Raw genomic sequence first — 230,686 nt, 5'->3', positions numbered from 1 at the left:
TCTGGAACCCCAAATAGCTTACCAAGTACAAATAGCACTTGGTAAGCTATTTTTTTTGCTATTCATAACTCCTATAAATTGAAATTTGTCTTGGCGTTTATGAGAAGTACGTCTGAGAGAAAATGAGTGGGTATGGGTGCCTTCCGTTGTTCCGGTTCACATTTTTTGAAGCACTAAGTTCACTTATTTAGATGAACGGCAGAACTCACTTCGTTCAAACAGCTGCCTAAAACCCATCTAAAACGTTCACTAAGTGCTTCTAAAAAATGCTCCCAAGTCACTACTCCAGGCACCCATACCCAATCATTTTCATAAACGTTGTTGACCTCATAAACATTCAAGACAGTGAAGCAGCGTGGAAAGAAGCCGTAACGACAGTTAAAAAATACTCGAAGCTGGGGGTAGGCACCCAAGGCAATAATGTATTAAGCTTCCCATAAGTCTGTTTTGCCAAGAAGTAGCTATGTAAGGACGCTAGGGAGCCTTACAAGCATTATTGACCTTATAAACGTTCAAGCCCCTAAGTGAGAAGTGCTGAAAAGAGATAACAACAAGTTTTATTTCCTTTTAAAAACACTTAATGGAGGTGGCTTTACGCGTTATTGCTGGTAGAACTGAGAGAGGGTGGCTGTCCTAGCGGGGTGACTTCGGAGTATTTTCAGTAGGCACTTAGCGAACGTTTTGGATGGTACTTAGCCCACGTGTTTGAGGGAACCGAGTTTGTGGGCGTTCATCCAAAAAAGTGAGTTTAGTGCCTACTGAAAATGCGGAGCGGAACCATGCAGGATAGTCACCCTCTCTCAGTTCCGCCCAAATAGCCTAGTAAAATCACCGACAAATTTCAATTTGTGTGTGGCTAGTTAGTTCTCGAAAACCAATTTGGTATTTGAGCATTAACGTAGTGAGTGTTAAAATATTTTATAAAAATAATGTAAAGATTATTGATTAACTGAAAACAATAGGTATAATAAACAAGTGGATATTAATTTAATTAAAAATAAAAAGCATGACAATAACCAAACTCATATCAAGTAGGGAGGAAGAAAATGAGCGAATTAAAAAAAGAGGAAAGAGACACCTTTGATGGTGGTTTTGCCGTTGTAGACCGTGAACGCTTAATTGAAGAAGAAACAAGGGTGGTTACCCCTTGGTATAAGCATTTTATTAATAGTATTCTTGCACCTAGCAAAATGATGCAAGAAAATTTATTACATGAACCACCTAAAGGTAATAGTATTGCAGTTGTAGGGTTTATCTTATTTATTATTTTAATCACCTTGATGCAGCATATTAATCCAGAAATAAGGCAAATGGTTTATGATGCTTTACGAAACAAAGATGTGGCTGAAGATATGATTGGTCAGCAGTACATAGTAGACCGAGTTATTAATGCCATCAACTTATTTATTGGTTTGTTTGTAGTAGCTTTCGTACAAGCGCTTGTGCTTCAAATATTAAAAGTAATAGCAAAGGACAGATGTAAATTTGCATCGCTTTATACTGTTATGCTTTTAGGTTTATTTATTAGTTTAGTAGTTCAAACAGCAGATTATTTTGCAGCTAATCTGATAGGTGTTAATTATATGGTCTTTAATCTAGCAAGTTTATTTGATCGAACAACCTTAATGGCCAATAATACACTCATGACGATTTTAAGCTTTTTCTCCTTAGAACGAGTAGTATGCATGATTTATTTAATTATGGGGTATAGTATAGTAACCCATAAAAGTAAGAAAAAAGCGACGATTATAGTGAGTCTATTAGAAGTTATTATTTTGGGATTTGCATTAATATTTTCATAAAAGAGTATGATTGTTGATTTTTCTTTAGATATCTGCTATGATGAGTAAAGATATGTATACCATATGGTTTCAAGGAGGCTTTAAGTCATGGCAATACTGAAAATGATTTTAATCATTGTATTTCTTATTGCAGCGTTTGCAATTACAGTTGTTGTTTTACTTCAAGAAGGTAAGTCTGCAGGACTTGGCTCAATTGGGGGAGCAGCAAATAGCGATTCATACTGGGATAAGAACAAAAAACATACTTTAGAAGGTAAGTTTGAAAGATGGACGAAGATCATGGCAGGTGTATTTGTATTAGCAGCATTTATTCTTATGCTTATGCCTAATAATACAAATGCTTCAAATGCACAAATTGTACAACCTTCTGCGTCAGCATCAGCTGAAGCAACTGATAATGCAGGAGCTTCTACAGCACCTACAACAGAAGCGACAGATAATGCAGATGCAAGTGCATCACCATCAGCTGAACCATCAGCATCACCAGCACAATAAATATCAAACACTTTACATTTTCTGTAGAGTGTTTTTTATTTTGTCAAAAAAGAGATCCCTATTTTGTTAGACTTTAAAATAAAGTTAGTAAATAGGTCAAATAAGTAAATAATCATATGTAAAATATGGTATAATAGAAGTAGGAAAGAAATCATAAAATAGTAGTGTTGCATTGAGATGATGTTAGGGCATCCATAAAGAAAAGAGATGATAATCATGAGAGAAGAAATGAACCGTACAGCAGAGAGGAAGCAAGTCATTTTAGAGATGATGAAAAATCCTAATTATGTACCCATGAAGATTAAAGAAATAATAATGGTGCTCCAAATTCCACCTTCAGACAGACCAGAATTAGAAGAAATTATAGGCGAACTTATTGCAGAAGGTAAAATCATTCGTACCAAACGTGGCAAATTTGCCGTACCACAGACGTATAATCTAGTAGCAGGAACCTTCCAAGGACATCCAAAGGGGTTTGGTTTTCTTATTCTAGATGAAGAAGAAAAGGATATCTTTATTCCAGCTTCAGGTGTTAATGGTGCCATGCATAAAGATAGAGTTATGTGCCGTATCACAAGGCCAGCTACAGCTGAGAAACGTGCAGAAGCAGAAGTGATTGAAATCTTAACACGTGGACCAGAAAGTCTGGTAGGTACTTATGAGGAAAGTCAAAACTTTGGTTTTGTAGTACCAGATGATCAAAAATATACAAGAGATATCTTCATTCCTAAAAAGTTTTCTAAAGGTGCCGTAACAGGCCATAAAGTACTTGTTAAAATTACAGATTGGGCAGAGGAACGTCGTAATCCAGAGGGGCAAGTTATTTCTATTTTAGGACATATCAATGATCCTGGTGTAGATATTTTATCTATTATTTATCAGTATGACTTACCAAGAGAATTCCCAGAGGATGTGATGAAGGAAATTGAAAATATTCCTTCTGAAGTAGCCGATAAGGATAAAAAGGGCCGAACTGATTTAAGAGCTATTCAAATGGTAACCATTGATGGTGAAGATGCCAAAGACTTAGATGATGCTATTTCTATTGAAAAACTAGAAAATGGCAACTATCGTTTAGGCGTACACATTGCAGATGTTACCCATTATGTAAAAGAACATTCACCACTAGATAAAGAAGCTTATGAAAGAGGAACGAGTATTTATCTAGTAGACCGTGTTATTCCAATGATCCCTCATAAGCTGAGTAATGGTATTTGTTCTTTAAATGCCCATGTAGACAGGCTAGCGTTAACTTGTATGATGGTGATTGACAAGAATGGAAACGTCCAAAGCCATGAAATTATGGAGACACTTATTAACATTGACGAACGCATGACTTATACGAATGTGAAAAAGATCCTTCTAGATGAAGATGAAGACGTAAAAGAACGCTATAAAGACCTTATTCCAATGTTTAAGACCATGGAAGAGTTAGCTGATGTTTTACGTAAGAAACGTATGAAACGTGGTGCTATTGATTTTGACTTCCCTGAGACTAAAGTGATTTTAGATAAAGAGGGTGTCCCTCTCGAAATGAAGCCATATGATCGTAATGTAGCCACACGTATTATCGAAGAATTTATGCTTGTATGTAATGAAACCATTGCAGAAGATTATTTCTGGCAAGAAAAACCTTTTGTTTATCGTAGCCATGAAGATCCAGACCCAGAAAAGATTTTAGCCCTTACAGAATTCATCAATAACTTTGGTTATCAGATAAAAGGCAACACGACTAAGATTCATCCAAAGGATATGCAAAAGGTATTAGCAGAGATTGAAGGTAAACCAGAAGAAAGTATTATTAGTCACTTGCTCCTTCGTTCTATGAAGCAGGCACGTTATACAGCAGAATGCAACGGTCACTTTGGTTTAGCAGCTAAGTATTACTGCCACTTTACTTCACCTATTCGTCGTTACCCAGACCTTCAAATTCATCGTATTATTAAATACAACCTTCATAATGAATTAAAAGGTAAGAAAGAAGCAAAATTATTAGAACGTATGCCAGAGGTTTCTAAGCAATGTTCTCTTCGTGAGAGAAGAGCAGATGAAGCAGAACGTGAAACAATCAAACTCAAGAAAGTAGAATACATGGAGCAGTTCATCGGCAAGATGTTCGAAGGTGCTATTACAGGGACTACTTCTTGGGGATGCTACGTGGAACTTCCTAATACAGTAGAAGGTTTAGTTCATGTGACAGAAATGGCAGATGACTACTATATCTTTGATGAAGAAGGACATCGCTGGATTGGTGAACACAGTAAACAAATTTATCGCCTAGGTGATAAAGTGCATGTACAAGTCATTAAAACAGATTTAATGACACGTACCATTGACTTTAGATTTGTAAGTGAAGAAGAGTTTTACAAAGACCAAGGCAGTCTTGTAACAGTTAAAGATGAAGCAGACAATGAATAAAGAGTAAAAAGGCCTAGATGAGGCATATAGCCTCATCTAGGCCTTTTATGACTTCCAAGATTAGTTTGTGGATTTGATAAAAAAGTTGTAGTATAATGACATATCATAAGAGAATGAATACATGAGAAAATAGACAGCAATAGTAAGCTATTGAATTTATAGGGGGATTAAAGTGAAAGTCATTAAAAAAATAGCGATGCTTCTCATTATAGGAAGCTTATTTGTCATGACCATGGGGATTTTATGGCGTCCACATCAAAAGCCTATCGAAGTAGGACAGGTAGAAGCAGCCATAGGGATTCCTTATCAAATAGAAAATATTCCACAGTCTAATAAAAGACCAGGGGTGAAAAGGCGCATTAAATCAATTGTAGTGCATAATACAGCTAATCTTAATAGTACAGCGCAAAATGAAAGGGACTACTTGGTGAACCCTACAAATACTTCAAGTACTTCCTTTCATATGGTAGTGGATGAGAATGAAATTGTAGAAGCAGTACCAGTTACTGAAGTCGCTTTTCATGCAGGTAGCAGTAAAGATAATAAGGAAGGCATCGGTATTGAAATTTGTGAATCTGGTAATTATGAAGCAGCAGAAGAAAATGCCGTACAGATGATTGCTTATTTAATGAAAACCTATGATATTCCACTTAGTCAGGTAAAAACCCACCAAGATTGCAGTGGAAAGGAATGTCCAAGACTTATTTTAAATCATTGGGGACACTTTCTAGAAAGAGTGGAGGAGGCTTATCAAACTTTAATGGAAAATGAAAAGTAAGTAGGATCATAAAAGTATGTTTAGGAATAGACAAACTTAGCTGCGAAGAGGTGGTTTTTAAAAGCTCTATTAAAGGATGAAGTCTTCTTTGGATGATGAATGAGATATTAGCAGGAGTTGATTAACATAAGAAAGAACTAAGTTTACAATAACTTGGTTCTTTTTTTTTGCCAAAATTTAACTCGTTAAGAAATAATCAAAAAAAGTAATTTTTAGTTGATAATAATTATTCTTAGTGGTATATTAATTATAAATCCTCGTATAATAAATAAATGAGGCTAACATTTTGAAAAAAGCATTGGAGGTATCACAATGAAGGTAATTGTTATAGGATGTACACATGCAGGAACCGCAGCTATTGTAAACATTAAAAAAGAACATAAAGATGCAGAAGTAACCGTTTATGAAAGAAACAATAATATTTCCTTTTTATCTTGTGGTATTGCCTTAAATGTAGGTGGTGTTGTACCTTCTACAGAAAGTCTATTTTATAATTCACCAGAAGGCTTAGCGGCTCTTGGTGTGGTTACAAAGATGGAACATGATGTCACACATATTGACTTTGAAAATAAAAAAATAGAAGTAAAAGATCTTAATACAAATGAAGTAACAACAGATCACTATGATAAATTAGTACTTACTATTGGTTCATGGCCAATCATTCCACCGCTTGACGGAATAGACCTTGGTAATATCGAGCTTTGCAAAAACTATAACCATGCACAAGTGATTATAGAAAAAGCAAAATCAGCTAAAAAGGTAGTTGTTATTGGTGCAGGCTACATTGGTGTAGAATTAGCCGAAGCCTTTGAAATGAAAGGAAAAGATGTTACTTTAATCGATGCAGAAACACGCATTATGAGTAAATATCTAGATGAGCCTTTTACAACAGTAGCAGAAAAAGCTTTTGAAGAAAAAGGTGTTAAACTTGCTTTAGACCAAATGGTAGAACGCTTTGAAGGTGAAAATGGTCATGTAACGAAGGTTATTACCGATAAAGATAGTTTTGAAGCAGATTTAGTAGTGCTTTGCATTGGTTTCAAACCTAATACAACCCTTGTAAAAGACGGATTAGATACATTACCTAATGGTGCTATCTTAATCAATGAATATATGGAAACAAGTCGTAAAGATGTATTTGCAGCTGGAGATTGCTGCGTGGTACGTTTTAACCCAGCAGGAGAAGCACGTTATATTCCACTTGCAACTAATGCTGTAAGAATGGGTACTTTAGTAGCTAAAAACTTAGTGAAACCAACGCTTAAATACATGGGTACACAAGGTACTTCAGGTATTAAGATCTATGGCTATGACATTGCTTCTACAGGTATGACAGAAGAAGTAGCTAAAGCAACAACTTCTAAAGAGGTAGCAAGTGTTATGGTAGAAGATGTTTACCGCCCAGGCTTTATGCCAACTAACGAAAAAGTAATGCTTAAATTAGTTTATGATGCAAGCTCAAGAGTGGTTTTAGGTGGTCAAATTTTATCTAAGTATGATTTAACAGAAATGATGAATACCCTTTCTGTAGTCATCCAAAATAAAATGACAGTAGAAGAATTAGCAATGACTGATTTCTTCTTCCAACCTCATTTTAATAAACCTTGGGGCTTATTAAATCAAGCAGCATTAGAAACATTGTAAAAATGATAAATTTACCATATAATGGGTAAATGGGGAAACTTACAAGGTATGTGTGTAAGATTCCTGGATAAAATAATACCGAGATAAGATTTAAAGGAGTGGGACAATGAGCGATATTATTTGTTTATGTAAAAATATTTCTGAGGAAACAATTGTAGAGGCTATCAAAAAAGGAGCTGATACTGTAGATGCTGTTAAAGAAGCTACAGGAGCTACAACAGGTTTTTGCCACGGTGGACGTTGCAAAGCGAAAATCGAAGCCTTAATTGAAACTAACAAATAGTTTTCTAATAAACAAACCAACGCTTAGAGGAAGTTTGAATGACAACTTAAGTGAGCGCTAAAGGAGAACAATCTATGAGCAAACAAGTTTGTTTATGTAAGCATGTTTCAGAGGAAAGTATTCAAAGAGCACTTGATCATGGAACAACAACCTTAGAGGGTGTTAAAGCTGCTACAGGTGCAGGCGCAGGTGCTTGCAAAGGACAACGTTGTAAAGGTCAGATTCATAGGATGTTAAAAGACAAAGAATAGCCAACCGAACACTAAGCATTTGTTTGAAGCAGAGGGTATTGCGAGATGGCAATGCCCTCTTTATTGTCTTAAGGCCGCCTCATTAGTCCGAAAAGCTACCTACTTTCAGCTACTGTCTCGCTTTACTAAGAAGTTCTAAACTCATATGCCTTATGAACGGGCAAAAACTCACTACGGTCAAACACTTGCCCTAAAGGCCATAAGGCATATTTCGTTAAGAACTTCTAAGCTCAGCTCCAAGGTAGCCTTCAGCAGATAGCTTTTCTCCCTAATGAGGCTACTTAACGAAAAAAAGTGAATTGCTAGTTAATGACTAACAGCTTAAAAAACTGCTTAACGACAACGAGAACAATAATAATGAAAAAGCATGACATATGATATGAGAGTGATGAGGCTAAAGAAGCCTTCATAATATAATAGAGAGAAAAATAAATAGGCATCATACTATTACAGATAAATGATATAGAGAGGAGGGCAGAAATGAACGAAGAAGAAATTAAAGATCGACTAACTAAAACTTGTGTTTGTAGACAAGTAACAAGAGCTAAAATTAAAGCAGCTATTATGGATGGTGCAGATACATTGGAGAAGGTCAAAGCTAAGACAGGAGCTATGAGTGGTTCTTGTCATGGTAGAAAGTGTAAAGGTAGCATTGAAGATTTATTAGCTAGATATAAAGAAGAAGGTAGTTTTTAAGCCTAACTTCTAGCTGAGTCAAGCACATAGAAAAACAAGCTAAATAGTGTATTACAAAAAGCACCGTGTAAAAATAGAGCGTTGAATCATTCTATTTTTACACGGTGCTTTTGATTAAGTTAATTAAGCTTGTGGATTTTTTCTGGTTAAATAGCCCATATTATATAAGAACATAAAGACAGCCATACCACAGATGATGACATAACCAAGGCTACTATATAGATCCGGTATTTGGCCAAAGAGGATAAAGCCTAGAATAGCAGCGAAGATAACTTGTGAGTAGTCATATACAGAGATTTCTTTAGCAGGAGCGTAGCAATAAGCTGCTGTAATAGCAAATTGACCACCAGTAGCAGCAAGGCCTGCAAGGAGTAAATACCCAATTTGAAGTAGAGACATTTCATGATACTGAAAAATCAGGAAAGGTAAGGTCACCAAGCAAGAAAAGGTGGAGAAGAAAAAGACAATAAAGGGCCCTTTTTCTCCTCTTTGTCCTAATGCCCTAACGGCTGTATAAGCAGCTCCAGCGCCAATGCCTCCTAATAAACCAATCAAAGAAGGGACTAAGTCTAGATTACTAAAAGACGGTTTAATGATAAATAAACTGCCTACAAAAGCGCCAATGACAGCTAGTGATTGTACCAAATTTACCTTTTCCTTAAGGAAGAGATAACTAAAGATAATCACAAAGAAAGGTGACATCTTATTAAGCATAGAAGCATCAGAAAGCAGAAGATGATCCACCGCATAGAAATTACATAAGATGCCTACGGTACCACAAGTAGCACGTAATAAAAGAAGCGTGAAATTTTCTTTTTTAAAAGAAAAGCCGATTTTGCTTCGCTTTAAAATAAAGGCAGCTGCTAGGAGCGCCACAAAGTTTCTAAAAAAGCTTTTTTGAATAGAAGGTAAATCTCCGGAGAGTCTTACAAAGGTATTCATTAGTGCAAAGCAAAAGGCAGCTAGTAGAATATAAAGTATGCCTTTGTATTTTTTGTTCATAATAAGTTCCTCGAATCTGTCTATAATCTATGATGGTGATTGAATAATGCCACCTCTATATAAGGATAGCCCTTTAAGGAGCGTGTTGCAAGTCCTTGAAGGCTGCAATTAATAAGTAGCCTTGCATTTTTTACAAATTATGTTATAATGTATAAGCACACTAGATGAAGAAAGGAGCACACCATGGCTAAGGATAGAACTAGCTTTAAAGTCATAGCTAACAATAAGAAAGCATACCATGACTATTTTATAGATGAAGTCTATGAAGCAGGTATTGCACTTGCTGGAACAGAAGTAAAATCCATTCGTCAAGGAGGATGCTCTGTTAAAGAAAGCTTTATTAAGATCAAAAATGGGGAAGCATTTATTTTCAATATGCATGTTAACCCTTACGATCACGGGAACATTTTTAATAAAGACCCACTGCGTACCCGTAAGCTTTTACTTCATAAAAGAGAAATTAATAAACTCATTGGTGAAACCACTCAAAAAGGAATGACGATTGTACCACTTCGTGTGTACATCAAAGGCAGCCTTGTGAAAGTGGAAATGGGGCTTGCACGAGGTAAAAAACTTCATGATAAACGTCAAGATATTGTGAAGAAGGATACACAACGTGCTAGCGAAAGAGAATTTAAAATTAAAAACCTTTAAATTTTGGTAACTTTAGCAGAAATTACTTCTAGCAAGTAAACGTAAGCTATAGTATAATAACATTCTAACTGCTAGTGTAGTCGATCTAGCCGTTATAAACCAAAGTCACCTTATTAGAAGTAGGAGAATGTCTTTACAGCGTAAAAGGCACTTACTTCAGCAAGACACTGTTCTTGTTATAATAAGGGGGTGCACTGGTTTCGACGGGGGTCACATCTACTGGGGCAGCCATCCGTAGTACGCCGGAGTCTACGTTAAAAGCTGGCACTTAAAGTAAACGCTGAAGATAATTTAGCAATCGCTGCCTAATTAAGGCGCAGTCCTCCTAAGTCCTCCGCAGCTTAGATCAGGGCTTCGACTCGCGGATCCTTCACCTGGCAAAGCTTTGAGCCAACGTGAACATCATGAAGCTACTAAAATCTAGAGCCTGTCTTTGGGCGCTAGATGGAGGGAATGTCAAAACAAAGAATATGATGGTAGAGACCACGCTATATGGGCTTTCGGACAGGAGTTCGATTCTCCTCACCTCCATGAACTGAATCCACAACATCTGATTTTTTAGTCAGAGGTTGTGGATTTTGGAGTTTTTAGGAAGTAATATTTAGTTGAGCTAACCTTTGAGTAACAAGGGATAGAGATATAGAATTGACAGTAAAAATAAATATGAAATGACGAGTCTACTAGAGATAATATTTAGTAGGCTCTTTTCTATTTAGGGACAATTAGGATGAAATTGGATGCTCTTTTTGCCATTTTTGAGGTCGAAAACAAAGGTTAAGCCTTGATAATCAAACAAACAACAGTTGCCTTAATGATGGTTAGGGGTTCGGCAAACCTTTCACACCGAACGAAATTGTGGGAAAAGGTTGTTTGGAACACAAATCTCGGAAAAGATGAAGAAGATTAAGTTAATAAGCTCAATAAGAAAGGATAAATTTCACTGAAAAGTAAAAATAGAAGACAATGTGTGAAGAAAACAGCTTGTCTGGTTAATATGGTAACTTAATTGTAATGAATCAAGAGTGTTAATTAGTATTTAAAGAAATTCATATCAAAATATGTTACTATTATTAATAGTTTGAATTATAATTATTTAATGGATATAAAAGCTGTAAATTTTTTTGCTTTAATAAAAATAACTATTATAGAAGAAAAGGATAGGAATACTATGGTTATTGGATTATTTGTTAGGCATTATAAAGTTTATCAAGGAGTAAATTATATTCCAATATGTGAAGATTATGATGCTAAATATACATCATTTATAGGGGATAATGGAGTCGGGAAAAGTTCAACGTTAGAGGCATTAAATACATTTTTTAATAATGGCTACTGGAATATTACAAAAAATGTAAAAAAGGCAGAGGCATTTGTTTCGCCTATTTTTCTAATAGAAAAAGATAGACTAAAGAAAAAAGTAGGTGATGACAAAAAATTGCTGGATATGTTAGAACTTACAAGCTCATATTTCTGGGGAGTAAATACTGCAGCAAATGGAAATTTAAGTAAACCTGAATATGAAGCATTTTTTAATCAAAGAGATGAGTTAAAGTGTAATATAGACCCTGAAAAATATTACTTAATATTAATGGGGATTAAGTATGATAGTAAATCAGAGCCAACATTTATTACATTTGAAAAAGATTTAGAAAATCAAGGATTAAGAAAATTTGAAGAAACTGAAAAGTGTGATAGGAATATAATGTTAGAAGCGATAAAAGCATACTATAAATACATATATATACCAGTTCAAATTTCAAGTTCTGATGTATTACGAATTGAAAGCAAAGAAATACAAAACCTCATGAATTCTAATATACTGGAAGATATAGACAAAATATTAAATGAGAAAAAATTTGAAAAAACTAAGAGGAAATTTATTAGTGTAATTGATTATCTAAATGAATCCTTGAATTTATATATGGATGACGTAAATCAAGTAATACAAAAGATTGATAAAGCTTATGAATTTAAAGTAGAGGGGGGATATAAAAAGAATTTAACATCAAGTGATGTGAGAATGAAAATTTTAGAAGCGTACTTTTCTATTAGAACACTAAAAAAGGAAAAAAAAGAGATAGAAGAATTAAGTTCTGGAGAGCAAAGAATAGCTATAATTGATATAGCTACTTCATTTCTAACAAATAATATAGACAATAGTGAACAAGTGATTTTTGCTATAGATGAACCAGAAAGTTCCTTACATATATCAAAGGCTTTTAGCCAATTCGAACGTCTAAATAAGTTATCTGACAGTCATCAAATTCTACTTACAACACATTGGTATGGTTCATTACCTATTACACATAAAGGGTGTTTGGTGCATTTAGAAAAGGTAGTAATTGATAAAATCAGAATTAGTAAATTTAAACTTGATAATTATTTTGAAGGAAGAAAGTATTTGCCTAAAGATATAATGCTAAAAGGCTATTTTGAATTAACAGCTTCTATTTTAAGTTGTATGAGAGCAGAAAAAATTAATTGGATAATATGCGAAGGGACAGACGATAAAATATATATTGAGCATTACTTAGGGAAAAAAATAAATAATTTAAAAGTATTTAGTGTAGGCGGGTGTGGTAATGTAATTAAATTGTTTAAATATCTATATATTCCATTGTCTGAAAAAGATGAGTCTGAAGATGTAGAAAGCAAAATTTTATGTATAGTGGATACTGATGAAAATATTATTAGTATAGATGGAGAGAGTCAGACTAAAAACAAAAAATTGAAAATATCAAGACTACAAATAGATAATCGATATAAAATAGAATTAAAAAACATGGATATAAATGGAAATCATTTTACCACTGAAATTGAAGATTGCTTAAAGCCTAAGTTATTATTTGATGCAGTTAAATGTGTAGTGAATAAACAAGGAACAAGTGAAGAGAAAGAAGTGTTAAGTTACTATGGATTTAATGAGAATATGCCGGTTTCAAAAGTAAAAGGGGAAAAGAGTATATTTAAATTGGTTGACATTAAAGGGGCTGATAGAAAAGAAAAAATATATGAGGTTTTTGATAATAATCAGTTAAAGTTTAGTATTTGCAAGAAGTATATAGAATTAGATGAAGAAAGTAAAGATGATATTCCGAGTATGTTTAAAGCAATGCTAGATTTTTTTGTTGTGCAATAAATACATTTATATTTCCTAGAGAAAAAGTGAAAAAAGCGATTGCGGATGTGTTAGAATAAGCAAAATTACAGTGTGTGAATTGCTAAAGCATTGTAAAAACAGTATTTGGAAGAAGATGCATACAGTAGAAAAATAAATATATATTATGATTATGAGAGCTTATTGGGTTAAGTAAAAAACCTAGTAAGCTCATTTTATTTCTTAGGATGATGAATATAATGGAAAACCTAGCACCATGAATGAAGCATAGGTTTAAAGAGCAGTTGGCAGAGCTAGCGACAAAGTATACCATCTTGGAGAGCCATTCGGAGCAGAACCTTAACACTATGATTGATGTTTTAAAACGACTAGAACAGGGAGATTCAGAAATTTTGATATAGACAAAGCACTGGGCATGTTGGAGCTAATCGGAAAATACAAGGTACAAACCATTGAATATTATTTATGGTGGAAAGAGAACATTGATCATTGAGAAAATAAGCAAAAAGGTAATGAAGAGGACTAAAGGAAAAAATGAAGTAGTTCAAGATGTCTTTACAAATGTGCTAGGAAAGATTTGGGAGGATGAGGGACAAAATGTGCGAAGTATAGGATTCTTTCCAAATGAGTTAAAAAAGCTATTGAATAAAGGAGGCTATAAAAGTCCTACGACAATCATAAAAAAGTGGAAAGATAAGGGAATCTTGGAAGTAGAAGAAAACAGATTAACCAAGCTTAAAACGATAAGAACTGGCGAAAAGGTGCGTCTAAATATTTTAATTCAAAAGAATTATTTAGTGGATACCGATGAAGAGAAAGTTAATGATGAGAAAGTAAGTAGAGGTAAGGCAGAACAGCAGAAGATAAATGATACTTTACAAGATATATTAAGCGAAGATGCTTGCTAATAAAAGGGGGATTCATTTGTGAAAATAACAGCTATAAAAATTGACATTAAAGAAAGTACTTTGTCACAGGAGATGAGATATGCTCCAAAACTTAAGGAGAATCAAAGTAACGCATTATTAACGATTTGCTATCTTTTGTTTAAAGAGTCATTATGTGAGGACGATTAATCTAAAGCTATGAATTTCAATAAAATAATAATTTGAAGGAGAAATTAATATGATGAAATCAAATGCTAAATTAAACTGCAAAGAAGTTAGTAGGGCAGTAATCTATGCAAGATATTCAAATGATAATCAAAGAGAAGAGTCGATTGATGCACAGATAAGGGCAACCAAAGAGTATATAGAAAAGAAGGAATGGTGTCTAGTAGACACCTATATAGATAGGGCAAAGTCGGCAACATCAGCTAAACGACCAGAATTTCAAAGAATGATAGCAGATTCGCAACAAGGTAAGTTTGATATGGTTATTGTTCAGAAGCTAGATAGATTTTCGCGTAATAGATATGATAGCATATTCTACAAGCAGAAATTAAAGGATAATCACATTAAACTAGTGAGTGTAACAGAGAAGTTAGATAACACTCCAGAGTCATTAATTTTTGAATCATTAAATGAAGGTTTTAATGAATATTATTCGGCAAACCTATCGAGAGAGGTCAGAAAGGGGATGAAGGAAACTGCGATGCAGTGTAAACACACAGGGGGAACACCTCCTTTAGGTTACGATGTTGATGGGCAAAAGTATTATATAATGAATGTACAAGAATCAATTATTGTCAAAGAAATATTTAATAAGTATTTGGAAGGCTATGGTTACAATTATCTCTTAGATTACTTAAAAGAAAAGGGTTACAAGACTAAATCAGGTAAAGATTTTGCAAGAGAACCATTTATGATATTCTAAAGAACATAAAATATACTGGTACTTATTTTTATAGGCAAACAGCCAAAAATAATACTAGATTTAGTTGTTCTGATGATTATAAAGGAGACATTATTATTCCTGATGGAATGCCAAGGATAATATCTAATAAAGACTTTGTAGATATACAAAAGTTACTAGCAAACAACAAACTTCAAGCAGGAGCGAATAAAGCAAAAGAGTTATACTTACTAACAGGAATTATCTTTTGTGGTCACTGTGGAGCAGCAATGCAAGGCAATAGAAGAAAATGTGGAAGAAATAAATCAGAGTACAAAACATACAGATGCAGTAACAGAGCTAATCGAAAGAACTGCAAGAAAAAAGAACTTCGCAAAGAATACATTGAAGAATATGTACTTAAAAATCTAACAGAAGTAAGTACTTAATAAAGATATTGTTCCAAGTCTAGTTAGACAGATAAATGCTAAAGTGGATGAACAAAGAAAGCGAGATGAACAGGACTTATCAAGTTATACAAGTAGGCTAGATAGAATAAATAAGCAAATTAAAAAATAACCAATGCTATCTTGCAAGGTATAGATGAAAGATAGCATTCGCTGATAAGATGAATGAACTACAAGCAGATAAGTTAGAGCTAGAAGCAGTTATCAATAAAGTTAAGTTAACACAAGATGATGAAAAATTAAGATACATTACAGAACCAGAAGCTATTAAAATGATTGATAAGGTGCAAGAAGCAGTATTGACTAGAAACATTCCAGAATGCAAGAAGTTCATTGGAGATTTTGTCAAAAGAGTAGATGTTTATAATGACCATGTTGAAGTAACATTCAACATGGCTTTTTCTTGTGCGCCCAGCATAGGCGCAATCTAACAGGTGAAAGTCCTGAGTGCGGGTTGATAGTGCCAAGCACATAGCTTAAGACAAGGGTGTCCATCGTGAGGTGGAATCTGAAGGAGATCGGCGGCAAAACTCTGGTCTGACGAACAGAAACCATATATGAGGCATATATACACTGGATGAGGTTGCACGACAAACCAAAGTCCAAAACTATCCGAAAGTGTATGGTGTAAATGTGGCAGATAGATGGAGTGAAAGATTGCGTTCTTACCTGGGGAGGTCTGATACCCCATTACTCAGAGGATGCACTTCCTAAGTAATAACTCATACAGTGATGTATGACTAAGGCACCAGAAGTCAGCAGACGTCATAGTACTAGGTGAAGTCGACATTACCTAGGAAGGACTGAACATTAAGGAGGTTTTCAGCTTTGAATAACTCAAATCAATTACAACGAAAGCAGATAGCTAAAGAATTAGGTCACCTTGAGGAGATAAAGTTGGAAACTGGAAGGAATCAAGGGATGCAGAGTAATGATTCGGCGTTACAAAAGAGAGAAAGAGAAAACGATGTAGCAACTGAAACAAGTAACCTACTCGAGAGAATAGTTGCAAGAGAAAATATGATCCTTACAATGAAACGAGTTATTAAGAATAAAGGAAGTTACGGTGCAGATGGTATGAGATGCGATGAACTTTGTACGTATATCATTGACACTGGACAACCATAAAACTTAAGTTACTTGCTAAAACATATAACCCATCACCAGTTAGAAGGGTAGAGATACCAAAACCTAATGGTGGTAAGAGGTTACTAGGAATACCAACAGTGTTAGACAGAATGATTCAACAAGGAATAGCACAAGAACTCACAAAAATCTATGACCCTAGTTTCTCAAAGAATAACTTTGGATTCAGACCTAACAGAAGCGCACAAGATGCTATCAAAAAGTCTAAAGAATACATCAATGAGGGAAACAAATGGGTAGTAGATATGGACTTAGAGAAATTCTTTGACAAAGTCAACCATGATATTTTAATGGAGAGACTATCAAGGAAGATTAGGATAAGCGTGTACTAAGACTGATCAGAAAATATCTAGAAAGTGGCATTATGATCAATGGAATAAGAATTAATAATGAAGAAGGAACACCGCAAGGTGGTCCGTTAAGTCCGTTACTATCAAATATCATGCTAGATGAAGTAGATAAAGAATTAGAAAAAAGAGGAGATAAATTCTGTAGGTATGCAGATGACTGTAACATCTATGTCAAAAGCAAAAAGGCAGGGAACCGGGTCCTTAAGAGTATGACTTATCTTTTAGAAAATAAACTAAAGCTCAAAGCAAACAAGGAAAAGAGTAAAGTAGACCTAGTGGCAAGAAGAAAATTCCTAGGGTATTCATTCTACTTCACCAAAGGTGGAGTAGAAATCAGAATACACGAGAAATCGTATGAAAAGCTTAAAGCCAAAGTAAGAGAAATAACCAATCGAAATACAAGAATTAGTATGGGGATGAGATTAAAGAAACTTAATGAAGTAACTATAGGATGGCTGAATTATTTCACAATAGCAAAGGCTAAAAGTAGAATAATAGAACTAGAATAGTGGATACGAAGAAGGTTAAGAGCTTGCATATGGAAACAATGGAAGAAAGTACGGACAAGATATACCAATCTTAAGAGGTTGGGTGTAACAACGTACAAAGCATGGGAATATGCGAACACAAGAAAAGGCTACTGGAGAATATACAACAGCCCAATCGTTTCGACGACTCTTGGAAATAAGTACCTAGAAGAGCTAGGTTATAAAAGTATTACCAAGAGATATCAGTTAATACAGTAATTCTTTGATGAACCCCCGTATACCGAACGGTACGTATGGTGGTGTGAGAGGACGCTAAATAAAATAATTATTTAGCTCCTACTCGATTGGGTGAAATCATTGACTATACATATACGGCGATTAAATTGATAAGTGAGTTATAGTAGAAGCATAGGGAAAGAAGTGGCATTATGTGTTAGGCTACTTCTTTTTTTTGACAGTGATTGATAAATATGTTTTAAAGTAAAAGATATTATGATAAAATTATATGAATATTAAAATAAATTGTAAATATAGATAAATTTAAGTTGAGTATAAAAGATAAGATAAAATTTAATTTAAACATAAGGAGAGATAAAATGGATGTTATTCCATTACCTAACAATGAAGTGCCAAGGGATACTAGTCGTATTTTTGATTTATCAATAGATCCCTTAGTTCGGTTGCGCACTATTGAAGCTGGTGAATTTGAAGATATTGTATGCCAATGGGCTTCAGGGTATCTTAGTAAATGTGAAAATTATAAGAATATAGTACAAATTGGAGGTTCTAAAGATTCAGGAAGAGATATTGTAGCCTATTTGGATGAGTCGTTGCAACAATTTGATATTTTTCAATGTAAGAGATATAAAGAACCATTGACTCCATCTACATATTTAAGTGAATTTGGGAAACTATGTTATTATACTATGATTGGAAAGTATAATATGCCAAGAAAATACTTTATTGTTGCTAGTAACGGTATAGGGCAAGATTTAAGAGAATTAGTAGAACATCCACAGAAGATAAATACTCAGCTGATTATGAACTGGGATAAGTATTGTAAGCCAAAGAAAAAAATTATTGCTGAAGGGGTATTACTAAGCGATGAACTAAAAGAGTATATACTTAAATTTGATTTTAGTATAGTTTCTGAAGTTTCACCTCAAAGTTTGCTAGAACAATTTGCTACAACTGTGTGGTATAAGTATCATTTTGGTGGGGGAATACATCAAAGATCACGGATGCAAAAACCTCAAGAAGAACTTAAGATAGAAGAGGTTAAAATGGAATATATTAATCAATTAATGAAGGTGTATTCTAATCATGAAAATAGAAATATAGAAGAGATTGAGAATCTTAAAACAATAAAAAAGCTTTACAGGCATTTTATGCGCCAAAGGGAAAGTTTTTATAATGCTTGTGCACTAAAGCGTTTTGCAAGAGATGAATTTATTAATGATGAGGTTTATGAAGATTTGAAAAACCAGATTTATCATGGGGTAGTTAATATTTGTGAGTCTTCATTTGAAGATGATTTAAAAAGAGTAGATGAAACGATAGAAAGAGCACAGATTTTGCCTATACAAGTAACTGAATTAAATGATATAAGTATTTTGGAGAAAAGTGGAATATGTCATGATTTAGTAAATGACAAAGAATTGAGGTGGATTGAAGATGACAAAGAAGAGTCAGATATTTAATTCGCCAGAAGAAATTGGGGTAAGGATTTTGTTTATACTTGATATTTGTCAAAAGAGGATGAGTAAACAGAGAATAATGTATTATGATTACTTTTCATTACATTTGAATGATTTAGATAGATCGATAGAAAGTTTACATCCAGATAATCCAAATCATTCATCAGAAATAGCAATAAGAAGAGAAGTAATCAGTAGAGGATTAGAACTGATGATTACTAAAGGTCTTGCGGATGTTAAATATTCTAAGACAGGAATTTATTATTGTAGTAATAAGTTAACCCATTTATTTTTAGACTTATTTTGTCTTGATTACGTCAAGAAACTAAAAATAGATATTGCTACAGTAAATCAATTTTTCTTTCAGTATACGGATAGACAGATTTACAAATATATAAATAATAATATGGGTAAATGGATAGGTGAGTTTGAAAATATCCCTTTTCTAGGAGGTGAATAGATGGAGCATTTTGGAATGGAACTAAGAAAATTGTTGCTACAAGGTAAAAACAAAAAAGATGCCATTTTGACTTTTGAAAAAGGATTGAATGTTATTGCAGGAGCATCCGATACAGGAAAGTCTTTTGCTTATGAATGCATAAATTATGTTTTAGGTGCTACTGATATACCAGAAATACCTAATGAAGCTAAAAAATACGAATGGGTTCTGCTAGAATTTATAGATAAATCAGTGAATCAGTATGTAACTTTGAAACGGAGTTTTTTAGAAAGTGAAAAAAATAATATATATTACTGTTATTCAAATATAGATCATTTACAAACAGCTAAAATAGAAACGTTGTCAAATTCATCAAATTCAAAAAACTGCTTATCGTCAAAATTACTAGGAATGTGTAACTGCTCATACAAAAACATTTTAAAAAAGAGTAGTAATGGAGAAACGGAATCTTTTACATTTAGAAAATTTGTATATTTAGTAATGATAAATGAAACTCGTATAGTCCAAAAGAACGCACCTATTTATTTAGGTGACACTAAAAGAGATAAAAAATCTACAAAAGAAGCAGCTTCTTTTTTTACAGTGTTATCAGGTTTAGATTATCAAAAGTATATTAAACAAGAAAGTATTGAGTCAAAAAAAGCACACTTAAGAGGTGCTATCGAGGAATTAAGTTTAATATGCGATGAATTACAAAAACAAATAGAAGATGATAGAGGTATACTTAATGAGTGCAATCTTCAACAAGTTGTTGAAATAATAAGTAGTTTAGAGAAGATAATAAAACAACAGCACTCAATAATAGAAGATATTGAGTCTCAGCAACAAAGAAGACTAATAGCTTTCAATATAAAATTAAAAGACAGGAGTAGGATTAGAGAAAATCTATCAAAATTTATATTATTAAAGAAAAACTATAAATCCGATATTGATAGATTAGAATTTATAGAGCAATCAAAAGATTATGTTGGGCAGTTAATTGACGTTAGATGTCCAGTATGCCAAACACAAATGAAATCTCCTGTAGATAATAATAAGGAATTATATTACATAGCCATAGATAAAGAAAAAGCCAAGCTAAAAATGCACCTAGTAGATCTTCAAGAAACTATTGATGATCTTGGGAATGAATTATCTGAGATAAACCAGGTTATTGACGGAGAACAAGAAAAAATAAAATCTTTTGAAAGAGAGATTGAACAAAAGACAAAAGAAGTTTCTAAGGTGTTAAGTGAACATGAATATTATCAAAAGATTCGAGATAGGGTACAAATAGTTGAAAATAATAAGAGTAAGTTAGCTCAAAAGAAAAAACGTATTCAAGAACTTAATGAGAAAATAGATAATACTAAAGCTACATCTAACAAGGTAGATATCAAAAGATTATCAGAAGAGTTAATGATAGTATTTTGCGACTTAATTAAAGAATTGCTAGAAGATTGGAATTTTATTGAAAAAATTACTCAGAATACTGTGGAATTTAATAAAAAAGCGAATGATATAATTATTAATGGTAAAACAAAAGCAACTTTTGGTAAAGGGGCAAGAGCAATTATTAATTCTTCATTTATTATTGCAATAATGCAATATTGTATACAATATAACTTGTCTCATCCAGGATTTGTTGTGTTAGATTCACCATTAACAACATATAAAGAAAAAGATAGAAAAAATAATGAGAAGAATGAAGAAGTTAGTAAAAGTGTGAAGAAATCATTTTTCTTTAGTATGAAGGAATTATCTAATAAGTGTCAAGTTATTATATTTGACAATGAAATACCCCCAGATGATTTGGAAGGCATCAATTATCATCATTTTACTGGGAACATAAATATTGAACGCACAGGATTCATTCCTAACTAAAAATGTAGAGTGATTAATAGCGTGATATAAAACAAAAATTTAAAGAATAACACAGATAACATAAAGTTATATGTGGTAGCATATATAGAAGGAGAAGGTATATGATTAGAGATTTAGAAGAGATGCTAAATTGTGTTTGTGATAAAGAGATTAAAGAATATTTAGGAGAAGCACTTAGATGCTATAATGCAAGTTCATATAGAGCTTGTGTTATTATGTCAGTTATTTCGGGATGTTTTGATTTACATAAGAAAGTTACTGCTTTAGCTGCAAGTAACTTAAAGTATAAAGAACTTGATGATAAGATAAATGATTTGAAAAATGCATGTCAGCCCTATGAGAAATATATGATAGAACAATGTACAACGGAGAATATAGACATGCTTGATGCAAGTGATAGTAAAGAATTACTTAGATGTTTAGATATAAGAAATTCATGTGCACATCCAAGTAGCTATACATGTACAGCTGAAATAGCACGAGCTGTATTCACTTCAATAATTGACATTTTGGCATCAAAACCAGTACTATTAGGATGTCAGCACATGAATTTAATTATTGAAAAAATGAATAATAGGACTTTCTTTCCAGTATTGGAAAAAGAAAATATGCAAAGCATTGTATTTGAGATATTAAGAAAATTTCATCCTAAAGCTGTACCTCCGCTTTTGAATAAGGTTAAGAAAGTTATCTTAACTACAACTTCAGAGATTCAAAAAGCAAATGCAATAAACTTTCTTGGATTGTCTAAAGATTATGAAATTGAATGTTATGAAAAGTATATATTGGATTTTATTGAAGAAGATACATTAGAAAGTGAATTACTTGAATTGATAAATGCTAATTTAAGTATATTAAATGTTATGAGTGATTCAAGTGTTGAGAAAATTATATGTAAGTTTATTTTAAACTTGAATACAAATAATATGCCATATGAAGATAGTTGGAGAAAGATTATATTAAGTGATAGATTACAAAATGTGCAATATGCAGATAAAGTTTTAAAACAAATGACAGGTTTTAAACAATATGAGCCAGAGAATGACATAAGATATAAGTTTGTATACGGAGTAATTGAGGATAGCAATTGTACTCCGGAATATAAAGAGCTGATAGCTACTAATTGTAATAAAATATTTAGTTTATCACATTACGCAAAAAATCCATTTTTATTAAAGATTATTTATGTCTTAGATAAAAGTTACCTATATGAGGAATGGATAAAGGTTATAACTAATAAAACATATATATGTGATTATGATACAAGTAACTATGCTTGTTATGTATTCAAATTGATTGAAAAAAATCAATGGATAAATAAAGTGTCAAAAAACAGCAAGATAAGCCTTGTTAAAGAGATACTAAAGGAAGGGACTAAAGATGCACCGGTATATTCTTACGACTGGAGAAATTTAACAGGTCAGTTGCATATATTATATCCCGAGTTAGTAGAAGAATTTTTACAGGAATGCTTCTTAAATGGTGATAATGTTAATGAAAATATCAAAATGTACTGTGATGCTAGATACATAAGAATTGTATGCAGATATATAATTAACTTTAAAGAGAAAAATACTGAAATAATTCAAAGAATAAAAGAATATGATAATATTAATTTTGAAAATGTTATTAATGCTATAGAAGGCGAATTGCAATGGCTAGAGGAGGGAGAAAATAAGGATAAGATTTTAAGATTGGTAGAAAAAAATAAATCTGGTGAATAGTATTAAGTCAATTATGCATAGGGGATTTATATTTTGATAAATGGAAGGTGTTAAAGAAACTAGGAAGAAGATGCGAATTAGTTGATGAAATTATTGAGTTGTTATATTAAAAGAAGATAATGTTAGTTTCATACAAAGCTATTTATGTGGAATGTATTCCTAAGACACATTAGGAACTAGCAGTGTGAGTTTGATATATACATAAGGAAGGATAATTGGTAAGAAAATGGTGGATAGTATTAGTACAATTCAGTGCAACGAACTCCATATTAAATTTAGGTATAGTCAAATTATTAGTTCGTGAACTGTACTAAAAGTAATTCACCTCCATAGGCGAAACCCTCGTAATTAGAGATAATCTAGCTACAGGGGTTTTAGAATTTTAAAAAGTAAGCGTATAATAACTAGATATATTTCCAATGTTACAAAACCCTGTTAAAGTTAGAGTAAAATACTATAGTTTAACAGGGTTTTATTTACAGATTGCTGGAGCTTCTTTAGTCCAAGGCATAAGGTTATCCAAGAGTAGTCTCTTTTTAAAAAATCGGCATATAATTTCACCTGTTTGGGGATATTCAATTCATCAATTTACTGTGGATTTGATTATTTTCAAAAGAGCAAGGATAGTAAATAGAAGAATAGTTTTAGATAAGACTAAGGTAATCTTAGCCCTATTTTTTATCGCATAAGATTACAAAATATAACATAACTAAAGTGATATACTACATAAGTAGTTTTGATAATATAAATAGAGAGTTGATTAGTGGATAATCTTGAATTTGTGGAGGAGAAATGGAAATGAAAGATGTTTATGAAGTATGCCCTCAATTTGAAAATGAACGCTATTTATTGCGATTCCTTTCAGCAAATGATGCGCAGGATTTATTAAAGGTATATTCAGATAAAAAAGCAGTTCCCTTATTTAATTGCGATGGTTGTTTCGGTGATTTTTACTTTACGTCCTTGGAAACAATGCAAAACGTTATTGCAGCCTGGCAAGTGGAATATCAAAAAAAAGGCTTTGTACGTTGGTCGATTATAGACAAATGCAAAGCAGAAGTGATTGGGACAATTGAATTATTTCATAGAAACGCTGAGGATTATTTTACTGAATGTGGTTTGTTGCGTCTCGATCTTAGAAGTGATTATGAGACTGCAAGTGAAATAGAGCGTATCTTATCACTCATTGTTCCACCAGCATTTGAAATGTTCACATGTGACAAAGTAGCAACAAAAGTGATACCAGAAGCAGGCGAGAGGAAAAAGGCATTGCTAAAAATGAATTTTGTTTTATCAAGCGAGCAATTAGTAGGGTATGATGGTACAAACTATAATAATTACCTTGTACTATGTAAATAGATTAATATTTTCTGATAAACGATTATAGAAGATAAAGGAATAGATAAAGATGGGAAGAGAGTAGTCACTATCAAGACTACTCTCTTCCCATCTTTATTATATAGCAAATTTAGGAGGATTACTAGACTATCCATTATTTGATAAGTAAGATAAAATTTGAATAGACAATAGATATGAAGAATAACGTATAAAGCATGTATTTTAAATGAAAGCATAAGTGAGGAGGCATTTGATGGATGAAAAAAAGAGAAATGAAGAAGTAGATGAAATGAATAATTTAAACAACAATAGCGTTTTAGACGGAGGACCCTTTTATCATGGTACAAAAGCCCAGTTGAAATTTGGGGATTTACTAAAACCAGGCTATCAATCTAACTATGGCAAGCAGAAGAGGGCGAATTATGTGTATTTAACGGCTACAATGGATGCTGCTATTTGGGGAGCAGAGCTTGCCTTAGGAGATGCACCTAGGCGAATCTACCGTGTAGAACCACTGGGTCATATTGAAGACGATCCCAATTTAACCGATAAGAAGTTTCCAGGAAACCCTACTAGGTCCTATCGCACGAGAGAGCCACTGAAAGTAATTGGGGAAGTTTTGAACTGGGAAGGCCATTCTGAAGCGTTACTTCAAAATATGCGTGAGAATCTCAGAAAGATGGAAGAGCTTGGCATAGAAGCAATCAATGATTGAAGCATTTTGAATGGGATGGATTAAATTCATGTAGATGGTTATGAGGTTTACTATTTGCTAAATGATGAACAACTTTTAATTTTTCCTATTCCTTTGTTCGTATTGCCCCTATTTGTGCATTATGTTAATATATTTTCTACCGTGCAAATCATCAGCATGGTTAGAACTTATGATTGGAGAATATTATGAATAAAAGATTAAGACGTCATGTTCACCTTGCACTCGCAAGTCTTATTGCTATAAGTAGCGTTTCTGTAACTTTTGCCTCTGAATTCATTGTTAATGAATCTTTTGATAATATGACTTTAGGAGCTGCCCCAAGTGGTTATGAAGTTTCAGATAACACAGCTATTACGACAGTTGATTTAAAGAATGATAAAAACTACTGTGTTTACCTCAATGATGGAGAAGGGCAGCTTAAAATGAACAAGCAATTTGCCGCTCAATCAGAGGTAGTGACACTATCTGTTGATTTTATGCAAAACAACCTAGGAAGCGGTACACATATTAATTTAACGGATGGTACAGGTTTACGTGCTGTTCGTCTTGAAACACGTGACAATGGTACTTCTCTTAACTATGTGATGAATGGCACTTATGTTAAAGTTGCTGACATTACGTCAGGCCAGTGGATGACTATTAAAATCGAAGCTAATATAAAAACTCAAACTTTTAATATCTATATTAATGACATTTTGAAAGGCAAAGATATTCCTTTCAAAAACACTGTCTCTGAAATCAGTTATTTCCAAACTCTTACGCCAGCAGATAAAGTAAGTGGACATTATATTGATAACCTGAGCATTTCTGCAAGTAAAGCACCTGTTACGATTCCAGAGGATGCTACTGAAATCAACTTTACAGTAGATGCTAATGGACAAGGTGACTTCAAAACAGTACAAGAAGCAATTGATGCTATTCCTTCGGCTACTACTCTTCCTGCAACCATCCATATTAAAGCTGGAACTTACAAGGAAGTCGTTACGATTCCTAAATCAGTTAAAAATCTTACCCTTATTGGAGAAGGCAGTGAGCAAACGATTTTAACTTATGATAATTATAATGCAAAACTTAAAGAGGATGGCACACCTTATGGTACAGGTGGCAGTGCAAGTACTTTTATTAAAGGTAGCAACATCAGTGTAGAAGGGATTACCTTTGAAAACAGTTTTCAGGAAACTGGGGCAAATGGTGAACAAGCTGTTGCACTTAGTGTTACTGGAAATAATGTTCAGTTTAGAAACTGCCGTTTCCTTGGTAATCAAGATACGCTCCTTTTAGATGGTGGTACACAATACTTTACCGATTGTTACATTGAAGGTGATGTAGACTTTATTTTTGGTAGAAGTCAAGCCGTTTTTGAAGACAGTGAAATTCATTCCTTAAATCGAGGAAGTTCATCGAATAATGGTTATATTGTAGCCCCAAGAACAAGTATTGATGAAGCTTATGGATTTGCTTTTATGAATTGCAAACTCACCGCTGAAGAAGGAACAGCAAATAACTCTGTTTACTTAGGTCGTCCTTGGACACCAAGTGGTATGAGTGTAGATAAGCCAAGTGCTGCTTTCATTAACTGTGAAATGGGCGCGCATATTAAGACAGAACCTTGGACGAGTATGTCTGGTACACCAGCTTCTCATGGCCGTTTCTTTGAATACAACAGTAGCGGAGAGGGAGCTGTGATCAATGCCTCAAGACCTCAATTAACAGAAACAGAAGTAGCTAACTGGACCATTACCAATGTCCTTAAAGGATGGGAACCTTCTTTCTCTATTAAAGAAGAAGTTAAACCTGAGGAGCCAGAAGTAACTCCTCCAGTGATTGAAAAAATCTACTTTACTGATGTGACTTCTACTGATGCTTATTATGATGATATTATGTTTCTTGCCAATAATGGTTATGTAGAAGGGGTTGGAAATGGCCAGTTTGCGCCACTTATGGAAATGACACGTTCTCAATTTGCTACTATTTTAAGCCGTGTCCTTAACCTTACAACCTCTAGTACAACAAGTACTTTTACTGATGTTAAACCAAATGCTTGGTACTTTAATGGAATTCAAGCTTGTTATGAAGCTGGTCTTATCAAAGGGGTAAGTGCCACATCCTTTGCACCAAATGATAAAATTAGTAAACAAGATATGATGCTCCTTCTTTCTAGAGCTATAACTTACCTTAATATACAACTAGATGAAACGCAAAGCGATATTCAGTTCATCGACCAAGCAAATATTTCAGCTTATGCCCTTGATGGCATTAAAATCTGTATTCAGGCAGGTATCTTAAAAAATGAAGGTTACTTCATTCCGAAAAATGTAGTCACAAGAGCTGATATGGCAACTATGTTCGCTAAACTCATCCGTTTAGCCAATTAATATTGGTGATTAAATCAGTTCAGACATAGGCCAAATTAGTAAAAATATGTTATTAGCACAAGTAGGATATTAAACTTAAAAGTGTAGATTGACTGAGCATTTGTTATTAAAAGTGAATAATGAAGTGCTGGAGCACAAAAGTGGAGAATGTCGCAAAACTATGAATTAGTTTCGCGGCATTCTTTTGTGTGCGCCAAGCACATTGCCAAGAGCAAGGATGTCCATCGTGAGGTGGAATCTGAAAGAAGTCGAAGTCTTTAATTTCCTTATGGTGTGGGAATGCTCATATCTTAATCATAGAATGAGTCATGGTTGCTTCGATACATATAACGTACATGATAGAATTATTTATTTTATTAAAGAATGCCCAGAGCGTTATGGTTTGGCATATTCAACAATAGGTAATGAATGTAGGAGATTAATACAAGTTGATAGGGATGAATTTGTTGGTTGGACTATGAAGTTTTATCTTGAGAGAGAGATAGAAACATTACGTGATCTTATTTTTATCGCATAAAATTACAAAATGCAACACTCCTAAAGTGATATACTATATGAGTGATTGAGTTATAAGAAAAGATATTTTATAGAATTATAAATCTTGCTAATGTAAGTCAAGCACTTTTGGGGATTTTTCAAAGAAAAATTTATTCTAAAAAGGGCAACTTTAATAAACCCACCATTGTGGATTTTTTGAAAATATATGATAATGAAGGCAGATTTACTTCAGGTTGATTGTGTTTCATATCAAAAGGTTTAACAAGTGTGCTGCCATCTGAGTTTAGAATGGCTACAGTGCTTTTTGATTTAGAAACATCAATTCCAACAGCAATCATAGAGATACCTCCTTTAATATTTATTTTTGATTGGATACAGCCCTTCAAGATCCATTCATATTCGTTGGTTAAACGGGAGCTATGTCCCAACTTGCTGAATCGAATGCAGAGTAATGAAGGATGACTAACGCATTTATTCTCGGGCGTGATGTCCCAATTAGAAATTCCGTAGGCCAATTACCTTCATCATAAAATAAAAGAGCAAAGAGTTGTATACTCTTCACTCTATATATTACGAATTAGAATTTGCGGAGATTAAGTATGAATCAAATTGAAATAAGAAATATTACAACACCATATGAATATCAAGAACTATTTTGGGTTATTGATGGAAAGGCATTACCTGATTATTTATGTGCATGGGCATCTAAATTTAATGATGATAAAATAATCAGTTTAATGAAACCGTTCAATGGATTATGCCCAGCATGGGTAAAAGACCTTGATTGGAGAGCGGATGTAAGATTTGTTTGGACTTTGATAGAAAAAGAATCATCGATTCTTCCGATACTTTTATGTCCCGATGATTTAGACTTCTCTTGTATTGTAGTTGTGGTAGAAGTCGAGAAAACTAAAGACTTTGTATACTGGAGCCGAATAGGTTATGTTATTCATGATAATGAAAACTTTGAAGAGGAAAAGAAAAATGGCATCCTAAATATAAATGCCTATTCCGATAGAGATTGGAGTATGTATGGAGATAATATTGCGTTTGCTAAAGTTGATAGTGATGAATGGTATCAATGGATAAGTGAAAATTGGGACGATGAATTATATAGAAGGCGAATGAACTATACATCCCCTTATTATCAAACAGATGGTAATGTGTGCTGGATTCAGGATATGAATTGGTTTTTTGACAGGGTTGAATATGATCATATGACAAATGCATATTGGGAGTTTCAAACGTTAAAACAATTAAATGAATTTGCTCAAAGAGATAAAATGTCAGTTAAAGAATGTGCGGATTTTCTTTCTTCACTTACGAGGGCAGGTAAAGAACTTTTAGAGAAACATTTAAATGATTATGGTGAGATATTATTACACTTATTTGCAAGTGAACAAGTAGGAGAGCCTCTAATTAATTTACTTAGTAAAAAGGCTGAAAGCAAGAATTATGTTTCAATTTATTGCAAAGCAATTGAGATAATGTGGAAATATGGAAATGAGGCAGTAGTAAATGTAGTCGATGTTACTATTCTTGAGAGATTATCTGATGAGGATGAAGTATGGCAAAAATTTGGCACCTATATTTCGCATGATTTTAAGGTGTATATTAATGATATTATTTTGAAAGAAAACCTAATGATGTGGGGATCAAAGCCGTTATTATAATTTGCAAATTTCAATTTATCGTAATAAATGGATATTTGAACTGACAATTAAAAAGATAGATTGTTTAAAATAGTAGGTACAGGACCATACTCTAAAACAAAAAGGATGTGGTCTTTTTATGCGTATAAATTTAAAGCAATGGCAGATAGATATTCTTGTTAAGTTGTGTTTGCTAAAGAAAAGATTGAATCAACTGGCAAAATAATATGGAATATCTTGATATTAGTTTAGGTTGCAGATAATATAACCTTTTATTATTAATAAGTTTAGAATAGTGTAAAATTAATTTCAGATTTAGCAAATTAAAAAGTAGGGGTGGTATTCCTATGGGACTATTTTCAAAAAATGTGTGTAATACGTTGTCTATGGACTGATTTTTAAATTCATTACCTCTATCAGTATGAAAATATTAATTTTAGAGAGATTAATATTCACCTGTATAAGTATGACGTGGTTTCTTTTGGTTTTTGGGTGGTCATGATGATCTCCTCCGATAGTATATAGTCTTTATTCTACATGTCCTTAAGAAAACTGTCCAATTAAGTGTAACCTATCCATTTTGTTATTTTTGATTCCAAAAGAATAGTTTTAGATAAGATCAGGTATAAATACTTAATCATTATTTTAATGGCACAAAACTACAAAATGTAACAAGTATAAAGTGATATACTACTATAAGTAGCTTAGCTATAAGAATAGATATTTGTTTAGTGGAGATTATTTATATAATTAAGAGGAGACTAAAAATGAATAAGTATGAAGAAGGATTACAGCTAATTGAAGAGACGTTTGGAAATGGCAAAGACAATAATATTTCTCTTGCAACTGTGGCACGAGAGTTAGGAACTGACGAAAATCCTATACCAGTTGTCCGTATTGTGGATGCGTATTACGAAGATTGTACTTTTTATGTTGTTACATATGCAAAATCAAACAAAATGCTGCAAATCGAACAAAACCCTCAAGTATCAATTGCCAGTTGCTTAGAAATGTTTACTGCTACTGGAGTAGCTAAAAACCTTGGTTGGGTGCTTGACCCAAAAAATGCTGAGATTAGAAGCAAACTTCGTACAGCTTTCGCTGCATGGTATGATATGGCAAACAATGAGGATGATGAAAATTGTTGTATTTTAGCAATCCGTCTAGCAAAGGGAACATTAAACGTAAACCATTGGGAAAAATTATATCATATGGATTTTGTTAACAAGGTAGATATGGAGAGTGGAGGAATTTTTTAAGCCATTATATCACTTTAAATGTCATTTTAAAGTTTACAACTTTTATAGCATCGTACCTAATGAACAAAACACCAAGTTAGTAGTGAAGTACCTACTCGATAAAATAGTTATTTAGAGTAATAAGTAGAGGAACAGTTTTAGCAGGACCAGGTGCAATCTTGGTTCTGTTTTTGTATAATAGAGAAAATAGATATTTTATAGAATTATAAAATTGAATTTGCAAGGTGAAGAGATATAGCTTCAAGCAAAGAATGAAAAACTGGAATTTTTAAGGAGGTGTTTTATTATGAAATATAATAAAACAATAATATTAAAGAACGGCAAGGAATGCTATTTGAGAAATGGAATTGAAAGTGATGGACAGGCTGTATTCGAGAATTTTAATTTGACGCATATGCAAACCGATTATTTGCTTTCATATCCAGATGAAAATAGTTTTGATGTGACACAGGAAAGCCGATTTTTGAAAGAAAAATCTGAGAGTGAAAATGAGATTGAGATAATTGCCATGGTTGACAATGTAGTTGTCGGGACTGCTGGAATTGAAGCGGTAGGCACTAAATATAAGGTGCGACATCGTGCTGAATTTGGTATTAGTGTTGCCAAAGAGTTTTGGGGAATCGGGATTGGACGAGCGTTAATGGATGCATGTATTGAATGCGCAAGGGATGCTGGATATATGCAACTTGAGCTTAATGTAGTTACTGAAAATGTAAGAGCCATATCAATGTATGAAAGAGCAGGATTTACTGAATATGGCAGAAATCCTAGGGGCTTTAATTCTCGTAAGACAGGATTTCAGGAAGTTATTTATATGAGATTAGAATTGTAATGAAAATATATTGAACAGACAAATCCCAGTTTATCGTAATAAATAGCTATCAAATTACCAATTAAAAAGATAGTTTGTTTAAAAGTTAGATTATAGAGCTACACTCTAGCATAAGGAGTGTGGTTTTTAATGCGTAGAGGTAGTGATAATTTAAAGCAGTAGCGGATAAATTTTTTAGTAAAATGATGTTTAGTTAATAAGTGGTTAAAAATATTATAAAGGTAATATAAAATTAAGAAAAATGTTGCATATGCGGGAAATAATATGAATTGTCCGAGATGTACAAGTGAAGATTTAACTGTAATTAATGAGGTACACTCTAAAGGAACTAAGCTTTGGAAATTATGCTTATGTGGATTTCTAGGACTTTGTGGTACGGGTAAAACGACTAATGAGCAGTACTGGGTATGCAAGAATTGTGGCAACAAATTTAAGGTATAAAAATGAGCAAAGGGGACAAAGTTTTGATGATATAAATAGAGAGTTGATTAGTGGATAATCTTGAATTTGTGGAGGAGAAAAGGAAATGAAAGATGTTTATGAAGTATGCCCTCAATTTGAAAATGAACGCTTTTTATTGCGATTCCTTTCAGCAAATGATGCGCAGGATTTATTAAAGGTATATTCAGATAAAAAAGCAGTTCCCTTATTTAATTGCGATGGTTGTTTCGGTGATTTTTACTTTACGTCCTTGGAAACAATGCAAAACGTTATTACAGCCTGGCAAGGGGAATATCAAAAAAAAGGCTTTGTACGTTGGTCGATTATAGACAAATGCAAAGCAGAAGTGATTGGGACAATTGAATTATTTCATAGCAACGCTGAGGATTATTTTACTGAATGTGGTTTGTTGCGTCTCGATCTTAGAAGTGATTATGAGACTGCAAGTGAAATGGAGCGTATCTTATCACTCATTGTTCCACCAGCATTTGAAATGTTCACATGTGACAAAGTAGCAACAAAAGTGATACCAGAAGCAGGCGAGAGGAAAAAGGCATTGCTAAAAATGAATTTTGTTTTATCAAGCGAGCAATTAGTAGGGCATGATGGTACAAAATACAATGATTACTTTGTACTATGTAAATAGGAGGATGATCCCAATTTAACAGATAAGAAGTTTCCAGGAAATCCTACTAGGTCCTATCGTACGAGAGAGCCACTGCGAGTAATTGGAGAAGTTTTGAATTGGGAAGGCCATTCTGAAGCGTTACTTCAAAATATGCGTGAGAATCTTAGGAAAATAGAAAAGCTTGGTATAGAAGCAATCAATGATTGAGGTACATATAATGCTATTTATTAATTATCTCTTTAAACCTAAAAAGAGATAAGAACACAATCTGATCAAGAACAAAAAGAAAGGCATCAAGTAGCTTAGGGGCTCTGCTTGATGCCTTTTAATCATGGTCTTCTAAAACCTAGTAGCTACTCACTGCCAAAGATAAGCTCATGAAAGGACTAAGCTATGTTCAAAACCAAAGAAAAAGGTAAGACAATCGAGTTCAATACATATCAAACAGATTATTTACAAGGCTTTTTATCAAATTCAGGATTAAAAGCATAAAAGTTTTTGCTGTCTAATTCTTCTTGCATAAGTCTTAGCGCTTCGCCAAAACGTTGATAGTGGGTGATTTCTCTAGAACGTAAAAATCTAAGTGGGTCACAGATTTCTGGATCTTTGATTAAACGAAGTAAGTTATCATAAGTTGTTCTTGCTTTTTGTTCTGCTGCTAAATCTTCATGTAAATCCGTAATGGCATCGCCTTTGGATTGAAAAGTCATAACGCTATAAGGCGTACCAGATGCAGCTACAGGATAGACACCTGTTGTATGATCGATATAATAAGGTGCAAAACCAGATGCTTGCACTTCTTCAGGTGTTAAATCTTTGGTGAGTTGATAAACCATAGCGCTAATCATTTCCATATGAGCTAGTTCTTCTGTTCCGTAATGTTGTAGGTTAATCGTACTATAATTAATCAATCTTAGGGAATACATGAAGTTCAAAGTCTTCAGGGCTTGAGTGCCATCTACCACTAGTTTCTTTTGTATATACGACTTTGCTTAATATACTCTTTAGTAAAGCATTTTTCTCTGCGGGTGTCTCTGCAACACGATAAAGACTTATAACATTTTCTATATTTGGAATTAAGTTATGTGTATGCTCATTTGCTTGTAAATCTTGTTCTAATTCACTTTTTAATAATTCATAAGCATTTTTTACACTATTGATAGATTCGTTTATAACTCTTGAACGTTCCAAAAATACTTCAGTAGTATATATCCCACGCTCTAAAAAAGTATATAGACTATTCATTTGCGTATTAAGTGCGTTCAACTCAGACTCTAATTTAGTGACAGCCTTTCTTTTTTCTTTTATCTGCAAGTTATTATTTTCACCTTTAACTTTTGATTCCCATTCAAGTTTAAAATCATTTACCCATTTTTCTAAAGCAATCAGTACTCTTTTTTCGACAACACTTAGTTGAGTACTAACAGTTGTGCAAGCAGTACTAGGACACATCAATGTGTCTGGATATTTAGCACCGTATGGTCTGCGAATCATTGTACGCCCACATTTTCCACACTTAATTAGTCCAGATAACGGATTAGCAATCACTTTTTTTGAGGGAACTGGTGCCATTTTATTTTGCACTAGTAGCTTTTTAGTCAATTCCCATGTTTCATTGTCTATAATTGGCTCATGTAATCCGTCATAAATATCAGGATTAGAGCGTGGACGACTAATTTTCCTTTCTCCATCAACCATCTTTTTTACTGTTTTCCTTCTGTTCCATACAATTTTCCCTATATATACAGGATTTTCAAGTATTCCTCGAACTGACGAAGGAGTCCAATCACTATTTTTTTGAGGTTTTATATGCAGATCATTAAGGTATCTAACTATAAGAGATACACCTAAACGTGTAAATGTGCCATCTGCATTTTTCTTACCATGTGTGAACAAGTCAAATATAAGTTTAACAGTATCAGAGTCTGAATTAGGTTTTAAAGAGTATCCCTTTTGATTCTCTAGTTTGTATCGAGTGTACCCAAAAGGAGCAGTATTCCCGACATATTTCCCCTCTTTTATTGATGCTAAACGTCCAGCTTGTAGTCGACGATTAATCGTTTTGTATTCCCTACGACTCATAAATAGTCCAAACTCAAAATACTCTTCATCAAACTCATTTAATGGATCATAAGTCTTAGAAGGAGTAATTATTTTTGTTTCTGAGTATTTAAAAGTCTTTGAGATAGTTCCTTGGTCAGATGTATCACCTCTTGCAAGACGTTCCACTTCCATAACTAAAACTCCATCCCATATTCCACATTCAACTTCTTTAAGTAGATGCTGAATTACTGGTCTAGTTGATATCGTTTCACCGGAAACAATTTCTCTGTATATTTGAGTTACATTTAAGTTTTGACGTTGTGCCAACTCAATTAAAGCGTGCTCATGTCTTGCCAAAGTTTCTCCTTCACCATGAGCTTCGGCTTCTATGTCAGCCCTAGATTTTCTTAAATATATGCAGTATTGCAATATTCTCACATCCTAACATTTTTTTAAAAAGCCTATTCCGTGGCAGAAGAACCTACCACAGATAAAGGCTCAAAATATAGCGTATAGTCTTTGCATCTGTAATATAGACCGTATTTTTGCTTATAATATGCAATAGCTTCGTAAAAATATTTTTCTGTTACATATAAGTATTCGCACATATCTTGAAGAGTTGTGCAGTAATTCAATAATGCCTTTACAATTTTATCTGGGTGCATTAATTCACAATAACCACATCCACGAGCAAATCGTTCTTGCTTAACGTTTTCAACCTTAGTTTGGTTTGAAATATCGCCCACAGTTTTTTTACCATGCCAGCGCTCTTCACCCAATACACAACGCTTTTGAATAGTAGTATCTAGAATCGCTTTGTTAATTATTATCTTTCTACCCTTACACAATCCTTTAGAATGAGATTTTAACTTCATTTCCTTTACAGAAAAACCCTCATTGTATGCAATATCTAACATTTCTTCGTATGCGTACAATAGTAATCCCCCTAGTCAAATGTATCAAATAGCTTTTCATCTTCTCTTATGAGTGCAAGTTCTTCTTCATTATCAGCATAATCATTATGAGCAGCGAAAGGCTCTAAATAACTTTTATCTTCTTTAACATCTTTCTTATTAGGTAATTCAACTACGTTGCAGTATTTAGGTAGTTCAGTTAATTCAGATACACGCTTGACAGCTTCATCCTTCCCTAAATCATTTAATTTATTGTAGTTAGTAAGCAGTTCCTTTTCTTTTTCTGTAATAGTTGGAAGTTGTTCTTCTTCACTATCCCATCCCATTAAATAAGATGTAGTAGTATTCAATGCTTCTGCAAATGCCTTTATTTTTGATTGCGGTATGTCATTTGCACCTGATTCTATTTTTGCAATAGTTGAACGTGACTTATAATTTAATTTCAATGCTAATTCATCTTGAGATAAGCCCAAAGCTTCTCTTCTTTCCTTTATTCGTGTATAAAGGCTCATTTGTTTTACCTCCATATATAAACTTTTGTTTATACTATAATAACATTATGTGTAATTAAAATCAACAAAAATATATTTTTTATAAAAAAACTGTTGACTTATAATCACGAATATTGTACTATTTTGGTGTGATTAAAAATCACGAATTTTAAGAAAGGGGTGAGAACTATGACGAATACATTAGAACTAGAGATTGCAATTAAAAGAGCTGGCATAACAAAGCGAAAATTAGCAGAAATGCTTGGTTTATCAGAAATGGGGTTATACAAAAAAATTAATAACATAACAGAGTTTAAAGCTAGTGAGATTGCAAAGTTAGCCGAAATATTAGACTTAAAAAACAAGGATGAAATTTTTTTTAATCAAGAAGTGATTTAAAATCACACAAGGAGGTTGAAAAATGCAAGAACTAATGATTTTTGAAGGTAAGCAAGTAGAAGTGTTTGAATTTCAAGGCAAGGTTTTATTTAATCCAAAGCACGTAGCCGAGTGTTTAGGAATTAAAAATGTTAATGATAATATTAGCAGAATGAATGAAAACCAAGTAATTAAACTCAAAAATTCAGATATCGGCAAAACCGACATCCGAAAATTAAACAACGCAGGAGAGAACTTCTTAACAGAAAGCGGAGTTTACAAACTAATATTTAAATCACACAAAGAAGAAGCAGAACGTTTTCAAGATTGGGTTACGGATGTAGTCTTAACATCCATCAGAAAGACAGGTACATATTCAACTGGGCAAAAGCCAACCTCAGCAATGGAAGAACTTAGAATGCATTATCGAGCATTAGAGGAACATAGTCAAGAAATTCAAGAAGTCAAGGCAGAAGTAGCAGACCTAAAAGACAATATGCCACTATTCAATGTTGAATGTAAGGAAATTCAATCATTAGTAAAGAAAACAGGAACAAAGGTTTTGGGTGGATACAAGTCAAATGCTTACAATGACAATTCTCTTAGAGGAAAGGTTTATTCAGATATTCAAAAACAGTTAAGAAGAGAATTTGGTGTTGAGAAGTACGAAGCAATCAAGCGTAGCCAGTTTGATGTTGCTAAACAGATTGTTGACGAATACAAAGCACCAACAGTGCTAATACAAGAGATTAATTTATTGAACTCACAAACAACATTGTTTGATAAGAAATAAGAATAGGACAAAATACGACACGAATACATTTAACTATGTATGTGTTAAGGGGGCAGATTATGAACAAAGTTGATGGTCACGTTGTTGCAACTTACACGGAAGGTGGAGGGAAAACATATATTTGTGATGATTACATTCTAAAAACAGAAGAAGGTAAGAAGCAAGTAAAGGATGATATTATGCGTGCAGCTTGGAACATTGTTATAAACGCAAGAAAAAGAGGGATAAATATTTAATTCCAAAGTACAAAAGACAAAACAAACAACAAAATTTGATTAGGTAAAAAAGGAGGTACTAAAGATGAATTATCAAATGAGTAGTGCATTAGCACAAGGAGATCAAACAGAAGTTGTTTTAGTTGGTTCAGATAGCAACGATGTAAGAATTACTAGCGTTAAGTTAGTAGAAATGATTAACAGATTTAGAGCAGAAGAGGGTAATACATCCGAAAAAGAACACAGCGATTTAATGAAATCTATCAGAAAAGAAATTGAAACTTTAAATCAAGCTGGGATAGCCCAAGGAAATTTTTCCCCCGGGTCATATTCAGACAAGCAAAATCAAGAAAGACCTTGCTACTCCATGAATAAAGCTGGTGTTCTTCAAATGCTAAATAAAGAATCAGCAGTAGTTAGATACAAGACAGTGCAGTACATAGAAAAGCTAGAGAAAGAAAACAAAACACTTAAGAAAGACTCATATATGATTGATGATCCGGTGGAACGTGCTAAGGCATGGATTAAAGAACAAGAGGAGAAAAAGGTTATTGAGCTTGAAAATGCTAAAAATAGAAAGCTGCTAGAAGAACAAGAACCGAAAGTAGCCTTTGCAAATGCCATAACAGCTTCTAAGAATTCTATATTAGTTCGTGAGCTTGCTAGGTTAATATCTCAAAACGGAATACAGATAGGCGAACAAAGGCTGTATAAATGGCTACGAGAGAAAGAGTTTGTAGAAAAGTTTTCATGTAAAGCTACTCAAAAAGCTATCAATTTAAAGGTTTTGGAGCTAGTAGAGAGAACTAGTCCAGATAAAGAAGGAAACTTTCATACCAATTTTACTACATATGTAACACCAAAAGGACAAGCTTACTTTATAGGTAAATTTTTAGAGAACAGAGAAATGAGGGCATAGAAATGAAAAGAGAAATGATTGAAAAAGTAGTAGAGAAAGCCGTTGAGTGTAATTTTATAAGCCTAAATGAGTGCAATTTATCAGAGGATGAACGTAGGCAAGAAATTATTGAGGTTATTAAGCGTGATATTGATGAAGAAAACAAGAAAGCTATTGAAGCTCTAGCAAATGAATTTGGTGAGTATATTCTTGAAGCAGCTAAATATACAACATTAGACGATTCAACAGGTGAAAAAAGACCTATTACAACAGTAGAACTGGCAGAACTTATTTATGGAGAGTACTGGAGAGTTCAAGGTGAAATTAGTGAGATTATAAATGAATAGGGGGAATAGAAAATGATTAAAGAAAAAAGAATACCATGTTTTGTAAATGTATGCGAAAAGTGTGGTGAAATACTAGTATTGCCAAAACAAGATCATGAAGTGCCTAATTACTGTCATATCTGTGGTAACAAAACATCATTGAAAAGTGGTTATATCACACAAGCAGATGAACACGAAGTGACTGTTAAAAATCAAGAAGAGAAAAATATTTGTGTTAACTCAATAGAAGACATTGAAAAAGTCCTCTACAAACAGGTGGAGCTGTTAGCGGAGAACTCTAAAGAGTGTGAACCTGATGAGTTGGTAGAGATGACAAAATGTATTTTAAACATATATAACAGTATTCCAATAGAAAAAAATTTTGAACTTGATGGAATGACAAAAGAGCTTGAAAAGAGCATAAAGGAAAAATTATCAGTCTAAGTATCCATCTTCAACTAAGTGATTATACATTGATACAAATACAAATGATGAGATTTTAGCAATATCACTTGCACGTTTTTTACTCTCAATGTTTTCTTCACTTGCATCAATAGTTTGTTCAATGTATTGCATACATTTTTCATAGAAATTATTATCTATTTTTTTCAATAGTCAGGCTCCTTTCATAGAGGTGTACTAGGCTCACAGAATAAATTTTAACATAATTCTAATAATTAAAAAAGGAGTTGATCTAGTGCTTAGAAAAGCATTAATGCTAGATGAATTTAAGGAGGCTTGCAAAGGAGCAACTAAGAAAGAGATTTTAGAGGATATATTAGCAGGTGTTACAGCATTTGTATTTATTTTCGCACTGGCGGTGTTCTTATGAGTTGGGGATATGTATTAGTGTTATCCACAATATTATTCACATCTTGGAAGATAGGACAACCATTAGTTGCTAAACGAGAGAGAACAAAAAGAAAAGGCCAAGAAGTAGCTGCAACTACAAAAAGGCCCTAAACAAATAATTTATAAGAGAAATATAGCATAGGAGAGTGATAAATGCAATGAAATATATTACTAGCCTTACAGATAATCTTACCTATAGAGAAACAAATGTTGCTAAATGGGTATTAGACAACATGATGAAAAGCCGAAAGTATGAGTTTAGATTTGCAATAGAACAAGGAGCAAAGGAGACATTTACCTGCAATCAAACGGTTATTAATACATTAAGGAAATTAGAAATAGCAGAAGCTATACATTATAGAGGTAAAAAGCAAAAGAATGTAACAGTAAGCAGATTTATGAGGGAAACATTTAATGAATTAATCAAAGTGTTAGAGGTGAGGTAAATGGATCCATGTGCCTATTGTTTTGCTTACCCGCGCCAATGTGAAAAAATGTGTGAAGATAAGAGGCAGTACATAAGTGAGTTTGATGAAGATACTAAGGTTGTAAAAAGGCAACCATGGAAGAAAAAGAGAGTGTTTAGTAACCAATACAATAAAAATGGAATAAGGAGGTCTTAGCATGGGACAAGTTGTTTTAAGCTTAGAGGAGTACGACCAATTAAAGAAGCAAACCAATATATTCTCTTTAGAAAAAAGTTTTTGTGGAGAAATTAAATTGAGCATTTCAGTTGGTAAAGCAGCAGAGATATTTAAAGCAATGTTTGAAGAAAGTATCTATAACAATGGTACATATGAAATTCAAGTAGATAAAGATTTAGATTATACAACGGACGTACCAGGTTATTATGTTAAAGCAGTTAAGAAGGCAGATAAACCAGTAGAAGAACAAGAAGAAGTTGAGCAAGATGAATAAGGTAATTGAAACATTGTGCTTGAATGGGCCTAACCAAGGTATGCATAAGCTAGAGCTAGACTACACGCAGGAGCAAGAGGATTTAGCTAAGGCTAAGTTGGAAGTTAATTATGAAGGCATTATATACGCTGGATGGTGCAGAGATTGCAACATACTTATAGTTAAAGGCCAAGAAGCCTATACAAAGAATGTAGATGGCTTAGGCAAATTGCAAGTAGATGTTTTTCATAAGCATTGTTTGTGGGGGTAAATATTATGTGTTATGGAATGGGATGTGACTATGAATACTCTGTAACTGGAGAGTGCAGTATATATGAAAAATTATGTACAAATGAAAAACCAAGTGATGCTATGTGCAGTGAAAATTGTATAGAGGAGAAGGAGGATAATGAAGCAGAAATCAGATGTTAAGAACCTTTATAACTCTTTGCAAAGCTATATCAATCAAGGATGTAATGGATGCAACAACTGTGTTTCTAGTAAGGATATTTGCATGATGATAGTAGAGCTCAAGATTAAACTTAAACAAGTAATGAAGGAGGGCCAAGATGAAGTTTAGAACACTTAGAGCTGATGAAATAGATGTAAGAGTAGCAACAGTAAAAGAGAATGGCTTATCGCTGTTACTTTATAAAGACGCAAGATGTGACATGAATATTTTAGATGAAACAATAGGTAGTATGAATTGGAAACGTGAGCATACGAGAGATAATGCTAACTGTATAGTTTCACTTTGGGATAGTGAGAAACAACAATGGATAAGCAAAGAAGATACAGGTAAAGAAAGCTTTACAGAGAAAGAAAAAGGTATTGCAAGTGATTCTTTTAAACGTGCCTGTTTCAATTGGGGAATAGGTAGAGAACTTTATACGGCACCTTTTATATGGATCAAGGCAGAAGATGCCAATATAAAGCAGTATAACAATAAATTTTCTAGTAATGAGAAATTTACTATTGAAAAAATTGCATATGATGAAGCTAAAAATATAACTGGATTATCTATTCAAAACAGTAAAGGTAAAAGGGTATTTGTATGGCAGAAATCATAAAGAGTGATTTTCAAGACATTTTGAAAGATGATTGTGAGCAATACAAAGTATTAGCAAAGAGATATCTAGAACTTAAAACAGAAGATGCAGAAGAAGCCTACGCATTAATGAAAGATGCGTGGGCGGCTGCACAAAGATGGTCGGAGATACAAGCTAGTGCTAGAAAGATAAGAGACTTAAGTGAGAGGAATATAAATCTAACTGATTTGAAGGATTTTGCTTACCAAAGATATAGGCAGTTACAACTTATGCATGAATCATCAAGAGTTATTTGGAAACAGGCTAATGATTATTTAATGTGGGAGAGAAAAAGCAGGTGATAATTTGGCTGAAAAAGATAAAAAGTATTATTGGCTAAAATTAAAGAGAGATTTTTTTAAACGTCATGATATTCAAATAATTGAGGATATGGCAAACGGTAAAGATTATATACTCTTTTATTTAAAACTATTATGTGAAAGTGTTGATCATGAAGGTGATTTACGTTTTAGCGAGGAAATACCTTACAACGAACAAATGCTATCTACTATAACAAGAACCAATGTTGACATAGTGAGAACAGCAGTAAAGATTTTTAGCGAACTAGGTATGATGGAGATACTTGATGATGGTACTTATTATATGAGCAAGATAGAAGAAATGATTGGTAGTGAGACTTATTGGGCTGAAAAAAAGCGTATTCAAAGGAGTGGCTCTAAATTATTGGACAATGTCCAATCAGAGTCAAAAGAATGTCCAACGTGTCCAAGTAAGAGTATAGAGAAAGATATAGAGAAAGAGTTAGATAAAGATACAGATAAAGATAGTAATAATAAAAAGAATAAAGTATTTAGTCGTTTCACTCCCCCCACATTGGAAGAGGTACAAGTTTATTGTAAAGAAAGAGATAACAATATAGATGCTGAAAGATTTGTAGATTTTTACTCTTCTAAAGGATGGATGATTGGAAAAAACAAAATGAAAGACTGGAAGGCAGCAATCAGAACATGGGAAAGGAAGTCTGATAATGGAAGCTATACAGGAAGTGCTCCAAAGAATACAAGTAATGTCGAATACGAAAGCGAAATTGACAGAGCATTACGAGTCTATGGAAGAACAACAGCAGATCTCAAGCTTGAAGATGAAAAACTCCCCTTCTAGCTGTCCAAAATGCAAAGGCACAGGATGGATATTGGATGTAGGAACAAATACAGCAAGTAAATGCGTATGTTATGAAGAAATGGTACAAAGCAATAGGTTGAAGTTTGCGATGATTCCAGATGAATTTAAAAACTTAACTGTAAATAGTTTTGATACCTCTATCTATTCAAATAATCAAAAAGAAATAGCAATAAGGGCAAAAAGAATAGTAGGTGGATACATAAATAACTTTGAAGAAATGCAACAACAAGGAAAGGGACTATTCTTTTTTAGCAAGTCAAGAGGAAGTGGTAAGACAAGACTTGCAGTAAGTACAGGTAATGCATTAATAATGCATAAGGCTCAAAGAGTAAGGTTTATTACAACATTAGATCTATTAAGCAAAATAAAAGAAACTTATAGCAACAATGATGAATACACAGAACAATCATTACTTAATGAGTTTTATGAGATACCAGTATTGATATTAGATGATATTGGAACTGAGAATGTATCACCATGGGTTACAGAAATATTCTTTAAACTACTAGATACTAGAATGACATATCGAAGAATCACAATTATAACTTCTAACCTAAGCATTGAGGACCTTAAGCATGATGAACGTATTAAAAGCAGGCTTAGGAGAATGACAATAACAATAGATATGCCAAATGAAGATATAAGAAGGAAGTTGGGGACAGAAGAAAATAATGATTTAATCAATAGACTAATTGGAGGATTATGATATGGCAATAAGATTTACAGTACCAGGAGAACCAAAAGGCAAAGCAAGACCGAGAGTATTTAATCAAGGTGGAAAAAGTCATGCTATGACTCCACAGGATACGCTAAGTTACGAGAGCTTAGTTAAGTGGGTATTTACTAACACCATGGAGGCTAGAAAGCTACAAGGAGAGATTGAGGCTAAGATAGTGGCAATGTACCCAATACCTAAAGCTATGACTAAAAAGAATAGGCAATTAATTGATGAAGGAAAACTCCATCCGACTAAAAAGCCTGATCTAGATAATGTAGCTAAGATTATTTTAGATAGCTTAAATAAGGTTGCTTTTGATGATGATAGCCAAGTTACTAGACTGATTGTAGAGAAGCATTTTAGTGATAATCCAAGAGTGGAAGTAACATTAATTGAACGCTTTGAAAAAAAGTAGAGTACATAGAAGTATTAGATGAATTTGGAGAGCGGCAGCTTATGTTTAAAGGATGGTGAAAAACATGGATGAACAGCAGGTACAAGACTTAATGAAATGGGCTGAAGAAGTGGCTAATAAATGCATATATAGTGTGCCTTACATACTTGCATTTCACGGAAAGAAAAATAATGAGCTTAAGGATTGTGAAAAAGCAAAGGTAGTAGTAGCTAATGAGTTAATCAATGGTAAATAAAAGTTGATTTTTATTAAGGGAGGTATAAAGGTGAGCTATAGCATTTATATTGGTAAAGCTATTATTTCATATAGCAATGAAGAAGGAGACGCATATGTAAGCGTTGAAGCCGAAGGAGAAGTAAATGAAGAAGCGCCTAACTTCGGGTATGGAGATATTAGTGGTCAAGGCAATGGGAGACATCCTGGATATTCTCAAATGGCTAATTTTTGTAGAGAAACAGGGCTTTATAATCTGTTTTATGATAAAGAGGATGGCATATTAAGGCATCATCCTGGTTGCGTACCGCTTGAAAAAAGGCATTTAAAGGCAGTAGTTACAGCAAAAGAAAAATGGGAATTAGATTATCCGGAATGCAAACAAAAGATACCATATGAATATACAGAACCAGAAAACTATAAAGACATGAGTTGGAATGAACGAGAAACGTATGAAAAACAGCAAGGATTTGACTGGTTTTACGCTAGACTTATTTGGTATGAGTTTTGGATGAAGTATGCATTAGAGAAATATGAAATGCCAGTTATTAGCAATACATAGAACAAAGTGTTTTTTGAAAGGGTGATGATATGTATGATTTAGAAAGTATGAGTGCAGCTGAAATGAAGAAAATCATTGAAGAAGCTCCTAAAGTAGAGCCAATAACAGGGTATGTAAGATGTAATGCTTATATGTTCCACGAGGGAGTTGTATATTTACCCAATCCAGCATACGATGCGTATACTTTACCAACATATGATGAAGAAGATGGAAGTTTTAGTTGGACAAGAATTGATATGGATGATGATTTCCGAAGAGAGCATGAAGTGCTTTGCTACTTAGATGACTTAAGAGATAGAGAAGACTTTGAGGAAATCAAGAAGTTTTATGGTGTAGAGTATGATCCTGTCGTTGCACAAGAAATTATAGATAGTGTTATGGAAAACCTTAAAGCAAACAAATAACTTTTTTAAACGGAGGGAAACAAAAATGAAAAAGATAATAGTAGTGATAGCGGCAATGGTAATAATGGCAACAGTATTTGTAGGATGCCAAACAGAATCACAAAAAGTATCGTATAACCTATCACAAGAAGCTGATAATTTTAACGTTATTAGACAGCTTACAGTTATAAACTGCATTGAAGGTGATGTGCTTTTTCAAATGACCGGGAAAATGTCTATAACAGCAGATGCAGCAGACAATCAGTTAGAAGTTATTGTAGAAGATGAAAATGGGTATTATCAAAAACACTTCGTAGGGTTAAGTGATAATGTTACATATGTAGTAGAGCAGCTAGGCATAAAGAATGTATCAAAATACAAATACACTCTCAATTATAATCCTAAGATGTGGATTCCGGTGGATGTAAAGACTATTGATTAATAGAAATGTAGATAAAATTTTTTGATAGTAGCACAAAAAGGCACTAGAAAATACTAGGCCTTTTTGATAAAAATATACTCGAAACTCTATCCCTAGACAAGTATATATGGAAGTTAATTAGGAGACAAGCGGAAGATAAAGGAAAATTGAAGTACAAATTAATCTTTTAGTGAGGTAAACATGAGCATAAGAATGAGAAATGCATTATACGAGCTTAAATGTTTTAAAAAATTAGGATGGCTATAACCATATTGCTGACGTCGGCAAAAAGGTAAGGGGGAAGTTATGACAGAGTATGCAATAAAAATAGATGACAAGTATTTTTATGATTTTGTATATGCCACAAAGGGTAATAGTGGTATATATGCAGGACATGGAGCACAAGGGAGTCTGATCAAAGAAGGAGACATTATAGATTTAGAACTTACAGAAATAGCAAAAAGAACGTTTAGCAGAAGAAGCATAGGTACTAAGATATCTTTAATTCTACAAGTAGATCAATACAAAAGAAAAGACATACATATAGTACCTATGATTTAAAAAATTGACTTTTGTTTAGGTAGGAAGTGAGGGCATGGATAACAATAAGATCTTAGAGCAAAGGTTAAAGATGCCTTTAGCCTGGAAGATACAACATACAGTTGAAACAATGGCTAGCTGGTCACATGATGGAGCGTACATAAGTTATAGTGGTGGTTTAGGTTCAAGGGTTCTAGTTGATATATACCATAAAAATAAATCAGAAATGAGCCCTATGCCTATAGTATTTGTGGATACAGGATTAGAGTACCCAAGTGTAAGAATGATGGGATTAAAGTATGCAACAATAACTTTAAAGCCTGATATGTCTTTTAAGCAAGTACTAGAAAAGTATGGTTATCCAGTAGTAAGCAAGGCACAGTCTTTAGCAGTATACAAACTAAGGCATAACAATTTAACTGACAAATACAGAAATAAGTTACTTCATGGAGATGAAAAAGGAACAGCAGGCAAGCTTAGTGAAAGGTGGAAAATACTTTTAGATGCTCCTTTTGAAGTAAGTAATAAATGTTGTGACGTGATCAAGAAGAAACCTTTTCATAAGTTTGATAAAGAGACAGGTTTAAAGCCCATAACAGCAGAAATGGTAGGAGAAAGCAGAAATAGACGTGATCTATATGTAAAGCATGGTTGCAAGATGCATAGCTTAGAACATCCTAAATGTGTTCCTATGGCATTTTGGACAGACCAGGACATACTAACATATGTTAAGACAAACAATATAGATTATGCAGAAGAATATGGAGATATAGAGTGCCCTAATGGGGGCAAATGTTTTACAAGTGGAGAGGATAGGACTGGATGCATGTTTTGCTTATACGGTATTCAATTTGAGCCACCATGGGATAACAGATTTACAAGAATGGCTAAGAATCATCCGAAGATTTATGACTATTGTATTAATAAGTTAGGATTGGGCGAAGTAATGGACTACATGGGAATAAACTACAAGCCTTATCCAGAGCAGTTAAAGCTATATTAACAAAATGAATTTTGAAAAGAACTTTGACAACCGAATATTGGTTAGTGGTATACTCTTCTAAAGGGGAGATGCGCATGTTTAATGAGATATGTATATATGAGGCAAAAATCGATAAACAAGAAGAAATTGAATTGCTGATGAAAGAAGTTGCAGACTTTTATACAAGCCAACAAGGTGTAATTGAGGTAAGATATATTAAAAGAACGCATAGACAGAAGGATTTTAATGCAGTTAAAGAAGGCGAACTACCTATTAGGTTAACGAAGAATGTAGGCAAGGTAACTTATGTTTTATATTGGGTAGTTGAGAATGAAGAGGTGCATGCGAGAGTATCTAAGCTTGGATTAGAGCAATTTTACAAGAGATGGAACAGATGCCTTACGACAATGCCCAAGATTATACTAGGAGAGAATATTGTATAAAGCGTTAAGTATCATATATAGTACAGTTATAATGGCAAAGTAAAATACCACTAACTAATAAACAGTTGGTGGTTTTTTGTTTGAAAAAATAAGAATTTTATTACCCAATGTATATTAGCCAGTAGAAAAAAACACCAGTTAAGAAACTGGTGCGTATATTAGGGGTTATTAAAATGATTTTTAAACAAAACAGCGACTAGCATGTACTAGCCGCTGCATATAAAACTAGTTACAAGAGTAACCAATTACTTTACAAATTAAATCATATAAACTTGAACAATCAAAATTACTGAAACTCATATTAATTATCCTCCTTTAACTGTATTTGTTTTCCTAGGATATTGATATTGTAACATATTCCAGTATTTTTGTGACAAGTGAAAAAATGGTAATTAAATTTTACTTTATAAAAAAGTTTAAAAGCATATTAATATTTATGTGTTATATGTAATATTCTAATAATTATTCTATGAACAAGTTCGATATTACTTATGAGATAGGTGTAATGAAGTATGGGGAGGCGAAACTATGTATATTTCAAATAAATCTTCAAATATACATATACTTAGAGTATCAAAGTCTAACACTATATTTTGACCATGTACCTATGTATGATTGAAGCCGTTTTCCTATCTTTATATATATATTTATTTTTTCTATAGATAAAGAGAAGAAAATAGAACAAATATACATTATAGAGATTAGAAAAATACCTACTAAGCCTTGATAATCTAAGGCTATGTATGATTAGAATTTTAGAATCAATCATACATTAAATATACATCACAAATAAGAATGTCAAGAGGTTATGTAATCAAATAGACATAAAATTATTAAACATCTAACACATGTTCGATTATATGAGAAAGGATGATTTTTATGAGTAAGCAGCTCAAGTATGACAAGAGGTATCACAATACAAAGTTATTACTTAGGAACTATGGAGATTTTAAGAAGCATTGCGAAGGATGTTCTGAAAGTCTCAAGGAGATTGACAGGACGATAGAGGCATGGGAGGCTGAAACGGATACTTTTGAAAACTATCTTAGGTCAGCCAAAAGGACCAAGGAACGCACACAGGTTATAGTTGATCTCATAGATAGATTCTTGAAATCATATAAACAGGATGCAGTAAAAAGAAAAGATAATAATAAATTGCTCAGATACAAAGTTATCGACTTGATTTATATATCAGATGACTTAACATATGAGAAGGTATCCGAGAAATTGGAAGTAGATGTATCCACGGTTAGTAGGTATCATAATAAAGCAATAAATGAACTAGCAGTATTGTTCTTTGGGGTAGAAGGTCTTAAGCTAGAGGCTTGACAAGCTGCAAAAAAGCTGCAAAAAGAGTGCCATTTACGCGTATGATATGATTAAAATGTGAAAAGTTATAAATAAGAAGCTGATAGTTACACAGGATAATCACTTGTCATAGTGGTAACTATCAGCTTTTTTCATGCAATAAATTAAGGAGAGTGGCATTTATGGACAAACTCCAAAATAACTTAAATAGTGAGGTGGTGAGATGCCAAGAGAACCTAATCCTAAAATTGAACAAGGTAAGATGTTATTTGAACAAGGTAAGAAGCTTATTGAAATAGCAGAGCAGTTAGAAGTTCCTGAAGGAACAGTGCGTTCTTGGAAGAATCGCTACAAATGGGATTCAGAAGATAATGTAACGTTGCAAAAAGTAAAACGCAACGTTGCAAAGGGGAAGAGTCCTCCAACGAGTAAGAAACAAACAAAGCTTTTAGCTGAGGTTGAACAGGTGATTGACAATCCTGGCTTAACTGATAAGCAGCGGCTTTTTTGTTTGTATTATATTAAGTCATTCAATGCTACACAAAGTTATTTAAAGGCATATGAGTGTGATTATATAACTGCTAACACTAATGGACCAAGAATGCTTGTAAATGCTTGTGTAAAACAAGAAATAGAACGACTTAAAGAGATAAAGCGCCAGCAGATAGCCGTTGATGAATCAGACTTAGTAGAAATACATATGAGAATAGCTTTTGCTGACATGGGCGATTATGTTTCATTTGGACGAGAAGAGATTCAAGTCATGGGTATGTTTGGTCCTGTTAAAGATGAGAGTGGTAATATCTGCACTGAGGTTATAAATACCGTTAGACTTAAAGAATCTTCAATGGTGGATACTCAGCTAATCAAAGAGGTTAAGCAAGGTAAGGATGGTGTGGCTATTAAACTTATAGATAGGTGCAAGTCATTGGAATGGCTAGATAAACATTTCTTGATGAATCCTATGGATAGACATAAACTTGAATATGATCAGAGGAAATTGGCACTTGCTGAAGCCAAGGCAAATAGTGGTGGAGATGATGAAGAAATAGAGGATGATGGTTTCTTAGATGCTCTTAAAGGGCAGGTGAATGATGTATGGAAAGAATAATCAAGAAACGCAAGGCATCATTCAAATTTAAGCCATTTAGTAATAAGCAGCTTAAAATACTTACATGGTGGCTACCTAATTCACCTACATATGAGTGTGATGGTATTATTGCTGATGGAGCTATTCGTTCTGGGAAAACCGTATCAATGTCACTCAGCTATGCTATATGGGCCATGGAGTCATTTGATGGTCAAAACTTCGGTATGTGTGGTAAGACAATCGGCTCATTTAGACGTAATGTACTGTTCTGGCTTAAATTAATGCTTAAATCCAGAGGATATAGAGTGGTAGATCATAGGGCTGACAATTTGGTTATTGTTAGTCGTGGCAATGTCACAAACTATTTTTATATATTTGGTGGTAAAGATGAACGGTCTCAAGATTTGATACAAGGTATCACGTTGGCAGGCTGTTTTTTTGACGAGGTGGCACTTATGCCAGAGTCATTCGTTAACCAGGCTACAGGACGTTGTTCCGTAGATGGCTCAAAGTTTTGGTTTAACTGCAACCCTGATGGGCCTTATCATTGGTTTAAGGTTAATTGGATTGATAAGCAGATAGAAAAGAATCTGCTTTACCTACACTTTACCATGGATGATAACTTAAGCCTCTCAGAGAAGATTAAAGCACGTTATAGGTCAATGTATAGTGGTGTGTTTTATGACCGCTATATAAAAGGGTTGTGGGCTGTAGCAGAGGGTATTATTTATGATATGTTTCATAAAGAGAAGCATGTTGTTGATGTGCAGGAACGGATTGCAAATGGGCTCACTTTCTTAAATGAGAAGTATGTCAGCATTGACTACGGTACTCAAAATCCTACAGTATTTTTACTTTGGGAGTTAGCTAGTGATAAGAATTGGTATTGCACTAGAGAATATCACTACTCAGGACGCTCAGAAGCTACTCAAAAAACAGATAGTGAGTATGCAGACGACTTAACTGAATGGCTAGGAGGCACACAAGTAAAATTCATTATAGTTGACCCTTCGGCAGCATCTTTTATAGCTGAGCTACTCAAACATAAGTTTAAAGTGAAGAAGGCTAATAACTCAGTACTAGATGGTATTAGGCTAGTAGCAACACTGCTTACTGAAGGAAAGATATTCTTTGATATTTCATGTGTAGAAACTCATAAAGAGTTTGGATCCTATGTATGGGATGAAAAGGCTGCTAAACGAGGTGAAGATAAACCTATTAAAGAGAATGACCACTGCATGGATAGTTGTCGTTATTTTTGTTATACGATACTTAGACGAATGTCTGGTATTAGCGTATTAAAACCAAAAGAGAGGAGGTAGACAATGCCAGCTATAGAGTTAGAACAGTTTAAGAAGATTTTAGAACGATATAAATCGGGACATGATGAATATATTAAGCAATGTGAGATTGCCAGAAGGTATTATGCTCATGAAAATGATATTCTAAAAGACTCAGCTCCAGCTAACCGTAACAAACACAAAGAAGATAATCCTTTAAGAGCAGCTGATAACCGAATTCCTCATGATTACCATGCTCAGTTAGTTAACCAAAAGGTGTCTTACTTGTTCTCATTTCCCCCAACATTTGATACAGGAAATAAAAGCTTAAACAAGCAGATCAAGGAGCTCTTAGGAGATAGCTATGAGAAGTATTGTAATACCCTTTGTGTGGATGCTTCTAATTATCGTAATGCCTGGCTTCATGTGTGGAAGGATAGCGACAGTAATAAATTCAAGTATGCACCTATTAAACCTATTCAAATCATTCCAATTTACTCAAGTGGATTGATTAAAGGCTTAGTTGCAGTTATTCGTGTTTACTCAGAGTACTTTGATGATGGTACCACTTATTCTGTAAAGAACTATTACACAGTATATGAGTATTGGGATAAAGAGGGATGTACTACATTTCGTAAGAAACAGAGTTCTATTAGCTTGAATGATATCGAGACTATAAACAGATTTGTTTCAACTAACATTGATACTGGTGAGAGAACAGAGAGCAATTACTATCAGCATGATTTTGGGGAGGTACCATTTATTGAGTTTCCTAACAACAATATCAAAGATAGTGACTTAACCAAGATCAAGCCATTTATTGATGTAATGGATAATATTTTAAGTGGATATGTAAATGATGTTGATGATATTCAGCAAATTATATGGGTACTTACCAATTTTGGTGGGGAAGACCTAGATGAGTTTAGAAATGACCTTAAGAAATATAAGGCTGTAAAAATGCAGTCTATAGGAGCTGATGATAAAAGTGGTCTTCAAACCATAGCTATTGATATTCCAGTAGAAGCCAGAAACAAACTCTTAGAAATTTGTAGAAAACAAATCTATGAGCAAGGGCAGGGATTAGATCCTCATCCAGAAGGCGGTTTTGGTAATAGCTCAGGGGAAGCACTTAAATTCATGTATGCACCATTGGAACTTAAGGCTGGACTTATGGAAGTTGAATTTAGACCAGGCTTCAATAAACTTATTCGCTTAATGGCTAAGAGTATGGGGTATAATGAATACTTTCCAATCATTCAGACATGGACACGTAATGCTATTAAAAATGATAAGGAAACAGCTGAGATTGCACAAGCCAGTTTAGGGATAATCTCAAATAAGACCATCTTAAAAAATCATCCTTGGGTAGAAGATGTAGAAGAGGAACTTAAGCAAATAAAATTAGAAGAGCAGGAACTGGCTGAAAAGTCTAATGACTACAAAAGTACATTTAATACTACTAAAGGTGTTGATGTAAATGAAGAATAATCAGTATTGGAAAGAACGCTTTGAAATCCTTCAAGAATCACAAATGACTCAGGGTGAGGAGTATTACAGAGAGCTAGATAAGCAATATCGAAAAGCTATGAATGAAATAGAATCACAAATGGCCAGATGGTATGGTAGGATAGCTGAAAATAATGAAATTAATATGTCACAAGCTAGAAAGTGGTTAGAGGGTAAAGAACTTGAAGAGTTTAAGTGGACAGTTGAAGAATACATACAACACGGCAAACAGAATGCTATCAATGGAGTTTGGCTTAAAGAGTTAGAGAATGCTTCTGCTAGAGCTCACATATCTAGATTAGAAGCATTAAAGATTCAGTTACAACAGACAGTAGAGTCGTTGTACCAAAGTCAAAACATAGGATTAAGTGATGCATTAAGGCGCATATATGAAGATGGGTATTATCATTCGGCTTTTGAAATTCAACGAGGTTTAAATGTGGGTTGGACTATACCTGCTCTAGACTCAGCTAGAGTCACTCAAATACTTTCTAAACCTTGGACAGCTGATGGTTCAAACTTTAGTGATAGAATTTGGAAAGCTAAAGGAGATTTAGTTAATACACTTCATACGGAGCTTACTCAAAGTATTATCATGGGTAGAGCACCTGATAAAGCTATAAAGCGAATAGCAGAGAAGTTTAATACAAGCAGAACAAGAGCTGGCCGGTTAGTAATGACTGAATCAGCTTTTTTTGCATCAGCTAGTCAGCGAGACTGCTTTAATGATCTTGATGTAGAAAAATATGAAATACTAGCAACATTAGATAATAAGACATCTGAAATATGCCAAGAGTTAGATGGTAAAGTATTTAAGATGAGTGAGTATGAGCCAGGATTAACAGCACCACCGTTTCATTGTTGGTGTAGAACAACTACCATTCCACACTTTGATGATAACTTTGGAGAACGTATTGCTAGAGACGAGTCAGGAAGACAATACTATGTTTCTGATGATATGACCTATAGTGACTGGAAGAAAGAATATGTAAAAAACAATGTTTTAAATTCTCGAAATAGTGGTATAATGAATAATATAAATTGGTTGAGATCAGAATTTCCTACAACTAAAAAGTTTGAAAAGCATCTTGAAAAGCATCTTGATAATTATCCAGGACTTACACCGGAACAGTATTTACAACGAGCACAAGAACTATTGTCAGCAGAGCTATCTGATAATATTGAGGGATTCATAGATAAAGATGGATTTTTATTTAAATATGATAAAATAAATAATGATTTTGCTATAGGCAGGCCAGATGGGAAAATATCCACTCTATTTAAGCCAGAAGATGGAAATGAATATTGGAAAGGAGAGCGTGTAAAATATGAGCCTAAAAACTAAATGCGCATGTTGTGGGGAAGAAGTTGATAAGTTTGATATTTGTGAGGCTTGTGGTTGGCAGGATGATGGATTACAAAATGATAATCCAGATTATAAAGGTGGAGCCAATAAAAAGAGTTTAAATGAGGCAAAAGAAATTTATAAGAATGGGAAAGCAGTTGAATAAACGGCACTTACTTAGATTAATGAGTAGGTGCTATTTTTATGCACGAAATCGAGGTGAAAGTATGAAGTTTTTGGGTACGGATTATTCAGCAAAGTACATTAGATTTGAATTGGATGGAAAAGAATATGACATACATTTTAGGGATACCTTTATTAAAGGGACTCATGATATAAGTGTATGGGGTGAAAAAGGAAAAACAAATGCAAGAATTATAAGTGCCTATCCACATTTAGGTAAAAGAATTCTGGATATGGCACTTATAGCACGTATTGAATTAGAGGAGATTATAAAACGTCAGCTATTACATAACCGATAGTTCTAGCTTTGATGGTAATATAATTTGCGTTTTCTAATTCTTTTAAAGCTTTTGCTTCTAAGTCTTTGATAATAGGATCAGTTGAATAATTATATTGATCTCTAATTTTTAGAGCCTCATAAATTTGTTCAGCAAGTTCCGACATGTAAACACCACCTTTCATATATATTTCAGCTCTGCCAAGCTGATAAATATATTATAGTATAAAATTTAGTCTAGTTAGCACTCTTTTGGAGTGCTTTTTATGTGCCAATCTAACAAGTTTTAGAATTGGAATCGGCTTTAGTACGACCTAAGGCTGTTTTTTTATGCCTTTTAATAGATTGTAGGCGTAAAAGAATAATCTAGTCTAACAAAATCCAAGAGAAGCACACTCGTATAAAAGCGTAGGAGGAAACAAAATGAAAAGAGAATGGTTAAAAGAAAAATGCCCTAATCTAACTGATGCTGAAATTGATACAATCATGGCTGAGAATGGCAGTGATATTAATAAGGCTAAAGGAGATACAAAGAAGTTAGAGGATGAGGTTAAAACACTTAAGGGTGAGAAAAAGAACCTTGAAGGACAATTAGAAACAGCTAATGGTACAATTGAGGATTTAAAAAAGGCTAATCCTGATGTAGAAGCATTACAGACTAAAATTAAAGAGCACGAGGCTACAATTGCACAAAAAGAGAAAGAGTATAAGGCAGAGGTAACCAAGTTAGCACGAGAAGCTATTAACACAGAACTCATTGGTAAATACAAAGCTAAGAATGCTAAGGCAGTAATGGCGCTTATTGATGAGTTTGAAGCTAAGGATGATGCTGATTATAAAACTTTGCTTGATTCAAAATTAAAGACATTATCTGAAGCAGATGATACCAAGTTTATGTTTGGTGAATCCCAAACCAAGCAAACATACAATCCAGGTGGTGGTGGTGATCCTGGAAAAGAAGGTTTAGGAGCTAGTATGGCAGCTCAAAGAAACACTACACAGGCACCAGCATTTGATCCATGGGCAACTAAATAAAGGAGGAATAGAAGATGTACGCAAAAACAGTGAATTATGATAATACGCCAGAATTTTTAGCAGCAGAGCATCATGTGTGCTTTTCAGCTACCGCAGTAAACACAGGTGTTACAGCAGATAGTAACGGTAAGAAATGGGTTATTGCCGGAAGTTTAATTGATGCAAATGGAAAGGTTGTTACAGTAACAGAGTCATCTGGAAACTATACACCTTCAGCAACACCAGTAGGAATTGCATTCCATACAGTAGACGTTACTGAAGGACCACAACCTATTTCCTTAATGGTAGAAGGTTATGTGATTGCAGAACGTTTACAAGGTGCAAATGTAGCAGGATATGTAGCATCAGCAGCATTTAAAACAGCTTTACCAGAAATTAAACTAAGATAAGGAGGGCTATACAATGCCAAGAATTGAAGAAATCTTAACCACAAAAGAATTAGTTGACTACACTAAAAGTAGAACCTTACCTGCAATGGTAGGTGAAACACTTTTCCCAAGTCAAAAAACGGATTCATTAGAAATTGAAATGATCAAAGGTGCTAGTAACTTACCTGTTTCAGCAAGTATTCATGCATTTGATACGGAAGCAGAAATCGGAAGTAGAGAAGGTGCTAGCAAGAGTTTCCAAGACCTTGCACTTATTAAGCGTAAAGAACGTGTGGATGAAAAAACACTCATTGCACTTAATAATCCAAGAACTCCTGCAGAAGAAAAACGTATTATTAACGAATTATTTAACTCAGTTGACCGCTTAGTTAATTCAGTACTTGTTCGTGTAGAAGCTATGCGACTGGAGGCACTTTCAACGGGTAAGCTCCAAATCAATGAGAATGGTGTAAAGGCTACAATTGATTATGGTATGAATGCATCACATAAGGTTGGAAAGACTTGGACCACTGGTACACCAGATATCCTTCAAGATATTTTTGATTTATGCTCTACTATTAATACCAATACAGGATTTAAACCTTCTCGTATCTTAACAAGTACGAAGAATCTTAACATCTTACTTAAGGATGCATCTATTCGTTCAGCTGTATTTGGTGTTAACTCATCAATGTTACTTACAGTAGCACAACTTAATCAGTTCCTAGCAGCTCAATCACTTCCACAGATTGCAGTATATGATGCTATGTATCGTGTACAGGCAAAAGCTGGTACATATACAACTAAACGTTATCTAGCAGAAAATGCCTTAGTACTAATGCCAGATGGCAAGATGGGTGATACATTCTATGGTCCTACTGCAGAAGAAATCGAGCTTGCTACAAAAGGTGATGTTGATATTGAAATGATTGGTAACATCTTAGTACAACAATATGCAACTAATGATCCAGTAGCAAAATGGATAAAAGCTGTAGCAACTGCTATGCCATCATTCCCATATGCTGACCAAGTAGGTGTAATTACAGTAGGTTAGAGGGACTTAGAGCCCTCTTTTTTATATGAAAGGGTGATAAGTGTTGAAAGAAACATTAAAGCAATTATTAGGAATTAGTACTAAGGATACTGCTAAAGATATACTTATACAATTTGCAATTGATGATGCAGAAAGTCTTATTTTGAATTACTGTAATCTATCAACTGTTCCTTATGGTCTGAAAACTACGTGGCTTAAGATGGCACTAGAATTGTATAGAAACGAAAACTTAGGAAGTGTAGAAGGTAGCAAGTATGTTTCTAATATCTCAGAAGGTGATTCTTCAGTAAGCTTTAAAACAAACTATAGCGATTTTAAAGATAGCTTACTTAAGAATTATATAGCTCTACTCAATATGTATAGGAGGCTGAAAAAATGATTGATGCAATTAATCAAGCCAGGTTACAGGCTAGGAGAGCCATGGAGCTACTATATGAACATACTTGTACGGTTATTGAATATAGAAAAGTAAAAAATCCTGTAACTAAGATAACAGAAATGAAGGAAATAGCAGTATTAGAAAATCAACCATGCAAATTATCATTTTCTACAATTAAATCTTCTGAACAAACTGAGTCTGCTAATCAAGTGAATCAGGTGATTAAGCTGTTTATAGCACCTGAAGTTGAGATTAAGGAAGGCTCTAAGCTTGTTATCACTCATAATGGTAAAGTAAGTGAGTATAAAAATAGTGGTGTTCCTTCAATATTCCCTACACATCAAGAAATAGTTTTAGAACTATTTAAGGGGTGGTCTTAATGGCTAGTTGGGGAAATTGTGATTTTAGGCAGCTACAAAGGTTACAAGAGAAGCTTGATAGATTACAAGGTGCTGAGACAATAGCTTTTTGTGAAGCTTGTGCTAAAGAATTATCTGCTAGGTTGCTTGCTAAAGTAATTAGACGAACACCTGTAGGCCAATATGAAGCTGGAAATGGTAAAACAGGCGGAACACTTAGAAGGGGATGGACAGCTAAGAGTCATCATGAAGCTCAGTCTGGTGGTAGTAAAAATGCTAAAGCATATGTTAACTCTCTGGTAATTACCCAATCAGGTGATACTTATCAGATTGAAATTACAAACCCAGTTGAATATGCTCCATATATTGAGTTTGGGCATAGGACTAGAAATCATAAGGGATGGGTACCAGGAAGATTTATGCTTACAATATCAGAGAAGGAATTAGAGTCACAAGCTCCTAAAATTCTTGAAAGAAAATTAATGCAGTATTTAGGAGAGATATTCAATGATTAATGAACTAATGATAGGTATTTCGCAAGCGCTAGATGCTACATTTAGTGATGTTGAAATACATACAGACCAGATTAAGCAAGGACTTGTTGAACCTTGCTTTTTTATTATGTTGTTAATTCCTAGCCAAGAGCAAGTGCTTGGGCCTAGGTTTTATAGAGAGAACACTTTTGATATTCATTATTTTCCTAAGACAGATAACACATCCGAAATTAATGATGTAGCTGACAAGCTAATGAATACTTTAGAGTACATTAAATTTGATGGTGGATTGCTTAGAGGAACTAAGATGCATAGTGAAACAGTGGCAGGTGTTTTACATTTCTTTGTGGATTATAACTTCCACACAATTAAAGATACAATTACTAATCCTTATATGGAACAGCTAAAGGTGAAAGGAAAGGTGAGAAATAGTGAGTGAAACTAAGTTGACTAAACCCAAAGAATCAACTAATGAAGTAGCATTTACAAAGGCCCAGCTTTTAAAATCAAAGAAATATGTTCATCAAACAGATGTGCTTAGTGTAATTTTAGAAGATGGTAAAAACTACACTATCAAAGAAGTTGAAAAACTTATTGATAGTTTTATGAAGAAAGAGGTGAAATAGTATGGCTTTAGGTGGGGGTGTGTTTTTAACACAAAATAAAAAGATACCTGGTACATATATCAATTTTATTAGTGCTGCTAGAGCAAGTACTAACATAAGTGATCGTGGTTATGCAGCTATGCCATTAATCCTTGATTGGGGGCCAGATGGCGAGGTCTTTACTGTAGAAGTTGCAGACTTCCAGAAAGAGTCATTAAAGATTTTTGGATATGACTACACTTCTGATAAGCTGAAAGGCCTTAGAGATTTATTCAGGAATATCAAAACACTTTATGCTTACAAGCTCAATAAAGGTACTAAGGCATCAAATACACTTGCTACAGCTAAGTATAGTGGTATTAGAGGTAATTCTATTACAGTCAAAGTTGAAGCAAATGTGGATGATGAATCTAAATTTAACGTCACAACACTATTTGATAACATTGAGGTTGATGTACAAGTTGTTAGTGCTATAACTGGTTTAGTAGCAAATGACTACGTAGGTGAATGGAAAACATCAGCTACTTTAGAAGCATCCGCAGGCATACCAATGACAGGTGGTACAAATGGAGAGGTAACAGGAACTGATTATCAAACTTTCTTAGATAAGATTGAAAGTTATAGCTTCAATACACTAGGTTGTTTATCTACAGAAAGTTCAATTAAGGATTTATTTGCTCAGTTCACAAAGAGATTACGTGATGACATGGGTATTAAGTTCCAAACAGTGCTATATAATCAAGAAGCTGATTATGAAGGTGTTATTAATGTCAAAAATGCTGTAACTGATGCAGGAGAAATTGAATCAAGCGCAGTTTACTGGGTAACTGGTGCAAGTGCTGGATGCGCAGTAAATAAGTCAAATACCAATAAGAAATATGATGGTGACTTTACTATTAATGTAGATTACAAGCAGAGCCAACTTGAAAAAGCAATTGAAGATGGTGAGTTTGTATTCCATAAAGTAGGTGATGAGGTACATGTTTTAAATGATATCAATTCATTTACAAGCTTTACAAAGGATAAGAATGAGGATTTCAGTATGAATCAAGTAGTCCGTGTTCTAGATCAAATTGCTAATGATATAGCAGTGTTGTTCAATAAGCAGTATATCGGGAAGGTTCAAAATAATGCTGCAGGTCGCATTGCTTTTTGGAATGACTTAGTAAGCTACAATAAAGAGCTTGAACGTATTCAAGCTTTAGAAAATGTTAAGAGTGATGAAATCATTGTAGAAAAAGGCAATAGCAAAGACTCGGTGGTGGTAACTAATCCAGTAACGCCAGTATGTGCTATGGCTAAGCTTTATATGACAGTAGTTGTATCTTAGAAGGGAGGAATAACAGATGAAATTAGATTTGCAATTCTTTGCTCAGCAAATGCATGCAAAAGACACGGTATCAGCTTCTCTTGCTGAATGTTTCGTAACTATAGAAGGTAATCGCTACAATTTCATGCAGGCTATTAATCTTGAAGCTAAGTTTGAAAAGAATAAAACAGAGGTTCCTATTCTTGGCAAGACAGGAAAAGGTAATAAGGCGACTGGATGGAAGGGTTCTGGTTCAGCTACATTCCATTACAATACCTCTATTTTTAGAGAGCTATTAGTTCGTTTTAAAGATACTGGAGAAGATGTTTACTTTGATATTCAGGTAACTAATGAAGATCCTACTTCTAGTGTAGGTAGACAAACTATTATCCTTAAAGATTGTAACTTGGATGGTGGTATTCTTACTAAGTTTGACGCGGATGCAGAGTACTTAGATGAAGATATTGACTTCACCTTTGAGGGTTTTGAAATGCCAGAGAAATTTAATATTTTAGCAGGTATGCAATAAGGTGCTCTATATGAGTACCTTATTATTTTAGAAGGGAGAATTAAAAATGAGTGGATTAAGTGTATTCTTTGCAGAGAATGTAGAAAAGAATAAGGTAGTAAAATATGTTGCCTCTAAACGATTTAAGGATGAGAAAGGTAATCCTGTTGAATGGCAAATAGGATGTGTTACATCTGATGAAGATGAGGCTATTAGGAAGAGTTGTACTAGAAAAGTACCTATTCCAGGTAAAAAGAATGCTTATATGCCAGAAACAGACTTTGAAAGTTATTTAGGTAAGTTAGCAGTTAGATGTATTACTTATCCTAATCTTAATGACGTAGAGCTTCAGAATAGTTATGGTGTTATGGGTGCTGATAAGCTTCTAAAAACTATGCTTAAGCCAGGAGAGTATCAGGACCTATTAAAGAAGATTCAAGAAGTAAACGGATTTGATGAAACTATGGAAGATATGGTTGAAGAAGCAAAAAACTAATTGAAGGAGGTGATAGTGAAGCTAATTATGCTTACTATTGCCTCCACAAGCTTAAAATGATTCCTAGTGAGTTCTTAGCTTTAAGTGAGAAGGATAAGGCGTTTGTTATAGCTGCAATTAGAATTAAACAAGAAAATGAAAAAAATGAAGAAAGAAAACTTAAATCTAAAGGCAGAAGGAAGTGAGGTGTTACATGGCTACGATTAGAACAGCAATTCAGTTGCAAGACAGATTTACACCTGTAATTAGAAATATGAGTAATGCACTTAATATGACTCTTAGTAGTTTTGAAGCACTTCAAAGAGCTTCCCATAATGCAGTAGATACAGCCAGTATACAGGCTGCTAGACAATCACTAGCTAGTGTTGAGGTGGGCATTAATGAAATAGAGCAAGGAATACGAGAGGCTAGTGGCCAGCAACAACAATTTAATAATACGGTTCGTGGTGGCGGAAGTGCTATTGATAGCATGACAGGAAAGATTAAGTCAATGGTTGGTGCTTATGTAGGAATTAGATCATTAGGAGCAGGTATGCAAGCCACAGATACCTATATAAGTAATGGTGCGAGACTAGATTTAATTAATGATGGCTTACAGACACAGGCGGAGCTTCAAGATAAAATTTATCAAGCAGCACAGCGAAGTCGAGGTGAATATAATGCCATGGTGAATACAGTTGCTAAGTTAGGGCTATTAGCAGGTGATGCATTTAAAAGTAATAATGAGCTAGTAGCATTTACAGAGCTTATGAATAAGTCATTTAAAATATCCGGTGCTAGTACGCAAGAATCAACTAATGCGATGTATCAATTAACTCAAGCTATGGCATCAGGAAGATTGCAAGGTGATGAGTATCGTTCAATTATTGAGAATGCTCCAATGCTCGCTAATGCTATAGCGGATTATTGTGGAGTCTCGCGGGGAGAGTTGAAGGAACTAGCTAGTGATGGTGCCATTAGTGCAGATATTATTAAAGCGGCAGTATTTTCTACAGCTGATGACATAGAAGGCAAGTTTGCAACTTTACCAATGACATTTAGTGATGTATGGACAAGTATAAAGAATACGGCAGTACAGCAGTTTTCAGGGTTAATGCAGAAAGTAAATGGTTTTTTGAATTCTAACACAGGCAGGAATATGGTAAATGGAATTTCTAGTGCTATTGGAACTCTGGCAATAGTACTTGGAGTAGTATTGGAAATGGTGATGGGTGTATCTACTTTCTTTTCAGATAATTGGTCGACTATAGAACCGATTATATGGGGTATTGTAGGGGCCTTTGTAGTTTATAACAGTGTACTTGCTATATATAATACCCAGAAATCAATAACAGCAGGATTAGAGGCATATCATGCAGCTAAAGCCGCATTAGCAGAAGGAGCCACACTAGCACAGGCAGCAGCTACTACAACAGCTACCGGTGCACAAGTAGGGTTTAATGCCGCATTACTGGCATGTCCTATTACATGGATTATAGCTGCTATTATTCTAGTTATTGTTTGCATCTATGCAGTAGTAGGGGCAATTAACAGCATGGCAGGGACTTCTATAAGTGCTACGGGTATCATTATTGGTGCATTTGGAGTTGCTTCTGCAGCTATTGTAAATATTCTACTTGGTGTAGTTAATTTTATTATTGGAATAGGTATTGAACTATATAATTTGATTGCTACTTTTGCTAATTTCTTTGCAACAATCTTCAATAATCCAGCAGCTGCAATAATTGACCTGTTTGCAGGAGTCTTTGATTTTATATGTGGTATTGTGGAAAGTGCAGCAGGCATGATAGATACGATATTAGGTACAGATATGAGTGGTGCTATAGCTGGTTTTAGACAGAAAATTTCAACTGCAGTTGATGATATTGTAGGAGATAGTAGAGTTGAAGTATTGCAGAAAGTTAAACAAGAGGATTTTAAACTTGAAGGTTTGGACTATAAAGAATATTGGAATGCCGGGTACCAAACAGGTGAATTTGTTGATGATAAATTGGGTTCTGTATTTAAAATGCCTAATATGAATGACCTAAATAACAATATGCCTGACTACTCATCAATGGGGCAGAACATAGATAATATAGCAGGAGATACTGGTAAAATGTCAGATAGCTTAGACACGTCCGAGGAAGATTTAAAGTATCTTAGGGATATAGCAGAGCGTGAAGCAATTAATAGATTTACTACAGCAGAAATTAAAGTTGATATGGGTGGTGTAAGTAATACCATTAACAATATGCAAGATTTAGACGGTATAGCAGACTATTTAGCTATAAAAGTAGAAGAACAAATGCAAATAGCAGCAGAGGGGGTGCATGAATAATGCCATATAGTTTTTACTTAGGAGATATGCAATTACCGATTGCACCTTCTAAGTTACAGTTGAAAATTAACAGTAATAATAGGACTGCAACACTAATTAATGAAGGTGAAATAAACATAATAAAGCTCCCAGGACTTACAGATATTAGCTTTGAAGTGCTACTCCCTAATATGAAGTATCCATTTGCAACTTACGTAGATGGTTTTCACAAGGCAGATTACTACTTAAACATACTGGAAAGGTTAAAAACATCTTTAGAGCCTTTTCAATTCATTGTTACTAGAACAGCTCCGAATGGAGATTATTTATTTGATACCAATATTAAGGTGACACTTGAAGATTATACAATAACAGAGGATGCAGATAAGTATGGGCAAGATGTAGGAGTTTCTATAAAACTTAAGCAGTACAAAGATTATTGTACTAAAGTGGTATCTATGAGAACGACTACAACTGTAAATTCGAAAACTACTAAGGTAGCCACTGTAGAGCAAAACAGAGGTTCAAATAAAGTAATCAGTAAAACACATATAGTAAAAAATGGAGAAACTCTATGGTCTATATGTCAAATTGAATTAGGTGATGGATCCAAATACAGTAAGATTGCAAAACTAAATAGTATCTCTAATCCTAATCTGATTAAGGTTGGGCAGGTGATTAAGCTTGGCTAGTATTGTTAATAGTATAGGACCAGTAAGAAAAAAGGTCACTTTGCAGATTATCAATGGTTCACTTTGGCAGGAACCTTGCGTAGAAGATGACGTCACGTTGGAAACAGAGAGGAAAGGCTCACCAGGTACACTAAAATTCAAAGTTATGAAAGATGCCACCCTTAATATTCAAGAAGGAAATGCAGTAAAACTTATTGTAAATGACACGAATGTATTCTTTGGATTTATCTTTACAAAAGGAAGAGATAAGGGGCAGATTATAAGTGTTACGGCATATGACCAATTAAGATATTTTAAGAATAAGGATACATATAAATATAAGAATCTTACAGCGGGTGCATTATTAAAAATGTTGTGTGAAGTATTTAAATTAAAGTGGGGAAATATAGAAGATACAAAGTATATTATAGCTTCAAGAATAGAAGACAACACAACTTTATTTGATGCCATGCAGTATGCATTAGATGAAACACTTAGAAATAAGAAACAGATGTATGTTTTATATGATGATTTTGGTAAGCTAGCGCTTAAGAGTCTAGAAAACATGAAACTTGATCTTATTATTGATAGTGAAACAGGGGAAGACTTAGACTATAAAACTTCTATAGATGCTAATACATACAATAAGATTAAGCTAATTAATGAAGAAGGTGGAAAGGTCTATACTTCTAAAGATATAGAACATATCAAGCAATGGGGGGTGCTTCAATATACGGATACGGTGGACTCAAATACAAATGGACAAAGTAAAGCTGATGCCTTACTGGAACTCTATAACACTAAAACAAGAAATTTAACAGTTAAGAATGCCTTTGGTGATATTAGAGTAAGAGGAGGATCCATGGTAATTGTTAAGTTAAATTTAGGAGATATAAATGTATTTAATTATATGCTTGTAGAGAAAGTGAAACATACTTTCTCTAACGGACACCATTCTATGGATTTGTATCTAAGTGGTGGAACACATAAGGGGGTGCAATTTAGTGTCTAATCTAGTAGAAGTTATTAAAAAGGCAGCAGTTGAAGCAGTACAAGCCTCTAACCCAACAAGCTTAGTTGTAGGATTGGTAGAGAGTGCTGAGCCTTTAGTTATTACTGTAGAACAGAGGTTAACTTTAGATGAGGACTTTCTTATACTAACCAATCAAGTAAAGAATCATTATGTAGATGTTAGCCTGAGTTATAGTACTTCGAGCGAATCACATTCCCATAGTTGTCCTGAGGGTAGTACATCTAGCAATACACATGTGCATAAAAACAGTGGCAAAAAGAAAATGCTAGTGCACTATGGTTTGAAAGAAAGTGAAGAGGTATTGCTTCTGAAAATACAGGGTGGACAAAAGTATATAGTACTTGACCGAATAGGTGAGATACAGGTTGAAGGAGAGTGGGGTTAATGATTCCTACAGTCAATGATGATTTATTAGCAGATATTGAAATAGCTGAACAACCTTCTTTGACTTATGAGGTAAAGATAGATAAGGATAAGATGGGAAACTATGTAGATGGTATAGATGCTATTAAGCAGGCTATATATCACATTATTAATACAGAGAGGTACCAATATCTTATCTATAGTTGGAATTATGGCATTGAGTTAGCTGACCTCTTTGGTAAACCTATTGCATATTGCTATCCAGAAATTAAGAGACGTATAACTGAGGCATTGTTACAAGATGACAGAATAGAAAGCGTGAATAGTTTTGAATTTAGCTATAGCAAAGGAGATGTAATTGCTAAATTTAAGGTTATCACTACAGAGGGTGAAATTGAGATAGATAAGGTGGTGAGAATTGGATGAGTGAAGTAATTACTTTTAATGTACTATTACAAAGAATGCTGGATAGGGTACCTGATACGCTTGATAAGCGGGAGGGTAGCGTTATATATGATGCTCTGGCTCCTGCAGCAGCTGAACTTGTACAAGCCTATATAGAGCTAGAAGGATATCTTGATCTAGCATTTGTAGATACGTCTGAAGAAGGATATTTGGACAGACTAGGCAGCCAGTTTGGAGTAGATAGGCAGATGGCTACTTATTCCATACGAAAGGCTAGTTTTAAAAATGCCACTAACAATCCTTTTAATGTGCCTATTGGAAGTAGGTACACCATTAATACTTTATCCTATTCGGTAATAGAAAAGATAGGAGAAGGAGTATTTCAAGTAAAGTGTGAAATGACAGGAACTATAGGTAATACTTCCTTCGGTAAATTGGTACCAGTTGACTATATAGAAGGATTAGCAAATGCCGAATTAGAAGAAGTTCTAATTCCAGGATTGAATGATGAAACAGATGACTCTCTACGATTTAGAATTCTTAACAAACTTCAAATGCCAGCTACATCAGGAAATATTCATCAATATAAGCAGTGGGCTTTAGAAGTAGAGGGAGTGGGTGATGCAAAAATATTTCCTTTATGGAATGGGGCAGGAACTGTTAAAGTTATAGTCGTTAATGCTGATAAAGAACCTGCAGATGTGCCTATCTTAAATAGTGTTAAAGCATACATAGAAGAGGTACGTCCTATTGGAGCTACTGTAACTGTCGCAGCACCAACTCCTAAAACTATTACAATAGAAGTGTCTATAGAAATAGGAAAAGATGCATTTTTAGAGGATGTAAAACAAAAATTTAAGTTAAAGTTAGAAGAATACTTTAGAGAGGTGGCACTAAAAAAAGTGATTATCTCTTATGCTATTATAGGAAGTCTTCTATTAGAGACAGATGGGGTTATTGATTATAGTGACTTGAAAGTTAACAATACAACATCTAACGTTAGATTAGCAGAAGAAGAGGTACCTGTCTTAGGATCATTAATAGTGGAGGTGTAGTAAGTGGGTTATTTAAAAGATTTATATGGCTTTATTAATAAATTAAATAAACGACAAGCACCTTATACTGTTACAGATGAGGTGCTTTTTTTGACAGAAGGAAAGTGGGAAGGATTTTTAAACCATGACAACGTTTTGAAGCAAACTATAGAAATTTATACACAACCTAATAAGCAGGGAGATAAAGTGTTAAATTATACGATAGAACTCAAAGACGAAACATGGAAAATGTATATTAAAGTATTTTCTCCAGGAGAAAAGGTCTACATTTCATACGAGACTTTAGGAGATACAGTAGAAGCAGAAGATATAAACAATCTCCAATGGGCTGTTGACAAGTTGGATGTTGGACTTGAAGAAACAACATCTAATTTAAATAATCACGCTTCCAACTCAAAAATACACATTATGCAAGCCGAACGTCTAGCATGGAATGATAAGGTTAACCGGGTAGATTTAGAACTGACTAATGAAGTGTTAAATGAGCATAAAAATAATAAGTTAAATCCTCATGGTGTGACTAAACAGCAATTACAACTTGAAAGAGTTGATAATATACAACAAGCTTCAAAAGCAGAATTTATACTTCATAAAGAAAACTATTCTAATCCTCATAACGTCACAAAAAGTCAAGTTGGACTTGAAAATCTAGATAATATCAAACAAGCCCCAAAGGTTGAATTTGATAATCACATTTCTGATATGGTCAAGCATATAACATCAGCTGAAAGAAACTCTTGGAGTGATAAATACACAAAAGCTGAAGTTGATAACAAGTTGTCTAGTTTGGAAACTAAAATCGACTGGAAAGAGTCGGTGGCAACATTTGAGGACATAGCAACAACTTATCCTTCACCAGTTGACGGTTGGACTGTAAACGTAAAAGATACCGATTATACATATAGGTTTAGTGGTACGGAATGGATAGTTATTAGTGCTAATGCAATTCCAAAGGCTACAACTTCTATTGATGGGTTATTGTCTAAAGAAGATAAAACAATCCTTGATGATGTTAACAATAAGAAACATACTCATGGTAATAAATCACTGATTGATGCAATAACAAGCACTTTAATTAGCAACTGGAATAATGCCTTCACACATATTTCTGATGCTGTTAAACATATCACAGCTGCAGAAAGAACATTATGGAATACAGTCAGTAATAAGGTTGACAAGGTAGATGGAAAGGGACTTTCCGCAAATGATTACACCACAGCTGAGAAAAACAAACTTGAAGGTGTGGCTGAAAATGCAAATAATTACATTCATCCTAACGACTCAGTAACACGTCACGTTACTGATACTGAAAAAGCCACATGGAATGGAAAAGCAAGTTCAGCACATCAACATAGCGAATATGTAACTAAAGATGAATTAGGTACTGCGGGTTATGGTGATATGTTGAAGTCAGTATATGACACTACTGGCAATGGTGTAGTAGATAAAGCTGAAAGTGTAGCGTGGACTGGTATTACTGGAAAGCCTTCTGCATTTCCACCTAGCACACATACTCATACCAAATCACAAATAACAGATTTCCCTACATCGTTACCAGCAAATGGAGGGAATGCCGATACAGTGGATGGTAAACATGCAAGTGATTTTTTAACGAGTACTGGTGTTACATGGAATGACTTGAAGGGGGTATGACGTTATGGGGTATGGTAAGGCACTCTATGGAGGGCATTTTTATGCAGATGAAAATAGTAATACAGAAGATGAAAAATTTTGCGTTGACCTAATGAAATACCTTCCCGAGTATTGGCATACAGTTGAAGAAATGAAGCTTATACAAAGTATACTTGGACAAGAAGTTGCTAGCGTAATTGATTGTAAGAAGGACATAATCAATCAAATGTTTATTGAAACGGCTACATGGGGCCTCAGCAGGTGGGAGAAGATTTTTGATTTAGAAACAGAGGTCAATAAGAGTTATGAATTTAGAAGGGAGCGTATTAAGGCTAAAATAAGAGGTTCTGGTACAACTACAAAACAACTGATAATTAACGTTGTAAGTTCATTTTCAGGTGGTGAAGTCGAAGTGATAGAACAACCTGAACAATCAAGTTTTATTATAAAATTTATTGGTGTGAAAGGTATTCCAGCTAATATGGTTGATCTAACCAACACCATAAATGAAATTAAGCCAGCACACTTAGCATTTAGTTTTGAGTACACCTATAATTATTGGAATACTTTAATTGATAGAGATTGGAGCACATTAAATAAATCAACTTGGGAACAAGTAAAAACAGTTTAAAGGAGGAAATAAAACATGAAGACAACTACAAATCATGGTCTAAAAAAACCTGATGGTACAGACACAGTAAACATTGAAGACTTGAATTATAATTCTGACGTACTAGATGGGTTATTAACACCAGCAACAATCACTACAAATGGATTTATGTCAAAGGAGGATAAGGTCAAATTAAACGGTGTTGCCACAGGAGCGAATAACTATACACATCCAGCTACACATCCAGTTAGTATGATTAGTGGTTTACATGCTGTTGCTACAAGTGGAAGCTATAATGACTTATTAAATAAACCTTCTGCATTTCCACCTAGCACACATACTCATACCAAATCACAAATAACAGATTTTCCTACATCGTTACCAGCTAATGGTGGTAATGCTGATACAGTGGATGGTTCACATGCGTGGGAGTTACAGACATTGAGTACATCTGGTATATCACATGGAAGTGGACAATGGATAGCAAAACTACAGTATAACGTAGACAATGATAATTACTTCAAATTCATTTGCGGAGATGGTAGTATTAGTGTCAAGGTTGAAAATGCTAATCTCGTCAAAGGAAGAGATTTAAGTGCAGAACTTGATGGTTTAAAATCTACTGTCGTTAATGGAAAAACAAGTGTTGCCAACGCCATTAACGGCAAATTAGGAACATCGTTGAGCAACCAAACCCCATTTGATGATATGGCTTATTATATATCAAATGGTCTCATTTCTTCACCCACTTCTGCAACTTGTGGAAGTTTTACCCTAACATTTGGTAATAACTTTTCAACTAGAAGTTGTTATATTGTTAGGTCTTCTTACAAGGTTTATTGCTATAGTCTCTATGGTGTTGCTGTTTCTTATCAAGTATATAAGAAACCAAGTGGTGGTAGCCTTAGTTTGCTATATTCAGGAACCATTTCAACAGCTTCTCCTAGCTATACCCAATTAACAGACGGAGATAATACTGCTGTTTATTTTATATTCTTTGGAACAAGTGGGGTTACTCTTCACGCAACCAACACTAATGGTAGCGGAAATGCTACTTTTGATTACTGTATATAGTGTATAGTTTTATAAATATGAAAGGAGTTATTCATAATGGAAAGATTATTGATATGTAAAGATGTAGAACAAAACACAATTTTAATTCAGCAACAACTAGATGAGACAGAGAATATAACCTATAGTATTATAGATAATCCACCAGTAATAGAGCTGGTAGAAGGAAAGATAGGAAAATATTCACTAGATACGGAGGGAAATATTATCGTTGTTTACGAGGATGTTCCTAAATCAGAAGTTGAGTTACTTAAAGAGGATAATGAGGCACTTAAGCAAGCGGTAACAGAGCTATCAATGATTGTATCTACACTCATGTCATAGGTATGATAAAAATTATTTAGTGAGGAGTGATTCTGATGAAATTCACAAGAGATTCAGGATTAGTAAAAGTATGGGTAGGAAATGTTCAGGCAAGTTTTTATACTAAAGAACAGGTTCCTAAGATTTTTAACCTGCAAGAAGTAGTTTGGGAAGTATTAGAAGAAAGCACAAAATAATTTAATAGATAGACATAAGAGAAGCAGCTTAATTGGCTGTATTTTTTATGCCTTTTTCCTAAGGAGGGAATATGAACGATATAAAAGCAACTTTAACAGGTATTGTGACAGCTATTTATATTTGGGTTAGCGCTTATTTTGGGGTGTTTACTCCACTTCTAGTGTTAACGCTAGTAGCTATGTTCTGTGATCTAGTAACTAGAATCTATGCAGCTGGCTCTAGCGACACAGAAAAGGTAGAAAGTAAGAAAGTAATGCTAGGTATATATCGAAAACTAGGCATGTGTATGCTTATTTTTTTAACCCTTATATTAGACTCGGGGTTAACCGTTATAGCACAAACCCTAGGTATAAATGTAGCTACTAAGATTATATTTACAGCCTTTACGCTAGCATGGATTTTTGTTAGGGAGTTGATTAGTAACCTAGAGAATTTAGCTTTAGCAGGTATAGACTTGCCTAAGTTTATTGTTAAGGCCCTTAACATAGCTAGGGACAAGATAGATAGTGCTGCAGATTTAAACGTACAAGGAGGTAATAAAGATGGAGATACAACAAAAACTATTAACCATTAATAAGTACAGTAGGCCTGGATCTAAAATAGGTCATATTAAAAAGATAACAGTACATTGGGTTGGGAATGCAGGTAGCTCAGCTATTGCTAATCGTAACTACTTTGAAGGGCTTAAAGAAGGGAAGAAGAATGCGTATGGCAATTATATATATGCTAGCTCACATTACATTGTAGGTCTACAAGGGGAGGTTGTCCTGTGTATTCCGGAAGATGAACTAGCATACCATGGCAATAGCCATAATAATATGGCAATAGGAATAGAAACGTGTCATCCCGATTGGGGTGGTAAGTTCTCAGAATTGACGTATAAGAGCCTTGTTGAGTTAGTGGCAGAATTATGCACTAGATATAAATTAAGTCCTCTAGTAGATGTAGAGAGACATTACGATATAACTAAAAAGGATTGTCCTCACTACTATGTAGTTAATGAGCAAGCGTGGAGAGCCTTTTTGGTAGATGTAAAAAATAAAATAGAAGAAGGTGATGAAATGCTAATTAAAGAAAAGCTTAATGTGAACGGTAAAGAAATAGAGGTGGATAGCATTACAAAAGATGGGGTTACTTATATACCAATGCGCCAGCTGGCTAATATGCTAGGGGCAGAAGTAACATACGATAATGCAACTAAAAGGAAAGGGTTAGTGGTACCGGCTAGGGCTTAGGCTCTAGCTTCTTTTTTTATGCTCAAAAAACGTAGATTTGTTTTAGAAGTATAAGCAAGAAATTGTGGATTTGTTTAATGATATATTTAAAATAAGTTACAAAAAGAAAAGAAAAATAAAAAGATATATGATATAATTTAAAAAATTGTAATATTTTATAAGATGCAATAGGGGGGGATAACTGTGTTATTAAGTATACAAGAAAAGATAAAAGAGATTGTAACATCATTTAATCAATTACCATATTTGTTCGTAGGTACAGGGTTATCTATGAGATATGCAAATGCATTTTCATGGGGAGATCTCTTATATCAGATATGGTGCGTGATATACGGAGAGGATAGATTTAAATTTGATAAAGCACTACAACGTATAGAGTATGAATTAAATTCAACTTTAATAAATAAAACAGATGAGCAAAAAAAATACTATGTATTCCCACAACTAGCATCAGAATTACAATATCGGTTTAACACTTTATATTACACAGATGAGGCTTTTGAAAGCAGAGTATTCACGAAAGAAGAGAGCAAGGATATTATACAAAATAAATATGATCCATTCAAATTTTATGTAACAAAATGTACTTTACAGATATACATAGATGTAACAAAACCAGAATATGCCGAACTAGATACATTAGTTCAGTATCAAAATAAAATTGCAGGCATAATAACAACTAATTATGATACATGCCTTGAAAATTTGTTTAAGGATTTTGAGGTCATGATTGGACAAGAAAAAATACTATTATCTAATGTTAATAGTATTTTTGAAATATATAAAATACATGGATGCGTTAGTGATCCTAATTCAATTGTATTTACTAGTAATGACTATCAGTATTTTGATGATAAGTTAAAATATTTATCATCTAAATTATTAACTATATTTGTAGAACATCCTGTTATTTTTATTGGATATGGGATGGGAGATCCTAATATACAAGAACTTTTTAGTGCCATTTCAGAATGTCTGTCTCCAGATGCATTACAAAAAGCAAAAGATAATTTTATATTTATTACCCCAGCTTTTGGAACAAATGAAGAACTAAGAACTAGAGAATTTAACTATGGAACAAATAAAATCCTAATGACAGAGTTAGTGCTAAATGATTATTCTATATTTTATAAAGAGCTAGGGACAATAGTTAGTTCTATGCCTGTAAAGCTTATGAGAAAGATGCAGGATATGGTTACTAGATATGTATACTCTACCACCGCAACTAATAATATAATTTTTGGCAGTATTAATAGTCCAGATATAGATGATGGTAAGGCAGCTATTTATGTTGGAAGTATAGATACTATTTCTCAAATAGGATTTGATTCTTTTGATATTATGGATATTCTTGAGGATGTATTATTTAATAATAAACCTTTTCTTATGAATCAGAAGTTAATAACAAATACATTTAAAAATATAAGGAGCATAAGTGGTTCAACATATTTACCAGTTTATAAATATATAAAATCATTAAACATGAGTATAGATGATATACCAGGAAATTACCTAGTAATTAAGTCATGTGCTGATATAAAACCTAATAGCACAGAGAAAAAGTATGTTGATACTCAAATTAAAGATGATTTTATTCAAAATATAGTAAATGCATATCCAAATCATTTGCCAAAGCAATTTGCAAATATTAAGTATTATGCGTGCTATATAAATGCTGATGAGTTAGGAGATTATTTAAGAAGTCATTATAAAAATGGTACTTATTTTGAAAGAACTAGGGTATCAGCGTTTAAAAAATTAACAGCACTATATGATTACTTAAAATATAATAATTAAAGAAGGTGCATTCCATAACTTTCATACTTCCTAAAAAGGATGTAATCCAATTATTTCATGCACCTTGTTCTTTAAGTTTATGTATTTCATGAAATGATTATACTATTTAGTATAAATATAGTCAAATAAAATTTAACAATATTTAAAGGATAGTTTAAATAGGTATAGGTTACAAATCAACTTTAATTATCGGGAGAAATAAAATGTCTTTTAAAGAAAAAATAATTAAAATAATTGACCCAGTATTTTTCAAAGAACATGATGAATACTTCAAGAGATATTCAGATATGGTTGATAAATATAAGAGTTTAAAATTACAAAATACACAGCAAACAAAAATACTTGAATGTATTAATAATATTGGTAATCGTGATAATCAAGTTTTGAAAATAATAGATAATGACATAGTAATATTTAAAGAAAATAAATCTGATATTGTAGTAACTGCAAATTCTTTTCCTTATTGTAATAATTTTTATTGTAAAATTCTTTGTAAATGGAATTTTAAAACAAATAGTATTTATATAATAGATATTTATTCAAATAATATAAATAATGGATATGGAACTATTGCTATGCAAGCATTAATTGAAAATGCTACATACAATGGAATCAAAACTATAACCGGGAGCTTAAGTATTGAAGATACAAAAGATATTAATCACAAAGAAAGACTTCTTCATTATTATACTAAAAATGGATTTAAAATTATTGGTGATGAGCTTATAAATAAACTATAAGTAATAACAAAGAATAGTTTTAGATAGGATCAGGTGGAAATTCCTGATCTTATTTTTATATTAACTTATCAAATGTAAATTAATATAAGATGAAAAATTAATCCTCCTTCTTAAGATAGAAATATATGCAATAAACTGATATAATAGTTAGAAAATTGTAATATTTAAAAGGGGATGTAATGATGGGAACTAATAAAATAATAGGGTATGTTCTCGTTTTAAGTGGATTATTATTAAATAATAATGCAAGCGATTGGGTAAATATTGTATTAATAATATTTGTGCTAGGAACAATGTATTTAGAGGAGTTTAGAAAAAATCATGTATATATAATTAGTTTTTCAACAGTGATTATTACTACAGTACTTCAGGGGATTTCTTATATAAAAAAATATTCATCTGGTATAGGGTGGGAGATTACTAGCTTTAATATTGCATTTCCCGGTTATTTTTGTGAAGATATATTAATTATAATTGGGTGCATAGTATTATTTATAAGTTATAGAAAGAAGATACACAATAGAAAATAGATATTTTATAGATGGATAAATTTGAATTTGAAAGGAGTTCAAAAATGGCAAGTTTAGAAGTAAACGTGGAATATATAGAGCAACAGACGATATACGGACTATGGCAGAAATCAAACGATAAAACAATTTCTAAAGACATAAAATCTCTTTCCCAAAAATACCATATGGCGGTTTCAGTACCAGAGGGAGAGGTACTTCCCTATTTTGTTCTATCCAGAAACTACGATGAACAAAGTAACAATTTTGAAATGTTTATAGGCAGTACTTTTGATAAAGACGGCTTGGAAACCTTTATACTCCCTGCCAGTGAGTATGCTAAAATTACAGTAAAGCCTAAACTGGGCTTTTTGTGGGGTGCTTCCATTGGAGAAGCAAAACGATATTTTTACACAAAATGGCTACCTAAAAATTCTTATGAAGCTTTGAATATGGAATATGAATATCACACAGAAAAAAGCACTGGAAATCAGCCAACGATTGATATTATTTTTGCTATTCAAAGAAAGTCCTAAATTCCAGTTTATCGTAATAAATAGCTCTTAGACTAGCAATTAAAAAGATAGTTTGCATAAAAGCCACTAGCAAAAGTTAGTGGCTTTTATAGTTGTAAATAAATTTTTACATATTAATATCAACTTAAAGTTACTAAATGTGATACTTAGCATGATAAAATCATACGAGCTTAGTATTTTGCAAAAATATCCTCATAAGTGAATAGGAGTTAAGCATAAATATATATATGTGTTCTAAAGGATTATATAGGATTTTGAACTTTTATAAGGGGGTGTTGAAAATAGAAGAGAATGGTAATATTTATATCTTAATGAACTATGCACTTAGGGATATAAAAAATGTTGAATTACTAAAATCTACTTTTCCAAAACTTATTTTTAAACAAGTTGCAACATATATATATACTGTTCAAGTACCTAAAGAGAGTGAACAAGAATTTGTAAGATTACAACAAGTGATTAATTTTATATTAGAACCAGCGCCCTTTGGGCTTAATGTAACCAACGCATTGGAAGTATCTAATATTTCAATCTTTCATAACTATCCTTATGGTGAGTTAAGAGGAAGGGGGGTCTTGATAGGATTTGTAGATACGGGCATTGATTATACCAATACACTATTTCAAAATGCAGATGGTACTACACGTATTATATCTATTTGGGATCAAACAATTCAGGGCAATCCACCAGAAACCTATGGATATGGAAGTATATATAGCCAAAGGGACATAAATGCAGCATTACAAGCAGAAGACCCTTTTAGTATTGTACCATCAAGGGATGAAATAGGGCATGGGACTTTTCTTGCAGGTATAGCTGCAGGAAATGATCAAACAAACATAGATGGTTTTGCAGGTGGCGCTCCTGATTCAAGTATCGTTATGGTAAAATTAAGGCAAGTCAGTGCAAGAATTAGAGATTACCATATGATTAACAAAGAAGTACCAGCTTATCAAGATACGGATATTTTAACAGGAATTAATTATTTACTGGAGGTAGCATACGACTTAAATAGACCTATTGTCATTTGCATAGGTATGGGTTCAAATTATGGGCCACATAATGGGACGGAGATTTTAGAAATTTTTTTACAAGAGCTTTCTATAGCCCCTAATGTCATTACTGTCATTGCAGCAGGGAATGAAGCAAACAGTGGACATCATTACAGAGGAGAAGTTGCTCTAGGGATGAGCGAAGTAGTAGAAATTAATGTGGGTGAAAACGAAAGTGGATTTATTATGTTTATGATGACAGCTAGCGTTAACCGATTACGTATTTCTATAAGAAGTCCACTAGGTCAGGTGATTGAAAGTATTCCCATTTTATCACAGCAGGATCAGACTTATAGCTTTAATTTAGAACGAACCATAGCAACAGTAACTTATCGCTATCCCAGCTTTCTATCAGGGGATGAGCAAATTGTTATTAGATTACAGAATCCAACCCCGGGTATTTGGTCATTAGTGATTTTAGGGGAAATTATAGTAGATGGCGTGTTTCATATTTGGTTACCTAGACGTGACTTTATTGAAAATACCACTAGATTTTTAAGACCTGATCCTAATACAACAGTTCAAATCCCAGGAACACAGAGGTTTTCTCTAATAGTAGGGGCTTATGATTATATAGATGATAGTGTATATATTGCATCAGGTAGGGGACCAACGCCCAATGGTGTTATTAAACCTAATATTATTGCACCGGGAGTCAATATACAAGGACCTAGTCCAGGTGGAGGATTTACAACTTATACTGGTACAAGTGCAGCCGCAGCTATAACAGCTTCGGCCTGCGCATTGCTTTTACAATGGGCAGTAGTAGATAAAAACTCACCTTATATGAATACTGTAATTGCTACAGGGATTTTAGTAAAGAGTGCCAGAAGGCAAAAAAATGTGATGTATCCTAATAATCTCGAAGGGTATGGAAGGTTAGATTTACAAAGTAGTATTGCTGATATATAGGAGGGATATCATGAAATACATTGTGCCCAAGGTAGATGCGATGTTGTGTAAAACACTATTTCTGAAGCAAAGACAGGAACTAATAGAGTTTGGATCTATAATAGAACTTACAGATGATAAACTTGTAGAGATAAAAGAAAGAGTCACTGACATAGAGCCGGATTATGAGTTACTGTTAAAAAAGGTACCCTTTACGACAGTAAAAGGCCTAATACATTTACCAATTATAGTAGCAACGATAGGTAATAGAGTAGATTCAGCAGAGGTAAGTTATGAATATGATTTTTCTTCTCAAAAATGGGAAGAAAAAAATATAAAGGAACAACATACCCCATGGATTTGCTGTTATAGTAGTACCGAAAGAATTTACTCTAGTGAGTACTTAATGGGAATAGAGAAGCTTCATCAAATCGCCAAACAACTTAAGCGTACACTAGTGATTGTTAGTCATATAGAAAGTCAGTTGCCATATTTTAAATCTCATTCATTGATGCAGGAAATTTTCAATCTATATCTAGAAACATATAAGAGTATTTGTATAAATAGCGTAGCTAGGGAAGAAATATATCAATATGAATGTCCACTAAGTGAAAGAAATAAGTTTAATGAAAAGAGAATGATTTATACACATAAGTTAGAGGCTGAGGTTAAGTTACTCATAAAAAAGTGTTTTAGGAAACAAGGCAATGAGTTACTAGAAAATAAAAGTCAAATGTCACTTTATCAAGACAACTTTTATGACCGAATACCACTCAGTCAGAGAATATATGTGCCGCTTAATTTATTAGATGATAAAGATTATAGTTATTACCAAGAACTTGGATTAAGAACAGTTTGTGTGGGTAAAAATTATACATTTATCTATGATGAAAGGCAAAAGATAGATAGCTTTAGACAAGAAATAGCACATCATGTTCCGCCTAATTATATGTCACCTATTTTAACACCTGCGCTGATTCAAAAAGAAGAGGTAAAGCCTCTTAAAGCATATAACCAAGTATCACAAGAATTAAAATATCTAGGAGAAAGTGTTTACATTGGCATTATTGGGACAAAAGGGGTCGATTATAGAAAAAGTTATTTAAGAAATGAATCAGGGACAACACGTATTGCATGTATGTGGGAACAGAAGGAAGGTAACGAGGGCATTTATTATACTTCGAATCAAATTAATGCAGCACTAGCGTTATCTAATCCAGGAGAAAGTGTACCCTTGCCAGCTAGTGAAGAGGATGAAACCTTAATATTACAGATTGCTGGAGGAAAAGATGAACAGTATAGGGGGATTGCTACTCATGCTGAGTTTATAGTAGCTAAAATCAATAAAGCACCTGAAGCTATTAATAGGATTTATGGTGGAGTAGAAGAACAGGAAGGGGTGTTAATGCCAGAAGTTCTAGTGGCAGTACATAAACTCATGGAGCTTGCACAACTTAATAATAAGCCTATTGTAATCTATATTCCATATAGTACCAATATCTCTGCGCATGATGGGAGCAGCATAATAGAACAAATGCTCTCTCAGTTAGCAAGAAAACAAAACTATACCTTTATTATGCCTACAGGGGAGGAAGGTGATAAAAATCATCATAGTATTTTAGTAAGTGATTATGATGTATTAAATAAGGTTTCCTTACAAGTTAAAGAGCAGACACCTTACTTAGTGGGTATTATTTATATAAAATGTATTCAAAATACTGAATTTATGCTTTATCCTCCAAAGGATAATGAGCATGCCATTAAACTAGAAAGAAAAGCCATTACGAATAGAGAAAAGGCCACAATTTATTCAACAGGGCTTTTGGATGATTATAATAATGGCAGTCAATATATATTATTTAGTATAGAGAACATGACACCAGGAACGTGGACAATTGAGATAGAACAACAAGTTGCAACACGAGGAATGATTGATTTATGGCTTTCACAACAACAACTAAATCCTAATGTAACGTTAAGCCCTGCTACGCCATTTACGACATTGGGTTCTAATGCAACTACTGATGGAATTATTAGTGTATCAGGATTCGATGGACAAAACTTTGTAATCTTAAGAAGTGCAGGTAGAGGATTTAATTGGAATGGGATAACTAATCCTATATGTGTAAGTCGAGGGATATCTGTCTTAATATCGGATGATAGATGGAATAATGCAGAAGGAACAGCTATAGCAGCAAGTACACTACTTGGATCTATAGCTTGCCTATATGATAAATGGCAAGTTGAAATGGGGGAGCCAGGAGCTAATTCACTGATTATGAGGAATTTGATACTTAGTAATGTATATCAATTTGAAGACGTTACCTATCCAGATAGAAGTCAAGGTTATGGAGTATACCAATTAGAGAGACTCCCACAAGTATTAGCAACTCCCATAGATTAGGAGGTAAGCAATGATTACAAATAAGATTAATGCCACATTACAATTGGCACTACGCTATGAAAGGTTGCTAACTAAAGAAGTTAGAAGTTTATTTATGACAACAGAGAATGAAAGTATTTGGGAAGTCATCATGCAGTATGTAGGTAATATTAATCAAATACAGGAGAAATATGCATTTTCAGCATATAACCTACAAGGTGGATTTGCTCAGATTTTTATTAATAAGATGGAAATCCCTAATTTATCTAATCATCCACAAGTGGTATTCCTATCATTACCTACCATGTGTGAATACATTGATATCGGGTTAGGATCAGTATGTGCATCCAATGTAAGTAATCCAGGTGGAAATTTTACTGTGACAGGAGAAGGTGTTTTATTAGCAGTAATAGATTCTGGTATTGACTATAGTCATCCAGACTTTAGAAATATAGATGGTAGTACGCGTATTAAGTATTTATGGGATCAGACACTTTTGGGTACATCACCAGTAGGCTTTTCTAGTGGAGTAGAGTTTACAGGTGAGCAAATTAATGCGGCTTTAAGTCGGAACACGAAAGAAGAACAGCTTGCCATTGTTCCTAGCCAAGATATGATAGGACATGGTACAGCGATAACGGGTATTGCAGCAGGAAATGGGAGAGGTAGTACCGGTCGCATTAACAAGGGAATGGCACCAGAATGTGAATTGTTAATCGTTAAATTAGGAACAGTAACAAATGAGCATCCACGAGATATAGAAGTCATGCAGGGACTTTACTATGTAGTTAGAAAAGCAAAAGAATTAGAAAAACCTGTCGTAATTTTACTGGGTATAGGAAATAATTTAACGGCACATGATGGAAGTGCACCTATAGAACTATATATTAATCAAGTATATAATATGTGGATGACTAATATTGTAGTAGGTGTGGGCAATCAAGGAAATAGAGGAAGTCATACATCAGGCAAGGTTGATATAGGAACATTTGAAGAGCAACAATTACTAATTGAAGGAAATATTGCAAATTATGCTTGCTGTATCTGGAGCAGGTTTACTGATGATATAAAGTTAACTATTCAAGCACCTAATGGTGAAAAAACGGAGGAACTGAATTTGTTAAATGCTAGTCGTGCTTATTTGTTTGATGAAACAGCTGTAATGATTAACTTTTCGGCTCCGCTCACTAATATAGATAAACAGTTAATTTATATTTTATTCCAAGGTCAAGGTGGTAGGAATATTAATAATGGAATTTGGAACTTAACTATATCAGGTGGGAATATTATATTAGAGGGAAATTACCATATATGGGGAAGTATTGTAACAGAAACAGAAAATCAAACTCAATTTTTAAATGCAGATCTCAATCAAACTATAACAACACCAGCAACAGCAAATAAGATTACAAGTGTTGGAGCGTACAATAATTTTGCAGTACAACCGGTTTCTTTTTCAGGAAGAGGACCTAGTGCAGATGGACGAGTGAAACCTGGGATTACTGCACCAGGAGTGAATATTACAGTACCAGCCTCAGAAAGTGAAAATCTATATACAACATTATCAGGTACTAGCGCAGCTTCAGCTTTTGTAGCAGGTGCTTATGTTTTAATGATGTCGTACGGTATTTATCAACTAGGAAATATTAATTTGTATGGAGATATCATTAGAATTTTTATGTTACGTACTGCAAGACGACCAAGTAGTCAGTCACCTTATCCTAACATTACTTGGGGGAATGGAATACTTTGTGTTGAGGCAGCGCTTACAAGTATGAAAGAAGTAGTTGAACAGCGAAGGTAGATAATGAATGAGAATAGGTTATATAGAAAATAAAATCAAAATTTAATAAAGCAGGTAGCTGGTAGGTAGTTGTTAAATATAATAAAGATATATAAGGTATTGCAAGAAGTGAGGTGGATTATTCAAACTGGTTGCTAGATGATAATACAATGATTACATTGAAATAATGTATATTTAATTCTAATATAAAAATAGCGTGTAACTTTTGAATTAGTAAGGTTACACGCTGTTTTTATACTCTCTATAATGTATATTTATCTATTTTTCTTATAAACTACTATAGAAAATAAAATATATATAATAAAGATGGGAAAATGAGGTTAAATATACATAAGATACATGAGTATACATTGAAAGGATGGTATATGTGGAAGAATTAATACAAGAATATATAAAAAGGCTAGATGGGATAACTGTTGAAGAGTGGGAAACATTAAAGATTGTATTTGATAATAAGGTAAAATTAAATAAGGACCTAGAAAGAATAAGTGTTTCAAAAGCGGCTCAAATAATGCATCTTGATCCACACTTCATTAGGTTATGTTTGCAAGATGGCACTTTCTCTTTTGGAGTGGCCAAGAAAAAACCCGGGAATAAGAAGTGGAGTTATTACATATCACCCAAGTTATTCTATGAATATGTGGGCAAATGAAAGTATAAATTGCCGATTAAAATATACAAAAAAGTTACAAAAGTACTGATAAACCTTGCAAATACGTTGTTTACTGCTTATAAAATAGGAGTAGCAACAGAAAGCCAAATGAGTGACAGTAATAAGTGGTATATATATGACGCTGTTAATTTTAATAAAGGAAAGATCAAGCTGCAAAATGAATAGCATAATAAAAATCGTGTAGCCTTAGAATAGCATAGGCTACACGATTTTTATTATTTTATTGATAACTGTTATGGGCTAATTCTTCTGTACCAATGTCAGTTAACAGTCCAGCAATTTTGCGACTAGGCATAGTATAACGTTGGGATAAATAACGTAAAGAGGCACCAAGTTCTCCATCAGGACCACCATATTGTGAGATGATGAGCTGAGCTATTTTAGGGTTTGTTGTTGTAATCTTAACAGGGTATTGTAATCTTTTTTCATAATGCCACATATTAATTTGCCTCTCTTTCCCATGGCCATGGTGTTTCGCCCCAAGTCCATCCGTTAGTTACATTTACATCATCTGATGTTAAAGGTCCAAAGTAAGTTGTATATTCTTTTGTTGCTTGATTCATAAGTTGTTGATATTGTTTATAATGCTCTAATGCCTGTTGATTGCGAGGATGTGTGTCTAAAAAAAGGACAGCATCGAACATATTAAATCCTAGGATTCTGATTAAATCTAATAATTCGTTAGCGTTATTGTTTGTCATTATTTACACTCCTTTGCACAATTAAATGGAAGATCTAGTTCTTTAAAAATAGTGCCTCTTTGGAAGGCTTCGGCAGGTTCATATAAATTTCTCCATTGTTGAAAAGGGACATAGGCCATAGCAATAGGCATATTGTCTATACACTCGGTATAAGCTTTTTCTATATCTAAATGATTACCATAACTCATTTGAGGAATCATATTTTGCATATTTCTTGAATTCATAGGACTTCTAGAATAATTTCTATTGTTGAGCATCTAAAATTACCTCCTAAACGACTAATTGACACCTAAATATTCTAAAAATTTACTTGGTTCTTTCATAGTATATTAATAGGGACTTAAAAAGTTTCAATTATTTTAAAAAAATGTAAAAAATAAATTTTATGTAAGAAAATAGTAACATTATAACGGAAAATCATTATTATAGGAATAAGAAAGATTTTTATGTAATTCAAGGAGAGAGAAATATGAACGTATTATTATCGCTTACACAATTAAAAGAAGGGCAGACTGGAAAAGTAAAAACATTATATACAACAGGTAGTATGAGGCGCCGTCTGCAAGATTTAGGCATTGTAGAAGGAACGACTATAGAGTGTCTTCAAAAGAGTCCAAGTGGGGATCCTGTTGCTTATAAAATAAGGGGTACTATTATTGCATTAAGATCAGAAGATGCGAATAAGATTATAATAACGCATTAATAAAGTAACTGTGTCTTGTAAAGAGCGCTATTAATAAAAGGCTTTTAGTAAGGCATAAGTGAAGGAGGCAAGATGACACATTGTCCTATACAGGAAATAGAACCTAATGCGTATAGAGTGGCATTAGCAGGTAACCCTAACGTAGGTAAAAGTACAGTATTTAATGGCTTAACAGGTCTAAAGCAGCATACGGGAAATTGGCCAGGTAAAACGGTTACTTATGCGGAAGGGCAGTATAGTTACTTGGGTAAAGTTTATAACTTAATAGATCTGCCAGGGACTTATTCCCTTATGGCACATTCTAAAGAGGAAGAAGTGGCAAGAGATTTTCTTTGTTTAAAAGAGCCAGATGCGATTATTGTGGTGTGTGATGCCACCTATTTAGAAAGAAATCTTAATCTTACTTTGCAAATCTTAGAAATTTCAAGTAAGGTTGTTATTTGTGTTAATTTATTAGATGAGGCAGAGAAAAAGAACATCCAAGTAGACCTTGATAAGCTCTCTAAAATTTTAGGAGTACCTGTAGTAGGTACAACTGCTAGGAGCATGAAAGGACTTGAAAGACTTATACAGGAGGTAAGTATTCAAATAAGTAAGAAAGAAGAATCCCTGCCTATTAAGGTCAACTATATACCAAGTATAGAAAGAGCCATTGCTTGTATTCAGCCTTTGATAGCACTAGGTGATACCTTACCAGCGCCAGCTAGATGGTTTGCTATTAGACTACTAGAGGATTCAGAGACCTTTTTACCACTGATTGCACCTTATTTAAAAGAAGAGTATTGTCAGATTCCACAACTTGAAGCAAAGCTGGAAGAAGCTAAAAGTCTTTTATATGAGGAGCAGATTTCAACGCAGGAGCTCAAGGATCAGATTGTTATTTCACTGATAGCTACAGCAGAAGCCATTGCACATCAAGTGGTAAAATATCATTCAAAGGCGCGCTATAAAGATGATAGAAAAATTGACAAGATTTTAACCAGTAAATATACCGGCATTCCTATTATGCTTCTTTTATTAGGCATTATCTTTTGGATTACTTTATTTGGAGCCAATTACGTTTCAGATATATTATTTGGTTTTTTTTATAGGTTAGAAGTTCACCTTTTGAATGTTCTTCAGATATGTGGAAGCCCTATGTGGCTGGAGGAAGTGCTGATTAACGGGATATATCGCGTACTGACCTGGGTTATTTCGGTTATGTTGCCACCTATGGCCATCTTCTTTCCTCTATTTACATATCTGGAAGACTTGGGTTATTTACCAAGAGTGGCATTTAACTTAGATAAACCCTTTAAAAAGTGTTGTGCTTGTGGCAAGCAAGCCCTTACCATGTGTATGGGATTTGGTTGTAATGCAGTTGGTGTTGAAGGTTGCCGTATTATTGACTCACCCAGGGAACGCCTGATAGCGATTTTGACCAATAGTTTTGTACCCTGTAATGGGCGGTTTCCGACACTTATTATTATCATTAGCATGTTTTTTGTAGGTTCAGGGCTGTCACCCTTTACTTCACTGTTGTCTACCATACTACTGATGGCGATTATTATATTAGGAATCCTGTTAACTTTTGCAACCTCCTGGGTACTTTCCAAAACCATACTGAAGGGAATTCCCTCTGCTTTCACCTTAGAGCTCCCACCCTATAGAAAACCACAAATAGGTAAGATTCTTATTCGTTCCTTTCTTGATCGTACCTTGTTTGTTTTAAAAAGGGCAGTGCTGGTAGCAGCACCAGCAGGACTTGTGATATGGATCCTAGCTAATGTTACTATTGGGGATACAACACTGATTACTTATTTTGCAGATTTTCTAAATCCCTTTGCAGAAGCCATAGGCCTAGATGGCATTATACTTATGGCATTTATTTTAGGGTTACCAGCTAATGAGATTGTACTCCCTATTATGATCATGGCATATATGTCCACAGGGCATATTGTAACCCTACATGAAACTGCTGAAATTAAGGCACTACTTATTAGTAATGGTTGGACACCTATTAAGGCCCTATGTACCCTACTGTTTTTCCTGATGCACTGGCCTTGTTCAACTACACTTTTGACTATAAAAAAAGAAACGCAAAGTTTAAAATGGGCAGCAATCGGCTTTTTATTACCCACAGCAATGGGCATGTTGCTTTGCTTTTTAATTGCCAATATGAGTAGAGTTTTCTTTTGAAGTTTGCAAAACCCTTGAACATAGAAAAATCTAGGTTTGGGGGTTTTGGAATTTATAGAGAAATTTACTATATCCATCAATATAATTTCTTTCATAAGGAGTTTAATATGAAGTATAGGTTGTTAAAAGTGAATAATGAAGTGCTGGAGACACAAAAAGCCAAGTGAGTTATCACTTGGCTTTTTGTGTTAATTTATAAAGATTCATTTACAATAATTTCTTTGTTTTTAACTTGCTGGTATACTTTATTAACGATTCCAATTGTTTTTTCGCTTAGGTTAGGATTATCTGCTGGAAGTCCTACACCATCATTGGCGATAGTAAAGATTACTTTAACACCACGATCATACATTTGTGCAGCAATTTGTTGACCAGCAGCCTTATCATCAAATGTCCCTTGTTAAACCACGTTTACTTCATCTAAAGTAATCTGTGTACCTAATTGCGTATTGGCATATTCTACAGATATTAATAACATGGCAGAATCACTATAACATTAACTAATAATAGGGATTATAACTTGAATTTAGGTAATACGCCTTTTGAATCATGTGGTATAATGTAGCTATAAAATGATGATGCTTGGACCTGAATAAATAGTACTTTCAAAGAGAAGGTTGTTAAGTATGAACTATTTGGTAATGTAATATGAGATTTTGCGTGTGTTTTTAGATATAAATAGATACAAGTAAGAAGGAGAGAAGTAACTAATGAAACAAATAGCATTTATTGGTGTAGGTGTAATGGGTAAATCTATGGTCAGAAATTTAATGAAAAGCGGTTATGAGGTGTCTATTTTTACACGTACTAAAGAAAAGGTGTTAGATGTGATTAAGGAGGGAGCACAGTGGTGTGAGGATATTAAGACTTGCGTAACAGGTAAGGATGTTGTGATTACCATAGTTGGGTATCCTAAAGATGTTGAAGAAGTTTATTTCGGAGAAAACGGTATTTTAGAAAACAGTCAGCCAGGGACCTATGTGATTGATATGACCACTACTAGCCCACAGCTTTCTATGAAGATTTATGAAGCAGCTAGGAAAAAACAGATGAGTGCATTGGATGCGCCAGTATCAGGTGGCGATATTGGTGCTCAAAATGGGACACTTTCTATTATGGTAGGTGGAGATCGTGAGGCCTTTGAGGTGTGTCAGCCTATTTTTGAATGTTTAGGAACTAATATTATTTATGAAGGGCAAGCAGGAAGTGGTCAGCATACAAAGATGGCGAATCAAATAGCTTTAGCAGGAATCATCGCAGGGGTGTGTGAGGCAATGACATATGCCAAGCAGGTTGGCTTAGATGTACAAACTATGTTAGATAGTATTAGTAAGGGTGCAGCAGGAAGTTGGCAAATGACTAATATGGCACCACGTATTTTAAAGGGTGATTTAAATCCAGGATTTTTCATTAAGCATTATATTAAAGATATGGAGATAGCTACAGAAGAAGCGGATAAAGTGGCACTTCATTTACAAGTATTAAATGAAGTGCTAAAAATGTATAGAGCATTAGATGAGAAGGAACTAGGTGATTTAGGAACGCAGGCACTTATTAAGTATTATGATAATGAAACAGTTAAAGCATAAAGGGTCCCTATCTGGCAAAGCGTCAGATAGGGATATTTTAATGTGAAAAGCAGAAGATGAATTTTAATACGCCTATAAAGTTGCTATTCAGACATCTAAAAGTGCATTTAGTCTCGAAAATGAAAAAGAAAGGAAAAATATATTATACTAGATAAAAATACTGAGTTGGATACCGTGTTTAAAGAAATTTTATATTAATATAAATGATATGGAGGGTCTGAGTTGAAGACGAAATTTGATGTGAATCTACCCAATCTAAGAGAATCAGTAACGCAGTATACAGATCTAGCAAAGACTTTAGCTGACTATGTAACACGTCTTGAAACGGTAAGAAAAAATTTATCCAATCAATCGTATAGTGACATAAGAAGTGCATTAGTTGCCTTGGAAGAAGATAGCAAGGGGAGCCTTGAGAATTTAAAGGGGATGGGCAGTGCATTAAGTAATATCATACAACTCTATGAAAGTACGGAAAAAATACTACTTAATGCGGTTGCAGATAGTGGCAAGAAGAAAGAGCCGAAAGAGGTCCTTAAGATGTTAGATAAGCTTTTGGAAAGTTTAATAAAAATGCTTAAGGGGCTAGGCAACGAATGTTGTAAGTACGGCGGAGATCCTATTAATTTTGCAACAGGTAACTTTATTTATCACAGAGAGTATTTGAGATTAAAGGGATTATACCCAGTAGAATTTAAGATGTTTTATAACTCTATGGAAAAGCAAGAAGGAGCCTTAGGTAAAGGCTGGGTACATAATTACGAAATATATATTACCAAAGAAGACCAAAGGGCCATGTTACATTGGTCTGACGGTAAGGAAGAAACCTTTGTTAAGATGGAAGATGGCACCTATCTTCATTTTATTGGCAAAGCTGATAGGTTAAGTGAAATAGAAGAAGGCATGCTTTATGAGACAACACTTGGCGCCAAGTACTATTTTGATAAAGAAGGAAGAAATACTAGGGTAGAAGACGGCAATGGCAGATATCTGGAACTTATATATGATGGGGCTGGAAGGTTAGAAATAGTAAAAAGTATGTCTGGGGAAGCCTTATCTTATAAATATAATGAGGAAAATTTATTAATAGATGTATCAGATAGTGAAGGGCGGGCGGTAAGCCTAAGCTATGAAAAGGGGTATTTATCTCAGGTAAAAGATGAAGAAAATCACACCTTTCAGTACCGTTATGATACAGATGGTAACCTAGAGGTAATTACAAATGGAAGAGCTATTGATTCTATTAGAAATGAATATGATGACAAAGGACGTGTAACGAAGCAAAGCTATCCAGATGGGGGAGAGATGCTACTAGAATATGATGATGCAGCAAAGACTATTCATGTCACTGAGCAAAATGGTAATCAAATCGCCTACATCCATGATGACAATATGCGTAGTGTAGAGACTGTGTTTGCTGATGGCAAGATTCAATATGCCTACAATGAGCAGAATCAACAAACAGAGGTAACTGATAAAAAGGGTAATAAGACCAAATACGTCTATGACGTAGCAGGCAATTTAGCAGAAATAGAAAATCCATTAGGTGAGAAAGTAGAGATGGCATATAATGCCATGAAGCTCGTTGAAAAGATTAAAATAGGCGGCGAAGACTTTCAGTTGAATGAATACGATGACAAAGGTAATCTTACCCTAAGGAAAGATGGGCTTGGAAGGGCTATTGCACTAACCTACAATGAATATGGTAGGCCCATAGAAGTCAAACAACCTGATGGCAGTATCATAAGTCTAACTTATGATGCACATGGTAATGTTCATTCTATCAAGGAGCCTATGGGTGGAGAAACACACTATGAATATAATGGGTTTGGTCAAGTCTCAGCCACGATTGATGGGAATGGTAATCGGACGGAATACACCTATAATCTCAAAGGAAACATCACTCGGGTAAAAAATGCAGAAGGCAATGTAAGACATTTTTACTACAATGAAAGCGGCAAGGTCGTATGCATTAAGGAATTTGATGGTAGTGAGATTAAGAGAGAATATAATGCGATCAATAAACCAATGAAACTCATTGATCAAGAGGGCAATGTCACTATGCTTGAGTATGACAGTATGTTTAATGTCACACGGAGAATAGATGCAAATGGTGGTGAAACAAAGTTTATATATGACAAGCTCAACCGCTTAGCGTGCATCATCAATCCAAAAGGTGCTAAGGTATGTTATGAATATGATGCAAATGGTAATCGTACCAAGATTATAGACGCAGATGGCGGTGCGGTGAAGCTAAACTATGATGCCCTCAACAGGTTAATAGAGGTAGAAGATGCAGACGGATCAGTGAGCCGTATGGCATATAATCAATTTGGCCAACGAACTAAAATGATAGATGCTATGGGCAATACACGAAAGATTATCTATGACAAAGCAGGACAGAAGATAAGTTCTATAGATCCTAAGGGAAATGAGACAAGATACAGTTATAATCCTCTTGGCAAGGTAAGTGAAGTAATAGATGCAGCAGGGCGTAAGACCAAATATGATTATTTATCTGGTGGGATGTTAGCAAAAATTACTTATGCAGATGGCACTTATGTAAGCTATACCTATGATCAGAATCGGAATGTAAAGAGTAAGCAAAATCAAGAGGGCTTTACCTTATTTTATTCTTATGATTCAATGAACCGCATAGAAAAGATTGAAAGCAGTGAAGGACAAACAAAATGCTACAGTTATGATGCCATGGGAAATGTAAAATCTGTAATAGATACGAATGGCAATACGACATGGTACAGCTATACACCATCAGGTCGTCTATTAGCCATAACAGATACAATGGGTAATCGTACCGAATACAGTTATGATGAAATGGGAAGTTTAACGGAAGTTTGCCAGTGGGGCAAGCAAGAAGAGCTAGCAGAAGCTTTAATGTTGAATAAAGATAACCAAAATGCACATTTTGTACAATATGAACGTGATGTACTTGGTAATGTCACAATGATAAGAGATGCTTTAGGCAAGGAGGAAAACTATACTTATGACGCTAGAGGGCGTATGATAGAAAAGATAGATCAAGAAGGCCTATCTACCCAATACGACTATACATCAGGTGGCCAGCTCGCTCAAATTCAGTACGAAGATGGCAATGCTGTTAAGTTTTCATATAATGCACTCAAACAGCTGACTCAGATTAAAGACTGGTTGGGCGTAACAACCATTGAAGTGGATGCGCTAGGAAGGCCCACAAAGATTACAGATCATGCAGGTAGAGAAACGGTCTATACAAGAGGGATTATGGGACAACGCCTCAGTATGCAATATCCAGGAGGCAAAGAAGTAGAGTATGGATATGATGAGTTATTAAGACTTACCTCGCTTCGGGATGAAAATGGTGTATTTCAATACCAATATGATAATAGTGGTAAGTTAATGAGTAAGTTATTACCTAATGGGGTAAAAGCAGACTATACTTATTATTTATCAGGGACCCTTGCAAGTTTATGCTACTGGGATGAAGAAGGAATGATTGATGGCTATGAGTATCAATATGATGCGGCACAAAACAAAACAAGGATTACACAAACAAGACGTAACTTACCAGAAGAAAGTGGTACATATGATTATAGATATGATGCCTTAAACCGTTTAGTAGCTGTAGTAAAAGATGGCGTTTCTCTTAGAAACTATGGTTATGATGCATTTGGCAATCGTACCTTTTTAGAAAGTGAAGGAAGCCGAACAGAATACAACTATAATGCAGCTAATCAGCTCATTCGCACCATAGCAGCAGAAGGTATGACAGATTATGGTTATGATGCAAGAGGCAATCTGACTCAGATTATAGAGAATGGCACATTAAAGCAAGCTTATGAGTATAATAGCATGAATCGTATGGTGCGAGCTATGAATGGGGACCAAATGACGTCTGTCTATGAATACAATGGCCTGGGACAAAGAGTGAGTCAGCAGATTTTTGAAGCGGATTATTCATCTGTAAAATCTATAGAATACGTCCTTGACCAGACAAAGCGTTATAACAATATACTTTTGATGCTAGAAGGAGACAATACTCGTGAATTGATGTGGGATGGTAGCGTAGCAGCAGAAAAAAGCAAAGAGGGCGTTCATTATTATCTTCCAGATGAGATGGGAAGCCCACTACGTTATATGGATGCAGGTGGGAAAATTACGGAAAGCTATAGCTTTGATGAATTTGGTAATGATACTCTTGCAAAACCAGAAGAAGGGCAACCTTTTGGATATTCGGGCTACTATAAAGATAATGTGTCAGGCACTTACTTTTCTCAAGCACGTGAATATGACGCTAAAAATGGTCGCTTTAGAGCAAAAGATAGGATAAGGGGAATTCAAGCAGCACCCTATACATTAAATGAATATAGTTACTGCTGGAATCGTCCCCTTAATTTTGTAGACCGTGACGGCGCTTTTCCTAGTTGGTCAGATGTACAAGATTGGGTAAGTGATAGTGCAGATGCCGTTGGGGCTTGGGTTGGTGATACAGTCAATTCAGCAGGAGAAGTCCTAAGTGATGCAACAACTACTTTCTTTAATGGTGCAGACTATATCATGGACAATTATGTCCCTCCAGTAGTTAAAGATGCCATGAGCGATGCGGGCAATTTGATCATCGGAGCAGGCCGAGACCTAATAGAAGTTGAGGTTTTTGGCTATTCCATAAGTGATGCAATGGCAGATATGTCGCAGTCTTGGTTAGGAGAGGCATTCTTAGATGCAGTTAACTTTGAGAGAACTTCTGATGGAGTATATCACACCAATCCCAATTGCTGGCAAGCACCGTTTGGTTATAATGATTTCTATGATTATATCTTTAATGCGGCTACATCTATGGATAAGTATAAGTCCCTACCATTTACAACAGAAGACGGGACAACATATACGCTCTGGATGTGGAAGGGGGATTATTTGAATCTAGGTGCTGGGTGTGAAACAGGAATTTATTATGGAGATGGTTATCACTTAAATAGTGCAACAGATACAAATTTACATATGACGCTGAGTCTTTATGATAAGAATACAGGAGAAAAGATATTTGAGTATAATCCAGATGATCCACAGTGGTGGATTTCAGGCTTTAATCCGAAGTATCAAGATAGGAATAAAAATGAGTTAGAAGTAAGGGGGAGTATAGATTTTTCAGATAATCCTAAAATGTGGAAGGCATTTTATACTGGAAGGATGAAAGGACAAGAAGGGTGGTGTTTTGATGAAGAAAATAAAGTGGCATATTATAAGTGGTAAAAATATAATTAGAAATGTAAAGCTAATAATATTAGGGACAGGAGTTTGCGTAATGGTTGGGAGTATAATGGGGTGCAATTTTAGATCTAGATTAGATTATTTAGCAGAATCTAACCGAACTGATGATGAACAATCAGAGGCAACAAGACAATCTATAATAGATGCCTTAGAGGCACAAGATGCACAAGGCCTAAAAGCATTATTTTCAAAATATGCGTTAGAAAATGCAGAAGATCTAGATGAGAAGATAGAAGAGTTGATGGATTTCTATCCAGGATGTAACGGAGGATTTGATGGGGGATGTAGTACACTAGAAGGTACGGATTATGGAGTAAGAACAAAGGTGTTAAATGGAACATATACAGTAACAAATGATAATCAAGAATATTACTTGATTTTTACTATACAAATACGTAATGATGAGGAACCGGAGAAAGTAGGTTTGCATCTGATAGAGGTTGTGACTGAAGAAACAATGCCAGAAGGATTTAAATTTAAAAATCAAAAGGATACCCCAGGCATTTATGTACTAGAGTAAGTGTATTCATATAAAAGTAATTACTGAGAGGTTAAGGTTGCATAAGAAAATGAGTCTATTTCCAATTAGTAATTGAGATGAAAATAGAACCAAATACAAATGTTCCATAAAATGAATTGACAATAAAGTTAATTTTAAATATTATATATAATGAAAAACTTAATAAATCTTCAGGGCAGGGTGTGATTCCCTACCGGCGGTAAAGCCCGCGAGCCTAAATGGTATGATTCGGTGAGATTCCGAAGCCGACAGTATAGTCTGGATGAAAGAAGATAAATACAAGGTATAGTGATTAAATATAATCTATATTTTATATTGAGCTCTGAAATAGTAATCTATTTCAGAGCTTTTTTAGATTGATTAATCAGCATAATGTTTATGTCGGGAAGTCTAGAGAGGTTTGCCCATTTATTATGACATAAGCAGTATGAATACTTATAGAAAAGGCCCTGAGTACATGTGACTCAGGGCCTTTTTTGTAGATTAACTCTAAGATTGTTAAGTTTATCTATAAAAGAAAGTGAGGTGATAGAATGCATGAGAACTATATGAGGTATGCATTAAATCTAGCCAAACAAGGAAGAGGAAAAGTAAGTCCGAATCCTTTAGTGGGGGCAGTCTTAGTAAAGGAGGGAAGGATAATAGGTGAGGGCTATCATGAAGTTTATGGCGCTAACCATGCAGAAGTTAATGCTATAAAGAGTGCTTCACAAAAGAGTGAAGGGGCTACCTTGTATGTTACCTTAGAACCTTGTAATCATTATGGAAAAACACCACCCTGTACAGAAACCATCATTCAAAACAAAATAATGCGGGTAGTTGTTGGGATGAGAGATCCGAATCCCTTAGTGGCAGGTAGTGGTATTAAGAGGCTTGAGGACGCTGGCATTGAAGTGATAGTAGGCATTCTAGAGGAAGAATGTCGTAGGCTTAATGAAATATTCATCAAGTATATTACTAAACAACAACCATTTGTTTTATTAAAGGCTGCAATGACGTTAGATGGAAAAATTGCCACAGTAGCAGGCCAGTCAAAGTGGATTACTGGTGAAGCGTCAAGAGAAATGGTTCATCAACTAAGAAATGCTTATTCAGGTATTATGGTGGGGATAGGAACGGTTATTAAAGATGATCCCCTGCTCACTTGTCGGCTTATAAGCGGAAGAAACCCTGTCATTATTGTAGTAGACAGCACACTAAGAATACCTATGAGCTCTAAAATAATAGGTGGCACCAGTAAGGTAATAATTGCAGCAGTCAAAGAAATAGAAGAAATGGCAGTGGATAAAGTAAAAAAGTTAGAAGAACTTGGCGTAAAGGTATTATTTGTAGAAGCTTACAAACATCGAGTCAATCTAAAGGAATTGATGATTCAGTTGGGAAAACTGGGGATAGACAGCATTTTAATCGAAGGTGGAGCGGAAGTAAACGCAAGTGCATTAGAAGCTGGCATAGTAGACAAGGTGCAGTTTTACATTGCTCCCAAACTAGTAGGTGGGCAAGCTAAGACGCCGGTGGCAGGTAGGGGGATTGCCGATCTGGAAGAATCTATAAAGGTCGAAAATTTGCAAATAAAGCGGATTGGAGAAGACATCTTATTAGAGGGGTATATCATACAGAAGTAGGTGATTAAAATGTTTACAGGTATTGTAGAAGAAATCGGGCATGTGGAACATATTCAAAACGGAGAGAAATTTTCAAGAATCAAAATTAATGCTGTAAAAGTATTAGAACAAAGCCAAATAGGGGACAGTATTGCTACTAATGGTGTATGCCTAACCATTACCAATATGACGTCAGGCAGTTTTGAAGCAGATATTATGGCAGAAACTTTAAGGAAAAGTAACCTAGGAAGTCTGAGAATAGGAGCAGCTGTAAATTTAGAAAGAGCAATGCGTTTAAGTAGCAGGTTGGGAGGGCATCTGGTAAGTGGTCATATTGATGGTATCGGTGAGATGATGAGTATTACTAAAGAAGCAGCAGCAACCTGGATTACTATTAAAGCACCAGCAGAAATACTAAGATATGTGGTTCTTAAGGGAAGTATTGCTATTGATGGTATTAGTTTAACTGTAGCCGATGTAACTAAAGAATATTTCAAAGTATCTGTTATACCTCATACAAAAAATAAAACTACTTTGTTAATGAAGGGGGTAACAGACCAAGTTAATCTAGAAGTAGATATCATTGGGAAATATGTTGAAAGATTACTAGGATTAACGCATGAGGTTCATAAAGAAAATAAGATTGATGAAGATTTTTTAAAAAAACATGGTTTTATGTAAAGGATAGGAGAGATGTAGATGTTTTGTAAAATTGAAGAAGCAATTAAAGCGATTCGAGAGGGAGAAATCATCATTGTCATAGATGATGAAGGAAGGGAAAACGAGGGAGACTTACTAATGGCTGCCCAAAAGGTAACAGGCGAAGCTATTAATTTCATGGCTAAATATGGCAGAGGTCTGATTTGTATGCCTATAGAAGAAGCATATGCTAGTGCCTTACAACTTTCACCTATGGTCAATAGGAATACAGACCATTATGAGACGGCTTTTACTGTTTCTATAGATTATAGTGCAACAACAACAGGCATTTCAGCCTTTGAGAGAGCTTTAACGATTCAAAAGGTTCTAGAAGAAAGTCCAGCAGAAGATTTTAAGAGACCAGGGCATGTTTTTCCGCTCATAGCCAAAAAAGGGGGAGTACTTAAGCGAGCTGGACATACTGAAGCAGCAGTTGATCTAGCCAGATTGGCAGGACTAAAACCCGCAGGTGTTATCTGTGAAATCATGAAAGAAGATGGAACCATGGCAAGAACACCTGATCTTATAGAGTTTGCTAAAGAACATGAGCTAAAAATCATAACAATAGCAGATCTTATTACATATAGGCAGCAAAGGGAAGCTTGTGTTGAGTTAGTAGCTCAGGCTAAGATGCCTACCAGGTATGGTGATTTTACCATGTATGGTTTCGTTAACCTATTAAATGGAAAGCATCATGTCGCATTGGTTAAAGGAGAAATAAATGAAGCTACGCCTATACTGACACGCATTCATTCAGAATGCTTAACAGGAGATGCACTAGGTTCTAAGAGATGCGACTGTGGTGAGCAGTATGATGCAGCGATGAAAAAAATTGCTGAGGCAGGTAGTGGTATCTTAGTCTATATGAGGCAGGAAGGAAGAGGAATTGGCCTTATTAATAAGATAAAAGCTTATGCCTTGCAGGATCAAGGTTATGATACAGTGGAGGCAAATATGATGCTTGGCTTCTTAGAAGATATGAGAAATTATCATGAGAGTGTACAAATACTGAAGCTATTAGGTGCAAAAAAGATTAAGTTAATGACCAATAATCCAAGAAAAATACGAGGCTTAGAAGAAGGTGGGATAGAAGTTACTGAAAGAGTACCTATCCAAATGAATCATAATGAAAAGAATGCCTTTTATTTAAAAACGAAACAAGAAAAACTAGGACATTTATTAAATGAATCTCGTTAAAAGAAATTTAAATCGGAGGAAACCAAAATGAAAGTAATCGAAGGAAATTTAGTGGCACAAGAATTAAGAATGGGGATTGTAGCAGGGAGATTTAATGAATTTATTGTTTCAAGGCTAGTAGGCGGAGCAATAGATGCGCTAAAAAGACATGGCGTAGCATCTGAAAAAATAGAAGTTGCTTATGTGCCAGGTGCTTTTGAAATACCACTAGTGGCGAAGAAAATGGCACAAAGTGAAAAATATGATGCAGTCATTTGCCTAGGAGCGGTCATAAAAGGTTCTACACCACATTTTGATTATGTTTGTGCAGAAGCCTCAAAAGGAATTGCAAGTGTTGCTATGCAGACAGAAAAACCGGTTATTTTTGGTATTCTAACAACTGATACCATTGAGCAAGCTATTGAAAGAGCGGGAACAAAAGTAGGTAATAAAGGGTATGACGCAGCGGTAACAGCTATTGAAATGGTAAATTTATTAAAGCAGTTTGAGTGAGGTAAGCCTAAAATAAATTGTATCATACTACTTTTTACAAAATCTTATATAAAAGAAATGGCGTAAAAGATCGAGGGTGAATCTACTCATATTAACACTTCTTTTGGAGATAATAAAGCTAAAAAGAAGTGAGGTTGCAGTATGTGTACAGCATTAACACTGAAGAGTAAAGACGGTTTTCATTTTTTTGGTCGTAATATGGATTTGGAATATAGTTTTAATCAATCTGTGATTTTAGTGCCTAGAAAATATCAATGGGAGAATGTGATTAGCAAGAAGATATTGCCTATAAAGTATGCCATATTAGGAATGGGCGTTATAATAAATAATCACCCGCTTTTAGCAGATGGGTTAAATGAAAAAGGACTTGCTTGTGCTGGGCTTAACTTTCCTAATTACTGCTATCATAGTCCTGAGCCATACCCTGATAAGATCAATATAGGACCCTATGATTTGATTCTTTGGATCTTAAGTAACTTTGAGACAGTAGAAGAAGTCAAAGCAGCTGTTTCGCAGGTGAATCTGGTTAATATACCATTTGCTCTAGATATAGCACTTCCAACACTTCATTGGATTGTATATGATAAGCAAGATCAGTGTATTGTTATTGAACAGACAAAAGAAAAATTCTGTATTTTTGAAAATAAAATAGGGGTGCTCACTAATCCACCCACTTTTGATTGGCATATTGATAATTTAAAACAATATATTCATCTTTCTTCCAAGTGGGTAGAGGGAACAACATGGTATAAACAAGAATTGAATCCGGATTCCTGCGGACTTGGTTTAGTGGGTATACCTGGTGATTTCTATCCGCCTGCTAGATTTGTAAGAGTAGCCTATCTAAAAAGTCATGCGACGCATCTAGATAATGAGATGACAACCCTAGCTGAGTTTTATCATATTCTTAATAATGTGGCTATGCCAGGTGGAGCGGTGATTAAGCCAAAGAGTAAAGAAGAATTTACACTTTATACCTCCTGCATGGCTCTAGAAAAGGGAGTTTATTATTATTCTACCTATAACAATCTTCAACTTAATGCCATAGCATTTGAGAAAGAAGATTTAGATCAAGAACAACTAAAAAGCTTTGAGTATCTTGATACTTTATCTATTAATAACCAAAACTAGCAGGAATAAGGTATAGTTTTAAGGGAGCTAAGTAGCATAAAAAGATGCAAAATTCATGAACAATGGTAGATGCTACAAAAACAATTTACCTCCATAGGCTAGTCCCTCGTAATTAGAAATAATCAAGTTGAGGGGGACTTGGAGGTTTGTTAAAATGAATCGTACACTGACTTATTAGATGATGAAATAATAGCATCAAGATAGGTATTCCATTAAAAGAATATATTTTTTACACAAAATTCAGGTAATATAAAATATAAGATGTTAACAATAGTTTGATAGATACAAGAAAAAAAATAGAGGGGCTGCTTATGGAATTGTTTCAGAAAAAATCAGCATTAGAACGGGAATGGCAAAAAGCATTAAAGCAAGAGAAAAAATTTTTGGAAAAAAGGTTTGAGAAAAAAGAATCTCTATTAAATCAAAAGTTAGAAGCAAAAGTACCAAAGAAAGTAGAGGAAACGCTTAATGCTGCTTTTAATAAAGCATTTGCTTTAGTTTTTGAGAAGGGTACAGGGATAATTGAAAAAACATATAGAAAAGAGACTATTGAGCAGAACCATAAGATTCAGCAGTATGCTGTCCAAGTGAGTCAAAGTAGAAAATCTATTCGTGTAATAGAGAAAAATGCAGGGCGATCTGGCATAAAGAATTTAACAGTATCGGGTGTGATGGGCATTGGAATGGGAGTAATGGGAATCGGTCTTCCAGACATTCCAGTTTTTACAGGAATGATTTTAAAAAGTATTTATGAAATAGCATTACGTTATGGCTATCCCTATGATGCTATAGAAGAACAATTTTATATCTTGCTTTTGATCCAAGGAGCCGTTTCCCATGGCACATCAATACAAGCAATTAATAATAGAATTAATGACTATACAAAAACAGAAAAGTTAATGGAATCAGAGTCTGTAAAAAGTGAAATGAAAGTAACAGCAGATTTACTTTCAAAAGAATTATTATATATAAAGTTTCTACAAGGGGTCCCAGTTGTAGGGGCAATAGGGGGAGCATATGATATGGTTTATATGAAATATATTACAGAATATGCGGAACTAAAATATAGGCAACGCTATTTATATAATCAGAAAAAATCATAATCCGTTTTTATATTCCATACATAGCAAGTAAAAATAGAATGAATTTCTAATATAGAGCTGACAAGGGGAAGAGATTATGGAAAATAAAAAAGCATTAATTGTCGTAGATATGCAGGAAGACTATATTGGACAAAACAATAGCTATCATTAACGTAGAGGTAGTTAAATGATGAGAGGAAGAGATAAATCATGAGGCATTTTATACTATTATTAGGGATAGTGCTGCTATTGCTGGCTGGGTGTAGCCCTCAAACAGATACAGTAGATTCTGAAGAGCAAATACAAGAGCTATCTAGTTCTAATAATCAAATACCAGAGGAATCCACCAAGGGTAGTGATAGAGTAGAGAATAAAAGGGAAGAGATGATTATTGAAAAAGCTGAGACTCAGGAGGAAAATCAAACAGTATTTATAGGTGCAGGAAAGATAGGGGATTATCCCATTCATGGTACTTTTGATTTAGAGAAAAAGCTAGGGACATATTCTTATGACAAATATAATATACCTATTGAGCTAAGAGGAAGTTCTGAAATGGTGTATGCAAAAAATGTAATAGGAAATAGACTTTATACTTATTATGAAGATGACAAGGGTGAAACAAGCCTCACCATTCTCCAAAGAGATGAAGATTACTTGCAAGGTGTTTGGTGCCAAGGTGATGTAGAGTATCCTTTTTATTTAATTAGAGAGGGAAGTAATAGAATAGGGCCAGTAACTACAGAGAAAATACAGGAACTACAAGGGACTTGGACAGGAGAAGAAAAGAGTTATTTTGCCGGTACAAGTGCAGAGATTAAAGTGCTATTCGACGATCTTATTTGGTTTAGCTTAGAGGCATACAATGGCACAGCCAGTGGTAGTATGGGTGGATTTGCTATTAAAGATGAAAAAACAAACGAAATCATTTTTGAGTGTATATATGATGAGCCAGATACAGAAGTGATATTTAAGTTGATTTTTAAAGACGGAAAGTTACAACTTGAGTCCAATGATTACGGCTATGGTTGTGGAGCAGGGGTGTTCTTTGAGACGAACTATATAAAGGGCACAATAAAAAGCCCATTGCCAAGTGCATTAGACGTAGGGATCGTATTAACGAAGGAGCAAGAAGAACTATTTAAAACAATAGTTGGGGAAAAATACGAGGATTTTATAAGTTTAACACAGCACGTCATGTATGAAGAAATATCGTTTGAGGACACAATAGCCCTAGGTGGGCAATCCTATTTGAGGGGAGCTTCGGGTTATTGCTATTATCTAGTAGTAGATCAATACATATATGCAGCACTGGAAGAAGATAAATTACAATATTATACAAATGATAGTAGATATAAAGATTGCTTGCCAGCACCTATAGAAGAATGGGCAACAGGATATGGGAGTGAAAATAATATAAACTATCATTTTATTGAAACACAAGAGTAGTTCTAACTCAAAGAGAAGATCGGAATATCTATTAGGCTAAATATAAGTTATAAATTGGAAGCCAATGGTTTTCATGGTGAAGCAGGTTATGAGAGATTTATTTACAGGAACTATTAATGAAAATAGAGAAGGTTTAGTGTATAATGATAAAGCTAACAGGAAGACACCAATGGAGAGAGGAGACAAAAAGGAATGAATATAAAGAAGATACCAATTATTTTGCTAGGAAATACACTTTATGCCTTAGCAGTAGCATTATTTATCTTACCTAATAAGCTTATAACAGGGGGAACAACAGGGCTTGCTCTAGTTTTTCAGCATCAGCTAGGGATACCTGTTTCTATTTTTGTAGGGGTATTTAATATAGTCATGTTTGTTTTAGGGGGAATCGTACTAGGAAAGTCCTTTGCTTTAACGACTATTATAAGTACTTTCTACTATCCTTTTATATTAAGTATTTTTGAAAAGCTGTTTGGTGGCAGCGGAATGACTAATGATACAATGCTAGCCACAATATTTGCTGGTTTACTGATTGGAGCAGGTATTGGAATGGTTATTCGTGCAGGAGCTTCAACAGGGGGGATGGATATTCCTCCATTAATTTTAAATAAGAAATTAAAGTTATCAGTTTCTGTGACTATGTCTATATTTGATTGTTTTATCTTACTAACACAGATGCTTTTTTCAAGCAAGGAAATGATCTTGTATGGGATACTCTTAGTATTACTTTATACAATGATACTAGATAAGGTACTAATGATTGGGAAAAATCAAATGCAGATTAAAATTATTAGTGAAAGAAGTGAAGCAATAAGTGAGATGATTCGTACAAGGCTAGATAGAGGCACAACTTTGCTATATAGTGAAGGTGGCCATACAAGGAAAAAATCTTATGCGGTACTAACTATAGTATCTAATAGAGAGTTATCTAAGATTAATGATTTGACTATGGAGATAGATCCGAAGGCTTTTATGATTATTAATAAGGTCAATGAAGTTCGTGGGCGTGGATTCACCTTACATAAAGAATATGTATGATCTATTTTAGTTACAAAGACCATGTTGAAGCAGGCTTCAGCATGGTCTTTTGTTGATGCTGATTTAGTTGTTGCAATACTGCATTAATAGTGCTGCAATTTGTGCACGAGTTGCTGGTGATGTACTAGTAGAGGAAACATTTTCTACTTGAGTGAGGTCACCACCTTTTCCATAACGCTCTAACATAACGACAGCATCTTGAACAGTAATAGATTGGCCTATGCCAAATGCATTTGAGCTAATGCCTTTGGTAATACCTGATTGATTAGCCCATGAAACAGCCTTGTAATAGTAAGCGGATTCATTTTTAACATCAGTAAATGAAGTAGAAGTAGTAACGTTAGGTGAACCTGCTAAGCGGTAAAGAATAGTAGCAAACATTTCACGTGTAACCGGAGCAGAAGGTGAGAAGGTAGTTGATGAAGTGCCGCCCATTAAGCCTTTATTTTTGCAGAAAGTAACTGCTTGGGCATACCAACTGTCACCTTTTACATCTGAAAAGCTAGTGGTGCCAACTGTATTTGTGGTAGTGCCACTTGGCGTTGTACTAGCTGTGTTACCTGTAGCTGTTGTACTTGAAACATTAGTGAAGCCTTTGTTAGATGCACTTAGTACAAAATCATAGTTTTCTGTCTCGCTGGAACTTTGCATACCTTGTGGGCCTCCAAAGCCTCCGCCATTTGCCATACCCTCAGGAGGTGTAGGAGGTTCACCATTTGTCATACCTTCAGGAGGTGTAGGACGCTCACCATTTCCTATACCTTCAGGAGGTGTTGGTTGTGACTGGCCTTGATTAGGCATTTGAGCATTGTCTGGTATTTCAGGAGGAGTTCCATCTGTGGAGAAGCTTGGTCCATTGCCATCTTGTGGAGGTGTCATCATACCCATATTTTGGTTTGTAGAAGTTCCACCATGATGAAGTTTGGTGCCTTCAAGGTAAGAAGTAATGGTGTTGTAGAAGCCATCTGTTTCAGTTCCCTTGATGGTGCCACCTTTATAAACATGATAAGTTCCTTCTGTTAATGTAGGGGTACTAAATGAAATGTATGTATAGTCATTTGGAAAATCATAAGCAAAAACAGGATTATCTTTTTCATCAGTGACAACAAGTAATTGATCTGTTTTTTCAGCTAATTGAAGGAACATGAAAAGCTGCTTGGAATCATCCTCTAAAGGATCATACATATTACCAGCACCGATGACTGTTCCACCGTTGATTGTTGAACCCATATCTGAGTCAATACCACCATCCATGCTTTTTGGATTAGCTAAAGAAATAACAGTGCCACCGTTAATGACATTCCAACCATTAGAATCAATACCGTCTCCTTCCGAACCATTACCTGCGTAAATATTTAAGTAACCATCGTTCATTGTAAAGACGCTAATACCATCTTCATTGACGTTGATTCCATCATCAGAAGATTGAATATTAATTTTTCCACCGTTAATAGTTAGGTGAAGTTCAGTATCTAAACCTTCATTATCAGAAGTAATGTTAAGAACACCATTTCCTTTGGTCTCACCATCAATTTCCATACTCATGCGAGAGTAGAAAGCGCCATCATACTTATGAAGTTTCTTTTGTTCTGTGGTATCTTTATAAATACGTGCAACATATGAGCCTGTCACATGATTCACAGAATCATCAGCAATAATAACACGTGCACCAGCATTTGAAGTATCTACTTGATTCGTTGCAGTTTCGACAGTGGCATCAGCATCACATTCATATACTTGATAGAAGAAGACCGCAGGTGCAACGCTGCAGTTGATATCTACATGATCAAGAATGAGTGTAACTTTGTCGGCCTCGTCTTTTCCTACATTTACAAAAATCTGTCCGTAAGAAAGTTGACCTGAAATACGGTATGTACCTGGCTTGGTGATATTAACAACAGTATGCTTAAGGGCTTCTTCGCTGCTATGTTTATCCTCTGCAGTACCTTCACCATAAGCATTACCACTATCGTAAGTATCTTTATCTTCATAATAAATAATATCGTGGCTTGTATAAACAGCATCGTTGTTATCAGTTGAAGCTGATTCACCATTGACTAAAATTGAAGTGTCAGATAAAGAAATGGTTACTTCCTCAGATGAAATTTGTATTTGAGAAGAGGTAGTAGTAACTGTTTCTGCTGCAAAAACAGGTGTAACAGATGATACTACTAAAGTGGCAGATAATAGACCATATAAAAACTTTTTCAAATTCATTGTTAACCCCCCCATTTATGTAGTTAAATTGAATAAGATCGACCGCATGTGTTTAGAGGCGCACATGAGGTATTTATATCATTAAGTATAGATGTTAAATTTGATGAAATCTTGATAATAATTTGATGAAAGTGTGAAAAAATCCTTATTCTTAATTGTAAAACTAAAACAAATAATTATTATTTAATAAAATATATAAAAAATGAATATAATAAAGTCATCGCTAATGAGAAAATAGCAGAAATAAGTAGGCTACTTATTAGATAATTTAAAATGATGGAGAAAATTAAGCTAGGACAGCATATCATATGAACATTACGCAGATGATTTAAGCCGAATTATAGAAGCTTTTAAGATAGCAAATTAGTCTTGTTATAGTAGAGGGTTTATTAGAGAACATTGAAATGAATTCCTACATTAATATGAGGTGTTCATTAAGTAGATTGAAACTACGGCAGAATAGTAGGTATGAGGAAGTGACAGATATACAATAAACATATCAATAAAATAATCTATATGATATAATAATAATTATTATATATCGAAAGGAGATTGATATGAGTAGTAAAGTAGCTTTAGTTTATGATAATGGAGAATATAATGTAGTTGTTAACGAAACAGTTATTTATACAGATAAGAAAATAGAGGATGCTTATAAGGAGTTCGAAAAAATAGTTAAAAACAACAGAAGTATGCAGGATACAAGCTGGGAGAGTATAAGCAGCTATGTAAAATCTTTGCAGCTAGATGGATTAGAGATAGAAGAAGTATATAAAAATATTAGCTTTAGAAATCTGAAGTACTTTCATAACACAGGAAAACTATTTTATACAGGAAGAGGAGAAATGTTTCCTTTGAATGGAGGTTATCGTTTATTAAGTTTTATACTTAAGTTAGTAGCTGATAAAAAATTAGAAGATAGTGAAGCTTTGCTTGAAATTTGTAAGGAAGCAATGAAAAATGCAATGACTTATAGAGTCACAGAATTTAGTTTTATTTTAACAAGTCCAATCTTTAACTATGGAAATGTAGAATACAATTTTTATACAAAGTCAATGCATAAAGGCACTTCTTGCGATCCTGCAAGTTTTGAGACATTTAAAAATTATGTATTAGAAATCATTAAAGGACAAATATGTGAGTAAGTAGTGATGCTAGCCATAAACGCCTGAGTCTCTGAACATTTAATCAGAAACTCAGGCGTTTAATAAGTTAAGAAAAAGTTATAAGCATTGCTTTAAACAAGTTTTTAAATCATCATCAGGAGTACTAATAGGTGTTAAATTAAATGTATCTACAAGATATTGTAAGACCTTAGGACTGATAAAAGCAGGAAGGCTTGGTCCTAAGTAGATATTTTTAACACCTAATGAAAGAAGAGCTAGTAGGTCAGCAACAGCCTTTTGTTCATACCAAGATAAAATGACAGAAAGAGGTAAGCCATTGACATCTGTTTCAAAAGCATCGGCTAAGCCAGTAGCGATAGCAACAGCAGAATAAACATCATTACATTGACCGACGTCTAACAACCTTGGAAGACCTGCTACTGTTCCAAAATCCAATTTATTAAAGCGATATTTACCACAAGCTAAGGTTAAGATAATACAATCTTCTGGTACAATTTTAGCGAAATCAGTATAGTAGTTTCTTCCAGGTCTAGCACCATCACAGCCACCTATCACAAAGAAGTGCCTAATCTGACCAGACTTAACGGCGTTAACGATAGTTTCTGCATGGGAGAGGGTAGCATGGTGACCAAAGCCTACTAAAATTTCATGTGGTTCTTGATCTTCTTTGAAACCACCAAGTTCAAGGGCTTTTTCAATAATAAGAGTAAAGTCCTTTGTACCATCGGGAAGTTTAGGAATAAATGTCACACCATCCCAGCCCACTGTATTAGTCGTAAAAATTCTATCCTTATAAGTTTCACGAGGTCGCATCAAACAGTTAGTGGTCATGAGAATGCAGCCAGGAATACCATCAAATTGGGGTTGTTGATCCTGCCAAGCACCACCATAGTTACCTACTAGATGTTTAAATTTCTTAAGTTCGGGATAACCATGTGCAGGAAGCATTTCACCATGTGTATAAATGTTAATGCCTGTCCCTTCAGTTTGTTCAAGTAGCATATAAAGATCCTTTAGGTCATGGCCTGAAACAATAATAAAGGGTCCTTTTTGGATATGCACATTTACCTTATGAGGAGAGGGGTTTTTGAAAGATTGAGTGTTAGCATCATCAAGGGTTTTCATGACTTCAATGCTCATCTCTCCTGTGCGCATGACCCATCTAATCATTTCGTCTACAGAAATATCATCTTTTGTAGCTATTTCTAAAGCCCTCAAGTAGAAATGGTCTACTTGATCACTCCAATAATTGAGAAAACGTGCTTGATGGCCATAGGCACTGATTCCTTTAAGGCCATAGATAATGGTTTGTCTTAAAGAACGAATGTCTTCATGTAAATCCTTATCAAACATAATCCCTGCACGTTTTGCATCTTCAAGCATTTGTTCTCTAGTTTGGCTTAAGTTATAAGTAGCAAATTCAGGATAACTGATATTAGCAGGTGCCTTTTGTCTAAGACGTTCTTTAATTTCTTGAGATTTTTTTAAAAGTTCTACATGAACATCTGCATCGAAGTTAACATTAGTTAATGTTGTAAAAAGAGAGTTCTCTACAAACTTAATAATATCTTTATCAATCATTTCTCCTTTTTCAATAAGTGGAACAGCATAACAACTAATGCCTTTTAATTGATAGATAAGTAAATCTTGCAGATTAGCTACTTCAGGGGTCTTACCACAAACACCTATTTTAGTACAACCTTTGCCACCAACAGTTTGTTCACATTGATAGCAAAACATTGGATAGTCCATTACGCTAGCCTCCTTAGACGATTTCATTTTAGTGTCAACACTATATTACCCTTAATAAAAACTTATTATTCAGATAGAATTCATCGTAAGGAGGCATTTGTAATACGTTTGGCTAGATATGAGTAGAGGGTTATTCACTAAAAATTTGCTTAAAGATAGGGTCATTTAAGAGAAGCATCTTAGCTTGATTTCTATATTTTTCTTCATGAATGAAAGTGTGGCGGTTAGGTTTGATAGTAGGCGCTAGGTCTATAGCTTTTTCAAAGTCTTCTCGTTTAAGCTGTAAGGTTTTAGTGTAAGACCAAAAGCCTGTATCTGTCAGTACCGTGTTGACTCGTTGCCACCTATGGTTCTGAACTTTGCTCATGAGATAAGTGGCAATACCTACCTGGATGCCATGGAGCAAAGGGACATCCATAAGCTTATCAAGAGCATGAGAGATGAGGTGTTCACTACCACTAGAGGGGGCACTATTTCCTGCCATCTCATTGGCAATGCCGCTCATGGCAAGAGAATCTACTAATTCTTTTAAAAATAAATCATCTTTGATACTTGTAAAAGGGGTACGTACAAAGCTATTAACCGCTTTTTTAGCAATCATATAAGCAAAGTCATCTAAGGTGCTATAGCCTTGTTGATGCTCGTAGAGCCAGTCGTATAAAGCTGTGATTTTAGAAATGAGGTCGCCAATACCTGAATAAATGAAGGGGTCCGGAGCACTTTTGATAACATTTGTATCAATGATAATACCATAGGCTAGCCTAGCAGGGACAGAAGTTCTTTTCCCATTGACTAGAAGAGAAGCACTAGAGCTTGAGAAACCATCACTAGAAGCAGAGGTAGGCACACTAATAAAAGGAATTTTTCTAAGAAAGGCGGCATATTTGGCGACGTCTATGACTTTTCCACCGCCTATGCCAATAATGGCATCTGTTTTACTACTGATGCTAAAAGCAAGCTTTACAATAGCATCTATATCAGTGGTGTCAAGTTCTTCAGAGTGAAGAAGCGTAATAGCATTTTGGTGAAGAGAATCAAAAACTGTATCACCCAATAAACGGATCAGTCCATTGCCGAAATAAATAACAACTTGATCAAAATGGTTTTCCTTTAAAAATACGCCTATTTCATTAAGCGTTCCTTTACCTACTTTAAGTAAAGAGGGAATGGAGATACGATGAGCTTGTGGCTGATTCACTTTAACACCCCCTTTCCTATAAGAGTAGTGGTTACATCTTTAAAGCTTTTTATAGGTACAAAGTTAACACCTTCTGATTGTAGCATTTCTTGAAGACCACCCTTAGCAAAAGCTAGATCAGCTAACTTACAGGGCAAAATATCAGGAGCACTATCACCGGCATAGTAAACATGCGCATACTGTTTTTTTAAATCCAGAACCACTTTAGCTTTATCAATACCATATCTTTCAGAGTAGTAGAGACTGCTTTCATCTACTTGCAGATGGATGCCCTTATCTTTATAAATACCTGGGTTGGAGTAGACTTTTACATCTGATAAGCCTTTTTCCTTAAGGAGCAGGTTAATGTAATAGCTAGTACCAGCACTTAAAATAATAAACTCCCCTCCATTTTCACGAACCTTTTGGATGAATTCAGTAGCTGATTCATCCCATTCGATACGAAGAATATCCTCAAGAATCTCAGCTTCTTCACGATTGATAGCACTATAGATTTGACCTAAGAAATCTTTATCTAGATGAAGGCCTTGGCGCCACTCCTTATAAAGTTTTTGGCCCGCTTCACCTAAATAATCATCAATAATCATTTGATAAAAATCTTTTTCTGTCAGTGTACCGTCAAAATCCGAAATAAAAACAAATTTACCATGAGACATCATGTTTACCTCCTTATTATAGAAATGAAGTATATAGAGTCATTTTTCATATAAATATCTGGTTTTATACCTGGGTAAAATGCACAAAAGAATAAAGATTTAGTGTTAGCTTATGATTTAACTATTATATCATGAAAGGAACTTAATGAAGTAAGATTAAAGCAGCCACACATATATTTTTTGTTTTGTGAATTGTTGCTTGTAAAAAAACCAAATGTGGCGATATAATAGATGAAGAACATTTTTCAAGAGATAAAGGAGAAGTTCAAAGATGAAAAAATTTCTTAATGAGTTTAGAACATTTGCTCTTAGAGGGAATGTATTAGATTTAGCAGTAGGTGTTATTATTGGAGGTGCTTTTCAAGGAATCGTTAAATCTTTAGTTGATGATGTGATTTCACCTATCATAGGATTATTTGCCAAAAAAGATTTTAGTGCTTTAGTCATAACAATTGCAGATGTAAACATCCGCTATGGGGCTTTTATAACAGCCATCATTAATTTTGTTATTATGGCATTTTTAATTTTCCTATTAGTGAAAGGAATGAACAAATTAAGTACTATTGGGACTAGAAAACCAGAAGAGCCAGCAAAAGAAGCAACAACAAAAGAATGCCCATTTTGCTATAGCCAAATATCTATTAAAGCAACACGCTGTTCACACTGTACATCTATTTTAGAAGAAGAACAAGCTTAATAAATGACCCCTTCAATTTCTGATAGTTTTATTAGAATTTAAGGGGTTATTTTGATAAGTATTATTTGAAGTAGCTTAAAACATATGAGAAGTGAGTCGTTTATAAGTACATAAAGGATAACTAGAAAGAGTGGGGAAGATGAAGAAAAATAAAGAACAGTTGATGCAAAAGACGATAGTCGTTTGGCTAGGAGCACTTTTATGCTGCGCCTTATGGGGAAGCGCTTTTCCATGCATTAAAATAGGGTATCAATTATTTCAAATTGAATCAGAGCAAACAGCCACCCAAATTCTTTTTGCAGGCTGCCGTTTTGCACTAGCAGGCATTTTAGCACTTGTTATTGGAAGTTTAGTAAAAGGTAAAATCCTAGTGCCTAAGAAGCAGTCTTATGGAAAAATAGTGACGCTTTGTATGTTTCAAACTGTGGCACAGTATGTTTTTTTCTATATTGGACTTGCTAATACAAGTGGTGTGAAGGCTTCTATAATCGAAGCCGTTAATGTATTTGTAGCTATTTTTATAGCAAGCCTTTGCTTTCATCAAGAGAAGCTTACTACTAGAAAAGTAATGGGAAGTATTATTGGCTTTTTAGGGGTTATATTGGTTAACCTAACAGGAAGTGAAATAAATACCCATTTTTCATTTGTCGGTGAAGGGTTTATCTTTTTATCAACAGTAGCTTATGCTTTTTCTTCAGTTCTTATGAAAAGCTATTCTACAGAAGAAGATCCTGTTTGTTTAAGCGGTTATCAGTTTTTAATAGGTGGCGTATTAATGATTTTATTTGGAGCAGCTATGGGAGGACGTATGACAGTTATGACAGCAGGAGGAGCAGCAATGCTTATCTATTTAGCATTAGTTTCAGCCATCGCGTATTCTGTATGGGGTATCCTTCTCAAGTATAATCCTATTTCTAAAGTAGCTGTATTTGGCTTTATGAATCCGGTATTTGGCGTATTATTATCGGCTATGCTTTTAAAGGAATACCAAATGATAGGATTAATGAGTGTCATTTCATTAATTTTAGTTTGCTTAGGTATTTATATTGTTAATAAGGAAAAGAGCTAATTTTATGAAGAGAACCCTTGAGTTATCAAATGAAGTAACTCTGGGTTCTTTTTGGTAGTTAGTGAGGATAAAAAAGTCTTATTGGATAATATAATTATTTAATAATAATAATTGTTAAATGTGTCTTAAAGAGCTATAATAAGATTTAACAAACAAAGTGTTATCGGAATAGAGGATATTGATTGTATGGGAGATATAAGATGGATAAAAATGAACTCATTTCTATATTAAAACAACGTATTTTAGTCCTTGATGGTGCTATGGGGACAAGCATTCAAGGCTACCAATTAACAGAAGAAGATTATCGCAGCGAACGCTTTAAAGCGTTTCATCGTGATCAAAAGGGAAATAATGATTTATTATCATTAACAAAGCCGGAAGTAATTAAAAAGATTCACAGGAGCTTCTTAAAAGCAGGAGCCGATATGATTGAAACCAATACGTTTAATGCAACGGTTATTTCTCAGGCAGATTATGACTTAGGAGAGCTAGTATATGAATTAAACTATGAGTCAGCTCGCATAGCCAGAGAGGTTGCGGATGAGATGACTAAAGAAGAGCCTCATAAGCCTAGGTTTGTAGCAGGTGCTATTGGGCCTACTAATAAAACAGCTTCATTATCACCAGATGTAGAAAATCCAGGTTTTAGAAATATTAGCTTTGATGAATTGGTATCAGCTTACAGTGAGCAAATCGCTGGTTTAATAGCAGGAGGTGTAGATTGTCTTTTAATTGAAACCATATTTGATACGTTGAATGCTAGAGCTGCAATTGTAGCAGCACAAGAGGTTTATGAAGCTCAAAATATAACTTTACCCATTATGATTTCAGGTACTTTAACGGACAAGTCAGGAAGAACACTTTCCGGACAAAAACTAGAGGCCTTCGCTCAGTCAGTTAGAAATGAGCATGTTATTTCTATCGGGTTAAACTGCTCCTTTGGTGGTGCTGATTTAATGCCATTTATTAAAGAACTGTCAAAAACTCAAAATTTATATGTATCGGTTTATCCTAATGCAGGGTTACCTAATGTTCTAGGGGCATATGATGAAGCACCCTATATGACTGCTCAGTATATTGAAGCATTAGCCAAGGGACAATATGTCAACATAGTAGGGGGTTGCTGTGGTACCACACCAGAGCATATTGCAGCCATTGCAAAATGTGTGGAAGGTGTAAAACCAAGAACCATACCTACTTTACCTAAAGAAAGTATCTACTGTGGATTAGAGACAGTAAAAAGTCATAAAGCTAATAATTTTATTAACATTGGTGAAAGAACAAATGTAGCAGGTTCAGCCAAGTTTGCCAGGTTGATTCGCGAAAAGAACTATGAGGAAGCTTTATTAATTGCCAAAGAGCAAGTGGAAAATGGAGCTCAAATTATAGATGTTAATTTTGATGATGGTCTTTTAAATAGTGAAGAAGAAATGGCTTATTTTTTAAAGCTGATTGCATCAGAACCAGATATTGCATCAAGACCTATCATGATAGATTCTTCAAAATGGTCGGTCATTGAAGCAGGACTTAAAAGTATTCAGGGTAAGCCTATTGTCAATTCCATTTCCTTAAAAAACGGAGAAGAGGAATTCTTAGAGCATGCTAAGGTAGTGAAAACTTTTGGCGCAGCTGTGGTGGTGATGGCCTTTGATGAAAGAGGGCAGGCGGACACTTTTGAAAGAAAAATAGAAATTTGTGAAAGAGCCTATCGCTTGCTAGTAGACAAGCTTCATTTTCCACCTGAAGATATTATTTTTGATCCTAATATCTTAGCCATTGCTACAGGAATGGAAGAACATAATCATTATGCTGCTTACTATATTGAAGCAACGAGGTGGATTAAAGAGCACTTACCTTATGCTAAGGTTTCAGGTGGGGTTTCTAATTTGTCTTTTTCTTTTAGAGGAAATAATGTCATCAGAGAAGCCATGCATTCTGTCTTTTTATATCATGCTATTGAAGCGGGTATGGATATGGGAATTGTTAATCCTGGCATGATTCAGATTTATGATGATATTCCGAAGGCGCTGCTAGAACTTGTAGAAGATGTGATTTTTAATAAACGAGAAGATGCAGCAGAAAGACTATTAGAACAAGCAGAAAACTATAAACAAGACCAAGATAAGGTAACTATCCAACAAAATGAGTGGAGACAGTGGCAATTAGATGATAGATTAAGCTATGCTTTGGTTAAAGGAACGACGGAGTTTATAGAAGACGATTTAGCAGAGGCCGTTACAGTTTATCCTAAAGCACTACACATTATAGAAGGACCTTTGATGGCTGGGATGACCAAGGTTGGGGATTTATTTGGAGAAGGTAAAATGTTTCTTCCTCAAGTGGTTAAATCAGCAAGGGTGATGAAAAAAGCAGTAGGTTTTTTACTACCCTACATCGAAAATGATAAAGAAGAAGGTACGTCTCATAAAGCAGGAAAAATTTTAATAGCAACAGTCAAGGGAGATGTTCACGATATTGGTAAAAATATTGTAGGTGTTGTCTTAGCATGTAACAACTTTGAGATTATTGACTTAGGTGTGATGACACCTTGTGAAACCATTTTAGATACAGCTATTAAAGAAAAGGTAGATATCATTGGCTTAAGTGGTCTGATTACGCCTTCTTTAGATGAAATGGCCCATGTAGCAGAAGAGATGGAAAGAGGAGGAATGACTATACCACTGATTATAGGAGGAGCAACGACTTCTAAGCTCCATACAGCTTTAAAAATCGCTCCACACTATAGCGGCCCTACTGTTTATGGATATGATGCTTCTAAAACCGTAGAAATCTGCAAAAAACTTTTAGGAAAAGAAAAGGAAGCATTTGTTGCTGAAGTTAAGAAGGAATATGAAGAAAAGAGACAAAGCTATGAAAGTGTGCCTAAGAAATTAGTAAGTTTAGAGGAAGCTAGAAGTAAAAAACTGAAAATAGATTGGGAACATAGAGCTATTTCTGAGCCGACCTTTAAAGGAATCAAGACCATAGATCATTATACAATTAGAGATCTAAGGCCTTATATTGACTGGACCTTCTTCTTTATTGGATGGGAAATGAAAAAATTGTATCCGGCTATCTTAGAAGATGAGGTATATGGCGAAGCAGCATGTCAGCTTTTTGAAGATGCCAATAAAATGTTAGATGTATTAGCATCTGAGAAAATAATAGACCTTAGAGGCGTATTAGGCCTATTTAAAGCTAACTCAATTGAAGATGATATCGAACTTTATCATCAAGATGGCACTCTAGCGGCTACCTTTAATTGCATCAGACAGCAAAAGCTGCAAAATCAAGATCAATATCTTTGTTTATCAGATTTTGTCAGCCCTAAAGCACTAGGCAAAGAAGATTATATAGGCGGTTTTATTGTAACAGCTGGATTAGGTGCAGAAGCTTATGCAAATGAACTTAAAGCAAAGGGAGATGAGTATGGCGCAATCATGGTTAAACTACTTTGCGACCGTTTAGCAGAAGCCTTTGCTGAAAAACTTCATCAAGATGTACGTCAAAATGATTGGGGCTATGCAAAAGATGAACAGCTAGGGATAAACGATTTATTAAAGGGAAAATATAGAGGCATTAGACCGGCCTTTGGATATCCTTCATTGGTAGATCAAAGTCAGATGCAAAAACTCTTTGATTTATTAGAGGGAGAGAAGATAACGGGAGTAAGCCTAACAGAAAGCTTTATGATGAATCCAGTTGCTTCTGTATGTGGCTTATATTTTGCATCAGAAGATGCCAAATACTTTGATGCTATGTTATTAGATAGAGACCAAGTAGAAAACTACGCTACTAGGTGTCAATTAAGCACGGCAGTGATTGAAAAAAGGTTAGCACGTTATTTAGCATATGGTCTAGAGATTTAAGAGGATGAATCTTAAATTGAAGCAAAGCTTTTGATAATGGCTATAAAGGTTTCGTTCATTAAGAGCGAGAGTATCATATAATGAATCATAAAAACAACGAGATTGAATAAGACAATCTAGAACACTGTATAGAAGTACAGTATGCTAGCAATAAAAGTAATTTGAGTAAAAATGTAAATGGTTCCTAATAAAAGTAGAACCAATGTCATAGATAAACCTACGAATTTCTGGTAAGCTAGATAGAATTCGTAGGTTATTTTCATGAGACAGAAAACATTCATTTTCTTATTTGCGGCAAGGAATAGAAAGAAGGGAATGTTATGGAAGAAGCAAAATATATGCAGGCAATAGAAGCTAATCCTTCTATTATTAAAATGATTCCTCATCCTACAGAAGAGATGAAGTTATTTGCACTTAAAAAAGAGGGGTTAGTATTAGAATATATAGACAGTCCAACAAAAGAAATGGAAGAGTTAGCTATAGATAGCAATCCAAGAGCTATTAAATTTGTAAGTGACCCAACAGAAGAGATGATGATAAAGGCCGTTAACAAAGGCTGGAATACCTTAGAATATATTAAAAATCCAACAGAAAAGGTCTTAGAATTGGCCGTTAATCAAGCTGGATGGGCGATTCAATATGCTAAAAATCCAAGTATAGAAATGCAATTGTTGGCAGTTAGGAAAAATTACGATGCTATCAAATATATCAAAGAACCAGATGAAAGGGTACAAGAAGCAGCAGTAAAAATAAGTTATGATGCACTTAGGTATATCCATTCACCTAGTCCGCAGGTAGAGATGATGGCTATTAAGGAAAATGAAGCAGCTATTAGCTTTATCACTTCATTAGATAAACAGAAAATGCTAGCGTTTTTAAAAGTTAATATTTTGGTGGTTAAGTACATTATCAACCAAATAACCAAAGAAGAACTAGAGGGCGTATTAAAAGAAGTATTATCAAATGAAGAAGTTGAAGAAAAATATGTAAGAGACTTTTTAAATTGTAGTACCATAGATAAATATTGCAGTAGACAACATATGGATAAGATGCTACTCATTTACCAATATGGCAGCAAAACAGCGAAAAAAATAGCAGTAGATGAAAAGCTAAAGAGACGATAGAGGAGGGACAAAATGAATTTTGTAGAAACGCTAAAAAGTGTAGAATTAGTACTAGCTACAAGGGAAGTGCCTTTGGTAGTTGGTGAAAGTGGTATAGGAAAAACAGCTTTAGCCAAGGCACTTGCTAAAGAAAAAGAGTGGAGTTTAATCGTTATTGATGGTAACCTCCTTAAAGAAGGTGAGATAGGTGGTCTTCCAACGGTAGAATCTTATAGCAGTATGGATGTTAATGGCAATCAGGTAGAGAAGAAAATGACTGTCTATGCTGTTCATAATAAGTTAAGAGAAATTGATAAAGAAATAGCTGAGGGTAAGACAGTTCTTTTATTTATAGATGAAATTAATCGCTGTGAGCATACAGTGCAGCAAGAACTTATGAATTTAATACTAAATAGAGAAATCAATGGCTACCAGCTACATGATGAGGTTAAAATTTTAGCAGCCATGAATCCATCTAGCAAATATGGATCGGATTTTGATTATCAAGTGGTTGATATGGACCCAGCCCAAGAAAATAGATTTGTATGGTTAAACATGGAAAGTGATTATATCCAGTGGCTAAAATGGGCAATAGATACAGGCATTGAGCAAAAGGTAATAGGGTTTATCTCAACCTTTCCAGAGTACTTGAATAAAAATAATGAGGATGATATTAGAGCAACACCTAGAAGCTATGAAAGAATCTCTAAAAGCTATCAGATTTATAAAGAGCAAAAAGAAATCATTCCTAGATCAGTGTTTTTAAACGTCATTAAAGGAAACGTTGGGAAGGTAATAGCAGAAGAATTTCTTAGTTTTGTTGAAGCCGATTATAGCCCACTCATAGGGTATGAAGATGTGTTTTTAGGAGAAGCCCTTAGTGAAGCTTTAATAGAGAGAGTTAAAAATGAAAGTCATACAAGACTTTACTTATCAGCAATCAACATTTTAAAGCAGTTAGAGTCATATATGAAAGCTCATGAAGATGAGTCAAAGGATAAGATGAATAGATTAATGGATTTTTTAAAAGCTTATCCTGTAGACTTAATGGTAGGCATTATGAAGGATATGAAGGAAAGTTATGCTGAAGTATACAAAAATGCTTTAGACAATGAAGCTTTTGTAGAGGCCTATTTTTCAGCATATAGCTTAATAAGGGGATAGCTTATGGAAAGTCATTTTGATAATCAGGTAAAACAGCTTTATGAAAAATCCAAGGAAATCGTTAATACAACAGATATGTTAAAGTCAAACCGTGCTGGTGAGAAATGGGAACCAGCTTGGCCTCAGGACTTTAAACGTGACTTCTTTAACCTAGTAGATCAAGTAAGCTTAAGTTTAATGCAGGAAAATGATGATTTTTATGGCTATTTCTTGATACAAATGGCAAGAGAAATAAGAGTAGACATGAGTAGCCCAACTGGGGTGAATTTTAAAGGGGCTAGGTATGTGATTTATTTTAATCCCATTATTTTCTTAACCCTCACTCTTAAACAAATGGAAAGCGTCATTAAGCATGAAATTTTTCATATCATTTCCATGCATTTAACGAGAGCAAAAGCATTAAAAGGCAGATATAGTACACTAGCCATTAATATGGCTATGGATGTAGTTGTTAACCAATTTTTAGAGTATCTGCCACCTTATGCTACAACATTAGAGTCGGTGAATTTACATTACAATTTAAAACTGAAACCCTATGAAACCTTTGAATATTATGTAGAGAAACTTCAAACTGAATTTGATTTGCAAGAGGAAGATGAGGAGGGAGAAGAAAACGACGCTAATGAAAGTGAGGATTTAAAAACGGCATATAATCCTGAGAAAACACATGATATGTGGGGAGAGTCTGATGAGATAGAGGAGCAAACCATTAAAGAATTTACAGAGAAGTTTATAAATAATGCTCTTAAAGGAAAAATACCAGCTTACTTAGAGGATATGATTACCGCTCTTAAACATAGTAAAGAAGAATTACCTTGGAATTTATATTTAAATAGATTAATGGGAACTGTCGAAAGCAATAAGAAAAAGGTCATCACAAGGCGAAGTAGAAGACAGCCCGAAAGACTAGATTTAAGAGGAAACCTCAGAAGTCATAAAGCAGAAATAGCAGTTGCGATTGATATTAGTGGTAGTATAAGTGATGAAGAATTCAAGCAGGCTGTTAAGGAAGTACTTCATATCGTTAAGAATTATAATCACGAAATCACGATCATTGAATGTGATAATCAGGTCAGACGTGCATATAAAGTCAGATCCATTAAGGATATACAAGATAGAATAGCTGTAGGTGGAGGAACTCAATTCACCCCTGTTTTTGAATATGCCAATAAGAAAAAGATTAATTTACTCATCTATTTTACTGATGGCAAAGGTGAAGACAAACTAAAGGTTCTCCCTAGAGGGTATAAAGTACTGTGGGTCATCTCAGGAAGAGGTGATGAACTATCATTAAAAGAGCCTTATGGCATAGTAAAAAAATTAAAGAAGATGAACAAAAAAGATATTGAAATTGAGATGAGTGATGTGAGAAGTGATGGATATTCTATGAATAATCAAGCACCTACTATTTAGTAGTATACAAGACTACTTTAGCAGTATATAATAAGATTAATATAAGACTAATCCTTGAGGCAGATTAATAAATAGCTCAAGGATTTTTTGTTTTTAGGAAGGTAGAGTCTTATGTTAGGGTAATTATTTTTTTCTATTAGACAACATTAATCAATTATCAGATGAGGCTCTTTATAATAAACTTCTTAATGAGTTTCCTATGTGGATAAAAGTAGCTAGACAAAAACATATGATATAGGCAGTATAATGAATGTATATTTCACTATCTTAGGCAAAAACTAAGCTATGTGTGTTATAGAATATTAATAAAGGAGGAAGTAAAATGAATGTTAAATTTCAAGGAAAGCCAATAACTTTGGAAGGGCACCATATAGAGGTGGGTGAACCAGCACCAGGGTTTAATGTAGTTGATGGGCAGTTACAAACCATTTCTTCAAGTGAATTAAAAGGAAAAAGAGTTTATGTAAGCGTGCCTTCTCTTGATACAGGCGTATGTGATAGAGAAGTAAGACGCTTTAATGAGGAAGCAACTAAATTAAATGATGTAAAGGTGTATACGATTTCTATGGATTTACCTTTTGCGCAAGCAAGATGGTGTGGAGCAGCAGGTATAGAGAATGTAGTCACTTTATCTGATTATAAAGATAGAAGTTTTGGTCAAAACTCTGGTACTTATATTAAAGAACTTGGTTTATTGACAAGAGCGGTATTTGTAATTGATGAAAATGACAAAGTCATTTATGTAGAGTATTGTGAAGAGGTAACAGAAGAACCTCATTATGAAGAGATACTCAAGGTGTTATCTTAATAGAAAAACTAAAAATCCTTGTGCAATAGATAAAATTTCTAGAGCACAAGGATTTTAATTAGAAAGGATAGTTAAACTAGTTATCAGAGTTGCTGACATTTTTTTGCTACATCTATAATAAGCGAACTAATTTGATTAAGTTGATCTGCTCCTTCAAATAAGTATTCACAGTCGTATGGTGTATCTCCTACTTGATGAAGTTGAAATGTATGAGGGGTATTTTGTTTTAAAAATACCCTACAAATCCATTTTCTAGAGTTATTTCCTAGTTGAATGCTTAGATAACGCTCAGTCTTTTTATATACAAAATCTTCATTAGGAAGAGCGTTTGAAATAATTTTTTTTATCGCATCAAGAAGTGATAATTCTTTGGAGGTTAAATCACTCTCTTTTTTTTGTTGTTGAATAATATCTGTTTGAAAAGCGAATGTAGGTGCTTCATTAAGGGCGCTTTTAATACGGTCATTAACCAAATCAGATATGTATTGATTGAAGGAGAGTTGTATCATTGATTTGAATTTGTCAATAACAGCTTGAGTTTTTACACCGGTATAAATACCTTTTCCTAAAATGAGTTTTACAAATTGATCGGAAGGATTAGCTAGTTGCTCAGCAAGAACTTTTTTTATCATAGCAGTATATTTTAAATCAGAAGCAGTATCAAGTATACATTGAATATCAAAGGCGTTTTTGCTAAATTTCTTAAGTTGTTCAATTGACGCATCATTGAGGTTTAAAAGATTGAGTTCAAGAAAAGGAACTTCATCCATTATATTAGGTTCTTCAAGGTCTGTATAAAATTTATAGATGATACCATTTGTTAAGATAGCAAACTTAGCTTTAGTAACTGAAAAGTAACGATAAAGCTGGTTAGTATGTTTATTAAGATCTTTGTCTAAAGCTTTTGCTTCTACTAAAATAGTGGGTTCACCATTAATGACAATAGCATAGTCTACTTTTTCACCTTTTTTAGTACCTGTATCTGCTGTGAATTCAGGAACAAATTCATAGGGGTTAAAAATATCGTATCCAAGTAATTGAAAAAAGGGCATAACAATTGATGTTTTAACAGCTTCTTCTGTTTTTAATGTATCTTGAATAGTTTTGATTCTTGAAGCGAATTCGCTAATTTTATTAGAAAACTCCATATCTAAAATCCTCCCCATATAATAAAAGTAATTTCAGTCTAATAAAAAAGATAAATAGACCTAAAATTATGAAAATAATCATATTAAAATAGTAACATTAAAAGCCTGTATAAACAATGAGAATAATGAATTTATTTTACTTATTTAATTGTAATTTGTCATTTTATCATCATATAGTAGGAGATACTATTCTATAAGATGTGAGTTAAGGTGTAGTAAAATAAAGAGTTGATTTTATATATAAAAAGCCTAGGAATAGACCTACAACTAAAGCAGATAATGTTTGAACGTTGCATTTATTCTCCTTCCGCGACTATTTACTTACTATCATAAATTGAAATTTGTCGGGGAATTTACTAGGCTATTTGGGCGGAACTGAGAGAGGGTGACTATCCTGCGTGGTTCCGCTCCGCATCTTCAGTAGGCACTAAGCTCACTTTTTTGGATGAACGCCCACAAACTCGGTTCCCTCAAACACGTGGGCTAAATACCATCCAAAACGTTCGCTAAGTGCCTACTGAAAATACTCCGAAGTCACCCTGCTAGGACAGCCACCCTCTCTCAGTTCTACCAACAATAACGCGTAAAGCCACCTCCATTAAGTGTTTTTAAGAGGAAATAAAACTTGTTATTATCTCTTTTCAGCACTTCTCATTTAGGGGCTTGAACGTTTATAAGGCCAATAATGCTTGTAAGGCTCCCTAGCGTCCTTACATAGCTACTTCTTGACAAAACAGACTTATGGGAAGCTTGATACATTATTGCTATGGGCGTCTGCCCTGGTTCTGAGTATTTTTTAACTGTCGTTATGCCTTCTTTCCATGCTGTTTCATTGTCTTGGATGTTTATGAGCTCAATAACGTTTGTGAAAATGAGGGGGAAGGCTATCTGGAAGAGTGACTTGGGAGAATTTTTTAGAGGCACTTGGCGAACGTTTTGGATGGGTTTTAGCACGAGTGTTTGACCAGCGGGAGTTTTCGTGCGTTCATCCAGATAAGTGAGCCTAGTGCCTCAAAAAATTTGAACCGGAACTCTGGAAGACAGCCCTCCCCCTCATTTTCTCCCAGGCGTAATTCTTATAAACGCCCCGACAAATTTCTATTTATATACCTACATAGTCACCTGCTTATCATATATGATTACAAAGAATATCCTTTAATTATATAATTGAAATTTGAATATTTAGATTTAGTGAAAGGCCTAGTAGGTTAGGGTATAATAATAATTGACTCACAGTGTTGAGTTACATATGAAGGGGGAATAGAAATGGCCGTATATTCAATAAAAGGAGAGCAACTAAGAAAAGTAGCACATCTTTTTGATGGATGGGAGGAAACTTTGATTTGGTCAGCACTTCAAGAATGTATGGGAAGTGTTTTTACAGATAGTATAGAACATCCTACAGCTGCGCAAGTTGTTATTGCAGACTTTTGCTTTTTGGCCGGACAGCCTCAATTAGAGTTAGTACTTCATAATCCTAACAAGTTAAAATCACAGTTTATTATTATGGTGTCAGAAAATGAAGCATGGGCCAAACTTATTGAAGAATCCTACGGGAGTCACGCCAAGAAAATCATAAGATATGCTATTAAAAAAGAACCAAATGTATTTGACCCATTAAGGCTTAAAGCGGCTATAGAAAGTATAGGTCCAGATTATGAAATTAAATTAATAGATGAAGCCATTTATCAGCAGGCAATGGCCAGTGAGTGGTCAAGGGATTTGTGCTCACAGTTTGAAAATGATGAGGCGTATAAAGAAAAGGGATTAGGGGTAGCCGTTCTTTACAAAGGAGAATTAGTATCAGGGGCTTCTTCTTATACAAGATATAATGAAGGGATAGAAATAGAGATTGATACCAAAACAGAGTTTAGAAGAAAGGGTTTAGCTTATGCCGCTGCGGCAAAACTGATTTTAGAGTGTATCGATAGAAATCTATATCCAAGCTGGGATGCGCAAAATAAATGGTCAGTGGCTCTTGCGGAAAAACTAGGTTACCATTTTGATAAAGAATATACGGCTTATGAAATAAGCTTGTTTGGTTTATAAAGTGTTATATGGGCTTGATTTTAGTAGAGTCAGCGCGTATATTAAAAATACATTTATGTACAAGAATTATTTTAAAGGATAAGACAAGTGAGGAGTCTTACGGTGAACAACGATGTTAAAAAAGAAAATAGAAGACTTTTGTAAGTCTATAGGATTAGATACAATAGGTTTCATTCCTTGTAGACGCTTTGATGAACTAGAGGTGTTTTATAGGGAAAGACAAAAGCTTGGTTTGCAAAATGAATTTGAAGAGCAAAATATTGAAAAACGTCTTAATCCCAATCTTTATATGGAAGAGGGAAAAACAATTATTTCTATAGCCTTTCCTTATTATCATAGGGAGATAAAAGATGAGGTGGCTAATGGTTTTTCCATTTATACAAAAAGGCTAGATTATCATAGGGTTGTTAAAAAGTATTTGAATGAAATAAGTGAGTACATCGAGACCTTAGGTGGTAAGGCACTAGGGTTTGTAGATAGTAATGCTTTGCCTGAAAGATACATTGCTTACTTAGCGGGACTTGGATTTATTGGAAGAAATAACATGTTGATTACAAAAAAATATGGTTCCTATGTCTTTTTAGGTGAACTTATGACAGATTTAAAGATTGAATGTGAAGATCAGAGAAGCCAGGATGAACTAATAAAATATGCAGAGTGTGGAGCGTGCAAGGCTTGCTTAAAGGAATGTCCCACAAAGTCTATTAATATGTCAAGGAGTAATCCTAATATTTGTTTATCTTATATCACTCAAAAGAAGGAGCTTAGTGATCAAGAGATAAAGCTATTAAAAGGAAATATTTTTGGCTGTGACTTCTGTCAATTAAAATGTCCTTATAATGAAGAAGTGGCAACTAATGTTTTAGAAGAATTTCAAACACTCGTCCATATGAATGAGCCTGCTAATGTTTATGCAGGGATGGATAATTCCTATTTTAAGGAAAAGATGAGTCCGACTTCTTGCGGCTGGCGAGGAAAAAATGTGATAAGAAGAAATGCTATCATTCATATGGATCATGCTGGTTTGTCTATTGAACAATATAAAGGTGATTCCCCTTATATTAATAGCTATATTGAGAGACTCACTCAAAATAAGTAGTTACTACTCAAGAAATCTCTTGAGAATTTTAGAAATGTCCTCATCTGTAGAACCCTGATAACGTAAATCATTTTGGACATTGATTCAAAGAAATGATTATAATAAGATAAAATAAAAGGGTGTTAAATAGAATAAAAAAGGGGAAGTCATATGTTCAATCTATTGAAGAGAAAGGTAAATAAAAAAGCACAAAAGCAAATTGAAACACAAATAAATGACCTTCAGCTTTACTTAGAAAATAATTATAAGGACTTAGCTATTGAGGCAAGGCAAGAAGCTATTATTCTGATTGAAGGTTGCTATGAGCGTGGGGAACTTGACAACAAAAGTTATACCAAATATAAGAGCATTTTATGTGAATATAGTAAGAAAATGGAGAACTACAATCATCAACAATTTTATAGTTCTTCGTCTCACTAGCTTAAGCCAATAATGAGATTATAAGGTTCAGCAAAGATGGGATCTAGAGAGCTTATTATATTCAATTGATCTAAACAGGCAGAAGTATTTATTGAGGTAATGAATTGAAATAAAGAAAAAATGAAATAATGCATATAGATATGCTATAATAAAAATATAAATGAATTTTTATAAGGGGGTAGCCAAAAATGGCAGGTGGTTTTTTAGGAAGAGTAGCAGCAGATACTTTAGGACTATCAGATATTGGTAAGATTATCTCACCTCAAGACTTTGATAAGGTAGATGGAGATGACTTTATTTTACAAGAGGATGGAGAAAAAATCTTCTTTGTTATTAAATCTAAAACAGATGAGTATGTGTTTACTAATTATGGACTTATTCATGTAGATGGGAAGTCAGCTATAGAGAAAAAAAGACTTGTTAAACGTTATGACTTTAAATATTATAAGGTATCTCAGGTGACTTTAGAAACAGCAGGGACTATTGACTTAGATATTGAAATTAAATTCTTTATCAATGAGCAAGGCTTTAGTATTGATGTGGATAAAAATCAAATGGAGTTACTTAAAAAATTATATAAATCGCTTATTGAAGTGAGTTATATTCAAAAACATAATGAAGCTCTGTTTGGAGATGGTGTCAATGGCCTCAAAATGGCCAATGAAGATTTATCTAGAAACGTTATTCAAGGGGATATCGTCGATATTACAGAAAGATTAACGAATTTTAACTTAGATTGGATGGAAGCTTTAAGAAAAGAATACCATAAGCGCGACTTCTGTGAAGCTTATGAGAAATATTTAGGATAGAAAAGAGCCTTAAATTTAGCTTTAGCTAAGTTTAAGGCTCTTTTCTATTGTATTTAGCTTTACTATGCCTTTCTTTTATGTATTCATATAGTGTTGAAAAAATTAGAAATAAAGTATATAATGCTGAATTGGTAAGACCAATCAGAAAAGAGGGGGACAGTATGAAATATGTTAGGCAGTTTGGCATTATTTTAGGAATCACTTTTATTGGAGAAATACTAAATAGCATAGTACCCTTACCAATACCAGCTAGTATATATGGTTTAGTGTTGATGCTTATTTTACTAGTGACAGGTGTGATTCGTTTAGAACAGATAAAAGAGACTGGCGTATTCTTAATAGAAATTATGCCAATGATGTTTATTCCAGCAGCGGTAGGATTAATGGTATCTTGGCAGAGTCTTGAGTCCATCTTATTACAGGTAATTGTGATTACCCTAATCTCTACAGTTCTAGTCATGGTAGTAGCAGGTAAAATAACACAATGGATAGTATATAGGAAGGAAGGTCATCAGGATGAAAGAGATGTTATATAATTCTACTTTTTTAGGAGTGCTCATAAGTCTAGCGGGATATGAGCTAGGTATGGTGCTTAAGAAGAAATTTAAAAAGACAATCTTTAATCCATTGTTGATTTCAATCATAGTAGTGGTTGCTTTTTTATTCATCTGTGACATTGACTATGATACCTATAATCAAGGAGCAAAATATATCAGTTATCTTCTTACACCAGCAACCGTATGTTTGGCTATTCCGCTTTATGAAGAATTAGAATTATTAAAGAAAAATGTGGCAGCTATTTTAATTGGGATTTTTTCAGGAGCTTTAACGAGTTTGACTTGTATCTTAGTAATGGCGTTTGTGTTTCATTTTAGCCACGAACAGTATGTGACTTTACTTCCTAAATCCATTACAACGGCTATTGGTATGGGTGTATCAGAAGAGCTAGGAGGAATGGTCACCATAACAGTAGCGGTCATTATTATTACAGGTATTCTAGGAAATATGATAGCAGAGACGATTTGTAAAGTTTTTAGAATTAACCATCCGGTGGCAAAGGGAATTGCTATAGGGACCTCAGCACATGCTATTGGAACAGCAAAGGCCATAGAAATGGGAAGAATAGAAGGGGCTATGAGTAGTTTATCTATAGCTATTTCTGGCCTTTTAACAGTAGTAGGGGCTTCGATTTTTGCTACGTTTATATGAGATATGGTGATACATAAATGAGCACATCAGCACAAGGAGATTGTATGGAAAATAAAGAATACTTTAAGGTCATTGAGTATATAAAAGAGCAAATGAAAAATGGGACAATTCAGATAGGAGGTAAGTTAGAAACAGAAAGAAAGCTTTCTGAAAAACTAGGTATTTCACGTCCTTCCATTAGAGAAGCTTTAAGAAGTATGGAGAATATCGGACTTATTGAAAGTAAACAGGGCTCAGGTAACTATTTATTAGGGGATTTTTCGAAAAACTTAACAGAATCTTTTAGTTTAATGCTTTTGATGAAACAAGTAGACTATGTGGATATTACTGAAGTAAGGAGAGCTATAGAACTAGAAGCTTATAAGATAGCTATGAGAAGTATATCTGATCAGCAATTAAAAGACATAAAAAGTTGTTTAGTGAATCCCTTAAATGAAAGATTTGAGAATGAGATTTTATTTGATAGAAGCTTTCACTTTGCTATTGTTAAAGCAACAGGCAATGGGTTTATGATGAATATTGTGGAGCCATTAGCTAGTGTTTGTGAAGAATTAATAGAGAAAACCCTTAAAAAAGCAACCATAGATGAGCGAGAACAGTTAGCCCAGTTGCACATGCAAATCTACTTAGGCTTAGAAGAAAAAAATTTAGAAAAAGGATTATCAGCTATTAATGCGCATTATGATCTTATCAATCAATTGCAGTAGAGAAAGTGAGAAAAGTATTATATACTAGGGGAAAGTGTCTATTAACATAGAAAGAGGGGGGAGCGATTCGCATGTGGTTATGGATTCAAGAGCAGATTATTCATTCTAATACAATGATAAATAAAATAGTTTATAGTATTATCTCATTAATCATCATCCTTATCCTAAAACAATATACACAAAAGTTAATCAAAACAATGGGGGAAGGACAAGAAAGGAAATATAAACATAGAAAAGTATTAAGTGGCATTTATGCTGTTTTGTATTTATTATGTTTGCTTATCATATGGCAGAAATCCTCAACATCTATCTTAACTTTGTTAGGCTTTTTATCAGCTGGGTTTACTATTGCCATTCGAGATGTTTTTGTGAATCTGATAGGAGGTCTTTATATTCTATTTGCGAAACCTTTTAAAGTAGGTGAACGTATAGAAGTTGCAGGGCAAATAGGAGATGTGATCGATGTAAATCTTCTTCACTTCACCATGCTAGAGGTAGGTAATCGTATTATGCAGGAACAAAGTACAGGACGTATTTTACATATGCCCAATATGCTTGTTTTTTCAGGTCCTTTAGCTAACTATGAAACAGGATTTAAGTATATTTGGAATGAAATGACGGTTAAATTAGATTTAACAAGTGATTTGGAGCAAGCGAAAGTTCTTTTTTATGAGATTATAGAGAAGTATAGTAGTGATTACATCGAAGAAGCTAAGAAGCAAATAGAGACTGCGAGTAAACAGTACTTAATTTGTTATAATAATCTTACACCTATTATTTATACGGAAATAAAAGATGGGGCTATATGGCTTAGCTTACGTTATCTTTGTGAACCAAGAAAAGTAAGAGTAACAGAGAACCTGATATGGGAAGAAATTTTAAAGTGTATCCAAGACAAGGATAATATTAAACTTTTATAAGGAATAAAAGTGTGGATAAACGTAATCCCCAAGATTTTAGTTAAGGTCTTGGGGATTACGTTTATTTTGGATTTAAGTTATTTAAAGTAGAGCGTAAAACACTAATAAAAGCTAGTTCATGAGATTTAAGCATATCCTTATGTGGGTAAATCATCATATCTGTAGTAGGAGAAGCAAGGCTACACTTTCTAGTGACTAAGTTATGCTTTTTTAGGGTTTCTTCAGGCATAGGACTAACCCATAAATAAGTTCCTTTAACTTGTTCAAGCAAATCAAATTGGCTACTACGGTCATAAATATAAATCCGTTTTTGAGCCGTATCCATATCAGCACCTTTTCTAATATGACTAAAAGTCAAATTAGGTTCTTGAAAGTCACCATGTAAAATTTCTATGTATTGGCCTAAGGCATGAAAAGGAATATCTTGATAATTTGCCAGTGGATGATTTTTATGTAGCATAATACACATGGTAAATTCTCCGATACACTCATACTGTAGACCTTGTTCTTTAATAAGTGCTAAAAAGTAACTTTCATGGAGCTTTTGATATCGTACAATACCTAAGTCACTTTCGCCGGTAGCAACATCTTGGATAGTAGTATGGGCATTCGTTTCTTTATAGTGAATATTTAATGGCAAAGATTCTACATTTTCTTCTTTTAAAGAAGTATTTAAGAACCTTGAGAAAGCAGTGGAAATATAAGTAGCCCTAGGAACAGAAACAGCTAATTTAAAGGTTTCTTTATGATGAGTTTTATAAAGGCTTTCTAACTCATCCATTTGTGAAAGAATAGTTCTGGCATACTGAAGAAATTGTTTGCCGTCGCGGGTAGGCTCTACACCTTTAGGTGTCCGCTTAAAAATAGTAATGCCAATTTCAATCTCTAGCTCTTTAATGGCCTTACTTAAATTAGGTTGTCCCATAAAAAGATTTTTAGCTGCTCGGGTAATGGAACTAGATTTCTCAACTTCAAGCACATAACGTAGTTGTTGCAAATTCATAATATCCCTCTCATTTCCTTTACGATGTCTAGTAGCTGGTTATTGTAGTAAGACTGAACAGTTACATCATTTTATAGTTCTATAGTAACACAAAAAATCTGTAAATAAAAATTTGTAGACTATTAAATAAAGAAATAATGAAAAAAAGCTATAAATATAAAAATGAGTAATGTTTTTTATATATTAGGGGTATTCTGATTTAATATTACCGATTTAAAAATGAGTGTGTTATAATATTAACAAAGAAAGAAAAACATTACACAACAAAGATTATAGGGGGAATTAACATGGCACGCTTTACATTACCAAGAGATTTATATTATGGAAAAGGTTCAATTAATGAATTAAAAAATTTAACAGGTAAAAAAGCAATTGTAGTAGTTGGTGGCGGTTCTATGAAACGCTTTGGATTCTTAGATCAAGTTGTAGACAATTTAAAAGAAGCAGGTATGGAAGTAAAATTATTCGAAAATGTTGAGCCAGACCCATCTGTAGAAACCGTTATGAAAGGTGCAGAGGTGATGCGCGAATTTGAGCCAGATTGGATTGTAGCTATAGGTGGTGGTTCACCTATTGATGCGGCAAAAGCAATGTGGGTTTTCTATGAATATCCAGAAACTACTTTTGAAGCTATTATTCAGCCTTTCTCATTCCCAACACTTAGACAAAAAGCTAAATTCTGTGCTATTCCTTCTACCTCAGGAACTGCTACTGAAGTAACAGCTTTCTCTGTTATTACAGATTATGCAAAAGGTATTAAATATCCCTTAGCAGATTTTAATATTACGCCTGACATTGCTATTGTAGATCCTAATCTTGCAGAAACAATGCCAGCTCAATTAACAGCACATACAGGTATGGATGCTTTAACTCATGCGATTGAAGCTTATGTTTCTACTTGCAATTCTTGCTTTACAGATCCACTTGCTTTAAAAGCAATTGAGATGATTTTTGATGACTTACAAGCTTCTTATGAGGGGGATATGGAAGCTCGTGAGCAAATGCACTATGCACAATGCCTTGCAGGTATGGCGTTCTCTAATGCACTTTTAGGAATCGTTCACTCTATGGCACATAAAACAGGTGCAGCTTATAAAAATGGCCATATTGTTCATGGCTGTGCTAATGCTATGTATTTACCACAAGTGATTAGATTCAATGCCAAAGACGAAGTGGCAGCAAAACGTTATGCAGATATTGCCAAGTTTATTGGCTTAGAAAGCGATACGACCGAAGGCTTAGTTAAAGCGCTTTGTGATAAAATTGAAGCCTATAATGTAGCGCTCAATATCCCCAAATGCATTAAAGACTATGAAAATGGTATGGTACCAGAAGATGAATTCTTAGAAAAACTTCCAGAAGTAGCAGCTCTTGCTATTAGTGATGCTTGTACAGGATCAAATCCAAGAATTCCAGATCAAAAACAAATGGAAGAACTCTTAAAATGCTGCTATTATGGCACAGAGGTTAACTTCTAGAAAACATAATACTTATTTACAAAATAAAGCAAAAAAGCTGCTAGTATGTCATAGCAGCTTTTTTAATGTGCAAAATGTATTTTTTTGTCTAAAGTTTGAAAATATTGTTATGAAAAATAGATAAATCATGGTAGAATAAAAGAGATTAACATAAGGCGAAAAAAGAGGGAGATTATATATGCGAAAAAAAGGTAGAACTCAATTAACACAGAAAAAAAAGTTAACCAATAAACCACTTAAGCAGAAAGAAAAATTAAAAGTAAAAAGTGCTACTAAAAAAGATAAATTTGTTTCTATAAAGTCAAGCATTATATCCATGTGTATATGTTTTGCTATTATTCCCTTATTAATTGTTAATATTTTTTCAGCAAAGGTTTCTAAGGATGTGGTAAGAGATACGACCCAACAATTATCTGAAGAAATCATTAAACAAGTTTCTGAGAATATAACGGTATTTAATGCACAAGTTGAACAGAAAATAACAGATTTTGTAGTGTCTAATACTATTCCTACAAATAATTTTGAAAAGTATAATTCTGATGATATGTTTGATAAACTAACAGGTAGTAGAAATATATCTTCTCAAATCAATGCTGTTTTCTCATTAAATAGTGCCGTAACTAATATATGGGTCGTACCTACCAATGGTGAGATTATAGCCGGGGGAGAATCTAATAAGTATAAGATAGAGTCTATAGAACGTATAAGAGATTATGACATAGATATGACACCTACCTGGATTGCTGGAATAGGTGATTTATCAGATAGTATCTTTATTGCTAGAAAAGTAAGTAATAAAAAAACCTCAAAAGATATTATTGTTATGGAAGTTAATTTAAGTAAAATGGTATCTGCTATTGATCAGGTTAATTTGTTAAGTGATTCTTCTATTGTCATTGTAGATAATAATAAAAAGAACATTTATAGTAAACCAGCAGAGCAAGCTCAAATAAGTGATAAAGTTTGGACAACTATTGAAAATGGTGAAGAAAATGGCTCTACAATAGTGGACAAACAATTAGTTACTTATCATACCATGAGCAATGGTTGGAAGATGATTGTACAGATACCAGAACGTTCACTTACAGAACGTATACAGATGGCAAGTTTATTCACTTGGATTTTAGTACTTGTAGTAGCTGCTTTAGCTATAGTAGTAGGTACAAGAATTGCTAAGAAATTTTCAAATCCTATCATTGAACTGATGAAGCTTATGAAGAAAGCAGAAGAAGGGGATTTAACTATTGAGGCTTCAAATAAAGGACATAATGAAGTAGCTTTGTTATGTAAGAGTTTTAATCATATGATGTTTAATATACATAAGCTTTTAGAAGAAACCAAAGAAGTAGTAGCAAGTACTTTAAAAAATAGTCAAGTTCTTTCTGAATCAACTTATGAAACGGTAGAAGGATTCACACAATTAACTACTTCAGTAGGTGAAATAGCTGAAGGTGCAAATCATCAAGCTTCTGATACTCAAGAAGGGGTTGTGGCAATGGCTAACCTTGGAGACAGTATACAAATGGTTAGCGAGAAAACACAAAATATCTATAAGAACACACAGGGTGCTAAAGAAATGCTTCATGAAGCATCTGATACAATGACTTTATTAAATACAACAATGGCCTCATCAATAAGTATTACTAAGGAAATGAACGCTAGTGTTGGAGAATTAAATGAGCTTAATAAAGGCATTGAAAAAATGATGAAATTCTTAGATAGTATTAGTGAGCAAACCAATCTTTTGGCCCTTAATGCAAGTATTGAAGCAGCACGTGCAGGAGAAGTCGGAAAAGGCTTTGCAGTAGTTGCTGAAGAGGTGAGAAAGTTAGCAGAGCAATCTAAATCTTCTACTGTAACCATAGGAAAGACATTGCAAGAGATAGAAAATAAAACACTGAATACGACTGAACTTGTGGGAAAAGCAAATGAAATCTTTAATAAGCAAAATCAAGCAGTGGATAAGACTGCTGTTATATTTAAAGATATGATTTCCATTTTACAACACATGGATGAAGAGCTAAGCCATATTAATAATCAAGTTGATGACATGAATAAACTTCGTAGTGAAACAAGTAGCAAGATTTCTAATATTGCAGCTGTTATAGAAGAATCTACAGCTGCCACTGAAGAAGTGAGTGCGTTTAGTGAGGAACAAAAAGGAGTGATTCAAAATCTATCTGTATTATCTCAAAATTTAGTTGAATCCATGAAGCGCTTAGAAAGTTCAATAGAAAATTTCAAACTATAAGCCCAGAAACACTAGATGAAGTGGTTAAAAGCCAATAATCATCTAGTGTTTTTTGATACTATTTATATAAGGAATAGATGGGTTATAATAGAAGTAACTAGGTAATAAAGGAGATCAGGTATGACAATTAGGCATTTAAGGATTTTTGTAGCAGTAGTCAAGGAGGGGAAGATGGGGATTGCAGCCAAATCACTTTTTATTTCTCAGCCTTCAGTGAGTCAGGCTATTAAAGAAATAGAAGATTATTATGGCATTAAACTTTTTGAAAGGCTTTCTAAAAAACTCTACATTACAGAAAATGGTCAGTTACTATTTCAATATGCGCAGCATATCCTTCAATCCTTTGATGAAATGGAAGTGAACTTAAATCATTTGGGAGAGAAAGTGAACTTACGTATAGGTGCTACCATTACAGCAGGGACTTATATGCTTGAACCGATGATTACTACTTTTGAAGAGCAAAACCCACAAGTTAAGATTAAAGTGACTGTTAATAATACCTATATACTACAAGAAATGCTTTTAAATAGCCAATTGGATGTAGGCATTATTGAAGGAGAAGTTAACGCATCGGATTTAGTAAAGCAATCCGTATGTCAAGACCCCCTCGTAGTAGCAGTTGGGAAAAAGCATCCTTTATATGGTCAAAAGTCACTACCTATTACTGCGCTACAAGGACATCACTTGATTTGCAGAGAAGAAGGGAGTGGTATAAGAAGCTTATTTCGTAGGCATCTTGAGGAACATCAGGTAATGATGGAAGTTAAATGGGAGTGTACAAATACCGAGGCTATTAAAGCAGCGGCTATTGCAGGACAAGGCATTGCAGTGTTTTCAGCACGTACAATTGAGCAAGAAGTAAAAAAAGAGATACTACACGTCATTGAACTAGAAGGCATAAGCTTATCTAGACAAATCTGCGTTGTATCTCATAAGGATAAGTTTTTATCTAAACAGTTAATGAGTTTTTTAGACTGTTTACGAGCAAATGGTTTGAAAGCTTAAAAGATACTATAAACTAAAGTACCAATAATACCGGAACCAAAAATGACCATAATGGGGTTAAATTTAAATTTTCTTAAGGCCACTAAACCACCTATAAATAAACAAAATTCAATAGGTCTAAAGTTGGCTAAAACAATTTCAGACTTATCAGCATTAAATAGTGCAAGAGATAAAATCGCAAGTCCAGCAGAACTAATAAGTGCTACAACAGCAGGTCGAAGACTTGCTAAAATGGTTTGAACCCCAGATAAGTTACGATATTTATAATAAAAATGAGCTAGTATAAGACAAAGTATAAATGCAGGTAAAATGCAACCTAAAGTACAAATAAGTGCGCCAGGTAGACCTGCCAATTGTGTTCCTACAAAGGTAGCAGAATTAATGGAAATAGGACCTGGTGTCATTTCTGCTATAGTTATTAAATCTGTAAATTCAGCCATAGTCATAAGACCATGTACATTAACAATTTGATTTTGTATAAGAGGAATAGCCGCATAACCACCGCCTACACTAAATAGGCCTACTTTTAGAAAGCTTAAAAATAATTGAAGTAACATATTAGCAGTCTCCTTGTTGTTTATTGCGTTTCATTTCTAGTAAAAGTGTGATGAGTCCAATGGCAATACAAAGTAAAATAATGGTCATGGCGCTAATACCCATAAAGTAGGTCATGACAAAGGTAATGACCATAAGCACCATGTAAAAACGATTTCCTGTACGGATAATATTTTTAGCTAGATTAATGACAACATCACATATTACAGCTGCTACACCAGCACGCATGACTAAAAGGGCAGTAGCAATAACGGCATTATGACGAAAAGCATCATAAAATACAGCAATAATAGAAATAATCACAAGCGGTGGGATGGAAGTCCCTAGTACTGCTACAATTGAGCCTATTATACCCCTCATACGATAACCTAAAATAACAGAAGCATTAATAGGAATAGGACCTGGTGAAGATTGAGCAATAGCTGTAATATCCAGCATTTCACTTTCTTCAATCCAACCTAATTCTTCAACAAATTTTTTTTTCATCAGCGAAACAATAACAAAACCACCACCAAAAGTACAAGCACTTAGCATAAAAGTGGAGATGAAAAGTTGCCATAACAAATGTCCATGTTGAGTTGCTTTTTTATGTGACATGGTGTTCACTCTCCTTATGTGTTTGAGTAAGTTTTAACTTAATTATAGAAATAGTGTAAAGGGAAAATGATTATTTGTAAAATAAATAGTTGTTATGAAAGACATAGGTAAATACCTATAATAGCTTTCTGCATAGACAGTCATTAAATCTCATATTAAGATAAAAGGGAGATAACTCTTCAGCCGCATAAAATAGTGTATATTAGCGGCTGAGTAGCTACAAGAAGAAAATGAAAGTGATATCAATAAGTAAGACGAGGAAATAATATGATAGATAATGAATCTAAATGGTACTATACCATTACTTGGTATACCCAAGGAAATAAGCCTAGCTTCGAAGAAGAAATACAAGAAATGGCTCAAGAGCATATAGCTCATTTATGTGAAGAACAAAATCTTTTATTAAAGCAAATAGAGATGCGGTCTAATAGTCTTAAGATAAAGATTAATAGCAGTATACAGTTAAATATAAATAAGCTAGTTAAACATTTGCAAAAAAAATTACCAGCTATTACAGATTTAGTAGATGAGGAAAAAACTTTAATAACGACTACAAGTGGTGACTTAAGTGAAAAAGATAGACGTCTAGAAAAATTATTAAATAGTGTTATAGATGCGGAATATTACGACATGGAGGATAGTTTTACAAGTCAGTTAGAAGATTTAAAAAGCTATCTATTGGCACAAAAACTTAGTGTAATTGAAAAGAATGATCAGATATTTTTAGTTGATGAAGAAGCATTAAAACATGAAATTAACTTAAATTGTTTTGCTTGTACGAAGTTATATAAATATGGCTGTTGTTGTGGAAGTCCTTGTAATTTAGGACCTCGTAATAAAAAGGTCTTTGATAAACATCTTTTAAATATTGAAGAAGAAGTAAAAGCCTATGATGAAGCAACCTATAAGAAAATTCTAGCTAAGGGCGGTCTTATTGCTTCTGATGGCTCTATTAATGAATGTGATGGCCATTGTGCATTACTAGTGGAAGAAGAGGGAATATATAAATGTATAGCCCACAGTTATGCATTAAAGAGAGACATTCCTATTTATGAACTATGTCCACTATCCTGTTTAATGTATCCATTAGAGATTATTGAACTCATTACAAATAAGCAAAGAAAACTTCTACTTTTAACTTCTGTAGTAAGTGAAGACTTTGCACATCGTTTTGGACGTTGGGGAAGTTATAATACACTTGAAGTAGAACTACGTTGTATTAATAAAAAAGCTCACAATGATGTTTTTAAAGAAGAAGATTATAGACCAGTTTATAAGGTTAATAAGGCTCTTTTATGCCATGAATTTGGTAGCACCTTTTATGAGAGTCTAGAAGAAGTATTGTAAAATGTATCAAATACACTTAAGTACGACAAAACACCGACTTAAGTGTATTTTTTGCTTGCAAAAGAGAGAGAGAAGTGTATATTAATAGGTAAGAAGCAAAGATTTAAAGGACGTGATAGGATGAAAAAAAGAGGCCTAGCATTAGCAATAAGTATTATGTTATTCGGTCAAACTATTTATGCTACTACTGACATGCAGCAAGTAGCACTTAAAAGTGGTACAGAAGAAGCACAAGTGCTTCAAGAGAGTGGTAACCAAATTCTTTTAAATGGTCAGCTTTTAGAGATACCAGGTGGAGTTTTAGAAATAAAAGGACATCAGCTTTATCCTCTTAGATGGTTAGTGATGCAAATGGGAATAGCAGTGAGCTGGGATCAAAAAACACGAACTGTAACTATAGAAAATCCTACTTATCAAGAAGCACATCTTTATTTATCATACTTAAATGGCTTAACCAGTGAAAATCAAGACACTACTTATAAGTTGCCAGATCGAGTTAAAACTTTAGAAATACCTTCGTATCCATTAAAAAATAATGATACTTTCATGTTGCATCAAAAACCTATTAGTATCACCATTGATGATGATGGCTTTAACATATCTTTTGCAGCGTATGATTATGCTTTTAAAAACAACCGGCTTTATGTAACACCAGAATGGTTTAATACTATTTTTTTAGCAGAACTTACTAAGATTTCAGAAGGCCTTGAAATAGTTTATCCTACACCAGAGCAAATTGAAAAAGAGTTAGAAAGCATGCAAAAGGTGCTGGCACCTCTTACACCAGAAGAAACTTTAGCTTTATGGATTAGAGGTCAACAAGTAAGAAGTGGTGCATTGCAGTATAGTAGTCTTTCACCAGAACTAAAACAACAGGTATTAGCAAGTAAACGAGGTTGGGTAACAGGTGGTTCTAGTCCTTCAGCAGGCAAGGTAACGATTTTAGATAAGAAGCAGCAAGCAGAAGATACTTTAGTTTATACTTTAGCAGTAGAAGAGATGCTTCAAGGACAGGTGTTTGAAACAGTAAAAGAACAAATTACGATTAAGAAATATACATTAGAAGGCAACAACTATTGGCTTATTAGCGAAGCAAGAGGCGATTTAAGCTATTTGAGTTTATTACCAGATGCCGATTTAAAGTAAACAGTAAAAAAGAGGTAGCCACGAAATAACTTTCTAATACAAGACTTAACCAACAATTAGTTTGGGCTGGACTATATCTTGTATTTGATAGACGTTTTGTGACAGCCTCTTTTTATTTTACATATGCTTAGTCGAATCACTTTTACCCAATAAGATAAATAAACCTATAAGTACTAAAGCAACTGGCCAAACGATAGAACCATTAATAAAGAAGAAGAAATGGCCAAGAACAGTAGAAGAAAAGCAAGTAACTGCAACAGTTGTTAAAATACCGACAGGGATTAATAAGCCCTTGCAACGTCCGCCATATAAGTAAAGTTGAAAGAGACCAATAGCAGGGGCTAAAATATAAACTGGCCAAGTGTAAGCTGAGAAAAACCAATGGGTACTAGTTTCAAATAAAAAGAGTAGACCGAGTGTTGTTAAAATACCACCAGGTACTAAGACCCCCGGAGCACGTCTTGTAGAAAAATAGCTATATTCGAAAGCTAAACCAGGAATTAGTACAAATAGTGGCCATAAATGGCTCATACTAAAAAAATTAAAGTCAAAAAAGTTATTTAAAATACCATAAATACCTAAGGCTAGTAAAATAAGTCCCCAAAATTTCTTTGATTGTAATGATGTGCGATCCATATTTAATCCTCCGTTATCTTTAATATAAATTTAGTATAAGGTGTACCTCTTAGAAAAATGTGAGAGAAAAATTAAAATTTGATGATAAATAATAGAGAGTTAGTTTATTTTGATTTGTTAAAATGTTATAAATAAAATATGATTCCAATAGATATAACGGTAAAAATGCTTAACATTTTAGGGTATCTTAAAGAAGAAGGATTAGCTATAATACCGTTAAAGCAAGAAGTATGTAAAACAAAAGGAAAATCGAATACAAGGGGGAAGTGTTGTGACAATTAAAAAGCAAATACCATATCACTATGAGCATGCACCCATACCAGGAGGGGGCTATGTAACAGGCTTTGTATTTCATCCGCAAAAGCCAGATGTACTTTATGCCAGAACAGACATAGGTGGCGTTTACCGTTATGATTATGAAATGAACAAGTGGAAAAGTTTAATAGATCATGTAACACAAACAGATTTAAGTGAAAGTTATCCTATAGCCATTGGTTTAAACACGAATCAACCAGAATGTTTATTAATCGCTTGTGGTGTTAATAAAGAAAATAAAGGTGTTTTAGCTATTTCTCAGGATGGTGGGAAAAGCTTTACTTATGAAAATATTCCTACTTTAGTACATGGTAACTTGAATGGTAGAGGGACAGGTCTGAGACTGATTGTAGATGCTAAGGAAGATCAGACTATTTATTTTGCCAGTCAGCAAGGTGGCCTTTTGAGAAGTAAAGATTTAGGAAAGTCATGGGAGAGTTTAGAAGTACAGGGTGAGAAGTACATGACTTTTGTATGGCAGTCAAAGGATGCCAAAACATTAGTGGTAGGTACTGCAGGTGTGACAACAAAGCAAAGTGATAAGGAAAGAGGTCATAGCTTGTATGTATCTTATGATGGAGGCAGCCATTTTGAAAAGCTATGGCAACCTGAAAAATCTCATGTGGTAGGTTCTAGAATGTCAGGTTATGTGGCACAACGTTATGGTGATGATGGTAACTATTTATATATTACCTTTTCAGAAACAGGTAGGCGGTCTTATGTGAAAGAGAATGGCTATAGCTGCGATTCAGGAGATGCTTTAGCCGGTAGAATTATTCGTTATGAAAGAGATACCGAGGGTAAGATCATCTCTTATAGGGAAATAACACCTTATAGGGAGAGTGAAACGAATGAAGATTTAGAATACGGTTTTAGTGGAATAAGTGCTTGTAAAACGCAGCCAGGATTATTAGTGGCTACAACCTTGTGTAAAGATGATGGAGATTGTATTTATCGCTCTTTTGATTATGGTGAACATTGGGAAACTGTACTAGATGATTTGAAGTTAGGTAATTTAAGCTTTGTTACTTCTTATATGAAGCCAGAATACAATGGTGGTCATTCCATTTTGCATTGGCTAAGTGATATTAAAATTAATCCTTTTAATGGGAATGAAGTATGGTTTAATTCAGGAACAGGAATCTTTGGTTCTAAAGATTTGATGAGTACTTTACCTCATTTTCAAGATTATACAACAGGAATCGAAGAAACAGTACATCTTAATGTATACAGTCCTCCAGCAGGAAAGGTAAAGCTCATCGATATATTAGGAGATCTAGGTGGATTTGCTTTTGAAGACCTTAAGGTGGCTTGTGACAATTCCTTTGCAGATACCGAGGGGAATCGTTATATTACTTGTATTAATGCAGACTATTCTGATCTAAATCCGGAGGTACTAGTGGTGACAGCCAGAGGTAATTGGACAGGTAAAACAAAAGGTGGTCTTATTTTATCCAAAGACCAAGGAAAAACTTTTGAAAGACTAAAGATGCCATATGGTTTGTCTAAGGAAATAGATGAAAAGCTAAGGTATATTGAACAACCTAATGTAAATGCTGGGTGGGTAGCTTTATCACCTGATTGTGACCATTTGGTATGGAGTATTGCTGACAATATAGAACTACCTATGCGTACCATGATTCACAGTGAAGATGGAGGAAAAAGTTTTAAATGCTGTGAGATTTATAACTTAGAGAATAAGCGCATTAATCATAGAGGTATGAAAGTGTTTGCGGATCGCATGAATAGCCGGCTTATGTATGGCTTTGATAGTGAAGGGAGCATTTATATAAGTAAAGATAGTGGAGCTTCTTTTAAAGAGTATTCAGTAAATCAGCAGCTTAAAGGAGTGAACTTTGCTTTGATTGACTGCGCTAATCTGACTGAAATTAGAGGAGAAAGTGGAAAAGAAGGCATTTTTTATATGGCTCTAAGAGAAAAAGGCCTATGGAAGATGCAGTATGATGCGCGTGAAGATCAGCTCTCCTTAAAGAAGCTTAGTGATGAAGACGAAATCATTTATCGTATTGGGCTAGGAGTTATAAGACCTAATGGTGATTATTTTAAAGAGGATAAAGCCTTATATATTTGTGGGGATTTAAAAGGTGGTTATGGTTTTTATCGTTCTTTAGATGAGGGAAAAACATGGGTAAAATTAAATACTGAGCATCAGATGTTTGGTGACATTAACAGTATAGAGGGAGATAGTCGTACTTTTGGGAGATTCTTTATTGCCACAGGTTCAAGGGGCGTTTTATATGGAGAGCCTATTAGTGAAGAAGGTTAAAGTAATACTTTAACTATTTGAAAATAAAATGAGCACTTTAGAATATGGAATAAATTTACATATTGAATTAAATACAATTAGTTAAAAAGATTGAAGCAAATAAAAGAGAAATTAATAAGGAGGAAGGGTAGCATGAGATTACAACAAGAGAATAATAAACTCATTATAGCAGAAGGGTTAGTTGAGGTATGGATTGAACCTTGGGGAATGAATGGTCTTAGGGTAAGAATGACCAAAGAAGCAGTTATGGATACTAAGGACTGGGCTTTAACCGAAAAGGTAGAAGACTGTAAGGCAACCATTGTGTTTAATGAAATAGATGTCACAGACCCATGGTACAAAGAAGAAGCTTATAAGGCGTATCATATGAAAGCCACAGAAGCAAGTATCACTAATGGCAAGATTACAGCTAAAGTTTCTCATGAAGGTTGGATTAGCTATTACAATCAAAAAGGAGAGTTATTAACAGCTGAATACTGGCGTAATCGTAATCGTTTAAATCGTTATTGTGTGCCACTACGTATAGATGCAAGGGAATTAAAACCTATAGCAGGAAGCAGCGATTATACCTTAATGGCACGTTTTGAAGCTTTTGATGACGAAAAAATATTTGGAATGGGTCAGTATCAAGATCGTCAGCTGAATAAAAAGGGGGCTTTATTAGAACTTGCTCATCGTAATAGTCAAGCTAGTGTTCCTTTTATGATTTCTAGTCGTGGTTATGGCTTTTTATGGAATAATCCAGCTATAGGAACAGCTCATTTTGGTACTAATAAGACGGAGTGGTGTGCACAGCGAACCAAGAAGTTAGATTATTATATTACAGCAGGGGATACACCGAGTGAAATAGAAGAGCAATATAGCGCTGTAACAGGTAGAACACCAATGATGCCAGAGTTTGGTTTAGGGTATTGGCAATGTAAATTACGTTATCGTAATCAAGAGGAGCTTCTAAGTGTAGCGAGGGAACATAAAAGAAGAGGACTTCCTATGGATGCTATTGTCGTTGATTTTTTTCACTGGACCAGACAAGGAGATTTTAAATTTGAGCCACGCGATTGGCCAGATCCAGAAGCTATGGTGAAGGAACTCAAAGAGATGGGGATTGAAACTGTGGTTTCTGTATGGCCTACCATAGATGAAAAAAGTGAGAATTTCGGAGAAATGGCTGATAGAGGTTACCTAGTACATGCAGACCGTGGTAATGAAAATCATATGACTTGGATGGGAAATACGATTTTTTATGATGCTACTCATCCAGGTGCACAGCAATTTGTATGGGAACGTTGCAAAGAGCATTATTATGATAAAGGCATTCGCTGTTTTTGGTTAGATGAAGCTGAACCTGAGTATGGACCTTACGATTTTGACAATTACCGTTATTATGAAGGACCAGCTTTAATGTGTACTAATATTTACCCGGCAATGTATGCCAAAGGCTTTTATGATGGTTTAAAAGCTGAGGGAGAAACAGAGATTTTAAGTTTGGTGAGATGTGCCTGGGCAGGTAGCCAAAAATATGGCGTACTGACTTGGTCAGGAGATATTTACTCTTCCTTTAGGGCAATGAGGGAGCAGCTTCAAGCAGGACTGAATATGGGGATTGCAGGCATTCCTTGGTGGACTTCTGATATTGGTGGTTTCTTAGGTGGAGATATTAAAGATAAAGCTTTTCAAGAATTATTAGTGCGCTGGTTTGCTTGGGGCGCTTTTTGTCCAGTTTTTCGTATGCATGGAGAACGTTCACCATGGTATGAAAGAGAAGAAGAATTTATTAATGGTGTGCGTCAATTAACCTCAGGACAAGACAATGAAGTGTGGAGTTTTGGAGAAGATAACTATGAGATTTTAAAACAATTCCTCTTTATTCGTGAACGTTTACGTCCTTACATAAGAGCATGTATGAAAACAGCTAGTGATAAGGGTGAGCCCGTTATGCGTCCTATGTTCTTCGATTTTCCACAAGATGCAAAATGTTGGGAGGTAGAAGACCAATATATGTTCGGCCCTGATTTATTAGTAGCGCCTGTCATGGAAGCAGGTATGAAGGAAAGACAGGTTTATTTACCAGAAGGCACTAAGTGGGTGGATGCTTATACAAAACAAACCTACGAAGGGGGTCAAGTAATCACAACACCTACACCATTAGAAGTCATCCCTGTTATGATGAGAGAAGGAAAAAACTATTCTATTTATGAAGTATAAAGAGAAAAATATGTTTAAAACTGTGGGGCTGTCGCATTAAGCATTCAGCTTATATTTATACAATCATCAAGGCAATTAAATTTGTTTTAGCCTAACAAACTGTATATTTATAAGGTATATGCTTTTAGCGCGACAACCCCCTTATTATTTTGCCCGTTTTATTCTTAAAAGAAAAGTCGTTTTTTTTATAACATTCAGTTATAATGAGGGGGTAGAAAAGACGTATTAAAAGACAAAAAGAGTACATAAGGAGAAACAAATAATGGATACCTTTATATTTTCAGCCAATGCTATTTTACCACTTATCCTGCTTATTGCATTAGGATATGGTTTAAAGCAAATTAAATTTTTTGATGAAGCATTTTTAAAAAAAGCTAATGCCTTTGTGTTTAACGTAGCATTGCCTGGGTTACTTTTTTATAATGTTTATTCTATAGATAATTTAAGCGAGTTAAACTGGAGTGTTATCACATTTGTTGTGCTAGCTATATTAATTTTATTCGTATTAGGAATGTTAACAGTCAAGCTATGTACATCAGATCCACGCAAAAAAGGAGTTATCTTACAATGTATTTTTAGATCTAATTTTGCAATTATAGGCATTCCTTTATCCGAAGCATTAGGAGGTTCTAAGGCAGTTGCTATTGCTGCTGTTATCTCAGCTTTTAGCATCCCTCTTTATAATATTTTAGCTGTTGTTGCGTTATCTATTTATGTAGAGGATCCAAAAGGAAATAAGATTGGACCCAAACAGATTTTAATTAGCATCTGTAAAAATCCGCTTATTATTGGCGTGGCATTAGGCATGACGTGTTTAGTCATACGTGGGTTTATACCTTATGATGAGGCAACTAGGAGTTATGCTTTTACATTAAAAACCCATTTACCATTTTTACATACTGCTATTAAAAATATTAGCAGTATTGCATCGCCTTTGGCACTTATTGTTTTAGGAGGGCAGTTTAGATTTTCAGCTGTTAAAGCGTTGGCTAAGGATATTATGATTGGAACGGTATGGCGTTTAATCGTGGCGCCACTGCTTGCTTTAAGTGGAGCACTGCTTTTATCTCAGCATACACAGTTTATCCATTTTACGACAACAGAATATCCAGCACTTATTACTTTGTTTGGGACACCTGTAGCAGTTTCAAGTGCAATTATGGCAGGGGCTATGGGCTCAGATGAAGAATTGGCAGGGCAACTTGTGGTGTGGACCAGCCTTTTATCTATGCCTAGTTTGTTTATAATCATTATGTTATTTAGAAGTATGCAGCTTTTATAAGGGAAATGCATAAGTAGCCTGGCGCACTTTTGGGTTAATATGAGCAAGCAAAAGTAAATATTTTTAGAAATATCAAGAAGTGATATACTATTATTAATAAATAATGAAAGTAGGTAATTTATGAGGTGTAGAATTTGGGTCAATCAGTGGTTTAGTACAATGTATCAAATTATTAAGCAGCTAAGAGAAGGGGCTGAAGCTGATGGTTTAAACTTACATATTATTGGAACAAGCACCAATCAAAAGGTTGTTTATCAAAAGGTTTGTGATGAATTTTGGGAAGAACCTAAGAAGGGAATAAGCCCAGAAGACTACGTAGAGTGGTGTTTAACTTTTTGTAGGGAGCATCAAGTAGACGTATTTATACCAAAACGTCATATGATAGCTATTGCTAAAAGGAAGGAAGCCTTTACGGAGTTAGGTATTAAAGTATTAGTTGAAGATGATATAGAACTATTAGAAAACTTTAATAATAAAGTTAAGACAGCTGAGCTTTTTAGGTCTTTTCCAGAAATTTGTAACGTACCACCTTTTGAGGTAGTAACAGATGTGGAAGCCTTTAAACTCAGCTATGAAAAATTAAAGCAACAGTTAGGGAAGAGTGCTGTTTTATGTGTTAAATATGCAGTGGGAGAAGGCGCTAGTAGTTTTAATATCATAGAGGATGGCCCAGTATCGATTAAACAATTGGAGATGAGTGAAAAGCATATAGGCTATGAAGCAATCGTAAAGATTTTAAGTTCAATAGAATCGTTTAAGCCACTCATCATCATGCCTTATTTAAAAGGAACGGAAATCAGTATTGATGCACTAAAAACACAACATGGAGTAATAGCAGTACCAAGACGAAAAGGTCCTGGGAGATTACAAGAAATTTGTTGTAGCCAAGAGCTTATAAATAAAGCAGCTGTTTTAGCAGAGCGATTTGGATTTAATCAGCCCTTTAATTTACAGTTACGTTACCATGAAGATACCCTCTATTTGTTAGAAGTAAATACCCGTATGTCAGGCGGTATTCATTATAGCTATTATGCAGGCATAAACTTACCCTACCTTGCGCTTAAGAAGCTATTAGGGCAAGTGGTAGAAGTTCCTGTGTATCCTCCAGATGTTGTAGAACTAGTTTATGTAGAACAGCCTGTCATCCTTTAAAGGATTAAATTCTTGGACTATTAATGAAAAAGATGACGTGGATTTTTAATAAATAAATTAAAAGTCAAAATAGACACTAAAAGCTATAAAACAAGAAGTAGTTTTGTAGCTTTTAGTGTCTATTTTAATAAAAATATAAGTAACTATTAGCAAAAAGTATAATAATATACAGGAATATTAATAGTACCTCGTAAATGTTGAATAAATTCTAAAAATATGATACAATTACACAAAATAATTACATATTTAGAATAATTAGCAGAGTAAGGAGGCTATCTATGAAATATAAAATTGGAAAAAGTACTCAAAAAGATGCAAAACAAGCTATTGAGGAAGCAGCTGGTGGTTTAAAGGAACCTAAGCTGATCCTGTTTTATTCAGGTGTTGAGCAGTTTGAAGCATACACTATTGAAATGAAGAAGATGTTTCCTGATAGTATAATAATGGGTTCTACTACCTACGTTAGTCTTTGTAAGGAAGGCGCTTATAAAGATACATTGATGGTATTAGGTATTGAAGAAGGTATTGAGTGTTTTGGTGATGTTTTAGAAGAAGTAGATAAATATCCTTTAAAATATGTAAGACGAGTAGAAAATTGTGTAAAGCAGCTAGCTAACCCTAGAAACACCATATGTTTAGAATTTTCAACAGCGCTTATTAGCAGTGAAGAACTCATTTTATCCACTTTAAATAGTGTGCTCGATGAAAAGAAAATTCCTTTAATTGGCGGTTCTGCAGGAGACCATGGCGTAGCTGAAAAAACAATGGTTTCATTGAATGGAATAGTTTATGATAAGGCCTGTGTTTTTGTACTTATTAGAAATCTTAAAGGAGCTATTAAGCTTTATAAAGAAAATATTTATGAGCCCACAGAGCATCATTTTATTGCAACGAAAGTGGATGTAAGAAAACGTATTGTTCATGAGCTGAATCATGAGCCAGCAGCTAAAGCTATGGCAAAAGCACTCAATACAAGGGTTGACCAACTAGGTCCATATCTTGATAATCGTCCTTTAGGAAGAATCATAGGAAATGATATGTATATTACAGCTAATCAAATGGTACTACCAGATAATAGTATTGCTTATCATGCAAGGGTATATAGCAACTCACAAGTAGTTTTGTTGCAGCCAGCTTCTTACAAAGAGGTGATTGAAAAGACCATAGAGAAGATTAGGAGAGATATTCCACATGCTAGTTTAGCAATCATGATACACTGTTTAGCTAGATCTATCTTATTTGAACAAGATGGCTATATTAATGCATATGCTAGAAAAATGGGAGAAGCTGTAGGTGATTATGTGGCTTTTTCAGGATATGGAGAGCAGCTTAATGAGCAGCATTTTAATCAGACAATGGCTATTGCAGTATTTGAATAGGGGGGCTGAAGGATGAAGTGGTTAGGTTCTAGAAAAAGAGAAGAGAAATCAAGGGAAGAAGAATACCTAGCAGAAGTACCAGAAAGTGAAAGTTATGACGAGTACATAAACTATGGTATTTTACATATTGAGAAAAAAGTAGATGCCTTTATGAATGAAGAAATAGACGTTTCTCAGTGTTTACTAGATGTTCAAAAGGAATTTGCTTCAGCTTACGAACAGGTGGGTACGATTAATGAGATGATTGAACAAGTGAATAGTCACTTTAAGCAATTTGAGGTATTTGTAGGGCAGATTGATCATAGAATGGAAAAATCTGATGTAGCCATTCAAAAAGCAGATACACAAATGGATGAATTAACGCATCAAATAGAAGGAACTTGTTCTGCACTAGATGGTATGACTACAACCTTTCAAATGCTAGAAAAGGATTTCTCACATATTCAAGAGATGTCAAAGAGCATAACAGGTATTGCAGGGAGTACTAATCTATTAGCTTTAAATGCTTCTATTGAAGCAAGTAGAGCAGGAGAAGCAGGAAAAGGCTTTTCAGTAGTTGCTACACATATTAGAGAATTATCTGCTTCTACTAAAGAGTTAGCAAGCGGTATTGATAAAAGCATTAAAACGCTTTATGGTAGTCTAGATGCTTTAAAGAAAGAAATAATAAATTCTAAAGGTGCTATTGCAGGTAATTTACAACATGCAGAAAATGTGCAGCAACAGTTTAAAGAAGTATCTGCTTGCTCTCTAGAAGTAAAGGAAGTAAGTAAGCAAATTGTAAGTGAAATAGAAAGAGCCAATGTAGAGATTAACCATGCAACAGAAGGGGTAAGTGTTATAACAGGAACGATTAATGAATTTGGGGACAAGCTAGATATTTTAAATACTAAAATGAGTAAAAAAGCTATTATTATTTGTGGTATCATTGATTTCTTGCAGCAGTTAGAAAATATGTTAAAAGAATCTTTAAAGAAGGATGCTTAGTTATAAGGGGATATTTTATTTATAAGAGACTATTACTGATAAAGTAAATGGTCTCTTTTTTATTTGATAAATACTAAAAAAAAGTAAGAGGAAGGTTGAATAATAAAATAAAATGTCTGAAATGTTATGAGAAAAGAAAACTCTAGTAAGACAATTTTTGGGTTGTAATCTGAGAAAAGTTAGAAAGAAAGATTAAAGAAGGATTAGAGAAGGGTTAAAAAATATGAATTTTCAGTATTTTAATTGACAGCACTTATTTTTACGATTAGTATAAACGTGAAATAAGGGTACTATTACAGGCGAGGTATCTATTTATAAAAAATAATATGAAGTGGAGCAAAAAGGCAGATTAAAGGAGGAAGTAAAAGATGCCTATTATTATCAAATACATTATGAAGTCTATGAGTGAAAAGAAACTAAGAACGTTTCTTATTTTACTAGCAGTCATGTTATCGGGAGCTTTATGTCTTACCTCTCTCTCCATTACCGATTCTTTATTAGCTATTTATGTGGAGCAGATGAAAACAAGCACTGGAACGGCGGAGGTCTGTATTAGACCAGGAGAAAACTCACCAAGTCAAGTAATCAGCTTAACACCAGGAAAAGCACTTGAGCAGCAGGTAGAATACATGATTCCAGTATTAAGTAGCAGTGGTACTTATGATAGTGGAAAAAAGGTTGTAGATGAAGTCAGTATTATGGGGGTAGCGCTTGAAGATTACTTGCAAATGAATAAGTTACAGCTCATTAGTAAACGTAGCAATGCAGACTTTACCAATAATCAAATCATCATAAGTGATCAAACTGCGAAGAAGTATCAATTAGAAATAGGTGATGCTTTAGAGATACGTATAAACAACATCAAAAGGAAGTTGATGATTTATGGTATTACCAGTAAGGTAGGAATCTTTAGTAGTGAGGGAAATAGGTCTCAAATTTTAATGCCCTATACCACTTTATCTAAGTATTTAGGAACACATCAAAAGCCAAGTAGCATTTACATTAAAGGAAAAGAAGGGGTAGAGGTTTCACAGCTCTTAAAAGATTTTAAAGCAGCTTATCCTAAATACGAAGTAGCAGAACCTATTCCTATTGAAGACATAAGAACCATGCTTGGTATGTTTTCTACCTTATTTATGATGATGACTTTAATTGTAACAGTGATGAGTGTTTTTATCGTTTATACTTCATTCAAGGTCATTATGCTAGAGAAAATGCCGATTATTGGGACTTTTAGAAGCGTAGGTGCTAGTCAAAAGATGATGAAACGAGTACTCATTTTAGAAAGCAGTTTTTATGGTGTATTAGGGGGGATTGCTTCATGGGGACTAGGCATTATTATTTTAAAAGTACTTCTTAGTGTCGTAGCTGCTTCAGAAGGTATAGGTGGAAAGATAGATTTAGTCATTACGCCAGGTTATCTATTAGGTTCTTTTTTACTTTGTATTATTATTTGTTTAGCTAGTAGTATTTTACCTATATTAAAGGTAGCTAAGGTACCTGTTAAGGAAATTGTATTAGGTGGGAGTAATCACTCAGTAAAGCGTAAAAGAAGTAAAGAAATAAGAAGTATCATTTTAGTAGTATTTAGTATTGTAGCGATTAAAATTCTACCTGAGAGCTATCGGATTACAGCAGCTAGCATCTGCGTATTTTTAGCTTTAATTGGCATAATAGGGATTCTACCTACTATTATTAAACTTTCTTCTAGCTTAACTGAGAAACTGTTCGCAACCTTATTTGGTAATGTAGGGGTACTAGCAGTGAAAAATATTAAAGGAAATAAAAGTATACTTAATAGTATGTCACTGATTACTCTTGGGGTCGGTATTTTGCTTATGGTCAATAACATCGGTGAAAATCTAGCAGTAGAAGTGGTAAATGCCTACGAGAAGAACTTTGCGTATGATGTACAACTATCCCTAGATGATATGGATACAAATACAGTACGTTCCTTGCTATATGAGGAGGGGGTAACAGATGCTTATGGCTGTTATGTCAGTGGTTATTACTATGGTAAGAATATAGAGTTAGTAGATTACAATAATGTAAAGCTTGCCTCCATTGAAGGTGTTTCAGGGAAGGTTCATGCTGATTACCTGACTTATGGGTATGAGAATGAAGAAGAAAAGGATCGTATCCTAGAACAACTCGGGGAGGGACGTAATATTGCGTTTTCAAATGTACTAAAGAAACGTTATAGCTTAGTAGAAGGGCAAAAGATACAGCTTAAAATGCCAGAGGGATTACGGACTTATGAAATTATTGGCTTTTATGATACCTTAATGAACAATGGAGATTTAGTTCAGATTGGTGAGGCTTATTTTAAACAAGATATAGGGGTTCACAATTACACTACAATTTACTTAAAAACGTCTAAAGAACCTACAGAAGTATTAGAAGCACTAAAGATAAAATATAAGGATCGTCATCTATCAGGAGCCACTATGAGGCAACAGCTCCAAAATAATAAGGAAGGTAATGCTCAGATTATGAGTATTTTGTCTGGGTTTTCTGTTTTGGCAGCCATTATAGGCGTAATTGGTATTATTAATAATTTATTTATTAGCTTTATTGAACGAAAAAGAAGCATCGCAGTATTACGTTCAGTGGGCATGAACAAAAAGCAAGTCATTCAAATGATTTTTTTAGAAGCTTTATACACAGGGCTATTAGGGGCAATAGCAGGTATAGGAGCCGGTTGGATTATTATGAACAATATGCCTTATGTTATAGAAGGTATGCAGCTACCACCAATTGTTTACTTTGTAGCTAATGGCCTATGGGTTTATATTGGAGTAGCAACTTTAGTGACTATCGTAGCTTCTATTTCTCCAGCTTTTAAAACCTCTAAATTGAACATTATAGAAGCAATCAAATTTGAATAGTTGGATAGAGTGCAAGGATTTTCGAATGATAAGAAGGGTGATGGGATAGGGCTTGTTAGCGTGATAAAAATAAAACCGGTATTAGTAAAAAATATGAGGAGGAGTAGAAATGTCCTATGTAATAGAAACCAATCATTTATGCAAAAGCTATGATTTAGGGAGTGAAAAAGTAGAGATTTTAAAAGATATCAACTTAACAGTTGAAAAGGGAAGCTTTTATTCAATTATGGGGCCTTCTGGTTCAGGGAAAAGCACCTTGCTTTATTTAATAGGAGGGCTAGATAAGCCAACTACTGGAACTATTAAGATTAATGGCAAAGAATTATCTACAATGAAGGATCAAGCAGAAAGTGAAATGCGTAGACGTGATATAGGGTTTGTATTTCAGTTTTACAATTTGATTCCCAACTTAAATGTAGAAGAAAATATTATGTTACCGATTTTATTAGATGGCAAGAAAATGAAGGATTATAGAGAGGATTTAGAAGAAATCCTGAGAATTGTAGGATTGACAGAGCGTAGAAGGCATACACCAAGAGAGCTTTCAGGTGGTCAGCAACAAAGAGTGGCCATTGCAAGAGCACTTATTAATAAACCAGATATTATTTTTGCAGATGAGCCTATTGGAAATTTAGATAGTAAAACAGGAAAAGAGATTATGGAACTTTTACAAGTGATTAATCAAACACAAGGGAAAACCATTGTTCAAGTTACCCATTCAAGGGAAGCGGCAGATTATGGAACGCATTTAATTATGGTGAAAGACGGTTGTATTTGTGAAGAACAGTCTACAAAGATAAGGGGAGAAGGATATGAAAAAGCAATTTAGTTTATTTTTATTAAGCACAGGAATTATCTTAGGAAGTGTTTCAATGACTGGTTGCAACTCACAAGAAGTGAATGCACAGGAATTAGCAAAAGAAGTAGAAGTTAATCAGGAAGTGAATCAATTAGATGTATTTGGAAAAGTAGAAGCTGCAGCTATTAGAGAATTAGCAGTAGATTTTCCAGCTACTATTGAAACCATTGATTTAAAAGCGGGGGATCTTGTCGAAAAAGGTACTCAGCTTATGACTCTAGATTATGAAAGCTATAAAAATGAAATAATCAAAAAAGAACAAGAAATTCAGCTTTTAAAAGTAGAAAGAGAAGCTGCCTATAGTAGTTTAGATCCACAAAGTGTTACTATTAATCAAAAAAATAGTGAGTTAAAGACAAAACAAAATCAGTTATCAAATGGTACAGATCCTGAACTTATAAAGATTGAAGAACAAATTAAAATATTAGACCAGCAGATTAGTATAGCAGAAAAAGATTATGAGGTGAGTAAGAGTTTAATAGAAGTAGGAGGGATATCAGATAAAGAACTAAAAGATAAAGAAATGAGTTTAGCAGAACTTAAAAATAATAAGTATCAAGCGGAAAATACATTAAAACAGCTGACAACAAGTAAGCAATTAGAGGTAGATAGTCTTAAGGGGTCAATAGATAGCTTGCAGTTAACAGTAAGTAATACAAGTACAGAAAAAGCAAGCAAAGTAGAGGCCTTAGATATTAAGATACAAACAGCAGAAACTGAGCTGAAAGAAATGAAAGCTAAACTCACTAAAGCTTATTTAAAAGATAAAGCTATTGTTTTGGATCAGAAAGAAGGAGTTGTTTATGAAATACTAGTAACTGAAGGAACGCGGCTAAAAGGTGGAGAACCTATCATGCGTCTTATTGACCCTAGTAAGTTAACCGCTCTAGTGGATGTACCAGAAGCCTTTATCAATAAAATTAAAGTAGGAGAAAAAGCTGATCTATACTTAGCAGCGAGCCCAGATGATGCAATCAGCGCTAAGGTATCACGTATTGCCCAAGCAGCTAAAGTTGTTAACGGAGAAAATATGATTAGTGTAGAATTAGAGGTAACAGAAAATCAAGCAGTTTTAAAACAAGGTTATGAAGTAAATGCTATTATTTATTATTAAATAGGGCTTCACTAACAAATCAAGTTGTTGTAGAAGAAATAGTTACGCCTTCTTAAAAGGACATAATTAAGAAAATGATAAGAGGCTGTCTGGAAATAATACTTTAATACACGATATCGTGTATTTGAGATAAGTTTCACAGGTAGCCTTTTTATTTATGAAAAAGGAGTATAAATCATATAAGATAATGAAAAATATAATATAAATAGGCTTGGATTAATTTATGCCATATTATATAATAATTATTATTAAAAAAGAAAAAGGAGGAAAATGATGAAACAAGATGGCAAATGGAGCGGTTTTAGGAAACTTGTTTTGGTTGATCGAATTAAAGAGTGTGAGGATATTACTTCTTTTTACTTTAAAGCAGAAGATGGTGGCAAACTTGTCAAACATGAAGCAGGGCAATATCTTCCTTTTAAAATAGTAACAGAGGAAGCAGCTTATAAAGATGTGCTGAGAACCTATAGTTTATCCATCATTCCTAATGACGAGCTTTATCGTATCAGTGTTAAAAAAATACCAGGGGGGTTAATAAGTACTTATCTTCATGAAAGATTACAGATAGGAGATTGTATTGAAGCCATGATTCCTATGGGGTTATTTACTTTAAAAGAAGAGAGAGCAGAAGCACCTATTACCCTCATATCAGGTGGGATAGGCATCACTCCACTATTATCCATGCTTTATCAAGCAGCTGATACTAGAAAATCAGTTCATTTTATTCAAGCCGTGCAAAACTCAAAGCTTCATCCATTTAAAACAGATATTCACATGATTGCAGAACTAAAGGGCTTCAGAAATACGGTTTTTTATTCTAATCCTCTAGCAGAAGATGAAAAAGGAAGGGACTATGATGAAATAGGCTTTGTTACTAAAGAATGGTTAAGTACAGAAGCCAATTTAGAAAGTACTTTTTATCTTTGTGGGCCACCAGTATTTATGAAAGCTTTAGAGGAAAGTTTACTTGGGTTAGGCGTAAGTAAAGATCGCATTTATTATGAATTATTTAGCCAGTAAAAAGGAGCCATGTACGGCTCTTTTTTTGATGAAGGTTTAAAGCATATTTCGTAAATACAAAATTTTTATAAAAAAATAAAAAAATAAAAAAATACTTGACAATAACATTTAAGAAGCCTATATTATAAGTGTAATTAGCACTCAACCAATGAGAGTGCTAACAAAATTATAAAAAGGTTTCTTAAAGGAGGAGTTTATATGTTTGGATTAACACCATTCAATCGTCAAGCAGTTCAAAGGAGCAACAACGGATTTGTAGACTTTTATCATGTAATGGATGACTTTTTTAACAATGATCTTCTCAGCTTAAGGGATTTTAAGTATGACACCTTTAAGGTAGATATTAAAGAAGATGCTAATGGCTATGCTATTGAAGCAGAGATGCCAGGCGTTAAAAAAGAAGACATTGCCATCGACTATCAGAACGATCAACTGATTATAGCCGTACAACGAAAAGAAGAAATGAATGATGAAAAAGATCAATATATCCATCGAGAACGTCGCATGGCTTCTATGCAGCGTGCAATTAGCTTAAAAGATGTTAAAGTAGACGGCATTACAGCTAAATTAGAAGAGGGTATATTAAAGATAAATATTCCAAAAGAAGAAGTACCAAAAGCAAAACGATTAATTGAAATCCAATAAAAGTTAAGACCTAGAGGACTACCGCACCAAGTTGCAGTAGTCTTTTTTTGTTTACTTTCTTGCTTGATTAAGATGACATAAATTCGTATAATAAAAAGTAATCAGTCAAACATAAGAAGGAGGGCGGACATGCAAAAATTAACTTATTCACAAAAGAAAATAGCACACTATCCTATTATAGGACAAAGCATCATTAAAGGGGAAGAACAAGCAGGAAAAACGACTATTGGGATTGCACGTATGCTCTACCTATTAGAAAATATAGGAAAAAAACTCCTTTTTGTTGCAATTAAAAGTGAAGCTTATGAAGTCGCTAAGCAGCAATTAGCTACTGTTAAAAGTATGGAAAATATGAGTTTATTTGAAAGTGATAGCCATTTAAATCAAGGGACAATCTATAGATTAGAAGACTTGTTAGCCCAATTAGCTCAGGAATGTTTTAAAGAAAAGCCATATATTTATATAGAAGAAATACCAGAAATGTTATTGGAAGAAGCCATTCATCAGGTGAAAAAAGAATATCCACGTGTAAAATGCTTAAAAGAAAAGCGTCTCTTAAAAGAAGAAATGAAATGGATGGATGTTAAAGGTTACACTTCATTAGAGGGCTATTTAGATGCAGATCGCGTTGGTTGTGAAATGAAATGGCCTAAAAAAGGAAAAACCAGACAAGCGTTATGGGCACTGAAAACATATATAGAGGTTGAATTAGAAGAACAAGGTAAAATGACGACTAGTCAAAGAGATTTAAGGCTTTTAATAGCACTTAAAGAGGGCAGACTGAAAGGACAGTATGTACATTTGATTGTAGATGATGCCCATTTATTAACCGAGGTACAGTTAGAACTCCTTGGTTTATTAAGAAAAGAGCAAAAAGGAGAGGTTCTTTTCTTGGTAGCTACTAAGCCTGAGTTTTCTAGAATGTTGGGGCTTACGAGAGGAACTAGTTACAAAAAGTTAGGCTATGATATGACCGGAAGAGTAAGGCGCTTAAAAGGAGTGAGACAAAAAGGAAAAGTAAAGGCTAAGAAACAGATTTCTTTAGAACCTACGCCATTAGAAATCTTTATGAGCAATCAGTTAAATAGCCTTCAAGAATCTCATTTACCATGGTATGTGGAAACTTATAAATATATTAATAAATTAACAGGCCTTGAAACCATCTTTAAGCAAGACACAAGTGCAGGAGAGACTTATATTGATGAAGTGAGGCAAGAAGATGTACAAAGCCTACCGATTTATTCTGATATTGCAGCTGGTATGCCTATTGAAGTAGTAGATGATACATGTGGCAGCTTTGAAATACCAGGAGAATTAACAGGACATAAAAAGAATACTTATATGCTGCATGTACAAGGAGATAGTATGATTGGGGCAGGTATTGATGATGGTGACTATGTAGTCATCCAAGCAGGTAGTGTGAGTGACCATGAGATTGCTGCAATTTACTATAATGGAGCCATCACACTCAAGCGAATTGTTCAGGAAGAAAAGCATATTTTATTAGTAAGTGAAAATCCTAAATATCGACCGATTGTGATTGAAGATGGTGAATTTAGAGCTATGGGTAAGCTAATCGGAGTATTAAAAAATTTGTAAGATGACGCTATTATTTTCCTGTGCTATACTAATAAAAAAGTAATAGGAGGAAATGATGAATTACTTAAAAAAGATTAAATATAATTCCCCCGTCATCTTAAGTTTTACGCTTCTTTCTCTTTTTGCAGTTATATTAGGTTACTTAACAGCAGGTTTATCTACACAACTTTTATTTTGTGTTTATAAGAGTTCACCTCTAAATCCACTTTCTTACATACGTTTATTTACACATATTTTAGGACATGCTGATTGGCAGCATTTTTTAAATAACTTTATGCTCATTCTTTTGGTAGGTCCTATGCTAGAAGAAAAGTATGGAAGTAAAAAACTATTAGGGATGATTGTTTTTACGGCTTTTATAACGGGTTTAATCAATATTATTTTTTTTGATACCGCCTTGTTAGGGGCAAGTGGTATTGCTTTTATGTTGATTCTTTTAAGTTCCTTTGCTAATATTAAGCAAGGTGGCATTCCTTTAACACTTATTTTAGTAGCTGTAGCTTATATAGGAAATGAAATCATTAATGGCCTTATCAGTCAAGATAATATTTCACAACTGACTCATATCATAGGAGGTATTTGTGGTTGTGGCTTAGGTTTTGTAATGAATAAAAAGTAAGAAAACACCATCCTCTAGCATTATTGAAGTGCTAGGGAATGGTGTTTTCTTACTTTTTTACTTTTATTACACCCTATAAGTATCTTGTAACATAGCGTGTTACAAACTGAAGTACAGCCGTTAAGCTAAAGCTATAAGCCATTAAGGCTGCTGGTTTACCCAATAGAATAATGGTAGTAAACTTCTTATAAGTCATTTTAGTAAGGCCTGCTAGCATACATAAAAAGTCATCTGGTGCTACTGGAAAGAAGATGGCTAGGGCGAAAAGCTTGTCAAAGCGCTCTCTTTCACTGAGCCAACCAATGTATTTTTCGTAGAGCTTTTCTGAGACCATACTGCGGATGAAGGTTTGACCATAAGAGCGGGCTAAGGCAAAGTTAATAATGGAACCAATAACAATACCTATGTAGTTATAGAGGAAACCTTCTAAAGGTCCAAAAATCACAACACCTGCCACGCAAGTAATACCTCCAGGAATAATAGGTACAACTACTTGTACGATTTGAATTCCTATAAATAAAAGAGGTCCCCAAATACCTGCTTCTTTAACAGCTGCTTGAAGTCTATCAGTAGAAGTAAAGATGCCTTTTTGATAGCCATAAATAATAGCTAGAATAGTAGCAACGATGCCTAGAACGGATATAAGCCGAAGCACTTTTTTAGATATAATTTTTTCATTCATACGATAACTCTCTCTATTTTTTCTTTTTTTATTATTATAAATATATTATAACCAAAAAATATTAAATTGAATATCATGAAAGTATTAAGATTTGTTAAGAAATGGTACATAAAAAGCTATAGCTTTTCTAAGAAATCAGTTACTTAAACGAGATGACTTAGAAAAAGCTATAGCTTTTAATTGGTAATAGGAGATGATGTGAATATCAATTATTTTTATAAAATAGTTGCCTCAGTTCCCCTGATTTCAGCAGCTGTTTTAATTTTATGGTTCTTAAAGATAAAGTAGCCGATGTAACCACTAAGTACACTTACAGCAATACATCCAGCAGCAGCAATTAAAACTTGCATTGGAGGATTATAAGCGAACATAACGGCAAAACCAGCAATAGGTGTTGCTGTGCCTGGTGTCATATTAGTAAGTCCCATAAGCGCTACGATAATACCACTCATTGCCCCACCAATGAAATTAGTTGCATAAACTGGAATAGGGTTAGCACTGATAAGATCGGCCTGAGTAAGCGGCTCAATAGCTACAGCAATCGTATCTTTCTTTGTTCCAAATTTCATTTTTTTGAAGAAGATAAAGTTCATGAAAGAAGAACCGAATACGGCTAACGCACCGATGGCCATTGGAATACCTGTAAGACCAAGCATTGCTGTAAGGGCCATAGAGCTAAGTGGTGCAGTAGCAACAACTGTTAAGATACCCCCTAAGATAATACCCATGATGATTGGGCTAGCATTTGCTGATGAAAGGAGGACATCACCAATTTTTAATAAAGTACTATCCACAATAGGTGTCATGCCTGTAGCAATTAAACGTGAAAGAGGTGCTGCAATCACAATAATTACAATAAGGTCTAAACCTGCTGGTACTTTTTTCTCAAGGAATTTAACCACATAAGAAATAAGGTAACCTGCCACGAAGCCTGGTAAAATACCAAAGCCTGAGCAAGCAAGTCCAGTAAGAACAGCGTAAACAGGTGATACACCTAAAGCAAGTGGTACTAAAATACCAGCTGCAACACCACCAAGACTACCATTAGCAGCCCCTACGCCTTGTAAAAATTCTATATTTAATACACCACCGAAGAATGCATCATGGAAAGCTTCGACTAAGAAGCTTGCACAAGCTGCATTTGCAAGAGCACCCATAGCTTTCATACCATTTGGCGCCTTATAGCTAAATAAAGTAAAGAGTCCTAATACTGCGAGTAATAGAGCTGTTCCGATTAAGATATCCATTAATTATGCCTCCGCTTAGTTGTCAGTTTTTATCAGTTATTTTAGTTATCGGTTTTTCCAAATACTTTTTCTTTAAGGGCTTTACCTGTTGGTGTAATAGCTACACCACCTAGAGCGGTTTCCCTTAATTCTTCAGGAAGTCCAAGACCTACCTTATACATTGCTGATAGCGCATCATCAAAAGGAATTTTTGAATTAACACCAGCCATGACCATGTCTGCAGTTGAAAGGGCATTGATGGCACCTGATACATTTCTTTTAGCACATGGAATTTCCACTAGGCCAGCAACTGGATCACAAACAAGACCGAGTACATTTTTAAAAATGATGGCAGCTGCATCTAAGCTCATTTCAGGTGTGCCACCCATCATTTCTACAACTGCGCCTGCAGCCATAGCAGCAGCAGAACCACATTCAGCTTGACAACCGCCTTCAGCACCAGCGAAAGTTGCATTCATACCGATAATCATACCAATGGCAGAAGCGGCAAATAAACCTTGAATCATTTCTTCATCACTTTGTCCAAGCTGCTCGCCAGCAGTTAAAATAACAGCGGGAAGAATGCCACATGAACCAGCAGTAGGACAAGCTACAATCTTACCCATAGAACCATTCACTTCCGAAGAAGAAATAGCCATAGCCATGGCTTTAATAATGCCATTACCCATCAAAGATTTCCCTGAGTTAAGGTATTGTTGTAAGCGATAAGCATCACCACCAATAAGACCACTTAAAGAATACACTTCTTTTTCACGACCTAGTGTAGCACCTTCTCTCATAACAGCTAAAGTAGCACCCATTTGAGTCATTAAAGTTTCTCTAGAGACTTCTTTGCTTTCCATTTCTGTACGAATCGCATATTCGCTTAAAGTGATTTGTCCTTCTTTACAGATTTCGATAAGTTCTTTTCCTGATTTAGCAATTCTCATTATGAAACACCTCCTAGCTGATTAATGACAATAACGCGGTTAATACCATCTACATTTTTAATTTCAGAAATAATATCTTCCGGAATGCTATGATCTACTTCGAAAGTCATAGTAGCTCCTTTACCTTTTTGACTTCTCACTAGTTTCATAAAAGCAATATTAATTTGTTTCTCATAAAACAAGCCAGAGATTTTAGCAACTGTACCAGGAATATCATTGTGGCAAGTGATAACTGTTGGGTATTCCCCTGTGATTTGAACTTTATTACCATTGATTTCGTGGATTTCTACAAGCCCACCACCAATAGATGAACCAAGAACTTCCCAGTGAATGCCTTCCCCATCTGTTATAAGGAATTTAACTGTATTCGGGTGAACTTGTCCTAAATCCGTTGGTGTAAAAGTAATTTTAATGCCTGCTTCCTTTGCGAGAGTGAGTGAATCTCTAAGGCGAGCATCATCAGGATTCATGCCTAAGATTCCTGCAACAAGTGCACGGTCTGTACCGTGTCCTTTATAAGTTTGGCTAAAAGAGCCGTGAAGTAAAAAGTTGACCTCTTTAATAGGTTTATTAACGATAGTTCTAGCAATCTTTCCAAGTCTAGCTGCTCCTGCTGTATGCGATGAGGAGGGACCAATCATAATAGGGCCTAAGACGTCAAATACTCCAATGTTTGCCATGTACAACATCCCTTCTGTGTGGTGATTTTTTTAGACTAAAATACTTGAGATAGTTAATAGATAGAATAAGAAATGATAAAAAAATAACGAAGTAATTATTCGAAATATTAACTACTCGAGTATGTCACAAATTGTAATTAGTTGTAACTATTTACAATAAAATTATAAAACATAACATACAGTTTGTATAGTTTTTCAAGTACATTCCAATAATTACCAGGTATATATGAAAGGTAAATGAATAAAATAAAAAGTTACATATAGAAAATTGGTGAAACAGAAAAAGGATATGAAAAGAGTTGTTATTTTTTTAGCAAGTCATAGACATTGAGAAATCCATTCTATTGTTTCAAATAAAAAAGCAAAAGCATGGTCTTTATCAAGAGGAGATGCTTTTGCTTATTAGGAAAAAGTTAATAAAAATAAGTGATGGAATATCAAATGATTATTTTGATTCCCAGGCAATCAAGGCATAAGTTTTGCCAGTTTTTTGTTTGAAAAGTGCTTCTGCCTCTTTAATGGCTATAAGTTCTTCTTCAGATAAATTAGCAATAGAATAGTTAGTCATTATGATACCTCCTTTATTTCTAGTATTACTATTTCCTAGATTAATAAAGTTATGCATCAATATGTTCTAAAATCCCTGATAAGTAAGCAATGACAACACCATAGTTAGAAATAGGAATATTTAGGGCTTTGGCCTGGGCTACGCGTGAAAGCACATATTTTCTGTTAAACATACAGCCGCCGCAGTGAATGATGAGGTCGTAGCCTTCAAGTTTAGAAGGAAAATGAGGACCGCTAGTAATATCAATAGTAAGGCCGGAGCCTATTTTCTGCCTTAGTAAGCGAGGAAGCTTTTCCCTGCCAATGTCTTCACTTAAAGGCGCGTGTGTACAAGCTTCAGCTATAAGTACTTTAGAGTTCTCTGTTAGAGTATCAATCGCATAGGCACCTTTTTTAAAAGCTTGTAAGTCACCTTTATAACCAGCGAATAAAACAGAAAAAGAAGTTAATTTACTGCTACTTGGTTTTTGATCGTAAACAGTTTTAAAGACCTGAGAGTCTGTAATAATTAAATCAGGTGCTTTAGCTAATACCTTTAAAGTAGCAGCTAGTTGGTCAGTGGTACAACTCATGACTAAACACTTTTTATCTAGTAGATCACGAAGCGTTTGTACTTGAGGAAGAATGAGTCTGCCTTTAGGGGCTTGAATATCTTGAGGCATTACAAGTAAAACTAAATCACCAGGAGCGGCTAGAGGTCCTGTAATACTTTTAACTTCATAGTCTTCTGGTAAGAGACGAATGATAGCCGTTCGAATGGCATCGATGCCTTCTTTATTTTTAGCACTGACTAAAATGGGGGAGATGCCACAAGTAGCTTCTATCTGAGCAGCAAGACTATCCCTATTTTCTAACGTATCTACTTTATTAATAATAGGGATAAAAGGCGTATCTTGCGCTTTAAAGTGCTGAAGCCATTTTAGTTCTTCTGCTAAATCAGAATCGGTAAAAACAATAAGGGCAATATCTGTCTTTTGTGTAGCTTCTTTAGTCTTTTCAACACGCAATTTGCCCAAGGAACCAATATCATCAAAGCCAGCCGTATCAATAAATACACAAGGACCTATACCATAAATTTCCATAGATTTATAAACAGGGTCAGTGGTAGTACCTGCTTCTTCAGAAACTAAAGCAATTTCTTGACCAGTTAAAGCATTAATAAGAGAAGACTTACCACTATTTCTTTTACCATATAAGCCAATGTGAAGACGATTAGCTCTCGGAGTATCCATCAAACTCATATCTACACTTCCTTTCTTGAAATAGGTGATTTATTATAGCTACTCAAGTTTAAAATGAAAACTATTTCAAAATGCATGATTAAAATCTAAAATCCCTAGCTCCACCTTGAATAGCTTTTAATTGACTAACTGCTTTTTCTAGAACTTTTGGATTGGTAATGGTTTTAAGTTCTCTTTCAACGATAGAGGTTGCAGCTGCCTTAGTTGTAGGAGAAGCATAATCTTCTAGATATTCTTGCAATGTCATAAGAGCATTAGGTCCGCAGCAGTTAGCAATTTGCCCAGATTTAACAAGACTCATAAAACGATCTCCTGTACGGCCTTCTCTGTAGCAAGCTGTGCAAAAGCTTGGAATATAGCCAAGCTCTAAGAGCCAACCTACAATTTCATCCAATGTGCGAGTATCACTTAATTCAAATTGAGCAGAGTTTTCTTCTTCCTTTTCAGGAGTGACATAGCCACCTACACTGGTGCTAGAACCACCACTAATTTGAGAAATTCCTAATTCTAATACACGCTTTCTAGTTTTAGGGGATTCTCTAGTAGAAATAATCATGCCTGTATAAGGCACAGCAATACGAATAACTGCCACAATTTTAGCAAAGATGTCATCAGAAATAGCATTGGTGAATTCATCAGGGTTAATATCATCTGCAGGACAAATACGAGGAACACTAATGGTATGTGGACCTACACCATGCACTGCTTCTAAATGTTCCGCATGCATAAGTAGGCCTACAAAATCATAACGATACTTATTAAGACCAAATAAAACACCAAGTCCTACATCATCAATGCCGCCAGCCATAGCTCTGTCCATGGCTTCTGTATGATAAGCATAGTCGTGCTTAGGACCAGTAGGATGAAGTGCTTCATAATTCTTTTTGTGATAAGTTTCTTGAAAAAGAATATAAGTACCAATACCTGCTTCTTTTAATTTATGGTAGTTTTCTATGGTGGTGGCAGCAATATTGACATTGACACGTCTAATAGCACCATTTTTATGCTTAATGCTATAAATGGTTTTGATGCTTTCTAAGATGTAATCTAGTGGATTGTTGGCAGGGTCTTCACCTGCTTCTAGTGCAAGACGTTTATGTCCCATGTCCTGAAGGGCAATGACTTCAGCTCTGATTTCTTCTTGTGTCAATTTTTTTCTAGTAATATGTTTGTTTTTATGATGATAAGGACAGTAGGTGCAGCCGTTGACACAGTAATTAGATAGGTAAAGTGGGGCAAACATAACAATACGATTACCATAAAAACGTTGTTTAATTTGTTTAGCTAAAGCTTCAATTTCTTTGTTTTCCTCTTCTAGCTCACAAGCTAAAAGGAGTGCGGCTTCACGGTGATTTAAGCCTTTACAGTCTTTAGCTTTTTCAATGATGCTACTAATAAGGATTTTATTAGTTTTGTTAGCATCTGCATAAGCTAAGGTTTCTAGAATTTCTTCATCATTAATGAATTCAGTTGCAGTCATAGATTTGGGATTATACATATTAACGCTCCTTTATAAAGGAGAGAAGTCACCACGATTGACAGCTAGGCTATAGCCGATTTGTTTTAAACGATTATTAAGACAAGCCCAACACTCAGCAGCTTCTTCCCCTGTACATATTTTATTATTATACAAACTATATTTCTTACGAACGCCAACCGGAGAAAGGTTAGGCATGACAACATTAGCGCCGGCTAAAATGCCTTTTTCACGGCCTTGAGGATCAATGGTGCCCAGGGCTGTAGTAGCTGGGATTAATCCATTGGGTAGGATGAGTCTAAGAAGGCCAATTAAAAATAAAGTAAGTGACAGGGTGCCTGCAGAGTGGTCTTTAAAGGGGGTAGCTTGATGTGGAATAAAAGGGCCAATGCCTACCATATGGGGTTTAAAGTCTTGGATGAAAAGTAAGTCTTCACATAGCGTATCAAAGGTTTGATAAGGTGAACCTACCATAAATCCGGTACCCACTTGGTAACCAATAGCTTTTAGGTCATAAAGACATTGTTTCCTTTGCTCTAGACTTTGAGAAGCAGGGTGAAGTTGGCTATAATGAGCAAGATTAGCTGTTTCATGACGAAGTAGGTAACGATCAGCACCAGCTTTGAAAAAGCGTTCATAGCTTAAGCGGCTTTTCTCACCAATAGAAAGTGTAATGGCGCAGTTAGGATGTTGACTTTTGATAGCTGTTAAAATATCACAAATGGTATCATCTTGAAAGTGACCATCTTCACCACCTTGTAAAACAAAGGTACGAAAGCCTAAGTGATAACCTATTTCAGTGCAAGATAAAATGTCTTCTAAAGTAAGTCTGTAGCGCTCAGCCTCAGTATTACTCCGTCGAATGCCACAATAGTAACAATCTTGCTTGCAGTAGTTAGTAAATTCAATAAGGCCTCGGGTATAAATTTGATGGCCAAAAAGATGAGTAGCGGTTTGCCTTGCTTTTTCAAAGAGATAAGAAGAAAGGTCTTCATCTTGGTGGTGTGTAAGTAAGAGAAGGTAGTCTGCTTTACTTAAACGATGCTCTTTGGCAAGGATATCAATAAGGGCCTTCATGACTTAATCCTGCATTTCTAGAGGTTCATTTATTTTTGAATACACGGTCTTCACGTTGACATGAGGAATCATCCCCAATTTTCCTGACAAAGCACTAATCACGCTATTAGGAGCATCTATAATGACACTAATCACAGAAACGTTTTTAGGTTTATAGGGCACACCCATTCGGCCTACAATATGTTCACCATACTCATGTAAAATGCCATTGATTTTTTCTACGGAATCTTTATTTTCTACTATGATTCCAATTAAAGCAATTCTTGTTTCCATTTCTCATATCCTTTCCTTATTAAAATGAAATAAAAAAATTGAAAAGATGTGGATTGAACCTCTCAGCAAAACACAAAATAGAGGTTATAAAAGCGAAAAATCCCTAGGCCAAGAGGCCTAGGGATAGCAAAAGAAGAAGTAGTACCTATAAAGGCCTTGCTCCTATAAAGTCTCCATATGCTCCGCCTTACCACTTGGGACGAACCCTTGTGCAATCAGTACGATAATTAAAATAAGAGGTTCGATACTAGAACAAATCTTAGTAACTCACCTGTATTTATTTTAACATAATAGAAAATAATATTAAATATGTTTTGAAAATTTTAATGATTACTTCATCATATTATACTACTTCAGCCTCATAAACTAATAAGAGGGCTATTTATAAAAATGGAGGAGGCAGTATGGAAGAAAATAAATTAACAACGAGTGTATCCATACCAGTTACAAGTGATCAAGCAGCTATAAGTACGGGAAAAAAAGTAGGCTTTGATTTACTGGCAGATGCTTATTTGCAGGAAAAACTAGCTCATTTTAATAGGGAGCGTATTCCAGAAAGGGTTGTACATGCTAAAGGTGGAGGAGCTCATGGGTATTTTGAAGTAACCAATGATTTATCTAAGTACACTATGGCAAAGTTTTTAAATCAAGTAGGTAAACGAACGGATATTTTTATACGTTTTTCTACAGTAGGTGGTGAAAAGGGATCTGCTGATACTGCTAGAGATCCTAGAGGTTTCGCTATGAAGTTTTATACTGAGGATGGTAACTATGACTTAGTAGGTAATAATACACCGATTTTCTTTATTAGAGATGGTATTAAATTTCCAGACTTTATTCATACCCAAAAGAGAAATCCACAAACCAATTTAAAGGACCCTAATATGTTTTGGGATTTTCTTTCTTTAACACCAGAATCGTTGCATCAAGTGATGCGGCTTTTTTCTAATCTAGGTACACCTATGGGATTTAGGCATATGGATGGTTTTGGTAGCCATACCTTCATGTGGTACAATGAAAAAGGAGAATATGTTTGGGTAAAATATCATGTGCTTACGAATCAGGGTATCAAAAACTTTACAGCAGCAGAAGCAGAAAAAATAGCAGGTGAGAATCCAGATTATTCCGTTCAAGATTTGTTTAACGCTATTGAAAGAGGAGAATATCCTTCGTGGACTGTATGCGTGCAAATCATGACACCAGAAGAAGCTGCCCATTACCGCGTAGATCCTTTTGACGTAACGAAAACATGGTATGAAGAGGATCATCCACTTATTCCATTAGGTAAGATTGTACTTAATAAAAACCCCATCAATTTTTTTGCAGAAGTAGAGCAAGTAGCTTTTGCACCAGCTCATTTTGTACCAGGTATATGGACTTCACCAGATAAGCTTTTACAAACGAGATTAATGGCTTATGAAGATGCCCATCGTTATCGTTTAGGTGCTAACAATACACAAATTCCTATTAATAAACCAAAAGCTTGTTTATATACTACACAAAGAGATGGTAATATGCAGGTTAATGGCAATATGGGTAATGTACCGAATTATTTTCCTAGTAGTTTTGTTAATGTAGTGGTATCACCTGAAGTAGCACCACCGCCTATTCCTGTATTAGGAGAAATTAAGAGACATGTTATTGAAAGCACAGATGCTGATTTTGTGCAGCCTGGTGAATTTTATAGAGCTATGACCAGTGATGATAAAGCACACTTTATTTATAATGTGACCGACAACTTAAAACATGCAGATCCTGCATTGCAATATCGCCAAACAGCTTTGTTTTATAAAGCAGATCATCAAATGGGGCAGCTTATTGCAGAATGCTTAGGTCTTGATTTTGAAACTATTAAAAAGTTAGCTGATATGACACAAGAAAAGCGTGTTGCAGCAACTATGCCTAAAGGGAAAGTATAGGTTGTATTTTGAAGTGATTTGATATTGACAAATGAAAAGAAATCAAAGATAATTTAGTAGTACTAATCAATACTACTAAACAGGGTAGAATTTAGTGTTCAGTTATGAGTAGTGTACAAATGAGTTAATAACAGCAGGAAACTAAGGAGGTTTGTGATGAGTACGAAAGTAAGAGTAGGTATCGTTGGATATGGAAATGTTGGCCGTGGAGTAGAAGTGGCGCTTGGACAAAATGAGGACATGGAACTTGTTGCAGTATTTACAAGAAGACCAGTAGAAACTGTAAAAATCGCCACACCATCAGCAAAGGTGGTACATATGGATGAACTAGAAGGCTATAAAGGAGCCATTGATGTGATGATTTTATGTGGTGGTTCAGCAACAGATTTACCAGTACAAGGACCAGAAATGGCAAGTATGTTCAATACCATTGATAGTTTTGATACACATGCAAGAATTCCAGAATACCAAGCAGCAGTAGAAAAAGCAGCAAAAGCAGCTGGTAAAACAAGTATCATTTCAGTAGGCTGGGATCCAGGTTTATTCTCAATGATTCGCATGATGTCAGGTGCTATTTTACCAAAAGGTAATGACTATACTTTCTGGGGTAAGGGGGTAAGTCAAGGACACTCAGACGCTATTAGAAGAGTAGAAGGCGTTAAAAACGGTATCCAATATACGATTCCAGTAGATTCAGCTATCGAAGCAGTTAGAAATGGTAATAATCCATCTTTAACAACAAGAGAAAAACATACAAGAGAATGTTTTGTAGTAGCAGAAGAAGGCGCAGATCGTGCACGTATTGAAGCAGATATTAAAAATATGCCAAACTACTTCGCTGATTATGATACAACTGTTCACTTTATTACAGAAGAAGAACTTCGTGCTAATCATAGCAAAATGCCACATGGTGGTTTCGTATTTAGAAGTGGTGTAACAGGTGCTAACGATGAACATAAACAAATCATTGAGTTCTCACTTAAATTAGATAGCAACCCAGAATTTACAGCTGCTGCACTTGTAGCTTATGCAAGAGCTGCTGTTAGAATGAACAAGGAAGGCACATTAGGTGCTAAAACAGTATTTGATGTACCACTTTCTTATCTTTCACCACTTTCATCAGCTGAATTAATTAAGAACTTATTATAATAATACTTATTAAATAAATAGAAAATGAGTAAAAGCTTTTTAGAGGATGGAGTAGCCTTTAAAAGGCTTTTATTTTAGAATGAAAATATAACAGCATAACAATACTAATAATATTTAATACTATAACTAGTAAGGAGACGATATCTATGATTTATGTGTGGCTTATTTTAGGATTTATATTACTTATTAAAGGTGCAGATTATTTCGTAGAAGGTGCATCTGACATTGCTATTAGAGCAAGAATACCCAATTTGATTATTGGTTTAACTATAGTTGCTTTTGGGACAAGCGCGCCTGAAGCTGCTGTCAGTATTACTTCTGCTTTAAAGGGGCAAAATGATATTGCTATTGGTAATGTAGTAGGTTCTAATATTTTTAATTTACTTATTGTAGTGGGTATTGCAGCGATCATTACCCCTTTACAAGTGCAAAAATCTATCATCACTAAAGAATTTCCTTTTGCTTTATTATCCTCCTTTATCTTACTTATATTAGCTAATGATGCTATTTTTCAATCTACTAGCTTGAATACTATTTCTAGAGGGGATGGCTTAATCTTATTAGTTCTTTTTGGAATTTATATGTATTATCTCATTGAAATTGCTTTGAACCACAGAAATAGCACAGCAGAAGCTTCTATAACTGATAATAAAGGAGTAGAAAAAGAGATTCGAATAGGAAAAAGCATACTCATTGCCATTGGCGGATTAGTTGGGATTATAGTGGGTGGACAATTAGTTGTAGATGCTGCGAGTCAAATTGCACTAACATGGGGAATGAGCGAAAAATTAGTAGGACTTACTATTGTTGCGGTAGGCACTTCTTTACCAGAACTTGTGACTTCCATTATAGCAGCTAGAAAAGGTAAAAGTGATATTGCCCTAGGCAACGTAATTGGTTCTAATATCTTTAATGTGTTCTTTATTTTAGGCATTTCTTCTGTGATTTTCCCTATAGAAGTTAATGGTGCTGTTTTCATGGATATGATAGTTCTATTAATCGTAAGTATCATAACCTATATTTTCTCTATTACTAAAGTTAAAATTAGCAAGCTAGAAGGAAGCTTATTAGTGCTTAGTTATCTTTGCTATATGGTGTTTATTATAATAAGAAACTAAAAAACAGCAAATAATATGATTTAGCGTCATATAGTATTACGAAGACATTTTAAGGAAGACTAGAAAGGTAGGAAGAAAATATGTCCGCTACATCATGGATTGAATGGGTAGGTTATGCAGCTTCTATTATGATTGCCATTTCGCTTTTAATGACAGATGTGATTAAGCTTCGTCTGCTTAATACAGTAGGTTGTTTATTATTTGTTATTTATGGCTTTATTGTAGGTGCATATCCTGTAGCAGTTGCTAACCTTGCCATTATCCTCATTAATTTATATCATTTATATAAGCTTTATAATACCAAATAAAAGTATCTGAGCGTAAAAGAAGCAACAAGGTAATTGTTATAACAAGAGATAGACATTATTAAAAATATTGACGAAAGTCCAGTAAAGCAATATAATCGAGTCATAAAATAAAACAGGAGGCGCACCATGTTAAAAACAACACATACAGATGCTGCACCAGCAGCTATTGGACCATACTCTCAAGCAGTATGCATGAATGATTTAGTATTTACTTCAGGACAAATTCCTTTAGACCCAGCTACGATGACAATTGTAGGAGAAGAGATTACAGCTCAAACAGAGCAAGTGATGAAAAATTTAGCAGCTGTTTTAGAAGCGAGTGGGACAAGCTTTGATAAAGTTATTAAAACAACCTGCTTTTTAGCAGACATGGCAGACTTTGTTGCTTTTAACGAAGTTTATGCTAAATATTTTGTAAGTAAACCAGCACGTTCTTGCGTAGCTGTTAAAACGTTACCTAAAAATGTACTTTGTGAAGTAGAAGTTATTGCTTGTAAATAAGCAAGATTATCATAAAAAGAGCAATGATTAAAAGAAATGCTTTTAGTCGTTGCTCTTTTTGTATGTAAAAATAAAATTATTTTAAAGGAAAAATTAAGCTAAAGGTACAACCACCACCAGGAGTATCTTGAAGTGTAAGCTGCCCATGATGAAGCTGCATCATTTCATAAGCAATACTGAGACCTAGACCGTAGTGGTTTTTATCATGCCTTGATGTATCGACTCGGTAAAAACGATCAAATATATAGGGTTTATGCTCCTCGGCAATACCTGGGCCATTATCGATGACAGAAATAGTAAGCGCATGAGGAGTATAATTTAATACGAGAGATACTTTATTGCCAGCAGGTGTATAGGTAAAAGCGTTATCTAACAAAATACTTAAGGTTTGGCGAATACGTTCGTTATCAATCATTAAAGTGGGAACCAAATCATCAGGAAGAATGACATTAAAAATAAGATTCTTTTGCTTACTTAGGGGTATAAAGCACTCATACATATCTAGAACTAAAGTATCTATTTCTGTGGGAGTAGTTTGAATAGACCAATGTTTAGCATCCATATTAGCCAGTAAAAGAAGATCATCAATGAGGTGCTTCATACGTGTACATTCATTATGAATACTGGTAGTAAAACGAAGTGTTTCTTGATTAGCGTTAAGTGCTAAAGCCGAGGTATTCGTATGAATTACAGCTAGAGGTGAACGTAGTTCGTGAGAAGCAGCAGCGATAAAGTCTGTTTGCTTTTTTTGAGCAAGTTCAATAGGACGAGTTGCATGCCCTGAAAACCAAAAGCTAAAAATACCCAATAATAAAAAGCCAATGATGGTAAGCCCTACAAATAGCCATCGTAGAAACCCAATATAGCGATCCATGCTTTGCATGTTTTTTAATAAAATCAAACGAAAATGCCCAACTTCAGAAGAAAAGGTCCCAATAATAGCTAAATAGTGTTCATGCTGGGGTGTTCTAAACTCAAAACTGACTTTGGGAATATCTAAAGTCGAGGTAAATAAATTAGAGGTGCTAAAATGATAGTTAGTCTCAGCAAGAGTAGTTGCTTCTGCAAAAAGTTGAGTTCTAGGCGTAATAGAAGGGGTATTACCTTTAAAAAGAAGAGGAATACCATTATCCTCTATCTTGATTAAAAGCTGATTAGTAGCTTCTAATTTAGATAAAAAAGTATGACTAATACTTCGCTCTGTTTGTAAACGAAAAACGATGCTATTTAACTGATTTTCAATCAAGGTATATTGCTGGGCATTAAATTGCTTTTCTAAAATACCTAAAGAAATCAAAGACATCATAGCTAGAAGCGTTGCCGTAATAAGCATACAAATCTTAGCTAAACGTGTACGGAGTGTTTTAAGCATAAGTAGCCTCCAAAGTATAACCAATGGAACGTAGCGTTTTAATATGTAACTCACTACCAACGGCTTTTAAGCGTCTTCTTAAAAAATGAATATAGTTATCTAAATTACCATCTTCTACCTCTGTATCAGGGCCCCATACCTTAGATAAAAGGAGTTCTCTTGTTAAAGGTTCACTAGGATGTCTTAAAAAGAACTCAGCTAAATCTCCTTCTTTTTTAGAAAGAGAACAAGAACGAAGGGGACCTGTTAAGCAAAGACCTAGCAAGTCTAAGGTAACATCTGCAAAATGGATTTGTTCAGTATTTATCATTTGACTAGGTCTACGGCTTAAAGCTCCAACTCTAGCAATGAGCTCTTCTATGGCAAAAGGTTTGACTAAATAATCATCAGCACCTGAATTAAGCCCAGCGACACGATCGCCTATGCCATCTAAAGCAGTGACCATAATAACAGGGAGCTGGAGATTTAAAGCGCGAATGCGCTTTAAAAGGCTTAAGCCATCTAAGCTAGGTAACATCCGATCTAAAATAACTAAATCATATGTATTGGTTTTCGCTAGTTCGAAGCCTTCTAGGCCATCCTCAGAGCAATCGATGTTATAGCCTACATGTTTTAAATGAAAGCAAATGCTTTCAGCAAGTTCAGTATCATCTTCAATGCATAAGATTCTCATCATGCAACTCCTTATTGTGTGATTTTTCATATTATAACACAATTATCTCTAAATTATCTCTAAAATCCTTTGAGGATTTTTAGAGATTGATTTGATATAGTACAGAGTGAAGAAGAAAGGAGAGATAGGGATGTTAAAAAAGAGTTTAGTAAGCTTACTGATTTATAGCTTGATGTTACTAGTAGCAGTAGGGTGCAATAAAGAAATAGAAGCTACTACAGGAGAAGTAGCTATGGGACGCTACATAGAGGAAGAAGTAAATATTGATGGGTTTATGCCAGAAGCTATAACATTTTTAGTGTCAAATCAAGGTAAACCACAAATTTATCAACAAACAGAAAAAGGTTTTGTTATTTTTGAGGAACAAGAAGATGGAAATTGGGGAAAAGTAGAACCAGTTTGGCTTGAAGCTTTTAATAAGCAAGATGCTTATAACTGGATTTCTGCTATGGCTGTCAATGAAAAAGGAGAGCCTTACTTTATTGCTGTTGGCAATTTAGAAGAACAAGACCAAAATGTAGCATCGGGAGATATGGAAACCAAAGCAGAAAATAGTGACACAGGGAGTACAGAAGAAGCAAACCTTGGACAGGCAGAACAGCCAGAAGATGGAACAGAATTTAAAGAAGAAGCGGTTCTAATAACAAATGAGGATGGCACAAGTGAGGTAGTCAATCATACATATACCTATGCTATTTATGTTGAAGGTGATGCTATTAAAACTTGTAGGCTTAATATAACAGAAGACTTAGGTTATATCATACCATCTCATGTTGTGATTTTACCGGATAATCAATTGGTGGTATCTGGCAATATGACTGGACAAAAGTGCTATGACCTTAAAACAGGAAATGAAGTTCGAAAGTATTCAGAAGCAGATGGGAATATTGCGCAGATTAACAATAAGCTTTATACCATTAATTTAATAGATAAACAAATAGATGCTTATAATGAAAATGCAAGTCAAGTAGACCACTTTGTCCCATGTGAAAATATAGATGAAATTTCTATTTTAATACCAGCTGAAAATAATAATATGTACCTTGTTACCACAAATGGCATTAGACACTTTGCTGAAGGGGGAAGTATTTGGGAAGAGCTTATGAGTAGTACAGGACTTTCTTTAGGCTTGCCTTCTTATGGCCTAGTTAATGCGATAGAAAAAGAGGGACGTTTTATTGTGCAGATGACCAATGATCAATATCAAAATGTGATTAAACTCTATCGTTATTCGGAAACTACACCAACGTTGCCTACTATAGAATTAAATGCTTATACATTGGAAACCAATAGAACACTGCAAGAAGCATTAACAGCTTATCAATTACAACATCCAGAAGTACGCATTAATGTACAAGTAGGCCTAACTGGAGAAGAGGGGATTACAAGAGAAGATGCTATTAAAGCACTTAATACAGCTATTTTAGCTGGAGAAGGACCAGATATCATGGTCTTAGATGGTCTTCCAATAGATACTTATATGGAAAAAGGTGTTTTGGCAGACTTAAGTGAAATAAAGGGAAAAGAGCAGATGTTTGAATTTGCAACTGCGCCTTTTCAAAAGGATGAGCAGCTTTATGCACTTCCACTTAGGTTCAAAGTACCAACTATATGGGGAGATACTCAGGTACTTAATGAAGTAAATAATCTAGAAGAACTGGGAGTTTATCAAAAAACACATTTAAAAGAAATGATATTACCTAAGCAGGGTCCAGAATATCTTATGAATTTATTTGCAGGACAGATGCAAAAAGAATGGTTTAATGCCCAAGGAGAATTACAAGAAGAAACATTAATACAATTTTTAGAAGCTGTTAAAACCTTTTCTGGGCAACAGGAAGAAGTATCCAAAGGATATAATACTATGATGAAAAATCAACATGAAACCATTAATACACAGAATATATTTGAATATGCTTTTGGAAAAAGTCATGTATTTATAGAAGATGTAGGCAGTATATTAGATTTACTTATTTGCAATGAGGCTAATAAACAAAAGGGGGAAGGTAGCTTTAAAATAGTACAACAAGAAGAAGAGTGTACTTATAAACCTAGTAGTATCATTGGGCTTAATGCAAGTAGTAAAAATAAGATACTTACTGAAGAAATAATGGCATTCATGTTAAATGAAAAGGTGCAGTTGACAGATACTTTAGAAGGCTTTCCAACTCATGTAGGTGCTTTTGAAAAATGGATTAAAGGAGAAACCACTAATAAAAATGCATCTTATATGTATTCAGTTGATGACTATGACATACTTGTTGTGGAATGGGGACATGAGGAAGCATTACAGGCTTTTTATGAAGAAGTGAAGCAAATTAAAACAGCTGTATTAGAGGATGAGACCCTCATTAATCTTATTGTAGAGGGTAGCAAGGCATACTTTGAAAACAAGGAAAGTGCCCAGCAAGTAGTAGAACGTCTTAAACCACAGTTAGAACTTTATAGTAAGGAATAAAGAAAGGATTAGAGTATGAAGCAGATTAGAAAGTGGAAGGGGTTATTATTTGTATTACCTAGCTTATCAGGCGTACTAGTATTTTATATACTTCCTTTTTTGAAAAGCTTTGTATACTGCTTTACAGCGGACTTAAGTGACAGGCGATTTGTAGGACTAACACATTTTAAAACTTTGTTTAATAATGCCAATTATCGTTTGGCTATGGGCAATACTCTATTTATAATAGGCATTGCCCTTCCTAGCTTATGTTTCCTATCCTTGCTAATAGCTTTATTAATTGAAAAGCAATTGGCTAAAAGAAAATGGCTACAGGGACTTTTACTTATTCCTATGGCATTACCAGCAGCGTCGCTTATGCTAGTTTGGCAAGATTTATTTTCGAAGGAAGGTATTTTAAATGCAGTTTTAGGTACTCATCTAGATTGGCTTCAAAGTGACAAGGCGCCGTGGATTATTATTGGCCTTATTATATGGAAAAATCTTGGCTATAATGTACTGCTTATTATAGGAACACTCCTTACAATGCCAAAAGAATATGAAGAAGCTGCCCAGCTAGATGGAGCGGGCTTTTTTAAGATTGCTAGTTTTATTAAAATACCTTATTTGGTACCCATGCTTTTTTTTACAATAATTATTTCATTATCTAACTGCTTTAAAATTTTTAGAGAAGTGTACTTACTTCAAGGAGATTATCCTAATAGGAATCTTTACTTATTACAACACTTCATGAATAATCATTTTGCTAAACTAAATTATGACTTATTAACGACTGCCGCTTTTACTTTATATACAGTGATTTTTATAATCATCTTTTTGGGGGCAAGATGGCAGCAACGTTATATAAGAGAAAATGGATAGGAGGAAGCAATGAAGAGGTTAAAGCAAGGAATAACTTATGTAGGCATGGGGCTACTATTAATAAGCATTTTGTTTCCTGTATACTATTTATTTTCTCATTCTTTAAAAGGTGAGGCACTTATTAAGGCAATCTATAGCCAACCTATAAGTTTATGGGAAAGAGTGTTTCCAAAGCCATTTTATATTAATTTAGATCAGTATTATCGCCTTTTATTTCGAACACCTCAGTATTTAGTTTATTTTTGGAATACACTAAGGGTTGTTGTGCCTATTGTTACCTTGCAGCTTTTATTAAGCATATTAGCGGCTTTTGGGTTTAGTAAGTTAAAGTTTTGGGGTTCAGAAACTTTATTTTTCATTTATATTATTATGATGCTCATGCCTTTTCAAGTGACGTTGGTACCTAACTATATGATTTTAAGTAAGCTTCATTTCTTAGATAGTAATGAGGCTTTAATTTTACCAGGTGCTTTTGGAACCTTTGGTGTTTTTTTCTTAAAGCAATTTATGGAAGGGATAGATGCTAGCTTTATAGAAGAGGGACGTTTATTAGGTGCTAATGATAGGCAAGTGCTAAGTTATATTTTGGTACCTATGTGTAAGCCAGTTATTGTTGCAGCAGCAGTTTTATTATTTATAGATTATTGGAGTATGGTAGAGCAGCCTTTGATTTTTATAAGCACTAGAGAAAAACTACCCTTGTCTGTGTATTTATCCAGTCTAGCAGTGTCTAATATACATATTGGTTTTGCATGTAGTGTTTTATATATGGTTTTGCCACTCTTATTAGTTATTTATGCCCAAGATGATTTGTCAGACGGTTTAAAAATATCTAGTTTAAAGTAAGGAGAAAGTCATGGAGAAAACACAATCCCTTAAGCAAAAACTAATTCAAGTAATCCTGCTATTTTTAGCAGTACTAATAGGATGTACATTTATTTCGAGAAGCATTTATGAGTATCTATTACCTGTAGTAAGTACTGCTCAAGTTAAAAGCGGCGTTGTAGAAGTGAAGTATTTAGCGACTGGTAAAATAGGATTAAATGAAGAAAGTTTAAAAAGTCAGCAAGCTATATTGGTACCTTCTATAAGTGGTCAAGTTATAGAGGTTTTTAAACAAGAAGGGGAATTTGTAGAAAAAGGAGAAGCTCTTTGTACTGTACAAAAAGGCGATTATGAGACTGAAGCTAGTAATAAGGCCTTCCAAGAAACAGAACTTACAATTGCATATGAAAGATTAGCAAGGCAGATTGCAAGTAAAGAAGAGGAAGTGGCCCAACTAGAAATTAGCTATGAGATTAAACAAAAAGAACTAGAGCAGTACGAAACGAGTAGCAAGTTAATAGACTTAAAAGAGCAGATTAAAGAGCAGAGAAAATTAGTTCAGGTGAATGAGGAGCTACATAAAGAAGGTCTTATAGCAATCAGTAGCTATGAAGCAGAAAAAAATAAGTTAGCTACTTTAGAAAGAAGCTTAGTAGACGAGGCAAAAGCTATAGAAACAGCTTTAAAGCAAAGTATGCAAGATATACAAAATCAACTTGCTGAAGTGACACTTAGCCTTGAGGATTTAAAAGAAGAGCAATTTTTAAAAAAGCAAAAACAACAACTAATCAGTCAGTCTTCTTTGAGTGAAACATTAGTAAGTCCTATGGAAGGATATGTTTATCGCTTAAATGTAGCAAAGGGAGCGTATGTTCAAACTGGGGAGCAGCTTTTAGTTGTTATTCCTAAAGCACTTAACTATGGTTTAAGCTTTGAAGTATCTGAAGAAACAGCTAATAAAATACAAATGGGACAAAGAGTAAGTTTTACTTTTAATCAAATGCGTTACGAAGCTAGTATTAATAAGAAAAAGTTTAAAGAAGAAAATGGACAATATGTAATAACAGCAGAAGTTGAGGAGCAGCTTTTGAGACAAATGCAGTTAGAGCCTACTACTTATAAGACAGTGAGTGTAGAAATAACCAACCGTTCTAGTGAGTATCAGATGATTGTGGATCAAAGTGCCATTAAAAAGGTGTATACCAATGCTTATGTATTAGTAGTAGAGGAAAGTGAAGGGATTGGTAGAAAGGTTTATAAAGTAAGAGAAGTACCTGTGACGATTTTAGAAGAAGGAGACTACAAAGTAGCTATATCAGCTCAGATAGATCAAAACCAAAGGATCATTACTTCCCATTTAGGAGATTTAAAAGATGGGCAGGAGGTAGCACTTAAATGAAGACTATAAAAAAGAGGGGCCTTCTTTGTTTAGTACTATTTATTGGTTTACAATGTTTGAAAATAGGTCTTATTGAAAGCTTACCCCAAGTTTATACTGAGGGAAGAATAGAAATTTACCCAAAAGAAAAGCTGGAAGTAACAAGCTTTTGTGAAAGCGATAGCTATAAAAAGCTTCAGCCAGTTGTATTAAATGAGCAGTCAGTGACATTAAAGGTTAAAAAGGAGAGAGAGCTTGTTGGAAGAGGGACTACCAGCAATCTTCCTATGATGGAACCTATTCAGATAGTAGATGGTGCCTTCTGGGGGGCAGCAGCTGATAGAGAAGGACGAAATGTGATATTACTTAGTGATGAAGTTGCAAAGCAGTACTTTGGCTCCATACAAGTGACGGGAAATGTATGTGAAATAGAAGGTATGGTCTATCAGATTGTGGGTGTGTATCGTAAGTACAAGTACTTTTGGGATTATTGGTTTAACTTAGGAGAGGATGTCATTTATTTTCCTGCAACAAGTACATTAGGAAAAAAGGCACCGATAAAGGCTGTTATTTTACCAAGTCAAGTAGCAGGTGAGATCATTGAAGAAAAGGCACTTTTAACGCTAGGATTAACCGAGGAGAATAGTGAAATACTGCATGGAGAGGATGTAAAAGCTTCTCTAAGAAGCTTAAAAGTAGCAGCTACAAGTGTTGCTGGGGTTATATTAATATTGTATTGCTTCATGGCAAGCTATAGATGTTTATTGCATCTTCATTTAAACGTAAGGCAGAAAGGCATCCACATTGTCAGCTATTTAATACTCATCCTAATAACTCAATTCTTTTTTTTAAGAGGGGTATATCTGCCTAGTGAAGCTTTACCACCTTATAACCTTTTTGATATCAGTTATTATATAAAACATTTTAAAGAACAACTTGTAACCTATCATCGTTTCATGCGAATAAGTTTAACATTATTTGAACCTATTTATTGGCAGATTAAGCAAGGTGCTAAGTTAATCAATCTACTGCAAATCGTACTAAGCTTTCCTATGTGTAAATGGCTTGTATTTCAAGTGAATTCATTGCCTAATACCATTTCAAAACTGGCTTTAGTGCTTTCTAAATCAAAAATAAGCTGATTATCCATAAAGAAACGATAGTTAACTATAGCTACAGGACTTTCATGGATTATTCATCTCAAGGCCCCTATATTAGGGGCTTTTAATGGTTTAGAATGACTGTTTAAAAAAAAAGACTTGGAGGGTAGGGGGTTGCACTAAGGTAAGAGCAGTCTTAGAGTAGGTTGTTACCTTAACACCTAAATAGGAATGTAATCACTTGAATAAAAGCCGAATGACTACCAAATTGATCAAATTGAACGCCGGGAATCATGGCTAAAGTATGATTCTCACCCTGATGTTTAAAATACCAGCCTTCAAAATAAGAATGTTTTTTATAAGTACCATGATAATGTTTCACTGGGAAAGCACCTCCATGTAGTCCATCGTTTTACATGTTAAGGTTTTCAAAATGAAATGTAATTATATAGATAGGACGTAGGATAATGATGAGAGAGAAAATTGGTATTTATAGTTAAATCAGTCAAGAGTGAAATATGCATATTTATAAAACTATATAAAATAGTCATTATATTAATTGATGTAATATACTATATATCTTTATAGTTACTATTTAAAAGGATTTAGAAACAGTAGCTCAAGTACTTGATAAAATACCCAAAATAAATATGATTTCTAGGGTAATTAGGATAAAGTATTAGAAAAATATCATAATGAACAAAACTTACCATAAGTAAAATATAAATATAAACTAAGTTAAAATATCAAATAACATTAAAGTAAAAATAGTACGTTAATTTGTTCACTTAAGGGCTACGAATGCTTGAAAAATCGAAGTTTTAGTTCTTTTTATTTTACATCCTATTTCAAAGAAGAGTTTGCTATAATGAGTCGTTAGGAGCACAAAAGGAGAGTAAAAATGAAGAAGTATGTAACAATAGGGATTGTGCTTTTATGCACAGTATGGCTTATAGGAGAAGTAATTATGAGACAAGAAAGACGTCCTTTATTAAATAAAGAAGAGGGTGTTAGTCAGGTAGCAAGAGCAAATGGAGATTACTTGGAAATTTATAAAGAGGATAATTGGGAAAAGCTGTTTCTAAAGGGTGTTAATTTAGGAACAACAAAACCAGGTTATTATCCTGGTGAATTTGGAGTTACTAAAAAAGAGTATTTAAAGTGGTTTCGTCAGATCCAAGAAATGAATGCTAATGTGATTCGTGTGTATACCCTTCAAATGCCAGCTTTTTATGAGGCACTAGCAGCGTATAACCGTAAGGCAAAAGAACCACTTTACTTATTACAAGGTGTCTGGATAGATGAAGAGTTAATGCAGGAAAAGATGGATGCTTTTGATGAAGAACTTATGGAAAGCTTTAAGCAAGAAGTGAGTAACATTATTGATGTACTACATGGGAATGCAGAGATAGAAGCAAAAAAGGGAAGGGGTTATGGCACTTATAACCAAGATGTTTCACCTTATGTAGTAGGTTATATTTTAGGAATTGAATGGGATCCTTATTTTGTGGAAGCAACTAATCAGTTACATGAGGGTAAAGGAGACTTTACAGGCGAATATATTTATACACAAAAAGCAAGACCTACAGAGTTATTTTTTGCCCAGATGCTAGAGCATACCATTGCTTATGAAACAAGAACCTATCAAATGCAAAAACCAGTAGCTATTACTAATTGGTTAACCACGGATCCATTTGACCAAGCTAATGATATTGATGAAGCCAATCGTATCGTTACCATAGATACAGAAACAATTAAAAGTCAGGATACTTTTAAAAGTGGACTATTTAATAGCTATCATATTTATCCGTACTATCCAGATTTCTTAAACTATGATCCTCAATATATTACACCTGCCAAGGAAGATGTACAGGTAAATAGTTATAGAGTGTATTTAAAGCAGTTAAAAGCTCATCATACAGGACCAGTCATTGTTTCAGAGTTTGGGGTACCTACATCTAGAGGAATTACTCATATAGATACTCATCGTGGTTTTAATCAAGGGCTGGTGAGTGAAAGGGAACAAGGGGAGATGAATGCTTCTATGTTACAAGATATCTATGAGGAAGATTATGCTGGTGCTATTATTTTTTCATGGCAGGATGAGTGGTTTAAAAGAACATGGAATACCATGGATTTAGATGAAGCAGATAATAGAGCTTACTGGCATGACCGTCTAACTAATGAACAATGTTTTGGACTTTTAAGTTTTGAACCAGGAAAAGAAGGGGAGGGCGTTTTTTTAGATGGGAAGGTAAATGATTGGGATAAGAAGGATTTGGTAGGAAGAGCAGAGGAACTATCTTTATATATGAGAAGTGATGCAGCTTTTGTTTACTTAAGGATTCATAAAGATCAATTGGATTTATCAAAAGAAGAACTACTTATTCCTATTGATATCACACCACGTTCAGGTGCTTATGGATTAGAAGGCTATGAAGTCACCTTTAACGAAGGTACTGATTTTATCATTAAACTAACAGGTAATGAGGAAGCTAGTTTATTGGTGCAAGACTATTATGATGCATCTGCTTATTTAAATGAAAAAACTGAAAAACCAGAAGCGACAAGTCAGCATTTTAACGTTTTTAGTCAAGTTGTACTGGGAGAATCCATGTTTCCATTGACAGGAGAAACGATACCTCTAAAAAAAGTGGAGGTTGGTAAGTTGCGAGCAGGAAATACCAATCCTGATTCAGAGCAATATGATTCTTTGGCAGATTTTATAGTCGTAGGAGATGAAATTGAAATGAGAATTCCATGGCTGATGCTCCAAATTTCTAATCCAGGAAAGCATCAAGTCATTGATGATTTTTATCAGACAGATGAAATCAATCATATAACAGTAGAAGAAATGAAAGTAGGTATTTACGTTATAGAAGAAGGTAAGCTGAGAAGCCAGCTACCCATGCTACCTTATCGTTGGGAAGGTTGGGATTTGCCAGTTTATCATGAGCGACTAAAAAAATCTTATGAGACAATAAAAAAAGCTTTTGCAACTATTTCTTAAAGCTAATAAATAGTAAGGAGGGTGAGAAAATATGACAGCCGTTTATTATATGGGGCTTATACTTGTTTTGGTTGCGATAGGCGTATACGGATATGTACATTTGAGTTATAAGCAGGGTAGCAGCTCTTATAAGAGAATAAAATATTTAGAAGACTCAATAGAAAAAGATTTATATGCGTTTAAACAAACAGGTAGATGTACTAATAAAAAAATAAAGCAAAGCAGTCAAAAGCTTAAAAAAAGGGAGCATAAGCTTGCCTTGCTGACTTATTTATTGGATAAGGTAGAGGAAAACCAAGATAATGTTGTATGGATTCGACAAAGTGAGATTGTAGCTCCTTTTATAAGAAGTAGTTCCAATAAAGAATTTAATAAGCTTTTTAAATTACAGTGCATAGAAAAGTTTGGAAGCTTTGAAGACCAAGTTTATATAGAATCTTTAGCTTATGACGATTCTCTTTATATTCGTATCAGTCGTTTAAAAGCTTTAGCAGCTATAGGTGCTACTGAAGCTTTACTAAAAGGGATTAAACAATTAAAAATTGAAGAACCCACTATGGATGATAAGATTCTCATTGAATGTTTATTAAATTATAAAGGAGAAAACGTAGCATTTACTAAAGAAATGATATTACAGCTAGAAAATCAAGATAAGCAATTGTCCCCTATTATGATTGCTTATTTTACTTTAAAAGAAGAAGCAGCAGTGGCTAGGTTAGTAGAAATGTACCTAGTTAGTAATAGCAGTACTATCCAGCTTAAATGCTTATGCATTCTTTACTTTGAAAAAGTGATCTCTAAGTCTGCAGAAGATCATTTAATAGCTCATTTAGCTCATGAGCATGAAGCAATAAGAAAGTTAAGTGCTAAAGCTTTGAAATATTATCAAGATTCAAAAAGTATGTTAGCTTTGAAAAAAGCTATAGACGACCCTTCTTATAAAGTAAGAGAAAGTGCGGCTAAAAGCTTTTATTACAGGATGAATCAAAAGCAAAGCTTGATTAAAGAACACCAAGTCACCATTCAGAACTTATTAGAAGCGGTATTGACAGATGAAGCGCAATTAAAAGCTTATATCATGACGGAAGAAACGAGAAAATCTGAAGAAGAATTAGAGCGCTACCGTCAATTTTTATTAGAACAAATAAGTTAGGAGGCGTTATGGAATTAGAAGGTTTAAAAGAAGTATTAACAGGTGTTGTATTAGTTTATACATTTTGTAGTGTAGGAATAGCCGGTTTATTTACCATTATGGCCTATTATCATTTTAAAAGGTATAGACATTACAAAGCCTTTAAACAAGCATTGGTTGTAGAAAAGGGAGAAAACATACCAGTTTCTATTATTGTACCTGCTTATAATGAAGCTATTACAATTACATCAACTATACGTTCACTATTAGCATCAACCTATCAGCAGTATGAAATTATTATAGTAGATGATGGATCTACAGACGATACCTTAAGGGTGTTAGTTGAAGCTTTTCAGATGAAAAAGATTTTTAAACCTACTTTAAAAGCTATAGAAACACAGCCTGTTATTGAAGTTTATGGAAGTGAGCAAGAAGGTGTTAACCTCATTTTAATTCATAAAGAAAATGGGGGAAAAGCAGATTGCTTAAATGCAGGGATTAACTATGCTCAGTATGATATATTTGTAGGTATTGATGCAGATTGTATTTTACAAAAAGATGCTTTAAAAGAACTCATAGTACCGTTTATTGAAAACAAACAAACATTAGCAGTAGGCGGCAATATTAAGATTGCTAATGATGTTACTTTTAAAGAAGGAGAAATCGTAGCTAAGCAGAAACCAAAGAACTTATTAGTTGGTTTTCAAATGCTAGAGTACAAAAGAGCTTTTTTAACAAGTCGTATAGGATGGGACTTTATGAATATGAATCTCATTATTTCAGGGGCATTTGGTGCTTTTCAAAAATCAGCCGTTATTGAAGTGGGTGGGTATAAAACAAAGACTATAGGTGAAGATATGGAGCTAGTCATGAGGCTCCATAGCCATTTCCTAAAAGAAAATAGGCCATACGTAATCAAACAAGTAGTAGATGCTACCTGCTACACACAAGCGCCAGATACCATAAGAGGTTTAGGAACTCAACGAAAGAGGTGGCAAAAGGGCTTGATACAAAGTTTATTTTCCCATCCACAGCTGTTTTTAAGTTGGCGTTGGTTTGGAGCAAAGCTTTATTACATTTTATTTGAACTTATTTCGCCCTTTATAGAAATCTTTGGTATCGTTTCTTTAGTGGTATTAAGCGTATTAGATTTAGTTGATACCATTTATGTGTTAAAACTGTATGTTTTTTTATTAGTTGCTAATGCTTTTGTGTCTATAGCAGCACTATTATTAGAAGTGTATGCTTTTAAAGAAAAAAACAATGAAAAAGTTATAGGTAGACTCATACTTTTATCTTTAATTGAAACAATGGGTTATCGACAAATTTTAAGCTTTTACCGCTTATTAGGCTTTTTAGGGCATAGGAAAAATGGACATAAATGGGGAGAAATAAAAAGAAAAGCAATTAAGGAACTTTAAATAAAAAGATGATTTCTTAAAATTAATTTGAAAATTTATAAACTTAATAAAGTGGTTTTAAAAAATTGAATAATTTCAATATTTTGTATATGATATAAGGAGGTTTATTGAAGAAGGAATGAGTTAGGGGGAAAATAAGTGGAGATTATTACCACCAATGATTTATGTAAGCGTATAGGAGACAAGCAAATTATAGACCATGTGAGTATTCATGTGAAACAAGGAGAAATATATGGTTTTCTAGGGCCTAATGGGGCAGGTAAAACAACGCTTATGAGGATGCTATTACATTTAGTAAAAGCAGATAGTGGAAGCATTCAGCTTTTTGGAGAAGAAATTAGTGAAATGCAGCCACGTTTGTTACGTCGCATAGGAAATATGATAGAGTATCCTATTTTTTATAATCATCTTACAGTAAAAGAAAACCTAGAACTCCAATGTAGCTACATGGGAATTGAAGCTGAAGAAAGTGTGGCCAATGCCTTAAAACTTGTACGTTTACAAGGTATGGCAAATGAAAAAGTAAGTCAGTTTTCAGCAGGAATGAGGCAACGCCTAGGCATTGCTAGAGCACTAGTTCATCGTCCAGAACTTCTTATTTTAGATGAACCTGTTAATGGCCTTGATCCTATAGGTATTAAAGATATCAGAGAGTTGCTTAAATTCTTGTGTAGAGAACAGGGAATCACCATTTTAATCTCAAGCCACATTTTATCAGAGATTGAGTTAATAGCAGATACCATTGGTTGCATTAAAGGCGGGCAGTTATTAGAAGAAGTAGCACTAGCAGATATTAAAGCAAATGAGCAGACATCCTTGGAAGAACACTTTTTGAATGTATTATCAAGGGGGTAGGGCAATGAAACAGTTATTATTGCTGGAAATGAAAAAAAATAATTTCAAGCAAATTGTAATGGGAGGGCTATTAACAAGTGGTATTTTATTAATTTATTTAATTATGTCAGGGGTATTAATGGAGGGAAGCTATAAGGATTATACGAGTTATTTCTCCAATGTTATTGCTTATAATAAAATTGTTTTTACTATTTTTGCAGGACTATTAATCATCCGTATGTTTAGTGAAGAAATAAATAGTAAGTCAATTAGTATTTTATTTACTTATCCACTTTCTCGTAAACGTTTGCTAGTAGTAAAAGTTATTCTTGTTATAAGTGTAACCATGCCTCTCATGTTTTTGAGCATGTTACTTCATTTTATTGTGCTTGCTATTTTAAACCTAGCATTAGGTTTTGCTCAAGGGAGTATGAGTATAAGTTTTTTTGTAAGCTATATAGTAGCCAGTTTGCTTCATAGTGCTTTTGCAAGTTTGGCAGCATTAATACCATTGATGTGTGATGTAAAATGGATTTCTTCTCAAAAAACCTTAATTGGTTCGGCTGTATTAGCCATTTTTCTTTATAGTATTAAGGGAAGTAGTTTATTTGGAATAGCACTTATTTTGGTTGTTTTAGCTGCGGGCTTGGGTATACTTTTAACCAGACGAGCCATTGCTGTTGTAGTGGATATGGATATTATGTAAGGATAGAGTGTTTAGTACATAAAAGAAAGATGTACTAAGCACCCTTTTTATTAAATAGGCCTTCAACGCAAATGCAGGTACTTGTTTACATTTTGAGTTACCCAATATAAAAGATACTGAATGATGGGTTTCACTCCTCTTGAACTATTGTTATACTAATAAGGTAATAAAAGCAGATTCATGTAGAAAAATAGGAGGAGGAAATATAGTGAGACCAGAGCTTGTCATTTTTGATATGGATGGATTGATGTTTGATACAGAACGTGTTTACTATGAAGCATGGGAGCAGGCAGCTAAGTTTTATGGTTATGAATTTAATTGGGATATTTATATTCAGTTAGTAGCTAGAAATAGTAGAACCATTGGCATGATCTTAAGAAAGATTTATGGAGAAGACTTTCCGTATGAGGAAGCAAGCCAAAAGAAAAGAGAGCTAGCAGACCAAATACTTGAAAAACAAGGAATAACGAAAAAAGCTGGACTGATGGAGCTTTTAGATTTTTTAGAAGCAGAAGGCATTTCTAAGGCAGTAGCTACTTCTAGCACTAGAGAAAAGGCTTTAGCTTATTTAAGCTTAGGTGGTGTAAAGGAACGCTTTGATCATATTGTATGTGGCTCAGATGTAGTGGAATCTAAACCTAACCCTGAGATTTTTCAAGTAGCGGCTCAGGCATTACAAAAAATACCTGAGAAGTGTATGGTTTTAGAAGATTCTAAAATGGGAATTAAAGCAGCTAAAGCAGCCGGGATGTATGGTGTTTTAATCCCTGACTTAGTCAAAGCTGATGATGAAATGAGGGAAGATGCAAGTTTTATTGTATCAAGTCTTCATGAAGTGATTGATTTAATTAAAAGCGAAAAGCAAGTAGTGAAATAAGTCACTGCTTGCTTTTTTAGCTTCTTTAAGAATTCCTTATAATGTGTTTGTATTCTGTATTAATATATTGTACGAAGCTTTCTAAAAATAAATCTGTAATAGGAGAAGTAGGTAAATCTTTTGGAAGTAGGGAAGAAAATGCAATTTTATAGGAAGTATTAAGCTGAAGTACTTGAATAGTAGTTAAGGAGCCAAGCTGTTTAATCATAGATTTTGGAATCATAGCAATTCCTAACCCATTTTTCACGGCTTCCTTAATGGCATAATTACTACTTAAAACCAATTTACTTTTAGGAATGATTTGATGAGCCACTAAAAAAGCATCTAAAGCTTCTCTAAGACCAGAACCATGCTCTCTTGTCAACCAGCGTTGTTTATGGAGAAGATGAGAAGCTAATAACTCTTCATTAAAGAGATAGCTGCTAGGAGCAATAAGAACGAGCTGGTCTTCAAAAAAGCATTTTTGTTTAAAGGAAGGAATAGAAAGTACACCTTCTACTAAGGCTACATCAAGTTGCAAAGTTTTCATCTTACTAGTAATCTCAGCTGTATTACCAATAGATACTTCGATGTTAATATCTTGATAGTGGTTACAAAAATCCGCTAAAAAAGAAGGAAGCAGATATTCACCAATGGTAGAAGTGGCACCAATTTTAAGATGGCCCTTAAAAGAACTATTAATATGATGGAGTTCTTCTTTGGTAGTATCAAGCAATGACAGAAGCTGCTTACTTCTCTTATAAAGCAAATGCCCGCTTTCAGTAATCATAATCTTTTTAGGTTTCATAGAACGCGTAATAAGGAGTGTATTAAAATAAGATTCTAAATGCTTAATATGTACACTCACACTAGGCTGAGATAAATTGACCTTCTCTGCAGCTTTAGTAAAACTCTTTTCTTCTACGACAGCAATAAAAGTTTTGAGTTCCTCTAGCATAGTTTTGTCTCCTTTATTATTAAAAAAATTAATCGATAGTATATAAATTATTTATTTTACTTATGACCTAGATATTATTATACTAAATTTTGCTTAGATAAACGAGCCAAATTATAGTATTTTATAGCATGTCATAGGGAACATGCAGAGCAGGAGAGGAAACATATGTCATATCATTACTTACTTGACTTAGCCATTATTTTAATGAGTACTAAAATATTAGGCTTAGTTACTAAAAAATTTCATATGCCACAAGTGGTTGGAGCACTTTTAGCAGGACTTATATTAGGACCAGCTATGCTCAATATAATACAAGAAACAGAATTTATTAAGCAAACGGCAGAATTAGGGGTAATTGCCCTTATGTTTGCAGCAGGTCTTGAAACAGATATTAAAGAAATGAAAAAGACAGGTAAAGCTTCTATTATTATCGCATTATTTGGTGTAATCATACCGCTTCTAGGCGGACTTGCTGTGGCGGCACTTTTAAATACAAAGGAGTTTGCTGTACCAGAAACACCTATGATTTTACAAAATATTTTTGTAGGGATTATTTTAACAGCTACCTCTGTAAGTATTACTGTAGAAACACTAAAGGAGATGGGTAAACTTTCTACACCAGTAGGAAATGCTATTTTAGGAGCAGCTTTAATTGATGATATACTAGGGATTATTGCATTAACTTTAATTACAAGTTTAGCAGATACAAGTGTTAATGTAGGGATTGTATTATTAAAAATTGCTTTATTCTTTGTATTTTCAGGAATTATTGGTTTTGGATTCTATAGATTCTTTAGAAAATGGACTATGAAAGATGATGAAGACCGTCGCCGTTATGTCATTATTGCTTTTGTATTTTGCTTACTTTTAGCGTATATTGCAGAAGAAGTGTTTGGTGTGGCTGATATTACAGGTGCTTTTCTAGCAGGACTTATTATTTCTAATACAATAAAAAGAGATTATATTAGTCATCGTTTTGAAACCATGTCTTATTTACTTCTTTCACCGGTATTCTTTGCTAGTATTGGCTTAACAGTAGAAATAGAGCAAATGTCAATACAACTCATGATCTTTGCAGGAGCATTATTAATAGTGGCTATTTTAACAAAGATCATAGGATGTGGTATAGGTGCTAAATTTTGTGGCTATTCAGGTAAGGAGGCTTTACAAATAGGTACTGGAATGATTTCAAGGGGTGAGGTAGCCCTGATTGTAGCAAGTAAGGGAGCTAGCCTGGGTTTGTTAAGTACGGTACTATTTGGACCTATTGTTATTATGGTAGTTGTAACTACTATCTTAACCCCTATTTTGCTTAAAATGGTTTTTAAAAACTCAGAAGTTGAAAATAGAACGACTGAAAAAAAGACAGTAAAAGTTGCTTAAAATAAAAAACTAACAAATGATTTTAAATATATAAACATCTTAACATTTTGTGTTAAGGTGTTTTTTATTTTGACAAGGATTTCTTGTTATAAGCTTTTTGAAGTTGTAAAAGCTATAAGTAAGCCAATTTAAAAATGTAGCAGAAACTACAAAGGAATAAGAAAGGAGGGCAAAAATGAGAAAGAGTGATAGTATTAAACAAATTGGTAGTGCTTTAGCTAAGTTTAATGGTGAAATTACTAGCATTGCCAAAGATGCAGAAAATCCACAATTTAAAAGTGAATATGTGACCTTAGATGCTTTAATCGAAGCTACAAGGCCTATTTTACAAGCCAATGGCTTATCCATTTTGCAATTTCCTTTAACTAGGGAGGATGGCCAAATAGGTGTTCAAACGGTGCTACTTCATGATAGTGGTGAATTTATTGAGAGTGAACCACTTTATATGTTACCTACGAGGATAGCTAAAGGGGGAGGCTATGAAATTGCCAAAGACCCTCAAGCAGCGGGAAGTGTTATTAGCTACTTAAGAAGATATTCTTATCAGGCGATTTTAAACTTAAATACAGGGGAAGATGATGATGCCAATAAAGCAACAAAGGGGCAAGAAAAAGAACCTGTGAGAGGCATAGCCATTAAAGAAGAAATCAGCATGTCACCAGAAGCAGCAGGAGCAGTAGTTATTCCCTTTGGCAATAAACATCGAGGAGAAACTTTAAAACAAGTTTATAAAACAGATAAAAGTTATTTTGATTGGTTAAGTGAGAAATCAAAAGATCCTATGATTAAAAAAGCCTGCGATATTATTGTAGAGGCAGTTAAAAGTAATCAAATTGAAAATAGCAAATAACTTATTTTAAAAAGTGAAAATGATATTAGGATTGACATAAAAAAATCAAGAGGGCCTAGACTCTCTTGATTTTTTGTAAAAATTAGAGCTTAAAGTAAAGATAAGGACTAAATTAAACCATAAGCTTTTAAGGTACGAGATAAAAATTCTTTATTAACAGGCTCCATAGGTACTAATGGTAATCTGCAATTACCGACTCCCATACCCATCATATTCATAGCTTCTTTAACAGGACTTGGACTTGCTTCAATAAAGAGAGCATGAACTAAGTCTAATACACCAAGCTGAAGTTCACGACTACCTTCAATATCGCCAGCCATAAATTTTGCTACTATATCATGGGTATCACGAGGGATAATGTTAGCCATAACAGAGATAACACCTAAGCCTCCCATGGCTAATAGAGGGAGGACATTAGCATCTTCTCCTGAGTAGATGGCAAAATCAGGACCACAAAGCTTACGAATCTCGCCAACATGAGCGAAATTACACTCTTTAATACCTACGATGTTTTCGATTTCTGAAAGTGCTTTAACAGTAGTTGGTGCCATATCTAACACTGTACGTCCCGGTACATTATAAAGAATAATAGGGAGGCTAGTACTGCTTGCAATAGCCTTAAAATGTTCATAAAGTCCTTTTTGTGTGGTCTTATTATAATAAGGTACCACAGATAAAAGAGCGTCAGCACCGACTTCTTCTGCATATTGACTAGTGCCAATGGCATGACGTGTATCGTTGCTACCAGCACCGGCAATAACAGGAATACGTCCGTTTACTTGCTCTACGCAACATTTAATAAGGGCCTTGTGTTCATCCATAGGTAAAGTAGCAGATTCACCAGTAGTACCACAAACAATAATGGCGTCTGTACCTTCAGCAATATGCCATTCAATGAGTTCTTTGAATTTATCAAAATCTACACCTTGTTCATTAAAAGGCGTAATAATGGCTACACCGGATCCAGTAAAAATAGGTTTTTTCATTATATTTCCTCCAAAACGACTTAATACATAAGTCTATTATACGACTTTCATCAGAAATTAACAACGATATGAGAAAGTAGTAAAGAGTTCTACTTTATCATATTAACAAAGAAAGTTTAAGGTGCACGCTTTTCATCGACAATTCTTGCCAAGGATTAGCAGAACATAATGCATCTTAGCTTTAAATATGATAAAATGGGACAATAGATTTTATAGAAGAAGGGTGTTAGGTGACACGATGTTTATAGTTGACTTTTTGATGGAGCTTTTGGGTCTTGGAATGAGCCTTTTTTTATGGCTGATTAAGTTTGCTTTAGCAGGCTTAGTAGGTGCCATTGCTTATTTTAAAGGGAGAAATAGTTGGATATGGGCAGGATTGACGTTAATTTTACCTTGGCCATTTCCAATTTTTATACTGATAGGTATTTGCTATATGCCTAAAAAATATCCTAAATTGCCAAAGGAAATCAGGGATGAACCAGCTTTTAAAGATAAAAATCCTGTTATTGCTTCAATGATGGCTTTATCAGCTATGATTGCTAAGTCGGATGGTAGTGTAACAAAAGATGAAATCCATTTTATAAAGCAGTTTATAGCAGGGCATTTTGGAATGAGTGCATCAGAGCTCAATAGCTATGCTGAAGCTTTTGATTATGGTAAAGATCATCCTGAGCATTATCAAATTTTTACCCAAGTGGTCAAGACTTATTATGGTCATCGCCGAGATATTATTTTAGCATTAGCCTATCTGTTCATAGGTATTGCTATGCAAGGTGGAGATACCAATACTGCTAAAGAAAATATGACAAGACAAATTTTATTAGACCTAGGTATTTCAGCTTATGAATACCAAGCTATTAGAGCCGCCTTTACTGGAGAAAGCTATGGCTACCAAGGTGGAGGCAATCCAAATATGCAAAGCAGAGAAGATTTGGTGAAAAAATATTCTGAAGTATTAGGTGTTAGTCCTGATGCAAGTCTATCAGAAATCAAGAAAGCTTATAGAAAGCTTGTTAAAGAATATCATCCAGATAAATTAGCTTCTGGTAGCGTTCCAGAAGATTATATTGCTTTTGCTAATCAAAAAATTCGCGATATCAATGAGGCTTATGAATATTTAGAAAAAGTTAAGAGTTAAGCAAGAAAAGTGTATAATATTTGAAAAAGTGAGTATACTCCTAAAAACAAAGGAGGTACACTATGAATCAAGTGAATTTAATGGGCAATGTTACTAGGGATTTAGAACTTAAAGAATCTGCAACACATCATAAATATGTACAATTTGTTTTAGCAGTGAATCCAATAGGAAGCAAGGATAGATCAGCAGACTTTATTAATATGGTAGCCTTCGGTACTCAAGCTGAACGTCTATCCAGTTATGTGCAAAAGGGCACTAAATTAGCTGTATCAGGCCATTTAGCAAGTGAATCATATGTTAATAAGGATGGCGCTCAAAGGACAAGCACTAATGTGGTTATAGAAACCTTTGAACTTGTGGGTAAAAACAAGTCTAAAGTAAAAGACGAAGCCGTAGAAGCTTAACCTAATACTAGAGAGGCTAATAGCCTTTCTAGTATTTTTTACTTAAACATAAAATAAAAAATATTTATTTGATATTGAAAAAAATAAAACAGTGTGGTAAACTAATACATGTTCCGGCCCATTGGTCAAGCGGTCAAGACGTCACCCTCTCACGGTGAAATCATGGGTTCGATTCCCGTATGGGTCATAAAGTATATAGCTAAAGCTTAGAGTATCAATAGATACAAGTTTTAGCTATTTTTATTTTTGACTTGCAATAGGTCAAAAAATTCAACCGACTTGTAACGTCATATCAAGCAACATAAAAAATAGGCTCTGTTATACAGGGCCTAACCAAGTATTTTATTTAAACATTGAACTTCATTAGTCATTTATTCTGGCATTACATGAGTGTATATATTCATAGTTGTAGCTATGTCTTTATGGCCTAATAATGCTTGTATGGTTTTAATTGGTACATTATTTTCAAATAGTCTAGTTGCATAGGTGTGTCTTAGGGAATGAAAGTTTCTATAAGGCATACCTATTTTTTTTAGGTGCCTGGTGTATGATCTAGTTAAATTTCTAGTATCGAAGTAGTTGCCTATTTCCGTACAGAATACTAAACCATAGTCAGAATAGAAGTCACCATGCTTTAAGCGTTCCTTACTTTGTTCCGTCTTATGTTTACTAAAGTCTTAGGTATCGGGATTGTCCTAACACTTGTTTCTGTTTTAGGGGTATGCTCTATAACTCCCCATTCACGAGTACCATCACTTTTAACTTTAGCTATATTAGAGACTGCTCTTTTTATACTAATGGTTTCTTTCTTGAAGTCTATATCTTCCCATTTTAAGCCTATGATTTCACCTAGGCGAAGACCACAACCTAAAGCAGTTAAATATAAAGGTTTGTTTCTATTTCCTTCTAGAGAAGCAATAAGAGTCTTTTGCTCAGTTTCTGAAAAGCACTTAATAACTTCATCATCTTTCTTTTCTGCCTTTGGAAGTGTTACCAGGTCGCAATAGTTTCTCATAACAACTCCCTGTTTTAAAGCTAGGTTCATGCTAGTGCCTAAGTGTTTATTGACTGTTCTTATGATATTAGCTCGTGTTCCACTTTCTAAGAGCTCTTTGTAATAGGATAGAAATATCTTCATACAATGGTAATGGTATTCAGATGAAATTTGACTCTGCAGATGCAGAAAATTATAAAGATTTATTAGGAGAAATCGTTCAGAATGCTAGAAAATATGGAATAGATGACACAGGGTTGTATGACAAATTATATACTGAGTGGTCTAATCTAAGTGAAGCACTTGAAAGGTATTCACAAGCGCAATATGAAGCTTTTAATTTTGAGTATTCTAATCAACTTAAAGAAGTTAAGCAGCAGTTAGGATTACAAGAAGTGGTAGAATATACAGAAGAACAATCAAAAGCTATTAAAATGATGTTTGGACAGTCTATATTAAACATGGATACTGAATATCAAGAGTTTGTAGCAGACATGCTTAAATCTTTGCCGATTGTAGGAAAAGCTATGAATGATAATTTAAATCCTAAAGGTGTTGCTGACGGGTTGGAAGATTTAGGAGAAGAGGCAGATGAATTAGCTAAACGGCTAGAAGAAATCTCCGGAAAGACTGAAACCTATTCTGGTAAACTGGATGAACTCGAAAAGGTAATACAAAAGCTTAAAGAAGGCAATGAATTAAGTTCAGATGAAATCATCAATCTTACTAGACAATATCCAGAATTAGAGGCATGTATTGATAGTACAACAGGTAAATACACTTTAGAAGCTTCTGCATTAGAAAAGGTTAAAGATGGACTTACAACCTCTACTAAACAGCAATTAGAGAATGAAGCATCAAAGACAAAACAAGTAATGTCTCAAACGCAAGCTATAATTAAGTTGTACTTGCAAGAGGTCAAAGCTCAGCAAGCATTAAGCGGCTTGAAGTTTAATGATGATGGTTCAATTCAAGACTCGGGTGCATTTACATATAAAATGTCTCAAAGCAAAGAACTTCAAGATATGTATAACGAGTACAGCAACAAACTTGTCGAGTTTAAGAAGATCCAAGAAGAGATTAAAAATATAGATATTGTAACAGCTAATGTGGGTTCCGGAAGTTCTTCTAGTGGAAAAGACAAAGATAGTCCTTTAAATAAGGCGATTGAAGCATTTGAGAAAAGTAGAAAAATAGGAGAAGTAGGTCTTAATGAAGAAATGGCCCAGCTCGAAAAGATTAAAGCAGCCTATGCTTCTACAGCGGAAGAAAAAGTAGATATTGAAGAGTACATGTACAACAACTACCTTGACATCATGGAAAGAAAAAGAAGTTTAGGTCAGCTTTCTAATGATGAAGAGATTAAAATATATGAAGAAGCCTTGAATAAATATACTTTTACAGAATATCAAAAGGCAGAAATTTCTTCTAAATTGCTTGATACTAAAATTGAACACTCAAAAGAATGGATTGAAACTGAGAAGTATTATGGCAGATTATCCCTTGAAGAAGGGAAAAAGGCTTATGAACGTATTGCAGAGTACTTTAAACAATCTGCAGAATACAAGAAAGAAGTGGCTAAGGAGATTTATAGAGTAGAGAAAGAACTAGCTGAACAGCAAGAAGAATTTGAAAAGAAGAAGCAAGAAGCTGTTAAAAAGACTGTAGAAACTAATATTAAAGCCAAGGAAAAGGAATACAACAAGACTATTGCAATGATTGATGAAGAGTGCAATAGGAAAGTTGAAGCTTATCAAGCGCAAATTGATGCTTTACAGGAGCAATACGATAAGGAAGAAGAGTTACAAAAACAGAAAGAGTATGACGAAAAGATAGCTGACTTAGAAGCTAGAATGAAGAATGCTAGAACTCAAGAAGAATTTGAAAAACTAGCTGAGGAGCTTAACGATACACAACAGGCCAAAAGAGATTATACTAGACAACAACAGCTTAAGAGTGATAAAGAATTGCTTCAAGATAAAATAGATCAAGCCAAGAATGAAGCTGATATTGCTAAAAGTATCGAGAAAGAGAAGCTGGATGCTTATAAAGAGACACAAAATAAGATGTTAGAGGAATCTACAACTATTCAAATGAGTATCACGGAAATGTTAAAGAAACAGCTGGAAGAAAGAGACAATGCTTTTTTAAATAGCCTAAGGATACAACTAGAAGGGGTTAATGCTTTACGAAGTGCATTTAGTAGCTTGAGTTCAGGCGGTGTAGGAGGTGTTGCTAGTGGTATAAGTGGAATGACTTTAGCAGCGGCTTCTAATAAGTTACAAGCTACAGTTGCAAGCAACAACTATAATTCATCGTCTTACAATACTACGAACAATAATAATAATGCAAGTATGTATGTAACTAACAATATATCTAATGCAATGACTGGTAGGCAAATAAATGACCAGTTAACAACATTTATACAGAAGCTAAATAGAGGGAAAGGTATACGTTAAGACTTAAGCCTATCATTCAGGCTAAGGCTAAAGAGAGACAACTATCTACATTAAAACAAAACGCCACCGATACGCAGAAATCTGCTGAACGGAAATCTAAATCACGAGAGATCAGGGATGAACTAGCTAAACTAGCAGGAGTATCCCACAACACTATAGAAAAAGTATCAAATAGAGGTAAGGCTTAGGCTTTACCTTTTCTTCCTCTTAAAAATGAATTTTTATATGTAAGAGCCCCAGTAAGGGGGGCTAAGAAATATTGTTTAATTGAAAATCAGTACAAACAGCAATAAAAACATCAGAACTATTACACACCTAGTATGTACAAAAGTATAAATATTATGTATTAGAGTGCTTAAAATACAAACAGCTCCCGTAGGAGCTGAGAGTATGCCTTGCAGATATTGATAATTTGTTTTGTGGATATAGATAGTATTGGCTGTAAATTAATTTATATGTATTAAAAAACAAATAAAAAGTTAAAGACCTCATTGAGAGGTCTGGAGGTTGAGTGTACTAAAAACTGTAAGGTGGTGCAATGTCTAGTTGCATTAATAGTATGTGCTCATAACGTAATAATTATGCATAAGAGAATGTACATGGCCCCAGATTGGAGCCAGAAAACTAGGTTGGAGGATTAATCTAATGCTTGCACAAATTAATAAGCGTTACAGTACTAATATGTACACAAATATAAAGTTTATGCATAAAAAGGTAAGATGTTTTTAAATAAAAAAGAGCCCCTAAATATAGAGGCAAGCTAGAAAAGGAGTACCCAATATATTGTATGCATTAATATATTACAGAGTTCGTCTTTTAGTAAAGATTTTTAAATTAAATAGGCTCCTATGATTTAGGAGCCTAAAAATGAAGAGAAGAAAGGAAAACTTTCTATAGGAACAGTACATTATATGTTTAAACTTATTAGATGGTGAGAGTAATTAATGAAATTATGGAAAAATAATCTTTGTATATAAAAGGTCCCAATGAAGGGACCATGTTTAAATAAAAAGATAGTGAAACATAAACATTGCTACATTGCTAATATAACACTAAAGAATAAAATCTATGCATTAAGAAAATAAGAATTTGAAGTTACTGGCGGCAGTATTTATTATTACAACTGAGGAGTAAATAAGAATCTAATGAAGATGAATTTTATTACATTTGCAAGACATAATAATAATGTTGAAATTTTATTAAAAGGAGTTGAAGTGCTATGGAATAATCATTAGCAATTCAAGGCATTTTATATCATTATAACATTAACTACATGAGAGGTGATAATAGTTATGAGTATGAATCCTTTTTCAGAAAAACCTATAAAACTAAGTGATTCTTTTAAAGATTGGAAGAATATTTATCCTAAGTCATATAATAAAAATGAGGTAGATCCTTATACCAAAACACGTATTATTTTAATGAATGGTACAGAATATGAAGCAGTATGGTTTTCACATCAATTTTCACGCCACTGCCCAGACAATGATTTGCGTAGAGCTATAGCTGTAACAAGAAGAATAGAACAACAACAGCAAAAGGTTATTTCCGTTTTAAAACCTGCTGATGAAACAATTCTTGAAACTACTATATCTTATGAACAATTAGCAGTAGATTTAACATGTGCACTTGCTAAAAGAGAGCCCAATAAAGCTGTAAAGATGGCACTTGATTTTGCTTTATTAGAAGACTTTGATCATCTATACAGATATTCTGATTTATTAGAAATGGAACAAGGTATTAAAGCAGAACGCCTTGTTGGACAGTATACAGAAATTATGCCAGGTAGACCAACAATTTCAGAACATCGCTATCCAGTTGACAATATAAGAGGATATGTAGACTTTTGTACAGCGGATCCAATCACTAAGCTAAATGTAGCTATTATTACAGCTGCTGAACAACAAACCATGAACTACTATATGAATGTAGCAGGATTTTATCAATCTGATATTGGGAGAAGTTTATATCAAGAGATTGGACTTATTGAAGAGCAGCACGTTACTCAATATGGTGGTTTATTAGATACTAGATTAACTTGGTTAGAGAACTTATTACTTCATGAGTATACAGAATGTTATTTATATTATTCTTGCTATGAAGATGAGAAAGACCCTCATATTAAACAAATTTGGGAACAACATTTCCATGAAGAAATAACACATCTTCATCAAGCGAAAGAACTCCTTCAGCAGTATGAAAAGAAAGAATGGCAACAAGTTATTCCAGAAGGATGTTTTCCACAGTTATTAAAGCTTGGTCCTAATAAAGAATATGTTAGAGACGTTATCAAGACAACTATTCAGCTAACTTCCATAAAAGAAAATTATATAGATATTGAAAAGGTACCTCAAGATGCAGACTTTTTTAAATTCCAAGAAAGCCTTAATCATGATGTTCATGCAGTACCAAGTCATAAAGTAATTGCTGAGAAGATTGGCAAAGACGGTCAAGATTATAGATATGAGGAAGAGGAGTATCCTATTAATTCACTGAGAGATAGAGTAAGTGATAATACTTGGATTGGAAGAAAACCTATGTAGTAATTAAGAGATTAATAATTTAAATACGCATTATATGCATTACAATAATAAAGAATAAGGATATCTTTGTGTATCCTTATTTTATGCCTAAAAACGTAGATTTGTTTAATAAATAGAGGAATAGTTTTTGAGAAGTGCTTGCGTTTGTTTTTATACAACACAGAACTACAAAATGCAACATAACTAAAATGATAGACTGTATAAATAGCTTAGACAATAAGAATAGATATTTGTTCTGTGGAGATATTGTTAAAAATACAGAAGCCCCATCTGTCTTAAATTACAGATGGAGCTTTTTATAATGTTGTGTATCACTTATTTATTTTAACATCTTGCCAGTTAGTATTTGTAAGTATCTCCGCATTGTCTCCAAAGAATACGCTACCAGCCTGTAAATCATCTTTAAGCTAATGTATAAACTAAGCTGTCATATATCCGTCTACCTTTTGAGACTGTTATTGTTGTTGCACTTGTAATAACAATTAATGGGTAGTTTCTAACAGATTTACTTTTGCTCTGATGAGATTTTGACTTTTATATCCTGATATAAAGGGTTTGACAATATTTCAGCATTCTTTGAGAAGAATACATTTCCAGCTTCTACATCATCTGCAAGATAATACATAAACCATGCAGTAACATATCCATCTGCATAATAAAGCATTTCTCCATGGTCGGCATCATTTCTTCTTGCAAGCACTTTTGTTACATTGTCTGGGATACTGTTATATAATTCCTGCAATCCTTCTAAAGGTGCAATGACAGAATCGGTATTGCCTGTTGAACCCATTATCAGGGTTGGTACTTTTATTAATGTGTCATCTGCTTCCCACTGAAAAGGATTTTGGCCTTTTGTATCACTACAGCTTAAAATCACCGCTGCTTTATAAGATGATGCATGTCTTTGTTCAGTGATAGCATTTACAACACCAAATCCACCTTGAGAATGACCTGTTATGCCAATTTTATCAAGGTCTATCTTACCTCGAAGTACATTGTCTATGCCATTTATCTCACCATCATACTCGTTTAACAATTTGAGATAACGAATACTCATTTCTGCTGAGAATCCATTCCACGCATATTCTTCTTCTGTGGCGACTGTGATGAACCCCCATGAAGCAAGGTGCTTTTGTAAAGCCTGATACTTAGAACCTACAGCACCTGTTCCATTTACAAATATGACAACTGGCAATTTACTATCCATATTAGATACATCTGCTGGATAATAAATCTCATATTTCTTAAAAGACATCATAGCTGGGTTTTCCATGTAGTTAACTTCATGGTCACCCATCGAGATGTATTTTGCTTCTAGAGCACCACCTGTCTTTACTGTTTCAGTATAGTTATCAGGAACAAAAGGTCTTTTTGCTAAAACTATAAGTAAAACAACAATCAATAAAACAATAGATAATATACAAAAAAATAATATCTTTAACATTTTTTTCATTTTATTCTCTCTTTCATTTCAAGAAATACTATTTTACTCATATATTATATCAACAATATACAAGTTTTTATAATTCAAATATCATATGAGATTATAGACTAAATTACCTTAAGTAAAAACTTATGAAAAGTGATAGACATTATGTGATTTGATATGTGATTTTTCATGGCAAAAGTAATAAATCCCTTTAGCCACATAGCAAATCTTATTGTGATTTACTAGTTACCTATCCTTTAGTTTTCTACGGGCATATATTTATCTAAATAGTTAACAACTGTATCCATAAATGCTTCATATACCTTATTGTCATTTTGAAGTCCGTGACCTGAATGTGGTGCTTCAAAATATTGATAATCTACATTGTTCTCTTTTAATGCGTTAACTAGATGTGCTACAGTTTTATATGGACATATCTTATCGTATTTTCCATAAGCAATGACTGAAGGAACTGATTTTTCATTAACCCACGCATAACCTGATATAGGTTTCATTATTTCTTGAAGCTCAGTTGTTCCAATAACATCTTTATCTATCTCTGTGCCAACCATTAGGGCAAATAGTCCTGCTGCTGCTTCATTATTTTTATCTAATCCATAATTATCCCAGTCTTCAGCGAAGAAACTTGATGGTCCAACCATTTCAAACATCATTTTAACTGGTATAGGAGATTCTTCAGCATCTCTATAGGCATATAGCATGGCAAGTGTTCCACCTGCTGAGCCACCACTTATAACCATTTCATTTAAATTGTATCCAAGCTTTTTAGCTTCTTCCACAACAACTGGAATAGCTTCTTTTATATCCATTGATTGTGAATAAACACTAGCATCATTTTCATTGGTACGAAGTGTATAATTGATACCTGCCGTTACATATCCTTTAGAACATAACCATTCAAGTATTGCCGCATCGTCACTTTTATCTCCAGATGTAAAACCTCCTGCATGAAGATAGACAAGCAATCCATAATTTTCTTTTGAATTATCCTTTGGAACATATAAATCAAATTTATTAGATGCATTATCACCATAAGAAAGATCTTTGTAAATGGTCCCGATAGAGTCATTCCAATCTATAGAATATTTTTTAGCCCATTTAGGTTGATAGGTCATCTTAAATATAGCGGAGCTCACAAATGAAATGATAAAGGCTAATATACATATAAATATAAACATTATTTTTGTGCTCTTTCTTTCTTTTCTCATAGGAAATTCCCTCCAAACATTGTGCCCCCTAACAAAAGGTTCATAGTAGCTCTCACAGTTAACCGACCTAATACAGCAGCAACAATGATAACGATAATAAGAATAAGAACTCGTTTGGTTGTAATAGCCATAATACTTTCCTCCTAAAATTACTTGACACCTGGATGTAACAAGTGTTACATTGAGGTGTAACAAATGTAACATTTTGTTTTTGCATAGTCAAGAGATTTAAGAAAATGATACAAAATAAGGAGGAATGTAACATCGTGGATAATGCTGAAAAAAATAGTTATGTAAAAAAGCAGATTACTAACGCTTTGCTTACATTGTTGAAAGAAAAAGAATTGAAGGATATTTCTGTAAGTGAAATTACTACTGCTGCTCAGGTTAGCCGTATTTCTTTTTATCGTAATTATGATAATAAAGAGACTGTCATCAAAGAGTATATGTCTTTAACATTAAATGAATGGAATAAAAACCACCCCAAAGTGAGCGAACATACTGAGGACGATATTCTTGGAGATATATTTGCTTATATCACAGAATATAAAGATTTTTATTTGTTGTTAAGGGATAGGGGCATCTTTTGTTTTTTTAAAGATATTATTATGGATGCTTTAGGTCCCAAGGCGGAGTATCCCAACTTTGGTGCATACACTGCCGCCTTTATTGCCAATGGCATTTATGGGTGGATTGAAGAATGGTTTTTAAGAGGAATGCAGGAATCAGGCGAAGAAATGACTAAGCTACTGAAAAGCAGGAACTTGTAAAATTAAGTTAGCAACAGAATAGTTAGCTAATCAAATAGTTATTTAGATTAGTAATTAATAAATATAGTTTGTTTAATTTATGCATTAAAAAATGCTTAGAAAAATACTAGTAAGCTTTTCTAAGCAGAGTATAAAAACCTTTAGGATTTGATTTTACTACAATGTTATGAAGTAATTATATATGGTGTAAATGAAATGTGTCATTAAAACAGTAATCTCTTAATTATGGGGGCAAAAAAGAGAAAATCTAGTATATTGTATGCAAGAGTATATTGCATGGTTCGTATTGTGAAAAATTATAAATAAGTGGTCTCTATAGGATTATATCGCCAGCAAGATAGCAAATGGCCTTGCCACTTATATTTACTCTTTCTCCTAAATACTCGCAAATTAATGTCCCACCTCGTTGAGATAGTTGTTTTGCTACCATTTTTGATTTATTGAGTCGTTTGCTCCAAAATGGTATTAGTGTACTATGTGCAGAGCCTGTTACTGGGTCTTCATTAATCCCTGCATTTGGTGCAAAAAACCTTGATACAAAATCGCAGCTATCTCCCTTCGCGGTGACAATCACAGCAAAGGAAATATCTTTGCTCATTTCAGCCAACATATTGATATTTATATCTAGGTTTATAACTGTAGCTTCATTTTCTACTAAAACAAGTAAGTCTCTTGATAAATGAGTCTCCAGTACATGACAGTTTAGTGCCTTTTCTAAAAAAGGAGTTATCTCTATTGGCTGAGGCATTCTGCTGGGAAAGTTCATAGTATACATGTCGTTATTGCGGGTAACAGATAGGAGCCCACTTTTGGTCTCAAAACTGATATGTGTTAATGCAGGATCAACATAATTCATAACTACAAATGCGGTTGCCAGTGTTGCATGACCACATAAATCAATTTCAACTTCAGGTGTAAACCAGCGTAAGTGGTACGAACCTTCTGTATGTAATAAAAACGCAGTTTCTGCAAGATTGTTTTCAAAAGCTATTTTTTGCATCAAAGCATCTGGAATTTTGCTATCAAGCAGACAAACCCCAGCTGGATTGCCTTTAAAAAGTTGGCTAGCAAACGCATCAATTACATAATACTTCATAATTCTCTTCACCCCTCATTTTTAATTATTTTGTACATTTCGTTTAATAATTGTAAAATTAATTATATTTTATTAATTCTAATATTTCGATATATATCTGTCAAATAAAAAGGCACATCATTGTCAAAGTTCTCGCACATCTTTGTTTCTATTCAAGCACTAAATGCATACTTTTTGTAGTTTTATATATAGGTCCATTTTATAAAAAAACCAGTATCTTGACGATATATTTATAGGGGTATAATATTTAACTAAAGCTAAATAAATAATTAAATGAGTAAATAGAGATTAGAAAAGGAGAAGGATATGCTAGAATTCAGATATGATACACAACTATTGATTGAAGGAAAAAATCTTGATGAAGATAAGATCAATGATTATTTTAATCATCATTTAAAGGGAGACTGCCTACTAGCAGTAGGAGATGAAGAACTCATTAAAATTCATTACCATACCAATGAACCTTGGGAAGTGTTAGAATACTGTGCTTCACTTGGTGAAATTTATGATATTGTCATTGAAGATATGGAAAGACAGTCAAAAGGTCTACAGGGTTAACCCTTTTGAATGATTATAAATACCTAAAGCATAAAAGGATAGATCAATGCTAGTTGTAAGACAAGTGTTTGCCCTAGCTTAATGAGTAAAAACTAGATAATTGATTATATATATCAGCTATAATAACATAAAAAATAAAAATACTGCACAGGGTAGGAATGGTCAAGCATTCATTTGTATATGATAAGGTTTTAGAAGATATACAGATGAACGCTTATTTTTTAATAGTCTAAGGAGCATAATAACCAGTAATTTATGTGGAATAACTCAAAACATAGATTACTGGCTATTTATAAAGGTTTATGAGAGTTTGTTATTTTGATGCTTTATATTCGCAAGAATGTGTTTGTTTTGCTTCATCAATTTTTGCTTGTTCAGCTGGAGGTGTTGGGTAAAAACCAGCTGCATGCATTGTATTAAATACCTGGAATTGGATATCATGTTCTTCACTAAGAATACTTAAAAAGGTATTTCTAAGATCTGGATGTGCACATTCATTAGCGAAAGTATTATAATTATTTGTTTCTGTTTTCTGCGCATCTAGTGCATCTGTTAGAAGCTCTTTATCTCCGTAATTAGTCATAAGTGTCTCCTTTATTGTAGATATTCATATATAGAATTAAAATGTTGTTGATGCTTATTAGAAATATCAGTGAATTGTGTTTTGAGTTCAGCATTAGTTGTAGAATCTGCTAATAGTTGAAATTTTTTTACTAAATGTGACTCTCCTGCTAGTAACTCGTTAATTGCAGATAGTTCTTTTGCAGTTAATTGCGCCATAATGGACCTCCTTTATATTATTAATAATTTTAATATGTGAAAGAACTAAAAAAAATATTCATGAGATTTTTTAGCAGATGCAATCATACTACATACCAATAAAGAGGGACAGCAACTTGTTTATGTATCTCTTATTAACATTTTTGATATCTTTCAAGGGTCTGGAGCAAAAAAGCACTTATCCAGTAATGTATACACGTTACTTGGAGGAGTGCTTTTTTATTTGATTATAAGAGTCTATATAGAATAAAAAAATTGAATCCTTACATGAAATAATATAAAATGAGTTAAAACTTATTTTTAATTTCTAGTGGCATAAAGTGTGTTTAATACTTAATATATAAAGCAGACCTAATGAATTTAATGAAATACAAACAGGAGATGGTAAAGATGGTAACAAGAGAAGAGGCATGGAATCTTTTGACAGAGTACAATAAGGAGGCATTTCATCTAGAGCATGCGGAGATTGTGGAACTAACAATGAAATATTTTGCACGAAAATTAGGTTATGGTGAGGAAGAGACATTTTGGGGAATTGTAGGGCTTTTACATGATCTCGATTTTGAACAATACCCAGAAGAACATTGTATCAAAGAACAAGAAATCATGAAAGCACATGGAATTGATGAAAGAATTATTCATGCTACAGCAAGCCATGGCTATGGGATAACGGTTGATATAAAGCCAGAACATGAAATGGAAAAAGTACTTTATGCAGTAGATGAGTTAACAGGACTTATTGGGGCTGCGGTTTTGATGAGACCTTCAAAAAGCATTCAAGACTTAGAACTCAAGTCTGTAAAGAAAAAATTTAAAAGTAAGGGTTTTGCAGCGGGATGTTCAAGAGAGGTCATTGAAAGAGGGGCAGAGATGCTGGGTTGGACATTAGATGAGCTGATTGAACAGACGATAGAGGCTTTAAAGACTTTTCAAGATTAAGAGGAGAATTAAGATGGCTAAAAAACTAAATATTGTTAAACTTGAGAAGGATAAGCTGGATGCTTGTGTAGATTTATTTATAGAGACCTTTTCAAAAGCACCATGGAATGATGTGTATGAATCTAGAAATCAAGTGGTTACATTCTTTGAAAATCATATGGATAATAATTATTTTGTGGGTTATGTTGGAATAATAGATGATGAGGTGGTTGCATTAAGTGTTGGTATGAAGAAGCCTTGGATTAACGGGATGGAGTATTACATTGACGAATTTTGTGTCAGTACAAAGTGGCAGGGACAGGGTATTGGAAGTGTATTTATTAGTTTAATTGAAGTCGATATAAAAGCCCAGGGGATGAATGGCATGATGTTAAATACAGAAAAAAACTATCCTTCAAGGACATTTTATGAAAAAAATGGTTTCAGTGTAATAGAAGATCTGATTATTCTTGTAAAATAAAATCAAAGTGATAAGTAAAGAAAGGAAGAGCTTACAAAGGTCTAGATAAAAGTATTGAGGAGGAAGATGAATGTATCAGAGTATATTATTTGATTTAGATGGAACACTTACTGACCCTAAGGAAGGGATTACTAAATGCGTTCAATATGCTTTAAAACATTTCAATATAGAAGAAAATGATTTAAATCACTTGACTTGTTTTATAGGACCACCATTACAGCACTCTTTTATGACATTCTATGGCTTAGATGAAGCACAAGCTAAAGTGGCTGTTGAAAAATATAGGGAAAGATTTAGCACTATTGGTTTATTTGAAAATGGTGTTTATAAAGGTATTAAAGAAATGTTAGAAGCCCTAAGGAAACAGGGAAAGAAACTTGCTGTGGCAACTTCTAAACCCTATATCTATGCTGAAAAAATACTAGAAAATTATCACCTTAAACAATATTTTGAGGTGATAGTCGGAAGCGAATTGGATGGTACACGAAGTAATAAGGCTGAGGTTATACAAGAAGTATTTAAGCAATTAAAGTTAAATGAGGAAGATAAGTATGAGACCATTATGGTGGGAGACAGAAAACAGGATATACTAGGTGCAAAGGCATGTCATATTCATTCTATTGGTGTTAAATTTGGATATGCAGAAGAGGGTGAATTAGAATTAGCTGGAGCAGATTACATAGTTAATAATGTAATGAATCTACAAGAATTTCTGTTACATCATTAACTCATATAGAAAACTAAGATGTGATAGATTGATATGGCTAGGTCTATTATGATTGAATAGGATATAACAAAACACGACATGAGTTGGCTTTAGCAAGTTAACTCATGTCGTGTTTTTATAATTTTATAAGAAGCTAATGTGACTATTTGCTAGATCAATTGATTTTATGGCACTTTTTCGTTAGGTAATTAAAGTATATCTTGAAGTATGCGACGTGGGATTTTAAAGCGGATATGTGCTTCGATTTCAGATACTTCTTTTTCGTTTTTTGGAGCCATAAACATGCAAGTGTAGCCATCATTTCCGGCACGTCCTGTACGTCCAATACGATGAATATAGGCTTCGGGTGTTTCAGGTACATCATAGTTATAAATATGGGTGACACCCGAGATGTCAAGACCACGAGCAGCAACATCCGTAGCTATAAGGTATTGAATATCACCTTTTTTAAAGCTTTTCATGATGCGCTCTCTTTTGGATTGTAAAATATCGCTATGAAGCCTTACGCAGTTATAGTCTTTATCTTTCATAGCTTCATAAAGCACTTCAACACGGCGTTTGGTGCGGCAGAAGATAATAGCCATATAAGGATTATCTTCGCTTAATACCTGAAGAAGAGCAGCTTGTTTATGACGATCAGTGGTCTCTACAATTTCTTGATGGATGGCTTCAATAGTTATTTTCTTTTTAGCAATCGTTACAGTTGTAGGAGAAGAAGTATAGCGGTAAGCAAGTTTTTTAACTGGTGCATCCATAGTAGCTGAAAAACATAAGGTTTGACGCTTTTTAGGAAGCTGCTTAGTGATACTTTCTACGTCATTTTTAAAGCCCATTAAAAGCATCTGGTCGGCTTCATCTAAAACAAAGGTAGTGGTTTTGCTTAAATCAATACTTTTTCTGCCAATGTGGTCTAGTAAACGTCCTGGCGTAGCAATAACTAAATGAACAGGTTTTCCTAATTTCTTTAGCTGCATGGCTGTATCTTGTCCACCATAAATAGGTAGAATGCCGATAGCCTTAGCTTCAGCTAACTTTTTTGCTTCTTGGGTGATTTGAATAGCAAGCTCTCTTGTAGGAGATAAAACAAGGGCTTGGATGTTAGGGCTTTTAGAAGAAAGCTTTTCAAAAAGAGGAAGTAAAAAAGCTAATGTTTTACCTGTACCTGTTTGTGCCTCACCAATAACATCCTTTCCTGATAAAATAAGGGGGATTGTTTGCTCTTGAATAGGGGTTGGCATTGTGATACCTGATTTTTTTAAGTGATTTATCATTTCAGGGGAAATCCCTAGTGTTTTAAAATTCATAGTTATGACCTTTCATCTCATCTTTATACTATGTAACATCATATCATGTTTTGATAGATAGGGACAAGGCGCTAAAAAAAATTGTATTGAAAAAAGTATGATGTGAGAGAGACTGCTAGAAATAAGAAGCATGATTACCCTCTGATTTCTAGCAGAAAAGAAGTATCAGATTATTGTGAGGTACTAGTGGGGAGATTTAAGCTAGCTAGAGCAGCATCATAACGTTCACCTAGACGATCCCAGTTAATGACGTTAAAGAAGTCACTAATATAATTGCCACGTTTGTTTTGATGTTTGAGATAATAAGCATGTTCCCAAACGTCAATAGGTAACAGAGGAACGCCACGAAGCGGAATAGGGGTCGTTTGATTGCCGGTGGTTACAATTTGTAATCTACCGTAAGGATTTAATATAAGCCATGCATAACCAGAACCAAATATACTTAAGGCTGCTAATGTAAGCGCTGCTTTAAAGTTATCAAAAGTACCAAATTGGGTTTCAATAGCTGTTTTTAACTGTCCCGTTGGTTCGGAATTTGTAGGTGGACCTATGAGCTTCCAAGTAAGAGAGTGATTATAATGGCCGCCAGCGTTATTAATAACTTGTGTTTGAATATCACTAGGTAAGCGGTCAGAAAAAAGTAAAAGCTCTTCTAGAGTATAAGCATAAAACTCAGGGTAACGTGACAAAGCCGCATTTAAGTTATTAACATAGGTACGATGATGTCCGTCATGATGGACACGCATGGTTGCTTCGTCAATATATGGTTCTAAAGCATTATAGTTATATTCCAAGGGAGGTAGTTCAAAAGGACCAGTGGAAGCAGGTATATCAGTAGCTTCATCTGCTTGATAAAGCGTATTAAGCATGGCTAATTCACTTGAGCTAACCATAGGTACTTTGGTTATAGGGGCCTGAGGTGGAGTTGTTGTTGTTGTTGTTGTTTCACGATTAGGCTGTGCACACGTAGGTGTACGAAGCAACTGTTTTTGCTGGCAAGCATATTTATACGAAGCGGCTACTTTTTTCTGATGAGCAGTCGTTGCTGTAGAAAGTAAAAATAAACTCATAAGATTATTCATAATAAGACATCCTTTTAATGTAATATTTTACATTACTATAATATTATGGTGGAAATGTTTTGGGCACTAAAAAACCGAGTAAACTTAAAACGAAAAATACTGTTTTAGTTTTTACTCGGTTTTAAAAGCTAAATTTTTAAGAAGTGATAGTATGTGCACCTAAATCTACAATATAATTAATTTTTCCTGGTGTAATATGTTTATAGATAGTGACCGTATAAGTATGTGTTTGATCTAAAAGGTGATCTGAGTACACTGTATAAGTAATAGAGTCTGAACGTCCCATTTGAACTGTTGTAATGGGAGAAAAGTGAATATCATCTTTTAAATCATAGGTATCTCTGTAATTTTCATAAAGTGCCCTCATAATCATGACATCTAAGGATTTGTTAATATCAATAGCGGTAGTATGGCTATTTGGATTATAGGTGGGCCATAAACATTCATATACCATATCTGTATGATTAAATTTTACTCTAATACCATTATTTTCTGATGTTACTTTTAGAGGATAGGTTGTTAAACTATTGCAAGTTGGTGTTTCATTTAGTAGGTCGAGATTTCTAAAAGTTACCTCTAATTCAGGTAAAGAACCAATCACCTTATTTAATCCTGCAAGGATATCCTTTTTATAGGAACTGCTTGCGAAACTTAAATATTGATTATATTTAATGGCTGTTTTAATAAGTGGTTGGCTATCCTCCTTTAGAAGTGGTGTAAAAATATCCTCTAATTTTGTATAGTCGGTAGATAAAGTTGTATGAGAGGTATAGGTATCTGTTGATGTTGAATAAGGTAAGAGTGAAGTTAATTCAAATTGGGTTAAATCAGAAGACAAAGTGTAAGGATAATCAGCTAATTTTAAAAAGTTAATGGGAACATAAAGTACATCATTAACTGTAAAAGGTGCAGTATTAAGAGTTTGTTGTTTTTGATTAACCTTTACAATTTTACTTTTGGTCGTAAGTTCTAAAGTTGTTTTTGGGAGTGACCAAAGGTAAGTATTATTGCTACTTTTGCTGTATGTAGAATAGGTCATATTAACCAAATCATCTAGCGATAAAAAAAGATTTTTTTGAGAGATGATCGGTGTATAAGTAGGTTTATAAGTGATACCATTAAGTATAAGCTTACAAGAGGTATTCGCTTGAAGAGGTATAACAAGCATCATAAGAAGTAATAAAAAACTAATGAGTTTGTTTTTCATAACATACCACCTTTCCATGGTCTACTATATCATAAATGTTACAAAGGGTAAATAAATAGAAATAATACGTAATATAAAAGTAATAATTATAAAGGTGAATTTTGCTTATTATATGACAAAGAGCATGGTATTAGTCCTAAAGGAGGACAATACCATGCTCTTTATATGAAAGGCTATTTTAGCAGTAGGTCCATGTAGGCCTTTGGCATGAATAGCGACTGTAGTATCTTCTGCCTCAATAGGCACGCCTAAGCTGTTTAATAATAAAGTGTGTAATGATGCTGAGATAGAATTTCTGTAGCCAATAATAAATCGGTTTTAGTTCCAAATAAAATTTTGATAACACCTACATCGAATTCACGATCACTCATGACACTAAGGTTTTTAATGTTAATATGATGGTCACTAAGCGAGGTGGCGATTTTTGCGATAATACCAGGTTCATCTTTAGCATCAATATGAAGCGCATAATGTTTAGACAAATCGGTAGAAGCACCTTCACTAAAGGTATTACGATAAAGCCTAGCAGTATTAAAAAAGCTGTAAAGCTCTTTTTCTGAATCCTTTTCAAGGCAGTTCAAGAAGTTTTGCAAAATAGCGAGATAGCCACTAAAAACTCTTTGAATTTGTGCTTTGTTAGTTAAACAAATACTTGTCCAAATATCAGGATTAGAAGAGGCAATACGTGTTAAATCTTTAAAACCGCCAGCAGCTAGTGTATGAAGATAAGAAGCATCTCCATCATTTTCCTTTACCAAATGGACTAGGCTACTTGCGATAATGTGAGGCAAGTGACTGATGTTAGCTGTCACATAGTCATGATAAGTAGCAGAGAGAATTAAAGGAATGCCGCCCATACGCTCAATGAGCTTTTGTAAAATAAATAAGATAAAATCAGGTGTATCTCCTAATGGGGTAAGCATATAATAAGCATTTTCAAAAAGATGAGCACTAGAAGCACTGTAACCAAATTTTTCTGATCCTGTCATAGGATGACCACCTACATAATAAATGCGTTTACTATCTGTACTTATCATTGGCTCTAATTCTTGCATGATATGATATTTTGTACTGCCCACGTCAGTTAAGATACAATCATTAGGTAGATAAGGTAGCAGCTCAGTTACAACGCTTTTAATAGTAGTGACAGGTGTACAAATAAATACAACAGAGCAATTAGAGAAGCCAGACTTTAGGTCAGTGGCCATAAAATCAATCATACCTTCATCGTATGCACTATGTAAGTCAGCAGCATTAGTATCATAACCAATAATATAACTATTTTGAACATGGACTCTTTTAATAGCCTTAGCAATGGACCCTCCAATAAGGCCAAGGCCGATGATGCCTATATGCATGATAATGCCCTCACAGAAGCTGCAATAATAGAGCTTAGTTTTTTCATAAGTTTACTTGCCGCATGACTAGGGTCCACAATAATAGGCAGGTGATTCTTAGATTTGATGACAGGAATAGCACTCATATCTAGAGTATTACGAGTTGCGCTTTCATATGTACGAATACCATGTTCATAAAGGTCAGCTTGTTCAAGTTGATTTTTAATAGGTTGAATATCGTTAGGGGTAGTCCCTTGTTTCATTACAATAATCATAACAAAGCCTCCTAAACTTTATTAGAAATTTATAAGCGATGTAACAATGAAATAATAATTCATTTATCTCAAATATTATATATTCTTTTCTAAAAATTGTATAGTTTAAGTTGGAAGAAGGGCAAGAAGCAGAGTGTTGAAGAAGAAGGATATAAAAAGCAGAGAATAAAGGATTGCCACATGAATGAGGCAATCCCTAAAAATGATATAAGTTTATTTGTATTCTTTAAAATAGCCAGGTGTAAATAAGTGGTCAATGTTGCAGTAGTTAGGAATGCCTGAAGTAAAGCTTAATGAGACTTCCCCTTGAATAAGAGGTATTAAGTAGGCAACCAGTTCATCTGTTACATCATTTTGAGCTTCATTAATCCATTCTAAAGGAACTGTTTTTTCCCCATTAGCAATAGAATGAATATCATAAGCAAAGGTTTCTACTTGATAAGGACTATTTTGAAGACGTTTGTAGCAAATCATTTTAGCTGTTTCACCTTGAGCACCTAAAGTAGCAGCTGTTTTACCAATCATAACAGCTTCTTCGAGATCAGTAAGAGAAGCAATATGTCCACCAGCACGTTGAAGCACATTCAGTTCAATAGAACGTACTTTACAGCCCAGTTCTGCTTTAAGGAGATTTTCTAGGGTCTTACCTACACCGCATAATTGTTTGTGACCAAAAGAGTCTACTGCGCTAGTAGAAGCAGAAATGTATTGGCCTTCGCTATCTTTAATCCCTTCTGAAACGGCTATAATGACATTTTTTCTTTTTTCTTTAATAGCCTTAACATTTTCAATAAAACGTTCTTTATCAAAAACAGCTTCTGGTAAATAAATTAAATCAGGAGCCATCGAATAACTATTACGTGCAAGGGCAGCAGCTGCAGTAAGCCAACCTGCATTTCTTCCCATAATTTCAACAATGGTTACAGAAGGAATGTTATAAATATAGGTATCATGCGCAATTTCTAAAAGTGAAGTCGCTACAAACTTAGCAGCACTTCCGAAACCTGGTGTGTGATCTGTAATCGGTAAATCATTATCAATTGTTTTTGGAATACCAATAACATTGACATCATAGTGATGTGCTTTAGCATAGTCCGACAGTTTTAAAACCGTATCCATTGAATCGTTACCACCGATATAAAAAACAGTTTTAATATTGTGGGCTTCAAAGAAGCGGAATAAATCACGATAAACGACTTCTGAATGTTCACAAGTCGGTAATTTAAAACGGCAAGAACCAAGATACATAGATGGCGTATGTGTTAGCCTGTCAAGTTCTTCCTTGGTTTGAAATTTGGCTGATAAGTCTAAGTATTTGCCTTGTAATAGACCTTCAATACCGTTGACCATACCGTATACATTAGAATAAAGATCATTTTCTAAAATACCTTGTAATACACCACTGAGCGAGGCATTAATGGCAGCTGTAGGGCCACCAGATTGTCCAATAATACAATTCCCTCTTCTGTTCATTATAAGATAACTCCTTTCAAGAGACCATAATTCGTCAATATAATGATAGCAGAATCAAAAGAAAAGGTCAAATAATAAAGCATTTTGTACCTATAAATTGAACATGATGAACTAAAAACATAGTTAAAAAAGAATCATTATTTATACTTATAAATAAATAAGTGACGAACACACTTAAAAAGGAGGAATTTTGATGAAAAGAAGAAATAGTTTATGGGCAATTGGTTTGGCTGTGGCTACGACTTCATTACTGACAAGTCAGCTAGTAGCAGCTACAACGCAAGTAAAACTGGAATATTGTAATACGATGGCAAGTATAAGTACCAATACTATGGGTGGAAAAATCAAGCTCACGAATACAAGTAATGAAACAATTAATCTGGAAGATTTAAAGGTCAGGTATTACTATACGGTAGATGAACCTTTAACTCAGACACTTTGGTGTGACCATGCAGGATTAATGGGGAGCAAAGGGTATGAAACCATAACAAGTTCTGTAACAAGCAAATTTGAAGCTTTATCTAGTCCTACTGAAAATGCAGATACTTATGTTGAGATTGGTTTCAAATCAGGGTTAAGCCAATTAACGCCCAATGGAACTATTGAATTACAAATGAGAATTACCAATAGCAGTTGGAAAAACTATAATCAAGCAAATGACTATTCTTACGAAGCCACACCTAATACATATATCATTAGTGAGCATGTTACACTTTATTATAAAGGCGTGCTTATTAGTGGAAGTGAACCAAGAAATGAAGGTGTTGTGGATGCAATCGTGACGCCTTTGGAACTGAGCTATGATAAAAATAAAGCGGTTAGTGGCGCTTGTGAAACACAAATCACTTTTAATGGCAATACCTTGGCAAGTATTAAGAATAATGGGGGAAGTCTTGGGACTAGTGACTATAGTATAGATGACAAAGGAATCTTAACCTTCAATGCCTCTTATCTAGAGAGTCTAGCAGAGGGAGATTATCAATTAGTTGTTAGCTTTAATGCAGGCAAAAGTTCTGTAATTCATTTACAGATTATGGATACAACAGATTACGATTTTGCTATGACACTAGAAACTCTTCAATTAAAAGCAGGAGAAGAAGCCATTATTCCTATAAAACTTAATAATGTTTCTACAGGTATTAACAATGCTAATCTTGTTTTTACTTATGATAAAGAGCTGATAGAAGTACAGGAAATACTAGCTGGTGAGATTGTTCCTAATTCAGAGCTTAGCTTTAAATCAGCTATTCATCAAACGGAAGGAACCTTTAACTTACTCTTTGCTTCTGCTGAGCAAGATGGAAGTGATTTGATTACGCAATCAGGCGATATGGTACAAGTGAAAATTAAAGCTAAAAAGGATTTTACAAGTGCACCTTTTAAAGTATTAAGTATGAAAGATATTGCAGATGCACAATTGAAGAAGATAACGGTTCTATTTAAAGTGAAGTAACATTTCAAAAAGTATATAGGAAGTAAGGAGGCGTCTTATGAAAATAGGGAAGAAAGTAACAAGTTTAGCACTAAGTGCTTTAATGGCTGTAATGATAGGAATGCCTAGCACATTAATGGCTGCTACAGCAAAATTAGATGATGATTGGTTAACAACTAAAGGGAATAAGATAGTTGATCAAGATGGAAATGAAGTATGGTTAACGGGTACTAATTGGTTTGGATTTAATACAGGAACCAATGTATTCGATGGTGTATGGAGCGTGAATATGAAAAAGGCTCTAGATGAAATGGCTAACAGGGGTATTAATCTCTTACGTATTCCTATCTCTACTCAGCTGATTTATGAATGGAAAAATGGTACGGCAAAAAAAGCGAATGTCAATGAATATGTTAATCCAGAACTGGCTGGTATGAGTAGTTTGCAGCTATTTGATGAAGCGGTTAAGATGTGCAAGGCAAATGGTATGAAAATCATGTTAGATATTCATAGTGCAGAGACTAATGCTATGGGGCATATTTATCCGGTTTGGTATGATGATGCTCATCCTATTGAAATGTACCATGAAACACTAGAGTGGTTTGCGCAGCGTTATAAAAATGATGATACGATTTTAGCTATTGACCTTAAAAACGAACCTCATGGAAAACCAGGACAAGATAAAGTATGGGCTAAATGGGATAATTCAACAGATGAAAACAACTGGAAGTATGCAGCTGAAACAGCTGCTGCTAAAGTATTAGCTATTAATCCAAACTTGCTTATAGTTATTGAAGGTGTAGAAGCTTATCCAATGGAAGGATATGACTATACCACACGTGATGAATATATGAAACCTCATTATTATTACAATTGGTGGGGTGGGAATTTAAGAGGTGTTGAAGACTATCCTATTGATTTAGGCGTCTATCAATCACAAGTGGTGTATTCACCTCATGATTATGGTCCACTTGTTTATGCGCAACCATGGTTTGAAAAAGATTTCACAACAGAAACACTTTATGAAGATTGTTGGGGAGATAACTGGGCTTATATTAATGAAGAAGGCATTGCTCCTTTACTAATGGGTGAATGGGGTGGCTTTATGGATGGCGGCAAAAATGAAAAGTGGATGACTTTATTAAGAGATTATATGATTAAAAATAAAATTCATCACACATTTTGGTGCTACAATGCTAATTCAGGAGATACAGGAGGATTAGTAGGCTATGATTTTGCAACCTGGGATGAAGCCAAATATGCTTTCTTAAAATCAGCTTTATGGCAAAATGCAGAGGGGAAATTTATTGGCTTAGATCATGAAGTAGCATTAGGAAATAAGGGGATTACAGTAGCAGCTTATTATAATGGTACACAACCTGAAAATCCAGGTGAAACCGGTATAAAAGGGGATTTAAACGGTGATCAAAGTATCAATTCTACCGATTATGCACTACTAAAAAGACACTTATTAGGAGTAAGCCTATTAACAGATATAGCATTAAAGAGTGCAGATGTTAATGAGGATGGGGCAGTTAATGAGGGAGACTTATTAAAACTAGAAAGCTATCTACTTGGAAATAGTGATAGCCTGCAATAAATATACAGATGGCATCTAATGAATCGTTAAGGACATAGAAGTTATAATAGTACTACTTGACAAAAAACGGATAGTGAGTACAATAATAACTAATATGTTTATACATGAAAAGCGAAGAAGATGCATAGTAGAAAAATAAGACCCAATAGAGAGAAGGTATCACCGGCTGCAAGTACCTTTTGGCAATCCTATTTTTTGAATTTCACATTGGAGCTTTATCTTTGAAATGATTAAAAGTAGAAGATAACGGTGGCAACGTTAGAGCTAATTGAGTGTTTATACCTTTGGTATAAAAATTTGGGTGGTATCGCGGAGACTATAAGCTTCGTCCCTTTTTGGGGACGGAGCTTTTTTATTTTGTTTTCTCATGACCAGCCATTACTGATTCATTAAGTGAAAATAAGAAAGGAGTTTTACAATGAAAGATAAATTAGAGATGATCAAACATAGTGCCATTACTAGTATTGAAACAGCTAATAGCCTAGCAGTTCTTGAAGAACTTCGTGTACAATACCTTGGTAAAAAAGGTGAATTAACAGCGGTTCTTCGTAATATGAAAGATTTAAGTAATGAAGAAAGACCAGTTGTTGGTCAAATTGCCAATGAGGTAAGAGCAGACATTGAAGCAAGTCTTGCTAATAAAAAAGTAGCCTTAGAATCAGCTGAGCAAAATAAGAAACTTCAAGAAGAAGTATTAGATATCACTATGCCAGGTAAAAAGTTAAACCTTGGTCATATGCATCCACTTCAAAAAACATTAGAAGAAGTACAAAATATTTTCCTTGGAATGGGTTATGAAATTGTAGAAGGCCGTGAAGTAGAAACAGCTTACTATAACTTTGATGCCCTTAACTTAGGAGAAGAACATCCAGCACGTGATGAGCAAGATACCTTCTATTTTAATAGTCAACTTGTTCTTAGAACAGCAACTTCTCCTGTTCAAGTACACACTATGGAAAGTGAAAGTTTACCTATTCGTATGATTGCACCAGGTCGTGTTTATCGTTCAGATGAAGTAGATGCTACTCACTCTCCTGTGTTTAATCAAATCGAAGGTCTTGTGATTGATAAAGATATTACCTTTGGTGACCTTAAAGGTGTGCTTGCAGAGTTTGCAAAAGCACTATTTGGGGACAAAGTAGAAGTTAAATTTAGACCTCACTATTTCCCATTCACAGAGCCAAGTGCAGAAGTAGACGTTTCTTGCGTTATGTGTGGTGGTAAAGGTTGTAATGTATGCAAAGGTTCAGGTTGGATTGAAATTCTGGGCTGTGGTATGGTACATCCAAAGGTGCTTGAGATGGCTGGTATTGACCCTACTGTATACCAAGGTTTTGCTTTTGGTGTAGGACTTGAGCGTATTACTATGCTTAAATACGATATTAATGACTTAAGATTATTCTACGAAAACGATATTCGTTTCTTATCACAATTCTAAGGGAAGTAGAAAGGAGAAAATCAAATGAACGTACCTATGTCCTGGCTTAAACAATATGTAGATATAGATGTAGATATAAAAACTTTTGAAGACGCAATGACAATGTCAGGCTCAAAAGTAGAAGCAGTAGAAGAAAGCGGTAAAGAAATTACAAAGGTAGTGGCAGGTAAAATTATTGATGTTCAGCCTCATCCTAATGCAGATAAACTCCGTATTATGCAAGTAGATGTAGCAGGTGAAAGGCCGCTTCAAATTGTAACTGCAGCAACAAATGTGAATTTAGGTGATGTAGTACCTGTTTCTCTTGATGGAGCCACTTTAGCAGGAGGTCTTAAAATCAAAGCAGGTAAGCTTAGAGGCGAACTTTCAGAAGGAATGTTTTGTTCAGTAGAGGAACTTGGCTTTAGTGAAGAAGATATTGAAGATGCACCACATAATGGAGTATATATCTTCCATAATGATATTAAACTAGGTTCAGATGTAAAACCTCACTTTGGTCTTGGTGAACAAGTCGTAGAATATGAAATCACATCAAATCGTGCAGATTGCTTTAGTATTCTAGGGATTGCAAGAGAAGCAGCAGCTACCTTTAAGAAACCTTTTAAATTCCCAAGCATTACAGTGGAAGAAGTAGGTGGTAATGCAGCTGAGATGGCTTCTATTGCTATTGAAAATGAAGACTTATGTCCTCGTTATGCAGCGAGAATTATTAAAAATGTAAAAGTTGGTCCATCACCAAAATGGTTAAAAGACCGTTTGCTTTCAGCAGGTCTTCGTCCAATTAATAATATTGTTGATATTACCAATTATATGCTTCTTGAATTTGGTCAACCCATGCATGCGTTTGACTATGATAAATTAGCAGGACATGAAATTCATGTTCGTAATGCAAAAGCAGGCGAAAAATTTGTTACCCTATTTGAAGAAGAAAAAACATTAGATGAAAGTATGCTTGTGATTGCAGATGCTGAAAAAGCAGTAGCTATTGCTGGTGTTATGGGCGGAGAAAACTCAAAAGTAACTGAAGAAACAACAACCATTCTTTTTGAATGTGCTAACTTTAATGGTTATAGCGTACGTCAAACTTCGAAGAAGTTAAATCTAAGAAGTGATTCTTCAGTAAAATATACAAAAGGACTTGATCCAAATAATATTACACTTGCACTTGAACGTGCGGCGCAGCTTATTAATATGACTGGTGCAGGTGAAGTGGTAAGTGGCAAAATTGATATTTATCCAAGAAAAAGAGAAGTCCTAACCATTCCTTACGATGTAGAATGGATCAATAATTTCTTAGGTACTGAAATCCCAGAAGATGAAATGGTAGCTTATTTTGAGTCAGTTGAGTTTGCTGTAGATAAAGATGCTAAGACAGTCACTATTCCTACTTTTAGAAGTGATGTAACTATGATGGCAGACTTAGCAGAAGAAGTAGCAAGATTATATGGTTATGACAAAATTAAACCAACACTTGAAAAAGCAGAACCTACCAGAGGGGCAAAAACTTTTGAACAAATCACATATGATCAAATTAGAAGCGTCATGAGTAGTTATGGCATTTATGGTGCTTTAACTTATTCTTTTGAAAGTCCAAAAGTATTTGATAAACTTTGTATTAAAGCAAATAGTCCATTAAGAGATGCGATGAAGATTACGAATCCACTTGGAGAAGACTTTAGTATTATGAGAACAACCAGCTTAAATGGTATTTTAACTTCTCTTTCTACTAACTTTAATAGAAGAGTAGAAGAAGCTGCTCTTTATGAAATTGGTAAAATCTATGTGAAACAACCTGTTACAGAAGAAGTGATTACAGATGTTAAAAGACAAGGTGAAAACTTATTACCAGCAGAAATTAAGAAACTAACAGTGGGAGCTTATGGTAAAAATACAGATTTCTTCTCTATCAAAGGTATGATTGAAACCTTAATGGGACAGCTTCATATTGAGAATATCGAAGTGATTAGAAATAGCGAATTAGATTACATGCATCCAGGTCGTACAGCGACTCTTTTAATTAATGGTAAAAATGCTGGTTTCTTTGGAGAAGTACATCCACAGGTAGCTAAAAACTATAATTTAGATACAAGAGTTTATATGGTAGAATTAGATCTTGCTACAGTGTTAGAAGCCATAGAGCATAATGTTACTTTTAAACCACTTCCTAAATATCCAGCAACAACAAGAGATATTGCTATGTTAGTAAGTAAGGAAACATTAGTGGGCGAACTTGAAAAGGTGATTAAACAACGTAGTGGTAAATTACTGGAAACAGTAGAGCTTTTCGATGTTTATGAAGGCGCTCAAATTGAAGCAGGATATAAATCAGTAGCATTTAAACTTACTTTTAGAGCAGAAGACCGTACTTTAGTAGATGAAGATATTCAAAAGGTAATGAAAAAAGTCCTTAATGGCCTAGAAATGAATTGTGGTGCTAAATTAAGAGACTAATCATAAAAGGAAAAAGTGGAGCAGTATACTGCTCTGCTTTTTTTATGAGCATAAAGGAATAGAAGACTATAAGTTTGTAAATTGTGTATGATAATACCATTTTTTTGAATTAAAATAGTAAGACTCCTTCATTTATAAAAATGAAATAAGCCATCTATAATATTAAAAATGGCAAAATGTCGTTTAAATAAGAAGATTATATATAAAAAATATATAAAACAAACAAATCTATAAAAAAAGTTTGCAAGAATTTAAGTATTGACTTGCAAAAATTTCAAAACAGTGTATTATATTATTAGAAATAAATCATCATCAATAGCCTGAGATAAGGGGGATATTAAGTTGTTAGATTTTACACAGTGTTCAATAGAACAATTAATGGAAGAGAAGCAATTACTTGAGAAAAAATATGCAGATTATGTGGGACAAAAATTAAAGTTAGACATGTCTAGAGGGAAACCAGCTAGTGCACAATTAGACCTTAATAATGATATTTTGTCTACATTAGAAACTTATATAACAGAAGATGGCACTGATGCACGTAACTACGGTGTGTTAGATGGCTTAAGTGAAGCTAAAAAACTATTTTCAGAGCTTCTTAATATTGCACCAGCCAATATGATTATTGGAGGAAATTCAAGCCTTAACTTAATGTATGATGCGATGACACGTCTCTTTTTATTTGGTACAGAAGGAGAACTGCCATGGTGTAAATTAGACAAGGTTAAATTCCTTTGTCCAAGTCCAGGTTATGATAGACATTTTGCTATTTGTGAAGATCTAGGGATAGAAATGATTACAGTACCTATGCATGAAGATGGTCCAGATATGGATTATATAGAATCACTTGTAAAAGAAGATGCAAGTATTAAAGGTATTTGGTGCGTGCCTCTTTACTCTAATCCACAAGGTATTTGTTACAGTGATGAAGTAGTAGATCGTTTGGCAAGTATGCAAACAGCAGCAAAAGATTTTAGAATCTTTTGGGATAATGCTTACGGTGTTCATCATATTTATGATGAAGTTAAACTTAAAGATATTTTTGAAGCAGCTCATGCAGCGGGTAATGAGAATCGCGTTTATTATTTCTTCTCTACTTCCAAAATCACCTTCCCAGGTGCAGGTGTGGCTTTAATAGCATCTAGCTTAAGTAATATTGCAGAAATCAAAAAACATATGAGTATTCAAACTATTGGTCATGATAAACTCAATCAACTTCGTACCGTTAACTATTTTAAAAATGCAGATGGTATTCGTGTGCATATGAAGAAGTTAGGTAATGAGTTAAGACCCAAATTTGAGATTGTTTTAAATACATTAGAACAGGAATTAGCAGGTACAGGACTTTTAAGCTGGACTAAACCACAAGGTGGTTATTTCGTAGCTGTAGATACTTTGCCAGGTTGTGCAAAAGAAACCGTTAGACTTGCAAAAGAAGCAGGTGTTGTATTAACAGGTGCAGGTGCAACTTTCCCTTATCAAAATGATCCACAAGATAGAAATATTCGTATTGCACCAACTTATCCTACAGTAGAAGAATTGCAAAAAGCTATGGAGCTCTTCTGTGTATGTGTGAAATTAGCAGGTGTTAATCGATTACTTATAGAAAACCAATGAAGAATTAAGAATGAAGAGTGAAGAATTTATAGCTAAAAGAGCACTAAATAATAAAGAACAAGAATAGGAAAATGTTTTAATTAACCATTATTCATTATTGATTTTTCATTCTTCATTATCTTTAGGTTTATAAAACTAAATAGCGATATAATAGCGGGGTAGGTTATAAAACGGAGTAGGTTTTATAACCTACCTCTTTCTTGCTTTTTAGAGCTATATTGCCATTTACATCTATGTTATAATGAGGACAGAAAAGAGAAAGGAGTTAAGTAGGTGATGATAACTAATTTTACCCATCTCCATGTGCATACTGAATATAGTTTATTAGATGGTTCAGCTAAAATTAATGATTTACTGGATCGTGTAAAAGAATTGGGAATGGACAGTATTGCTATTACAGATCATGGTGTGATGTTTGGTGCAATAGATTTTTACAAAGCAGCGAAACAAAGAGACATTAACCCTATTATTGGATGTGAAGTCTACTTAGCTGCACGTACTCGTTTTGATAAAGAGCCAGTAGATGCTAGATCTTATCATTTGGTTTTACTAGCCGAGAATAATAAAGGCTATCAAAACCTCATAAAAATGGTTTCTAGTGGTTTTATAGAAGGTTTTTACAGAAGACCTCGTATAGATATAGAGCTTCTTCGTGAGCATCATGAAGGGCTTATTGCTTTGGGGGCCTGTCTTGCAGGACCAGTGAGTAGAAGATTATTAAATGATAACTATGAAGAAGCTAAAGCAGCAGCTCTTACCTTAGAAGAGATTATGGGAAAAGGTAACTTCTTTTTAGAAATACAAGACCATGGGATTAAGGATCAACAAAAAGTTAATCAGCTTACACTTCGTTTGGCTGAAGAAACAGGAATACCTATTGTAGCTACTAATGATGTGCATTATATTAAGGATGAAGATGCTAATCCACATGAAGTGCTTCTTTGTATCCAAACAGGGAAGACCATGGAAGATGAAGATCGTATGGTTTACGAAGGTGGACAGTTTTACCTGAAAAGTCCCAGTGAAATGGCTATGCTTTTTCCTTATGCAGAGGAAGCTTTAGAGAATACCAATAAGATAGCACAGCGTTGTCACATGGACTTTACCTTCCATGAACTGAAATTACCAAAGTTTGATGTACCAGAGGGAAAGACGGCAGAAACATTTTTAAGAGAACGTTGTTATGAGGGTCTTAAAAAACGTTATGATACCATTACCCCAGAACTTGAGGAACGCTTAGAATATGAGTTGGGCATTATTATTCAAATGGGCTTTGTCGATTATTTCCTTATCGTTGGAGATTTTATTAAATACGCAAAAGACCATGATATTCCAGTAGGACCAGGAAGAGGGTCAGCAGCTGGTAGTATTGTAGCTTATACCTTAGAGATTACCAATATCGATCCTATTAAATATCAATTGCTTTTTGAACGTTTTCTTAATCCAGAACGTGTCAGCATGCCCGATATTGATATTGACTTCTGTTATGAAAGAAGACAAGAGGTCATAGAGTATGTTATTCGTAAGTATGGTGCAGACAGAGTAGCACAAATTGTCACCTTCGGAACTTTGGCAGCAAGAGCGGTTATTAGAGATGTAGGTCGTGCCATTAATATGCCTTATGCAGATGTGGATAAAGTAGCTAAGATGATTCCTAATGAGCTTAAGATTACCATTAAAAAAGCATTGAATATGAATGATGAGCTAAGAGAGCTCTATAATACCAATGAGCAAATTAAATATTTATTAGATACGTCTATGAAGTTAGAAGGGCTTCCACGCCATTCTTCTATGCATGCAGCAGGAGTAGTTATCTCCAATAAACCTGTTGTAGAGTATGTACCACTTAATGCCAGCGAAGGTGTTGTAACAACTCAGTATCCTATGACGACACTAGAAGAATTAGGACTTTTAAAAATGGACTTTTTAGGTCTTCGTACTTTAACAGTTATTGATAATGCTGTTAAGTTAGTGAAAAAGAATCACGACATAGATATTGATATTGAAAAAATAGATGATCATGATCCAAAGGTTTATGAACTGATTGCTTCGGGAAATACAGAAGGTATTTTCCAGTTAGAAAGTGCTGGTATGAAGAACTTCATGAAGGAACTGGCACCTACTTGTTTAGAAGATATTATTGCTGGAGTTTCTCTGTATCGTCCAGGACCTATGGATTTTATTCCTAAATATGTACAAGGTAAGAGAGATGCTAATAGCATTACCTATACCCACCCCGCTTTAGAGCCTATTCTAGAAAACACTTATGGTTGTATTGTGTACCAAGAACAGGTTATGCAAATCGTGCGTGATTTGGCGGGGTATAGCCTAGGACGAAGTGATCTTTTAAGACGTGCTATGGGTAAAAAGAAAATTGATGTGATGAATAAAGAACGTGAAATTTTCTTATATGGTGATGGCGATAGTGTACCAGGTTGTGTCAAAAATAATATTCCAGCAGAGATTGGTAATAAGATTTTTGACGAAATGGTAGACTTTGCTAAGTATGCTTTTAATAAATCACATGCAGCGGCGTATGCTGTAGTTGCTTATCAAACAGCGTATTTGAAAACTTATTATAAAGTTGAATTTATGGCAGCGCTTATGACATCGGTTATGGATGTAACCACCAAGATTACTGGTTACATGGAGACTTGTAAGCGAATGGGTATTGAGGTACTATCACCAGATATTAATGAGGGACATGCTTATTTTGATGCCAATGGTGACAAGATTATTTATGGACTAGCTGCTATTAAAAATGTAGGCAAAAACGTGATTGACCGCATTGTAGAAGAAAGGCAGCGAAATGGCCGATTCAAAAGCTTGACAGATTTTTATAATCGCATGGAAAGTAAGGATACTAATAAACGAAGTATTGAAAGTCTTATCTTAGCTGGTGCCTTTGATCATTTAGGAGGTAGACGTAGTCAATATATGGCTGTTTATAAGCAAATTGCCAATGGTATTAACTTGAATCGTAAAAACAATATTCAGGGACAAATAGACTTATTTGGTTTGGGCAGCGAGGAAGTTGTAGAAGATAAGGATCATTTACCGGACATTCCTGAATTTGATAGTAAAGAGCTATTAAATTATGAAAAGGAAGTCATGGGAATCTATCTCAGTGGGCATCCTTTAGATAAGGTAAGAGGCAGCTTAGAACGTTATATTACTTTAACCAGTGATCAGTTAGCACCCCCAAGTGAGGAAGAAGAAACAAAAGAAGAACAAATTTATGATGGTAAACGTGTAGTAGTAGGTGGTATTCTTATAGAGAAAAAAGTGATCTTTACAAAACAAAATAAAAAAATGGCTTTTTTAACTTTAGAGGATACTAGAGGAGTTATGGAAATAGTAGTCTTTCCTAATTCTTTCGAACAGTTTACTACTTTTCCAGAGGACAGTGTATTTGTCATAAAAGGACGTATTTCTATAAAGGAAGAAACGAGTGCGGTTATATTAGCAGAAGAGATAACTACTTTAGAAATACTCACTAAGCCTAAGGAAGAGGAGCCTTACGTCCTTTTAGAACTTGATGCAGACCAAAGAACAAAAGAAGTGAGAGAGGAATTACTGCACATATTCCAAAATTATAAGGGAAAAACTAAAATTATCGTTCAAAATAGCGAGGATGGTGCACAAAAAGCTTTTCCATCTAAGTATAATGTACAAATTTGTGACGAGTTTGTAAAAAAAATAACAAATTTATTAGGAAAAGAGCGTGTGACTATTAAGAATTAAGGATAAGGTATTGCTATTTAAACATGTTTTAAGTAAAATAAAAAAGGTTAGTAGCTTTGAAAACAAGTCTTATTTCTTTGTAATAATCAACCGGTTACATACAAGGAAAAAGTGAAAATTAAAACAACCATAAGGGGGTTATTTTATGAGTAAAAAAATTAACACAATCGGCGTATTAACAAGCGGCGGTGATGCACCAGGAATGAATGCTGCCATTCGTTCAGTAGTACGCGTAGCATGTGCACGTGGTATTAAGGTGATGGGTATTAATAAAGGCTATAATGGGTTACTAGCAGGAGATGTAGTAGAATTAACACCAAGAAGTGTATCTGATATTGTACAACGTGGTGGTACAATTCTACAAACAGCACGTTGTCTAGAATTTGTCAAACCTGAAGGTCAAGCACGTGGTGCTGAAATGTGTAAAGTATTTGGTATTGACGGTCTTGTTGTTATTGGTGGAGATGGTTCTTTCCAAGGGGCAGAAAAGCTTGCTAATTTAGGAATCAACACAATCGGTATTCCAGGAACAATTGACCTTGATATTGCTTGTACAGAATATACTATTGGATTTGATACAGCTGTTAATACAGCAATGGATGCTATTAATAAAATTCGTGATACTTCAACTTCACATCAAAGATGTTCTATTGTAGAAGTAATGGGAAGAAATGCAGGTTATATTGCTTTATGGTGTGGTATTAGTTCTGGTGCTGAAATGGTACTTCTTCCAGAAAAAGAACGTTTAACAGATGAACAAATTATCAAACAAATTCTTGAAAATAAACACCATGGCAAAAAGAACTGCTTAATTATTGTAGCTGAAGGTGTAGGCGGCTCTGAAGCACTTGCTAAGAAAGTAGAGCAGGTAACAGGTATCGAAACACGTGCAACCATTTTAGGGCATCTTCAAAGAGGTGGTTCACCAACAGCAGTAGACCGTGTACATGCTTCTATGATGGGTGCTAAAGCAGTAGATTTACTTTGCGAAGGTAAAGCAAAACGAGTAGTTGCTTATGTAAAAGGTGAATATGTGGATTATGACATTAATGAAGCACTTGCAATGAAGAAAAATATTGACGAATATATGTATAAAGTAAGCGAATTACTTGTATAGTTGTAAAAAAGGATAGCTTTTAACTACATTAATGATGGATAAACCAGGGGGGGCAGCAATGCGCAAAACTAAAATTATTTGTACATTAGGACCTAAGACCAGAGACGTAGACAATATAAGAAAAATCATCGAAACAGGTGCTGATGCGATTCGTATCAATTTTTCACATGATGATCATAAAATTCATGGAGAAACCGTTAAACGTGTTATTAAAGTAAGAGAAGAGCTTGGAAAACCTATTCCTCTTATTCTAGATACTAAAGGACCAGAGATTAGAACTGGTGTCATGAAAGATGACTTAGACCACAAGCTAAACATTGGAGATAGTTTTACTTTAACAACAGAGGAAATTGAAGGGGACGGCAAGCGTGTAAGTGTGACTTATAAAAATTTGCCTTTTGATTTAAAAAGAGGTAGTCGTATTTTAATTGACGATGGTCTCATTGAACTCCGTGTCAAAAATTTGACGGATACTGACATTGAATGTAGTGTCGTTAATGGTGGTGTATTAGGTTCAAGAAAAGGGGTTAATATCCCTGATGTATTTGTTAATTTACCTGCACTTACAGAAAAAGATATTGCAGACGTAGAGTTTGCACCAAAAGCAGGCTTTGACTATATTGCTGCCTCTTTTATCCGTTGTGCTGCTGATATTATTAAAATTCGTCAAGTGCTAGAAGAAGCAGGCGGAAGCGATATTCAAATTATTGCTAAAATTGAAAATCGAGATGGTGTCAATAACATCGATGAAATCATCGAAGTAGCAGATGCAATCATGGTTGCTAGAGGTGACTTAGGTGTAGAAATTCCTACAGAAGAAGTACCTATCGTGCAAAAAGAACTCATTAAAAAAGCAAATAAAGCAGGTAAACCTGTTATTACAGCAACACAAATGCTAGATTCTATGATTCGTAATCCTAGACCTACAAGAGCAGAAACAACCGACGTAGCTAATGCTATTTTTGATGGTACAAGTGCGATTATGCTTTCAGGAGAAACAGCTAAAGGTGATTATCCTTTAGAAGCTATTCAAACGATGGCTAAGATTGCTATGACAGCAGAAGCTGTTGTAGCGAAACAAGCACAGGAAACTTTAGTGAGTAAAAACTATGGTATTAGCATGACTAATGCAGTAAGCCATGCAACTTGTAATACTGCTAGAGAATTAGATGCTGCATGTATTATTAGTATTACGAAATCCGGCTATACAGCACGTTCTATTTCAAAATTCAAACCTAACTGTCGTATTGTAGGTTGTACCAATAATCAAAGAGTACTTAGACAGCTTAACTTAGTTTGGGGTTGTACACCTGTACTCATTACACCTAAAGAAGGGGCTTCTACAGATGAAACTTTTGCATTAGCGGTTCAAAAAGTTGAAGAGCTTAAACTTGCTGAGCAAGGTGATGTAGTGGTTTTATCAACAGGGGTACCATTAGGGGCAGAAGGTACAAGTAATATTATGAAGGTACAATACGTGGGAAACGTACTTACTAAAGGCGTGGGTTTCGGCAATAAGTCTATCACAGCACGCGCCAGTGTGATTAAAGTATTAGACGAAGCTGATCAATATTTTAAACAAGGGGATATTTTAGTAGCTCATAAAACGAGCAACGAATATTTACCTTATATGAAAAAAGCAAGTGCTATTGTTGTAGAAGAAAGTGCACTTGAAGAAAATAATCATGCCGTAATAGTTGGGAGAACGTTAGATATTCCCGTTATTATTGGGGCTAATGGGATTATAGAAGGACTTAAAAATGCTACTGTTATTACTGTAGATAGCAGAAATGGCTATATCTATAATGGCGTAGTACATAAAGCATAATAAATCAAGGGGCTATCTATAAGATGGCTCCTTATTGCTTTTAATGAATCTTGGTTAAAGATTTAATTAAAATGAAGTCAAAGTAGATATTTTTAGAAATATAGTATAAAATAAGTAAAAAGTTCATTTGCTATTTAAGGAGAGAAAGACATGAAACAGAGTGAGGCACCAGGGTTTATTAAGGTAAAGCGAGGCTTTATACAAAGACAGAATCTTCATCCAGCTCAGATTTTGGTAGGTGGCTTTTTGATCGTTATTCTTTTAGGTACTTTGCTATTGTCATTACCTATTAGTGCGGCAAATGGTGAAGCAACGTCTTTGATTGATGCTTTGTTTACCACTACCTCAGCGGTGTGTGTAACGGGTTTAACAGTAGTGAATACGTCTATGCATTGGAGTAGCTTTGGGAAAACGGTTATTTTATTTTGTATTCAGATTGGTGGACTAGGGTTTATGACCTTAGTAAGTATGTTATTTATTGTTTTAGGAAAAAGGATTACCCTTAAAAATAGGCTTATTATGCAAGAAGCGCTTAATTTCAATACAACTGCAGGGATTGTTCGCTTTACTACGCATATTGTAAAAGGAACATTGCTGGTAGAAGGAATAGGTGCATTTTTATTATGCTTTGCATTTATTCCTGACTATGGTTTTATAAAAGGTATTATTTATTCTATTTTCCATTCAATTTCCGCTTTTTGTAATGCGGGCTTTGACTTAATAGGAACCAGGAGTTTAACGCCTTATGTGGGAAATAGTATAGTTAACTTAGTTATTATGTCACTGATTGTAGTAGGTGGACTTGGATTTAGTGTATGGATTGATACGTATAAAATGATTCGAGGAAAATTAAAAGCGCCTAAGCATTTTAAGTGGAAACAGGCGTTTAACAAAATGTCTGTGCATACTAGATTAGTATGGATTTTAACGATAAGCTTACTTTTGATTGGATTTATTGTGATATTTGTTTTAGAATATAAAAATCCAGGAACCTTAGGGCCTTTAACTTTTAAAGAAAAGGTATATGCGGCTATGTTTCAATCTGTTTCACCACGTACAGCTGGTTTTAATACGGTGGATTTGGCTAGTTTAACAGACACTTCAAAACTAGTGACAATATTGCTCATGTTTATTGGTGGTTCACCTGCTGGTACAGCAGGAGGGATCAAAACAGTTACTGTAGGGGTACTGATGTTATGTGCCATTTCAACCATCAGAGGTAATGAACAAACAACTATTTTTAAAAGAAGAATACCTCTTCAAATTATTACACGTGCATTAACAATTATTATGATTTCTGTTATGGTTGTATTTACTGTTGTAGGCGTATTAAGTTTATCAGAAGACTTTACGTTTATGGAAATTCTTTTTGAAACCATATCAGCTTTTGCTACTGTTGGTACGACTTTAGGAATTACGCCGTTATTAAGTATAACAGGAAAGATTACGATTATTATCGTTATGTTTATTGGAAGATTAGGACCTATTACAATGGCTATGGCCCTTATGGTAAGACAAAGTAAAAATAAAGGAAACATTCAATATCCAGAAGAAAAGGTTATGGTTGGATAATAGAGGAGGATTATTGTGAAAGCAAAACAATTTGTGGTCTTTGGATTAGGACGATTTGGAAGTAGTCTAGCGACTACGTTGGCAGATGCGGGCTACGAAGTAATGGGTGTAGACAAATGTGAAGAAAGGGTGCAAGATATTTCACCTGTAGTGACGCAAGCAGTACAAGCAGAGGTGACAGACATTGATACCCTACGTTCATTAGGCATTCGTAATTTCGATGTGGCTATTGTAGCAATTGGTAAAGATATGCAATCTAGTATAATGACTACTTTGCTTTTAAAAGAAATGGGTATTCCTTATGTTGTGGCTAAAGCAAGTACGGAAATTCATCAAAGAGTACTAGAGAAAATAGGAGCAGATCGTATTATTTTGCCTGAGAGAGATATGGGTAAACGTATTGCCACCAATCTTATAGCTGGTAATATTATTGATTATATTCAGCTTTCACGTGATTATAGTATAATGGAAATCTCTATTTTACCACAATGGAGAAGTCGCAGTATTAAAGAGATTAATATCCGCGCTAAATATGGCATTAATATTATTGCAGTTGAAAGAGGCGGTGATATTAATGTAACCCCTGGACCAGATTACATTTTAGAAGAAAATGATTTATTGGTAGTAGTGGGTAATAATAAATCTATTCAAGAATTGGAAGCTAAAAGGCATGAATAAAAAGCAAATAACAAGTCCTCAAAATAATGTGATTAAAAACATAAAGGAATTACAAAAAAAGAAAAGCGCACGTAAGTCAGAAGGTTTATTTGTTATTGAAGGTATACGTGGGGTAAAAGAAATTCCTAGTCATGTTAAAATCAAATATCTTATTACAACGTCTGAAGTAGATGAAAAAGAATTAGGAGCAGTAAAGGCAGAGGAAAGGCTAGAGGTGTCTAAAGAGATTTATAAAAGTATAAGTGATACCCAATCTCCTCAAGGTGCTATGGCAGTTGCTTATATGCCAACCTATGATTTAGTACACTTCAATATTGAAGCAGGCCATTATTTAGTACTAGAAAATTTACAAGATCCAGGAAATTTAGGAACCATTATTAGAACAGCACATGCCTTTGATTTTAAAGGGGTATTCATTACCAAAGGTTCTGTAGACCTTTATAGTCCCAAAGTAGTACGATCTACAATGAGTTCATTATTTCATGTACCTATTGTAATAGAAGAAGAGATAGATACTTATATGGATTTCTTAAAACAAAAAGGTGTTACTTTATATACAACAGCGCTAATACCTGGTGCAAAACCTATTTATGATGTTACCTTTGAGGAAAAGGTAGCAATCATTATTGGCAATGAAGGTAATGGCGTTTCTGAACGTGTAAAAGAAGCAAGTGATCATACAGTGATTATTCCTATGCCAGGAGCAGCTGAATCTTTAAACGCAGCGATAGCAACAAGCATTTGTATGTATGAAATAACAAGACAATGTCAAAAGGGCGATTGAATAGATCATCGGTCATTATTATATCTCTGATATGGGAAAATTTTAAACATGGTTTTTATAAAAGGTAGAACTTGACAAATAACTAGAAACTTCATATAATGTTAAGCAGTTAAATAGTTATAACGATGAAAAGAAGAGTAGCCATTAAGATGACTTTCAGAGAGCTAGCGGTAGGTGGAAGCTAGTAGAATCTAATGCGTGAAGAACCTCTTGGAGTTGCTAATCGAAAATGCTACGGGCAATGAGTAGGCTTAGCCGGGTAAAGACCGATATATCTTTTTGAGGTGAATTACCTTTTGGTAATTAACTAGGGTGGTAACGCGGAGTACAAGCTTCGTCCCTTTGGAGAGGGGCGAAGCTTTTTTGTTATATCCATACACATAGTTT

Annotated in this window: 225 protein-coding genes, 1 tRNA gene, 1 other RNA gene, 5 pseudogenes, 1 riboswitch and 2 other annotated features; of the genes and pseudogenes, 183 read left to right on the top strand and 49 right to left on the bottom strand. The window is 34.3% G+C overall.

The features are described from left to right. Positions 1-1,046 precede the first annotated feature (1,046 nt). The 8 genes from EKH84_RS16905 to EKH84_RS16870 all read left to right on the top strand — a co-directional run bounded on the left by EKH84_RS16905 (position 1,047) and on the right by EKH84_RS16870 (position 8,367). Positions 1,047-1,802 (top strand): hypothetical protein, encoded by a 756-nt coding sequence (locus tag EKH84_RS16905; protein ID WP_127067207.1) that lies wholly within the window; start codon positions 1,047-1,049, stop codon positions 1,800-1,802. A gap of 87 nt (positions 1,803-1,889) precedes the next feature. After that, on the top strand, positions 1,890-2,297 hold the full coding sequence (secG, locus tag EKH84_RS16900; protein WP_013657807.1) for a preprotein translocase subunit SecG: 408 nt from the start codon (positions 1,890-1,892) through the stop codon (positions 2,295-2,297). Between the two features lie 216 nt (positions 2,298-2,513). Then, complete coding sequence (rnr, locus tag EKH84_RS16895) at positions 2,514-4,715, top strand: ribonuclease R (RefSeq protein ID WP_013657806.1); 2,202 nt, start codon at positions 2,514-2,516, stop codon at positions 4,713-4,715. Between the two features lie 172 nt (positions 4,716-4,887). Continuing rightward, positions 4,888-5,493 carry a peptidoglycan recognition protein family protein gene (locus EKH84_RS16890; RefSeq protein WP_127067206.1) on the top strand — a complete coding sequence of 202 codons (606 nt, stop codon included), beginning with the start codon at positions 4,888-4,890 and terminating at the stop codon, positions 5,491-5,493. Between the two features lie 312 nt (positions 5,494-5,805). Continuing rightward, a complete protein-coding gene (locus EKH84_RS16885) occupies positions 5,806-7,137 on the top strand; it encodes an FAD-dependent oxidoreductase (protein WP_127067205.1) in 1,332 nt (443 codons plus the stop codon). 106 nt (positions 7,138-7,243) lie between these two features. Then, positions 7,244-7,420, top strand: a complete 177-nt coding sequence (locus EKH84_RS16880; RefSeq protein ID WP_127067204.1) for a (2Fe-2S)-binding protein — start codon at positions 7,244-7,246, stop codon at positions 7,418-7,420. 74 nt (positions 7,421-7,494) lie between these two features. Continuing rightward, positions 7,495-7,671 carry a (2Fe-2S)-binding protein gene (locus EKH84_RS16875; RefSeq protein WP_013657802.1) on the top strand — a complete coding sequence of 59 codons (177 nt, stop codon included), beginning with the start codon at positions 7,495-7,497 and terminating at the stop codon, positions 7,669-7,671. A 480-nt stretch (positions 7,672-8,151) separates the two neighbouring features. Continuing rightward, on the top strand, positions 8,152-8,367 hold the full coding sequence (locus tag EKH84_RS16870; protein WP_127067203.1) for a (2Fe-2S)-binding protein: 216 nt from the start codon (positions 8,152-8,154) through the stop codon (positions 8,365-8,367). Positions 8,368-8,490: 123 nt separating this feature from the next. Here EKH84_RS16870 and EKH84_RS16865 read toward each other — a convergent pair whose 3' ends face one another. Next, the gene (locus EKH84_RS16865; protein WP_127067202.1) at positions 8,491-9,369 is read right to left on the bottom strand and encodes a DMT family transporter; all 879 of its coding nucleotides are present in this window, start codon (positions 9,367-9,369) and stop codon (positions 8,491-8,493) included. A gap of 183 nt (positions 9,370-9,552) precedes the next feature. Here EKH84_RS16865 and smpB point away from each other — a divergent pair, with 183 nt between their 5' ends. From smpB to EKH84_RS16785, 19 genes and pseudogenes are all read left to right on the top strand, one after another. Continuing rightward, positions 9,553-10,023 carry an SsrA-binding protein SmpB gene (gene smpB / locus EKH84_RS16860; protein ID WP_013657799.1) on the top strand — a complete coding sequence of 157 codons (471 nt, stop codon included), beginning with the start codon at positions 9,553-9,555 and terminating at the stop codon, positions 10,021-10,023. A 185-nt stretch (positions 10,024-10,208) separates the two neighbouring features. Beyond that, positions 10,209-10,557, top strand: a transfer-messenger RNA (tmRNA) gene (ssrA, locus tag EKH84_RS16855). A 634-nt stretch (positions 10,558-11,191) separates the two neighbouring features. Beyond that, positions 11,192-13,162 (top strand): AAA family ATPase, encoded by a 1,971-nt coding sequence (locus EKH84_RS16850; protein ID WP_190283373.1) that lies wholly within the window; start codon positions 11,192-11,194, stop codon positions 13,160-13,162. A 431-nt stretch (positions 13,163-13,593) separates the two neighbouring features. Next, positions 13,594-14,049: a hypothetical protein gene (locus EKH84_RS16845; protein WP_127067200.1), complete on the top strand. Its 456-nt coding sequence runs from the start codon at positions 13,594-13,596 to the stop codon at positions 14,047-14,049. 18 nt (positions 14,050-14,067) lie between these two features. Then, positions 14,068-14,217, top strand: coding sequence for a hypothetical protein (locus EKH84_RS22215; protein ID WP_190283372.1), 150 nt, complete (start codon positions 14,068-14,070; stop codon positions 14,215-14,217). A gap of 49 nt (positions 14,218-14,266) precedes the next feature. Next, positions 14,267-15,063: pseudogene (locus EKH84_RS16840) on the top strand (recombinase family protein); the annotation flags it as partial. Further along, complete coding sequence (locus tag EKH84_RS16835; protein WP_127067198.1) at positions 15,064-15,363, top strand: zinc ribbon domain-containing protein; 300 nt, start codon at positions 15,064-15,066, stop codon at positions 15,361-15,363. 179 nt (positions 15,364-15,542) lie between these two features. Next, positions 15,543-15,812, top strand: a complete 270-nt coding sequence (locus EKH84_RS16830) for a hypothetical protein (RefSeq protein WP_127067197.1) — start codon at positions 15,543-15,545, stop codon at positions 15,810-15,812. 397 nt (positions 15,813-16,209) lie between these two features. Further along, entirely contained in the window at positions 16,210-16,509 is a 300-nt protein-coding gene (locus EKH84_RS22765) for a hypothetical protein (RefSeq protein ID WP_330547556.1), read from the top strand. Further along, the gene (locus EKH84_RS22760; protein ID WP_330547619.1) at positions 16,506-16,859 is read left to right on the top strand and encodes a reverse transcriptase domain-containing protein; all 354 of its coding nucleotides are present in this window, start codon (positions 16,506-16,508) and stop codon (positions 16,857-16,859) included. Before EKH84_RS22765 ends, EKH84_RS22760 begins: the two co-directional genes overlap by 4 nt. Positions 16,860-16,861: 2 nt before the next feature. Next, positions 16,862-17,386 (top strand): reverse transcriptase domain-containing protein, encoded by a 525-nt coding sequence (locus EKH84_RS22755; protein WP_330547618.1) that lies wholly within the window; start codon positions 16,862-16,864, stop codon positions 17,384-17,386. Positions 17,387-17,961: 575 nt separating this feature from the next. After that, positions 17,962-19,065, top strand: a complete 1,104-nt coding sequence (locus tag EKH84_RS16820) for an ABC-three component system protein (protein ID WP_127067196.1) — start codon at positions 17,962-17,964, stop codon at positions 19,063-19,065. After that, complete coding sequence (locus EKH84_RS16815; protein ID WP_127067195.1) at positions 19,040-19,522, top strand: ABC-three component system middle component 2; 483 nt, start codon at positions 19,040-19,042, stop codon at positions 19,520-19,522. The genes EKH84_RS16820 and EKH84_RS16815 overlap by 26 nt, the downstream gene beginning before the upstream one ends. Further along, a complete protein-coding gene (locus tag EKH84_RS16810; protein ID WP_127067194.1) occupies positions 19,523-21,385 on the top strand; it encodes an AAA family ATPase in 1,863 nt (620 codons plus the stop codon). Positions 21,386-21,486: 101 nt separating this feature from the next. Beyond that, complete coding sequence (locus tag EKH84_RS16805) at positions 21,487-23,109, top strand: hypothetical protein (RefSeq protein ID WP_127067193.1); 1,623 nt, start codon at positions 21,487-21,489, stop codon at positions 23,107-23,109. A 798-nt stretch (positions 23,110-23,907) separates the two neighbouring features. Further along, the gene (locus EKH84_RS16800) at positions 23,908-24,468 is read left to right on the top strand and encodes a GNAT family N-acetyltransferase (protein WP_127067192.1); all 561 of its coding nucleotides are present in this window, start codon (positions 23,908-23,910) and stop codon (positions 24,466-24,468) included. Between the two features lie 268 nt (positions 24,469-24,736). Next, positions 24,737-25,162: an NAD(+)--rifampin ADP-ribosyltransferase gene (arr, locus tag EKH84_RS16795; protein ID WP_127068128.1), complete on the top strand. Its 426-nt coding sequence runs from the start codon at positions 24,737-24,739 to the stop codon at positions 25,160-25,162. A gap of 185 nt (positions 25,163-25,347) precedes the next feature. After that, positions 25,348-27,537, top strand: coding sequence for a pectinesterase family protein (locus EKH84_RS16790; RefSeq protein WP_127067191.1), 2,190 nt, complete (start codon positions 25,348-25,350; stop codon positions 27,535-27,537). 226 nt (positions 27,538-27,763) lie between these two features. Next, positions 27,764-28,054, top strand: a complete 291-nt coding sequence (locus tag EKH84_RS16785; RefSeq protein ID WP_127067190.1) for a hypothetical protein — start codon at positions 27,764-27,766, stop codon at positions 28,052-28,054. Between the two features lie 130 nt (positions 28,055-28,184). Here the strand turns inward: EKH84_RS16785 and EKH84_RS22210 are convergent, their stop codons facing one another. Continuing rightward, complete coding sequence (locus EKH84_RS22210; RefSeq protein WP_127067189.1) at positions 28,185-28,373, bottom strand: hypothetical protein; 189 nt, start codon at positions 28,371-28,373, stop codon at positions 28,185-28,187. 261 nt (positions 28,374-28,634) lie between these two features. Here EKH84_RS22210 and EKH84_RS16775 point away from each other — a divergent pair, with 261 nt between their 5' ends. From EKH84_RS16775 to EKH84_RS22980, 6 genes and pseudogenes are all read left to right on the top strand, one after another. Beyond that, on the top strand, positions 28,635-29,708 hold the full coding sequence (locus tag EKH84_RS16775) for a DUF7674 family protein (protein ID WP_127067188.1): 1,074 nt from the start codon (positions 28,635-28,637) through the stop codon (positions 29,706-29,708). Between the two features lie 746 nt (positions 29,709-30,454). Beyond that, a complete protein-coding gene (locus EKH84_RS16770) occupies positions 30,455-30,946 on the top strand; it encodes a pyridoxamine 5'-phosphate oxidase family protein (protein ID WP_127067187.1) in 492 nt (163 codons plus the stop codon). Between the two features lie 286 nt (positions 30,947-31,232). Then, positions 31,233-31,778 carry a GNAT family N-acetyltransferase gene (locus EKH84_RS16765; RefSeq protein ID WP_127067186.1) on the top strand — a complete coding sequence of 182 codons (546 nt, stop codon included), beginning with the start codon at positions 31,233-31,235 and terminating at the stop codon, positions 31,776-31,778. A 264-nt stretch (positions 31,779-32,042) separates the two neighbouring features. Beyond that, positions 32,043-32,219, top strand: a complete 177-nt coding sequence (locus tag EKH84_RS16760; RefSeq protein ID WP_013657786.1) for an LITAF-like zinc ribbon domain-containing protein — start codon at positions 32,043-32,045, stop codon at positions 32,217-32,219. 85 nt (positions 32,220-32,304) lie between these two features. Next, a complete protein-coding gene (locus EKH84_RS22550; protein ID WP_127067185.1) occupies positions 32,305-32,865 on the top strand; it encodes a GNAT family N-acetyltransferase in 561 nt (186 codons plus the stop codon). Beyond that, positions 32,866-32,983, top strand: a pseudogene (locus EKH84_RS22980) (NAD(+)--rifampin ADP-ribosyltransferase); the annotation flags it as partial. A 313-nt stretch (positions 32,984-33,296) separates the two neighbouring features. Here EKH84_RS22980 and EKH84_RS16745 read toward each other — a convergent pair. From EKH84_RS16745 to EKH84_RS16730, 4 genes are read right to left on the bottom strand one after another with little or no spacing between them, the layout of a single operon-like run. Further along, complete coding sequence (locus tag EKH84_RS16745) at positions 33,297-33,773, bottom strand: manganese catalase family protein (protein ID WP_083801287.1); 477 nt, start codon at positions 33,771-33,773, stop codon at positions 33,297-33,299. Beyond that, positions 33,751-35,328: a recombinase family protein gene (locus EKH84_RS16740; protein WP_408610332.1), complete on the bottom strand. Its 1,578-nt coding sequence runs from the start codon at positions 35,326-35,328 to the stop codon at positions 33,751-33,753. The genes EKH84_RS16745 and EKH84_RS16740 overlap by 23 nt, the downstream gene beginning before the upstream one ends. A 23-nt stretch (positions 35,329-35,351) precedes the next feature. Beyond that, entirely contained in the window at positions 35,352-35,825 is a 474-nt protein-coding gene (locus tag EKH84_RS16735; protein ID WP_013657782.1) for a hypothetical protein, read from the bottom strand. An 11-nt stretch (positions 35,826-35,836) separates the two neighbouring features. After that, a complete protein-coding gene (locus EKH84_RS16730; protein WP_013657781.1) occupies positions 35,837-36,316 on the bottom strand; it encodes a helix-turn-helix domain-containing protein in 480 nt (159 codons plus the stop codon). Positions 36,317-36,484: 168 nt separating this feature from the next. On the opposite strand from EKH84_RS16730, the gene EKH84_RS16725 reads away from it, so the two are divergent. From EKH84_RS16725 to EKH84_RS16705, 6 genes are all read left to right on the top strand, one after another. Then, the gene (locus tag EKH84_RS16725; protein ID WP_013657780.1) at positions 36,485-36,694 is read left to right on the top strand and encodes a DUF739 family protein; all 210 of its coding nucleotides are present in this window, start codon (positions 36,485-36,487) and stop codon (positions 36,692-36,694) included. Positions 36,695-36,716: 22 nt separating this feature from the next. Then, positions 36,717-37,466, top strand: a complete 750-nt coding sequence (locus EKH84_RS22540) for an ORF6C domain-containing protein (protein WP_013657779.1) — start codon at positions 36,717-36,719, stop codon at positions 37,464-37,466. Positions 37,467-37,525: 59 nt separating this feature from the next. Continuing rightward, on the top strand, positions 37,526-37,702 hold the full coding sequence (locus EKH84_RS22205; RefSeq protein WP_013657778.1) for a hypothetical protein: 177 nt from the start codon (positions 37,526-37,528) through the stop codon (positions 37,700-37,702). Positions 37,703-37,766: 64 nt separating this feature from the next. After that, positions 37,767-38,600: a phage antirepressor KilAC domain-containing protein gene (locus EKH84_RS16715; protein WP_127067184.1), complete on the top strand. Its 834-nt coding sequence runs from the start codon at positions 37,767-37,769 to the stop codon at positions 38,598-38,600. A gap of 2 nt (positions 38,601-38,602) precedes the next feature. Further along, positions 38,603-38,926: a hypothetical protein gene (locus EKH84_RS16710; protein WP_127067183.1), complete on the top strand. Its 324-nt coding sequence runs from the start codon at positions 38,603-38,605 to the stop codon at positions 38,924-38,926. A 12-nt stretch (positions 38,927-38,938) separates the two neighbouring features. Next, positions 38,939-39,349: a hypothetical protein gene (locus EKH84_RS16705; protein ID WP_127067182.1), complete on the top strand. Its 411-nt coding sequence runs from the start codon at positions 38,939-38,941 to the stop codon at positions 39,347-39,349. Here EKH84_RS16705 and EKH84_RS22200 read toward each other — a convergent pair. After that, positions 39,341-39,517, bottom strand: coding sequence for a hypothetical protein (locus EKH84_RS22200; RefSeq protein ID WP_190283371.1), 177 nt, complete (start codon positions 39,515-39,517; stop codon positions 39,341-39,343). The genes EKH84_RS16705 and EKH84_RS22200 overlap by 9 nt on opposite strands. An 85-nt stretch (positions 39,518-39,602) precedes the next feature. Between EKH84_RS22200 and EKH84_RS22660 the strand changes: the two genes are divergently transcribed. The 25 genes from EKH84_RS22660 to EKH84_RS16600 all read left to right on the top strand — a co-directional run bounded on the left by EKH84_RS22660 (position 39,603) and on the right by EKH84_RS16600 (position 54,576). After that, a complete protein-coding gene (locus EKH84_RS22660; protein WP_256372380.1) occupies positions 39,603-39,737 on the top strand; it encodes a hypothetical protein in 135 nt (44 codons plus the stop codon). Positions 39,738-39,915: 178 nt separating this feature from the next. Next, positions 39,916-40,203: a hypothetical protein gene (locus EKH84_RS16700; protein ID WP_127067181.1), complete on the top strand. Its 288-nt coding sequence runs from the start codon at positions 39,916-39,918 to the stop codon at positions 40,201-40,203. 178 nt (positions 40,204-40,381) lie between these two features. Continuing rightward, positions 40,382-40,675, top strand: a complete 294-nt coding sequence (locus EKH84_RS16695; protein WP_127067180.1) for a hypothetical protein — start codon at positions 40,382-40,384, stop codon at positions 40,673-40,675. Further along, positions 40,668-40,925 (top strand): hypothetical protein, encoded by a 258-nt coding sequence (locus EKH84_RS16690; RefSeq protein ID WP_127067179.1) that lies wholly within the window; start codon positions 40,668-40,670, stop codon positions 40,923-40,925. Before EKH84_RS16695 ends, EKH84_RS16690 begins: the two co-directional genes overlap by 8 nt. 5 nt (positions 40,926-40,930) lie before the next feature. Then, positions 40,931-41,086: a hypothetical protein gene (locus EKH84_RS22195; protein WP_190283370.1), complete on the top strand. Its 156-nt coding sequence runs from the start codon at positions 40,931-40,933 to the stop codon at positions 41,084-41,086. Beyond that, positions 41,064-41,234 carry a hypothetical protein gene (locus EKH84_RS22190; RefSeq protein ID WP_190283369.1) on the top strand — a complete coding sequence of 57 codons (171 nt, stop codon included), beginning with the start codon at positions 41,064-41,066 and terminating at the stop codon, positions 41,232-41,234. The genes EKH84_RS22195 and EKH84_RS22190 overlap by 23 nt, the downstream gene beginning before the upstream one ends. Further along, positions 41,224-41,724: a hypothetical protein gene (locus tag EKH84_RS16685; RefSeq protein ID WP_127067178.1), complete on the top strand. Its 501-nt coding sequence runs from the start codon at positions 41,224-41,226 to the stop codon at positions 41,722-41,724. Before EKH84_RS22190 ends, EKH84_RS16685 begins: the two co-directional genes overlap by 11 nt. Next, positions 41,709-42,044, top strand: coding sequence for a hypothetical protein (locus tag EKH84_RS16680; RefSeq protein WP_127067177.1), 336 nt, complete (start codon positions 41,709-41,711; stop codon positions 42,042-42,044). The genes EKH84_RS16685 and EKH84_RS16680 overlap by 16 nt, the downstream gene beginning before the upstream one ends. Positions 42,045-42,048: 4 nt before the next feature. After that, positions 42,049-42,864, top strand: a complete 816-nt coding sequence (locus EKH84_RS16675; RefSeq protein WP_127067176.1) for a phage replisome organizer N-terminal domain-containing protein — start codon at positions 42,049-42,051, stop codon at positions 42,862-42,864. Continuing rightward, positions 42,770-43,591, top strand: coding sequence for an ATP-binding protein (locus EKH84_RS16670; RefSeq protein WP_243118683.1), 822 nt, complete (start codon positions 42,770-42,772; stop codon positions 43,589-43,591). Before EKH84_RS16675 ends, EKH84_RS16670 begins: the two co-directional genes overlap by 95 nt. Position 43,592: 1 nt before the next feature. Next, on the top strand, positions 43,593-44,018 hold the full coding sequence (locus tag EKH84_RS16665) for a RusA family crossover junction endodeoxyribonuclease (RefSeq protein ID WP_013655834.1): 426 nt from the start codon (positions 43,593-43,595) through the stop codon (positions 44,016-44,018). A 64-nt stretch (positions 44,019-44,082) separates the two neighbouring features. Continuing rightward, positions 44,083-44,253, top strand: coding sequence for a hypothetical protein (locus EKH84_RS22185; protein WP_190283368.1), 171 nt, complete (start codon positions 44,083-44,085; stop codon positions 44,251-44,253). Positions 44,254-44,283: 30 nt separating this feature from the next. Further along, positions 44,284-44,793, top strand: coding sequence for a hypothetical protein (locus tag EKH84_RS16660; RefSeq protein WP_127064956.1), 510 nt, complete (start codon positions 44,284-44,286; stop codon positions 44,791-44,793). Positions 44,794-44,822: 29 nt separating this feature from the next. Beyond that, a complete protein-coding gene (locus tag EKH84_RS16655) occupies positions 44,823-45,197 on the top strand; it encodes a hypothetical protein (protein WP_127067175.1) in 375 nt (124 codons plus the stop codon). Positions 45,198-45,222: 25 nt separating this feature from the next. Further along, the gene (locus EKH84_RS16650) at positions 45,223-45,618 is read left to right on the top strand and encodes a beta-sandwich lipoprotein (protein ID WP_127067174.1); all 396 of its coding nucleotides are present in this window, start codon (positions 45,223-45,225) and stop codon (positions 45,616-45,618) included. A gap of 285 nt (positions 45,619-45,903) precedes the next feature. Then, positions 45,904-46,158: a hypothetical protein gene (locus tag EKH84_RS16645; RefSeq protein WP_127067173.1), complete on the top strand. Its 255-nt coding sequence runs from the start codon at positions 45,904-45,906 to the stop codon at positions 46,156-46,158. Between the two features lie 34 nt (positions 46,159-46,192). Continuing rightward, positions 46,193-47,140: a phosphoadenosine phosphosulfate reductase domain-containing protein gene (locus tag EKH84_RS16640; RefSeq protein ID WP_127064952.1), complete on the top strand. Its 948-nt coding sequence runs from the start codon at positions 46,193-46,195 to the stop codon at positions 47,138-47,140. Between the two features lie 74 nt (positions 47,141-47,214). Continuing rightward, entirely contained in the window at positions 47,215-47,562 is a 348-nt protein-coding gene (locus tag EKH84_RS16635) for a hypothetical protein (RefSeq protein ID WP_013656864.1), read from the top strand. A gap of 879 nt (positions 47,563-48,441) precedes the next feature. Beyond that, a complete protein-coding gene (locus EKH84_RS16630) occupies positions 48,442-48,891 on the top strand; it encodes a sigma-70 family RNA polymerase sigma factor (RefSeq protein WP_127067172.1) in 450 nt (149 codons plus the stop codon). A 202-nt stretch (positions 48,892-49,093) separates the two neighbouring features. Beyond that, a complete protein-coding gene (locus EKH84_RS16625) occupies positions 49,094-49,981 on the top strand; it encodes a terminase small subunit (protein WP_127067171.1) in 888 nt (295 codons plus the stop codon). Then, the gene (locus EKH84_RS16620; RefSeq protein ID WP_127067170.1) at positions 49,969-51,282 is read left to right on the top strand and encodes a PBSX family phage terminase large subunit; all 1,314 of its coding nucleotides are present in this window, start codon (positions 49,969-49,971) and stop codon (positions 51,280-51,282) included. The genes EKH84_RS16625 and EKH84_RS16620 overlap by 13 nt, the downstream gene beginning before the upstream one ends. Before the next feature lie 3 nt (positions 51,283-51,285). Next, positions 51,286-52,731 carry a phage portal protein gene (locus tag EKH84_RS16615; RefSeq protein WP_127067169.1) on the top strand — a complete coding sequence of 482 codons (1,446 nt, stop codon included), beginning with the start codon at positions 51,286-51,288 and terminating at the stop codon, positions 52,729-52,731. Next, positions 52,721-54,094 (top strand): minor capsid protein, encoded by a 1,374-nt coding sequence (locus EKH84_RS16610; RefSeq protein WP_127067168.1) that lies wholly within the window; start codon positions 52,721-52,723, stop codon positions 54,092-54,094. The genes EKH84_RS16615 and EKH84_RS16610 overlap by 11 nt, the downstream gene beginning before the upstream one ends. Beyond that, positions 54,078-54,260, top strand: coding sequence for a CPCC family cysteine-rich protein (locus EKH84_RS16605; protein ID WP_013657753.1), 183 nt, complete (start codon positions 54,078-54,080; stop codon positions 54,258-54,260). Before EKH84_RS16610 ends, EKH84_RS16605 begins: the two co-directional genes overlap by 17 nt. 61 nt (positions 54,261-54,321) lie before the next feature. Next, positions 54,322-54,576, top strand: coding sequence for a hypothetical protein (locus tag EKH84_RS16600; RefSeq protein WP_013657752.1), 255 nt, complete (start codon positions 54,322-54,324; stop codon positions 54,574-54,576). Here EKH84_RS16600 and EKH84_RS22180 read toward each other — a convergent pair. Beyond that, complete coding sequence (locus tag EKH84_RS22180) at positions 54,545-54,721, bottom strand: hypothetical protein (RefSeq protein WP_190283367.1); 177 nt, start codon at positions 54,719-54,721, stop codon at positions 54,545-54,547. The two genes, EKH84_RS16600 and EKH84_RS22180, sit on opposite strands and share 32 nt — an antisense overlap. 256 nt (positions 54,722-54,977) lie before the next feature. Here EKH84_RS22180 and EKH84_RS16595 point away from each other — a divergent pair, with 256 nt between their 5' ends. From EKH84_RS16595 to EKH84_RS16445, 32 genes are all read left to right on the top strand, one after another. Then, a complete protein-coding gene (locus EKH84_RS16595; RefSeq protein ID WP_127067167.1) occupies positions 54,978-55,589 on the top strand; it encodes a phage scaffolding protein in 612 nt (203 codons plus the stop codon). Between the two features lie 14 nt (positions 55,590-55,603). Continuing rightward, complete coding sequence (locus EKH84_RS16590) at positions 55,604-55,978, top strand: hypothetical protein (RefSeq protein WP_127067166.1); 375 nt, start codon at positions 55,604-55,606, stop codon at positions 55,976-55,978. 13 nt (positions 55,979-55,991) lie between these two features. Continuing rightward, positions 55,992-57,011: a major capsid protein gene (locus EKH84_RS16585; RefSeq protein ID WP_127067165.1), complete on the top strand. Its 1,020-nt coding sequence runs from the start codon at positions 55,992-55,994 to the stop codon at positions 57,009-57,011. Between the two features lie 43 nt (positions 57,012-57,054). After that, positions 57,055-57,390: a phage head-tail connector protein gene (locus EKH84_RS16580; RefSeq protein ID WP_127067164.1), complete on the top strand. Its 336-nt coding sequence runs from the start codon at positions 57,055-57,057 to the stop codon at positions 57,388-57,390. Then, positions 57,387-57,770, top strand: a complete 384-nt coding sequence (locus EKH84_RS16575; protein ID WP_127067163.1) for a hypothetical protein — start codon at positions 57,387-57,389, stop codon at positions 57,768-57,770. Before EKH84_RS16580 ends, EKH84_RS16575 begins: the two co-directional genes overlap by 4 nt. After that, positions 57,770-58,264: an HK97 gp10 family phage protein gene (locus EKH84_RS16570; protein ID WP_127067162.1), complete on the top strand. Its 495-nt coding sequence runs from the start codon at positions 57,770-57,772 to the stop codon at positions 58,262-58,264. The genes EKH84_RS16575 and EKH84_RS16570 overlap by 1 nt, the downstream gene beginning before the upstream one ends. Then, entirely contained in the window at positions 58,257-58,682 is a 426-nt protein-coding gene (locus EKH84_RS16565) for a phage tail terminator family protein (RefSeq protein WP_127067161.1), read from the top strand. The genes EKH84_RS16570 and EKH84_RS16565 overlap by 8 nt, the downstream gene beginning before the upstream one ends. Beyond that, complete coding sequence (locus EKH84_RS16560) at positions 58,675-58,869, top strand: hypothetical protein (protein ID WP_127067160.1); 195 nt, start codon at positions 58,675-58,677, stop codon at positions 58,867-58,869. The genes EKH84_RS16565 and EKH84_RS16560 overlap by 8 nt, the downstream gene beginning before the upstream one ends. Position 58,870: 1 nt before the next feature. Then, positions 58,871-60,178 (top strand): phage tail sheath family protein, encoded by a 1,308-nt coding sequence (locus tag EKH84_RS16555; protein WP_127067159.1) that lies wholly within the window; start codon positions 58,871-58,873, stop codon positions 60,176-60,178. A gap of 16 nt (positions 60,179-60,194) precedes the next feature. Continuing rightward, positions 60,195-60,686 carry a phage tail tube protein gene (locus EKH84_RS16550; RefSeq protein WP_127067158.1) on the top strand — a complete coding sequence of 164 codons (492 nt, stop codon included), beginning with the start codon at positions 60,195-60,197 and terminating at the stop codon, positions 60,684-60,686. Between the two features lie 46 nt (positions 60,687-60,732). Then, entirely contained in the window at positions 60,733-61,161 is a 429-nt protein-coding gene (locus EKH84_RS16545; RefSeq protein WP_127067157.1) for a phage tail assembly chaperone, read from the top strand. Between the two features lie 193 nt (positions 61,162-61,354). Beyond that, positions 61,355-63,481 (top strand): tape measure protein, encoded by a 2,127-nt coding sequence (locus EKH84_RS16540; RefSeq protein WP_127067156.1) that lies wholly within the window; start codon positions 61,355-61,357, stop codon positions 63,479-63,481. Then, the gene (locus tag EKH84_RS16535) at positions 63,481-64,152 is read left to right on the top strand and encodes a LysM peptidoglycan-binding domain-containing protein (RefSeq protein WP_127067155.1); all 672 of its coding nucleotides are present in this window, start codon (positions 63,481-63,483) and stop codon (positions 64,150-64,152) included. The genes EKH84_RS16540 and EKH84_RS16535 overlap by 1 nt, the downstream gene beginning before the upstream one ends. Then, positions 64,145-65,143, top strand: coding sequence for an XkdQ/YqbQ family protein (locus tag EKH84_RS16530; protein WP_330547555.1), 999 nt, complete (start codon positions 64,145-64,147; stop codon positions 65,141-65,143). Before EKH84_RS16535 ends, EKH84_RS16530 begins: the two co-directional genes overlap by 8 nt. Then, positions 65,136-65,549: a DUF2577 domain-containing protein gene (locus EKH84_RS16525; protein WP_127067154.1), complete on the top strand. Its 414-nt coding sequence runs from the start codon at positions 65,136-65,138 to the stop codon at positions 65,547-65,549. The genes EKH84_RS16530 and EKH84_RS16525 overlap by 8 nt, the downstream gene beginning before the upstream one ends. Beyond that, a complete protein-coding gene (locus EKH84_RS16520) occupies positions 65,549-65,953 on the top strand; it encodes a DUF2634 domain-containing protein (protein WP_127067153.1) in 405 nt (134 codons plus the stop codon). The genes EKH84_RS16525 and EKH84_RS16520 overlap by 1 nt, the downstream gene beginning before the upstream one ends. Next, positions 65,950-66,987, top strand: coding sequence for a baseplate J/gp47 family protein (locus tag EKH84_RS16515; RefSeq protein WP_127067152.1), 1,038 nt, complete (start codon positions 65,950-65,952; stop codon positions 66,985-66,987). The genes EKH84_RS16520 and EKH84_RS16515 overlap by 4 nt, the downstream gene beginning before the upstream one ends. Positions 66,988-66,990: 3 nt before the next feature. Beyond that, positions 66,991-68,640, top strand: a complete 1,650-nt coding sequence (locus tag EKH84_RS16510; protein ID WP_127067151.1) for a hypothetical protein — start codon at positions 66,991-66,993, stop codon at positions 68,638-68,640. 4 nt (positions 68,641-68,644) lie between these two features. Then, a complete protein-coding gene (locus tag EKH84_RS16505) occupies positions 68,645-69,250 on the top strand; it encodes a YmfQ family protein (protein ID WP_127067150.1) in 606 nt (201 codons plus the stop codon). 15 nt (positions 69,251-69,265) lie between these two features. Further along, positions 69,266-70,303, top strand: coding sequence for a hypothetical protein (locus tag EKH84_RS16500; RefSeq protein ID WP_127067149.1), 1,038 nt, complete (start codon positions 69,266-69,268; stop codon positions 70,301-70,303). A gap of 36 nt (positions 70,304-70,339) precedes the next feature. After that, on the top strand, positions 70,340-70,624 hold the full coding sequence (locus EKH84_RS16495; RefSeq protein WP_127064916.1) for a hypothetical protein: 285 nt from the start codon (positions 70,340-70,342) through the stop codon (positions 70,622-70,624). Positions 70,625-70,659: 35 nt separating this feature from the next. Continuing rightward, entirely contained in the window at positions 70,660-70,800 is a 141-nt protein-coding gene (locus tag EKH84_RS22175) for a hypothetical protein (protein ID WP_190283366.1), read from the top strand. A gap of 71 nt (positions 70,801-70,871) precedes the next feature. Further along, positions 70,872-71,375 carry a phage holin family protein gene (locus tag EKH84_RS16490; protein ID WP_127067148.1) on the top strand — a complete coding sequence of 168 codons (504 nt, stop codon included), beginning with the start codon at positions 70,872-70,874 and terminating at the stop codon, positions 71,373-71,375. Then, a complete protein-coding gene (locus EKH84_RS16485) occupies positions 71,344-72,036 on the top strand; it encodes an N-acetylmuramoyl-L-alanine amidase (protein WP_127064914.1) in 693 nt (230 codons plus the stop codon). The genes EKH84_RS16490 and EKH84_RS16485 overlap by 32 nt, the downstream gene beginning before the upstream one ends. A gap of 183 nt (positions 72,037-72,219) precedes the next feature. Further along, positions 72,220-73,833: an SIR2 family protein gene (locus tag EKH84_RS16480; RefSeq protein WP_127067147.1), complete on the top strand. Its 1,614-nt coding sequence runs from the start codon at positions 72,220-72,222 to the stop codon at positions 73,831-73,833. Between the two features lie 203 nt (positions 73,834-74,036). Next, positions 74,037-74,573 (top strand): hypothetical protein, encoded by a 537-nt coding sequence (locus EKH84_RS16475; RefSeq protein ID WP_127067146.1) that lies wholly within the window; start codon positions 74,037-74,039, stop codon positions 74,571-74,573. Positions 74,574-74,755: 182 nt separating this feature from the next. Then, complete coding sequence (locus EKH84_RS16470) at positions 74,756-75,103, top strand: hypothetical protein (RefSeq protein ID WP_127067145.1); 348 nt, start codon at positions 74,756-74,758, stop codon at positions 75,101-75,103. A 44-nt stretch (positions 75,104-75,147) separates the two neighbouring features. Next, a complete protein-coding gene (locus EKH84_RS16465) occupies positions 75,148-75,615 on the top strand; it encodes a GyrI-like domain-containing protein (RefSeq protein ID WP_127067144.1) in 468 nt (155 codons plus the stop codon). A gap of 272 nt (positions 75,616-75,887) precedes the next feature. Beyond that, the gene (locus tag EKH84_RS16460) at positions 75,888-77,579 is read left to right on the top strand and encodes a S8 family peptidase (protein WP_243118682.1); all 1,692 of its coding nucleotides are present in this window, start codon (positions 75,888-75,890) and stop codon (positions 77,577-77,579) included. A gap of 10 nt (positions 77,580-77,589) precedes the next feature. Beyond that, positions 77,590-79,962: a hypothetical protein gene (locus tag EKH84_RS16455; protein ID WP_127067142.1), complete on the top strand. Its 2,373-nt coding sequence runs from the start codon at positions 77,590-77,592 to the stop codon at positions 79,960-79,962. Between the two features lie 10 nt (positions 79,963-79,972). Continuing rightward, positions 79,973-81,745, top strand: coding sequence for a S8 family peptidase (locus EKH84_RS16450; RefSeq protein WP_127067141.1), 1,773 nt, complete (start codon positions 79,973-79,975; stop codon positions 81,743-81,745). Between the two features lie 367 nt (positions 81,746-82,112). Further along, a complete protein-coding gene (locus EKH84_RS16445; RefSeq protein ID WP_013657717.1) occupies positions 82,113-82,397 on the top strand; it encodes a hypothetical protein in 285 nt (94 codons plus the stop codon). Positions 82,398-82,653: 256 nt separating this feature from the next. On the opposite strand, the pseudogene EKH84_RS16440 reads toward EKH84_RS16445, so the two are convergent. The 3 genes and pseudogenes from EKH84_RS16440 to EKH84_RS16430 form a co-directional block, all read right to left on the bottom strand. After that, positions 82,654-82,857: pseudogene (locus tag EKH84_RS16440) on the bottom strand (manganese catalase family protein); the annotation flags it as partial. A gap of 1 nt (position 82,858) precedes the next feature. Continuing rightward, positions 82,859-83,119, bottom strand: coding sequence for a spore coat protein CotJB (locus EKH84_RS16435; RefSeq protein WP_127067140.1), 261 nt, complete (start codon positions 83,117-83,119; stop codon positions 82,859-82,861). Continuing rightward, entirely contained in the window at positions 83,119-83,376 is a 258-nt protein-coding gene (locus EKH84_RS16430) for a spore coat associated protein CotJA (RefSeq protein ID WP_127067139.1), read from the bottom strand. The genes EKH84_RS16435 and EKH84_RS16430 overlap by 1 nt, the downstream gene beginning before the upstream one ends. Positions 83,377-83,588: 212 nt before the next feature. Here EKH84_RS16430 and EKH84_RS16425 point away from each other — a divergent pair, with 212 nt between their 5' ends. Both EKH84_RS16425 and feoB read left to right on the top strand, forming a co-directional pair. Beyond that, positions 83,589-83,822: a FeoA family protein gene (locus tag EKH84_RS16425; protein ID WP_013657713.1), complete on the top strand. Its 234-nt coding sequence runs from the start codon at positions 83,589-83,591 to the stop codon at positions 83,820-83,822. A 72-nt stretch (positions 83,823-83,894) separates the two neighbouring features. Next, a complete protein-coding gene (feoB, locus tag EKH84_RS16420) occupies positions 83,895-86,000 on the top strand; it encodes a ferrous iron transport protein B (protein ID WP_127067138.1) in 2,106 nt (701 codons plus the stop codon). Between the two features lie 193 nt (positions 86,001-86,193). Here feoB and EKH84_RS22535 read toward each other — a convergent pair whose 3' ends face one another. Next, entirely contained in the window at positions 86,194-86,352 is a 159-nt protein-coding gene (locus EKH84_RS22535; protein WP_243118606.1) for a hypothetical protein, read from the bottom strand. A gap of 358 nt (positions 86,353-86,710) precedes the next feature. On the opposite strand from EKH84_RS22535, the gene EKH84_RS16410 reads away from it, so the two are divergent. From EKH84_RS16410 to EKH84_RS16360, 11 genes are all read left to right on the top strand, one after another. Continuing rightward, positions 86,711-87,589, top strand: coding sequence for an NAD(P)-dependent oxidoreductase (locus tag EKH84_RS16410; RefSeq protein ID WP_127067137.1), 879 nt, complete (start codon positions 86,711-86,713; stop codon positions 87,587-87,589). Between the two features lie 222 nt (positions 87,590-87,811). Continuing rightward, positions 87,812-92,833, top strand: a complete 5,022-nt coding sequence (locus EKH84_RS16405; RefSeq protein WP_127067136.1) for a DUF6531 domain-containing protein — start codon at positions 87,812-87,814, stop codon at positions 92,831-92,833. Further along, positions 92,799-93,371 (top strand): DUF5104 domain-containing protein, encoded by a 573-nt coding sequence (locus tag EKH84_RS16400; RefSeq protein WP_127067135.1) that lies wholly within the window; start codon positions 92,799-92,801, stop codon positions 93,369-93,371. The genes EKH84_RS16405 and EKH84_RS16400 overlap by 35 nt, the downstream gene beginning before the upstream one ends. Positions 93,372-93,533: 162 nt before the next feature. Further along, a riboswitch (FMN riboswitch) is annotated at positions 93,534-93,649 on the top strand. Between the two features lie 255 nt (positions 93,650-93,904). Further along, positions 93,905-94,996, top strand: coding sequence for a bifunctional diaminohydroxyphosphoribosylaminopyrimidine deaminase/5-amino-6-(5-phosphoribosylamino)uracil reductase RibD (gene ribD, locus EKH84_RS16395; protein ID WP_127067134.1), 1,092 nt, complete (start codon positions 93,905-93,907; stop codon positions 94,994-94,996). Between the two features lie 9 nt (positions 94,997-95,005). After that, positions 95,006-95,656, top strand: a complete 651-nt coding sequence (locus EKH84_RS16390) for a riboflavin synthase (protein WP_127067133.1) — start codon at positions 95,006-95,008, stop codon at positions 95,654-95,656. Positions 95,657-95,674: 18 nt separating this feature from the next. After that, complete coding sequence (locus EKH84_RS16385) at positions 95,675-96,871, top strand: bifunctional 3,4-dihydroxy-2-butanone-4-phosphate synthase/GTP cyclohydrolase II (protein WP_127067132.1); 1,197 nt, start codon at positions 95,675-95,677, stop codon at positions 96,869-96,871. Positions 96,872-96,898: 27 nt separating this feature from the next. Further along, entirely contained in the window at positions 96,899-97,363 is a 465-nt protein-coding gene (gene ribH, locus EKH84_RS16380; RefSeq protein ID WP_127067131.1) for a 6,7-dimethyl-8-ribityllumazine synthase, read from the top strand. 141 nt (positions 97,364-97,504) lie between these two features. Further along, positions 97,505-98,494 carry a choloylglycine hydrolase gene (gene bsh / locus EKH84_RS16375; protein WP_127067130.1) on the top strand — a complete coding sequence of 330 codons (990 nt, stop codon included), beginning with the start codon at positions 97,505-97,507 and terminating at the stop codon, positions 98,492-98,494. Positions 98,495-98,805: 311 nt separating this feature from the next. Then, on the top strand, positions 98,806-99,597 hold the full coding sequence (locus tag EKH84_RS16370) for an EcsC family protein (protein ID WP_127067129.1): 792 nt from the start codon (positions 98,806-98,808) through the stop codon (positions 99,595-99,597). Positions 99,598-99,786: 189 nt separating this feature from the next. Then, the gene (locus tag EKH84_RS16365; protein ID WP_127067128.1) at positions 99,787-101,022 is read left to right on the top strand and encodes a hypothetical protein; all 1,236 of its coding nucleotides are present in this window, start codon (positions 99,787-99,789) and stop codon (positions 101,020-101,022) included. A 192-nt stretch (positions 101,023-101,214) separates the two neighbouring features. Continuing rightward, positions 101,215-102,060 (top strand): YitT family protein, encoded by an 846-nt coding sequence (locus EKH84_RS16360; protein WP_127067127.1) that lies wholly within the window; start codon positions 101,215-101,217, stop codon positions 102,058-102,060. A 63-nt stretch (positions 102,061-102,123) separates the two neighbouring features. Here EKH84_RS16360 and EKH84_RS16355 read toward each other — a convergent pair whose 3' ends face one another. Beyond that, the gene (locus EKH84_RS16355; RefSeq protein ID WP_190283365.1) at positions 102,124-104,277 is read right to left on the bottom strand and encodes a carbohydrate-binding domain-containing protein; all 2,154 of its coding nucleotides are present in this window, start codon (positions 104,275-104,277) and stop codon (positions 102,124-102,126) included. 557 nt (positions 104,278-104,834) lie between these two features. On the opposite strand from EKH84_RS16355, the gene EKH84_RS16350 reads away from it, so the two are divergent. Next, complete coding sequence (locus tag EKH84_RS16350) at positions 104,835-105,422, top strand: hypothetical protein (protein WP_127067125.1); 588 nt, start codon at positions 104,835-104,837, stop codon at positions 105,420-105,422. Positions 105,423-105,500: 78 nt separating this feature from the next. On the opposite strand, the gene hcp is transcribed toward EKH84_RS16350, so the two are convergent. The 3 genes from hcp to EKH84_RS16335 form a co-directional block, all read right to left on the bottom strand. Beyond that, entirely contained in the window at positions 105,501-107,156 is a 1,656-nt protein-coding gene (gene hcp / locus EKH84_RS16345; RefSeq protein WP_190283364.1) for a hydroxylamine reductase, read from the bottom strand. A 130-nt stretch (positions 107,157-107,286) separates the two neighbouring features. After that, positions 107,287-108,354 (bottom strand): iron-containing alcohol dehydrogenase family protein, encoded by a 1,068-nt coding sequence (locus EKH84_RS16340; protein ID WP_127067123.1) that lies wholly within the window; start codon positions 108,352-108,354, stop codon positions 107,287-107,289. After that, on the bottom strand, positions 108,351-109,010 hold the full coding sequence (locus EKH84_RS16335) for an MtnX-like HAD-IB family phosphatase (protein ID WP_243118605.1): 660 nt from the start codon (positions 109,008-109,010) through the stop codon (positions 108,351-108,353). Before EKH84_RS16335 ends, EKH84_RS16340 begins: the two co-directional genes overlap by 4 nt. Before the next feature lie 271 nt (positions 109,011-109,281). Here EKH84_RS16335 and mscL point away from each other — a divergent pair, with 271 nt between their 5' ends. From mscL to tpx, 8 genes and pseudogenes are all read left to right on the top strand, one after another. Next, positions 109,282-109,707 carry a large conductance mechanosensitive channel protein MscL gene (gene mscL / locus EKH84_RS16330; protein WP_127067121.1) on the top strand — a complete coding sequence of 142 codons (426 nt, stop codon included), beginning with the start codon at positions 109,282-109,284 and terminating at the stop codon, positions 109,705-109,707. A gap of 139 nt (positions 109,708-109,846) precedes the next feature. Then, on the top strand, positions 109,847-110,776 hold the full coding sequence (locus EKH84_RS16325) for a DMT family transporter (RefSeq protein ID WP_127067120.1): 930 nt from the start codon (positions 109,847-109,849) through the stop codon (positions 110,774-110,776). A gap of 200 nt (positions 110,777-110,976) precedes the next feature. Continuing rightward, on the top strand, positions 110,977-114,645 hold the full coding sequence (gene metH / locus EKH84_RS16320) for a methionine synthase (RefSeq protein ID WP_127067119.1): 3,669 nt from the start codon (positions 110,977-110,979) through the stop codon (positions 114,643-114,645). Between the two features lie 320 nt (positions 114,646-114,965). After that, positions 114,966-115,769: a hypothetical protein gene (locus tag EKH84_RS16315; protein WP_127067118.1), complete on the top strand. Its 804-nt coding sequence runs from the start codon at positions 114,966-114,968 to the stop codon at positions 115,767-115,769. 12 nt (positions 115,770-115,781) lie between these two features. Then, positions 115,782-116,912, top strand: coding sequence for an ATP-binding protein (locus EKH84_RS16310; protein WP_127067117.1), 1,131 nt, complete (start codon positions 115,782-115,784; stop codon positions 116,910-116,912). Positions 116,913-116,915: 3 nt separating this feature from the next. Next, on the top strand, positions 116,916-118,325 hold the full coding sequence (locus tag EKH84_RS16305; RefSeq protein WP_127067116.1) for a vWA domain-containing protein: 1,410 nt from the start codon (positions 116,916-116,918) through the stop codon (positions 118,323-118,325). A 139-nt stretch (positions 118,326-118,464) separates the two neighbouring features. After that, positions 118,465-118,563: pseudogene (locus EKH84_RS22975) on the top strand (VWA domain-containing protein); the annotation flags it as partial. An 84-nt stretch (positions 118,564-118,647) separates the two neighbouring features. Continuing rightward, positions 118,648-119,133, top strand: a complete 486-nt coding sequence (gene tpx / locus EKH84_RS16295) for a thiol peroxidase (protein WP_127067115.1) — start codon at positions 118,648-118,650, stop codon at positions 119,131-119,133. 83 nt (positions 119,134-119,216) lie between these two features. Here tpx and EKH84_RS16290 read toward each other — a convergent pair whose 3' ends face one another. After that, the gene (locus tag EKH84_RS16290; protein ID WP_190283363.1) at positions 119,217-120,281 is read right to left on the bottom strand and encodes a type I restriction endonuclease; all 1,065 of its coding nucleotides are present in this window, start codon (positions 120,279-120,281) and stop codon (positions 119,217-119,219) included. A gap of 1,266 nt (positions 120,282-121,547) precedes the next feature. Between EKH84_RS16290 and EKH84_RS16285 the strand changes: the two genes are divergently transcribed. The 8 genes from EKH84_RS16285 to EKH84_RS16250 all read left to right on the top strand — a co-directional run bounded on the left by EKH84_RS16285 (position 121,548) and on the right by EKH84_RS16250 (position 127,494). Beyond that, positions 121,548-122,330, top strand: a complete 783-nt coding sequence (locus EKH84_RS16285) for a GNAT family N-acetyltransferase (RefSeq protein WP_127067113.1) — start codon at positions 121,548-121,550, stop codon at positions 122,328-122,330. 112 nt (positions 122,331-122,442) lie between these two features. Further along, the gene (queG, locus tag EKH84_RS16280; protein ID WP_127067112.1) at positions 122,443-123,429 is read left to right on the top strand and encodes a tRNA epoxyqueuosine(34) reductase QueG; all 987 of its coding nucleotides are present in this window, start codon (positions 122,443-122,445) and stop codon (positions 123,427-123,429) included. A 150-nt stretch (positions 123,430-123,579) separates the two neighbouring features. Beyond that, a complete protein-coding gene (locus EKH84_RS16275) occupies positions 123,580-123,849 on the top strand; it encodes a hypothetical protein (RefSeq protein ID WP_127067111.1) in 270 nt (89 codons plus the stop codon). A 188-nt stretch (positions 123,850-124,037) separates the two neighbouring features. Next, complete coding sequence (locus EKH84_RS16270; RefSeq protein WP_013657685.1) at positions 124,038-124,658, top strand: PH domain-containing protein; 621 nt, start codon at positions 124,038-124,040, stop codon at positions 124,656-124,658. A gap of 161 nt (positions 124,659-124,819) precedes the next feature. Beyond that, entirely contained in the window at positions 124,820-125,194 is a 375-nt protein-coding gene (locus EKH84_RS16265) for a CidA/LrgA family protein (protein WP_013657684.1), read from the top strand. Further along, positions 125,175-125,867, top strand: coding sequence for an LrgB family protein (locus EKH84_RS16260; RefSeq protein WP_127067110.1), 693 nt, complete (start codon positions 125,175-125,177; stop codon positions 125,865-125,867). The genes EKH84_RS16265 and EKH84_RS16260 overlap by 20 nt, the downstream gene beginning before the upstream one ends. A gap of 17 nt (positions 125,868-125,884) precedes the next feature. Continuing rightward, the gene (locus tag EKH84_RS16255; protein WP_127067109.1) at positions 125,885-126,574 is read left to right on the top strand and encodes a FadR/GntR family transcriptional regulator; all 690 of its coding nucleotides are present in this window, start codon (positions 125,885-125,887) and stop codon (positions 126,572-126,574) included. A 71-nt stretch (positions 126,575-126,645) separates the two neighbouring features. Next, complete coding sequence (locus tag EKH84_RS16250; protein WP_127067108.1) at positions 126,646-127,494, top strand: mechanosensitive ion channel family protein; 849 nt, start codon at positions 126,646-126,648, stop codon at positions 127,492-127,494. Positions 127,495-127,555: 61 nt separating this feature from the next. Here EKH84_RS16250 and EKH84_RS16245 read toward each other — a convergent pair whose 3' ends face one another. Continuing rightward, positions 127,556-128,497 carry a LysR family transcriptional regulator gene (locus EKH84_RS16245; protein WP_127067107.1) on the bottom strand — a complete coding sequence of 314 codons (942 nt, stop codon included), beginning with the start codon at positions 128,495-128,497 and terminating at the stop codon, positions 127,556-127,558. Between the two features lie 287 nt (positions 128,498-128,784). Here EKH84_RS16245 and EKH84_RS16240 point away from each other — a divergent pair, with 287 nt between their 5' ends. From EKH84_RS16240 to EKH84_RS16230, 3 genes are all read left to right on the top strand, one after another. After that, entirely contained in the window at positions 128,785-129,975 is a 1,191-nt protein-coding gene (locus tag EKH84_RS16240) for an iron-containing alcohol dehydrogenase (RefSeq protein ID WP_127067106.1), read from the top strand. Between the two features lie 178 nt (positions 129,976-130,153). Then, the gene (locus EKH84_RS16235; protein WP_127067105.1) at positions 130,154-132,226 is read left to right on the top strand and encodes a methyl-accepting chemotaxis protein; all 2,073 of its coding nucleotides are present in this window, start codon (positions 130,154-130,156) and stop codon (positions 132,224-132,226) included. Between the two features lie 120 nt (positions 132,227-132,346). Continuing rightward, positions 132,347-133,231, top strand: a complete 885-nt coding sequence (locus EKH84_RS16230) for a LysR family transcriptional regulator (RefSeq protein ID WP_127067104.1) — start codon at positions 132,347-132,349, stop codon at positions 133,229-133,231. Here EKH84_RS16230 and EKH84_RS16225 read toward each other — a convergent pair. Next, positions 133,228-133,788, bottom strand: coding sequence for a chromate transporter (locus tag EKH84_RS16225; RefSeq protein ID WP_127067103.1), 561 nt, complete (start codon positions 133,786-133,788; stop codon positions 133,228-133,230). The genes EKH84_RS16230 and EKH84_RS16225 overlap by 4 nt on opposite strands. Before the next feature lies 1 nt (position 133,789). Then, positions 133,790-134,383, bottom strand: a complete 594-nt coding sequence (locus tag EKH84_RS16220; protein WP_127067102.1) for a chromate transporter — start codon at positions 134,381-134,383, stop codon at positions 133,790-133,792. 267 nt (positions 134,384-134,650) lie between these two features. On the opposite strand from EKH84_RS16220, the gene EKH84_RS16215 reads away from it, so the two are divergent. Both EKH84_RS16215 and EKH84_RS16210 read left to right on the top strand, forming a co-directional pair. Beyond that, positions 134,651-135,730, top strand: a complete 1,080-nt coding sequence (locus EKH84_RS16215) for a transposase (RefSeq protein ID WP_127067101.1) — start codon at positions 134,651-134,653, stop codon at positions 135,728-135,730. Between the two features lie 120 nt (positions 135,731-135,850). Next, the gene (locus tag EKH84_RS16210) at positions 135,851-136,876 is read left to right on the top strand and encodes a stalk domain-containing protein (RefSeq protein WP_127067100.1); all 1,026 of its coding nucleotides are present in this window, start codon (positions 135,851-135,853) and stop codon (positions 136,874-136,876) included. A 117-nt stretch (positions 136,877-136,993) separates the two neighbouring features. On the opposite strand, the gene EKH84_RS16205 is transcribed toward EKH84_RS16210, so the two are convergent. After that, complete coding sequence (locus EKH84_RS16205) at positions 136,994-137,512, bottom strand: LiaI-LiaF-like domain-containing protein (RefSeq protein ID WP_013657672.1); 519 nt, start codon at positions 137,510-137,512, stop codon at positions 136,994-136,996. 271 nt (positions 137,513-137,783) lie between these two features. Here EKH84_RS16205 and EKH84_RS16200 point away from each other — a divergent pair, with 271 nt between their 5' ends. The 13 genes from EKH84_RS16200 to EKH84_RS16140 all read left to right on the top strand — a co-directional run bounded on the left by EKH84_RS16200 (position 137,784) and on the right by EKH84_RS16140 (position 155,863). Next, positions 137,784-140,114 (top strand): WD40/YVTN/BNR-like repeat-containing protein, encoded by a 2,331-nt coding sequence (locus tag EKH84_RS16200; protein ID WP_127067099.1) that lies wholly within the window; start codon positions 137,784-137,786, stop codon positions 140,112-140,114. A 132-nt stretch (positions 140,115-140,246) separates the two neighbouring features. Then, positions 140,247-142,319, top strand: a complete 2,073-nt coding sequence (locus EKH84_RS16195; protein ID WP_127067098.1) for a glycoside hydrolase family 31 protein — start codon at positions 140,247-140,249, stop codon at positions 142,317-142,319. A 262-nt stretch (positions 142,320-142,581) separates the two neighbouring features. After that, positions 142,582-143,601, top strand: coding sequence for an AEC family transporter (locus EKH84_RS16190; protein WP_127067097.1), 1,020 nt, complete (start codon positions 142,582-142,584; stop codon positions 143,599-143,601). A 120-nt stretch (positions 143,602-143,721) separates the two neighbouring features. Beyond that, positions 143,722-144,753, top strand: a complete 1,032-nt coding sequence (locus EKH84_RS16185; protein ID WP_127067096.1) for an ATP-grasp domain-containing protein — start codon at positions 143,722-143,724, stop codon at positions 144,751-144,753. A 278-nt stretch (positions 144,754-145,031) separates the two neighbouring features. After that, entirely contained in the window at positions 145,032-146,132 is a 1,101-nt protein-coding gene (locus EKH84_RS16180; protein ID WP_127067095.1) for an FIST signal transduction protein, read from the top strand. A 12-nt stretch (positions 146,133-146,144) separates the two neighbouring features. Then, entirely contained in the window at positions 146,145-147,119 is a 975-nt protein-coding gene (locus EKH84_RS16175; RefSeq protein ID WP_127067094.1) for a methyl-accepting chemotaxis protein, read from the top strand. Positions 147,120-147,487: 368 nt separating this feature from the next. Then, entirely contained in the window at positions 147,488-150,007 is a 2,520-nt protein-coding gene (locus tag EKH84_RS16170) for an ABC transporter permease (protein ID WP_127067093.1), read from the top strand. Between the two features lie 109 nt (positions 150,008-150,116). After that, positions 150,117-150,836 carry an ABC transporter ATP-binding protein gene (locus EKH84_RS16165; protein ID WP_127067092.1) on the top strand — a complete coding sequence of 240 codons (720 nt, stop codon included), beginning with the start codon at positions 150,117-150,119 and terminating at the stop codon, positions 150,834-150,836. Beyond that, positions 150,820-151,980 carry an HlyD family secretion protein gene (locus EKH84_RS16160; RefSeq protein ID WP_127067091.1) on the top strand — a complete coding sequence of 387 codons (1,161 nt, stop codon included), beginning with the start codon at positions 150,820-150,822 and terminating at the stop codon, positions 151,978-151,980. Before EKH84_RS16165 ends, EKH84_RS16160 begins: the two co-directional genes overlap by 17 nt. Before the next feature lie 273 nt (positions 151,981-152,253). Continuing rightward, positions 152,254-153,000: an FAD-binding oxidoreductase gene (locus EKH84_RS16155; protein WP_127067090.1), complete on the top strand. Its 747-nt coding sequence runs from the start codon at positions 152,254-152,256 to the stop codon at positions 152,998-153,000. 198 nt (positions 153,001-153,198) lie between these two features. After that, entirely contained in the window at positions 153,199-153,645 is a 447-nt protein-coding gene (locus EKH84_RS16150; RefSeq protein ID WP_127067089.1) for an Hsp20/alpha crystallin family protein, read from the top strand. A gap of 129 nt (positions 153,646-153,774) precedes the next feature. Continuing rightward, the gene (locus EKH84_RS16145) at positions 153,775-155,244 is read left to right on the top strand and encodes a LexA family protein (RefSeq protein ID WP_127067088.1); all 1,470 of its coding nucleotides are present in this window, start codon (positions 153,775-153,777) and stop codon (positions 155,242-155,244) included. A 55-nt stretch (positions 155,245-155,299) separates the two neighbouring features. Beyond that, entirely contained in the window at positions 155,300-155,863 is a 564-nt protein-coding gene (locus tag EKH84_RS16140) for a rhomboid family intramembrane serine protease (RefSeq protein ID WP_127067087.1), read from the top strand. A 73-nt stretch (positions 155,864-155,936) separates the two neighbouring features. On the opposite strand, the gene EKH84_RS16135 is transcribed toward EKH84_RS16140, so the two are convergent. From EKH84_RS16135 to EKH84_RS16100, 9 genes are all read right to left on the bottom strand, one after another. Next, on the bottom strand, positions 155,937-156,545 hold the full coding sequence (locus EKH84_RS16135) for a TVP38/TMEM64 family protein (RefSeq protein WP_190283362.1): 609 nt from the start codon (positions 156,543-156,545) through the stop codon (positions 155,937-155,939). 215 nt (positions 156,546-156,760) lie between these two features. Next, positions 156,761-157,792 (bottom strand): PTS sugar transporter subunit IIC, encoded by a 1,032-nt coding sequence (locus EKH84_RS16130; RefSeq protein ID WP_013657657.1) that lies wholly within the window; start codon positions 157,790-157,792, stop codon positions 156,761-156,763. Between the two features lie 41 nt (positions 157,793-157,833). Next, positions 157,834-158,721 (bottom strand): L-serine ammonia-lyase, iron-sulfur-dependent, subunit alpha, encoded by an 888-nt coding sequence (gene sdaAA / locus EKH84_RS16125; protein WP_127067086.1) that lies wholly within the window; start codon positions 158,719-158,721, stop codon positions 157,834-157,836. Continuing rightward, positions 158,721-159,401 carry an L-serine ammonia-lyase, iron-sulfur-dependent subunit beta gene (sdaAB, locus tag EKH84_RS16120; RefSeq protein WP_127067085.1) on the bottom strand — a complete coding sequence of 227 codons (681 nt, stop codon included), beginning with the start codon at positions 159,399-159,401 and terminating at the stop codon, positions 158,721-158,723. The genes sdaAA and sdaAB overlap by 1 nt, the downstream gene beginning before the upstream one ends. A 445-nt stretch (positions 159,402-159,846) precedes the next feature. Next, positions 159,847-159,969 carry a hypothetical protein gene (locus EKH84_RS22655; RefSeq protein ID WP_256372379.1) on the bottom strand — a complete coding sequence of 41 codons (123 nt, stop codon included), beginning with the start codon at positions 159,967-159,969 and terminating at the stop codon, positions 159,847-159,849. Between the two features lie 49 nt (positions 159,970-160,018). After that, positions 160,019-161,209: a [FeFe] hydrogenase H-cluster maturation GTPase HydF gene (hydF, locus tag EKH84_RS16115; protein ID WP_127067084.1), complete on the bottom strand. Its 1,191-nt coding sequence runs from the start codon at positions 161,207-161,209 to the stop codon at positions 160,019-160,021. A gap of 79 nt (positions 161,210-161,288) precedes the next feature. Continuing rightward, complete coding sequence (gene hydG / locus EKH84_RS16110) at positions 161,289-162,707, bottom strand: [FeFe] hydrogenase H-cluster radical SAM maturase HydG (RefSeq protein ID WP_127067083.1); 1,419 nt, start codon at positions 162,705-162,707, stop codon at positions 161,289-161,291. A 12-nt stretch (positions 162,708-162,719) separates the two neighbouring features. Further along, positions 162,720-163,763 carry a [FeFe] hydrogenase H-cluster radical SAM maturase HydE gene (gene hydE, locus EKH84_RS16105; protein ID WP_127067082.1) on the bottom strand — a complete coding sequence of 348 codons (1,044 nt, stop codon included), beginning with the start codon at positions 163,761-163,763 and terminating at the stop codon, positions 162,720-162,722. Between the two features lie 3 nt (positions 163,764-163,766). Then, positions 163,767-164,036: a TM1266 family iron-only hydrogenase system putative regulator gene (locus EKH84_RS16100; RefSeq protein ID WP_013657650.1), complete on the bottom strand. Its 270-nt coding sequence runs from the start codon at positions 164,034-164,036 to the stop codon at positions 163,767-163,769. A 404-nt stretch (positions 164,037-164,440) separates the two neighbouring features. Here EKH84_RS16100 and EKH84_RS16095 point away from each other — a divergent pair, with 404 nt between their 5' ends. The 5 genes from EKH84_RS16095 (at position 164,441) to EKH84_RS16075 (ending at position 169,031) form a co-directional block, all read left to right on the top strand. Further along, entirely contained in the window at positions 164,441-165,955 is a 1,515-nt protein-coding gene (locus EKH84_RS16095; protein WP_127067081.1) for a catalase, read from the top strand. 156 nt (positions 165,956-166,111) lie between these two features. Next, positions 166,112-167,104 (top strand): diaminopimelate dehydrogenase, encoded by a 993-nt coding sequence (locus tag EKH84_RS16090; RefSeq protein ID WP_013657648.1) that lies wholly within the window; start codon positions 166,112-166,114, stop codon positions 167,102-167,104. 146 nt (positions 167,105-167,250) lie between these two features. Continuing rightward, the gene (locus EKH84_RS16085; protein ID WP_127067080.1) at positions 167,251-168,222 is read left to right on the top strand and encodes a calcium/sodium antiporter; all 972 of its coding nucleotides are present in this window, start codon (positions 167,251-167,253) and stop codon (positions 168,220-168,222) included. Between the two features lie 80 nt (positions 168,223-168,302). After that, on the top strand, positions 168,303-168,530 hold the full coding sequence (locus tag EKH84_RS16080; RefSeq protein ID WP_013657646.1) for a YgjV family protein: 228 nt from the start codon (positions 168,303-168,305) through the stop codon (positions 168,528-168,530). Positions 168,531-168,656: 126 nt separating this feature from the next. Further along, positions 168,657-169,031: a RidA family protein gene (locus EKH84_RS16075; protein ID WP_013657645.1), complete on the top strand. Its 375-nt coding sequence runs from the start codon at positions 168,657-168,659 to the stop codon at positions 169,029-169,031. 76 nt (positions 169,032-169,107) lie between these two features. On the opposite strand, the gene EKH84_RS16070 is transcribed toward EKH84_RS16075, so the two are convergent. After that, entirely contained in the window at positions 169,108-170,403 is a 1,296-nt protein-coding gene (locus EKH84_RS16070) for a sensor histidine kinase (protein WP_127067079.1), read from the bottom strand. Beyond that, positions 170,396-171,076: a response regulator transcription factor gene (locus EKH84_RS16065; RefSeq protein ID WP_127067078.1), complete on the bottom strand. Its 681-nt coding sequence runs from the start codon at positions 171,074-171,076 to the stop codon at positions 170,396-170,398. Before EKH84_RS16065 ends, EKH84_RS16070 begins: the two co-directional genes overlap by 8 nt. A gap of 130 nt (positions 171,077-171,206) precedes the next feature. On the opposite strand from EKH84_RS16065, the gene EKH84_RS16060 reads away from it, so the two are divergent. Genes EKH84_RS16060 through EKH84_RS16040 form a run of 5 tightly spaced genes read left to right on the top strand, consistent with a single transcriptional unit; the run spans position 171,207 to position 177,740 of the window. After that, positions 171,207-173,534, top strand: coding sequence for a hypothetical protein (locus EKH84_RS16060; protein WP_127067077.1), 2,328 nt, complete (start codon positions 171,207-171,209; stop codon positions 173,532-173,534). Between the two features lie 15 nt (positions 173,535-173,549). Beyond that, entirely contained in the window at positions 173,550-174,395 is an 846-nt protein-coding gene (locus tag EKH84_RS16055) for a carbohydrate ABC transporter permease (RefSeq protein WP_127067076.1), read from the top strand. Positions 174,396-174,404: 9 nt separating this feature from the next. After that, positions 174,405-175,241 carry a carbohydrate ABC transporter permease gene (locus tag EKH84_RS16050; RefSeq protein ID WP_127067075.1) on the top strand — a complete coding sequence of 279 codons (837 nt, stop codon included), beginning with the start codon at positions 174,405-174,407 and terminating at the stop codon, positions 175,239-175,241. A 10-nt stretch (positions 175,242-175,251) separates the two neighbouring features. Continuing rightward, positions 175,252-176,619: an efflux RND transporter periplasmic adaptor subunit gene (locus EKH84_RS16045; RefSeq protein ID WP_127067074.1), complete on the top strand. Its 1,368-nt coding sequence runs from the start codon at positions 175,252-175,254 to the stop codon at positions 176,617-176,619. Further along, complete coding sequence (locus EKH84_RS16040; RefSeq protein WP_127067073.1) at positions 176,616-177,740, top strand: ABC transporter permease; 1,125 nt, start codon at positions 176,616-176,618, stop codon at positions 177,738-177,740. The genes EKH84_RS16045 and EKH84_RS16040 overlap by 4 nt, the downstream gene beginning before the upstream one ends. 172 nt (positions 177,741-177,912) lie before the next feature. Here the strand turns inward: EKH84_RS16040 and EKH84_RS22170 are convergent, their stop codons facing one another. Further along, positions 177,913-178,080 carry a hypothetical protein gene (locus EKH84_RS22170; RefSeq protein ID WP_190283361.1) on the bottom strand — a complete coding sequence of 56 codons (168 nt, stop codon included), beginning with the start codon at positions 178,078-178,080 and terminating at the stop codon, positions 177,913-177,915. A gap of 519 nt (positions 178,081-178,599) precedes the next feature. Between EKH84_RS22170 and EKH84_RS16035 the strand changes: the two genes are divergently transcribed. The 6 genes from EKH84_RS16035 (at position 178,600) to EKH84_RS16010 (ending at position 185,678) form a co-directional block, all read left to right on the top strand. Continuing rightward, positions 178,600-180,708 (top strand): family 2 glycosyl transferase, encoded by a 2,109-nt coding sequence (locus EKH84_RS16035; RefSeq protein WP_127067072.1) that lies wholly within the window; start codon positions 178,600-178,602, stop codon positions 180,706-180,708. 31 nt (positions 180,709-180,739) lie between these two features. Then, positions 180,740-181,861: a HEAT repeat domain-containing protein gene (locus EKH84_RS16030; protein WP_127067071.1), complete on the top strand. Its 1,122-nt coding sequence runs from the start codon at positions 180,740-180,742 to the stop codon at positions 181,859-181,861. 8 nt (positions 181,862-181,869) lie between these two features. After that, positions 181,870-183,261, top strand: a complete 1,392-nt coding sequence (locus EKH84_RS16025) for a glycosyltransferase family 2 protein (protein WP_127067070.1) — start codon at positions 181,870-181,872, stop codon at positions 183,259-183,261. Positions 183,262-183,399: 138 nt separating this feature from the next. Next, positions 183,400-184,116: an ABC transporter ATP-binding protein gene (locus tag EKH84_RS16020; RefSeq protein WP_127067069.1), complete on the top strand. Its 717-nt coding sequence runs from the start codon at positions 183,400-183,402 to the stop codon at positions 184,114-184,116. A gap of 4 nt (positions 184,117-184,120) precedes the next feature. Then, positions 184,121-184,801: an ABC transporter permease gene (locus EKH84_RS16015; protein ID WP_190283360.1), complete on the top strand. Its 681-nt coding sequence runs from the start codon at positions 184,121-184,123 to the stop codon at positions 184,799-184,801. A 208-nt stretch (positions 184,802-185,009) separates the two neighbouring features. After that, on the top strand, positions 185,010-185,678 hold the full coding sequence (locus EKH84_RS16010) for an HAD family hydrolase (protein WP_127067067.1): 669 nt from the start codon (positions 185,010-185,012) through the stop codon (positions 185,676-185,678). A gap of 25 nt (positions 185,679-185,703) precedes the next feature. On the opposite strand, the gene EKH84_RS16005 is transcribed toward EKH84_RS16010, so the two are convergent. Further along, positions 185,704-186,615 carry a LysR family transcriptional regulator gene (locus EKH84_RS16005; RefSeq protein ID WP_013657630.1) on the bottom strand — a complete coding sequence of 304 codons (912 nt, stop codon included), beginning with the start codon at positions 186,613-186,615 and terminating at the stop codon, positions 185,704-185,706. A gap of 165 nt (positions 186,616-186,780) precedes the next feature. Here EKH84_RS16005 and EKH84_RS16000 point away from each other — a divergent pair, with 165 nt between their 5' ends. Together EKH84_RS16000 and EKH84_RS15995 are read left to right on the top strand one after the other, a co-directional pair. Next, a complete protein-coding gene (locus tag EKH84_RS16000; protein ID WP_127067066.1) occupies positions 186,781-187,998 on the top strand; it encodes a cation:proton antiporter in 1,218 nt (405 codons plus the stop codon). 175 nt (positions 187,999-188,173) lie between these two features. Next, positions 188,174-188,848 (top strand): ERF family protein, encoded by a 675-nt coding sequence (locus EKH84_RS15995; protein WP_127067065.1) that lies wholly within the window; start codon positions 188,174-188,176, stop codon positions 188,846-188,848. A 107-nt stretch (positions 188,849-188,955) separates the two neighbouring features. On the opposite strand, the gene dapA is transcribed toward EKH84_RS15995, so the two are convergent. Then, entirely contained in the window at positions 188,956-189,834 is an 879-nt protein-coding gene (gene dapA / locus EKH84_RS15990) for a 4-hydroxy-tetrahydrodipicolinate synthase (RefSeq protein WP_127067064.1), read from the bottom strand. Positions 189,835-190,072: 238 nt separating this feature from the next. Here dapA and EKH84_RS22710 point away from each other — a divergent pair, with 238 nt between their 5' ends. The 3 genes from EKH84_RS22710 (at position 190,073) to EKH84_RS15975 (ending at position 191,563) form a co-directional block, all read left to right on the top strand. Continuing rightward, complete coding sequence (locus EKH84_RS22710; protein WP_190283359.1) at positions 190,073-190,972, top strand: DnaJ domain-containing protein; 900 nt, start codon at positions 190,073-190,075, stop codon at positions 190,970-190,972. 62 nt (positions 190,973-191,034) lie between these two features. Then, entirely contained in the window at positions 191,035-191,376 is a 342-nt protein-coding gene (locus EKH84_RS15980; protein ID WP_127067062.1) for a single-stranded DNA-binding protein, read from the top strand. 115 nt (positions 191,377-191,491) lie between these two features. Further along, positions 191,492-191,563, top strand: a tRNA-Glu gene (locus tag EKH84_RS15975). A 184-nt stretch (positions 191,564-191,747) separates the two neighbouring features. Here EKH84_RS15975 and EKH84_RS22970 read toward each other — a convergent pair. Together EKH84_RS22970 and EKH84_RS15965 are read right to left on the bottom strand one after the other, a co-directional pair. Beyond that, positions 191,748-191,969, bottom strand: a pseudogene (locus tag EKH84_RS22970) (tyrosine-type recombinase/integrase); the annotation flags it as partial. Between the two features lie 41 nt (positions 191,970-192,010). Next, entirely contained in the window at positions 192,011-192,391 is a 381-nt protein-coding gene (locus tag EKH84_RS15965) for a tyrosine-type recombinase/integrase (RefSeq protein WP_190283358.1), read from the bottom strand. A gap of 143 nt (positions 192,392-192,534) precedes the next feature. On the opposite strand from EKH84_RS15965, the gene EKH84_RS15960 reads away from it, so the two are divergent. Both EKH84_RS15960 and EKH84_RS15955 read left to right on the top strand, forming a co-directional pair. Beyond that, positions 192,535-194,829 (top strand): hypothetical protein, encoded by a 2,295-nt coding sequence (locus tag EKH84_RS15960; RefSeq protein WP_127067060.1) that lies wholly within the window; start codon positions 192,535-192,537, stop codon positions 194,827-194,829. Positions 194,830-196,121: 1,292 nt separating this feature from the next. Beyond that, entirely contained in the window at positions 196,122-197,372 is a 1,251-nt protein-coding gene (locus tag EKH84_RS15955; RefSeq protein WP_330547552.1) for a hypothetical protein, read from the top strand. A gap of 505 nt (positions 197,373-197,877) precedes the next feature. Here EKH84_RS15955 and EKH84_RS15950 read toward each other — a convergent pair. The 3 genes from EKH84_RS15950 to EKH84_RS22650 all read right to left on the bottom strand — a co-directional run bounded on the left by EKH84_RS15950 (position 197,878) and on the right by EKH84_RS22650 (position 200,161). Further along, positions 197,878-198,825, bottom strand: a complete 948-nt coding sequence (locus tag EKH84_RS15950) for a poly(ethylene terephthalate) hydrolase family protein (protein ID WP_127067059.1) — start codon at positions 198,823-198,825, stop codon at positions 197,878-197,880. Positions 198,826-199,058: 233 nt separating this feature from the next. Beyond that, on the bottom strand, positions 199,059-200,030 hold the full coding sequence (locus EKH84_RS15945) for an alpha/beta hydrolase (RefSeq protein WP_127067058.1): 972 nt from the start codon (positions 200,028-200,030) through the stop codon (positions 199,059-199,061). Further along, positions 200,027-200,161, bottom strand: a complete 135-nt coding sequence (locus EKH84_RS22650) for a hypothetical protein (RefSeq protein ID WP_256372378.1) — start codon at positions 200,159-200,161, stop codon at positions 200,027-200,029. Before EKH84_RS22650 ends, EKH84_RS15945 begins: the two co-directional genes overlap by 4 nt. A gap of 135 nt (positions 200,162-200,296) precedes the next feature. Between EKH84_RS22650 and EKH84_RS15940 the strand changes: the two genes are divergently transcribed. Next, positions 200,297-200,800 carry a TetR/AcrR family transcriptional regulator gene (locus tag EKH84_RS15940; protein ID WP_207669746.1) on the top strand — a complete coding sequence of 168 codons (504 nt, stop codon included), beginning with the start codon at positions 200,297-200,299 and terminating at the stop codon, positions 200,798-200,800. Between the two features lie 313 nt (positions 200,801-201,113). Here the strand turns inward: EKH84_RS15940 and EKH84_RS15935 are convergent, their stop codons facing one another. Further along, positions 201,114-201,896, bottom strand: coding sequence for a PhzF family phenazine biosynthesis protein (locus EKH84_RS15935; RefSeq protein WP_127067056.1), 783 nt, complete (start codon positions 201,894-201,896; stop codon positions 201,114-201,116). Between the two features lie 306 nt (positions 201,897-202,202). Here EKH84_RS15935 and EKH84_RS15930 point away from each other — a divergent pair, with 306 nt between their 5' ends. After that, positions 202,203-202,454, top strand: a complete 252-nt coding sequence (locus EKH84_RS15930; protein WP_013657606.1) for a hypothetical protein — start codon at positions 202,203-202,205, stop codon at positions 202,452-202,454. A gap of 313 nt (positions 202,455-202,767) precedes the next feature. Here the strand turns inward: EKH84_RS15930 and EKH84_RS15925 are convergent, their stop codons facing one another. Both EKH84_RS15925 and EKH84_RS15920 read right to left on the bottom strand, forming a co-directional pair. Beyond that, positions 202,768-203,037 carry a spore coat protein gene (locus EKH84_RS15925; protein WP_127067055.1) on the bottom strand — a complete coding sequence of 90 codons (270 nt, stop codon included), beginning with the start codon at positions 203,035-203,037 and terminating at the stop codon, positions 202,768-202,770. Positions 203,038-203,048: 11 nt separating this feature from the next. Beyond that, positions 203,049-203,234: a hypothetical protein gene (locus EKH84_RS15920; RefSeq protein ID WP_013657604.1), complete on the bottom strand. Its 186-nt coding sequence runs from the start codon at positions 203,232-203,234 to the stop codon at positions 203,049-203,051. A 390-nt stretch (positions 203,235-203,624) separates the two neighbouring features. Between EKH84_RS15920 and EKH84_RS15915 the strand changes: the two genes are divergently transcribed. From EKH84_RS15915 to EKH84_RS15905, 3 genes are all read left to right on the top strand, one after another. Beyond that, positions 203,625-204,173: a hydrolase gene (locus EKH84_RS15915; RefSeq protein ID WP_330547551.1), complete on the top strand. Its 549-nt coding sequence runs from the start codon at positions 203,625-203,627 to the stop codon at positions 204,171-204,173. A gap of 13 nt (positions 204,174-204,186) precedes the next feature. After that, entirely contained in the window at positions 204,187-204,633 is a 447-nt protein-coding gene (locus EKH84_RS15910; protein WP_127067054.1) for a GNAT family N-acetyltransferase, read from the top strand. Between the two features lie 70 nt (positions 204,634-204,703). Then, entirely contained in the window at positions 204,704-205,360 is a 657-nt protein-coding gene (locus EKH84_RS15905; protein WP_127067053.1) for an HAD family hydrolase, read from the top strand. Between the two features lie 188 nt (positions 205,361-205,548). On the opposite strand, the gene EKH84_RS15900 is transcribed toward EKH84_RS15905, so the two are convergent. From EKH84_RS15900 to EKH84_RS15875, 6 genes are all read right to left on the bottom strand, one after another. Further along, positions 205,549-206,664 (bottom strand): DEAD/DEAH box helicase, encoded by a 1,116-nt coding sequence (locus tag EKH84_RS15900; RefSeq protein ID WP_127067052.1) that lies wholly within the window; start codon positions 206,662-206,664, stop codon positions 205,549-205,551. A gap of 170 nt (positions 206,665-206,834) precedes the next feature. Beyond that, complete coding sequence (locus EKH84_RS15895; protein ID WP_330547550.1) at positions 206,835-207,746, bottom strand: superoxide dismutase; 912 nt, start codon at positions 207,744-207,746, stop codon at positions 206,835-206,837. 136 nt (positions 207,747-207,882) lie between these two features. Beyond that, on the bottom strand, positions 207,883-208,953 hold the full coding sequence (locus tag EKH84_RS15890) for a stalk domain-containing protein (protein ID WP_190283357.1): 1,071 nt from the start codon (positions 208,951-208,953) through the stop codon (positions 207,883-207,885). Positions 208,954-209,210: 257 nt separating this feature from the next. Next, entirely contained in the window at positions 209,211-210,311 is a 1,101-nt protein-coding gene (locus EKH84_RS15885; protein WP_127067050.1) for a prephenate dehydrogenase, read from the bottom strand. Next, on the bottom strand, positions 210,302-210,565 hold the full coding sequence (locus EKH84_RS15880; protein ID WP_330547549.1) for a hypothetical protein: 264 nt from the start codon (positions 210,563-210,565) through the stop codon (positions 210,302-210,304). Before EKH84_RS15880 ends, EKH84_RS15885 begins: the two co-directional genes overlap by 10 nt. 213 nt (positions 210,566-210,778) lie before the next feature. Next, positions 210,779-212,038, bottom strand: a complete 1,260-nt coding sequence (locus EKH84_RS15875) for a 6-phosphofructokinase (RefSeq protein ID WP_127067049.1) — start codon at positions 212,036-212,038, stop codon at positions 210,779-210,781. 193 nt (positions 212,039-212,231) lie between these two features. On the opposite strand from EKH84_RS15875, the gene EKH84_RS15870 reads away from it, so the two are divergent. The 11 genes from EKH84_RS15870 to EKH84_RS15820 all read left to right on the top strand — a co-directional run bounded on the left by EKH84_RS15870 (position 212,232) and on the right by EKH84_RS15820 (position 230,299). Next, entirely contained in the window at positions 212,232-213,491 is a 1,260-nt protein-coding gene (locus tag EKH84_RS15870) for a cellulose binding domain-containing protein (protein WP_127067048.1), read from the top strand. 37 nt (positions 213,492-213,528) lie between these two features. Then, entirely contained in the window at positions 213,529-215,070 is a 1,542-nt protein-coding gene (locus EKH84_RS15865; RefSeq protein ID WP_127067047.1) for a cellulase family glycosylhydrolase, read from the top strand. A gap of 105 nt (positions 215,071-215,175) precedes the next feature. Continuing rightward, positions 215,176-215,406, top strand: a binding site (T-box leader). Between the two features lie 82 nt (positions 215,407-215,488). After that, positions 215,489-216,508 (top strand): phenylalanine--tRNA ligase subunit alpha, encoded by a 1,020-nt coding sequence (gene pheS / locus EKH84_RS15860; RefSeq protein WP_013657593.1) that lies wholly within the window; start codon positions 215,489-215,491, stop codon positions 216,506-216,508. Positions 216,509-216,532: 24 nt separating this feature from the next. Further along, entirely contained in the window at positions 216,533-218,959 is a 2,427-nt protein-coding gene (gene pheT, locus EKH84_RS15855; protein ID WP_127067046.1) for a phenylalanine--tRNA ligase subunit beta, read from the top strand. A gap of 378 nt (positions 218,960-219,337) precedes the next feature. After that, positions 219,338-220,576, top strand: a complete 1,239-nt coding sequence (locus tag EKH84_RS15850; protein ID WP_243118681.1) for an aminotransferase class I/II-fold pyridoxal phosphate-dependent enzyme — start codon at positions 219,338-219,340, stop codon at positions 220,574-220,576. A gap of 276 nt (positions 220,577-220,852) precedes the next feature. Further along, complete coding sequence (locus EKH84_RS15845) at positions 220,853-224,320, top strand: DNA polymerase III subunit alpha (protein ID WP_127068112.1); 3,468 nt, start codon at positions 220,853-220,855, stop codon at positions 224,318-224,320. A gap of 145 nt (positions 224,321-224,465) precedes the next feature. After that, positions 224,466-225,437, top strand: a complete 972-nt coding sequence (pfkA, locus tag EKH84_RS15840) for a 6-phosphofructokinase (RefSeq protein ID WP_127067044.1) — start codon at positions 224,466-224,468, stop codon at positions 225,435-225,437. A gap of 58 nt (positions 225,438-225,495) precedes the next feature. Then, positions 225,496-227,265, top strand: a complete 1,770-nt coding sequence (pyk, locus tag EKH84_RS15835) for a pyruvate kinase (protein WP_127067043.1) — start codon at positions 225,496-225,498, stop codon at positions 227,263-227,265. A gap of 150 nt (positions 227,266-227,415) precedes the next feature. Next, positions 227,416-228,837, top strand: a complete 1,422-nt coding sequence (locus EKH84_RS15830; RefSeq protein WP_127067042.1) for a TrkH family potassium uptake protein — start codon at positions 227,416-227,418, stop codon at positions 228,835-228,837. Positions 228,838-228,852: 15 nt separating this feature from the next. Further along, complete coding sequence (locus EKH84_RS15825) at positions 228,853-229,515, top strand: potassium channel family protein (protein WP_127067041.1); 663 nt, start codon at positions 228,853-228,855, stop codon at positions 229,513-229,515. Further along, on the top strand, positions 229,508-230,299 hold the full coding sequence (locus EKH84_RS15820) for a TrmH family RNA methyltransferase (protein WP_127067040.1): 792 nt from the start codon (positions 229,508-229,510) through the stop codon (positions 230,297-230,299). Before EKH84_RS15825 ends, EKH84_RS15820 begins: the two co-directional genes overlap by 8 nt. A 116-nt stretch (positions 230,300-230,415) precedes the next feature. Continuing rightward, positions 230,416-230,644, top strand: a binding site (T-box leader). The last annotated feature ends 42 nt before the right edge of the window (positions 230,645-230,686 follow it).

It is taken from the genome of Cellulosilyticum sp. WCF-2 (genome assembly GCF_003990395.1).
Classification (GTDB): domain Bacteria; phylum Bacillota; class Clostridia; order Lachnospirales; family Cellulosilyticaceae; genus Cellulosilyticum; species Cellulosilyticum lentocellum.
Note: the sequence above shows the minus strand (reverse complement) of the source record. Positions and strands in the feature narration are given on the sequence as shown.

Coding starts and splice junctions, on each gene's coding strand:
- EKH84_RS16060 (WP_127067077.1), top strand. CDS start 171,207: ATGTTAAAAAAGAGTTTAGTAAGCTTACTGATTTATAGCTTGATGTTA.
- EKH84_RS16475 (WP_127067146.1), top strand. CDS start 74,037: ATGTCTTTTAAAGAAAAAATAATTAAAATAATTGACCCAGTATTTTTC.
- EKH84_RS16775 (WP_127067188.1), top strand. CDS start 28,635: ATGAATCAAATTGAAATAAGAAATATTACAACACCATATGAATATCAA.
- EKH84_RS15915 (WP_330547551.1), top strand. CDS start 203,625: ATGGTAACAAGAGAAGAGGCATGGAATCTTTTGACAGAGTACAATAAG.
- EKH84_RS16175 (WP_127067094.1), top strand. CDS start 146,145: ATGAAGTGGTTAGGTTCTAGAAAAAGAGAAGAGAAATCAAGGGAAGAA.
- EKH84_RS22175 (WP_190283366.1), top strand. CDS start 70,660: ATGAAATTCACAAGAGATTCAGGATTAGTAAAAGTATGGGTAGGAAAT.
- EKH84_RS16520 (WP_127067153.1), top strand. CDS start 65,549: ATGATTCCTACAGTCAATGATGATTTATTAGCAGATATTGAAATAGCT.
- EKH84_RS16540 (WP_127067156.1), top strand. CDS start 61,355: ATGGCTACGATTAGAACAGCAATTCAGTTGCAAGACAGATTTACACCT.
- EKH84_RS15870 (WP_127067048.1), top strand. CDS start 212,232: ATGAAAAGAAGAAATAGTTTATGGGCAATTGGTTTGGCTGTGGCTACG.
- EKH84_RS16085 (WP_127067080.1), top strand. CDS start 167,251: ATGATTTATGTGTGGCTTATTTTAGGATTTATATTACTTATTAAAGGT.
- pheS (WP_013657593.1), top strand. CDS start 215,489: ATGAAAGATAAATTAGAGATGATCAAACATAGTGCCATTACTAGTATT.
- EKH84_RS16325 (WP_127067120.1), top strand. CDS start 109,847: ATGAAGAAAAATAAAGAACAGTTGATGCAAAAGACGATAGTCGTTTGG.
- EKH84_RS16885 (WP_127067205.1), top strand. CDS start 5,806: ATGAAGGTAATTGTTATAGGATGTACACATGCAGGAACCGCAGCTATT.
- EKH84_RS16835 (WP_127067198.1), top strand. CDS start 15,064: ATGCCAAGGATAATATCTAATAAAGACTTTGTAGATATACAAAAGTTA.
- EKH84_RS16015 (WP_190283360.1), top strand. CDS start 184,121: ATGAAACAGTTATTATTGCTGGAAATGAAAAAAAATAATTTCAAGCAA.
- EKH84_RS15995 (WP_127067065.1), top strand. CDS start 188,174: ATGAGAAAGAGTGATAGTATTAAACAAATTGGTAGTGCTTTAGCTAAG.
- EKH84_RS16355 (WP_190283365.1), bottom strand. CDS start 104,277: ATGAATTTGAAAAAGTTTTTATATGGTCTATTATCTGCCACTTTAGTA.
- EKH84_RS16180 (WP_127067095.1), top strand. CDS start 145,032: ATGAAATATAAAATTGGAAAAAGTACTCAAAAAGATGCAAAACAAGCT.
- EKH84_RS16695 (WP_127067180.1), top strand. CDS start 40,382: ATGGGACAAGTTGTTTTAAGCTTAGAGGAGTACGACCAATTAAAGAAG.
- EKH84_RS16590 (WP_127067166.1), top strand. CDS start 55,604: ATGTACGCAAAAACAGTGAATTATGATAATACGCCAGAATTTTTAGCA.
- EKH84_RS16595 (WP_127067167.1), top strand. CDS start 54,978: ATGAAAAGAGAATGGTTAAAAGAAAAATGCCCTAATCTAACTGATGCT.
- EKH84_RS16290 (WP_190283363.1), bottom strand. CDS start 120,281: ATGGAGTTTTCTAATAAAATTAGCGAATTCGCTTCAAGAATCAAAACT.
- EKH84_RS16725 (WP_013657780.1), top strand. CDS start 36,485: ATGACGAATACATTAGAACTAGAGATTGCAATTAAAAGAGCTGGCATA.
- pfkA (WP_127067044.1), top strand. CDS start 224,466: ATGAGTAAAAAAATTAACACAATCGGCGTATTAACAAGCGGCGGTGAT.
- EKH84_RS16710 (WP_127067183.1), top strand. CDS start 38,603: ATGAAAAGAGAAATGATTGAAAAAGTAGTAGAGAAAGCCGTTGAGTGT.
- EKH84_RS16000 (WP_127067066.1), top strand. CDS start 186,781: ATGTCATATCATTACTTACTTGACTTAGCCATTATTTTAATGAGTACT.
- EKH84_RS16130 (WP_013657657.1), bottom strand. CDS start 157,792: ATGGATATCTTAATCGGAACAGCTCTATTACTCGCAGTATTAGGACTC.
- EKH84_RS15980 (WP_127067062.1), top strand. CDS start 191,035: ATGAATCAAGTGAATTTAATGGGCAATGTTACTAGGGATTTAGAACTT.
- EKH84_RS16800 (WP_127067192.1), top strand. CDS start 23,908: ATGAAAGATGTTTATGAAGTATGCCCTCAATTTGAAAATGAACGCTAT.
- EKH84_RS16550 (WP_127067158.1), top strand. CDS start 60,195: ATGAAATTAGATTTGCAATTCTTTGCTCAGCAAATGCATGCAAAAGAC.
- EKH84_RS16640 (WP_127064952.1), top strand. CDS start 46,193: ATGGATAACAATAAGATCTTAGAGCAAAGGTTAAAGATGCCTTTAGCC.
- EKH84_RS16100 (WP_013657650.1), bottom strand. CDS start 164,036: ATGGAAACAAGAATTGCTTTAATTGGAATCATAGTAGAAAATAAAGAT.
- EKH84_RS15965 (WP_190283358.1), bottom strand. CDS start 192,391: ATGAGAAACTATTGCGACCTGGTAACACTTCCAAAGGCAGAAAAGAAA.
- EKH84_RS16810 (WP_127067194.1), top strand. CDS start 19,523: ATGGAGCATTTTGGAATGGAACTAAGAAAATTGTTGCTACAAGGTAAA.
- rnr (WP_013657806.1), top strand. CDS start 2,514: ATGAGAGAAGAAATGAACCGTACAGCAGAGAGGAAGCAAGTCATTTTA.
- EKH84_RS16045 (WP_127067074.1), top strand. CDS start 175,252: ATGGAGAAAACACAATCCCTTAAGCAAAAACTAATTCAAGTAATCCTG.
- EKH84_RS16050 (WP_127067075.1), top strand. CDS start 174,405: ATGAAGAGGTTAAAGCAAGGAATAACTTATGTAGGCATGGGGCTACTA.
- EKH84_RS16315 (WP_127067118.1), top strand. CDS start 114,966: ATGGAAGAAGCAAAATATATGCAGGCAATAGAAGCTAATCCTTCTATT.
- EKH84_RS16250 (WP_127067108.1), top strand. CDS start 126,646: ATGTGGTTATGGATTCAAGAGCAGATTATTCATTCTAATACAATGATA.
- EKH84_RS16625 (WP_127067171.1), top strand. CDS start 49,094: ATGCCAAGAGAACCTAATCCTAAAATTGAACAAGGTAAGATGTTATTT.
- EKH84_RS16095 (WP_127067081.1), top strand. CDS start 164,441: ATGGAAGAAAATAAATTAACAACGAGTGTATCCATACCAGTTACAAGT.
- EKH84_RS16905 (WP_127067207.1), top strand. CDS start 1,047: ATGAGCGAATTAAAAAAAGAGGAAAGAGACACCTTTGATGGTGGTTTT.
- EKH84_RS16310 (WP_127067117.1), top strand. CDS start 115,782: ATGAATTTTGTAGAAACGCTAAAAAGTGTAGAATTAGTACTAGCTACA.
- metH (WP_127067119.1), top strand. CDS start 110,977: ATGGATAAAAATGAACTCATTTCTATATTAAAACAACGTATTTTAGTC.
- feoB (WP_127067138.1), top strand. CDS start 83,895: ATGACACATTGTCCTATACAGGAAATAGAACCTAATGCGTATAGAGTG.
- EKH84_RS16570 (WP_127067162.1), top strand. CDS start 57,770: ATGGCTAGTTGGGGAAATTGTGATTTTAGGCAGCTACAAAGGTTACAA.
- EKH84_RS16430 (WP_127067139.1), bottom strand. CDS start 83,376: ATGCTCAACAATAGAAATTATTCTAGAAGTCCTATGAATTCAAGAAAT.
- EKH84_RS16815 (WP_127067195.1), top strand. CDS start 19,040: ATGACAAAGAAGAGTCAGATATTTAATTCGCCAGAAGAAATTGGGGTA.
- EKH84_RS16715 (WP_127067184.1), top strand. CDS start 37,767: ATGAATTATCAAATGAGTAGTGCATTAGCACAAGGAGATCAAACAGAA.
- EKH84_RS16270 (WP_013657685.1), top strand. CDS start 124,038: ATGGCAGGTGGTTTTTTAGGAAGAGTAGCAGCAGATACTTTAGGACTA.
- EKH84_RS16255 (WP_127067109.1), top strand. CDS start 125,885: ATGAGCACATCAGCACAAGGAGATTGTATGGAAAATAAAGAATACTTT.
- dapA (WP_127067064.1), bottom strand. CDS start 189,834: ATGAAAAAACCTATTTTTACTGGATCCGGTGTAGCCATTATTACGCCT.
- EKH84_RS16765 (WP_127067186.1), top strand. CDS start 31,233: ATGAAATATAATAAAACAATAATATTAAAGAACGGCAAGGAATGCTAT.
- EKH84_RS22195 (WP_190283370.1), top strand. CDS start 40,931: ATGTGTTATGGAATGGGATGTGACTATGAATACTCTGTAACTGGAGAG.
- EKH84_RS16235 (WP_127067105.1), top strand. CDS start 130,154: ATGCGAAAAAAAGGTAGAACTCAATTAACACAGAAAAAAAAGTTAACC.
- EKH84_RS16400 (WP_127067135.1), top strand. CDS start 92,799: ATGAAGAAAATAAAGTGGCATATTATAAGTGGTAAAAATATAATTAGA.
- EKH84_RS16220 (WP_127067102.1), bottom strand. CDS start 134,383: ATGTCACATAAAAAAGCAACTCAACATGGACATTTGTTATGGCAACTT.
- EKH84_RS16665 (WP_013655834.1), top strand. CDS start 43,593: ATGGCAATAAGATTTACAGTACCAGGAGAACCAAAAGGCAAAGCAAGA.
- EKH84_RS16790 (WP_127067191.1), top strand. CDS start 25,348: ATGAATAAAAGATTAAGACGTCATGTTCACCTTGCACTCGCAAGTCTT.
- hydF (WP_127067084.1), bottom strand. CDS start 161,209: ATGAGTTTGATGGATACTCCGAGAGCTAATCGTCTTCACATTGGCTTA.
- EKH84_RS16260 (WP_127067110.1), top strand. CDS start 125,175: ATGAAAGAGATGTTATATAATTCTACTTTTTTAGGAGTGCTCATAAGT.
- EKH84_RS16630 (WP_127067172.1), top strand. CDS start 48,442: ATGAGTAAGCAGCTCAAGTATGACAAGAGGTATCACAATACAAAGTTA.
- queG (WP_127067112.1), top strand. CDS start 122,443: ATGTTAAAAAAGAAAATAGAAGACTTTTGTAAGTCTATAGGATTAGAT.
- EKH84_RS16615 (WP_127067169.1), top strand. CDS start 51,286: ATGCCAGCTATAGAGTTAGAACAGTTTAAGAAGATTTTAGAACGATAT.
- EKH84_RS15830 (WP_127067042.1), top strand. CDS start 227,416: ATGAAACAGAGTGAGGCACCAGGGTTTATTAAGGTAAAGCGAGGCTTT.
- EKH84_RS16465 (WP_127067144.1), top strand. CDS start 75,148: ATGGCAAGTTTAGAAGTAAACGTGGAATATATAGAGCAACAGACGATA.
- EKH84_RS16645 (WP_127067173.1), top strand. CDS start 45,904: ATGACAGAGTATGCAATAAAAATAGATGACAAGTATTTTTATGATTTT.
- pheT (WP_127067046.1), top strand. CDS start 216,533: ATGAACGTACCTATGTCCTGGCTTAAACAATATGTAGATATAGATGTA.
- EKH84_RS15910 (WP_127067054.1), top strand. CDS start 204,187: ATGGCTAAAAAACTAAATATTGTTAAACTTGAGAAGGATAAGCTGGAT.
- EKH84_RS16365 (WP_127067128.1), top strand. CDS start 99,787: ATGAGGCATTTTATACTATTATTAGGGATAGTGCTGCTATTGCTGGCT.
- EKH84_RS16655 (WP_127067175.1), top strand. CDS start 44,823: ATGTATGATTTAGAAAGTATGAGTGCAGCTGAAATGAAGAAAATCATT.
- EKH84_RS16170 (WP_127067093.1), top strand. CDS start 147,488: ATGCCTATTATTATCAAATACATTATGAAGTCTATGAGTGAAAAGAAA.
- EKH84_RS16350 (WP_127067125.1), top strand. CDS start 104,835: ATGAGTAGTAAAGTAGCTTTAGTTTATGATAATGGAGAATATAATGTA.
- EKH84_RS16150 (WP_127067089.1), top strand. CDS start 153,199: ATGTTTGGATTAACACCATTCAATCGTCAAGCAGTTCAAAGGAGCAAC.
- sdaAB (WP_127067085.1), bottom strand. CDS start 159,401: ATGGCAAACATTGGAGTATTTGACGTCTTAGGCCCTATTATGATTGGT.
- EKH84_RS15920 (WP_013657604.1), bottom strand. CDS start 203,234: ATGGCGCAATTAACTGCAAAAGAACTATCTGCAATTAACGAGTTACTA.
- EKH84_RS16470 (WP_127067145.1), top strand. CDS start 74,756: ATGGGAACTAATAAAATAATAGGGTATGTTCTCGTTTTAAGTGGATTA.
- EKH84_RS16025 (WP_127067070.1), top strand. CDS start 181,870: ATGGAATTAGAAGGTTTAAAAGAAGTATTAACAGGTGTTGTATTAGTT.
- EKH84_RS16360 (WP_127067127.1), top strand. CDS start 101,215: ATGAATATAAAGAAGATACCAATTATTTTGCTAGGAAATACACTTTAT.
- EKH84_RS16080 (WP_013657646.1), top strand. CDS start 168,303: ATGTCCGCTACATCATGGATTGAATGGGTAGGTTATGCAGCTTCTATT.
- EKH84_RS16370 (WP_127067129.1), top strand. CDS start 98,806: ATGGAATTGTTTCAGAAAAAATCAGCATTAGAACGGGAATGGCAAAAA.
- EKH84_RS16205 (WP_013657672.1), bottom strand. CDS start 137,512: ATGGATCGCACATCATTACAATCAAAGAAATTTTGGGGACTTATTTTA.
- EKH84_RS16385 (WP_127067132.1), top strand. CDS start 95,675: ATGTTTTGTAAAATTGAAGAAGCAATTAAAGCGATTCGAGAGGGAGAA.
- hydG (WP_127067083.1), bottom strand. CDS start 162,707: ATGTATAATCCCAAATCTATGACTGCAACTGAATTCATTAATGATGAA.
- EKH84_RS16545 (WP_127067157.1), top strand. CDS start 60,733: ATGAGTGGATTAAGTGTATTCTTTGCAGAGAATGTAGAAAAGAATAAG.
- EKH84_RS16535 (WP_127067155.1), top strand. CDS start 63,481: ATGCCATATAGTTTTTACTTAGGAGATATGCAATTACCGATTGCACCT.
- EKH84_RS16005 (WP_013657630.1), bottom strand. CDS start 186,615: ATGCTAGAGGAACTCAAAACTTTTATTGCTGTCGTAGAAGAAAAGAGT.
- EKH84_RS22650 (WP_256372378.1), bottom strand. CDS start 200,161: ATGGCTATTACAACCAAACGAGTTCTTATTCTTATTATCGTTATCATT.
- EKH84_RS16075 (WP_013657645.1), top strand. CDS start 168,657: ATGTTAAAAACAACACATACAGATGCTGCACCAGCAGCTATTGGACCA.
- EKH84_RS22205 (WP_013657778.1), top strand. CDS start 37,526: ATGAACAAAGTTGATGGTCACGTTGTTGCAACTTACACGGAAGGTGGA.
- EKH84_RS16225 (WP_127067103.1), bottom strand. CDS start 133,788: ATGTTACTTCAATTATTTTTAAGCTTTCTAAAAGTAGGCCTATTTAGT.
- EKH84_RS16040 (WP_127067073.1), top strand. CDS start 176,616: ATGAAGACTATAAAAAAGAGGGGCCTTCTTTGTTTAGTACTATTTATT.
- EKH84_RS16705 (WP_127067182.1), top strand. CDS start 38,939: ATGATTAAAGAAAAAAGAATACCATGTTTTGTAAATGTATGCGAAAAG.
- EKH84_RS15945 (WP_127067058.1), bottom strand. CDS start 200,030: ATGAGAAAAGAAAGAAAGAGCACAAAAATAATGTTTATATTTATATGT.
- EKH84_RS16030 (WP_127067071.1), top strand. CDS start 180,740: ATGACAGCCGTTTATTATATGGGGCTTATACTTGTTTTGGTTGCGATA.
- smpB (WP_013657799.1), top strand. CDS start 9,553: ATGGCTAAGGATAGAACTAGCTTTAAAGTCATAGCTAACAATAAGAAA.
- EKH84_RS16505 (WP_127067150.1), top strand. CDS start 68,645: ATGGGGTATGGTAAGGCACTCTATGGAGGGCATTTTTATGCAGATGAA.
- EKH84_RS22190 (WP_190283369.1), top strand. CDS start 41,064: ATGAAGCAGAAATCAGATGTTAAGAACCTTTATAACTCTTTGCAAAGC.
- EKH84_RS16090 (WP_013657648.1), top strand. CDS start 166,112: ATGAGTACGAAAGTAAGAGTAGGTATCGTTGGATATGGAAATGTTGGC.
- EKH84_RS15845 (WP_127068112.1), top strand. CDS start 220,853: ATGATAACTAATTTTACCCATCTCCATGTGCATACTGAATATAGTTTA.
- secG (WP_013657807.1), top strand. CDS start 1,890: ATGGCAATACTGAAAATGATTTTAATCATTGTATTTCTTATTGCAGCG.
- EKH84_RS15875 (WP_127067049.1), bottom strand. CDS start 212,038: ATGAACAGAAGAGGGAATTGTATTATTGGACAATCTGGTGGCCCTACA.
- EKH84_RS15850 (WP_243118681.1), top strand. CDS start 219,338: ATGGAAGAGAAGCAATTACTTGAGAAAAAATATGCAGATTATGTGGGA.
- hcp (WP_190283364.1), bottom strand. CDS start 107,156: ATGGACTATCCAATGTTTTGCTATCAATGTGAACAAACTGTTGGTGGC.
- EKH84_RS15900 (WP_127067052.1), bottom strand. CDS start 206,664: ATGAATTTTAAAACACTAGGGATTTCCCCTGAAATGATAAATCACTTA.
- EKH84_RS16565 (WP_127067161.1), top strand. CDS start 58,257: ATGATTAATGAACTAATGATAGGTATTTCGCAAGCGCTAGATGCTACA.
- bsh (WP_127067130.1), top strand. CDS start 97,505: ATGTGTACAGCATTAACACTGAAGAGTAAAGACGGTTTTCATTTTTTT.
- EKH84_RS16155 (WP_127067090.1), top strand. CDS start 152,254: ATGAAACAAGATGGCAAATGGAGCGGTTTTAGGAAACTTGTTTTGGTT.
- mscL (WP_127067121.1), top strand. CDS start 109,282: ATGAAAAAATTTCTTAATGAGTTTAGAACATTTGCTCTTAGAGGGAAT.
- EKH84_RS16670 (WP_243118683.1), top strand. CDS start 42,770: ATGTCGAATACGAAAGCGAAATTGACAGAGCATTACGAGTCTATGGAA.
- EKH84_RS16240 (WP_127067106.1), top strand. CDS start 128,785: ATGGCACGCTTTACATTACCAAGAGATTTATATTATGGAAAAGGTTCA.
- EKH84_RS22655 (WP_256372379.1), bottom strand. CDS start 159,969: ATGACTAACTATTCTATTGCTAATTTATCTGAAGAAGAACTTATAGCC.
- hydE (WP_127067082.1), bottom strand. CDS start 163,763: ATGAAGGCCCTTATTGATATCCTTGCCAAAGAGCATCGTTTAAGTAAA.
- EKH84_RS16485 (WP_127064914.1), top strand. CDS start 71,344: ATGGAGATACAACAAAAACTATTAACCATTAATAAGTACAGTAGGCCT.
- EKH84_RS16585 (WP_127067165.1), top strand. CDS start 55,992: ATGCCAAGAATTGAAGAAATCTTAACCACAAAAGAATTAGTTGACTAC.
- EKH84_RS16335 (WP_243118605.1), bottom strand. CDS start 109,010: ATGTCTCATGGTAAATTTGTTTTTATTTCGGATTTTGACGGTACACTG.
- pyk (WP_127067043.1), top strand. CDS start 225,496: ATGCGCAAAACTAAAATTATTTGTACATTAGGACCTAAGACCAGAGAC.
- EKH84_RS22185 (WP_190283368.1), top strand. CDS start 44,083: ATGGATGAACAGCAGGTACAAGACTTAATGAAATGGGCTGAAGAAGTG.
- EKH84_RS16635 (WP_013656864.1), top strand. CDS start 47,215: ATGTTTAATGAGATATGTATATATGAGGCAAAAATCGATAAACAAGAA.
- EKH84_RS16600 (WP_013657752.1), top strand. CDS start 54,322: ATGAAGTTTTTGGGTACGGATTATTCAGCAAAGTACATTAGATTTGAA.
- EKH84_RS16495 (WP_127064916.1), top strand. CDS start 70,340: ATGGAAAGATTATTGATATGTAAAGATGTAGAACAAAACACAATTTTA.
- EKH84_RS16870 (WP_127067203.1), top strand. CDS start 8,152: ATGAACGAAGAAGAAATTAAAGATCGACTAACTAAAACTTGTGTTTGT.
- EKH84_RS16575 (WP_127067163.1), top strand. CDS start 57,387: ATGATTGATGCAATTAATCAAGCCAGGTTACAGGCTAGGAGAGCCATG.
- EKH84_RS16055 (WP_127067076.1), top strand. CDS start 173,550: ATGAAGCAGATTAGAAAGTGGAAGGGGTTATTATTTGTATTACCTAGC.
- EKH84_RS16145 (WP_127067088.1), top strand. CDS start 153,775: ATGCAAAAATTAACTTATTCACAAAAGAAAATAGCACACTATCCTATT.
- EKH84_RS16515 (WP_127067152.1), top strand. CDS start 65,950: ATGAGTGAAGTAATTACTTTTAATGTACTATTACAAAGAATGCTGGAT.
- EKH84_RS16265 (WP_013657684.1), top strand. CDS start 124,820: ATGAAATATGTTAGGCAGTTTGGCATTATTTTAGGAATCACTTTTATT.
- EKH84_RS16070 (WP_127067079.1), bottom strand. CDS start 170,403: ATGCTTAAAACACTCCGTACACGTTTAGCTAAGATTTGTATGCTTATT.
- EKH84_RS16650 (WP_127067174.1), top strand. CDS start 45,223: ATGAAAAAGATAATAGTAGTGATAGCGGCAATGGTAATAATGGCAACA.
- EKH84_RS15865 (WP_127067047.1), top strand. CDS start 213,529: ATGAAAATAGGGAAGAAAGTAACAAGTTTAGCACTAAGTGCTTTAATG.
- EKH84_RS16680 (WP_127067177.1), top strand. CDS start 41,709: ATGGCAGAAATCATAAAGAGTGATTTTCAAGACATTTTGAAAGATGAT.
- EKH84_RS16685 (WP_127067178.1), top strand. CDS start 41,224: ATGAAGTTTAGAACACTTAGAGCTGATGAAATAGATGTAAGAGTAGCA.
- EKH84_RS16730 (WP_013657781.1), bottom strand. CDS start 36,316: ATGAGCCTTTATACACGAATAAAGGAAAGAAGAGAAGCTTTGGGCTTA.
- EKH84_RS22210 (WP_127067189.1), bottom strand. CDS start 28,373: ATGATTGCTGTTGGAATTGATGTTTCTAAATCAAAAAGCACTGTAGCC.
- EKH84_RS16455 (WP_127067142.1), top strand. CDS start 77,590: ATGAAATACATTGTGCCCAAGGTAGATGCGATGTTGTGTAAAACACTA.
- EKH84_RS16450 (WP_127067141.1), top strand. CDS start 79,973: ATGATTACAAATAAGATTAATGCCACATTACAATTGGCACTACGCTAT.
- EKH84_RS16190 (WP_127067097.1), top strand. CDS start 142,582: ATGGATACCTTTATATTTTCAGCCAATGCTATTTTACCACTTATCCTG.
- EKH84_RS16390 (WP_127067133.1), top strand. CDS start 95,006: ATGTTTACAGGTATTGTAGAAGAAATCGGGCATGTGGAACATATTCAA.
- EKH84_RS15820 (WP_127067040.1), top strand. CDS start 229,508: ATGAATAAAAAGCAAATAACAAGTCCTCAAAATAATGTGATTAAAAAC.
- EKH84_RS15895 (WP_330547550.1), bottom strand. CDS start 207,746: ATGAATAATCTTATGAGTTTATTTTTACTTTCTACAGCAACGACTGCT.
- EKH84_RS16610 (WP_127067168.1), top strand. CDS start 52,721: ATGAAGAATAATCAGTATTGGAAAGAACGCTTTGAAATCCTTCAAGAA.
- EKH84_RS16605 (WP_013657753.1), top strand. CDS start 54,078: ATGAGCCTAAAAACTAAATGCGCATGTTGTGGGGAAGAAGTTGATAAG.
- sdaAA (WP_127067086.1), bottom strand. CDS start 158,721: ATGAGAATTGCTAAATCAGGAAAAGAACTTATCGAAATCTGTAAAGAA.
- EKH84_RS16555 (WP_127067159.1), top strand. CDS start 58,871: ATGGCTTTAGGTGGGGGTGTGTTTTTAACACAAAATAAAAAGATACCT.
- EKH84_RS16880 (WP_127067204.1), top strand. CDS start 7,244: ATGAGCGATATTATTTGTTTATGTAAAAATATTTCTGAGGAAACAATT.
- EKH84_RS16865 (WP_127067202.1), bottom strand. CDS start 9,369: ATGAACAAAAAATACAAAGGCATACTTTATATTCTACTAGCTGCCTTT.
- EKH84_RS16770 (WP_127067187.1), top strand. CDS start 30,455: ATGAATAAGTATGAAGAAGGATTACAGCTAATTGAAGAGACGTTTGGA.
- EKH84_RS15935 (WP_127067056.1), bottom strand. CDS start 201,896: ATGAAGTATTATGTAATTGATGCGTTTGCTAGCCAACTTTTTAAAGGC.
- EKH84_RS16620 (WP_127067170.1), top strand. CDS start 49,969: ATGGAAAGAATAATCAAGAAACGCAAGGCATCATTCAAATTTAAGCCA.
- EKH84_RS22550 (WP_127067185.1), top strand. CDS start 32,305: ATGAAAGATGTTTATGAAGTATGCCCTCAATTTGAAAATGAACGCTTT.
- EKH84_RS15885 (WP_127067050.1), bottom strand. CDS start 210,311: ATGCATATAGGCATCATCGGCCTTGGCCTTATTGGAGGGTCCATTGCT.
- EKH84_RS16805 (WP_127067193.1), top strand. CDS start 21,487: ATGATTAGAGATTTAGAAGAGATGCTAAATTGTGTTTGTGATAAAGAG.
- EKH84_RS22710 (WP_190283359.1), top strand. CDS start 190,073: ATGTTTATAGTTGACTTTTTGATGGAGCTTTTGGGTCTTGGAATGAGC.
- EKH84_RS15925 (WP_127067055.1), bottom strand. CDS start 203,037: ATGACTAATTACGGAGATAAAGAGCTTCTAACAGATGCACTAGATGCG.
- EKH84_RS16745 (WP_083801287.1), bottom strand. CDS start 33,773: ATGTATTCCCTAAGATTGATTAATTATAGTACGATTAACCTACAACAT.
- EKH84_RS16195 (WP_127067098.1), top strand. CDS start 140,247: ATGAGATTACAACAAGAGAATAATAAACTCATTATAGCAGAAGGGTTA.
- EKH84_RS15905 (WP_127067053.1), top strand. CDS start 204,704: ATGTATCAGAGTATATTATTTGATTTAGATGGAACACTTACTGACCCT.
- EKH84_RS15880 (WP_330547549.1), bottom strand. CDS start 210,565: ATGATTATTGTAATGAAACAAGGGACTACCCCTAACGATATTCAACCT.
- EKH84_RS16305 (WP_127067116.1), top strand. CDS start 116,916: ATGGAAAGTCATTTTGATAATCAGGTAAAACAGCTTTATGAAAAATCC.
- EKH84_RS22180 (WP_190283367.1), bottom strand. CDS start 54,721: ATGTCGGAACTTGCTGAACAAATTTATGAGGCTCTAAAAATTAGAGAT.
- EKH84_RS22535 (WP_243118606.1), bottom strand. CDS start 86,352: ATGTATGATCGTGGTGTTAAAGTAATCTTTACTATCGCCAATGATGGT.
- arr (WP_127068128.1), top strand. CDS start 24,737: ATGAATAATTTAAACAACAATAGCGTTTTAGACGGAGGACCCTTTTAT.
- EKH84_RS16700 (WP_127067181.1), top strand. CDS start 39,916: ATGAAATATATTACTAGCCTTACAGATAATCTTACCTATAGAGAAACA.
- EKH84_RS16425 (WP_013657713.1), top strand. CDS start 83,589: ATGAACGTATTATTATCGCTTACACAATTAAAAGAAGGGCAGACTGGA.
- EKH84_RS16065 (WP_127067078.1), bottom strand. CDS start 171,076: ATGAGAATCTTATGCATTGAAGATGATACTGAACTTGCTGAAAGCATT.
- EKH84_RS16275 (WP_127067111.1), top strand. CDS start 123,580: ATGTTCAATCTATTGAAGAGAAAGGTAAATAAAAAAGCACAAAAGCAA.
- EKH84_RS15930 (WP_013657606.1), top strand. CDS start 202,203: ATGCTAGAATTCAGATATGATACACAACTATTGATTGAAGGAAAAAAT.
- EKH84_RS16490 (WP_127067148.1), top strand. CDS start 70,872: ATGAACGATATAAAAGCAACTTTAACAGGTATTGTGACAGCTATTTAT.
- EKH84_RS15890 (WP_190283357.1), bottom strand. CDS start 208,953: ATGAAAAACAAACTCATTAGTTTTTTATTACTTCTTATGATGCTTGTT.
- EKH84_RS16435 (WP_127067140.1), bottom strand. CDS start 83,119: ATGACAAACAATAACGCTAACGAATTATTAGATTTAATCAGAATCCTA.
- EKH84_RS16245 (WP_127067107.1), bottom strand. CDS start 128,497: ATGAATTTGCAACAACTACGTTATGTGCTTGAAGTTGAGAAATCTAGT.
- EKH84_RS16160 (WP_127067091.1), top strand. CDS start 150,820: ATGAAAAAGCAATTTAGTTTATTTTTATTAAGCACAGGAATTATCTTA.
- EKH84_RS16035 (WP_127067072.1), top strand. CDS start 178,600: ATGAAGAAGTATGTAACAATAGGGATTGTGCTTTTATGCACAGTATGG.
- EKH84_RS16230 (WP_127067104.1), top strand. CDS start 132,347: ATGACAATTAGGCATTTAAGGATTTTTGTAGCAGTAGTCAAGGAGGGG.
- EKH84_RS16690 (WP_127067179.1), top strand. CDS start 40,668: ATGAATAAGGTAATTGAAACATTGTGCTTGAATGGGCCTAACCAAGGT.
- EKH84_RS16285 (WP_127067113.1), top strand. CDS start 121,548: ATGGCCGTATATTCAATAAAAGGAGAGCAACTAAGAAAAGTAGCACAT.
- EKH84_RS16820 (WP_127067196.1), top strand. CDS start 17,962: ATGGATGTTATTCCATTACCTAACAATGAAGTGCCAAGGGATACTAGT.
- EKH84_RS16135 (WP_190283362.1), bottom strand. CDS start 156,545: ATGAATGAAAAAATTATATCTAAAAAAGTGCTTCGGCTTATATCCGTT.
- EKH84_RS16210 (WP_127067100.1), top strand. CDS start 135,851: ATGAAAAAAAGAGGCCTAGCATTAGCAATAAGTATTATGTTATTCGGT.
- EKH84_RS22540 (WP_013657779.1), top strand. CDS start 36,717: ATGCAAGAACTAATGATTTTTGAAGGTAAGCAAGTAGAAGTGTTTGAA.
- EKH84_RS16850 (WP_190283373.1), top strand. CDS start 11,192: ATGGTTATTGGATTATTTGTTAGGCATTATAAAGTTTATCAAGGAGTA.
- ribH (WP_127067131.1), top strand. CDS start 96,899: ATGAAAGTAATCGAAGGAAATTTAGTGGCACAAGAATTAAGAATGGGG.
- EKH84_RS16165 (WP_127067092.1), top strand. CDS start 150,117: ATGTCCTATGTAATAGAAACCAATCATTTATGCAAAAGCTATGATTTA.
- EKH84_RS16500 (WP_127067149.1), top strand. CDS start 69,266: ATGAAGACAACTACAAATCATGGTCTAAAAAAACCTGATGGTACAGAC.
- EKH84_RS16875 (WP_013657802.1), top strand. CDS start 7,495: ATGAGCAAACAAGTTTGTTTATGTAAGCATGTTTCAGAGGAAAGTATT.
- EKH84_RS16215 (WP_127067101.1), top strand. CDS start 134,651: ATGATAGATAATGAATCTAAATGGTACTATACCATTACTTGGTATACC.
- tpx (WP_127067115.1), top strand. CDS start 118,648: ATGAATGTTAAATTTCAAGGAAAGCCAATAACTTTGGAAGGGCACCAT.
- EKH84_RS16410 (WP_127067137.1), top strand. CDS start 86,711: ATGAAACAAATAGCATTTATTGGTGTAGGTGTAATGGGTAAATCTATG.
- EKH84_RS16760 (WP_013657786.1), top strand. CDS start 32,043: ATGAATTGTCCGAGATGTACAAGTGAAGATTTAACTGTAATTAATGAG.
- EKH84_RS16140 (WP_127067087.1), top strand. CDS start 155,300: ATGAATTACTTAAAAAAGATTAAATATAATTCCCCCGTCATCTTAAGT.
- EKH84_RS15960 (WP_127067060.1), top strand. CDS start 192,535: ATGAAATTTGACTCTGCAGATGCAGAAAATTATAAAGATTTATTAGGA.
- EKH84_RS16830 (WP_127067197.1), top strand. CDS start 15,543: ATGAATGAACTACAAGCAGATAAGTTAGAGCTAGAAGCAGTTATCAAT.
- ribD (WP_127067134.1), top strand. CDS start 93,905: ATGCATGAGAACTATATGAGGTATGCATTAAATCTAGCCAAACAAGGA.
- EKH84_RS15955 (WP_330547552.1), top strand. CDS start 196,122: ATGAGTATGAATCCTTTTTCAGAAAAACCTATAAAACTAAGTGATTCT.
- EKH84_RS16185 (WP_127067096.1), top strand. CDS start 143,722: ATGAGGTGTAGAATTTGGGTCAATCAGTGGTTTAGTACAATGTATCAA.
- EKH84_RS15950 (WP_127067059.1), bottom strand. CDS start 198,825: ATGAAAAAAATGTTAAAGATATTATTTTTTTGTATATTATCTATTGTT.